This window comes from Halomonas sp., assembly GCF_029263665.1.
Classification (GTDB): domain Bacteria; phylum Pseudomonadota; class Gammaproteobacteria; order Pseudomonadales; family Halomonadaceae; genus Halomonas.
Map to the genome: position 1 here is coordinate 1 of NZ_JAJUFQ010000004.1, position 230686 is coordinate 230686.

Annotated in this window: 210 protein-coding genes, 2 other RNA genes and 1 pseudogene (1 of these 213 cut by a window edge); 80 read left to right on the forward strand and 133 right to left on the reverse strand. The window is 57.6% G+C overall.

The annotated features are described in order from the left end of the window. Nucleotides 1-165: pseudogene (locus Q1K07_RS04805) on the reverse strand (electron transfer flavoprotein subunit beta/FixA family protein); the annotation flags it as partial. Nucleotides 166-629: 464 nt separating this feature from the next. On the opposite strand from Q1K07_RS04805, the gene Q1K07_RS04810 reads away from it, so the two are divergent. Both Q1K07_RS04810 and Q1K07_RS04815 read left to right on the forward strand, forming a co-directional pair. After that, complete coding sequence (locus Q1K07_RS04810; RefSeq protein ID WP_300308677.1) at nucleotides 630-2297, forward strand: electron transfer flavoprotein-ubiquinone oxidoreductase; 1668 nt, start codon at nucleotides 630-632, stop codon at nucleotides 2295-2297. 311 nt (nucleotides 2298-2608) lie between these two features. Then, nucleotides 2609-3835 carry a dicarboxylate/amino acid:cation symporter gene (locus tag Q1K07_RS04815; RefSeq protein ID WP_300308680.1) on the forward strand — a complete coding sequence of 409 codons (1227 nt, stop codon included), beginning with the start codon at nucleotides 2609-2611 and terminating at the stop codon, nucleotides 3833-3835. A 139-nt stretch (nucleotides 3836-3974) separates the two neighbouring features. Here Q1K07_RS04815 and Q1K07_RS04820 read toward each other — a convergent pair whose 3' ends face one another. The 15 genes from Q1K07_RS04820 to Q1K07_RS04890 all read right to left on the reverse strand — a co-directional run bounded on the left by Q1K07_RS04820 (nucleotide 3975) and on the right by Q1K07_RS04890 (nucleotide 18076). Further along, complete coding sequence (locus Q1K07_RS04820; RefSeq protein WP_300308683.1) at nucleotides 3975-4790, reverse strand: sulfurtransferase; 816 nt, start codon at nucleotides 4788-4790, stop codon at nucleotides 3975-3977. Between the two features lie 153 nt (nucleotides 4791-4943). Beyond that, nucleotides 4944-7145 carry an ATP-dependent helicase gene (locus tag Q1K07_RS04825; RefSeq protein WP_300308685.1) on the reverse strand — a complete coding sequence of 734 codons (2202 nt, stop codon included), beginning with the start codon at nucleotides 7143-7145 and terminating at the stop codon, nucleotides 4944-4946. Further along, nucleotides 7142-7780 (reverse strand): DUF1285 domain-containing protein, encoded by a 639-nt coding sequence (locus Q1K07_RS04830; RefSeq protein WP_300308688.1) that lies wholly within the window; start codon nucleotides 7778-7780, stop codon nucleotides 7142-7144. The genes Q1K07_RS04825 and Q1K07_RS04830 overlap by 4 nt, the downstream gene beginning before the upstream one ends. 81 nt (nucleotides 7781-7861) lie before the next feature. Further along, nucleotides 7862-8722, reverse strand: coding sequence for a TatD family hydrolase (locus Q1K07_RS04835; protein WP_300308691.1), 861 nt, complete (start codon nucleotides 8720-8722; stop codon nucleotides 7862-7864). Between the two features lie 142 nt (nucleotides 8723-8864). Beyond that, complete coding sequence (locus Q1K07_RS04840) at nucleotides 8865-9884, reverse strand: DNA polymerase III subunit delta' (protein ID WP_300308694.1); 1020 nt, start codon at nucleotides 9882-9884, stop codon at nucleotides 8865-8867. Then, a complete protein-coding gene (tmk, locus tag Q1K07_RS04845; protein ID WP_300308697.1) occupies nucleotides 9875-10549 on the reverse strand; it encodes a dTMP kinase in 675 nt (224 codons plus the stop codon). Before tmk ends, Q1K07_RS04840 begins: the two co-directional genes overlap by 10 nt. A 68-nt stretch (nucleotides 10550-10617) precedes the next feature. After that, nucleotides 10618-11628, reverse strand: a complete 1011-nt coding sequence (gene mltG, locus Q1K07_RS04850; protein WP_300308700.1) for an endolytic transglycosylase MltG — start codon at nucleotides 11626-11628, stop codon at nucleotides 10618-10620. A gap of 104 nt (nucleotides 11629-11732) precedes the next feature. Continuing rightward, nucleotides 11733-12548 carry an aminodeoxychorismate lyase gene (gene pabC, locus Q1K07_RS04855; RefSeq protein WP_300308703.1) on the reverse strand — a complete coding sequence of 272 codons (816 nt, stop codon included), beginning with the start codon at nucleotides 12546-12548 and terminating at the stop codon, nucleotides 11733-11735. After that, a complete protein-coding gene (gene fabF, locus Q1K07_RS04860) occupies nucleotides 12548-13786 on the reverse strand; it encodes a beta-ketoacyl-ACP synthase II (RefSeq protein ID WP_300308706.1) in 1239 nt (412 codons plus the stop codon). Before fabF ends, pabC begins: the two co-directional genes overlap by 1 nt. A gap of 317 nt (nucleotides 13787-14103) precedes the next feature. Continuing rightward, entirely contained in the window at nucleotides 14104-14337 is a 234-nt protein-coding gene (gene acpP, locus Q1K07_RS04865) for an acyl carrier protein (protein ID WP_136255400.1), read from the reverse strand. A gap of 121 nt (nucleotides 14338-14458) precedes the next feature. Next, nucleotides 14459-15202: a 3-oxoacyl-ACP reductase FabG gene (gene fabG / locus Q1K07_RS04870; protein ID WP_300308713.1), complete on the reverse strand. Its 744-nt coding sequence runs from the start codon at nucleotides 15200-15202 to the stop codon at nucleotides 14459-14461. Nucleotides 15203-15267: 65 nt separating this feature from the next. Continuing rightward, complete coding sequence (gene fabD, locus Q1K07_RS04875) at nucleotides 15268-16215, reverse strand: ACP S-malonyltransferase (protein ID WP_300308716.1); 948 nt, start codon at nucleotides 16213-16215, stop codon at nucleotides 15268-15270. Between the two features lie 24 nt (nucleotides 16216-16239). After that, complete coding sequence (plsX, locus tag Q1K07_RS04880; protein ID WP_300308719.1) at nucleotides 16240-17310, reverse strand: phosphate acyltransferase PlsX; 1071 nt, start codon at nucleotides 17308-17310, stop codon at nucleotides 16240-16242. 35 nt (nucleotides 17311-17345) lie between these two features. Further along, nucleotides 17346-17516: a 50S ribosomal protein L32 gene (gene rpmF / locus Q1K07_RS04885; RefSeq protein ID WP_021820795.1), complete on the reverse strand. Its 171-nt coding sequence runs from the start codon at nucleotides 17514-17516 to the stop codon at nucleotides 17346-17348. A gap of 26 nt (nucleotides 17517-17542) precedes the next feature. After that, nucleotides 17543-18076, reverse strand: a complete 534-nt coding sequence (locus Q1K07_RS04890; protein ID WP_300308727.1) for a YceD family protein — start codon at nucleotides 18074-18076, stop codon at nucleotides 17543-17545. A 114-nt stretch (nucleotides 18077-18190) separates the two neighbouring features. Between Q1K07_RS04890 and Q1K07_RS04895 the strand changes: the two genes are divergently transcribed. Beyond that, nucleotides 18191-18787 carry a nucleoside triphosphate pyrophosphatase gene (locus Q1K07_RS04895; protein WP_300308730.1) on the forward strand — a complete coding sequence of 199 codons (597 nt, stop codon included), beginning with the start codon at nucleotides 18191-18193 and terminating at the stop codon, nucleotides 18785-18787. Nucleotides 18788-18809: 22 nt separating this feature from the next. Here the strand turns inward: Q1K07_RS04895 and sppA are convergent, their stop codons facing one another. The 6 genes from sppA to Q1K07_RS04925 form a co-directional block, all read right to left on the reverse strand. Continuing rightward, a complete protein-coding gene (sppA, locus tag Q1K07_RS04900; RefSeq protein WP_300308733.1) occupies nucleotides 18810-19871 on the reverse strand; it encodes a signal peptide peptidase SppA in 1062 nt (353 codons plus the stop codon). A 24-nt stretch (nucleotides 19872-19895) separates the two neighbouring features. Then, a complete protein-coding gene (locus tag Q1K07_RS04905; RefSeq protein WP_300308737.1) occupies nucleotides 19896-20549 on the reverse strand; it encodes an HAD-IA family hydrolase in 654 nt (217 codons plus the stop codon). A gap of 180 nt (nucleotides 20550-20729) precedes the next feature. Then, nucleotides 20730-21983 (reverse strand): bifunctional alpha/beta hydrolase/OsmC family protein, encoded by a 1254-nt coding sequence (locus tag Q1K07_RS04910; protein WP_300308740.1) that lies wholly within the window; start codon nucleotides 21981-21983, stop codon nucleotides 20730-20732. 169 nt (nucleotides 21984-22152) lie between these two features. Then, nucleotides 22153-22689: an HPP family protein gene (locus Q1K07_RS04915; protein WP_300308743.1), complete on the reverse strand. Its 537-nt coding sequence runs from the start codon at nucleotides 22687-22689 to the stop codon at nucleotides 22153-22155. A 137-nt stretch (nucleotides 22690-22826) separates the two neighbouring features. Further along, nucleotides 22827-23771 carry an RluA family pseudouridine synthase gene (locus tag Q1K07_RS04920; protein WP_300308746.1) on the reverse strand — a complete coding sequence of 315 codons (945 nt, stop codon included), beginning with the start codon at nucleotides 23769-23771 and terminating at the stop codon, nucleotides 22827-22829. A gap of 558 nt (nucleotides 23772-24329) precedes the next feature. Then, complete coding sequence (locus Q1K07_RS04925; RefSeq protein WP_300308749.1) at nucleotides 24330-24656, reverse strand: hypothetical protein; 327 nt, start codon at nucleotides 24654-24656, stop codon at nucleotides 24330-24332. On the opposite strand from Q1K07_RS04925, the gene rne reads away from it, so the two are divergent. Then, complete coding sequence (gene rne / locus Q1K07_RS04930; RefSeq protein WP_300308752.1) at nucleotides 24655-27894, forward strand: ribonuclease E; 3240 nt, start codon at nucleotides 24655-24657, stop codon at nucleotides 27892-27894. The genes Q1K07_RS04925 and rne overlap by 2 nt on opposite strands. Before the next feature lie 94 nt (nucleotides 27895-27988). On the opposite strand, the gene murB is transcribed toward rne, so the two are convergent. The 7 genes from murB to Q1K07_RS04965 form a co-directional block, all read right to left on the reverse strand. Beyond that, nucleotides 27989-28996, reverse strand: coding sequence for a UDP-N-acetylmuramate dehydrogenase (murB, locus tag Q1K07_RS04935; RefSeq protein WP_300308755.1), 1008 nt, complete (start codon nucleotides 28994-28996; stop codon nucleotides 27989-27991). Next, entirely contained in the window at nucleotides 28993-29481 is a 489-nt protein-coding gene (locus tag Q1K07_RS04940; protein ID WP_300308758.1) for a low molecular weight protein-tyrosine-phosphatase, read from the reverse strand. Before Q1K07_RS04940 ends, murB begins: the two co-directional genes overlap by 4 nt. A gap of 183 nt (nucleotides 29482-29664) precedes the next feature. Beyond that, nucleotides 29665-30438 carry a 3-deoxy-manno-octulosonate cytidylyltransferase gene (kdsB, locus tag Q1K07_RS04945; RefSeq protein WP_300308761.1) on the reverse strand — a complete coding sequence of 258 codons (774 nt, stop codon included), beginning with the start codon at nucleotides 30436-30438 and terminating at the stop codon, nucleotides 29665-29667. Next, nucleotides 30438-30671, reverse strand: a complete 234-nt coding sequence (locus Q1K07_RS04950) for a Trm112 family protein (RefSeq protein WP_300309259.1) — start codon at nucleotides 30669-30671, stop codon at nucleotides 30438-30440. Before Q1K07_RS04950 ends, kdsB begins: the two co-directional genes overlap by 1 nt. After that, nucleotides 30671-31786 carry a tetraacyldisaccharide 4'-kinase gene (gene lpxK, locus Q1K07_RS04955; protein ID WP_300308764.1) on the reverse strand — a complete coding sequence of 372 codons (1116 nt, stop codon included), beginning with the start codon at nucleotides 31784-31786 and terminating at the stop codon, nucleotides 30671-30673. Before lpxK ends, Q1K07_RS04950 begins: the two co-directional genes overlap by 1 nt. Further along, nucleotides 31786-33522 carry a lipid A export permease/ATP-binding protein MsbA gene (gene msbA / locus Q1K07_RS04960; RefSeq protein ID WP_300308767.1) on the reverse strand — a complete coding sequence of 579 codons (1737 nt, stop codon included), beginning with the start codon at nucleotides 33520-33522 and terminating at the stop codon, nucleotides 31786-31788. Before msbA ends, lpxK begins: the two co-directional genes overlap by 1 nt. A 79-nt stretch (nucleotides 33523-33601) precedes the next feature. Further along, nucleotides 33602-35992: a DNA internalization-related competence protein ComEC/Rec2 gene (locus Q1K07_RS04965; RefSeq protein ID WP_300308770.1), complete on the reverse strand. Its 2391-nt coding sequence runs from the start codon at nucleotides 35990-35992 to the stop codon at nucleotides 33602-33604. Nucleotides 35993-36107: 115 nt separating this feature from the next. On the opposite strand from Q1K07_RS04965, the gene Q1K07_RS04970 reads away from it, so the two are divergent. Next, complete coding sequence (locus tag Q1K07_RS04970; RefSeq protein WP_300308773.1) at nucleotides 36108-36641, forward strand: DUF2062 domain-containing protein; 534 nt, start codon at nucleotides 36108-36110, stop codon at nucleotides 36639-36641. A gap of 334 nt (nucleotides 36642-36975) precedes the next feature. Here the strand turns inward: Q1K07_RS04970 and Q1K07_RS04975 are convergent, their stop codons facing one another. The 3 genes from Q1K07_RS04975 to Q1K07_RS04985 form a co-directional block, all read right to left on the reverse strand. Further along, nucleotides 36976-37416, reverse strand: a complete 441-nt coding sequence (locus Q1K07_RS04975) for a GNAT family N-acetyltransferase (protein ID WP_300308776.1) — start codon at nucleotides 37414-37416, stop codon at nucleotides 36976-36978. A 376-nt stretch (nucleotides 37417-37792) separates the two neighbouring features. After that, a complete protein-coding gene (locus Q1K07_RS04980; RefSeq protein WP_300308779.1) occupies nucleotides 37793-38503 on the reverse strand; it encodes an ATP-binding cassette domain-containing protein in 711 nt (236 codons plus the stop codon). Next, nucleotides 38496-39737, reverse strand: a complete 1242-nt coding sequence (locus tag Q1K07_RS04985; protein ID WP_300308782.1) for a lipoprotein-releasing ABC transporter permease subunit — start codon at nucleotides 39735-39737, stop codon at nucleotides 38496-38498. The genes Q1K07_RS04980 and Q1K07_RS04985 overlap by 8 nt, the downstream gene beginning before the upstream one ends. 146 nt (nucleotides 39738-39883) lie before the next feature. On the opposite strand from Q1K07_RS04985, the gene Q1K07_RS04990 reads away from it, so the two are divergent. Together Q1K07_RS04990 and Q1K07_RS04995 are read left to right on the forward strand one after the other, a co-directional pair. Then, entirely contained in the window at nucleotides 39884-40951 is a 1068-nt protein-coding gene (locus tag Q1K07_RS04990; protein ID WP_300308785.1) for an agmatine/peptidylarginine deiminase, read from the forward strand. Further along, nucleotides 40948-41850, forward strand: coding sequence for a carbon-nitrogen hydrolase (locus Q1K07_RS04995; RefSeq protein ID WP_300308788.1), 903 nt, complete (start codon nucleotides 40948-40950; stop codon nucleotides 41848-41850). The genes Q1K07_RS04990 and Q1K07_RS04995 overlap by 4 nt, the downstream gene beginning before the upstream one ends. Nucleotides 41851-41983: 133 nt before the next feature. On the opposite strand, the gene Q1K07_RS05000 is transcribed toward Q1K07_RS04995, so the two are convergent. From Q1K07_RS05000 to Q1K07_RS05015, 4 genes are all read right to left on the reverse strand, one after another. Then, a complete protein-coding gene (locus Q1K07_RS05000) occupies nucleotides 41984-42940 on the reverse strand; it encodes a Nudix family hydrolase (RefSeq protein WP_300308790.1) in 957 nt (318 codons plus the stop codon). 112 nt (nucleotides 42941-43052) lie between these two features. Continuing rightward, the gene (argJ, locus tag Q1K07_RS05005; protein ID WP_300308793.1) at nucleotides 43053-44282 is read right to left on the reverse strand and encodes a bifunctional glutamate N-acetyltransferase/amino-acid acetyltransferase ArgJ; all 1230 of its coding nucleotides are present in this window, start codon (nucleotides 44280-44282) and stop codon (nucleotides 43053-43055) included. Between the two features lie 134 nt (nucleotides 44283-44416). Beyond that, on the reverse strand, nucleotides 44417-47152 hold the full coding sequence (secA, locus tag Q1K07_RS05010; protein WP_300308796.1) for a preprotein translocase subunit SecA: 2736 nt from the start codon (nucleotides 47150-47152) through the stop codon (nucleotides 44417-44419). A 92-nt stretch (nucleotides 47153-47244) separates the two neighbouring features. Next, nucleotides 47245-47592, reverse strand: coding sequence for a hypothetical protein (locus tag Q1K07_RS05015; RefSeq protein WP_300308799.1), 348 nt, complete (start codon nucleotides 47590-47592; stop codon nucleotides 47245-47247). Nucleotides 47593-47696: 104 nt separating this feature from the next. On the opposite strand from Q1K07_RS05015, the gene Q1K07_RS05020 reads away from it, so the two are divergent. Further along, entirely contained in the window at nucleotides 47697-48152 is a 456-nt protein-coding gene (locus tag Q1K07_RS05020) for a DciA family protein (protein WP_300308802.1), read from the forward strand. Nucleotides 48153-48520: 368 nt separating this feature from the next. Here the strand turns inward: Q1K07_RS05020 and lpxC are convergent, their stop codons facing one another. The 17 genes from lpxC to rsmI form a co-directional block, all read right to left on the reverse strand. Further along, entirely contained in the window at nucleotides 48521-49432 is a 912-nt protein-coding gene (lpxC, locus tag Q1K07_RS05025; RefSeq protein ID WP_300308805.1) for a UDP-3-O-acyl-N-acetylglucosamine deacetylase, read from the reverse strand. Nucleotides 49433-49573: 141 nt separating this feature from the next. Then, nucleotides 49574-50758 (reverse strand): cell division protein FtsZ, encoded by a 1185-nt coding sequence (gene ftsZ, locus Q1K07_RS05030; RefSeq protein ID WP_300308808.1) that lies wholly within the window; start codon nucleotides 50756-50758, stop codon nucleotides 49574-49576. A 34-nt stretch (nucleotides 50759-50792) separates the two neighbouring features. Continuing rightward, nucleotides 50793-52082 carry a cell division protein FtsA gene (gene ftsA, locus Q1K07_RS05035; RefSeq protein WP_300308811.1) on the reverse strand — a complete coding sequence of 430 codons (1290 nt, stop codon included), beginning with the start codon at nucleotides 52080-52082 and terminating at the stop codon, nucleotides 50793-50795. 199 nt (nucleotides 52083-52281) lie between these two features. After that, nucleotides 52282-53007: a cell division protein FtsQ/DivIB gene (locus Q1K07_RS05040; protein ID WP_300308814.1), complete on the reverse strand. Its 726-nt coding sequence runs from the start codon at nucleotides 53005-53007 to the stop codon at nucleotides 52282-52284. 2 nt (nucleotides 53008-53009) lie between these two features. Beyond that, the gene (locus tag Q1K07_RS05045; RefSeq protein WP_300308817.1) at nucleotides 53010-53933 is read right to left on the reverse strand and encodes a D-alanine--D-alanine ligase; all 924 of its coding nucleotides are present in this window, start codon (nucleotides 53931-53933) and stop codon (nucleotides 53010-53012) included. Further along, complete coding sequence (gene murC, locus Q1K07_RS05050) at nucleotides 53933-55402, reverse strand: UDP-N-acetylmuramate--L-alanine ligase (protein ID WP_300308820.1); 1470 nt, start codon at nucleotides 55400-55402, stop codon at nucleotides 53933-53935. Before murC ends, Q1K07_RS05045 begins: the two co-directional genes overlap by 1 nt. Before the next feature lie 7 nt (nucleotides 55403-55409). Further along, nucleotides 55410-56522: an undecaprenyldiphospho-muramoylpentapeptide beta-N-acetylglucosaminyltransferase gene (gene murG / locus Q1K07_RS05055; protein ID WP_300308823.1), complete on the reverse strand. Its 1113-nt coding sequence runs from the start codon at nucleotides 56520-56522 to the stop codon at nucleotides 55410-55412. Nucleotides 56523-56637: 115 nt separating this feature from the next. Further along, nucleotides 56638-57873 carry a putative lipid II flippase FtsW gene (ftsW, locus tag Q1K07_RS05060; RefSeq protein ID WP_300308826.1) on the reverse strand — a complete coding sequence of 412 codons (1236 nt, stop codon included), beginning with the start codon at nucleotides 57871-57873 and terminating at the stop codon, nucleotides 56638-56640. Further along, nucleotides 57870-59288 carry a UDP-N-acetylmuramoyl-L-alanine--D-glutamate ligase gene (gene murD, locus Q1K07_RS05065; protein ID WP_300308829.1) on the reverse strand — a complete coding sequence of 473 codons (1419 nt, stop codon included), beginning with the start codon at nucleotides 59286-59288 and terminating at the stop codon, nucleotides 57870-57872. The genes ftsW and murD overlap by 4 nt, the downstream gene beginning before the upstream one ends. A 7-nt stretch (nucleotides 59289-59295) precedes the next feature. Continuing rightward, the gene (gene mraY, locus Q1K07_RS05070; RefSeq protein ID WP_300308832.1) at nucleotides 59296-60378 is read right to left on the reverse strand and encodes a phospho-N-acetylmuramoyl-pentapeptide-transferase; all 1083 of its coding nucleotides are present in this window, start codon (nucleotides 60376-60378) and stop codon (nucleotides 59296-59298) included. A gap of 9 nt (nucleotides 60379-60387) precedes the next feature. Beyond that, nucleotides 60388-61764: a UDP-N-acetylmuramoyl-tripeptide--D-alanyl-D-alanine ligase gene (gene murF, locus Q1K07_RS05075; RefSeq protein ID WP_300308835.1), complete on the reverse strand. Its 1377-nt coding sequence runs from the start codon at nucleotides 61762-61764 to the stop codon at nucleotides 60388-60390. Continuing rightward, entirely contained in the window at nucleotides 61764-63275 is a 1512-nt protein-coding gene (locus Q1K07_RS05080) for a UDP-N-acetylmuramoyl-L-alanyl-D-glutamate--2,6-diaminopimelate ligase (RefSeq protein ID WP_300308838.1), read from the reverse strand. The genes murF and Q1K07_RS05080 overlap by 1 nt, the downstream gene beginning before the upstream one ends. Nucleotides 63276-63289: 14 nt before the next feature. After that, nucleotides 63290-65020, reverse strand: a complete 1731-nt coding sequence (locus tag Q1K07_RS05085; protein WP_300308841.1) for a penicillin-binding protein 2 — start codon at nucleotides 65018-65020, stop codon at nucleotides 63290-63292. Beyond that, a complete protein-coding gene (gene ftsL, locus Q1K07_RS05090; RefSeq protein ID WP_300308844.1) occupies nucleotides 65017-65340 on the reverse strand; it encodes a cell division protein FtsL in 324 nt (107 codons plus the stop codon). The genes Q1K07_RS05085 and ftsL overlap by 4 nt, the downstream gene beginning before the upstream one ends. Nucleotides 65341-65348: 8 nt before the next feature. Then, nucleotides 65349-66305 (reverse strand): 16S rRNA (cytosine(1402)-N(4))-methyltransferase RsmH, encoded by a 957-nt coding sequence (gene rsmH, locus Q1K07_RS05095; protein WP_300308847.1) that lies wholly within the window; start codon nucleotides 66303-66305, stop codon nucleotides 65349-65351. A 60-nt stretch (nucleotides 66306-66365) separates the two neighbouring features. Then, nucleotides 66366-66718: RNase P RNA component class A (gene rnpB, locus Q1K07_RS05100), an RNA gene on the reverse strand. 85 nt (nucleotides 66719-66803) lie between these two features. Next, entirely contained in the window at nucleotides 66804-67670 is an 867-nt protein-coding gene (gene rsmI / locus Q1K07_RS05105) for a 16S rRNA (cytidine(1402)-2'-O)-methyltransferase (RefSeq protein WP_300308851.1), read from the reverse strand. Between the two features lie 47 nt (nucleotides 67671-67717). Here rsmI and Q1K07_RS05110 point away from each other — a divergent pair, with 47 nt between their 5' ends. The 4 genes from Q1K07_RS05110 to Q1K07_RS05125 are packed head-to-tail and all read left to right on the forward strand — an operon-like array spanning nucleotide 67718 to nucleotide 71073. Beyond that, on the forward strand, nucleotides 67718-69475 hold the full coding sequence (locus Q1K07_RS05110; RefSeq protein WP_300308854.1) for a penicillin-binding protein activator: 1758 nt from the start codon (nucleotides 67718-67720) through the stop codon (nucleotides 69473-69475). Continuing rightward, nucleotides 69475-69849, forward strand: a complete 375-nt coding sequence (locus Q1K07_RS05115) for a YraN family protein (RefSeq protein ID WP_300308856.1) — start codon at nucleotides 69475-69477, stop codon at nucleotides 69847-69849. Before Q1K07_RS05110 ends, Q1K07_RS05115 begins: the two co-directional genes overlap by 1 nt. Nucleotides 69850-69905: 56 nt before the next feature. Continuing rightward, nucleotides 69906-70499 (forward strand): phosphoheptose isomerase, encoded by a 594-nt coding sequence (locus tag Q1K07_RS05120; RefSeq protein WP_300308859.1) that lies wholly within the window; start codon nucleotides 69906-69908, stop codon nucleotides 70497-70499. 4 nt (nucleotides 70500-70503) lie between these two features. Continuing rightward, the gene (locus Q1K07_RS05125) at nucleotides 70504-71073 is read left to right on the forward strand and encodes a BON domain-containing protein (protein ID WP_300308862.1); all 570 of its coding nucleotides are present in this window, start codon (nucleotides 70504-70506) and stop codon (nucleotides 71071-71073) included. Nucleotides 71074-71155: 82 nt separating this feature from the next. Here Q1K07_RS05125 and Q1K07_RS05130 read toward each other — a convergent pair whose 3' ends face one another. The 8 genes from Q1K07_RS05130 to zapE all read right to left on the reverse strand — a co-directional run bounded on the left by Q1K07_RS05130 (nucleotide 71156) and on the right by zapE (nucleotide 77730). Continuing rightward, nucleotides 71156-71656, reverse strand: a complete 501-nt coding sequence (locus tag Q1K07_RS05130; RefSeq protein WP_300308866.1) for a ClpXP protease specificity-enhancing factor — start codon at nucleotides 71654-71656, stop codon at nucleotides 71156-71158. Between the two features lie 198 nt (nucleotides 71657-71854). Continuing rightward, nucleotides 71855-72481, reverse strand: a complete 627-nt coding sequence (gene sspA / locus Q1K07_RS05135) for a stringent starvation protein SspA (RefSeq protein ID WP_300308869.1) — start codon at nucleotides 72479-72481, stop codon at nucleotides 71855-71857. Nucleotides 72482-72641: 160 nt separating this feature from the next. After that, complete coding sequence (locus tag Q1K07_RS05140; RefSeq protein ID WP_300309260.1) at nucleotides 72642-73343, reverse strand: cytochrome c1; 702 nt, start codon at nucleotides 73341-73343, stop codon at nucleotides 72642-72644. Between the two features lie 65 nt (nucleotides 73344-73408). Next, nucleotides 73409-74668, reverse strand: coding sequence for a cytochrome bc complex cytochrome b subunit (locus Q1K07_RS05145; RefSeq protein WP_300308872.1), 1260 nt, complete (start codon nucleotides 74666-74668; stop codon nucleotides 73409-73411). Further along, nucleotides 74668-75279, reverse strand: coding sequence for a ubiquinol-cytochrome c reductase iron-sulfur subunit (gene petA, locus Q1K07_RS05150; protein ID WP_300308875.1), 612 nt, complete (start codon nucleotides 75277-75279; stop codon nucleotides 74668-74670). Before petA ends, Q1K07_RS05145 begins: the two co-directional genes overlap by 1 nt. Nucleotides 75280-75528: 249 nt before the next feature. Next, nucleotides 75529-75918, reverse strand: a complete 390-nt coding sequence (gene rpsI, locus Q1K07_RS05155) for a 30S ribosomal protein S9 (protein ID WP_300308877.1) — start codon at nucleotides 75916-75918, stop codon at nucleotides 75529-75531. A gap of 13 nt (nucleotides 75919-75931) precedes the next feature. Next, nucleotides 75932-76360, reverse strand: a complete 429-nt coding sequence (gene rplM, locus Q1K07_RS05160; RefSeq protein WP_149284344.1) for a 50S ribosomal protein L13 — start codon at nucleotides 76358-76360, stop codon at nucleotides 75932-75934. A gap of 197 nt (nucleotides 76361-76557) precedes the next feature. Further along, nucleotides 76558-77730, reverse strand: coding sequence for a cell division protein ZapE (gene zapE / locus Q1K07_RS05165; RefSeq protein ID WP_300308882.1), 1173 nt, complete (start codon nucleotides 77728-77730; stop codon nucleotides 76558-76560). A gap of 184 nt (nucleotides 77731-77914) precedes the next feature. Between zapE and Q1K07_RS05170 the strand changes: the two genes are divergently transcribed. After that, nucleotides 77915-78388, forward strand: coding sequence for a DUF1043 family protein (locus Q1K07_RS05170; protein ID WP_300308885.1), 474 nt, complete (start codon nucleotides 77915-77917; stop codon nucleotides 78386-78388). A gap of 127 nt (nucleotides 78389-78515) precedes the next feature. Here Q1K07_RS05170 and Q1K07_RS05175 read toward each other — a convergent pair whose 3' ends face one another. Continuing rightward, nucleotides 78516-79277 (reverse strand): Nif3-like dinuclear metal center hexameric protein, encoded by a 762-nt coding sequence (locus Q1K07_RS05175; RefSeq protein ID WP_300308888.1) that lies wholly within the window; start codon nucleotides 79275-79277, stop codon nucleotides 78516-78518. Between the two features lie 163 nt (nucleotides 79278-79440). Between Q1K07_RS05175 and Q1K07_RS05180 the strand changes: the two genes are divergently transcribed. Beyond that, nucleotides 79441-80745, forward strand: a complete 1305-nt coding sequence (locus Q1K07_RS05180; protein ID WP_300308891.1) for a Do family serine endopeptidase — start codon at nucleotides 79441-79443, stop codon at nucleotides 80743-80745. Between the two features lie 108 nt (nucleotides 80746-80853). On the opposite strand, the gene hisD is transcribed toward Q1K07_RS05180, so the two are convergent. From hisD to Q1K07_RS05225, 9 genes are all read right to left on the reverse strand, one after another. Then, nucleotides 80854-82176 carry a histidinol dehydrogenase gene (gene hisD / locus Q1K07_RS05185; protein WP_300308894.1) on the reverse strand — a complete coding sequence of 441 codons (1323 nt, stop codon included), beginning with the start codon at nucleotides 82174-82176 and terminating at the stop codon, nucleotides 80854-80856. Nucleotides 82177-82239: 63 nt separating this feature from the next. Beyond that, nucleotides 82240-82893 (reverse strand): ATP phosphoribosyltransferase, encoded by a 654-nt coding sequence (hisG, locus tag Q1K07_RS05190; RefSeq protein WP_300308897.1) that lies wholly within the window; start codon nucleotides 82891-82893, stop codon nucleotides 82240-82242. 74 nt (nucleotides 82894-82967) lie between these two features. After that, nucleotides 82968-84230, reverse strand: coding sequence for a UDP-N-acetylglucosamine 1-carboxyvinyltransferase (gene murA / locus Q1K07_RS05195; RefSeq protein ID WP_300308903.1), 1263 nt, complete (start codon nucleotides 84228-84230; stop codon nucleotides 82968-82970). 12 nt (nucleotides 84231-84242) lie between these two features. Further along, nucleotides 84243-84497, reverse strand: a complete 255-nt coding sequence (locus tag Q1K07_RS05200) for a BolA family protein (protein WP_149284337.1) — start codon at nucleotides 84495-84497, stop codon at nucleotides 84243-84245. Between the two features lie 261 nt (nucleotides 84498-84758). After that, complete coding sequence (locus tag Q1K07_RS05205; protein ID WP_300308907.1) at nucleotides 84759-85073, reverse strand: STAS domain-containing protein; 315 nt, start codon at nucleotides 85071-85073, stop codon at nucleotides 84759-84761. Between the two features lie 8 nt (nucleotides 85074-85081). After that, nucleotides 85082-85726 (reverse strand): phospholipid-binding protein MlaC, encoded by a 645-nt coding sequence (locus Q1K07_RS05210; protein ID WP_300308910.1) that lies wholly within the window; start codon nucleotides 85724-85726, stop codon nucleotides 85082-85084. A gap of 50 nt (nucleotides 85727-85776) precedes the next feature. Next, on the reverse strand, nucleotides 85777-86244 hold the full coding sequence (gene mlaD, locus Q1K07_RS05215) for an outer membrane lipid asymmetry maintenance protein MlaD (protein WP_149284334.1): 468 nt from the start codon (nucleotides 86242-86244) through the stop codon (nucleotides 85777-85779). A gap of 18 nt (nucleotides 86245-86262) precedes the next feature. After that, on the reverse strand, nucleotides 86263-87045 hold the full coding sequence (mlaE, locus tag Q1K07_RS05220; protein WP_300308914.1) for a lipid asymmetry maintenance ABC transporter permease subunit MlaE: 783 nt from the start codon (nucleotides 87043-87045) through the stop codon (nucleotides 86263-86265). Beyond that, nucleotides 87042-87854 (reverse strand): ATP-binding cassette domain-containing protein, encoded by an 813-nt coding sequence (locus Q1K07_RS05225; RefSeq protein WP_300308919.1) that lies wholly within the window; start codon nucleotides 87852-87854, stop codon nucleotides 87042-87044. The genes mlaE and Q1K07_RS05225 overlap by 4 nt, the downstream gene beginning before the upstream one ends. Before the next feature lie 277 nt (nucleotides 87855-88131). Between Q1K07_RS05225 and Q1K07_RS05230 the strand changes: the two genes are divergently transcribed. The 13 genes from Q1K07_RS05230 to Q1K07_RS05290 all read left to right on the forward strand — a co-directional run bounded on the left by Q1K07_RS05230 (nucleotide 88132) and on the right by Q1K07_RS05290 (nucleotide 97838). Beyond that, nucleotides 88132-89130, forward strand: coding sequence for a KpsF/GutQ family sugar-phosphate isomerase (locus Q1K07_RS05230; protein ID WP_300308922.1), 999 nt, complete (start codon nucleotides 88132-88134; stop codon nucleotides 89128-89130). Nucleotides 89131-89171: 41 nt separating this feature from the next. Further along, a complete protein-coding gene (locus Q1K07_RS05235; RefSeq protein ID WP_300308925.1) occupies nucleotides 89172-89732 on the forward strand; it encodes an HAD hydrolase family protein in 561 nt (186 codons plus the stop codon). 2 nt (nucleotides 89733-89734) lie between these two features. Beyond that, nucleotides 89735-90325 carry an LPS export ABC transporter periplasmic protein LptC gene (gene lptC, locus Q1K07_RS05240; RefSeq protein WP_300308928.1) on the forward strand — a complete coding sequence of 197 codons (591 nt, stop codon included), beginning with the start codon at nucleotides 89735-89737 and terminating at the stop codon, nucleotides 90323-90325. Continuing rightward, a complete protein-coding gene (gene lptA, locus Q1K07_RS05245) occupies nucleotides 90322-90849 on the forward strand; it encodes a lipopolysaccharide transport periplasmic protein LptA (protein ID WP_149284328.1) in 528 nt (175 codons plus the stop codon). Before lptC ends, lptA begins: the two co-directional genes overlap by 4 nt. After that, on the forward strand, nucleotides 90849-91574 hold the full coding sequence (gene lptB, locus Q1K07_RS05250; RefSeq protein ID WP_300308932.1) for an LPS export ABC transporter ATP-binding protein: 726 nt from the start codon (nucleotides 90849-90851) through the stop codon (nucleotides 91572-91574). The genes lptA and lptB overlap by 1 nt, the downstream gene beginning before the upstream one ends. 112 nt (nucleotides 91575-91686) lie before the next feature. Continuing rightward, nucleotides 91687-93099: an RNA polymerase factor sigma-54 gene (locus Q1K07_RS05255; RefSeq protein WP_300308934.1), complete on the forward strand. Its 1413-nt coding sequence runs from the start codon at nucleotides 91687-91689 to the stop codon at nucleotides 93097-93099. Between the two features lie 198 nt (nucleotides 93100-93297). Next, nucleotides 93298-93606: a ribosome-associated translation inhibitor RaiA gene (raiA, locus tag Q1K07_RS05260; RefSeq protein WP_300308937.1), complete on the forward strand. Its 309-nt coding sequence runs from the start codon at nucleotides 93298-93300 to the stop codon at nucleotides 93604-93606. Nucleotides 93607-93618: 12 nt separating this feature from the next. Then, complete coding sequence (gene ptsN, locus Q1K07_RS05265; RefSeq protein WP_300308940.1) at nucleotides 93619-94104, forward strand: PTS IIA-like nitrogen regulatory protein PtsN; 486 nt, start codon at nucleotides 93619-93621, stop codon at nucleotides 94102-94104. Between the two features lie 97 nt (nucleotides 94105-94201). Further along, nucleotides 94202-95083, forward strand: a complete 882-nt coding sequence (rapZ, locus tag Q1K07_RS05270) for an RNase adapter RapZ (protein ID WP_300308942.1) — start codon at nucleotides 94202-94204, stop codon at nucleotides 95081-95083. A 6-nt stretch (nucleotides 95084-95089) separates the two neighbouring features. Then, complete coding sequence (locus tag Q1K07_RS05275) at nucleotides 95090-95359, forward strand: HPr family phosphocarrier protein (protein WP_149284322.1); 270 nt, start codon at nucleotides 95090-95092, stop codon at nucleotides 95357-95359. Between the two features lie 146 nt (nucleotides 95360-95505). Further along, nucleotides 95506-96030, forward strand: a complete 525-nt coding sequence (locus tag Q1K07_RS05280) for a hypothetical protein (protein ID WP_300308946.1) — start codon at nucleotides 95506-95508, stop codon at nucleotides 96028-96030. Nucleotides 96031-96149: 119 nt separating this feature from the next. Continuing rightward, nucleotides 96150-97433, forward strand: a complete 1284-nt coding sequence (gene bioA / locus Q1K07_RS05285; protein ID WP_300308948.1) for an adenosylmethionine--8-amino-7-oxononanoate transaminase — start codon at nucleotides 96150-96152, stop codon at nucleotides 97431-97433. Nucleotides 97434-97529: 96 nt separating this feature from the next. Then, complete coding sequence (locus Q1K07_RS05290; RefSeq protein WP_300308951.1) at nucleotides 97530-97838, forward strand: winged helix-turn-helix domain-containing protein; 309 nt, start codon at nucleotides 97530-97532, stop codon at nucleotides 97836-97838. Here Q1K07_RS05290 and Q1K07_RS05295 read toward each other — a convergent pair. The 6 genes from Q1K07_RS05295 to Q1K07_RS05320 form a co-directional block, all read right to left on the reverse strand. Beyond that, a complete protein-coding gene (locus tag Q1K07_RS05295) occupies nucleotides 97817-98062 on the reverse strand; it encodes a helix-hairpin-helix domain-containing protein (protein ID WP_300308954.1) in 246 nt (81 codons plus the stop codon). The genes Q1K07_RS05290 and Q1K07_RS05295 overlap by 22 nt on opposite strands. Beyond that, nucleotides 98049-98645, reverse strand: a complete 597-nt coding sequence (locus Q1K07_RS05300) for a GNAT family N-acetyltransferase (RefSeq protein ID WP_300308957.1) — start codon at nucleotides 98643-98645, stop codon at nucleotides 98049-98051. The genes Q1K07_RS05295 and Q1K07_RS05300 overlap by 14 nt, the downstream gene beginning before the upstream one ends. A gap of 236 nt (nucleotides 98646-98881) precedes the next feature. Beyond that, nucleotides 98882-100687, reverse strand: coding sequence for an acyl-CoA dehydrogenase C-terminal domain-containing protein (locus Q1K07_RS05305; protein WP_300308960.1), 1806 nt, complete (start codon nucleotides 100685-100687; stop codon nucleotides 98882-98884). Between the two features lie 227 nt (nucleotides 100688-100914). Next, entirely contained in the window at nucleotides 100915-101694 is a 780-nt protein-coding gene (locus Q1K07_RS05310) for an SDR family NAD(P)-dependent oxidoreductase (protein WP_300308963.1), read from the reverse strand. Between the two features lie 64 nt (nucleotides 101695-101758). Beyond that, nucleotides 101759-103435 (reverse strand): AMP-binding protein, encoded by a 1677-nt coding sequence (locus tag Q1K07_RS05315; RefSeq protein ID WP_300308966.1) that lies wholly within the window; start codon nucleotides 103433-103435, stop codon nucleotides 101759-101761. Between the two features lie 191 nt (nucleotides 103436-103626). Then, on the reverse strand, nucleotides 103627-104199 hold the full coding sequence (locus tag Q1K07_RS05320) for a TetR/AcrR family transcriptional regulator (RefSeq protein WP_300308969.1): 573 nt from the start codon (nucleotides 104197-104199) through the stop codon (nucleotides 103627-103629). 238 nt (nucleotides 104200-104437) lie between these two features. Here Q1K07_RS05320 and Q1K07_RS05325 point away from each other — a divergent pair, with 238 nt between their 5' ends. Then, on the forward strand, nucleotides 104438-105622 hold the full coding sequence (locus Q1K07_RS05325; RefSeq protein WP_300308972.1) for an acetyl-CoA C-acyltransferase: 1185 nt from the start codon (nucleotides 104438-104440) through the stop codon (nucleotides 105620-105622). A 90-nt stretch (nucleotides 105623-105712) separates the two neighbouring features. Here the strand turns inward: Q1K07_RS05325 and pstB are convergent, their stop codons facing one another. The 6 genes from pstB to Q1K07_RS05355 form a co-directional block, all read right to left on the reverse strand. Next, nucleotides 105713-106522, reverse strand: a complete 810-nt coding sequence (gene pstB, locus Q1K07_RS05330; RefSeq protein WP_300309261.1) for a phosphate ABC transporter ATP-binding protein PstB — start codon at nucleotides 106520-106522, stop codon at nucleotides 105713-105715. A gap of 63 nt (nucleotides 106523-106585) precedes the next feature. Continuing rightward, the gene (pstA, locus tag Q1K07_RS05335; protein WP_300308975.1) at nucleotides 106586-107752 is read right to left on the reverse strand and encodes a phosphate ABC transporter permease PstA; all 1167 of its coding nucleotides are present in this window, start codon (nucleotides 107750-107752) and stop codon (nucleotides 106586-106588) included. A gap of 15 nt (nucleotides 107753-107767) precedes the next feature. After that, on the reverse strand, nucleotides 107768-109024 hold the full coding sequence (gene pstC, locus Q1K07_RS05340; protein ID WP_300309011.1) for a phosphate ABC transporter permease subunit PstC: 1257 nt from the start codon (nucleotides 109022-109024) through the stop codon (nucleotides 107768-107770). A 164-nt stretch (nucleotides 109025-109188) separates the two neighbouring features. Further along, nucleotides 109189-110202: a PstS family phosphate ABC transporter substrate-binding protein gene (locus tag Q1K07_RS05345; protein ID WP_300309013.1), complete on the reverse strand. Its 1014-nt coding sequence runs from the start codon at nucleotides 110200-110202 to the stop codon at nucleotides 109189-109191. A gap of 172 nt (nucleotides 110203-110374) precedes the next feature. Next, a complete protein-coding gene (locus Q1K07_RS05350) occupies nucleotides 110375-111133 on the reverse strand; it encodes a sulfite exporter TauE/SafE family protein (RefSeq protein ID WP_300309015.1) in 759 nt (252 codons plus the stop codon). Next, nucleotides 111126-112355, reverse strand: coding sequence for a multidrug effflux MFS transporter (locus tag Q1K07_RS05355; RefSeq protein WP_300309017.1), 1230 nt, complete (start codon nucleotides 112353-112355; stop codon nucleotides 111126-111128). The genes Q1K07_RS05350 and Q1K07_RS05355 overlap by 8 nt, the downstream gene beginning before the upstream one ends. Nucleotides 112356-112658: 303 nt before the next feature. Here Q1K07_RS05355 and tal point away from each other — a divergent pair, with 303 nt between their 5' ends. Further along, nucleotides 112659-113594 (forward strand): transaldolase, encoded by a 936-nt coding sequence (tal, locus tag Q1K07_RS05360; RefSeq protein WP_300309019.1) that lies wholly within the window; start codon nucleotides 112659-112661, stop codon nucleotides 113592-113594. A gap of 156 nt (nucleotides 113595-113750) precedes the next feature. Here the strand turns inward: tal and Q1K07_RS05365 are convergent, their stop codons facing one another. From Q1K07_RS05365 to Q1K07_RS05395, 7 genes are all read right to left on the reverse strand, one after another. Then, nucleotides 113751-114341, reverse strand: coding sequence for an STAS domain-containing protein (locus Q1K07_RS05365; protein WP_300309021.1), 591 nt, complete (start codon nucleotides 114339-114341; stop codon nucleotides 113751-113753). Further along, the gene (locus Q1K07_RS05370) at nucleotides 114331-115518 is read right to left on the reverse strand and encodes a PP2C family protein-serine/threonine phosphatase (protein ID WP_300309023.1); all 1188 of its coding nucleotides are present in this window, start codon (nucleotides 115516-115518) and stop codon (nucleotides 114331-114333) included. Before Q1K07_RS05370 ends, Q1K07_RS05365 begins: the two co-directional genes overlap by 11 nt. An 18-nt stretch (nucleotides 115519-115536) precedes the next feature. Continuing rightward, on the reverse strand, nucleotides 115537-116253 hold the full coding sequence (locus Q1K07_RS05375) for a VacJ family lipoprotein (protein ID WP_300309262.1): 717 nt from the start codon (nucleotides 116251-116253) through the stop codon (nucleotides 115537-115539). A 139-nt stretch (nucleotides 116254-116392) separates the two neighbouring features. Then, the gene (locus tag Q1K07_RS05380) at nucleotides 116393-117514 is read right to left on the reverse strand and encodes a beta-ketoacyl-ACP synthase III (protein ID WP_300309025.1); all 1122 of its coding nucleotides are present in this window, start codon (nucleotides 117512-117514) and stop codon (nucleotides 116393-116395) included. Nucleotides 117515-117702: 188 nt separating this feature from the next. Further along, complete coding sequence (hrpA, locus tag Q1K07_RS05385; protein ID WP_300309027.1) at nucleotides 117703-121725, reverse strand: ATP-dependent RNA helicase HrpA; 4023 nt, start codon at nucleotides 121723-121725, stop codon at nucleotides 117703-117705. Nucleotides 121726-122043: 318 nt separating this feature from the next. Beyond that, on the reverse strand, nucleotides 122044-123723 hold the full coding sequence (locus tag Q1K07_RS05390; protein WP_300309029.1) for an AMP-binding protein: 1680 nt from the start codon (nucleotides 123721-123723) through the stop codon (nucleotides 122044-122046). Between the two features lie 180 nt (nucleotides 123724-123903). Continuing rightward, the gene (locus tag Q1K07_RS05395) at nucleotides 123904-124704 is read right to left on the reverse strand and encodes a class II glutamine amidotransferase (protein WP_300309031.1); all 801 of its coding nucleotides are present in this window, start codon (nucleotides 124702-124704) and stop codon (nucleotides 123904-123906) included. A gap of 258 nt (nucleotides 124705-124962) precedes the next feature. Here Q1K07_RS05395 and Q1K07_RS05400 point away from each other — a divergent pair, with 258 nt between their 5' ends. Then, nucleotides 124963-125346, forward strand: a complete 384-nt coding sequence (locus tag Q1K07_RS05400) for a DUF4168 domain-containing protein (RefSeq protein WP_300309033.1) — start codon at nucleotides 124963-124965, stop codon at nucleotides 125344-125346. Between the two features lie 412 nt (nucleotides 125347-125758). On the opposite strand, the gene Q1K07_RS05405 is transcribed toward Q1K07_RS05400, so the two are convergent. Together Q1K07_RS05405 and Q1K07_RS05410 are read right to left on the reverse strand one after the other, a co-directional pair. After that, the gene (locus tag Q1K07_RS05405; protein WP_300309035.1) at nucleotides 125759-127594 is read right to left on the reverse strand and encodes a vWA domain-containing protein; all 1836 of its coding nucleotides are present in this window, start codon (nucleotides 127592-127594) and stop codon (nucleotides 125759-125761) included. A gap of 64 nt (nucleotides 127595-127658) precedes the next feature. Beyond that, nucleotides 127659-128105, reverse strand: a complete 447-nt coding sequence (locus Q1K07_RS05410; protein ID WP_300309037.1) for a hypothetical protein — start codon at nucleotides 128103-128105, stop codon at nucleotides 127659-127661. 90 nt (nucleotides 128106-128195) lie between these two features. Between Q1K07_RS05410 and Q1K07_RS05415 the strand changes: the two genes are divergently transcribed. Both Q1K07_RS05415 and Q1K07_RS05420 read left to right on the forward strand, forming a co-directional pair. Then, the gene (locus Q1K07_RS05415; protein WP_300309039.1) at nucleotides 128196-130358 is read left to right on the forward strand and encodes a prolyl oligopeptidase family serine peptidase; all 2163 of its coding nucleotides are present in this window, start codon (nucleotides 128196-128198) and stop codon (nucleotides 130356-130358) included. A gap of 64 nt (nucleotides 130359-130422) precedes the next feature. Then, complete coding sequence (locus Q1K07_RS05420) at nucleotides 130423-131259, forward strand: hypothetical protein (protein WP_300309041.1); 837 nt, start codon at nucleotides 130423-130425, stop codon at nucleotides 131257-131259. A 175-nt stretch (nucleotides 131260-131434) separates the two neighbouring features. Here the strand turns inward: Q1K07_RS05420 and Q1K07_RS05425 are convergent, their stop codons facing one another. The 6 genes from Q1K07_RS05425 to Q1K07_RS05450 all read right to left on the reverse strand — a co-directional run bounded on the left by Q1K07_RS05425 (nucleotide 131435) and on the right by Q1K07_RS05450 (nucleotide 137301). Then, on the reverse strand, nucleotides 131435-132793 hold the full coding sequence (locus Q1K07_RS05425) for an allantoin permease (protein WP_300309043.1): 1359 nt from the start codon (nucleotides 132791-132793) through the stop codon (nucleotides 131435-131437). 167 nt (nucleotides 132794-132960) lie between these two features. Beyond that, the gene (locus Q1K07_RS05430) at nucleotides 132961-133935 is read right to left on the reverse strand and encodes a biotin-dependent carboxyltransferase family protein (protein WP_300309045.1); all 975 of its coding nucleotides are present in this window, start codon (nucleotides 133933-133935) and stop codon (nucleotides 132961-132963) included. Continuing rightward, nucleotides 133925-134830 carry a carboxyltransferase domain-containing protein gene (locus Q1K07_RS05435; protein WP_300309047.1) on the reverse strand — a complete coding sequence of 302 codons (906 nt, stop codon included), beginning with the start codon at nucleotides 134828-134830 and terminating at the stop codon, nucleotides 133925-133927. Before Q1K07_RS05435 ends, Q1K07_RS05430 begins: the two co-directional genes overlap by 11 nt. Then, nucleotides 134827-136233: an acetyl-CoA carboxylase biotin carboxylase subunit gene (locus Q1K07_RS05440; protein ID WP_300309049.1), complete on the reverse strand. Its 1407-nt coding sequence runs from the start codon at nucleotides 136231-136233 to the stop codon at nucleotides 134827-134829. Before Q1K07_RS05440 ends, Q1K07_RS05435 begins: the two co-directional genes overlap by 4 nt. Further along, nucleotides 136230-136487 (reverse strand): acetyl-CoA carboxylase, encoded by a 258-nt coding sequence (locus tag Q1K07_RS05445; RefSeq protein ID WP_300309051.1) that lies wholly within the window; start codon nucleotides 136485-136487, stop codon nucleotides 136230-136232. Before Q1K07_RS05445 ends, Q1K07_RS05440 begins: the two co-directional genes overlap by 4 nt. 55 nt (nucleotides 136488-136542) lie before the next feature. Then, a complete protein-coding gene (locus Q1K07_RS05450) occupies nucleotides 136543-137301 on the reverse strand; it encodes a 5-oxoprolinase subunit PxpA (RefSeq protein WP_300309053.1) in 759 nt (252 codons plus the stop codon). A gap of 125 nt (nucleotides 137302-137426) precedes the next feature. On the opposite strand from Q1K07_RS05450, the gene Q1K07_RS05455 reads away from it, so the two are divergent. Next, complete coding sequence (locus Q1K07_RS05455) at nucleotides 137427-138332, forward strand: LysR substrate-binding domain-containing protein (protein WP_300309055.1); 906 nt, start codon at nucleotides 137427-137429, stop codon at nucleotides 138330-138332. 38 nt (nucleotides 138333-138370) lie between these two features. On the opposite strand, the gene Q1K07_RS05460 is transcribed toward Q1K07_RS05455, so the two are convergent. From Q1K07_RS05460 to dnaX, 6 genes are all read right to left on the reverse strand, one after another. Then, nucleotides 138371-138820, reverse strand: a complete 450-nt coding sequence (locus Q1K07_RS05460; RefSeq protein ID WP_300309057.1) for a YcgN family cysteine cluster protein — start codon at nucleotides 138818-138820, stop codon at nucleotides 138371-138373. Nucleotides 138821-138881: 61 nt separating this feature from the next. Further along, entirely contained in the window at nucleotides 138882-139175 is a 294-nt protein-coding gene (locus Q1K07_RS05465) for a YcgL domain-containing protein (protein WP_300309263.1), read from the reverse strand. Between the two features lie 134 nt (nucleotides 139176-139309). Continuing rightward, on the reverse strand, nucleotides 139310-140434 hold the full coding sequence (rnd, locus tag Q1K07_RS05470) for a ribonuclease D (protein ID WP_300309059.1): 1125 nt from the start codon (nucleotides 140432-140434) through the stop codon (nucleotides 139310-139312). A gap of 26 nt (nucleotides 140435-140460) precedes the next feature. After that, nucleotides 140461-141066 carry a recombination mediator RecR gene (gene recR, locus Q1K07_RS05475; protein ID WP_300309061.1) on the reverse strand — a complete coding sequence of 202 codons (606 nt, stop codon included), beginning with the start codon at nucleotides 141064-141066 and terminating at the stop codon, nucleotides 140461-140463. A gap of 83 nt (nucleotides 141067-141149) precedes the next feature. Beyond that, the gene (locus Q1K07_RS05480) at nucleotides 141150-141476 is read right to left on the reverse strand and encodes a YbaB/EbfC family nucleoid-associated protein (RefSeq protein ID WP_300309063.1); all 327 of its coding nucleotides are present in this window, start codon (nucleotides 141474-141476) and stop codon (nucleotides 141150-141152) included. A 93-nt stretch (nucleotides 141477-141569) separates the two neighbouring features. Further along, entirely contained in the window at nucleotides 141570-143798 is a 2229-nt protein-coding gene (dnaX, locus tag Q1K07_RS05485; RefSeq protein WP_300309066.1) for a DNA polymerase III subunit gamma/tau, read from the reverse strand. A gap of 317 nt (nucleotides 143799-144115) precedes the next feature. Between dnaX and Q1K07_RS05490 the strand changes: the two genes are divergently transcribed. The 5 genes from Q1K07_RS05490 to Q1K07_RS05510 all read left to right on the forward strand — a co-directional run bounded on the left by Q1K07_RS05490 (nucleotide 144116) and on the right by Q1K07_RS05510 (nucleotide 150260). Further along, nucleotides 144116-145351: a hypothetical protein gene (locus tag Q1K07_RS05490; RefSeq protein WP_300309068.1), complete on the forward strand. Its 1236-nt coding sequence runs from the start codon at nucleotides 144116-144118 to the stop codon at nucleotides 145349-145351. Nucleotides 145352-145571: 220 nt separating this feature from the next. Continuing rightward, nucleotides 145572-147125: an ABC transporter substrate-binding protein gene (locus tag Q1K07_RS05495; RefSeq protein WP_300309069.1), complete on the forward strand. Its 1554-nt coding sequence runs from the start codon at nucleotides 145572-145574 to the stop codon at nucleotides 147123-147125. Further along, on the forward strand, nucleotides 147122-148060 hold the full coding sequence (locus Q1K07_RS05500; protein WP_300309071.1) for an ABC transporter permease: 939 nt from the start codon (nucleotides 147122-147124) through the stop codon (nucleotides 148058-148060). Before Q1K07_RS05495 ends, Q1K07_RS05500 begins: the two co-directional genes overlap by 4 nt. Beyond that, nucleotides 148057-148857: an ABC transporter permease gene (locus Q1K07_RS05505; protein WP_300309073.1), complete on the forward strand. Its 801-nt coding sequence runs from the start codon at nucleotides 148057-148059 to the stop codon at nucleotides 148855-148857. The genes Q1K07_RS05500 and Q1K07_RS05505 overlap by 4 nt, the downstream gene beginning before the upstream one ends. Further along, on the forward strand, nucleotides 148854-150260 hold the full coding sequence (locus Q1K07_RS05510) for an ATP-binding cassette domain-containing protein (protein WP_300309075.1): 1407 nt from the start codon (nucleotides 148854-148856) through the stop codon (nucleotides 150258-150260). Before Q1K07_RS05505 ends, Q1K07_RS05510 begins: the two co-directional genes overlap by 4 nt. A 102-nt stretch (nucleotides 150261-150362) precedes the next feature. Here the strand turns inward: Q1K07_RS05510 and Q1K07_RS05515 are convergent, their stop codons facing one another. Continuing rightward, nucleotides 150363-151094 carry a tellurite resistance TerB family protein gene (locus Q1K07_RS05515; protein WP_300309077.1) on the reverse strand — a complete coding sequence of 244 codons (732 nt, stop codon included), beginning with the start codon at nucleotides 151092-151094 and terminating at the stop codon, nucleotides 150363-150365. Between the two features lie 358 nt (nucleotides 151095-151452). Here Q1K07_RS05515 and Q1K07_RS05520 point away from each other — a divergent pair, with 358 nt between their 5' ends. The 4 genes from Q1K07_RS05520 to Q1K07_RS05535 are packed head-to-tail and all read left to right on the forward strand — an operon-like array spanning nucleotide 151453 to nucleotide 155920. Beyond that, a complete protein-coding gene (locus tag Q1K07_RS05520) occupies nucleotides 151453-151935 on the forward strand; it encodes a (2Fe-2S)-binding protein (RefSeq protein WP_300309079.1) in 483 nt (160 codons plus the stop codon). Next, nucleotides 151932-154298 carry a xanthine dehydrogenase family protein molybdopterin-binding subunit gene (locus tag Q1K07_RS05525; protein WP_300309081.1) on the forward strand — a complete coding sequence of 789 codons (2367 nt, stop codon included), beginning with the start codon at nucleotides 151932-151934 and terminating at the stop codon, nucleotides 154296-154298. The genes Q1K07_RS05520 and Q1K07_RS05525 overlap by 4 nt, the downstream gene beginning before the upstream one ends. Before the next feature lies 1 nt (nucleotide 154299). After that, nucleotides 154300-155286, forward strand: a complete 987-nt coding sequence (locus Q1K07_RS05530; RefSeq protein WP_300309083.1) for an XdhC family protein — start codon at nucleotides 154300-154302, stop codon at nucleotides 155284-155286. Then, nucleotides 155273-155920 carry a nucleotidyltransferase family protein gene (locus Q1K07_RS05535; protein ID WP_300309085.1) on the forward strand — a complete coding sequence of 216 codons (648 nt, stop codon included), beginning with the start codon at nucleotides 155273-155275 and terminating at the stop codon, nucleotides 155918-155920. The genes Q1K07_RS05530 and Q1K07_RS05535 overlap by 14 nt, the downstream gene beginning before the upstream one ends. A 106-nt stretch (nucleotides 155921-156026) precedes the next feature. Here the strand turns inward: Q1K07_RS05535 and ffs are convergent. After that, nucleotides 156027-156123, reverse strand: an RNA gene (gene ffs / locus Q1K07_RS05540) — signal recognition particle sRNA small type. Between the two features lie 184 nt (nucleotides 156124-156307). After that, the gene (locus Q1K07_RS05545) at nucleotides 156308-157348 is read right to left on the reverse strand and encodes an AbrB family transcriptional regulator (RefSeq protein WP_300309087.1); all 1041 of its coding nucleotides are present in this window, start codon (nucleotides 157346-157348) and stop codon (nucleotides 156308-156310) included. A 160-nt stretch (nucleotides 157349-157508) separates the two neighbouring features. On the opposite strand from Q1K07_RS05545, the gene Q1K07_RS05550 reads away from it, so the two are divergent. Further along, nucleotides 157509-158267: a TlyA family RNA methyltransferase gene (locus Q1K07_RS05550; RefSeq protein ID WP_300309089.1), complete on the forward strand. Its 759-nt coding sequence runs from the start codon at nucleotides 157509-157511 to the stop codon at nucleotides 158265-158267. Nucleotides 158268-158295: 28 nt separating this feature from the next. Here Q1K07_RS05550 and mscK read toward each other — a convergent pair whose 3' ends face one another. Further along, nucleotides 158296-161721: a mechanosensitive channel MscK gene (gene mscK, locus Q1K07_RS05555; RefSeq protein WP_300309091.1), complete on the reverse strand. Its 3426-nt coding sequence runs from the start codon at nucleotides 161719-161721 to the stop codon at nucleotides 158296-158298. A 245-nt stretch (nucleotides 161722-161966) separates the two neighbouring features. On the opposite strand from mscK, the gene Q1K07_RS05560 reads away from it, so the two are divergent. The 5 genes from Q1K07_RS05560 to Q1K07_RS05580 all read left to right on the forward strand — a co-directional run bounded on the left by Q1K07_RS05560 (nucleotide 161967) and on the right by Q1K07_RS05580 (nucleotide 165337). Then, the gene (locus tag Q1K07_RS05560) at nucleotides 161967-163130 is read left to right on the forward strand and encodes a phospholipase A (RefSeq protein WP_300309093.1); all 1164 of its coding nucleotides are present in this window, start codon (nucleotides 161967-161969) and stop codon (nucleotides 163128-163130) included. Nucleotides 163131-163183: 53 nt separating this feature from the next. Next, the gene (locus Q1K07_RS05565) at nucleotides 163184-163576 is read left to right on the forward strand and encodes a DUF883 family protein (RefSeq protein ID WP_300309095.1); all 393 of its coding nucleotides are present in this window, start codon (nucleotides 163184-163186) and stop codon (nucleotides 163574-163576) included. After that, entirely contained in the window at nucleotides 163576-163983 is a 408-nt protein-coding gene (locus Q1K07_RS05570; protein ID WP_300309097.1) for a phage holin family protein, read from the forward strand. Before Q1K07_RS05565 ends, Q1K07_RS05570 begins: the two co-directional genes overlap by 1 nt. Then, the gene (locus Q1K07_RS05575; protein ID WP_300309099.1) at nucleotides 163973-164287 is read left to right on the forward strand and encodes a YqjK family protein; all 315 of its coding nucleotides are present in this window, start codon (nucleotides 163973-163975) and stop codon (nucleotides 164285-164287) included. Before Q1K07_RS05570 ends, Q1K07_RS05575 begins: the two co-directional genes overlap by 11 nt. A gap of 309 nt (nucleotides 164288-164596) precedes the next feature. Continuing rightward, nucleotides 164597-165337: a ParA family protein gene (locus Q1K07_RS05580; protein ID WP_300309101.1), complete on the forward strand. Its 741-nt coding sequence runs from the start codon at nucleotides 164597-164599 to the stop codon at nucleotides 165335-165337. 12 nt (nucleotides 165338-165349) lie between these two features. On the opposite strand, the gene Q1K07_RS05585 is transcribed toward Q1K07_RS05580, so the two are convergent. Then, on the reverse strand, nucleotides 165350-166309 hold the full coding sequence (locus Q1K07_RS05585) for a CHAD domain-containing protein (protein WP_300309103.1): 960 nt from the start codon (nucleotides 166307-166309) through the stop codon (nucleotides 165350-165352). 219 nt (nucleotides 166310-166528) lie between these two features. On the opposite strand from Q1K07_RS05585, the gene Q1K07_RS05590 reads away from it, so the two are divergent. Further along, on the forward strand, nucleotides 166529-168082 hold the full coding sequence (locus Q1K07_RS05590) for a helicase HerA-like domain-containing protein (protein WP_300309105.1): 1554 nt from the start codon (nucleotides 166529-166531) through the stop codon (nucleotides 168080-168082). Between the two features lie 31 nt (nucleotides 168083-168113). On the opposite strand, the gene Q1K07_RS05595 is transcribed toward Q1K07_RS05590, so the two are convergent. After that, complete coding sequence (locus Q1K07_RS05595) at nucleotides 168114-169289, reverse strand: NAD(P)/FAD-dependent oxidoreductase (RefSeq protein WP_300309264.1); 1176 nt, start codon at nucleotides 169287-169289, stop codon at nucleotides 168114-168116. Between the two features lie 338 nt (nucleotides 169290-169627). Here Q1K07_RS05595 and Q1K07_RS05600 point away from each other — a divergent pair, with 338 nt between their 5' ends. From Q1K07_RS05600 to Q1K07_RS05610, 3 genes are all read left to right on the forward strand, one after another. Further along, nucleotides 169628-170788, forward strand: coding sequence for an efflux RND transporter periplasmic adaptor subunit (locus Q1K07_RS05600; RefSeq protein WP_300309107.1), 1161 nt, complete (start codon nucleotides 169628-169630; stop codon nucleotides 170786-170788). Next, entirely contained in the window at nucleotides 170788-173919 is a 3132-nt protein-coding gene (locus Q1K07_RS05605) for an efflux RND transporter permease subunit (protein ID WP_300309108.1), read from the forward strand. Before Q1K07_RS05600 ends, Q1K07_RS05605 begins: the two co-directional genes overlap by 1 nt. Before the next feature lie 214 nt (nucleotides 173920-174133). After that, nucleotides 174134-174553 carry an STAS/SEC14 domain-containing protein gene (locus tag Q1K07_RS05610; RefSeq protein ID WP_300309110.1) on the forward strand — a complete coding sequence of 140 codons (420 nt, stop codon included), beginning with the start codon at nucleotides 174134-174136 and terminating at the stop codon, nucleotides 174551-174553. On the opposite strand, the gene Q1K07_RS05615 is transcribed toward Q1K07_RS05610, so the two are convergent. Genes Q1K07_RS05615 through Q1K07_RS05645 form a run of 7 tightly spaced genes read right to left on the reverse strand, consistent with a single transcriptional unit; the run spans nucleotide 174541 to nucleotide 181973 of the window. Beyond that, nucleotides 174541-175728 (reverse strand): alpha-hydroxy acid oxidase, encoded by a 1188-nt coding sequence (locus tag Q1K07_RS05615; protein ID WP_300309112.1) that lies wholly within the window; start codon nucleotides 175726-175728, stop codon nucleotides 174541-174543. The genes Q1K07_RS05610 and Q1K07_RS05615 overlap by 13 nt on opposite strands. Next, on the reverse strand, nucleotides 175725-176786 hold the full coding sequence (locus Q1K07_RS05620) for a D-glycerate dehydrogenase (protein WP_300309114.1): 1062 nt from the start codon (nucleotides 176784-176786) through the stop codon (nucleotides 175725-175727). The genes Q1K07_RS05615 and Q1K07_RS05620 overlap by 4 nt, the downstream gene beginning before the upstream one ends. Then, complete coding sequence (locus Q1K07_RS05625; RefSeq protein WP_300309115.1) at nucleotides 176779-177723, reverse strand: dihydrodipicolinate synthase family protein; 945 nt, start codon at nucleotides 177721-177723, stop codon at nucleotides 176779-176781. The genes Q1K07_RS05620 and Q1K07_RS05625 overlap by 8 nt, the downstream gene beginning before the upstream one ends. 27 nt (nucleotides 177724-177750) lie before the next feature. Continuing rightward, nucleotides 177751-178872, reverse strand: coding sequence for a mandelate racemase/muconate lactonizing enzyme family protein (locus Q1K07_RS05630; protein WP_300309117.1), 1122 nt, complete (start codon nucleotides 178870-178872; stop codon nucleotides 177751-177753). Between the two features lie 42 nt (nucleotides 178873-178914). Next, nucleotides 178915-180426, reverse strand: coding sequence for a tripartite tricarboxylate transporter permease (locus Q1K07_RS05635; RefSeq protein WP_300309119.1), 1512 nt, complete (start codon nucleotides 180424-180426; stop codon nucleotides 178915-178917). 60 nt (nucleotides 180427-180486) lie between these two features. Further along, nucleotides 180487-180966 carry a tripartite tricarboxylate transporter TctB family protein gene (locus Q1K07_RS05640; protein ID WP_300309121.1) on the reverse strand — a complete coding sequence of 160 codons (480 nt, stop codon included), beginning with the start codon at nucleotides 180964-180966 and terminating at the stop codon, nucleotides 180487-180489. 35 nt (nucleotides 180967-181001) lie between these two features. Further along, the gene (locus Q1K07_RS05645) at nucleotides 181002-181973 is read right to left on the reverse strand and encodes a tripartite tricarboxylate transporter substrate binding protein (RefSeq protein ID WP_300309123.1); all 972 of its coding nucleotides are present in this window, start codon (nucleotides 181971-181973) and stop codon (nucleotides 181002-181004) included. Nucleotides 181974-182220: 247 nt separating this feature from the next. On the opposite strand from Q1K07_RS05645, the gene Q1K07_RS05650 reads away from it, so the two are divergent. Together Q1K07_RS05650 and Q1K07_RS05655 are read left to right on the forward strand one after the other, a co-directional pair. After that, a complete protein-coding gene (locus Q1K07_RS05650; protein WP_300309125.1) occupies nucleotides 182221-183981 on the forward strand; it encodes an IlvD/Edd family dehydratase in 1761 nt (586 codons plus the stop codon). Nucleotides 183982-184045: 64 nt separating this feature from the next. Then, nucleotides 184046-184735, forward strand: coding sequence for a GntR family transcriptional regulator (locus Q1K07_RS05655; RefSeq protein WP_300309127.1), 690 nt, complete (start codon nucleotides 184046-184048; stop codon nucleotides 184733-184735). Between the two features lie 88 nt (nucleotides 184736-184823). Here the strand turns inward: Q1K07_RS05655 and Q1K07_RS05660 are convergent, their stop codons facing one another. Both Q1K07_RS05660 and Q1K07_RS05665 read right to left on the reverse strand, forming a co-directional pair. Then, nucleotides 184824-186017 carry a BamA/TamA family outer membrane protein gene (locus Q1K07_RS05660; protein ID WP_300309129.1) on the reverse strand — a complete coding sequence of 398 codons (1194 nt, stop codon included), beginning with the start codon at nucleotides 186015-186017 and terminating at the stop codon, nucleotides 184824-184826. A gap of 221 nt (nucleotides 186018-186238) precedes the next feature. Next, nucleotides 186239-186916 (reverse strand): FCD domain-containing protein, encoded by a 678-nt coding sequence (locus tag Q1K07_RS05665; RefSeq protein ID WP_300309131.1) that lies wholly within the window; start codon nucleotides 186914-186916, stop codon nucleotides 186239-186241. 264 nt (nucleotides 186917-187180) lie between these two features. Here Q1K07_RS05665 and nhaC point away from each other — a divergent pair, with 264 nt between their 5' ends. The 10 genes from nhaC (at nucleotide 187181) to Q1K07_RS05715 (ending at nucleotide 197714) form a co-directional block, all read left to right on the forward strand. After that, nucleotides 187181-188650 (forward strand): Na+/H+ antiporter NhaC, encoded by a 1470-nt coding sequence (nhaC, locus tag Q1K07_RS05670; RefSeq protein ID WP_300309133.1) that lies wholly within the window; start codon nucleotides 187181-187183, stop codon nucleotides 188648-188650. A gap of 47 nt (nucleotides 188651-188697) precedes the next feature. Next, the gene (locus Q1K07_RS05675; protein ID WP_300309135.1) at nucleotides 188698-190344 is read left to right on the forward strand and encodes a gamma-glutamyltransferase family protein; all 1647 of its coding nucleotides are present in this window, start codon (nucleotides 188698-188700) and stop codon (nucleotides 190342-190344) included. 14 nt (nucleotides 190345-190358) lie between these two features. Beyond that, complete coding sequence (locus Q1K07_RS05680; RefSeq protein WP_300309136.1) at nucleotides 190359-190976, forward strand: chromate transporter; 618 nt, start codon at nucleotides 190359-190361, stop codon at nucleotides 190974-190976. Continuing rightward, complete coding sequence (locus Q1K07_RS05685) at nucleotides 190973-191503, forward strand: chromate transporter (RefSeq protein WP_300309137.1); 531 nt, start codon at nucleotides 190973-190975, stop codon at nucleotides 191501-191503. Before Q1K07_RS05680 ends, Q1K07_RS05685 begins: the two co-directional genes overlap by 4 nt. 144 nt (nucleotides 191504-191647) lie before the next feature. Next, nucleotides 191648-192613, forward strand: a complete 966-nt coding sequence (locus tag Q1K07_RS05690; RefSeq protein ID WP_300309138.1) for a tripartite tricarboxylate transporter substrate binding protein — start codon at nucleotides 191648-191650, stop codon at nucleotides 192611-192613. Further along, nucleotides 192610-193191, forward strand: coding sequence for a tripartite tricarboxylate transporter TctB family protein (locus Q1K07_RS05695; RefSeq protein WP_300309139.1), 582 nt, complete (start codon nucleotides 192610-192612; stop codon nucleotides 193189-193191). Before Q1K07_RS05690 ends, Q1K07_RS05695 begins: the two co-directional genes overlap by 4 nt. A gap of 29 nt (nucleotides 193192-193220) precedes the next feature. Beyond that, nucleotides 193221-194726, forward strand: coding sequence for a tripartite tricarboxylate transporter permease (locus Q1K07_RS05700; protein WP_300309140.1), 1506 nt, complete (start codon nucleotides 193221-193223; stop codon nucleotides 194724-194726). 293 nt (nucleotides 194727-195019) lie between these two features. After that, complete coding sequence (cysK, locus tag Q1K07_RS05705) at nucleotides 195020-195991, forward strand: cysteine synthase A (protein ID WP_300309141.1); 972 nt, start codon at nucleotides 195020-195022, stop codon at nucleotides 195989-195991. A 207-nt stretch (nucleotides 195992-196198) separates the two neighbouring features. After that, nucleotides 196199-197029, forward strand: coding sequence for an AraC family transcriptional regulator (locus Q1K07_RS05710; protein WP_300309142.1), 831 nt, complete (start codon nucleotides 196199-196201; stop codon nucleotides 197027-197029). An 88-nt stretch (nucleotides 197030-197117) separates the two neighbouring features. Further along, the gene (locus Q1K07_RS05715) at nucleotides 197118-197714 is read left to right on the forward strand and encodes a LysE family translocator (protein ID WP_300309143.1); all 597 of its coding nucleotides are present in this window, start codon (nucleotides 197118-197120) and stop codon (nucleotides 197712-197714) included. A 51-nt stretch (nucleotides 197715-197765) separates the two neighbouring features. Here Q1K07_RS05715 and Q1K07_RS05720 read toward each other — a convergent pair whose 3' ends face one another. The 3 genes from Q1K07_RS05720 to Q1K07_RS05730 all read right to left on the reverse strand — a co-directional run bounded on the left by Q1K07_RS05720 (nucleotide 197766) and on the right by Q1K07_RS05730 (nucleotide 200486). Further along, the gene (locus tag Q1K07_RS05720) at nucleotides 197766-198143 is read right to left on the reverse strand and encodes a VOC family protein (protein ID WP_300309144.1); all 378 of its coding nucleotides are present in this window, start codon (nucleotides 198141-198143) and stop codon (nucleotides 197766-197768) included. Between the two features lie 153 nt (nucleotides 198144-198296). After that, nucleotides 198297-199253 (reverse strand): hydroxymethylglutaryl-CoA lyase, encoded by a 957-nt coding sequence (locus Q1K07_RS05725; RefSeq protein ID WP_300309145.1) that lies wholly within the window; start codon nucleotides 199251-199253, stop codon nucleotides 198297-198299. A 39-nt stretch (nucleotides 199254-199292) separates the two neighbouring features. Then, nucleotides 199293-200486 (reverse strand): CaiB/BaiF CoA-transferase family protein, encoded by a 1194-nt coding sequence (locus Q1K07_RS05730; RefSeq protein WP_300309146.1) that lies wholly within the window; start codon nucleotides 200484-200486, stop codon nucleotides 199293-199295. Between the two features lie 153 nt (nucleotides 200487-200639). Between Q1K07_RS05730 and Q1K07_RS05735 the strand changes: the two genes are divergently transcribed. From Q1K07_RS05735 to Q1K07_RS05745, 3 genes are all read left to right on the forward strand, one after another. After that, the gene (locus Q1K07_RS05735) at nucleotides 200640-201548 is read left to right on the forward strand and encodes a LysR family transcriptional regulator (RefSeq protein ID WP_300309147.1); all 909 of its coding nucleotides are present in this window, start codon (nucleotides 200640-200642) and stop codon (nucleotides 201546-201548) included. 226 nt (nucleotides 201549-201774) lie between these two features. Continuing rightward, on the forward strand, nucleotides 201775-202779 hold the full coding sequence (locus Q1K07_RS05740) for a tripartite tricarboxylate transporter substrate-binding protein (protein ID WP_300309148.1): 1005 nt from the start codon (nucleotides 201775-201777) through the stop codon (nucleotides 202777-202779). A gap of 170 nt (nucleotides 202780-202949) precedes the next feature. Next, nucleotides 202950-203972, forward strand: coding sequence for a beta-propeller fold lactonase family protein (locus tag Q1K07_RS05745; protein WP_300309149.1), 1023 nt, complete (start codon nucleotides 202950-202952; stop codon nucleotides 203970-203972). Nucleotides 203973-204007: 35 nt separating this feature from the next. On the opposite strand, the gene Q1K07_RS05750 is transcribed toward Q1K07_RS05745, so the two are convergent. Beyond that, the gene (locus Q1K07_RS05750; protein WP_300309150.1) at nucleotides 204008-205123 is read right to left on the reverse strand and encodes a putative sulfate exporter family transporter; all 1116 of its coding nucleotides are present in this window, start codon (nucleotides 205121-205123) and stop codon (nucleotides 204008-204010) included. Between the two features lie 39 nt (nucleotides 205124-205162). Continuing rightward, entirely contained in the window at nucleotides 205163-206950 is a 1788-nt protein-coding gene (locus Q1K07_RS05755) for a choline dehydrogenase (protein WP_300309151.1), read from the reverse strand. A gap of 202 nt (nucleotides 206951-207152) precedes the next feature. Between Q1K07_RS05755 and Q1K07_RS05760 the strand changes: the two genes are divergently transcribed. The 6 genes from Q1K07_RS05760 to Q1K07_RS05785 all read left to right on the forward strand — a co-directional run bounded on the left by Q1K07_RS05760 (nucleotide 207153) and on the right by Q1K07_RS05785 (nucleotide 212526). Next, nucleotides 207153-208382, forward strand: coding sequence for a TRAP transporter substrate-binding protein (locus Q1K07_RS05760; RefSeq protein ID WP_300309152.1), 1230 nt, complete (start codon nucleotides 207153-207155; stop codon nucleotides 208380-208382). Continuing rightward, nucleotides 208382-209035, forward strand: coding sequence for a TRAP transporter small permease (locus Q1K07_RS05765; RefSeq protein WP_300309153.1), 654 nt, complete (start codon nucleotides 208382-208384; stop codon nucleotides 209033-209035). Before Q1K07_RS05760 ends, Q1K07_RS05765 begins: the two co-directional genes overlap by 1 nt. Nucleotides 209036-209046: 11 nt before the next feature. Beyond that, nucleotides 209047-210327: a TRAP transporter large permease gene (locus Q1K07_RS05770; protein ID WP_300309154.1), complete on the forward strand. Its 1281-nt coding sequence runs from the start codon at nucleotides 209047-209049 to the stop codon at nucleotides 210325-210327. A gap of 120 nt (nucleotides 210328-210447) precedes the next feature. After that, on the forward strand, nucleotides 210448-211230 hold the full coding sequence (locus tag Q1K07_RS05775) for an IclR family transcriptional regulator (RefSeq protein WP_300309155.1): 783 nt from the start codon (nucleotides 210448-210450) through the stop codon (nucleotides 211228-211230). Between the two features lie 419 nt (nucleotides 211231-211649). Continuing rightward, nucleotides 211650-212171, forward strand: coding sequence for a DUF417 family protein (locus Q1K07_RS05780; RefSeq protein ID WP_300309156.1), 522 nt, complete (start codon nucleotides 211650-211652; stop codon nucleotides 212169-212171). 142 nt (nucleotides 212172-212313) lie between these two features. Next, on the forward strand, nucleotides 212314-212526 hold the full coding sequence (locus Q1K07_RS05785) for a hypothetical protein (RefSeq protein WP_300309157.1): 213 nt from the start codon (nucleotides 212314-212316) through the stop codon (nucleotides 212524-212526). A gap of 206 nt (nucleotides 212527-212732) precedes the next feature. On the opposite strand, the gene Q1K07_RS05790 is transcribed toward Q1K07_RS05785, so the two are convergent. After that, entirely contained in the window at nucleotides 212733-213605 is an 873-nt protein-coding gene (locus tag Q1K07_RS05790; protein WP_300309158.1) for a LysR substrate-binding domain-containing protein, read from the reverse strand. 142 nt (nucleotides 213606-213747) lie between these two features. Here Q1K07_RS05790 and Q1K07_RS05795 point away from each other — a divergent pair, with 142 nt between their 5' ends. From Q1K07_RS05795 to phnX, 3 genes are all read left to right on the forward strand, one after another. Beyond that, nucleotides 213748-214911, forward strand: coding sequence for a 2-aminoethylphosphonate--pyruvate transaminase (locus Q1K07_RS05795; RefSeq protein WP_366945028.1), 1164 nt, complete (start codon nucleotides 213748-213750; stop codon nucleotides 214909-214911). Between the two features lie 71 nt (nucleotides 214912-214982). Next, nucleotides 214983-216284 (forward strand): MFS transporter, encoded by a 1302-nt coding sequence (locus tag Q1K07_RS05800; RefSeq protein WP_300309159.1) that lies wholly within the window; start codon nucleotides 214983-214985, stop codon nucleotides 216282-216284. Nucleotides 216285-216363: 79 nt separating this feature from the next. Next, entirely contained in the window at nucleotides 216364-217191 is an 828-nt protein-coding gene (phnX, locus tag Q1K07_RS05805; RefSeq protein WP_300309160.1) for a phosphonoacetaldehyde hydrolase, read from the forward strand. Between the two features lie 106 nt (nucleotides 217192-217297). Here phnX and Q1K07_RS05810 read toward each other — a convergent pair whose 3' ends face one another. From Q1K07_RS05810 to Q1K07_RS05825, 4 genes are all read right to left on the reverse strand, one after another. Further along, nucleotides 217298-217780, reverse strand: coding sequence for a universal stress protein (locus Q1K07_RS05810; protein WP_300309161.1), 483 nt, complete (start codon nucleotides 217778-217780; stop codon nucleotides 217298-217300). 40 nt (nucleotides 217781-217820) lie between these two features. Further along, nucleotides 217821-219161, reverse strand: a complete 1341-nt coding sequence (locus tag Q1K07_RS05815; protein ID WP_300309162.1) for a TRAP transporter large permease — start codon at nucleotides 219159-219161, stop codon at nucleotides 217821-217823. A gap of 2 nt (nucleotides 219162-219163) precedes the next feature. Then, the gene (locus Q1K07_RS05820; protein ID WP_300309163.1) at nucleotides 219164-219709 is read right to left on the reverse strand and encodes a TRAP transporter small permease; all 546 of its coding nucleotides are present in this window, start codon (nucleotides 219707-219709) and stop codon (nucleotides 219164-219166) included. Nucleotides 219710-219780: 71 nt separating this feature from the next. Further along, the gene (locus tag Q1K07_RS05825; RefSeq protein ID WP_300309164.1) at nucleotides 219781-220917 is read right to left on the reverse strand and encodes a TRAP transporter substrate-binding protein; all 1137 of its coding nucleotides are present in this window, start codon (nucleotides 220915-220917) and stop codon (nucleotides 219781-219783) included. A gap of 244 nt (nucleotides 220918-221161) precedes the next feature. On the opposite strand from Q1K07_RS05825, the gene Q1K07_RS05830 reads away from it, so the two are divergent. Continuing rightward, nucleotides 221162-222631: a PLP-dependent aminotransferase family protein gene (locus tag Q1K07_RS05830; RefSeq protein ID WP_300309165.1), complete on the forward strand. Its 1470-nt coding sequence runs from the start codon at nucleotides 221162-221164 to the stop codon at nucleotides 222629-222631. Nucleotides 222632-222639: 8 nt separating this feature from the next. On the opposite strand, the gene Q1K07_RS05835 is transcribed toward Q1K07_RS05830, so the two are convergent. From Q1K07_RS05835 to Q1K07_RS05845, 3 genes are read right to left on the reverse strand one after another with little or no spacing between them, the layout of a single operon-like run. Next, nucleotides 222640-223638, reverse strand: coding sequence for a GTP-binding protein (locus Q1K07_RS05835; RefSeq protein ID WP_300309166.1), 999 nt, complete (start codon nucleotides 223636-223638; stop codon nucleotides 222640-222642). Beyond that, entirely contained in the window at nucleotides 223625-225247 is a 1623-nt protein-coding gene (locus Q1K07_RS05840; RefSeq protein WP_300309167.1) for an amidohydrolase, read from the reverse strand. The genes Q1K07_RS05835 and Q1K07_RS05840 overlap by 14 nt, the downstream gene beginning before the upstream one ends. Next, nucleotides 225247-226743: a sodium/glutamate symporter gene (locus tag Q1K07_RS05845; RefSeq protein ID WP_300309168.1), complete on the reverse strand. Its 1497-nt coding sequence runs from the start codon at nucleotides 226741-226743 to the stop codon at nucleotides 225247-225249. Before Q1K07_RS05845 ends, Q1K07_RS05840 begins: the two co-directional genes overlap by 1 nt. A gap of 218 nt (nucleotides 226744-226961) precedes the next feature. On the opposite strand from Q1K07_RS05845, the gene Q1K07_RS05850 reads away from it, so the two are divergent. Further along, nucleotides 226962-227846 (forward strand): LysR substrate-binding domain-containing protein, encoded by an 885-nt coding sequence (locus Q1K07_RS05850; RefSeq protein ID WP_300309169.1) that lies wholly within the window; start codon nucleotides 226962-226964, stop codon nucleotides 227844-227846. Between the two features lie 51 nt (nucleotides 227847-227897). Here Q1K07_RS05850 and Q1K07_RS05855 read toward each other — a convergent pair whose 3' ends face one another. Continuing rightward, nucleotides 227898-228590 (reverse strand): GntR family transcriptional regulator, encoded by a 693-nt coding sequence (locus Q1K07_RS05855; protein ID WP_300309170.1) that lies wholly within the window; start codon nucleotides 228588-228590, stop codon nucleotides 227898-227900. Between the two features lie 170 nt (nucleotides 228591-228760). On the opposite strand from Q1K07_RS05855, the gene Q1K07_RS05860 reads away from it, so the two are divergent. Both Q1K07_RS05860 and Q1K07_RS05865 read left to right on the forward strand, forming a co-directional pair. Then, entirely contained in the window at nucleotides 228761-230089 is a 1329-nt protein-coding gene (locus Q1K07_RS05860) for an FAD-binding oxidoreductase (protein WP_300309171.1), read from the forward strand. An 80-nt stretch (nucleotides 230090-230169) separates the two neighbouring features. Next, nucleotides 230170-230686, forward strand: partial view of a Na+/H+ antiporter NhaC family protein gene (locus tag Q1K07_RS05865; RefSeq protein WP_300309172.1) — the 5' end (the start) only. 863 nt of this gene lie beyond the right edge of the window; 517 of the gene's 1380 nt are visible here — the first part of the coding sequence; the start codon lies at nucleotides 230170-230172; the stop codon falls past the right edge of the window.

Consider the following 230686-nt stretch of genomic DNA (forward strand, 5'->3'; position numbering starts at 1 on the left):
GGCCACGCCTTTTTCCTTGAGGCGAACCGCTTCTTCCACGGCGATCTCACAGAAGGGGTTCATGGCCATCTTGACGTTGGTGAGATCGACGTCGGAATGATCCGGCTTGACCCGGATCTTGACGTTGTAATCGATGACGCGTTTGACCGCGACGAGTACTTTCATAGTGTCCTCGCTTGGTTCACCGGTGGAACCGGGGTTCTTGTAACCGATGTGACTTACCGATATATAACTTTTTGTCATGCCACTAGACGCATTAAGTCAAGCGTTTGATAGGCATCGTAGAAGCACTTTCAATTTGCCACAGCCTGGCCTCTGGCAACAATCCTTTCTGTCCATCATCAAGGCTGCCTTCAGCAGGCCGCCTTTCTCAAGACCTCTCATCAGCCCCCTTCCACCAGGGCCGTGCTCAATGGGCCGCTGCTCGATGGATTCTGAACAAAACTCCTGATCATTACTTTCAGAGGCGCCTGGCATCAAACAGCCATCGAAAGGATGGCTAGGCAACGGTATTATGCCTATCATGGGTCACATGTAGAAGCAAACGACCGTTTTAAATTACTCGACGTTGGTGGTAAGGACCGACCAATCAGCGTCCTGACTAGCCCCTGCGAGGAGGACAGCATTCAATGACAGAACAAATAGAACGCGACACTATGGAATTCGATGTCGTTATCGTTGGAGCCGGCCCTTCCGGCCTGGCGGCGGCTTGCCGATTGATGCAGCAAGCCAACGAAGCTGAGCAGGAACTGACCGTATGTGTCGTGGAAAAAGGCTCGGAGGTAGGCGCTCATATTCTGTCAGGTGCCATCCTTGAGCCCCGCGCCTTGTTCGAGCTTTTCCCCGATTGGGAAGCGCGTGGCGCCCCCCTGACCACTCCAGCGGTTCGTGACGAACTCTATCTGCTCAAGGATGCCGAAAAGGCCCAGAAACTGCCCAATGCTCTGGTGCCCAAGAGCATGCACAACACAGGCGGCGATATCACCCGCTACGTGATCAGTGCTGGTAACTTGTGTCGCTGGCTGGCAGAACAGGCCGAAAGCCTGGGTGTCGAGGTCTTTCCCGGTTTCGCTGCCCAGGAAGTCATCATCGAGGATGACGTGGTGCGCGGTATTCTGATTGGTGACATGGGCGTAGGCGCCGACGGCCAGCCCAAGGACAGCCATATGCCTGGCATGGAACTGCGAGCCAAGTACACGCTGTTCGCCGAGGGTGCTCGTGGCCATCTGGGCAAGCGTCTGATCAAGCACTACGGACTCGATGCCGGCAAGGACCCTCAGCACTATGGCATTGGCCTCAAGGAGCTATGGGATGTCCCTGCTGACAAGCATGAGCCCGGCCTGATCTTGCATGGCTCCGGCTGGCCGTTGGACAAGCATACGCATGGCGGCTGGTTCCTGTATCACGCGGAGAATCAACAGGTTGTCGTTGGCCTGATCATGGATCTGGCCTATCAGAACCCCTGGCTGTCGCCCTTCGATGAATTCCAGCGCATGAAGCACCATCCTGTCCTCAAACAGCACCTGGAGGATGGTAAGCGTGTGGCCTATGGCGCACGCGCCGTAGTCAAGGGCGGCATCAATAGCCTACCGAAGATGACTTTCCCCGGAGGTCTGCTGATCGGCTGTGATGCCGGCACCCTGAACTTCGCCAAGATCAAGGGCATCCATACTGCGATGAAGTCTGGCCTGGTCGCGGCAGAGAGCGTTTTCGAGGCCATCAAGGCTGGCGATGAAGGCGGCCAGGAACTGACCGACTTTACTACCCGGTGGGAAGCCAGCTGGGCCTGCAAGGAGCTTCAGGAAAGTGCCAGCTTTGGTCCGGCGATTCACAAGTATGGCACCGTCGGCGGTGGCGCATACAACTTCCTTGATCAATTGCTTGGCGGGAAACTGCCTACCGTGCATGACACTCAGCCGGACTTCGCGACGCTCAAGCCGGCATCGGAGTGTGAGAAGATCGAGTATCCCAAGCCCGACGGCAAGATCTCCTTCGACAAGGCTTCTTCCGTGTTTCTGTCGAATACCAATCACGAAGAAGATCAGCCATGCCATCTGCGCCTGGCCAATGCCGAGATTCCGATCCGCGACAATCTACCCAAATACGCCGAGCCTGCCCAGCGATACTGCCCAGCGGGCGTCTACGAGGTGGTCGAGGATGATCAGGGACAACCCAAGTTCCAGATCAACTTCCAGAACTGTGTCCACTGCAAGACCTGCGACATCAAGGACCCGGCACAGAACATCACCTGGGTTGCCCCGGAAGGCGGAGGTGGCCCCAATTATCCCAATATGTAAGAGCTAGCCCAACATGTAGGCAATCCATGTGGCTATTGTGCGGGTCAGGCTTTCAGTCTGACCCGTATTATTTCGGCTCTACGTGCGATCTAGCAAAGCTTTCATAACCATAAAGCATAAAATGACACTTGAGTTATTCCACTTCAACCCCGATAGTATGCCCGCGAACTACCCGCTACCCTGACACCGGTTTCTTCGCCACCTATTCCTGGATAGATACTACCTCAGGCCAGATACTGTTTTGCCCTGCATCATCGGAACTGCCCATGGTGAGTCAGGGCCGTTTCCTTTGCTCAGCTCTCGGAGGCTTCATGACCCACACCCGCCAAATACTGCTGGCGTTGATACTGGGTGTCGCAGCTGGAGGCGCCATCAACCTGCTGGTGCCACAATGGGTGCCACTGGTCGATCACCATATCCTCGCCCCTGCCGGCCAAGTATTCCTGCGCCTGCTGCAATTCATTGTGGTGCCGATGGTGTTTTGTGCTCTGGTGCTGAGCTTCACTCAGGTAGAGCGCGATGAACATGTGACGCACTATGCCGGCAAGCTGCTGGTGCTGTATATCATCACCAGTGCGGTGGCACTCGCCATCGGCATGGCTGTGGCAGCGTGGCTGACACCTGGCCTGGGTCTCGGCGATGTGGGCCAAGTCAGTATCGAGGCCAAGGAGCCAGTACCGCTGAGCCAATGGCTGGTCGGGCTGGTTCCCAGAAACCCTTTTGAGGCCCTGGCGGACGCCAACTTGCTGCAGATCATTATCGCGGCGGCTCTTGTGGGGATCGCTGCACGCCAGCTCCCCGAGCAGAGTCAGGCCTTCATCAAGACGCTGGAGAGTGGTTACCACATCACGCTCAAGATATTGTCGATGGTGCTGAAGCTAGCGCCGATCGGTGTCTTTGCCTTGATTGCATCAGTGGTTGCCAGCCAAGGACTGGAGCTATTGATCAAGCTCGGTCTCTATGTCTTCGGCCTGCTGCTGGCACTTGGCGGCATGGCACTATTCTACCTGGCCGTACTGGCCCTGGCAGGCGCTCGCCCCGGTGCTTATCTGAGACACTTCAGCGAATCACTCAGCTTTGCGCTAGGCACGGCAAGCTCCAATGCGGCCCTGCCCATCGCGCTGAAAAATGCTGCAGCTTATGGTGCGCCTCATCAGCTGAGCGCCTTCGCCCTGCCGTTCGGTACCGCATTGAAGCGCGACGGGGCTGCCGTGTTGCAGGGGTTCAATGCCCTGTTTGTCGCTCAACTGTTCGGCGTTGATGTCACGCTCCCGCTGGTGATCACCATCTTCGCCACAGGACTCCTGGTATCATTCTCGACCGCGGGTGTTCCCGGTGCGGGCCTGGTGGCAATGAGCACGGTACTTTCTGCGGCAGGACTGCCATTGGAAGGTGTCGCCGTCGTGGCAGGCGTTGACCGTTTCACGGATGGTTTTCGTACTGCACTAAACGTGATGGGCAATACGGCCAATGCTATGTTATTGGCCCGCGTCCAGCATGAGCCCGAGCGACAAGCCGCAAAACCGGAACATTCATGACCAGCAGTGACAGCGCCTGCATGACATGGCGGCCAGGGATCAGTTTCTCCGGCCGCCAACCGCATCAAGCAACTCTAGAACTGAAGCAACTCTGGAACTGAAGTATCTCTAGAGTTGAAAGCGCTCAGGAGCGGCCTGGCTAACCCAACTCAGCAGGCCTTGCAGGATCACTGCACCACTCGCTCCATGAGCCGACATACAAGCGCGGAAGTGGACGCCCCGCCACCTCATAAGCGAGCAGGTTATGGCAGGCTGTGACGCCTGAGCCGCAGTAGGCGATCACTTCATCGGCAACAGGCAACTCCCGGTCCAGCTGAGCCGGTTCCTTGAAGCAACCATCCACAAGGTTCTCCGAGCAAGGGCGATTAACAGCACCGGGAATGTGGCCCGGGCGGGGGTCCAGAGGCTCCACCTCGCCACGGAAACGCTCACCGGCACGCGCATCCACCTTGAGCGCGGTACTTTGTGCTACATCACCCAAGGCAATCAGACCCGCATCATTGAACCGTGGTTGCCAAGCAGATGGTTCTGGTTGGGGGGCATCCCCGCTTTGCAGCTCTCCTCCACTGGCCGTCCATGCTGCCAGGCCGCCATCGAGAAGGCGTACCGCCGGATGCCCGGCCCAATGTGCCAGCATCCACCATGCCCGGGCAGCAGCCAGCTGCCCCCCCATGTCGTCAAGCACCACGACAGGACGCTCCGGGCTCAGCCCCAGGCGACGCAACGTGGCAGAAAAGGCCATCTTGCTCGGCAAGGGATGGCGACCACCTCCTTCCTTTGCGGAAAGATCCTCATCCAGGCTCAGGTAATGACTGCCAGGAATATGACCTTGACGCCATAGCGCGTGCCCTTCGCCAGGGTCCGTCAAGCGGAAACGACAATCCAGCACCAGAGGAGGATGAGCACTGGCCAAGGCATCACGCAGCTCGGCAGCTTGAATCAGCGGGAATGACATGGAAACTCCTGATTATCACGAGACGCAATTTCGAGCGCTGCCTCAGAGTATGCACTAACTCAGCATATGACTAGCCAGAACAAGGGCCAAGCCCAAAGCGGAAACAGGCCAGGCCAGGACATGAACCAGGCCTGGATGAAAGCCAAAAACAAACTACAGCGCCAGGCGTTCGATCGGCGCACGTCGGGCAATAAGGCGCCGCTTGCCAGCATGGTCGAACAGCACTTCGATCACTGGATTGGCGGGATCCCCTTCAACAACGCTGACTTCCCCCTCCCCGAATACGCCATGACGTACCCGTTCGCCAACACTGAAATCCACCTCGGGAGGCTGCATGCCATTCGAGTGTTGTCCAGGTAAAGCCTCGACGGCCAGCTCACGACCAATGGCAGCCAGATAGCGTTCCACCAATTGGGGGCGAGTGACTTTCAATGCCTCGCAGGAGGAAGCAGACGGCGCCAGGGCCCTGGCCACATTCATCGCATCGGTGACCGCGGTTTCCGCCAGGAAACGACTGGGGCGGTGTTCGCCAAGGTCATGCATGACGACCAGCCGCTCTATGGCTCGAGTGATGGCGACATAGTAAAGGCGCCGCTCCTGCTCCAGGCGTTCTGCATCCAGAGGGTTGTCACGACTGTAATGCGGAAAGTCCTCTTCATTCACGGCCCCGACCACCACAAGCGGCCACTCCAGGCCCTTGGCACCGTGCACGGTGCTGATCAACACACCATCATCACTGCTTTCCACCGGACGCCGAAGCTGTTCGATGAACGCCGCCAGGTCCCCCACTTCCCTCGCCTGCTCGATCAGCACATCAAGCAGGCGAATATCCTCTTCCCCCTTGTCCCGTCGCACAGCCGCACGCTTGAGCACCTTTTCAGCCTCGACTTCATTCACCACGTGCTGGAGCAAGGCGTCCGGGCGCAAACGAGCCAACTTGGGCAGCTCGCAAAGCAGTGCCCAACGCTTCTTCAGCGTGCGTTTCTGATGGGGCTTGAGGCGATTCAGCAGTGGGTCATTGGATGCCGGCCAGCGCTGCACTTCCGCCAGGTGCAGTGTCAATGCCGCCAGGATCTCGCGCGGCACGAAGCAGGTCGGTTGGGAAAACACCAGCAACAAATGGGCGGGATCACGCAATCCTGCTGGCTCCAATGCCAATGACAGATATCCCGCCAACGCTTCGACAAGAGGAAGGCGGAACACGAAACGATCCTCCCTGGCCATGCGGAAAGGTATGCCCTCCCGCAGCAGTGCCAATTGCATGGGCACCGACAGCGTCCAACTGCGCACCAGCAAACAGACCTCATCCAGCCTTCGCCCTTCCTGCTGCCAGTCGGCCAAGGTTTCGAGAAGAGCACTATTGCCGCGCTTGAGCATTACCTGAGTATCGGGATTGCTTTCGGCTGCCACGCATAACTGACTCGCCCGGCGTCGGTTGGCCGAAATGGCATGGTTGGAGGCCAGGGCCAATGCGTGCCCATAGCGGAAAGTCGTGGACAGTGGGTAGTCACGTCCCTTCCCGAAAATCCGGGTGAAGGTATCGAGCATGGCATCAGGGTGAGCACCCCGCCATTCATAGATGCACTGATTGGCATCGCCAACTGCCATTACTGACGCGGTACAACCGGTTTCGGAGCCCGTCAGCACCGCAAGCAAGCGTTGCTGGACAGCGTTGATATCCTGGTATTCGTCGATAATGACGTGGTCAAGAAACCCCTGGACCCGGCGACACAATCCACTATCAGACTCCAGGGCTTTGAGTGGCCGATAAAGCAGATCGGAATAGGTCATCACCCGATGGTCGGCCATCAGCGCTTCAACCCGGTGGTAGGCCTCGACGAAATGGTCGGTTCCCTCCCCCAGCGCCAGGCGCTCGTAGAGCAACGCGGGGTCTTCCACTTCCGCTTTGACCAGGCTACAGAAATGGGCCAGTTCTTCCAGACGATCGCTCTCCAGGGCGCTATCCCGATCATCCTCCTGCCCAGTCAGGGTTTCGATGGTTGCCTGGCGCAATAGACGCTCCAGTTGCCAGTCAGCTGTCAGCAACTGACGCGCTTCCAGTGCGCCCCAACGGGTCAGGCTTTGGCTCAGTCGATGACCTAAAGAGTGGAAGGTGCGTACATCGGGAAGCTCGGCGCCAGCAGGAGCCATAAGGGAAAGTCGCCGCTGAAAATCCTCGCGGGCACTGCGATTGAACATCAACACCATGATGCGGCGGGAAGAGACTCCCTGCTCCAGCAGTTGCAGCACACGGGCCACCAGTGTCGTGGTTTTGCCGGCTCCGGCTACTGCAGCAACTCGGGCATGACCGCTCCCGTGCATGACAACGGCATGCTGCTCAGCGGTCAACTTCATGCATTACCCTCACTGCCGTCCTCTTCACCGGGGGCAATGTCGTCCAGGTATCCCAGTGGCTGCCAGATGCCCGCACTATGTATCCCGAAACTATCACCTTGCTGCTGACCCTGTTCTACCAGTTGGTAGAACACATTACGCCCCAGTCGAGCTGCCAAGCCCAGACGCAGATTGACCTCGGGCACACTGTCACCAGATGGTGTCCGGGACAGGATCAGGTGATGCTCGCGACCAAGCGCGATGCGCTCGCCGACATTGGTGGTCAACCACCAGGTGCCAACTGGCCTTTGCTGTCCTGCGCTGCTTTTCTCATCAAGGTCAGGCTCATCAAGATCAGGCTCACCTGCATCTCCCTTGAACTCGGCAGACACGACAATGAAGGCGCAATCCTCGACCTGGATGCGCCACTTCTCCACCGGCGTCACCAGGTAATAGTCGCCATCGTCTTCACGTCGCAGGATACGGGCAAACAATTGCACCAGTTCATGGCGGACCATGGGCGTACCTTCATGAACCCAGCACCCATCATGCTGGATGACCAGATCCATGTCCCCTGAAAACCGAGGGTTCCAGTGTTCCACTGGAGGTCGATCGGCCAGAGGCGATACACCAGAAAGAATTCTATCAAGATGCATGCTTGCTGCTCCTGAGAATGGCCGCTCCAGGGCATGTGTTCTTGCAGGTACCTGGCACACCACGGGCATCAGCCCTGGCAACTAGTTGACAAACCCTGCATCCATCAGCGCCTGACGCACTTCGTCATCAACTTGAGGGGCCGCAGCACGGAACAACCGGTGGAAGTTGGCCGTCGTCTGCAGCGCCACCTCTTCCACACTGATGTTGCGCTCCCTGGCGATGCACTCGGCCACCTCGACCACCCATGCCGGCTCATTCGGCTTGCCACGGTATGGTACAGGGGCCAGGTAGGGGCTGTCGGTCTCGATCAGCATGCGATCCAAGGGAACCCGACGAGCCACTTCCCTCAGTGATTCTGCATTGCGGAATGTGACGATACCCGCCAAGGAGATGTAGAAGCCCAGACGCACGGCCTCCCGTGCCATGTCGAGATCTTCAGTGAAGCAGTGCAATACTCCACCTACCGCGGGATCGCCATGCTCACGAATCAGCGCCAGGGTTTCTTCCTTGGCCGCCCGAGTATGCACAATAACGGGCAAACCTAGCTCAGTTGAAGCCTTGAGATGGCAAATGAAGCGCTCACGCTGAACATCACGAGGCACACTGTCGTAATGGTAATCGAGACCACATTCACCAATGGCCACGGCCTCATGCTCCTTGGCACACATCACGATGTCCTCGACAGAGGGCTCATCCTCGAGCTCCTGCAGAGGGTGCACGCCTGCAGAGATCACGACATCAGCATGCTGGTCACGAATGCGGGCCAGGCCCGGAACACCATCCAGGCTCACACTGACAGCAAGAAATTGCCTGACCCCACGGGCACGCGCCACATCCAGAGCGACAGACAGGTCGCCACCATGAGTGTCGGCCGACAGCCGATCCAGATGGCAGTGGGAATCGACGAATGGGATTTCAACACTCGGATTCTCGATATTCATTGAAACTCTCTTTCGAAGCTCTCTCTCGAAACACGCTTTCACGCTCTACATTCGCAGTCTGTGCTGGTTTGGCTTTAGGCTGTGCTGCTTCTCAAGCACCGGCACCAGAAGCTGGCTCAATCAATCATCCTGCAGCAGCTTGTCATGATCTTAATAGGGCTGCCCAGCGTACCAGCCAGGCTTCGAGGACGAGTTGCGGATTGGGGTTTGCTCCAGCACTCAACAGACGCCTCTGCTCACGGGCATAATCAAGCAGACGGAACCAGTCACGCACTCGGGCATTCTTGACTGCCTGACGAAACAGCGGCATCAGATCTGGATTGCGCAATTGCTGCGACTCTCCAGACAGACCAAAACGAATCAGATCTTCAAGCCAGTCAATGCCATACCACAGGATGCTGTCGATGGCCTGACGATCGAGCCGAGCCGCTTCAGCCACAGGCTCGGAACCCCGTACCAGCGCATCGAAGGTTTCGTGCAGTTGCTGGCGCAATGCCCGGGCCTGGGGTTCAGCCATGACCAGGGCCGTCAGAGGTTGACCTGCAGCGGCACGCAGCCAGAAGCGTGCTTCGTCTTCTCCTCCCAGGCGCTCCGCCAGCCATGGCAAGCAATCCTCCATGGCCGGCACGGCCAGGTTCCACTGCTGGCAGCGCGAACGGATGGTCGGCAACAATTGAGAAGGCATGTCAGACAGCAACACAAACAGTGTCGCGACACCTGGTTCCTCCAGACTCTTCAGCAAGGCGTTGGATGCCGCCACATTCATGGCCTCGGCAGGCTTGATTTCAATGACGCGATAGCCACCTTGCTGTGCAGTCTGAGAGACAAAGGTATTGACCTGACGGATAGGATCAATGCGGATCATGCGCTTGCCTTCTTCCGGCGCAACCCGCAACAGGTCCGGATGATAGCCCGCCTTCAGCATGTGGCAACTATGGCATTGGCCACAGGCTACTTCGCCAGGACTGGCACACAATGCACGGGCAATCAGCGCATCGGCCAGTGTCTGCTTACCAATGCCCCGCTCACCGGAAATCAACAGCGCGTGGGGCAAGCGTCCCGAATCCATCAGTCGCACTAGCTCATGCCAACGTGACATCAGCCAGGGCAAGGGGCGCAATTGATTATCGTTGCTTTCGACAGGACTGTCGCTCAGCGCCATTGCTCGATCCGCTGCTTGAGGATTTCACTGATACGCGACTGCACACTGGCCAAGTCATTCCGGGCATCGACCACGACGATACGCTCGGGCTCGGCAGTGGCTCGCGACAAGTAACGGGTTCTCACACGCTCAAAGAAGTCACGTTTCTCCTGCTCGAAACGATCCTTGCTCCCGCCCTGAGACTCGAGTCGCGAAGCCAGGCGCGCCTCGGCGGCTTCCAACGGCATGTCCAGCAACAAGGTCAGGTCCGGGGTCAAACCACGCTGCACCAGGTGCTCCAGGCTGGCAATACGCTCCTGATCTATGCCTCGTCCTCCCCCTTGATAGGCGAAGGTGGCATCAGTGAAACGATCGCACACTACCCAGGCACCACGCGCCAGAGCTGGACGAATTTTCTGGGCAAGGTGCTGAGCACGAGCAGCAAAGACCAGCAGTAACTCGGCATCATCATCCAGCGGCTCATTGTCATGGGCAAGCAACTGCTCGCGAATGGCCTCGGCACGCGGTGTACCGCCCGGCTCTCGAGTCTGGACGACCTCAATGCCATGCTGAGCCAGATAATTGACCACGAAGGATAGATTGGTGGACTTTCCTACCCCTTCCCCTCCTTCAAGGGTAATGAAACGGCCCCGGCCTGACGGCTCGGGCCGTGAGTTGTCATGCATAGTGACTCCTGTTCCACCATCGAGATATCGCAACGCCGTCCAGGCAGCACTGCTTCAGGATAACTGCTCTAGCGCTTGAGAATATAGCGTCGCACAGCCTCATTATGCTCGCGCAATGTGCGAGAAAAATGGTGCGTTCCAGTCCCGTCACCTTTGGCAACAAAATACAGTGTCTCTCCCTCGGCAGGATGCATCGCCGCTTCCAGCGAAGCCTTTCCAGGCAGAGCGATGGGAGTCGGAGGTAACCCCTCGATGACATAGGTGTTATAGGGTGTTTTCTTGCGCAGATCGGCACGCGTGATATTGCCGTCATAACGGTCGCCCATGCCATAGATCACCGTAGGATCCGTCTGCAGACGCATGCCACGTTCAAGACGACGTACGAACACACCCGCAATTTCGCGACGCTCCTGGGGGGCACCGGTCTCCTTCTCGATCAGCGAGGCCATGATCAGGGCCTCGTAGGGCGTCTCGTAGGGAAGCCCCTCGTCACGCTTCGCCCACGCATCGTCAAGCAGCCTGTCCATGCGGCGCAAGGACTGACTCAGAATCTGCTCGTCGCTGACACCCTTGTGGTAGGTATATGTATCGGGGAAAAAGCGGCCTTCTGGATGCTCATCTTCATACCCCAGCTCTGCCATCAAGTCTTCATCAGACATGTCGGCTGTATCGTGGGAAAGTTTTTCCGCATCATCCAGCACAGCGCGCATCTGCTTGAAGCTCCAGCCCTCGGGAATGGTCACTTTGTAGGTGACGACATCACCGCTGTTGAGCTTATCCAACACATCCAGCCCACTCATTTCTGGCTGCAGCATGTACTCTCCCGGCTTCAGGGAGTGGACTCGTTGGGGCTCAATGCGGGCCAGCAGCTTGAATGCCCAGCTATCGGAAAGAATTCCACGGGACTCGAGTTCTGCTATCACCCGGTTGAAGCCAGCCCCCTGAGGGACTTCATAAATGATCTGCTCATCAACGGCGATAGGGGCTTCGAGCTTGACCTGCCAAAAACGATATCCCGTATAAGCGGCGAATAACGCTAGAACGACCAACACCACCAGAGCCTTGAGCACTGTGCGCATGATATTTCCTCAGGTCCTTCGTTCAGAGGTCCTTTGCAAGGAACCGCTGCAAGACGGCCTCATACAAGCCAGGACTTTTACAGATCAACAAGATCTTTTACCGATCAAATAGCTGGATAGCCAAGGTGGTCATGAGCCAGTCTCTGCAGATGCCGGTGAGTCGCCGTGATTGGCCATTCACTCAATATCCGACCCTCAGCGTCATCCAGTCGTGCCACCGGCCATAGACCTTGGACGCTATTACCCACCCAAAGTGCCTCACAACCTGACAGCTCTTCCACGTCAAGTTCGTCAATCATTAGCTCACCCGCATCCAGCATGACCTGGCGCAAGGTACCAAGGACACCGCAGTGTTCCAGCGACGGCGTACAAGGCATGGACTGCGATGACGACGACCAGAACAGGTTCATCGCCGTGGCCTCCACCACCCGTGCATGACCATCAGTAACCAGACCCTCGGCAATATCAGGATCACGCCACTCATTGCGGGCCAGCACGTTTTCAAGGCGGGCCATATGCTTGATGCCAGCCAGCCTCGGCTGACGCGCCAGGTTCATGTGACACAACCTGATCCGCACGCCTTGTTTCCAGCGCGCCTGTTGGGGGGAGAATGGTGTCGCCTGCCAGTACAGGCGAGGGGCCGCTTCCGCGGGCGGCGCGTAACCTCTACCGCCACTGCCCCGGGTATAGATCAGCTTGAGTACCTGCAACCCATCGCCAAGCCGAGACAGGATGGCATCAAGCTGATCACGGGAAGGCGCAGGGATATCGAGCACTTTACAGCCATGCATCAAGCGATTCAGATGCTGTTCCCATAACACTGCATTGCCATCACGCACCAGCACCGTCTCGAACAGACCATCGCCATACGCCAGGCCTCGGTCATCAAAAGGCAGAGACGGCACTGATGCCACAACCATCAGACACGCTTGAATATCAGGGTGCCATTGGTACCACCAAAGCCGAACGAATTCGACAGGGTAATGTCGACCTTGGCTTCGCGCGCGGTATTCGGCACATAATCCAGCACACACCCTTCCTGGGGATTATCCAGGTTGATGGTCGGCGGCAACACTTGGTCACGAATGGCCAGGATGCTGAATACGGCTTCGACAGCGCCAGCCGCGCCCAGCAGATGGCCGATCATGGACTTGGTCGAGCTGACCGCGACCTTGGATGCTGCGGCCCCCATGACCTTCTCGACTGCACGGCTCTCGGCCAGGTCGCCAGCCTGCGTAGAAGTACCATGGGCATTGATATAATCGATCTCGGATGGATCAAGCTTGGCATCCTTGATGGCATTGGCCATGGAGGCAGCAGCACCACGACCATCTTCGGGCGGAGATGTCATGTGATAGGCATCATCACTCATGCCAAAGCCAACCACTTCGGCATAGATGTTGGCACCACGCGCCTTGGCATGCTCGTAATCTTCCAGGACCAGAACTCCCGCACCATCGGACAGCACGAAACCATCGCGGTCACGATCCCACGGGCGGCTAGCAGCAGCCGGATCATCGTTACGCGTGGACAGTGCCCGTGCCGCAGAGAAACCTCCCAGGCCCAATGGCGTAGTGGCCATTTCTGCACCACCACAGACCATCACATCGGCATCGCCGTAGGCAATGGTACGGGCACTGTAGCCAATGTTATGAGTACCAGTGGTACACGCGGTGGTGATGGCAATGTTGGGGCCACGGAAACCATGCTGGATCGCCAGGTTCCCCGAGATCATGTTGATGATGGAGCCTGGCACGAAGAATGGCGAGATACGACGAGCTCCGCTCTTGAGCAGCGCATTGTGGTTTTGCTCAATCATCGGTAACCCACCGATACCGGAGCCGATGGCAACACCAATTCGGTCGGCATTCTCATCGCTGCATTCAATACCGGCATCGGCAATCGCCTGCGCGCCAGCGGCCACACCGTATTGAATGAACAGATCCATCTTGCGCGCATCCTTGGGATTCAGATACGGGCTGATATCGAAATTCTTGACCGAGCCGCCGAAGCGCGTATTGAAGCCGCTGACATCGAAGTGCTCGATAGGCGCTACACCGCTCTTGCCAGCCAGGATGCTTTCCCAGCTTTCCTTGACGGTGTTACCCACCGGCGTGACCAAACCAACTCCGGTCACCACTACCCTTCTGCGAGACATCAGCATTCCTCCAGACAACCAATATATTCACGGCGCGCTTCCAGGCAACCACCGCTTTGCGCGCATTATACCGAGACTGACGCCACAGCGCTCCCCCTCTGGACACCATCTATCGCCACCATCAGGAGATACTTCCACCAAGCGCACCTGATATGCAAAAGCCGCCCCTCTGGGGCGGCTTTCCGGGAGGCAGGCTCCCGCAACTGTCTCGACCGTCTTGGCTGCCTCAGCAATAGCGACAGCAAGCAGTTTCGATCGCGACCAACAGACTTACAAGCATGTTCCGCGCCATCGCATCAGAACAATGCTGTACAGTCTTACTGGTTGGCGTTGACGTAGTCGATAGCTTCCTGAACGGTGGTGATCTTCTCGGCTTCTTCGTCAGGAATCTCAGTATCGAATTCCTCTTCCAGCGCCATCACCAGCTCGACGGTATCCAGGGAATCAGCGCCCAGGTCCTCGGTGAAGGAAGATGTGTTCTGAATATCTTCTTCCTTGACGTTCAGGCGCTCAGCCACAACTTTCTTCACGCGCTCTTCGATGGTGCTCATTTAGACATACTCCAGTCGTTCACGTTAGCCGTTCTGATGATCAGCCGATTAAATCCGCAAATAAACTGCGGGGTAGTTTATAGCCCCCTCGGGGTCGACGCAACACACGCAATGCGTGCGATCAGCGCATATTCATGCCGCCATTGACATGCAGAGTTTCTCCGGTGATATAACCGGCCGACTCCGATGTCAGGAAGCCCACCGCTGCTGCGATTTCTTCGGGCTGTCCCAAACGAGCCAGAGGCACCTGCCCCTTGAGCATCGCTTGCTGTTCTTCGGACAATGCTTCTGTCATATCCGTAGCGATGAAACCTGGAGCTACTGAATTGACAGTGATTGCCCGGGAAGCCACTTCACGAGCCAGAGCTCGGGAAAAACCTTCCATGCCCGCTTTCGCCGCAGCATAGTTGGTCTGGCCAAGATTGCCCATGGTTGCCACCACAGAACTGATGGAAACGATACGCCCCCAACGAGCCTTGGTCATGCCACGCAGGCATGCCTTGCTGACTCGATAGACAGACTTGAGATTGGTATCCATCACACCATCCCATTCATCTTCTTTCATGCGCATCAAGAGGTTGTCGCGAGTGATGCCAGCATTATTGACGAGAATGGTCGGTGCGCCAAACTCATCGCTGATGGCCTTGATCAAGGCATCAACGCCAGCCTGATCGGTCACGTTCAGGCAGCGACCGGCACCTTCGATGCCATTCGCCTTGAGGTCGGCATCAATGCGTTCGGCACCAGCCTCGGAGGTAGCAGTACCGATCACGATACGGCCCTGACGGCCCAGCTCATGTGCGATGGCGCGGCCAATGCCACGACTGGCCCCTGTTACAAGGGCGACTCTACGCTCGGTTGTCATGATCACTTCCGTTGATTCGTCATATACGACCCGATCACCCTTGGCACCAGTGACCGGGCATCAGATCACAGGGTCTCGCGAGCCAGTTCCAGCGCAGCGATCAAGCTGTCCGGATCATTGACCGCCAGCCCACGACTACCCTTGGCAATGCGCTTGTTGAGGCCGGTCAGGACCTTGCCAGGACCGCACTCGATGAATACCTCAGCACCACTATTCACCATGGCCTCTACACAAGAGACCCAGCGAACCGGCTGATACAGTTGCTCCACCAAGCGCGTCCGCAAAGTACCGATATCAGCATGCGCTTGCGCATCAACATTCTGCACCACGCTATAACGTGGGGCACGCAGTTCAATGGCGTCAAGGGCCTCTGATAAACGCTCCGCCGCTGGACGCATGAGAGCGCAGTGAGATGGCACAGAGACCGGCAATGGCATGGCACGCTTGGCACCTGCTTCCTGGCAGGCAGCAATCGCGCGCTCTACCGCCGCCTTGGCACCAGCAATAACCACCTGCCCCGGAGCATTGTAGTTGACTGCAGCAACCACGTCGCCGTTGGCAGCCTTGGCACAGGCCTCTTCCACCGCGGCATCCTCAAGACCAAGAATGGCTGCCATGGCACCCTCACCCTCCGGCACGGCTTCCTGCATGGCTTCGCCACGCAAGCGCACCAGGCGCACACCATCAGCGAAGGACAGTACGCCGGCACACACCATGGCGCTGTATTCCCCCAGACTGTGACCGGCCATGGCGCCAGGACGCGGGCCTTCCATTTCTTGCCAGACCCGCGCAATGGCAACACTGGAAGCCAACAGGGCCGGCTGCGTGCAGGCAGTTGCATTGAGCTGCTCCACGGGGCCTTCCTGAACCACTTTCCATAGATCGTAGCCAAGGGCGTCTGCCGCTTCCTCGAAAGTGGTTCTCACCACGCTGTAGCGCTCAGCCAGCTCGCGCAACATGCCGATCTGCTGAGAGCCCTGTCCAGGAAAGATGAGGGCAAGCGGTTGTGTCATGTCGATCACCTATGCTCTTGTTGGTCACCGTGCCACTGCCCGACCATGGGACGAGCCACCTTCCTCTGAGGAGGGCGGCAGCGGACGGCGATTGACGAGCTCAGCTTCCAGCCGGCTCGGCAAATCACGGCGAACTTCCTGTACTGCCCGCTTGAGGGCATAGTGGAAGCCAGCGGCATCACAGCTGCCGTGACTTTTGATAACGATACCCGCCAGCCCAAGCAGGCTGGCGCCATTGTAGCGAACTGGATCCAGCTCGCTCTTCAAACGCTTCAGCGCAGGGCGAGCAAGCACACCTACCAGGCGGCTGCCCCAATGCGCTTCAAAGGTGGCCTGGACACGCCGCACCAGCATCCTCGCCAACCCTTCGCTGGCCTTGAGCACGGCATTACCGACAAAGCCATCGCAGACCACCACATCGACCTCACCGGCGAAAATCCCATCGCCTTCAATGAAGCCTTGATAATTGAGGCCGGAAATCCGCCGAAGTTCGGCATCGGCTTTAAGTACGCTGGCCGCCCCTTTGGTCGACTCCACTCCCACATTGAGCAACGCAATGCGCGGCGCAGTGATGCCATCTACATGGCGCGCCATGATGTCGCCCATCAGGGCAAAATCAACGAGACGGTCACCACTGACATCGACATTGGCACCCAGATCAAGCAGGTAGCAACGCCCCTCATTACGGGTGGGAATAGCCGTACTGATGGCAGGACGAGGCACACCAGCCACCATCCCCAGAGCCCGTCGGGACAGCGCCATCAAGGCTCCAGTATTTCCCGAACTGACGCCGACCTGCGCACCACGAGAAGCCACGCATTCCAGCATTCTTGCCATACTGGATGCCTGCCCATGACGCAACGCCTGAGACGCACGCATGTCCTGAGAGATCACTTGCGGCGCATCTCTCAGGTCCAGACGCGACGCCGCCGCAGCCAGGGGCCGCGGCAGGCGTGAAATCTCGTCTTCCAGAGCACGAACAGGGCCGAACAACTGAATCTCGAGACTGGGGTCTTCTATCATCGCGCTGGCCGCGCCTGCCACAGCACTATGGGGACCTTTGTCCCCGCCCATGGCATCAACGGCAATCCGCATCTCAGCGGCCAGGCGATATCAGGTACGTCGTCGCCTTAGGCGTCGACGACCTTACGACCGCGATAGAAGCCATCCGGAGAAACGTGGTGACGCAGATGAGTCGTACCGGTTTCCTTGTCCTGGGACAAAGTCGGTGCGCTCAGCGCATCGTGACTGCGACGCATACCACGCTTGGAACGGGTTTTACGATTCTGTTGAACTGCCATGAGGAATCACTCCACAAAAAAATCGATCAGGTATCGGTGTTGCCCTTGAGGTGCTTGAGCACTTCGAAGGGATTGCCAGAGGGCGCTTCCGAGACTTCGGTTTCCACCCCGCTGCTCAGCTGTTCTCGCGAGACAGGGCACTCTGACTCGTCGTGGTAAACCACCTGGGGCAAGCAAAGAATCAATTCATCTTCGATCACGCCCAGCAGGTTCAGCTGTTCGTTCTCCACCAGTACCGGTTCATAGGTAGCTGGTAGATTGGCGGCCATGTCATCACTGGAAACGAGCCCGAGCTGGAAGTCGCTCGCAACATGTTGGGCCATAGGCTCGAGACAGCGACGACAAGGCAGCTGCAATTCGGCCTCCAGGCGCCCCCGGATCACCCGACGCCCCTGAGCGTCGATGGCGAACTCCAGCCAAACGCTGGCGTCGCCCTGTTGAGTCCCTGCCTCTTCGGTCAGACGACTCATATCGGCCAATGCCACTAGGCCATCAAGGTGTTCGGCATGGGCGGCGAGCTTGTATGGCTCGACCCGGCCGGGCAATCGTGAGGTCAACATAGGCGCGCAATGATAGGCACTCGGTAAGTCTCTGTCAAAGCCATATAACCAACAGGTTAGAATTCATTGGTATCTTGAAAGTTCTATACCCCCCATTTGCATCAGGAGATATGCATGCCCGCTCTGGTTCTGGCCTCCAGCTCCCCTTGGCGTCGAGACCTGCTGTCGCGCCTTGGCCTGCCCTTCACCTGGGATAGCCCTGACATCGACGAAACACCTCTACAAGGAGAGTCTCCCGCCGCATTGGTGCATCGTCTGGCACTTGCCAAGGCGGAACGACTGACTGATCGCTACCCCGACCATCTGATCATCGGCTCGGACCAGGTAGCGGTATTCGATGACCAGATTCTCGGCAAACCTCACACCGAAGAGCGCGCCCGCGCCAACCTGAGCGCCTTTTCAGGACATCGCGTCAGCTTCCTGACGGGGCTGGCCCTGATCGACACCACTCGCTCAAGCCACCGTGTCAGCCATGAACGCTACGATGTCGTGTTTCGCATGCTCAGCGAGGCCGAAATCGCCACTTACGTAGCTCGGGAAAAGCCTCTGGACAGCGCAGGCAGCTTCCGCCTGGAAGGCCTGGGCATCACGCTGTTTGAACGCCTGGAAGGAGATGACCCAAACACCCTTATCGGCTTGCCCCTGATACGCCTGTGTCAATGGCTGAGAGAAGCCGGTCTCGACCCACTTCTCTCAGCTCATTCAAGTTGACAGGGGATTGGCCGACCAGGACTCAAGGCAACTGATAGCGTAGCGGTGAACTTGCCTGCGGCACACCCAGCCATTCGGCAGCCACATCGCTGAAGCGACGACTCAGGCGCTCAAAAGGATCCTGCGCCGGAGTGTAGTCCTTGAGCTGGGGATCATCATCACCCAACCGCTCGCGCAGCACACCTTCAATTGTCCCCAGGCGATCGACCAACCCTTCATCGATGGCCTGCTCACCTGTCCACACCAACCCGCTGAACAAGCGCGGATCATCGCCCAGGCGGTCTCCGCGCCCTGCCTTGACATCATTGATGAACTGGCGATGGGTGGTTTCCAGCACACTCTGCCAGAACTCCCGCTGCTCAGGCTTGATCGTGGTGAACGGATCGAGAAAAGCCTTGTTCTCGCCGGCAGTAAACACTCGCCGCTCGACCCCAAGGCGCTCGATGGCACCTTCCAGTCCAAAGCCTGAATAGATGACGCCAATCGACCCCACCAGGCTGGCGGGTGCAGCCACGATCTCATCAGCGGCGGACGCAATATAATAAGCACCACTGGCACCGATATCCTCAATCACGGCGATGATCGGCTTGTCCCCGGAGTCACGCAGGCGCATAAGCTCATCGTAGATACGCTGGGACTGGACCGGACTGCCACCGGGACTATCGATATCCACGACCAGGGCCACGCTGTTCTCGGCATCCCACGCAGCCCGGATACCTTCGATGATCCGATCAGCATTGGCTGGAGACTCCTGTGAGATGACCCCATCGACCCGGACCACCCCCAGGTGTTCCTCTTTTGCAGGAGTTTCCATTGGCACCCTCAGCACAGCCCAGGCCACCAATGCCACCAGAGTCAAGAAGAGCAATAGAAAGGAGAAGCGAAAAAACAGCTTCCAACGCCGCGTACGGCGCTGCTCAGCGAGAACACCACCAATCCAGCGATCCATCATCTCCACCTGAGCCAAGCGCTGTCGCTCGCGCAGCGCCGCAGCATCGTCGCCAGCAGGCACTTGAGAGGAGTCACCGCTAGCCGCAACGCCCTCACCTTCTGTCCAGGGATCACGATCCTTCTTGTCGCTCATATCACCCTCTCATCCTTTGCACCTTCAATTTCCCAGCAAATAGTCGATCAGCTCGGGAAAGCCATCGACGACTTGCCGGGGATGACTGGCTTCAAGCCGATCACGAGCATGCACTCCGTAGGTGACAGCAATGCGATCCATGTTCAAGGCCCGAGCCATTTCCATGTCATATTCGGTATCACCGATCATCACAGCACGCTCAACGCCGACACCAAGTTCTGCCAACAACTCCTGCAGCATTTGAGGATGAGGTTTGGAGCGCGTTTCATCGGCCGTACGGCTGGCTGCAAAGATATGGCCAGTACCGGTTTCACGGAACGCCCGATCAAGCCCTCTCCGGCTCTTGCCCGTAGCTACGGCCAAACGCGTGCCCGGCCTTGCAGCTAGGCGGTCAATTCCGGCCATGACGCCGGGATAAAAGGTCATGGGCGTGGTATCGCCCTGAACGAAATGATAGGCATAACGGGTCTTGAGGTGATCAGCCTGCTCGGCTCCAATCCCGGGACACAGAGTCTCGATTGCTTCGGGCAACCCCAAACCGATGATATTGCGTATCGCCTCCACCTCAAGCTCTCCCCATTCCGCTTCGCGGGCTGCTACCTGCATGCTGCCCACAATACGGCCGATGGAGTCCATCAGGGTTCCGTCCCAGTCGAAGATGATCAGATCATATGGCAATACACAGTCCCCCTGACACCATGGATGGATGGGAAGCCGCTCATTCTGCCACTGCAGGCCTCAGCCATGCCACCACAACTGCGCCACTAGAAACTGCGTCACTACAGCTGTAGCACTAGCTGTAGCACTGCATTGTGCATTACCAATTATGCGGCACAGCCCATAAGGGCAGGACGAGCGCTAGTCACCAAGTCGAGTCACTACCTGGGCGTTTGCCTCCAGCGTCCGATGAACCGGGCAGCGATCGGCAATGGACAGAAGTGCATCACGCTGCTCAGCGCTGAGATCTCCTGTCAGGTACAGGACACGCTCGAAGCGATCGATCTGCTTGGCATCATGATTGGAGCAATCCTGGCAATCCTCGGCATGCACTCGTCCATGGGAGACATCGACAGCCACATCGACAAGCGGGAATTTCTTGCGCCGAGCATAGCTACGCACCGTCATCGACGTGCAGGCCCCAAGGGCAGCGGCCAATAGCTGGTAGGGGGTAAGTCCAAGGTTCGTACCACCGAACGACTCGGGTTCGTCGGCTCGCAAATAGTGAACACCTGAAACAATGTCCTGGAGAAAGCCGTCAGGGTCCGCCTCATGGATGCGAGTGATCCCTTCCGGAGCTTCAGGTGGAGGTGTCGGAGCCACAAGCCCCAGATAGCGCGATGACCAACTGGCAATCACCTTTGCGGCGTACTCGGCATCTTCAGCCCGAGTCAATAAATGATCGGCATCATCCAGCGAGACAAAACTGCGCGGATGGCGAGCAGCCGTAAATATGTCAGTCGCATTATCGATACCTACCACCTCATCTCGGGGGGCATGCAGAATCAGGAGCGCTCGTCCCAAGGTTGCAATGCGCTGACGTTGCTGCTGCCCTCTTACATCCTCAAGAAAGCTGCGACGGATGGTGAACGGCCGCCCGGCCAAGGTGAGCTGGGCCTCTCCCTGATGCTCAATGGCATCAATGCTCGAATCAAAGTTATGCAGTACATGTGCTGGATCGTATGGCGCCCCAATGGTCGCCACCGCCTTGACAGAGGGAAGACGAGTGGCTGCTGCAATCACCGCTGCACCACCGAGCGAGTGTCCAATCAACAATGCAGGAGCCTGACCACGCTGCTCAAGAAAAGCAGCGGCAGCCGTCAGGTCATCGACATTGGAAGTGAAATCCGTGTTGGCAAACTCACCCTGCGAGTGTCCCAGGCCGGTAAAGTCGAAGCGCAGCACTGCCACGCCCCGTTCCACCAGGCGCTCGGATATGCGTCGAGCTGCCAGAATATCCTTGCTGCAGGTAAAGCAGTGGGCAAAAACTGCGACTGCCTGCGGCTTGCCCGCAGCAGGACGGTCAAAACGCGCCGCCAGCATATTGCCACTGTGCCCGGGGAACTGCTCCTTCTCACTGATCATACGCACGATAGGACGCCTCTTCTCTGTCATTGCCATGTCGTCATTGCTAGGTCGTCATTACTGCGCCACCATTACAGCAGCGTCATTACCGCACCTGCTGCATGCGCAAACCTGGCAGAGTAGAGTTACCTATCAGCCCTTCTGCCACAAGTCAGAAAGGACCATACTAGTGACCAGAACCCTCTGAATATAATGAGGCTTACCACCAGTGCATCGGATAACGACGATGACGAGCCAGATTATTGACCAGCACAGCGACAAGCAGCAGTAATGCACAACCAACACCTACCGGCATCAATGCATATGTCCACCCCAGATCATGCACTTCACTGGCACCTATCACCGCAATCAATGCCGTCGCACCTCCCGGCGGATGCAAGGTATGCGTCAACTGCATGACCAGAATGGATGTCGATACCGCCATCGCCGCAGCCAACCAGGTATCCCCTAGCCACTGCCAACTAAGCACCCCTACCAGCGCCGAAAGCATATTCCCACCGAGCACATTGCGCGGCTGGGCCAGAGGGCTTTCCGGTGCAGCATAGAGCAGGACGGAAGTCGCCCCGAATGAGCCAATCATCAGCAATGTATGGGTAATCAGCCACTCGTCAATCAACCAGCCGACTCCGGCCATACCCGCAAAAGCACCAAACCACGACCACAACATATCGCGCCAGCATCGGCGCCGATGCGCGGCTTCGTTGCCACGCATTTTCCAGAGATAAGCCTTTACCATGACCTACTGAGTCTCCACCATTGAAGGCGGCATACTGTCTCAAAGCCCATAAGCATGAGAGAAATGATCTTTTTTTATGGACTTATATCCTACGACCGACCAGCCCCCCTCGCCCAGCCGGGCCAATGACACCGGAGTCAGCGGCTCCGAGCCTTTTCAAGCACTGCTTCCATGGCAGGTTCCAGGGGGGCACGAATCCTGACCGGCTTTCCGCTGGAAGGCTCAGGAAACGTCAAGGCCGCTGCGTGCAGGAACAAGCGATCCAGCCCTAGCTCACGCGCCAGTTTTTCGCCTTCTCTGGTGCCGTACTTGTCATCTCCCAATAGCGCATGCCCCGCATGGGCAGCATGGACACGTATCTGATGGGTTCGTCCAGTAATGGGCTCAGCCTCGACCAACGTGGCTCCAGCAAAAGCTTCGCGCACGGCAAAGCGAGTACGCGCCACCTTGCCGGCAGCATCGACCCGCACCCGGCGCTCTCCATTCCCTGCGTCATAGCGATCCAAGCGAGCACTGACAAAGTCCCGTCGTGCTGGCCACCTGCCAGTTACCAAAGCAAGGTATTGCTTAGTCATCTCATGGCGCTTGAGAGCCGTATTAAGTGTCAGCAGCGCAGGACGGGACTTGGCCAACAGCAAGCAACCGGAGGTATCCCGATCGAGACGGTGTACCAATTCAAGGAAGTCGAGATCTTCCCGCACCTGCCGCAATGCCTCGATCAGGCCGATCTTGACTCCACTGCCGCCGTGTACGGCAAGACCTGAAGGCTTGTTCATCACCAGCCAGTCGGGACCTTCGAGCAATACGCTGCCAGCCAGCAGATTACGCAGGTTGTCACTGACTTCACGCACGGCTTCCCGAGGTGCAAGCCTGAGAGGAGGAACACGCACCACATCACCTAGCTGCAAGCGGTACTCGGCCTTGACCCGTTTCTTGTTGACCCGCACCTCACCTTTACGCACGATGCGATACACCAATGAACGCGGCACACCTTTCAATCGGGCCATCAGGAAATTATCGACACGCTGGCCAACCTGCCCTTCAGTGACTTCCACCCACTGTACTTCTCTGCCTTCGGCCACGATAAATACTCCACGTTCTATTAAACCACCTCGCCAAATGCATATAGCAGACTGCGTTCCCGTCGTGTCACTTGCTGGAATCTGTGAACACGTTGCCGAATTAAGCAGGCTACCAACACGCGCAACGCCGTGATGGGTACGTGCCGACAGTTGATCACAACTTCCTTTGCAACCCGGACATGAAACAACAGCCAAGCAGGGATTGCCCTGCCGACGGCGGAAGGCGGCATTCTAGCTCAGTGTGCCGCTAATTGCTGGCCTTTGGCATTGCTGTTATATTGCTTTTTCGCTCCTCAGATTCAATCTGGTCAATAGAAGCGCCTGCCCGACAGACATGCAGGCCTGAGCGAACGCCTAGTGACGAAGCACTTAGAGAAAGCAATGGCACTTAGAGAAAATTGTGCTGAGAAACAATACCTAGACGAAATGGTTTCTAGATAAGTCCGTGCTTAGATGAAACAGTACTAGCAAGCTTCTCTAGAGAAATATGGGCAGTGAGCCCCGGGTTCGGATTCTCACTGCCATGAAGAATTAAAACGTAACAACACATGCTCGACGTCAGCCGCCATCCCAACAGAAGCGCCCGACGTCGAGAGACGTATAACACCGTGCCGGAGAACCGGCGTCGGTGAATCGATGAATGCCAGGTGTTGGCGGTGATGGCAGGACCGGATGGGCAGAAGATCCCACCGAGACACGTCCTCCCTCCGCCCCGTACTCAACATGATCATGCCGCGCCATGCCCCGCATCACTGCTGGCATGTAACGGCCGGGCGCAGTCCTCGCATCCGCGACATGCGCTGAGCACAAGCACGCAGCACCCAGCGGTTCGCCAACGCCTCGTCCATGGGCGCTCTCCGGCGCGTCCATATTGCGAGACAACATGAAACGGATGCTCATCAACGCGACTCAGCCCGAAGAGCTGCGCGTCGCACTGGTCGATGGACAACGCCTCTACGATCTGGACATCGAATCCGGTGCCCGAGAACAGAAAAAAGCCAATATTTACCGCGGAAAGATCACTCGCGTAGAACCCTCCCTCGAAGCCGCCTTCGTCGACTTTGGTGCTGAACGCCACGGCTTCCTGCCCCTCAAGGAAGTGGCGCGCGAATACTTCCTCAAGGACCCGTCTGGCCGCCCCAGCATCAAAGAAGTCCTCAAGGAAGGCCAGGAAGTCATCGTTCAGGTTGATAAGGAAGAGCGAGGCAACAAGGGGGCCGCGCTGACGACCTTCATCAGCCTTGCAGGTCGCTTCCTTGTTCTGATGCCTAACAACCCTCGCGCGGGAGGAATTTCACGTCGCATCGAGGGCGAAGAGCGCAGCCAGCTCAAGGAAGCCATGGGTCAGCTGACGGTCCCTGACAAGATGGGACTGATCGTGCGTACTGCTGGCATCGGGCGCTCGCCGGAAGAATTGCAGTGGGATCTGGATTATCTGGTGCAGGTATGGGAGTCGATCACCGAAGAAGCCGGCAAGCGCTCTGCCCCCTTCCTCATCTACCGTGAATCCAATGTCATCATCCGCGCCATGCGCGACTATCTGCGCCAGGACATTGGCGAGGTGCTGATCGACAGCCCTGAGGTACATCAGGAGGCCTTGGGCTTCATCCGCCAGGTCATGCCGTCCTATCAGCAAAAGATCAAGCTCTACGCTGATGAAGTCCCGCTTTTCTCACGCTTCCAGATCGAGTCACAAATCGAGACGGCTTACGAGCGTGAAGTGAAGCTACCGTCTGGTGGCTCCATTGTCATCGACCACACTGAAGCCCTGGTTTCCATCGACATCAACTCTGCACGAGCGACTCGTGGCAGCGATATCGAGGAGACCGCCCTGCAGACCAACCTGGAAGCGGCGGACGAAATTGCTCGCCAATTGCGTCTGCGTGACATCGGTGGCCTGGTAGTCATCGACTTCATCGACATGGGGCCATCACGCAATCAGCGCGAAGTGGAAAACCGAGCGCGTGATGCTCTCAAGCTTGACCGTGCCCGGGTACAGATCGGTCGCATTTCCCGCTTCGGCCTGATGGAAATGTCACGCCAGCGACTGCGCCCGTCCCTTGGTGAGACCAGTGGCGTCGTCTGCCCCCGCTGCGATGGCCAGGGTACTATCCGAGACGTGCGTTCCCTGTCACTGTCGATCATGCGACTGATCGAAGAAGAAGCGATGAAAGAGCGTAGTGCTCAGATTCGTGCCATCTTGCCGGTCCCCGTGGCCACCTACCTGCTCAATGAGAAACGTGCAGTATTGGCAGACATCGAACGCCGTCAAGGTGTGCGCTTGGTAGTGCTGCCCAACCCCGAAATGGATACGCCTCACTACGATGTTCAGCGTCTGCGTGACGATCATGTGGATGAGGAAGGTACTGCTCAGGCATCAAGCTTCGAGCTATCAATGGAGACCGAAGTCGGCAAGGAGCCGGAAGCTACCTTCGGGAAACCCATACAGCGCACCGAAGCGGCAGTGAAGACCGTGGTCCATCACGAGCCCGCACCGGCTTCCCTGCAGCACCAGGAGTCTGTCGAACGTCGCGCGACAGCAGCACCTACACCACAGGCCACTGCTGGTGTTCAGAATGCAGGCCTGTTCGGTCGACTAGTGCGTGGCTTCGCCCGATTCCTGGGCAATGAAGAACAGCAACAGGCTGTTGGTGATCAGGGACAGCAGTCTCAGGGCCAGGAGACTCAGACACCTGCAAGCCGGGACAACGAAAGCCGGCAGGATAATCGCCAGCGCAACCGCCGCAGCAGCCAGCAGCGCCAAAGTCGCTCATCATCACGCCAAGACAACCGCAGCGAGAGCCGGCAAAGCCAGGAAAATTCATCCTCGCAGGATAGTCGTCGCCAGCAGGAGCGTCGTGATAGCGATCGCCGGCAGCAGGACCGTCGACAGGACAGCCGTCGTGATAGCCGCAGCGAAAAGACCGAAAAGCCTGATGGACGCAGCAGCCGTTCACGTCGCAACCAGGATGACACCCGGACCAGCCAGTCCAGGACGACAGAGAGCCAGGATCGCGAGAGCGTACAGAAAAGCGAGACGGTAGTGGCGGAGACTTCCAAAGAGTCCAAGCCCAAGCGCACTCGCAACAATCCGCGCAGTCGCACACGCAGCCATGCGATCAACCCAGAATCGCTTGCTGAGCAGCAACGCCTGGCTGCCTTGGTTGCAGAAACGCCCGCTGTTGCGGACGAGAGCCAAACCAAAGCACCGGCAGCAGAACCCAAACCGGCGGAATACAAGAGCGACACCACGGCGAAGGACAGGACCAAGGCTGATACTCAGACCGACAAGGCCAAGGTAGAGGAAAAGGTCGAAGAAAAGATCGAGGCCACGACCGACATCCGGGCTGACAAGCCCAAGATCGAGGAAAAGGTCGAAGAAAAGGTCGAGGCCACTACCGACGTCCAGGCTGACAAGCCCAAGCTCGAGAAAAAGGTCGAAGAAAAGGTCGAGGCCACTACCAACACTCAGGCTGACAAGCCCAAGATCGAGGAAAGGGCCCAAGCCACGACCGACGTCCGGGCTGACAAGTCCAAGATCGAGGAAAAGGCCCAAGCCACGACCGACATCCGGGCTGACAAGTCCAAGCTCGAGGAAAAGGTCGAAGAAAAGATCGAGGCCACTACCAACACCCAAGCTGACAAGCCCAAGGCCGAGGAAAAGGTCGAAGCGACTACTGACGCCCAGGCTGACAAGCCTAAGGTTGAGGAAAAGGTCGAAGCGACTACTGACGTCCAGGCCGACAAGCCCAAGACCGAGGTAAAGAGCGAAGCCACTACTGACGCCCAGGCTGACAAGCCCAAGGTTGAGGAAAAGGTCGAAGTGACTACTGGCGCCCAGGCTGACAAGCCCAAGGTTGAGGAAAAGGTCGAAGTGACTACTGGCGCCCAGACTGACAAGCCCAAGGTTGAGGAAAAGGTCGAAGCGACTACTGGCGCCCAGACTGACAAGCCCAAGGTTGATCCACAACCCGACGCGCCAGTGACAGAGGCATCTTCTTCCCTGGAAACGGCAGAAACCACGACACAATCACGTCGTCGCCGCCGTCGCGCTCATAACGACCCTCGTGAACAACGCCGTCGCGAGCAACAGGTCCAGGCGGGAGATAGCCAGCAGAATTGACGGCTACCCTGCTGAAATGCAAAAACCCGCGGTCATTGACCGCGGGTTTTTGCATTGCGTGACGGCTTTCCTCTTATTGTCTGGAGCATGTATTTCAGGCCAGCCTCGGCTCTCTTTCTAGAGCGATGCCAAAGCGTTGCTCAACCTGCGCAGCCACTTCAGCGGCAACTGTCAGTAATTCTCCAGCGTTACCGCCACCATGATGAACCAGGACAAGGGCCTGGCGCTCATGCACCCCGAAATTGCCATGGCGCCAGCCCTTCAGGCCACATTGGTCTATCAGCCAGCCTGCTGCCAGTTTGGTCCGACCGTTATCCTGGGGGAAATGTGGCATCCCGGGATATTCATCAAGGAGTTGCTCAGCAACATCTGCTGCCACAACAGGATTCTTGAAAAAGCTGCCAGCATTACCCAATACTTCGGGATCGGGCAGTTTCTCGCGGCGAACAGCACACACCGCCTCGGCCACTTCCAATGGAGTAGGCTCTGCCGAGACTCTCTGGACCAGATCACCGTAATCTAGACGCGCCCTGCTCTTTCGGCTGACACGCAGTACCAGGTCAGTGATGATCACGCGACCATCAAGCTCACCCTTGAAGATGCTCTCGCGATAGCCAAAGCCACAATCAGCAGCCGTCAGCGTCTGCGTCGTGCCATCCTCGACATGCACCAACGTCACAGACTCGAGCAACTCAGCCAGTTCCACACCATAAGCGCCGATGTTCTGTACTGGAGCCGCACCACTGTGGCCCGGGATCAGTGCCAGGTTCTCGGCGCCCCACCAGCCGGCCTGGGCCAGGGACATGACCAGGTGGTGCCAGACCACCCCCGCACCGACATGTACCAAGGCATCTTCACCACAGAGCTCCAGCCACCAGTAATTCAACCGCGGGCACATGGTCAGCCCCGGCAGATATTCAGGTAGAATCAAGTTGCTACCGCCGGACAGAATGGTCAGCTTGTCCTGATGCCCTGCTCCTTGCTGCATCAGTGCAACTATCTGCTCTCGCTGGGAAACGGTCACGACTCGTTCGGCGCGACAAGGCAAGCCCAAGGTGTTGGCTGACGTCAGGTCGACATCATGCCGTTCAATCGATCTCACCGTGATGGCCCCCTTGTGGTTGGCTCCACCAGACGCTGGCGAAGCTCCGCCACAAGACCATCAGCAGCGCTCTCGATCATGGCATAGACACGACCGAACCCTCCGTCATAGTAGGGATCCGGCACTTCGCCATTAGGCTCTCCTGCAAACGCCATCAATAACGCCACATGAGCCTTGCAGCCTGGCGGTCTGAGGCGCTCGATACCCGCCAGGTTGTCATCATCCATCGCCAGCATGTAGTCGAAGCGCTCAAAATCGCTGTCTGCCAGTTGGCGTCCACGCAAGCGTGATATATCAATACCCCGCACGCGGGCCTCCTTCTGTGCCCGAAGATCAGGTGCAGAACCTACATGCCAGGCACCTGTGCCACAGGAGTCCACTTCAACCTGATCCGCCAGGCCCGCAACCTCGAGCTTGTGACGCAGCACTCCTTCAGCCGTAGGTGAGCGGCAGATATTGCCTAAGCAAACGAATAGTACGCGCATCCCATACCTCTATCCTGACGCGATGTCTCTGGTGACGATACTTTCAAAAGGCATGCTTGAAGGACGCGCTTGCGCTGGGCCCACTATTGAAGCACCGCATTTTTGAAGAGTGTGCACCCCCTCCTTATACGGCGCACCCACAGACTGCATGCCCTCATACTGCAAAATCCTATTCTGCAAAAATCATGCTGCAGATGAGTTCTGCGCAAAATGGCGTCGCACGCGCTCCAGGTCTTCCATGGTATCCACCCCAGCCGGAGGCGCTGTCTCCGCCAGCGCCACCTGAATCTCGTGCCCATAGTACAGAGCACGTAGCTGCTCGAGTTGCTCGAGTTGCTCGAGCGCCGCCGGGGCCCACTCGCTGAATGCACGCAGGAAGCTGGCACGATAGGCGTAGAGCCCGATATGGCGCAACCAGGCATCGGTTTCCAGCAACGCTGGCTTTTCACGAAAGCCTTCCCTGTCCCAGGGCATCGGTGCGCGAGAAAAGGTCAGAGCGCGGCCGGATGCCGCCCGCACCACCTTGACCACATTAGGATTGAACAGCGTGTCTACATCTGTGATGGGCTCGGCCAGTGTTGCCACCGATGCGCCTTCATCCTGCATCAGACGCTCAGCCACCTGATTGATCAGCACTGGCGGCAACAGTGGTTCGTCGCCCTGAACATTCACCAGCACAGCGTCATCAGCCAACTCCAGGCGAGCGGCCACTTCGGCCAGACGATCAGTCCCCGTGGGATGATCCGGACTGGTCAGAAGCACCTCTGCTCCCAGCTCGGCTACCGCATCACGAATGCGCTCGTCATCGGTGGCCACCACGACTCGACTGGCGGCAGACTGACATGCCTGATCCCACACGCGAGCTACCATGGGACGCCCGGCAATGTCCGCCAACGGCTTGGCCGGCAGGCGGCTGGATCCATAACGCGCGGGAATGACAGCAATGAATTCCTGCATCACAGCGCCCCTGTTCCATCCTCACCGGTCTCACCAGCACGACCTGGAGAGCGCTTGAGAGTTTCATCGACATTCATATGCCGCGCCTCTTCGATGAGCATGACCGGAATGCCATCACGAATCGGATAAGCCAAACCATCGAACTGGCAGCACAACTCTTCTGCTTCCCGGTCGTAGCGCAGCTTGCCCTGACACTGCGGGCAAACCAGCATTGCCAGCAATTGCTTGTCCATCATCTTGTCTCCTCGGTACATGAAACACGACGGCCCAGCCAGGGTGCCGTGTGTTTGTCCAACCAGTCGACGAAAGAGGCCGAAGGTACGGCTTCCACGTCCAACGCCCAACTGTCTGAGGGGGCAATATCACGACACTTGACCGCATCCTTGGCAGTCATGATCAATGCTTGGCCGGGCTTCGTCACCAGGTCATCGGCCCGAAAACGGTGGTGATCGCTGAAGGGAGACGGGTCATGGGCAACGCCCAGAGTCTCCAGGGTTCTGAAAAAGCGCTCGGGATTGCCGATTCCTGCCACCGCCTTGACAGGTGTGGAAAAGGGGAAAGGCGTCAAGCTGGCCGTTTCCACGGCACTTGCTGCATCGCGCCTCACCTTCCTCCAACGTGCAGGCTCAAGGCGCATGGCATAGGCCCCTTCTGGAAAAGCGTGGTGTGCTTCACCATTGATCACTAGTGCATCGATACTATCAAGACGCTCCAGAGGTTCACGCAACGGACCAGCCGGCAGGCAGCGACCATTGCCAAATCCACGACGCCCATCTACCACCACGATCTCGAGGTCGCGGTCCAGCGGGAGATGCTGCAGACCATCATCCGTAATGATCAGGTCACACCCCCCCTCCATCAGGCGCCGAGCACCACGCGGCCGGTCGGGATCCACCACTACGGGCAATCCTGTCTGGTCATGCAGCATGCGCGGCTCATCACCACATTCCTCGACAGGCGTATCCTGTTCCAGCCATAGTGGATAAGCTCCTCCACCGCTCTGACCTTGACCATTTTGATCTTTACCACCCTGGCCTTTACCGCCCCGCCCTTTACCACCTAGACCTTTACCACCATAGCCCCGAGACAGAATTCCCGGATGAAAGCCCTGGGTCGCCAGGTGCTGTCCCATCCACGCTACCAAAGGGGATTTACCGGTTCCCCCAAGCGTCAGATTGCCCACCACAATGACCGGCACAGGCGCCCGCCAACGCGAGCGCCTGCCTTCGCGATACGCTCTGGCACGACGAAGCACTTCACGGCGATACAGGACTTCCAGTGGGCGCAACAGGCCAAGCCAGGGCGCTCCCTGGTAGGCCGCATTCAACCAGCGCTCTGCGAGCCCCATCAGGCCTCCTGAAACTGCAACTGATACAAGGCAGCATAGGCTCCCCCACGCTCCAGCAACTCATGGTGAGTCCCCTGCTCGATGACCTCGCCCTGCTCCATCACCAGAATACGGTCTGCGCGTTCGATGGTAGATAGACGGTGAGCAATTACCAGGGTGGTACGGCCCTTGCAAACCTCTTCCAGAGCAGCCTGGATGTAGCGTTCCGATTCAGTGTCCAAGGCAGAGGTGGCCTCATCCAGGATCAAGATCGGAGAATCCTTGAAGATCGCCCGGGCAATCGCCATTCGCTGACGCTGTCCCCCAGACAACATGACACCATTATCCCCCACCAATGCGTCGTAACCTTCCGACATGCGTTCAATGAATTCATGGGCATAGGCTGCACGAGCAGCGGCTTCGACAGCGGTGCGATCAGGGTTCGATACACCATAGGCAATGTTGTCGGCAATGGTGGCATTGAATAACGTGACCTGCTGCGACACCAGTGCGATCTGTTGCCGCAAAGGGGCCAACTCATAGTCATTCAAAGGCACCCCATCAATCAGAATGCGCCCTGCCGTGGGATAGTAGAAACGTGGGAGCAGGCCGACCAGCGTCGACTTGCCGCCCCCCGAGCGCCCGACAATGGCGACCATTTCCCCTTGTCGGATATCCAGATCAATCCCCTTCAGCACTTCAGGCTTGTCTTCACCATAGGCGAAATGCACGTTTTCAAAGCGCACTCGACCCTCAAGCCGGCCCGGCACCACAGTACCTTCATCCGGCTCCAGGGGTTCATCGAGCAGGCCGAAGAGTTCACCAGAAGCGGCAAGTCCTTTCTGGATCGTGTTATTGATTTCACTGAGAGAGCGTACAGGCTTGGCCATCAAGGATGCCGCAGTAATGAAACCCACGAACTCGCCTGGCGTCATATTGTCCATCAATGCCGGAGACATCGCGAACCACACCAGAATGGCAAGCGAAATCGCCACCAGAATCTGAATGACAGGAGTACTGGTGGCCTTGGTAGCAGCCTCTTTCAAGCTCTGGCGACGATTGGCCTCACTGGCAGCACGAAAACGCTCTTGCTCATACGTTTCAGCACCGTGGGTGCGCACCACGCGATACCCCGTCAACGCTTCGGAAGCAACGTGAGTGACATCTCCCATGGAACGCTGGAGGCGGCGTGAAATACGTCGAAAACGCTTGCTGGTATAGCTGACCACCCCGCCAATCAGCGGCGTCACTGCCAGGAACAGCAAGGTCAGCATCCAGTTGGTCCAGAACAAATAGCACAGCAGGCCAATGACAAACAGTCCTTCCTGAAGCAGGACAGTAATGGCCTTGGTTCCTGCACCTGTCACCTGTTCCACATGGTAAGTCACTCGGGAAACCAGGTGCCCCGATGAGTGGTTGTCGAAATAGCTCCCCGGAAGGCGCAGCATATGGTTGAACACATCGCAACGCAGCATATGCACCATGTTACGCGCCACATTGCTCATGAAATAGGTACCCAGGAAGGTCCCCACGCCACGGGTTGCAAACATGACCACCACGAACAACGGCAAGAACAGCCGGAATGATGCATCCGGGTTCTGGATACCGTCGATCAGGCGCTTCATCATCTCCGCCAAGGCCGTGCTGGAGGCGGCGTAGATACCATAGCCGATCACAGCAACGAGGAAGGATTTCCAGAAAGGTTTTACATAGCCAAGAAGACGCTTGTATAGCGTCCAACCGGAATATTCGCTCACATTGGCTCCATTTCAAAGGGAGTCAGTTGACTGATCATCAAATACCAGTCCTGGCGCAAGGCGGCACCATAAGCCGACATCAAAGGCCCGATTCTACCCCATGGCATCGTCCACCGACACCGCTCCCTCGTCGATGAGATCCGACACGTATCGGTCGCCCCAGGCGCAGCATGAAATGTAGCTGACCATCCAGCGCCGTGCTGAAGAAACAACTCCCTGCGTGACGCAAGCGCCGGACGACTTCTGCTGAGGGATGCCCCAAGGTATTGAAGCGCCCTGCGGAAACGACACTGAAAGCAGGCTGCAAGGCCTCGACCAGCGCAACGCCCGTACTGGTACGACTGCCATGATGCCCCAGCACCAGCACATCCAGACGTGCACTGTCATCGGTATCCATGGTATCTCGCATCCAGTAACGCTCCGTGCGCTTGCCAGCATCCCCTGGAATGATGATACGCCGTCCATTGGCCGTCACTTCCAGGACACAGGAACGATCATTGGACGACAGCGTCTGCTGGACGTCTCCTGAAGGAGGCCATAGAAAGCGAAACTCGACATCGTCCCAATGCCAGGCCTTGCCCCTCTCGCATGTAGTAGTAGAAGAACTTCTTGGCATTCTTTCAGGCCATTCAGACTGAGGATGGAACCATTGCGACACATGATATTCAGCAGCAATCCAATCAACGCCACCGCTATGGTCCAGGTCGGCATGACTGACCACGACAGCATCAAAACGCCCTCCTGGAGGCAATATCCCGGTTGCAGGCACAAATCCTGAATAGGAGCGGGGCCCTGTATCAAACAGTAGCCGATGGCGTGCCGTCCGCACTTCAGCCATCAACCCTTGCCCGACATCCCAGATCACCAGATCGAACTCTCCACGTCGCGGCCCCACACTGCCATGGAATAGCCCACTCGCTATTATCAGAATCACCATCCCCCAGCGTAGGCGTGGAGCCATGCCCGGAATCCCCATGATCAGTGCCATAGCACACAGAGACATTCCCAACGACTCACGCCATGACAGATCCGGGTACAACTCTGTTTCCCAGGTCGATAACCATGCCAGCCCAGCAACGACAACATCGATGACAACACCATCAAGCTGCCAGATCAGCAACCCAATAGGAGGCCATAGCATGGAGAGACTCCAGCCAAGCATTCCCAAAGGAACAAGCAGCATGCTGACCACAGGGACCGCAAACAGATTGGCGACCGGAGCCACCCACGCCAACCGCCCAAAGCTGATCAGCACCAGGCCTGACACCAAGGGAGACAACAGCAGTTGGGTACGCAACAGAACCTTCACCGGCCCCATCCTGCCAGCAGGTGGACGCCGCCCCTGCCAAATCAGCACCAACAGAAAGACCGCCGAGAATGACAGCCACAATCCTGGCCGCCAGAGTGACAATGGATTGATCAGCACAACCAGCCCCAGGGCCAGAGCCAATGCCTGCCAGGGAGAAGGATGGTGACGACCTCCTGCGACCCACATTGCCACCAGTGTCATCACTAGCGCGCGCATGGCAGGGGGAGCACCGCCCACCATCCAGACAAACCCCGCAACTGCAACACCGGCCACCCACCAAGGCCACATCTGCATACGCCAGTTACCCGGGCTCAGCAGTCGCGCCATTCCCTTGGCCAGCCACAGCACCAAAACAGCAACCAGTCCGACATGCAGGCCGGATACCACGACAAGATGCGTTGTTCCCGTCGCATTAAGCAGATCCCAGTCATCATCGCTAAGCGCATCGCCATCGCCCAAGGTCAGTGCTGCCAGCCATCGCCTCGCCTGATCATCCAGGGGCTGACGATAGAGATAATTCCGAGCAGACTGCCTCAGGCTGAATCCAGCAGGTGCGAGACGCGATCCAACAGGTGTGCCCACCACTTTTCCCGTTGCCTGAATGCCTTCTCGCCATAGCCAGCCTTGGTAATCGAAAGTACCGGGATTCGACATGCCCCACGGAGGCCATAGTTTTACCTCAAGGCGCCAGCGCTCACCGACTCGGGGCTGCTCCGGGGCATCTGCAGGCACCTGGTCACGATCGGAATAACGGTTGTCGGGATAGTGACTGACGCGAACGCGCTGCAATGATGCACAAGAGGGCAAAGAAGGCTCTAGCGGTTGACAGTTATCGACCTGCAAGACGAGACGCTGAGTACCACTGCCATCCAAATCACTGGACAGTACACGAGCGTCGATAATCAATACCCGCCCTGTCAGCCCATCGGCAAGCTCTCGTCCTTTTTCGACCAGTAGTGATGTCATCACCCAAAGCGCTGCCAGACACACCACGATCATTGGCCAGCAACGTCCAGCCAGACCTGACAGCAACAAGACCGCCAGCAATGGAACGACCGCTTCCCAGACATTTCCTCCCATATGGAAAGCCAGCCCGCCAAACATGCAGCCTAGTGCCAAGGGAAACGCGAGCCCGTACCTCAAGCTATCCGACCTATTCATGCAAAACATCCATGCCTACCATCCATAACGCCTCCTTGCGTTGGCCGATGTCATGGCAACGCCATCGGCTAGTATGGATAATAGCCTCGCACCCTAAGCTGCGAACTGGGCCACCATGCCGCGTCGACTATTGCAACGTTACTTGCCCGATCCCGACTCTCTGAGGCGGCAGCGAACCTTGCGTTGCATGGCACACCTGATTGGTGACCCTGCCCTGTGGATGCTGTCACGCAGAAGCGTGGCCAACGCCTTTTCCATTGGGCTGTTCAGTGCTTTGCTGCCGATTCCCATGCAGATGGTAGTGGCCGCCTTCGGTGCCCGCTTGGCGCGTTGCAATCTGCCCCTTTCCGTGGCCCTGGTATGGATCACCAATCCGTTGACCATGCCGCTGATCTATTATGCCAACTACACGCTGGGCGCCTGGCTGCTGCAGACCCCCGCCCTGCAGGCACCAGAGCAACTGACGACCCATTGGCTGAAAATGCAGTTGATGGAGATTCTGCCTTCACTGGTCGTTGGCTCGCTGGTCGCTGCTGTCGTCACCGGTCTTGTGGCCAACCTGGTCATCCGCCTGATCTGGCGCTGGCATGTATTGCGTAGCTGGAAAGCCAGGACCCACCGCCGCAGGCAAGCCCGGCGAAATGGTTAACTGCACATAAGCCTTGCCAGATCCCAACAGAAAAAAGACCGCCTGAAGGCGGCCTTTTTATTCCCAGAAGTTTATTGCCACACACCAGCCGCAATGATTCACCCCGTTACCATGCAGCACACCTAAGGAACCTCTGATTCACTGCCTGCGTGGGCCAATCACTGCGTTACGCGGTGCTGGTACGCCAGCCCGGCGGATGGCCGCCCCGACGAAATCCTCACATAGCCTACTATGCTCCGGTTGACCATCCTCTGGATGTTCTCTCCGCTGCGCTTCGGGTCTGCGCTCCGGGCGCCTTGTGCTTGACCCGCTCGCCGACTTATTCAGAGGCTCCCTAACGCTGATATTTGATAAACGGTGTCAGCTTCGCGACTCGGTCATAGAGTTGGCGAGCAGGTTCATTGAAATCCTGAGTCAGCCAATAAACCGACGGCGTGCCGTTGGCATCGGCAGCCTCATATACTGCCTCGATCAGTGCGCGCCCCACCCCACTGCCACGGAGAGTCGGGTCAACGTAAAGGTCTTGCAGATAACAAACATCTTCCACACGCCAATTGTGTGCGTGATAGATGAAGTGTACGAGCCCAATGAGGCGACCATTCTGTTCCGCGACCAGAGCATTTCTATTGGCCTCATTGGGATCAAGGATCCTGCTGAACGTCGCTTCGTAGACCTGTTCTGAAACGCTACTTTCATAGAATTCCAAGTAAGCGGTCCATAGGCGCCGCCACTCGGGCTGGTCGTCTTCTGTCAAATGACGGATATGAAGAGTCATGAAGCTTGTTCTCTCGACAGGTGTCTTAAAAAGAATGTGATTACCCAGCAGTTTCTACACAGGTCAGATCGCTAAATTCATAGCCACTGGAATAAGCTTCTGCGAGTGTTTCATACTAGGTACCTAATGAGGGTATCGGTGGTTATAAAACTGAATCTAGCCGCCGATGGCTTGAATTGCATGCTGCCAGCCTCGAAACGGGGGTAAAAGCATGCTGGCCTTTCGATGCCCAGATCAGACGCTCTTCCTGCCGTTTTGCATTAGCTACCTGTAACGTTTCATATTTCCCCACTTTCATGCCTTTCCCCTCTACAAACATCACAAAAAAGGCCACCCGAAGGTGGCCTTTTTATTCACAGAAGCTTATTTCAGCACATCATTCCTGGTGCAGGCGTCCTTCATCCAGGCGTAGCACTCTATCCTGGTGTGCAGCGAGCCCTTGATCGTGAGTGACGATGACGAAAGCACAGCGAGCCGTGGATGCCAGTTCATCGATCAGAGAAAGGATGCTGGCGGCGGTGTGCTGATCCAGGTTGCCGGTCGGCTCATCCATCAGCATCAGACTGGGATCCGTCACCAGAGCACGGGCAATCGCTACGCGCTGGCGTTCACCACCGGATAGCTCACCTGGTTTATGGTCGGCTCGCGCTTCCATCCCCACGCGAGACAACAGTCTCATGGCATGTTCCTCGGCAGCCTTCTTGCGCTGACCACGAATGATCAGCGGCAATGCCACATTCTCCACGGCCGAGAACTCCGCCAGCAGGTGGTGGAACTGGTAGACGAAGCCGATGTGCTGATTACGGAACAGGCCAATCTCGGCTTCGCTCAGCTCATGCAGCACGGTCCCTCCCACGTTCACCTCACCGGCACTGGGCAGGTCAAGACCACCCAGCAGGTTGAGCAGTGTGGTCTTGCCGGAGCCGGAACTGCCGACCACCGCCACACGCTCTCCCGCCCGCACCTGCAACGACAGGTCGTCGAGCACAACCAGATCATGGGGCCCTTCACTATAGACGCGTGACAGCCCTTGGCATTCCAGCATGATCTCGCGCGGCGTTGTCTGTTGGATCGCTGCATCACTCATAACGCAACACCTCCGCTGGCTGGACCCGTGCGGCTCGCCAGGCCGGGTACAGGGTGGAAAGGAAGGTCAGCACGAACGCCGCCGTCACGATCTGGCCTACATCGCTCCATATCAGCTGGGATGGCAGCTCACTGACAAAATAGACACCCGCGTCAAGGAAGTGGATGCCAAAGGTGTTTTCGACAAAGGCGATGATGTCAGACACGGTCAAGGCCAGGATGATGCCGAGAATCACCCCGATCACAATGCCGATGATGCCGATGGCCAGGCCTTGAACGATGAAGATACCCATGATCGAACGTGGCGTGGCACCGATGGTGCGCAGAATGGCGATATCCGCATGCTTGTCGGTGACAACCATGACCAGAGTGGAAACGATATTGAAAGCGGCTACCGCGACGATCACCGTCAACAGCAAGCCGATCATGCGCTTCTCCATCTGGATCGCCTGGAACAGGTTGCCCCGGGTATAAGTCCAGTCGAAACCGCGATATCCCTGGCCAAGCTGGTTGACGATATCCTGCGTCACGCCTCCCGACAGGAATAGGTCATCGAGCTCAAGCCGCAGGCCACCCACGGAATCGCCCATCCGTGCCAGAGTCTGCATGTCCTTGATATTGGCATAGGCCAGCGCAGAATCGAGGTCAGCCCCCACGCTGAAGATGCCACTGACCGTGAACCGCTTGAGGCGAGGGAAGACACCTCCGGGAGTAATCGAGGCCTCAGGCACCATCAGGGTAACGCTATCCCCTACGCCAACGCCCAGGTTGCGCGCCAGGATCGAACCCAGCACGACATTCCAGGAACCTGGCTTGAGGTCATCGAGACTGCCACGCTGCATATGTTCATCAACGATGGACACACGGCTTTCCCAGTCGGGCATGATGCCATTGACCATACCCCCCTGGTTATGACCATTCACCGAGAACATGCCCTGCTGTTCGATATAAGGCGCCGCCCCGATGACATGCTCATGCTGCATAAGGCGCTCGGCCAGAGGCTCCCAGTCGGTCATGCCTCCGGCCTCTTCGATCTGCACGTGGGGCACCATGCCCAGTATTCGTTCGCGTAGTTCCCGGTCAAAGCCATTCATGACTGACAGCACCAGGATCAACACGGCAACCCCGAGGGTCAGACCGAGCATGGAGGTCAACGAAATGAAGGAGATGAAGTGGTTACGTCGCTTGGCTCGCACATAGCGTAGCCCGATCAGAAACGGTAGTCGGTCAAGCATGGACTCTTTCCTTGTCGGCAGGCCGACATGGTACGGTTTTTTAGCGTCCGCTGCATCGCTCTAGGGTGTGATTTGCGAGATCCTTGCATCTTCGTGCACTCAAGCCTACATTTCGGCCTCTCCCCATTCCTGCTTCGAGGCCATCCATGCAGCGTCTCCTTCCCGAATGGCATCCCCAGGATGCTGTCCAGTTGACCTGGCCACGCCATGACGGCGATTGGGCTCCAATGCTTGCCTCCATCGAGCACATGCTCGAGCAGATTGCCCTGATCGTCAGTCGCTATCAGAGCGTGGTCATTGGCGTTCCCAGTGACACGATTCGCACAGAACTGACCAAGCGCCTGCGACAACGTGGCGCTGACCCGCAGAATCTGATTGTGACCGTCGTCGACAGCGACGACACCTGGGCCCGGGATCATGGCCCACTCGCGACAGCGAACGAGAGCGGCAACTTGTGTCTGCATGACTTTGTCTTCACCGGCTGGGGCGGCAAGTTTCCCGCTTCACGCGACAATTGCATCAGCCAACAGCTGGCCGATGCTGGACTCATGGCCTGCGAGCTGATTCGCCATGACCTGGTTCTGGAAGGCGGTGCTCTGGAAACTGATGGACAGGGAACGCTGCTGACCACCGAGGCTTGCCTGCTCAACCCGAATCGCAACCCTGAGCTCGACCGCAATGCCATGGAAACCCAGCTCAAGGATGCCCTGGGCATCGAACGGGTATTGTGGCTGCGCCATGGCCACCTGGAAGGTGATGACACTGACAGCCATATCGACACTCTGGCACGCTTCTGTGACCCCAGCACGATTGCCTACGTACGCTGTGACGACCCGGATGACCCTCATTTTGCGGCGTTCGATGCCATGGAGCAGGAACTCCAGGCCTTGCGCCAGGCGGATGGGGCCCCCTATCGCCTGATTCCCCTGCCCTGGCCTCAAGCCTGTTACGATGCAGATGATGGTCACCGTCTACCTGCGACCTATGCCAATTTTTTGATCATCAATGGCGCAGTGCTGGTCCCGGTGTATGGAGACAGTCATGACCGCGAGGCCTTGAATGCCCTGGCCATGGCGTTTCCGGGGCGCGACATCCTGGCCGTGGATGCCAGTACCGCCATCCGACAGCATGGCAGCCTGCACTGCCTGACCATGCAATGGCCTCGTGGGGCTCTCGCCACCTCCCAGATCCATCGCCAAGGAGACACACCATGACACGCCAACTCACTGTCGGCCTGGTTCAGCAGGCCGCCTGGCCGGACAAGGCCAAGAGTCTCGCCGAAAGCGAGGCTGGTATTCGTGAACTCGCCGCCAAGGGCGCCAAGCTGGTGATGCTGCAGGAACTGCATGCCACCCATTACTTCTGCCAGCATGAAGATACCGAGCTATTTGACCTGGCCGAACCCCTGGACGGCCCCACCGGGGCCCGTCTGGCACAACTGGCAGCAGAACTCGACATCGTCCTGATGGGCTCATTGTTCGAACGCCGGGCCCCCGGTGTCTACCACAACACGGCGGTGGTCTACGATGGAAAGCGGGGTGCGGTCGGCCAGTATCGCAAGATGCATATTCCGGATGACCCGGGATTCTACGAGAAGTTTTACTTCACTCCTGGTGATCATGACGCTGCACGTAACGAAGGTTTTACCCCCATCGACACTTCTGTAGGTCGTTTGGGTGTGCTGGTCTGCTGGGATCAGTGGTACCCCGAGGCAGCCCGCCTGATGGCCCTGGCAGGGGCAGAGCTGCTCCTTTATCCCACCGCCATCGGCTGGAACCCTCAGGACGATGAGGCCGAGAAAACACGCCAGAAAGATGCCTGGACCATCATCCAGCGCAGCCACGGCGTGGCCAACGGCATTCCAGTACTGGTCGCCAACCGTGTCGGCCATGAGCCAGACTTGTCCGGCGTCGGCGCCGGTATCGATTTCTGGGGGGGAAGCTTCGTCTGCGGCCCCCAGGGAGAACTTCTGGCACATGCGGGCACCGAGTCCGAACGCATGCTGGTGACTCTCGACCTGGATCATGGCGAGAACGTCCGTCGCTGGTGGCCCTATCTACGTGATCGCCGGGTGGATGCGTACGGGGATCTGACCCGCCGCCTGCGCGATTAGGCGCTGTCTGCAAAGTACCTGCGCTTGCTCAAGCGGTGTTATCAGCTGTCGGGACTCTCTCTGAAAGCAGAAAGCCCGGGAAATTTCCCGGGCTTTCTGCTTCATGGCCATGCCTGCATCCATCAGCAGTCCATCAACTCCAGAAATCGCGGATGGAGGCAATACCCTGGGCGCCTACGGCTCGAGCATGGTTGGCATCGTGTCGGGTCATGCCGCCGAGAGCAAAGACCGGCATGCCCGCACGTTCCACCAGTTCCTGAAAGTCATGCCAGCCAATCGGCGGCACTTCCGGGTGAGAAGGCGTCGTGCGCAATGGCGACAGCGTGACAAAATCACAACCGATGCGTGCAGCCTGATCGAGCTGCGCCTTGTCGTGGGTAGATGCCGACAACCACTTGCTGTCGATGATCGGACGACGTTCCAGACTCATCAGACGCTGACTGGTCAAGTGAATACCATCTGCATCTACACGCTTCAATAGCTCCGGTTCTGCGTTGAGCACCAGGCGGGCATCATACTGGCGGCACAGTTCCAAGGCACGTTCTGCTCGAGCAACATAGGCATCTTCATCCAGATCCTTGGCCCGCAGTTGCACCAGTCGAACACCATCTTCCCGGAGCGCTCTCTCCAGCTTGGCGTCGAATGCCGCATCGTCGCCTTCCTCTCCAGTGATGAGGAATTCGCATGGCAGCATGACAGCCCGAAGAATCGGCAGGTTGGCAGCTGGGAACGGGTAGCTGTGCAGCTCTTCCATCGGCACCCAGCGAACAGCTTGACCTTCACGACCGAAGGGTTCGCCAGCGAAGTCCCGGACCTGCCATACATCCAGCAGGATGTGCTTGTCAGGATATTCGTGATGAATGCGAATCAACGGTTGAGCACGGAGAATCTCGATACCGAGTTCCTCGTGCAGTTCACGCTTGAGTGCTTCCAGGCCTGTCTCATAAGGCGCCAGCTTGCCACCCGGAAACTCCCACAGGCCACCCTGATCGACGTTGGAGGGGCGACGTGCCAACAGCACCTCTTTACCGTCGCTACTGACGATGGCTGCCGCCGCTACGTGCACCCTTCTCTTTACAATTGTGTCCATTCAACCCTACCAGCTTAGCTGCGAGCCCATGCCCGCCAGATGTTTTCCCCGGTGTTCCTGCATGCCTCTCACCGAAAGCATTGATGCTTGACTGCGGCTCTTGATGATCGACTTAACTGCGATAGTCTGCGTTGATCGATACGTAGTCATGCGACAGATCCGATGTCCAGACCGTGGCGGCAGCATCACCACGCCCGAGATCAATACGAATCTCGATCTCTTCACGTGCCATGACCGCACTACCGGCGTCCTCGGTATAACTTGCTGCACGTCCACCATTCTGTACCAGACGGACTCCGCCGAGATCGATGACCACCTTGTCGACATCGAAGTCCTCCACCGAGGCCCGCCCCACTGCAGCAAGGATGCGCCCCCAGTTGGCATCACTGGCATAAAGCGCCGTCTTGACCAGCGGCGAATGCGCTACGGTGAAGGCCACTTCACGGGCTTCGTCCTCGTTCATGGCACCATCGACCTGCAGGGTCACGAACTTGGTAGCACCTTCACCATCACGAATGATGGCTTGAGCCAGCTCGATCAACACTTCATCCAGTGCTGACCGGAACCTTTTCAGGTCTTCCTCGCTATCCACACGAGTCGCCTTGCCGGTAGCAATCAACATGCAGGCGTCATTGGTGGAAGTGTCGCTGTCCACGGTGATGCTGTTGAAGGAGCGCTTTACCCCAGCACGCAACAACTCTTCCAGCGCGGCCTGTTCGATACCAGCATCCGTGGCGACAAATCCCAGCATGGTGGCCATGTCAGGGCGAATCATCCCGGAGCCCTTGGCAATGCCATTCAGAGTAACGACTCCACCACTCAGCTCGATGCGGCGACTGGCGCCTTTGACTCGAGTGTCAGTCGTCAGAATGCCTTCAGCAGCCAGCTTCCAGGCATCGCCATCATCGGCCAAGGCTTCCAGGGCAGCAGGCAGACCCGCCAGCAATCGGTCCATCGGTAGAGGTTCACCGATCACTCCGGTAGAAAACGGCAGTACAGAGCAGTCGGCGACCCCACCGAGACGCGCCAGTGCCGAGCAGGTCTCTCGCGCATCTCGCATACCAATGTCCCCGGTTCCAGCATTGGCATTGCCCGTGTTGATGATCAGATAACGCACCCCATGGGACGCAGCCACGGCCTCTGCCAGGTGAGCCTTGGCAACATGCACCGGGGCGGCGCAGAAGGCGTTGCGGGTGAATGTGCCCGCTACCGAGGCTCCTTCAGCGATCTCTATCAGCGTCAGATCGCGGCGGCCAGGCTTCTTGATCCCTGCCATTGAGGTACCCAGACGCACACCTTCTATGCGCGACATGTCAGGGAAGCGGTTGTCACCCACTGCCATTGATTTATCTCCTTACATTGGCCGCCCCAACACCGGGGCTAACCTCAAATCGCATCTAGAGCCACATGGAAACGTTGTGCAGGATAAAGCGAATCTGCATGACTCTCCTACACAAACGTTTCAGGCAGGCGTCCTCAGTTCAGCTTGCCGCAGCACTGCTTGTACTTCTTGCCAGAACCGCAGGGACAAGGATCATTACGCCCGACCTTAGGCGCTTCTCGACGCACCGGGCGCGCTTCGTCTTCGCCCTCGAAGCCCTCTTCTTCCGCTCCCTCGGCCACTGTGGCAAGGGCTGCTTCAGGATGACGGTTGTCAGCCTTGGCTGATTCCCGTGCCAGTGCCTCACGACGTTGTTGTTCCAGGGCATCGACCTCTTCCGGAGCACGCACCTGCACATGACTGAGGATGCGCGTCACGTCGGCCTTGATATTCACCAGCAGATTCTGGAACAGCTCAAAGGACTCGCGCTTGTATTCCTGCTTGGGGTTCTTCTGCGCATAGCCACGCAAGTGAATGCCACGGCGCAGCAGATCCATGGACTGCAGGTGTTCTTTCCAGCGAGTATCCAGCACCTGCAACATGACTTGCTTCTCAAAGCGACGCATCAGCTCTCCGCCAGCCGTCGCCACCTTGTTCTCATAGGCTTCGCGGTGCAGCTTCTGAAGACGTTCGCGCAGCTCTTCCTCATGGAATCGCTCGTCGCTTTCAGCCCACTCCACCACGGGTACCTCAAGGTTGAATTCGCTCTTGAGATGAGCTTCCAATCCAGGTAAATCCCATTGCTCAGGCAAGCTCTGTGGCGGCACAAAGGCACTGACAGCCTCATCCAGCACTTCAGCACGAATACCGGTCACATTCTCGGATACATCCTCGGCTGCGAGAATCTCGTTACGTTGCTCGTAGATCACATGACGCTGGTCGTTGGCCACATCGTCATATTCCAGCAACTGCTTACGGATATCGAAGTTGCGACCTTCGACTTTCTTCTGTGCCCGCTCCACGGCATTGGATACCATCTTATGCTCGATGGCCTCGCCGCGCTCCAGCCCCAACGCCTGCATCAAGCGCTGTACCCGCTCGGAGCCGAACAAGCGCATCAGATTGTCTTCCAGGGACAGGAAGAAACGCGTGGAGCCCGGGTCACCCTGACGGCCAGAACGTCCCCGCAGCTGGTTGTCGATACGACGGGATTCGTGGCGCTCGGAGCCAATCACATGCAAGCCACCGGCATCCAGCACTGCCTGGTGACGCTCGGCCCAGGCACTCTTGAGGTCTTCGATCTGTTCATCGGAAGGCGACTCAAGCTTGGCGGCCTCTGCCTCCCAGTTCCCCCCCAGCATGATGTCCGTACCACGCCCGGCCATGTTGGTCGCAATGGTGACCGCTCCAGGACGACCGGCCTGAGCGATGATTTCGGCTTCTCGCTGGTGCTGCTTGGCATTCAGCACGTTGAAGTTGATGCCTGCCTTGCGCATCATCTCGGCCAGGTACTCGGAGGTCTCGATGGATGCAGTACCGACCAGTACCGGGCGCCCGGCCTCGACCTGTACCTTGACGTCCTCGATGATGGCCTCGAACTTCTCCTCGGTGCTGAGGTAGACGAGGTCGTTCATATCCTTACGCGCGATCGGTCTGTTGGTCGGAATGACCACCACGTCCAGGCCATAGATCTGGCGGAATTCGAAGGCCTCGGTATCCGCGGTACCTGTCATGCCCGAGAGCTTGTCATAAAGACGGAAATAGTTCTGGAAGGTTGTCGAAGCCAGGGTCTGGCTCTCGCGCTGGACAGTGACCCCCTCCTTCGCTTCGATAGCCTGATGCAACCCCTCAGACCAACGGCGGCCCGGCATGGTACGACCAGTATGCTCGTCAACGATGACAACCTGGCCGTTGCTGACAATGTAATCCACATCTTTGTGGTACAAGTGGCGTGCACGCAGAGCCGAGTTCATATGCTGCAACAGGTTAAGGTTCTGGGCGGCATACAGGGAGTCGTTTTCTGTCAGCAAGCCCTGCGCCTGCAGCATCTCTTCGACCCGATGATGGCCTATCTCCGTCAGTTCCACCTGCTTCTGTTTCTCGTCGAGGATGAAGTCGCCCGTCTCCGGGTCCTCTTCATCCGCACAACGTGTCAGTTGAATGGCCAGGCGATCCACGACCTTGTACAGCTCAGTGTTCTCATCCACCGCTCCGGAAATGATCAGCGGAGTGCGGGCTTCATCGATGAGAATGGAATCCACTTCGTCAACAATGGCAAAATTCAGGCCGCGCTGCACCTTATCGTCCAGCGAGAACGCCATGTTGTCGCGCAGGTAGTCGAAGCCGAATTCGTTGTTGGTTCCATAGGTAATGTCGCAGCCATAGGCCTGGCGTTTCTCTTCCGACGTCTGGCCGGCAAAGATGACACCCACGCTGAGCCCGAGGAATTCATACAAGGGCTTCATCCAGCCAGCATCACGGCGGGCCAGATAATCGTTCACAGTGACGACATGCACCCCATTGCCAGGCAAGGCGTTCAGATACACCGCCAAGGTTGCCACCAGGGTCTTGCCCTCACCGGTCTTCATCTCGGCGATGCGACCGCGGTTGAGTGTCATGCCGCCGATCATCTGGACATCGAAGTGGCGCATGCCCATGATGCGCTTGCTTGCTTCACGCACCGTAGCGAAGGCCTCGGGCAGCAGTGACTCCAGGCTCTCACCATCCGCCAGACGCTGACGGAATTCATCGGTACGAGCTTGCAGTGCTGCATCGTCCAGGGCCTCCAGGCTGGGCTCCAGACTATTGATCGCACGCACCTGGCGGGTCATGCGTTTCACTTCACGGTCATTCTTGGAACCGACGACTTTACGTAGCAACGAGTTGATCATAAAAGGTCCATAAACGAGTCCTGCGTCAGTGGCAGAGACCCTATAGTGCGTAGGAAATAGTGGCGATACAGTTCATTGATGACGCATACAGATCAGGCCAGCAAAGGCGGGCCTCGCCGGGAAACGACATCAAGCGCAGCCACAAGGCGCACCCATGGTTCGGATCTTGGAGAACTGACGATCTCTCGATCATGAAGTCTTCGTGTCCAGAGTGGAGACGAGAAGAAACGGCGACGAGCATTAAGTACACTGCGCGCACGAATCATGGCGGGAGCCATGATGCAGATCTGGACCAGCCGATCGCTGAATGGAGTCCCCTGAGACTGGGCCAACCCCGCCGGCAGCAGACAGCCGACCAGCAGCCCAGCCAGCCACAAGCGTGTCATGGCACGCCGGGTACTGGTATCAGCACTGCTGGAAGGTGGGGCAACAACGGCCATACGGTCAAGCAACTCCTTGGCATGCTAGACTCAGGCAACAAGCCAGAGTACAGGCAGCAACGACTGGTATAAATCCCGGGTCTTTCACCCCGAGAAAGAGGCATATGAGTATAAAGGTTAAGCGGTTCCGCGCCCAGCCCATGTCCCGCCTCCTGAACAGAGGCGAATTAGGTAGTCTGATGCATATGGCACGCCTGCTGGAAAAGGCGCAGAACCACCTACGTCAGCACCTTACCCATGATCTGGCCGAGCACCTGTTCGTTGGTGGCTACCGCAATGGCCGTTTGACCCTGATAACCGATGGTGCCGCCTGGCTGACACGATTACGCTACGAGCAACCGCGCCTGCTGTCACTCCTCCATCAACTGCCTGAGTTTGCCGCCGTCACCGGCTTCCAGCTCAAGGTGAGACCTGTCAGGCCTGCCAAGGCACCTCTCCGCCAGACCCGCCGCCTTCCTGCCCAGGCCGGCAAGGAAATTGCCACCTGCGCCGAAGACACTGACGATCCCAAGCTGAAGCAAGCACTGCAACGCCTGGCCTCCCATGCCGAGCACGAGTAGCCAGCCAGAGACACATCGATGACAAAACCTTCCTGAAATGCCAACAAGCCAACTTAGCCCACCACAACGCGACATCACCTCACAGACCGGTAATTCCGGCATTCTGCACTTGGCCCCGGTCATAGTCCTGCACGCCCGGACACCCCACGAGATAAGCTTTGCGGACAGGTTCTTTCTTCAGATCAGCCAGATGTTTCAGATACGCCTCCACGCACTTTAATCACCCTGCCTTCCAACTCTTTCTCCTCTTTTCACCTCTTTCGCCTACCAAGCCCTCTTTTTCTACCTCACACCCACCAAACACATTGCGGCCGCCCATTGGGCGGCCGCAATGTGTTCAACGACTGATGGCTGATGAGGGCGAGGCATCAGGCCATGGCAGGAGCCGCATAGGAGATCGGCGCCGGCTGGGACTCATCTTCGAAGGTGACAATTTCCCAAGCCTCAGGTTGTTCCAGCAGAGCACGGCACAGCATGTTGTTTAATGCATGGCCAGACTTCACACCACGGAATTCGCCAATAAGGCTATATCCCAACTGATAGAGGTCACCAATAGCATCCAGCACCTTGTGCTTGACGAACTCGTCGTCATAACGCAGACCACCTTCGTTCACGATACGGTAGTCATCGACCACGATGGCATTGTCGAGACTGCCGCCCAGCGCCAGATTGTTGGAGCGCAGGTACTCCAGGTCGCGCATGAAACCAAAGGTGCGAGCCCGAGACACTTCCTTGACGAAGGAAGTAGTGGAAAAGTCGACCACTGCAGTCTGCTTCTGATCCTCGAATACCGGATGATCGAAGTCGATGGCAAAAGAGACCTTGAAGCCCTGATGGGGCAAGAACAGAGCTTCCTTGTCATCTTCACGCACCACAATCTCACGCTTGATGCGGATGAACTTCTTCGGGGCATTCTGCTCGGCAATACCGGCAGACTGGATAAGGAACACGAAGGGGCCAGCGCTGCCATCCATGATCGGCACTTCGGGAGCACTGAGATCGACATAACAGTTGTCGATACCAAGGCCAGCAAACGCTGACATCAGGTGTTCCACAGTAGCTACCTTCTCACCGTCCTTCGACAACGCTGTACACAGCGTCGTATCGGTGACATTGGTTGCCTGGGCCGGAATGTGGACTTCCGGATCCAGGTCAGTGCGTACGAACACGATACCAGTATCGGCCGGCGCCGGGCGCAAGGTGAGATACACCTTCTTTCCGGAGTGCAGGCCCACGCCAGTAGCGCGAATGACATTCTTTAGAGTGCGTTGTCTGATCATGTGCAGTCGCCAGGCAGTCGTTTAGTTATCAAACACCGTTCACTATAACACCAAACAAGCGTTTCAACAAAAAAACCTCAACTGCCCTGAATGGCGCACCTCTGCGACAGTTTTCTTTAGCCCTATGGCCCAAGCCCTTCCTCAGTCCGCCTGACGACGCAAGAAAGCAGGAATATCGAGATAATCATCGAGATCCTGGGATTTGCGCGATTCCGGCTGTGGGCGCGAAGGCGCTTCCTGAGCTTCCGGCTTGCTTGCCACCGCGCCTGACTGGCCGCGATGCATGACCGAATGCTGAGGACGCTGGCGCGTCACTTCCTGCTGGCGACGTGCAGCCGGCTGGCTGGCCGGCTTGTGCTGGGTGACCGGACGATCCAGGCCTGCAGCCACCACGGTGACGCGCAGCTCATCGGTCATGTCCATATCGATGGAGGTACCGACTACGATCGTTGCATCCTGGGAAGCAAACTCCTGGACGGTTGCCCCTACATCATTGAACTCACCAATGGACAGGTCCGGACCAGCAGTGATGTTGACAAGAATGCCACGAGCACCATGCAGATCGATGTCTTCCAGCAGCGGACTGCGGATCGCTTTCTCGGCAGCCTCGCGGGCACGGTTTTCTCCGATGGCGCCGCCAGTTCCCATCATGGCCATACCCATCTCGGACATGACAGTACGCACGTCAGCAAAGTCGACGTTGATGATACCGGGGCTGGTAATCAGCTCGGCGATTCCCTGGACAGCTCCCAGCAGGACATCGTTGGCAGCACTGAAAGCCGTCAACAACGTCGCGCTCTTGCCGAGCACTGACAACAGCTTCTCATTGGGAATAGTGATCAGAGAGTCCACATGCTCTGAAAGCTCTTTCATCCCTTCTTCAGCAGAGCGCATGCGCTTCGGGCCTTCGAAAGGGAACGGACGGGTTACCACCGCAACGGTGAGAATACCCAGTTCCTTGGCCACCTGGGCCACCACTGGAGCACCACCTGTTCCAGTACCACCACCCATGCCAGCGGTGATGAATACCATATCGGCACCATCCAGCAACTCGGCGATACGCTCGCGGTCTTCCAGAGCTGCCTGACGCCCCACTTCAGGATTGGCGCCAGCGCCCAGTCCCTTGGTGATCTCAGTACCCAGCTGCAGCACAGTCTTTGCTGAACAGCGCTTCAGCGCCTGGGCATCAGTATTGGCGCAGATGAACTCCACACCTTCTATGTTGCTTTCCACCATGTGGTTGACAGCATTACCGCCGCCACCGCCCACACCGATGACCTTGATGACCGCACTGCTTGAGGGTGCACTATCTACGAGTTCGAACATTTGCCCCGTCTCCTGAGCCGCGATAGCGGCCCGTTTAAAAATTTCCTTTGAACCAGCCCTTAATCTTTTCCAGCGCCGAAGGTCCTTCCTCTGGTCCACGCCGGGAGACGTCCTCGCGTCTCGGTTGCTCCGAGATTATGCCACCCTGCCCTTGGCGGCCATGACCCTGATGAGCCTGATGTAAAGCGTAATGTAACAAACCGACGCCCGTCGAATAAATTGGATTACGCACAACGTCGGCCAAACCGCGAACATTCTGCGGACAGGCAATCCGAACCGGCATATGGAAGATTTCTTCCGCCAGTTCAACCACCCCTTCCATACGTGCAGTACCGCCCGTCAATACGACGCCGGCAGCAACGAGATCTTCATATCCGCTGCGCCGCAGCTCATCCCGGACCAGGGTGAAAAGCTCCTCATAGCGCGGCTCAACGACTTCGGCCAGAGACTGTCGCGACAAATCCCGCGCAGGCCGGTCACCAACGCTAGGAACCTTGACCATCTCATCAGCCGAGGCCAGTTGAGTCAGAGCACAAGCGTACTTGACCTTGATTTCCTCGGCATACTGCGTCGGTGTACGCAGTGCCATGGCGATATCATTGGTCACCTGGTCACCAGCGATCGGAATCACTGCAGTATGGCGAATAGCACCTTCGGTAAACACCGCAATATCCGTAGTTCCGCCACCGATATCGACCATGCACACTCCGAGCTCACGCTCATCTTCTGTAAGCACTGCATGGCTAGAGGCCAGCTGCTCCAGGATGATGGCATCAACCTCAAGGCCACAACGACGGACACATTTCTCGATGTTCTGAACTGCATTGAGCGCAGCGGTGACCAGGTGGACGCGTGCTTCCAGGCGCACCCCCGACATACCAAGAGGTTCGCGAATGCCACCTTGTGTGTCGATGGCGAACTCCTGAGGCAGAACGTGCAATACACGTTGCCCTTCAGAAATAGCTCGGGCCCGCGCAGAATCGATCACTCTGTCGATATCGGAAGGAGCGACTTCACGCTCCTTTATTGCCACGACCCCATCGGAGTTCATGGAGCTGATATGGCTACCAGCGATACCGACATAGACAGAATGGATATCGCAGCCAGCCATCAGCTCTGCTTCCTCTACCGCACGCTGGATCGACTGCACGGTAGATTCGATATTGATCACGACTCCCTTTTTCATTCCTCGGGAGGGGTGAGAGCCGATACCGGCGATTTCGATACCACCATCGTCAGTGGGCTGCCCCACGATCGCGACGACCTTGGATGTTCCGATATCCAGCCCGACTACCATATTGGACACGTTGGATGGACCTGCCATGAGTCGGGAATTCTCCTCGAATCGATCCCACTAAAATAGGGAACTTGTCACTAATAAAAAAACCTAGAACGATTATAGAAACAAGAGCACTTGTTCTACCACCCCAGATGTACTGTTATTTCAACATTAAGGGTACACCCTTTAAAAGGAAATACCCTAAATTTAGAGACAGCCATTCAACAGCACCGGCGTTTATTGATCACCCTTGCTTGCCATCAGTTCCATTCACGGGCTCCGTCTCACCATGCCAGGCGACAGCGACACCATTCGGATAGCGCAGATCAATGTATCTAATATGCGACGCAACTCCACCAAGCTCTCTGTTCCAGGCAGCATCAAGGCGCGCTAAACGCCCATCAAGATCACTGCGCCCGAGCATTATCCATACACCATCTTCGAACTGAAAGCGCCAGGCACCCCTGGCTTCCAGACTCAACTGCTTGAGCTTCAGGTCCATTTTATCGAAGCGCTTAGATAGCTCACCATAATAGGCCAGGACTTCCTGACTCGACCCCTTGGGACCGGATAAATCCGGCATGTCGTCTGGTGGAGACACTGGTGCAAAGTCGAAGGGCTCACCTTGTGCATTGAGCAACTGATCATCGTTCCAATGCGCCACCGGAATTTGCTCGGTCAACTCGAAAGTCAAGGCATTGGGCCACTCTCGACGTAGACGAACTTCCTTGAGCCAGCCAATTTTCAGTGCTTCTTCACGCAACGCGCCAAGGTCAACAGACAACCAGGTCTGCCCCTGCACAAGAGGGGCTAGTTTAGCCTTGAGGTAATCGGCACCAGCGTAGTGCAGTTCTCCTCCTATCGATACTCGCTCGATAGGCCGATCCAACCACACCCACAGCGCGCGGCCTCCCGCTCCCAACAACAGGACCAGCAACAGGATGCCGAGAAAAGTGCCGCGCCTAGTCATGATCAGCCACGCTCCTGAGCGGTTGCAAGAATGCGCAACACCAGCTCATCGAAGTCAATGCCTGCATGTGCGGCTGACTGCGGAACAAGGCTATGATCCGTCATCCCAGGCACAGTGTTGACCTCTAGCAGCCAGAAGCGCTTGTCGGCATCACGCATGACATCGACACGCCCCCAACCTTCGCAGCCCACGGCCTCAAAAGCCCGGAGGCACAAGCCGGCCAATGCTTCTTCGTCTTCCCGAGAAAGGCCACAGGGCAAGTGGTAGAGCGTGTCATTCGACAGGTACTTGGCCTCATAATCGTAGAAGCCGTTTGGTACTTCGACGCGAATCGCCGGCAATGCCTTGTCGCCAAGCACGGACACGGTAAATTCGTCTCCCACCACGAACCGCTCGGCCATGACACGGGTATCAAAGCCTGCCGCATCCCGGTAGGCCTTTTCCAGCTCACCATGATCACGCACGATGGTGATACCGATAGTAGACCCCTCATGCACCGGCTTGACCACCAGAGGCAATCCCAGGCGCTCAACGACAGCATCCCAGTCCATGTCAGCACTCAGGGAAATGCTCTCGGGAGTCGGCAGCCCCATGGACTGCCACACTGCCTTGGTACGTAGCTTGTCCATCCCCAGGGCAGAGGCCAGCACACCACTGCCGGTATAAGGAAGTCCGGCCAGCTCCAGGGCACCCTGCAGGCAACCATCCTCCCCTCCTCTGCCATGCAGAGCGATGAACACGATATCAGGAGACAGCGCCTCAAGACCGGTCAGACCACCTTCTGCCAAGTCATAGCCGACGGCGTCGACGCCTCCACGCTGGAGAGCAGCAAGGATTGCGCTGCCACTCTTCAATGACACCTCTCGCTCGGCACTGTGGCCACCATAGACCACGACGACATGTCCGAAATCTTTATCCTGTGTCATCACAGAGCCACCTCATCCAGCTTCAAACAAGCGGTAGCAAGATGCTGGGAAATGCCTCCCACATCACCTGCTCCCTGGGTAATCAAAATATCACCAGGCAACAGCACCTTGGCCAGCAGCCCAGGTAGTTCTGTCTTGTCCTGAACAAAAATAGGATCCAAATCACCACGCTGACGAATGGAGCCAGCCAGGCTGCGGCTGTCAGCGCCAGATACTGGCGCCTCTCCAGCACTGTACACATCGAGCAGCAGTAGCGTATCGACCCCAGCAAGCACTCGCACGAAATCTTCATACAGATCTCGAGTGCGGGAATAACGGTGCGGCTGATAGACCATGACCAGACGACGTTCAGGCCAGCCATCACGGACAGCCTTGATCACCATCTCCACTTCACGAGGGTGATGGCCATAATCATCGACCAGCATCACCTCACCATCGCCTTGTGGCGCAGGAAAATCTCCCTGAATCTGGAAACGCCGGCCCACACCCGCGAAACCTGCCAGACCTCGGCAGATAGCGTCATCGTCCACTCCTGCGTCAGTGGCCACGGCAATGGCAGCCAGAGCGTTGAGGGCATTGTGGCGACCAGGCATGGCCAATTGCACCGCCAGAGGGGCATGGCCTTCCGGTCTCACGGCAGTAAAGCGAATTTCGCCGGCGCTCTGGGAGAAGTTCTCGATGCGATAATCAGCATCCCCGGAAAAACCGTAAGTGACAAACTGGCGATTGATGGATTCAAGCAGACCACGCACGTTGTCGTCATCAAGGCACAAAACGGCCAGGCCATAGAATGGCAGATTGTGCAGAAATTCAATGAACGTCGACTTGAGACGCTCGAAGTCACCACCATAGGTGCTCATATGATCGGCATCGATATTGGTAACGATACTGACCATAGGCTGCAGGTGCAGGAATGAAGCGTCTGACTCGTCCGCCTCGGCGACCAGGTATTCCCCCTTGCCCAATTGGGCATTGGTCCCTGCGCTGGTCAACTTGCCGCCGATGACAAAGGTCGGATCGAGACCGCCCTCCCCCAGCAGCGTCGCGGTAAGACTGGTCGTGGTGGTCTTGCCATGTGTACCCGCCACAGCGATACCATGTCGAAAGCGCATCAGTTCCGCCAGCATTTCCGCCCTACGCACGACCGGCACACGATTCTCATGGGCCCATAGCAGTTCGGGATTTTCCAGGCTCACAGCGGTGGATACCACCACCACATCGGCCTGTTCTGCATTTTCAGCACGATGACCGATGAACACTTTCACACCACAGTTCTTCAGCCGCTCAACCACGGCAGAGTGCCTCAGGTCACTGCCACTGACGCTATACCCCTGGTTGGCAAGAACTTCGGCAATACCACACATCCCGGCACCACCTATGCCGACGAAATGGATGTTACGAATCCGGCGCATACCGAGGCCACGACCTCTGGAAATCTGGCCAGGCACCGGCCCATTGTCTTCTAGCATGCTATTTTCAGTGCTCAAAAGCTGTCTCCATGCAACCCGCTACCAGTCGATCCACCGCATCCAGGTGGGCCTGGGCCCGAGCTTTCTGCGCCATTTCGGCAAGAGTGGCGGGATTGAGCAGCGTCGTCAGGCACTCGGCCAGCGTTGCCGCTGTCATATCTCGTTGCTGCAGCAATGCTGCAGCGCCTGTCTCGACCAATGCCTGAGCATTGGCCGTCTGATGATCATCTACCGCATGCGGAAAGGGAACGAATAACGCAGGTTTGGCTGCCGCCGCCAGTTCAGCCACCGTCAACGCTCCCGAGCGACACACCACCAGATCCGCCCAGTCATAGGCAGAAGCCATGTCACTGATGAAGTCAGTCACTTCCGCCTCGATACCCTGGCTGGCGTAATTCTGCCTAGTATCCGCATCCTTGTCCCGCCCAGCCTGATGACGGATCTCAGGACGTTGTGCTTCGGGCAATTGCGCGAGAGCCTCAGGGACTCCTTGATTCAATGCCAAGGCACCCAAGGACCCCCCAACCACCAGCATTCTCAGGCGACGCCCACTCATCTGTTCCCTTTGCCGCGGCAACTCTCCGAGAACGGCAATTTCGTGGCGGACAGGGTTACCGACCACCACCCCTCGTGAACCAAATGCCTGGGGGAAAGCGGCATAGACGCGATTGGCCAAACGGGCCAGGGCCTTGTTGGTCATACCTGCTACGGCATTTTGCTCGTGAATCACCAAGGAACGACGACTCAACCAGGCAGCCAGGCCACCGGGGCCACTGGCAAAGCCTCCCATGCCCACGACCAGTTGAGGATCGAAGCGGCGAATCACAGCTCGGGCCTGGAAGACCGCACGCGTCAGGCGCAGCGGTGCCAGAACCCAGCCACCCAGCCCACGGCCACGCAGGCCGCTGATGGCAATCCTGTTAAGAGGTATTCCGGCTTCGGGTACCAGGCGATTCTCAATCCCCCTTGGACTTCCCAACCACTCGACTTCGACACCCTGCTCGGCCAGGCCCTTAGCCAAGGACAAAGCAGGAATCACATGACCGCCAGTGCCGCCAGCCATGATCAATGCGCGCTTTCCCTGAGAAGCACCGATCACTTGAGCATCCTGTCTATCCAAGGAACCTCTTTCACTTCCATTCATAGGTCTTTTCCAACTCCACTCAGGGCAGCTTTCCTCGCCACGCTGAGGATGTTCTTTCCAGCCTCACCCAGAGTGCCTTTTCCAACCACGCTCAAGACTTCACTCCTTGAGCATCGGTACGCTGACGGGTCCCGATACGCTGAGCAGTGGGAGCAGACTGACGTTTACGTTCGCGGGTCTCGATATCCACCCGCAGCAGCAGGGCCACCATGACACAACTGACAATCAAGCTTGAACCACCATAGGACAGCAGCGGCAGCGTCAGTCCCTTGGTGGGCAGCATGCCGCTGGCCACGGCGATATTGATAAAGGCCTGAGCACCGATCACCAGGGCAATGCCATAGCTGAGATAGGCCGCAAAGGGCAACTGGGCCAGTTCAGCACGCCGCCCCACCGCCATGGCGCGCCACACGAGCAGAGCGAACAACCCGATAACGGCAATGGCACCGACCAGGCCAAGCTCCTCGGCCAGCACGGCGAAAACAAAGTCGGTATGAGCCTCCGGCAGATAGAACAGCTTCTGTACGCTGTTGCCCAGCCCCATGCCGAATACCTGACCTCGACCAAAGGCAATGAGTGCCTGCGTCAACTGATAACCACTGGCAAACTGATCCGCCCATGGGTCAGTGAAGCTGGTCAGGCGCGCCATACGATAGGGCTCTGCCACAGCAAGCAGTGCCCCCAGCAGCCCAACCCCGATGAATAGCAGGATAAAGCGCCCCCAGGGAGCGCCTGCCATCAGCAACATCCCCATGACACACCCTGTCATCACTACCACAGCACCATAATCAGGCTCGAAGATGAGCAGGAATGCATATACCCCGACCACCGCCAGAGGGCGCAGGAAAGCCCCCCACTGGGTACGCACCTGAGGCAGAAAGCGCTCCAGGTAACCGGACATGTAGACAATCAGACACAGCTTGGCGATCTCAGAAGCCTGTAGATTGATCGGTACGCCAGGTACTGATAACCAACGCTTACTACCATTGACCTCGCGCCCAACCAGCAGCACCAGAATCAGAAATCCCACGCCTACCAGCAACAACAACGGCCCATTGGCTTTCCACCAGGCCAACGGCACTCTCAATGCCAACGTTCCAACGGTAACGCCAGCCAACACAAAAATGCCGTGGCGAATACTGAAGTACCATGCATTACCTGTCAGACCAGAGGCCACTTCAGTGGAAGCCGAAGTCACCATTACCCAGCCAATCAACAGCAGCGAAAAGGTCGCTACCAGCAGCCAGCCATCAAAGGCATGATCACGCGTGGAAAGGCGCTCGCTGATATCTCCCAGGCGACGCCGGATCTTGCCCAATCGGCTCATGCATCCCCCTCAGTGAACCGCTTGACCCAGTGACGAAAGGCATCGCCCCGAGCCAGATAGTTGGCGAATTGATCAAGGCTGGCACAGGCCGGTGAAAGCAATACCGCATCGCCTGGTTCAGCAATCTCTCTTGCATGTTCCATGGCAGCATCAAGGGTATCCACCCTCGTCAGTGCAACATGCCCTTCCAGGGCCGAGCATAGCCGTTCGGCATCCTGGCCAAAGACCACCGCCTCCCGTGCATATTGAGACAAAGGCTCGGCCAGAGGTCGGAAATCCGCCCCTTTGCCCACACCCCCAGCCAGCAGAATCAGGCGCCCATCAAGAGTCGGACCCAGACCAGCGATAGCCGCCAGGGTTGCCCCGACATTAGTCCCCTTGGAGTCATTGATCCAGGCAACACCATCGATGTCGGCAATCCATTCACTGCGATGCGGAAGCCCGGCAAAGTGTTTCAAGACCTCCACCATGGTTTCAACAGGCAAACCCAGACGATGCCCCATCGCCATGGCTGCCAGAGCGTTGGCCTGGTGATGACGCCCCTTGAGTTTCATGCTGGAAACCGGCATCAAGCGTTCATTGCCATGGGCAAACCATAGCTGGCCATCGTGCCCGGCAATCCCCCAATCATCGTCATTGGCAGGAGGCGACAGGGTAAAGCGCGATTGCGCCGGGAGCGGAGCCTTCGGCCATGTCATGTCGTCATCTGCATTGATCACGCCATGAGCCGCCCCTTTGAAAATTCTCAGTTTTGCATGGCGATAGCCCGCCATGTCGCCATGGCGATCCAGGTGGTCCTCACTGAGATTGAGAAATGCTGCCGTATCAGCAGCAAGACATGGTGTTGTCTCAAGCTGAAAGCTGGACAACTCGAGCACAAACAGCTCTGCCTCGGTATCTTCCAGCAGATCCAGCGCCGCCACCCCCAGATTACCGCCTACAGCCACCCGGCAACCGGCCTGTCTAGCCATTTCACCGACCAGAGTCGTCACTGTGGACTTGGCATTCGCTCCCGTAATGGCTGCAATACGCCCTTGGCAAGCACGCCGGAACAAAGCGATCTCTCCGACCAGACGAGGTTCTCCTGTCTGCGGATTGATCTGGGCAAGCAAAGGTGCCAACACAGGATGGTGGGGGTCGACGCCCGGACTTTGCACCACTTCAAAGGCATCATCCAGACTCAGCCCATCCAACGAGCCAAGACGCAGCGCAACATCTGGAAAATTGCGCAGAAAGTCATCAAGCCCAGGAGGTACATCCCGGGTATCGACGACCATGAAACGTCGTCCAATACGTTTGAGATGGCGACAAATGGCCATCCCGGAAATACCAAGCCCCACGACGACCGTAGTGCCTGGCGGGACCCGGTAATCCTGGGGCAGGAAGGTATTAGGCAGGTCGCATTCGGCGGCCATGACTACCTCAACGGATCTTCAGTGTGGCCAATCCCATCAGGACCAATATCACAGTAATGATCCAGAAGCGTACAATGACCCGCGGCTCGGGCCAGCCTTTCAGCTCGAAATGATGATGCAATGGGGCCATACGAAAAATGCGGCGCCCTGTCAGCTTGTAGGAACCCACCTGCAGGATGACCGAGATGGTTTCCATGACAAACACACCGCCCATGATGAACAACACCACCTCCTGGCGGACAATCACCGCCACGACTCCCAAGGCTGCGCCTAACGCCAAGGCGCCGACATCTCCCATGAATACCTGAGCCGGATAGGTGTTGAACCACAGAAAACCAAGCCCTGCACCAGCAATGGCGGAACAGAACACCGCCAGTTCGCCGGAGCCGGGAATCAAAGGCATCTGTAGGTATTCGGCAAATACCGAGTTGCCACTGGCATAAGCAAACACCGCCAGGCCCATGGCCACCATGACCGTCGGCATGATGGCAAGGCCATCAAGGCCATCAGTGAGATTGACCGCATTCGAGCTACCTACGATGACCAGATAGCTGAGAACGACGTAAAAAGCTCCCAGAGGCAGGACAAAATCCTTGAGAAGCGGCAGCGTCAAGCTGGTTTCCACCTCGGAAGCTGCTGTGGCATACAACACGACGGAAGCACTGAGACCAATCACCGACTGCCAGAAATACTTCCAGCGTGCCGGCAGACCTCGAGGATTCTTTTCCACCACCTTGCGGTAATCATCCACCCAGCCAATCGCGCCAAAGCCCAGGGTCACGATCAGTACGATCCAGACATAGTGATTACTCAGATCCCCCCACAGCAAGGTGCTCACTGCCATGGCCATCAGGATCATGGCGCCGCCCATGGTAGGCGTACCGGCCTTGGACAAGTGGGATTGCGGGCCATCGTCACGCACCGCCTGACCTATCTGGCGCTCGACCAGACGACGAATCATCAACGGACCCAGCCAGAGGCACAGTACCAGTGCCGTGATTGTGGCCAGGATCATCCGTAACGTAAGATAACCAAAGACGTTGAAGGCGCTCTGGTGCTGCGCCAGGAGTTCAGCCAGAAAAAGCAACATGTATCAGTTTCACCTTGAAACATCCGGCCGTAAGGCCGCCACGACGTGTTCCATTCCCGTGGCCCGTGAGCCTTTTACCAGCACGCTGGCATCCTTGGGAAGCTGGCTCAGCACATGACGGATCATCGCCGCTTGATCAGAAAAATGGACTCCGCCTTCACCGAAGGCATGGCTCGCGATCTGCGCCGCGTCACCCAGAGTACCGAGAAATTCCACCCCTTGTTCCCGCGCATAGTGCCCGATTTCGGCATGCAGCCGGTCCGATTCGGCACCCAATTCGCCCATAGCGCCAAGCAGGCACCAATGAGGCCCTGGCAAGCTCATCAGCGTATCGATGGCCGCCTTCATCGCTCCCGGGTTGGCATTATAGGTATCGTCAAGCACCCGAGCGCCATTCATGCCGTCGACGACTGTCAGCCGCCCTTTCATTGGAGCGACTTCACACAACCCGGCAACAATATGACTTTCGCTCACGCCCATGGCCAGTGCCGCTGATGCCGCCGCCAACGCATTCGCTACATTATGGCGTCCCATCAACGGCAGTTGAACCCGTCCCAGAGAGCGATCATCAAAAGTCAGCGTGAAAGCATAGCGTCCGAAATCATCACAAGCCAGAGAGGATGCCATGACACGGGCCTGTCTGGACAAGGAAAAATCCATCACCTCTCGAGGTGCCGCCAGACTCGACCATAGCGGGAAGAAGGCATCGTCTCGATTGAGCACAGCGATACCGTTCTCCGACAGCCCGGCGAGGATTTCTGCCTTGGCCTGAGCGATACGCCCAAGACCACCGAATTCTCCCACATGGGCTCCGGTAACATTGGTGATTACCGCAACCTGTGGCTCAGCCAACTCCGTGGTCCAGGCAATCTCCCCGAGATGATTCGCGCCAAGTTCCACGACGGCCCGGCCGTGCTCTGGCTGCAGAGCCAGCAACGTCAAAGGGGCGCCGATGTCATTATTGAGATTCCCCTGGGTTGCTAGAATATCTCCTTCACGTGACAACAGCGTAGCAAGCATCTGCTTGACAGTTGTCTTGCCACTGTTGCCTGTCACTGCCACCAGAGGACCTCCCCAGGCACGACGACAAGCACGCCCCAGCAACCCCAGGGCCATGCGAGTATCACCCACGACGAATTGAGGAAGAGGATCGTCTACTGGCCGCTCCACTACTGCAGCCACGGCCCCCGCCTCTCTTGCCTGGGCAAGAAAGTCATGAGCATCAAAGTGCTCACCACGTAGCGCCACAAAAAGCGCACCTGTGGATAGCCGCCGCGTATCGGTGAGCACGGCACTTACCGGGGTTTGTGCATCAGCACCTTCGGGCAAGGCAAGCCCGAGAGCAGTAGCTATATCACTCAGGTTTTGCAGGCCAAGGATATTCATCAGCTATCACCTTCCCCACCCCTGCTGAGGGCTCTCTGCGCTTCGACCAAGTCCGAGAAGTCATGGCGCACCCCATGAATCTCCTGGTAGGTTTCATGGCCCTTGCCTGCGATCAGCACCACATCATCGCTTCCAGCTTCACGGATGGTGCGTTCGATCGCGACAGCACGTTCAGCAATATTCCAAGTACGCTCAAGGTCTCCCGCCGAAAGCCCGTCAAGCATGGCGGCCCGGATGGTTTCAGGGTCTTCGCTACGCGGATTATCATCAGTAATCACTACTCTATCGGCATGCTTGGCTGCGACCTGCGCCATCAGTGGACGTTTGCCAGTATCGCGATCACCGCCACAACCGACCAGACACCACAACTTTCCCTTGCCCGGCAGATGCGCCTTCAGCCCCTGCAGGGCATTCTCCAAGGCATCCGGGGTGTGGGCGTAGTCAATCACGACCGTAGGAGCGGCCCCCGTTTCCTGCGTGACAGGCTGCATCCGGCCGGGGACCGGCGTCAGGGTCTCGGCAGCCGCGAACAAGGCATCGAGCCGTGCCCCAAGGCCATAGAGAGCCGCCATGGCCAACAGGACATTATCCAGGTTGAATCGCCCCATCAGCGGCAGTACCAGAACTTTTTCACCTTCCGGGGTGGCAATCAGGGCGCGCTGGCCATCAAGATGAGGATTCCAGTCAAGCACCCGCAGGGATACGGATTCGCCTTCTCCAGTGGCCAATACACGCACGTCCTTGGCCACCCCCGCCAACATCAGGCGCGCCAGGCTGTCGTCACCATTCACCACGGCCAGTTTCAGACCAGCCTGCTGAAACAGCTTTGCTTTGGCAGCGGCATAAGCTGCCATGCTGCCGTGATAGTCCAGATGATCTCGCGTCAGGTTGGTAAAGACTGCAGCGTCAAAGCGACAACCGGCAATACGCTCTTGATCCAGTGCATGGGATGACACTTCCATGGCAACCCGGCAGATGCCTGCTTGCGCAAGCTCTCCAAGTTGACGCTGTAGTGCAAGGGCCTCTGGCGTTGTCAGCATGCCCTGCTGCAACCCACCGGGGCGACCATGTCCAAGGGTGCCAATGATTCCCGCATCGACACCCAAGGCAAGAGATAATTCGGCAATATAGTGAGTTACCGAACTTTTGCCATTGGTGCCAGTGACACCGATCAGCTCCATATTGTCGGGGACCTGATAGAGTTCACGAGCAAACTCGCCAAGCCTTTCACGCAAGCCGTCGAGCCATATCACTCGATCATCGCTGATGGATGGGTTCGCTCCTTCGGCTTCGGCCAGCACCATCACGACACCAGCGCTCAGGGTCTGGTGGATATAGTCACGTCCATCGGCAGCCACCCCAGGAATGGCAATGAACACGCCGCCAGCATCCAGTTCACGGCTATCGGTAGTCAAAGTGGTGCTAGTCTGAACATCAAGCCTTTCAGGCAGCCGGCACTCAGGCCAGTACCGGGTCATCACGCTTACCAGATGTGCGACAGCTAGGGTCATGGTCATCAGCTTCCTTATTTCTTGCTGTCCTGCTCGGCCATCTCATCCAGACGGTCCGGCGGCACATCGAGAATACGCAGGGCATTACCGGCAATCCGAGCAAACACCGGAGCGGCAATGGCGCCTCCGTAATAGGCACCAGCCTTGGGGTTATCGATCATCACAACGGTGATGATACGCGGATCAGAGACTGGCGTAATGCCGACAAACAAGGAACGGTAAGAGCTCTTCTGATAACCGCCTGCCCCTGTCTTGCGTGCTGTACCACTCTTGCCTGCCACGCTATAACCCGGCACTACGGCGCGACGAATACCCTGCGGAGAAACAACTTCATCCATCATGTGCAGCATGTCATCAGCCACGTCGCTGCGAATCACCTGCTCACCTTCTGATGGCGAATTCAGGCGCAGCAGCGAAGGTGGTAGCCTCTTGCCATGATTGGCAATGGCAGTATAAGCACTGGCCAATTGCAACGGAGAAACCGACAGGCCATAGCCATAGGACAGAGCGGCCCATTGGCTGCTCGACCACACTCTGGGTGACGGAACATTCCCCGTGGCTTCACCAGGAAAACCAGTGCCTGGCGCCTGACCAAAGCCCAGTGAACGATACTTGTCGGGAACCACGGGCTCATCAAGCTGCAAGGTCAGCTTGGACATGCCGATATTGGAGGATTTGCGCAGAATACCGGCAAGGGTCAACTTGCCATTGTTGGACACATCACGAATGGTGTAGCGATCGATGCGCATCCATCCTGGCGAAGTGTCTACCACGGTATCCAGCGGAAATTTTCCTGTTTCCAGCAATGCGGACATGGCCAGCGGCTTCATGACTGAGCCTGGCTCGAACACATCGACAATAGCCTGGTTACGCAACCCTCGCGGATCAAGGCCCGCACGATTGTTGGGGTTATAGGATGGTTGGTTAACCATGGCCAGCACTTCACCCGTGCGGGCATCCAGCATTACCAGGGAAGCACCATCGGCATCATTTTCGTCCATCGCCACCTTGAGTTCGCGATAGGCCATGTACTGAAGACGCTGATCAATCGACAGCGTCAGGTCGCCTCCGGGCTGCGCTTCCTGCAGGACTTCCAGGTCACGCACCAAACGTCCACGACGGTCCTTGAGCACCCTGCGCTTGCCTGGCTCACCGGAAAGATAGGAATTGTAGGCCAGCTCAAGGCCTTCCTGGCCAGCATCATCGACATTGGTTACCCCAAGCAGCTGAGCGGTTACCTCGCCAGTCGGGTAATAGCGCTTGTACTCTTCACGTGCATATACTCCTGGCATGCGCAGATCCACGATCGGTTGTGCTTCCGCTGGAGTGAGACGCCGGCTGAGATACATGAACTCCTTGTCGCTGTAGCCAGCAACTCGCTCATTGAGTGAGTCCAGGTCAGTACCCAGCGCCTTGGCCAACATCAGGCGCTGAATATTATCCTCTGGCAACTGCTGGGGATTGGCCCATAAGGTCATGACAGGCGTGGAGATCGCCAGTGGTTCACCATTGCGGTCGGTGATCATGCCTCGGTGTGCCGGGATCGGATCGGTGCGCAGCGTCCGCGCATCCCCCTGCCCTTGCAGAAAAGTACGATTGATGACATGCAGATCCACGATACGGCCTGCGAGCAAGCCCAGGCCAATCAGTATCAGTGACATCATCACCACGTAACGAGCACGCCCCATGGGGGTCATAGGGGGGGGCCGACGGGTGGACACCCCGCGTGATTGCCCTGTACTCATGGAGCGATCACCTCAATATCGTGAATATCAGGTAGATGCATCTCAAGACGCTCCACCGCCATGCTCTCAATGCGCGATGGCGTTGACCAGGCACTTTCTTCCAGCAGTAACTGGCCCCACTCGGTCTGCAACTGCTGCTGCTCACGCTCCAGACTTTGCAAACGAGCATACTGTGTACGGGTCTGGTGGCTGACACTGATCACGGCCAGGGCCGATACCAAACAGGCACCCAGCAGTGCCAGCACCAGAATGAGCCGGGGGGTGAAGGTTTGCCTGAGCGGCCAACCGAAAGCATTGATATCCAGTCGTCCTTGAGCCATGGGTTTCCTCAATAACGCTTGCGGGCGATACGCATCACGGCACTGCGGGCCCGGGGATTGGCGTCGACTTCTTCCTTGCTGGCCTTTTGTGCTTTACCCAGGGACTCCAGACGCCTCTGTATCTGGTCATCTCGCAATGGTACTCCCTTGGGAAGCTGAGTATCGCCGCGCACATGGTCACGAATGAAGCGCTTGACGCGACGATCTTCCAACGAGTGGAAGCTGATTACCACCAGGTGCCCTCCGGGCGCCAGTGCTTCCAGAGCCTCTTCAAGGGCCGCATCCAGTTGGTCCAACTCACCATTGATCTCGATACGTATCGCCTGAAATACCCGTGTGGCCGGATGCTTGCCTTTTTCCCATGCAGGATGGGCAGCCTTGACGACCTCGGCCAGATCAGCTGTCCGTGTAAAAGGACGCTCCTTGCGCCGCTCGATGATGGTCCGGGCCAAACGGCGAGCATAGCGCTCCTCGCCATAGCGCTTGAACACCCCTGCCATTTCGGCTTCATCGACACGGGCCAACCAGCTGGCAGCACTCTCCCCTCTTGTAGGATCCATGCGCATGTCCAACGGACCATCACGCAGGAAGCTGAATCCTCGCTCAGCGTCATCGAGCTGAGGAGAGGATACCCCGACATCCAGCAATATGCCGGAAATCTGGCCATGCAAGCCCTTTTCTCGAGTCACATCTCCCAGACGGGCAAACTCGGAATGAACGATGGAAAAGCGAGGGTCCACAATATTGGCAGCTTCAGCAATGGCTTGCGGGTCTCGGTCCAGAGCCAGCAGACGCCCTTCCGGTGCCAGGCGAGATAGGATGGCGCGGGAGTGACCGCCACGACCGAAGGTGCCATCCAGATAGATTCCCTTGGGGTCATGAATCAGCGCTTCTACGGCGCCGTCGAGCAGAACGCTGACATGAGCGAAGCCGCGCACAGAAGGTTCAGAGGTGGGTGACGGCATGTATATCTCGTTCGACGGGCTGAAAAGAGCAACTACGAAGGGGCGCATCATATTGAAATCAGGGGGAGTTGGCCGATAAGCCGGGTTCTGTCGTGGACAGCCATTCCTCTAGAGGCAGCGTCGCCACTACCTTCAAGCAACCTACCCGAACCCAGCGCGGGCCACGCCAACGGGTTCCTATTTGGTCTTGCTCCGAGTGGGGTTTACCGTGCCACGCACTGTTACCAGGCGCGCGGTGCGCTCTTACCGCACCCTTTCACCCTTACCGGCCTCCCAAAGGAGGCTTAGGCGGTCTACTCTCTGCTGCACTTTCCGTCGGCTCACGCCGCCCAGGCGTTACCTGGCACTCTGCCCTATGGAGCCCGGACTTTCCTCCCCCGCATCAAAGCGGCGGCGACTGTCTGGCCAACTCCCGCGGCAAGCATACCAGTGGCCCGCAAACCCCTCAATCCCCGTCCACCGAGAACGAGGCTTATTTTCAGTTATCTTATCCTATATTCAAGCCCCATCTTTCAGACTCTGAGCCTGGGCATACCAGGACTTTTTCGTCCCACCAAGCACTCGAGTGGCCACTGCCGCTGTCTGCTTCACTCCCACTCCTTCTGCAAGCAGTGCCTTGAGCAAAGTCTCAGCATCGACATCGCCACCCGCTACTTCCGCACCATTCTCCAGCTTTGGTGCACCAGTGACCATGACCACAAACTCACCGCGGGCCTGATCCGGGTCGTCTTCCATCAACCTCAACAATGCCCTGGCATCCCCATCGAGAAAGGTTTCAAACGTCTTGGTCAGCTCACGACCAAGCACAATTCGACGCCCACCCAATAGCACAGCAATATCCTCGAGTACATCACGAATACGGTGCGGCGATTCATAAAACACCAGCGTCTCGGTAGCCTTTACCAATGCCTCCAGACGCACACGGCGAGCACTCCCCTTGGCAGGAAGGAATCCATGAAACGAAAAGCGATCTGTTGGCAGTCCCGCTGCACTCAAGGCAGTAACCAATGCACAGGGCCCTGGTACCGGCACGATGCGAAAGCCTGCAGCACGTAATTCTCTGACCAGGACATACCCCGGATCACTGATCAGCGGCGTCCCTGCATCACTGATCAAGGCCACATCAGCACCACCGGCCAGCACATCCTTTAGCTGAGAGACTCGCCCCCCCTCATTATGGTCGTGTAGCGACACCATTTTTGGTGATATGCCCAGGTGGCGCATCAGGCGAGCACTATGTCGAGTATCCTCTGCAGCCACCATGGCCACACGCCCCAGCACAGCTGCCGCTCGAGGACTTAGGTCATCCAAGTTCCCAATCGGTGTGGCGACCACGTACAATGAACCGGCTAAAGCGTCTGACATCTCGGGCTCCCTGGGGTGAATTCCGCATCGAGGACAAGGAAGGATTCATGATGATTTCGACTCGCGGCCCTCTGGCCACCATGCTGCTTGCGCTGACACTGGCGGGGTGTAGCGCACCTGGCGTGATCCAAAGGACCTTCGACGAAGATCCTGACCAGCTACTGACCCAGGCTGCCCAACAACAGCCAGCCCAGGCGGCGCAAACTCGTCTGCAAGCGGCCGACATCCTAGCACGATCCGAGCGCCGCCCCGAGGCTCTGGAAGTCGCCAAACAGATCGACGACAGCCAGCTTAAAGACGACAACCTGCGCCAATGGGCACTGTTGCTGTCAGAGTTAGGCGACAGCGAAGGAGACCCTCAAGCGGTGCTGCGCGCCACCGACGCGAGCAAGCTCGTCCAGTTCTCCGACGACCAGCTCAACCTCCTGCTGCTACGCCAGGGGCTTGCATTTGGTCAGCTTGGCCAGGCTCAGAAATCTGCCCGTATTCTTCTGCAGGTACAGACAGCCTCTGGCCGCGAGGACATCAACGACGCCATCTGGGCTCAGCTATCGACCCTCAGCGAACGTCAAGCCAATGCCCTGGCCCAGCCGGACAACGCCATTGTGACAGGTTGGCTGTCACTGGCAGCTCTCGTGCGCAACAGCAATGGGGATATCGACCAGTTGTTTACCCAACTGGATGACTGGCGCGTGGCCAACACGGACCACCCGGCCAACCGCCGCATGCCGAAACAGATCACGGCAATGCGCGATCTGCGGGGCAAGCAGGTCACCAAGATTGCGGTCATGCTACCCGAAAGTGGTCCTCTTGCCGGCGTTGCCGATGCCATCGAAGAGGGTATCCGGACCCGGCAGAAAATCAGCGGCAACAGTGGTGCCAAGCTGGCATTCCTCGACACATCCAGCGCCAGTCTCGACCAGTTGTATCAGACAGCCAAAGGCGGTGGCGCCCAAGTCGTGATCGGGCCTCTGGACAAGAAGGACGTCTCCCAACTGGAGAGCCGCGCCAGCGTCCCTCTGCCCACCCTGGCACTGAACTATGGAGAAGGCGCTTCAAACACGACCGAGGGGCTCTTCGAATATGGCCTCTCTGCGGAAGACGAAGCCCGGCAGGCTGCTCGCCGCGGCTGGCAAGACGGACACCGCAAGGCATCCGTTCTTGTTCCCAACAATGACTGGGGCCAGCGAGTTGGCGAAGCCTTCTGGAATGAATGGAAAGCACTGGGGGGCGAAGTTGCCTCCGCGGTACGCTACTCGCCGTCTGCTCCTGCGACCGACAGCACACGCCGCGCGGTAAGCGAGCCTCGCCCGGACATGCTCTTCTTGCTGGCACTTCCCGATTATGCTCGCCAAGTGCGTCCAACACTGCAGTATTACAATGCTCTCAAGCTGCCAGTCTACGCCACGTCCCATCTGTATGAAGGGCGGCCTCAGCCAAATCTGGACAGGGACCTGGATGGCGTCCAGTTCCTCGACATACCATGGCAGATCCCTGATGCCGCAGTGGGTGGTGCCGAGGCCTTGCCCTTCTATGCCAGCTACCAGCAGTTGCGCTCTGAAGACAACCCGGGCACATTTCGACTCAAGGCCATGGGGGTAGATGCCTACGAGCTGGCTCGTCGCCTGCCCCAGTACGAGGCCATACCGCAGACACGCATGCAGGGAGCAACCGGCATGCTTGGTGGCAACAGCGATGGCCGCATCTACCGCGAGTTGCCCTGGGCAGTGTTCGTCAATGGCGTACCTTCTCCCATCCTGGCCGGTGGCGATACTGACGGCGCTGCCAGCAGCGAGCAACGCTGATGCCGGATACCAGGCCACAGTCAGCCAGAGCAAGGGGAGCATGTATCGAGCATGCCGCCAGCCTATGGCTCAGCCAGCGAGGCTTGCGCCTGGTAGCCAGCAACCAAGCCACCAAAGGTGGCGAACTCGACTTGATCATGCACCACGGCGACATATTGGTTTTTGTCGAGGTTCGTCACCGCTCCAGCAATCGCTTCGGGACGCCTGCAGAAACGGTCACGCTCACCAAACAGCGCCGCCTGATAAAGGCGGCGCGTTTTTATCTGCAGCGCAACCGGCTATCATGTCCTTGCCGCTTCGATGTTCTGGCTGTTACCGGATCACCGCCTGATCTCGACTTTTATTGGATTCCCAATGCCTTCGAAGCGAACTGAACACACTGGAAACACTCAAAGTCCTGACGTGTTTCCCCATGGACCAGGAAAACAGCATGGACTTCCAGAGCCGAATTCTCGGACATTTCAACGACAGCATCGACACCAAGACCTACGCCAGCGAAGTGCTCCCGCCCTTCATCGAAGTGGCTAGTCAAATGATGGTTCAGTGCCTGGTCACCGACGGCAAGATTCTTGCCTGTGGCAACGGCGGCAGTGCTGGCGACAGTCAACACTTTTCCTCGGAGCTGCTCAATCGCTTCGAGCGAGAGCGTCCCAGCCTTCCCGCATTGGCTCTGACCACCGACACATCAACCTTGACCTCCATCGCCAACGATTACAGTTATAACGATGTGTTCTCCAAGCAGATCAGGGCACTGGGCCAACCTGGCGACGTGTTGCTGGCGATATCCACCAGCGGCAACTCGGCCAACGTCATCCAGGCCATTCAAGCTGCCCATGATCGCGACATGACAGTCGTCGCCCTGACCGGACGCGACGGTGGTGACATGGCATCATTGCTTGGCCAGGACGATTGCGAAATCCGTGTCCCGGCCACCTCTACCGCACGCATTCAGGAAGTGCATCTGCTGGTGATTCACTGTCTCTGCGACTTGATCGACGAACAACTCTTTGGTGCAAGCGAGTAATTCCATGACCCAACGCTCTCTTATCGTCTCCCTGACCCTGGCCCTCATGCTGGCAGGCTGCTCCACCATCACTTCAGTGACCAACCCCGGCCCGATCGAGGACAACTATGGCGAACGCACCTGGGGCGCCCAGGTCGATGACGAAAGCATCGAAACCAAGGCAGAACACAATCTGAAAGCCACTGACGCTCGTTTCGGAGATGCTCGTGTCAACGTGGACTCCTACAATGGCGTTGTCCTGTTGACTGGCCAGGTCCCGAGCGAAGAACTCAAGCAGAGTGCAGAGCAGATTGTCTCCCAGATCCGCAATGTCCGCCGGATACACAACGAGCTGAGCGTGGCAGCCAACCTGCCCACCAGCCAGCGCCTCAGTGACTCCTGGATCGACACCAAGGTCCGCACCACCCTGGCGACCAGCGGTACCTCCGCCAAGGACATAAAGGTTGTCACTGAAAATGCCACTGTATATCTGATGGGCCTGGTCACTCATGCCCAAGCCGACCAAGTGGTCAATACAGCAGCCAGTGCTGGCGGCATGGAGCGCATCGTCAAGGTATTCGATTACCTCGACTAACCTTTCCCATGTCAGTCATGCAAAAACGGCAGGCCTGAGGCCTGCCGTTTTTGCATTGTCCAACGATCGCACAATCACACCATCACTTGATGACACGCAGAGATGGGCGCCCTTTGCGCGGCGGCTTCGCTTGCTGATTGACATCGTCATCACTGCGCGCGTCGGCATCTTCCTCGGCACGTTCTTCCAGAGCTTGAGATTCCGAAGCGGCATCAGCACTATCAACACTTTCCAGCACTGGTGCCTGATCTTCTTCTGCCTCTTCAGGCAATACCGGCTCGTGGCCGAAGACCATGCCCACACCATTTTCTCGTGCATACAGCGCGATCAAGGCAGGCACAGGCACGAACAACTGCTCGGACTTACCATTGAAACGAGCAGAAAAACGAATCCACTCATTATCCATATGCAAGTCACGTACGGCGCTTGGCCCAAGGTTGAGCACAATCTGGTCATTCTGCACAAACTGGCGCGGCACTTCGACGCCAGACTGAGTAGCGTCAACAACGATATACGGAGTCAGATCGTTATCCAGCAGCCACTCATAGAGCGCCCTGGCCAGATAGGGACGACTTGATTTCATGAATTGGCCCTCTTGGATGGCTCTTTCAAAACGGGCTGATGGCTTTCCTGCAACACGCTAACGGTTTTCTACACAACACGTTAACGGCTTTTTCATGGCCCCGCCAAGGCTACCTTCAGAATATGCCTTTGCTGTCATGGCAGGCCGATACAGCCTCGGCTGGACCGACCTCACCGGAGGTCGGCCACAGAAGGTCGGTCAGGCACGCATCTCGCGCTCATTCTCCGACAAGGATGCCTTGAAGCCTTCACGATCAAACAGACGCTCCATGTAATCCATCAATGGACGTACCTGTTTTTCCGGCAACTCAATGCCAAGAGCCGGCAAACGCCAGAGCACCGGAGCCAGGCAGCAATCGACCAGGGTGAACTCTTCACTCATGAAGAATGGCATGTCCTCGAAGATCGGCGAAATGCCAATCAGACTCTCGCGCAGCTCCTTGCGTGCCTTGTCAGCCTCCTTCTTGCTGCCAGAAAGGATGCGCTCCACCATCGGGCACCATTCACGCTCGATGCGGTGCATCCACAGACGACTCTGGGCACGGGCAACCGGGTAAACAGGCAGCAGCGGCGGGTGCGGGAAACGCTCGTCCAGGTACTCCATCATCACCTTGGACTCATACAGCACCAACTCACGATCGAGCAGCGTAGGCACACTGTTGTAGGGGTTCAGATCAGCCAACTCCTCGGGATGCTTCTCTTCCGTCACTTCGACGATATCAACAGCGACCCCCTTCTCGGCCAGCACAATCCGCACACGATGACTGTAATGATCGTCACCGCCGGAATAGAAGATCATCGACGACCGCTTGGCCACTACACCCATGAAACAATCCTCGCATCAGTTCAAGCCGGGATAATAACACGACAGCACCGACTTGGGGCTCACGACTCCTTCGAGAGCGACAAATCGGAAAAATATGATACCCAGATAACACAAAAGGTGCATGGCCAAGACCATGCACCTTGATCAAGAAAGCTGCATCCTAATGCACATCACGCCAATATTCACGCTTGAGCAGCCAGGTGATCACAATGAACACCAACAGAAAGATCAGTACCTTCGGCCCTAGCGAACGGGCCTGCAAACGGGATGGCTCGCCCACATAAACCAGGAAGTTGGTGAGATCGAACATCGCCGCTTCGAAGTCTTGCGTGGACATGCTGCCGGGCGACACCACACTCAGGGTACTGCACTCCCCGCCCTGTGCATGCTCTCTTTCTTCTTCGGTGCAGGTCAGTTCCTGAACTCCTTGCAATTCCTCCAGTACATTGGGCATGCCCACCGCCGGAAAGACCACGTTATTGACACCAAAGGGACGCTCGGAATCACGATAGAAACCCAGCAAATACGAATAGATCCAGTCGGCTCCTCGCAGACGAGCCTCCAGCGTCAGATCAGGAGGTGCAACGCCGAACCAGGCCTCCGCGTCATCTTCTCGCATCGCCCGGTGCATTTGGTCATTGAACCCCAATTGAGACGAGAACATCAGGTTATCCACCATCATGCCCTCGGGAATCCCAAGATCCTCGGAGGCTCGGGAAAAGCGCTGATACTCAAGGGAATGACAGCCCATGCAGTAATTGACGAACAACTTCATGCCGCGCTGCAACGATGCCTCGTCATCCAGGTCCGGCGTCATGTCATGGGTAGCGCCTTCGCCCGCGGCGATGGCAGACGACACCATGACGACTGACATGAGGGAACACGCAAGGGACAGGGCAATGGTCAGAATGAGTCGTTGTGTATTCATCAGCCAGTCACCCTTTCCGGAACAGGCTTGGTCTTCTCCAACCTGGTATAGAACGGCATCAGAATGAAGAAGGCGAAATAAACCAGGGTACACACTTGGGAAATCACTGTGCGCATTGCCGTTGGCGGCAAAACACCAAGCACTCCGAGCGTGATGAAGCTGATGACAAACAGCGCCAGCATGACCCGGGAGAACCAGCCCTTATAGCGCATCGAACGTACAGGCGATCGATCCAGCCAGGGAAGCACAAACAACACAGCAATGGCAGCCCCCATGGCCAACACACCGAGAAACTTGGCATCAAGGCCAAAGATGCTGAAGGTAACACCACGCAAGATGGCGTAGAAAGGTGTGAAATACCACACAGGAGCAATATGATCCGGAGTCTTCAACTGGTTGGCCGGCTCGAAGTTTGGCGTCTCCAGGAAATAGCCGCCACCTTCAGGGAAATAGAAGATCACCACACAGAAGACAAAGAGAAAAACTGCCACCCCGAACAGGTCCTTGACCGTGTAATAGGGATGAAAGGGAATCCCGTCCAGCGGATTACCCGCCTCATCACGCTTTTTCTTGATATCAATGCCATCCGGGTTGTTGGAGCCAACTTCGTGCAAGGCAATGATATGCAGCACCACCAGCGCCAGAATCACGATGGGTAACGCGACAACGTGCAAGGCAAAAAAGCGGTTCAGGGTAATGCCGGAAATCAGGTAATCCCCCCGGATCCACTGAGACAGATCCGGACCGATTCCAGGAATCGCTGAAAACAGCGAAATGATGACCTGGGCCCCCCAGTAGGACATCTGCCCCCAAGGCAGCAGATACCCCATGAAAGCCTCTGCCATCAAGGCCAGATAGATGGCCATGCCAAAGATCCACACCAACTCTCGCGGAGCCCGGTACGATCCATAGAGCAGCCCACGAAACATGTGCAGATAGACCACGATGAAGAAAGCCGAAGCGCCCGTGGAATGCATATAGCGGATCAACCATCCCCATTCCACATCACGCATGATGTATTCGACAGAGTCGAAGGCCCCCTCGGCACTAGGGTTGAAACTCATGGTCAGCCAGATTCCGGTAATGATCTGATTGACCAGCACCAGTAACGCGAGAGAACCAAAGAAATACCAGAAGTTGAAATTTTTCGGCGCGTAGTATTGTGTCAGGTGGTCGCGCAACATCTGGGTTGCCGGGAATCGATCGTCTATCCAGCGCATCATACCGCGCTCAGCTTTCGCTCTACGCTGATTAGCCATCAGGCTCCCTCCCCGTCTTCACCGATCACAATCACCGAGTCACCTTCGAAGTGATATGGCGGCACTTCGAGATTGATTGGCGCCGGCACATTACGGTACACCCGACCAGCCAGGTCGAAGCGCGATCCATGACAAGGACAGAAGAACCCTCCAGGCCAGTTGCTGACCCCGACATCACTGGCATTGGGTTCAGGCTTGAATAGCGGTGAGCATCCCAGATGAGTACATAGGCCAACAAGTACCCCTATCTCAGGACGAATGGCGCGCATCGGCCCAGAGACATAGTCAGGCTGCTGTGGCTCAACAGACTCAGGGTCTGCGAGAATATCCCCGCCCAGATCCTCGGTGCGCTCAATCATCTCCGTGGTACGGCTCAGTATCCATACCGGCTTGCCGCGCCACTCCACCACGATGCGCTGCCCGGGCTCGAGCTTGGAAATATCCGCCCTGACTGGTGCTCCTGCCGCAAGCGCCCTGGCACTCGGCTGCCAGGACGACAGAAAAGGTACCGCTACGCCAACAGCACCCACGGTCCCGACGACCGTTGTCGCACTTACCAGGAACCGACGTCGAGCCCTGTCGACTCCCCGATTCACGTCATGCTCAGCCATGCCCTGGTGCCTCCCATCGCCTCACTCCTCCTGGACCGCAGCTGTGCCGCGTGGCCACGCGCCCTTGTCGTTATTGCTGCTTGTCGTTATTGCTGCTTGTTGTTATTGCTGGCTGCTCTTGTGAGTCCAGATATAAGACCCAAGTGCTTGTATCTTAGGCAAGCCTCATACGAACACACAAGGATGGTACCTAAACGACAAAGCCCGGACCTAGGTCCGGGCTTTGGAGATCGAAGCGGTAAAGAGCGATTAACGCTTGGAGAACTGCGGGCGACGACGTGCCTTGCGCAGACCGACCTTCTTACGTTCGACTTGGCGCGCGTCACGAGTGACGTAGCCTGCATCACGCAGCGGCTTGCGGAAGTCTTCGTTGTATTCGATCAGTGCACGAGTGATACCGTGACGGATAGCACCGGCCTGGGCACTACCACCACCGCCCTTGACGGTGACATAGGCATCGAACTGCTCGAGCGTTTCAGTCAGCTCGAGAGGCTGACGAACCACCATACGGCCGGTTACACGACCGAAGTATTCATTCAGCTCGCGACCGTTGACGACGATCTTGCCGGAACCCGGCTTCAGGAAAACGCGAGCGGTAGAGGTCTTGCGGCGACCGGTACCATAATACTGCTGTGACATGGCCTGATTCCCCTTAGATGTTCAGTTCTTGCGGCTGCTGTGCAGCGTGCGGGTGCTCGGTGCCGGCATAGACCTTCAGCTTGGCGTGCATGGCACGACCCAGCGGGCCCTTCGGCAGCATGCCTTTCACAGCACCTTCGATGACACGCTCAGGAGCGTGAGCAATCAGCTGTTCGAAGCTCATGGAACGCAGGCCACCCGGATAACCGGTATGACGGTGGTACATCTTGTCACTGGCCTTGTTGCCAGTCACCTTCACCTTCTCAGCATTGATCACGACGATGTAATCGCCGGTATCGACATGAGGAGTGTACTCAGGCTTGTGCTTGCCGCGCAGGCGACGAGCAATTTCAGTGGCCAGACGACCGAGCGTCTTGTCCGCAGCATCGACGACATACCAGTCGCGCTGGACGGACTGCGGCTTAGCAGTGAACGTCTTCATGGATGAATCACCAATTAGATATGTTGGATCCTGTCATCGGCCCGCTTCAGCATGCTGAAAGAAGGTCGACATTGGATCATCCCTATTTTTCTTGGTTGTACCGGCGGTGATGACCACCACATCGGCACAACGGTCGAGCGAGCGCGCATTCTACACGATAGGACAGCGCTACGTCACCCCCTTCACGGGGTTTATGCTCAAGGCTTGTGTGGCAACGCCAGATATTCTCTTGACTGCATTTCCTGCAGACGCGAAAGAGTGCGCTGGAATTCGAACTCCAGTGTTCCTCCGGAATAGAGCGCATCCGCCGACACCTCGGCCGACATCAACAACTTGACGCCACGATCATAGAACTCATCGACCAGGTTGATGAAACGACGAGCCCGATCATCAGTGGCACCACTCATGCGCAGCACCGATGACATCACCACAGTATGGAATTCTCGTGCCAGCTCAATGTAGTCATTCTGACTCCTGGGACCGTCACATAGCTCCAGGAAATCGAACCACACCACATTTTCGTGCAGACGCACCGCGTGCAGTACGCGATGATTGACCTCCAATGCGACGCCCTTCTCTCCCGGATGCCCGGCGATCTCCCGAAAGCTACGCTCCAGCTCTCTGTTCGCTGCCTCATCCAGAGGCGTATGGTAGATCTGTGCACGCTCGAGAGCACGCAAGCGATAGTCCACGCCCGAGTCGACATTGACGACTTCACAATGGCGCTTCAGCAAGTCGATGGCAGGCAGGAACCTTGCTCGCTGCAGGCCATCCTTATACAGGTCATCAGGAACGATGTTAGAAGTTGCCACCAGCACCACTCCCCGCTCGAACAGTGCTTCGAGCAGGTTAGCCAGGATCATGGCATCAGTGATGTCCTTGACGAAGAACTCATCGAAGCAGATGACTCGCGTCTCTTGAGCAAACTTGGCGGCAATGAGCTGCAAAGGGTTCTTCTCCCCTTTGCAGTGAGCCAGCTCGTTATGCACACGCTGCATGAAACGGTGGAAATGGGTACGCATCTTCTGGGGAAACGGCAGTGCTTCATAAAAGGTATCCACCAGATACGTCTTGCCACGACCGACCCCGCCCCAGAAGTACAGCCCGGAGATATCCGGTAGCCTGGGCTCCTGTCCGGCCTCCTGGCGCCCGAAGATACCTTTCACCTTGGACTTCCACCCGCGACTGTTCGCTATTGCAGGCTTGCGCACCGGAGCTGCAACCAATTGGTCATACAGACGTTGTAGATGCTCGACAGCATTGGCCTGGGCCGCATCGTGATTGAAGTCTGGACGCTCCAGATCCCGACGGTAGCGTTGTATAGGGGTCAGAGGTCGACTAGTGCTCGGCGTGGTAGCGGTGGCAGTCATGTACCATCCTGGCTGAGTCTGAATGAAGAAGGCCGTATTATACGCAGCTGCAGCAAAATGCGCAGCCGCAGCATGAAACACATTACACAGCGTGGCATTTGACGCTCCGTAGGCGTCGCCCCCTATAATGGAGCCCCGGCTTGACCGGCACTGCGGCTAGCGACTGGCACTCAGGGAGACAATAGTGGAAGCAAGCAATATCAATGTGATTCTGGCAGCAGCCTGCCTGATCGCCGGCATCGGTATCGGCGCCCTAGGCTATCATCTGCTCAATGGCGGTGCTCGCAATGCTCAGAAGCTACGCCAGCGCCTCACAGAACGTGAACGCCAGATCGCCGAATGGAAAGATGGTGTCGATGAGCACTTTACCCAGATGGACACGCTGATTCAGCGCCTGCTGGAAGGTGGTCAGAATCTTCGCCAGCAACTGGACGAATCAGCCAAGCGTCTGGGCCGCGAAGGCTCTCCCAACAAGGTGACACCCCCAGGGAACCTGCAGATAAGCAGCCTGACACCATCGAACGACGCCGCACAGGAAGATCTCAAGATTCCCCGCGATTATGCGGATGGCAACAGCGGCACACTTTCCGAAAATTACGGCCTGCGCAAAGAGGATGAAGACGATGATGAAGCATCCCCTCGCCCTCCGCGCTACTAAACCCCACGCAACTATGTTCCGCGCCACTGACTATGATCCGCGCCACTAGGCCCGTTTCTGCATAGACAAATCGCGACATACTCAACACCAGGCCTCACTCCATGGAACGGAGTGAGGCCTGAATGTGTCAGGCAGGGTTGTCGATATCGACAAACCGATGCTCAACAGCAAAGCGCTCGGCCAGCCACTGCCCCAGAGCCTTCACCCCATAACGCTCGGTCGCGTGATGCCCCGCCGCCAGATAGTGGATACCCATTTCGCGAGCCAGATGAGTCGTTCGTTCAGAAATTTCACCAGAGATAAAGGCATCTACCCCCGCCTCCGCCGCCGCACTGATCATGTCCTGGGCCCCACCCGTGCACCAGGCAACCCGCTTCACATCCCCCAGGCCTGGCGCTTTGACCACGGTAGGCCTTCTGCCCAGCACACTGGTCACCTGATCCGATAGCGCTTCCAGAGAAACAGGGTGCTCAGGCCGGCCATGCCACAGCAACCCTTCACCCATGGGAGCATCCAGGGTGCCTTCCACCTTCAATCCCAATTGCCGAGCTAACATGGCATTGTTGCCAAGTTCAGAGTGGGCATCCAGAGGCAGGTGATAGGCCAGCAAATTGATATTGTGATTCAACAATGTCGCCAGTCGCTTGCGCTTCATGCCGGTGACAGCGACCGGCTCGTTCTTCCAGAAATATCCGTGATGCACCAGCACCAAATCCGCCTGCCATGCCACGGCTTCGTCAAGCAAGGCCTGACATGCCGTCACCCCACTCAACACACGCTGGATACTGGGTTTACCAGAAACCTGCAGACCGTTCTCCGTATAGTCCCTGAAACGCGAGGAATCGAGCAGCGTGTCGCAGGCAGCAACCAGTTCTTTACAGTCGACCATGATTCCATCCAAGAGCAAAAAGTGCAGGAAACCCAGGGTCCACTCAACCAAGTTTCCCTCCGGGAAGCAGCCATAACCTTCCAGGCAGTGTTACAATATCGCTCATTGTACTCGGCCCGTAACAGGCCCGCGACACCGCCCCAGCGATAAGGACTCCCGCCGCATGCGCCGCAACCTGCTACCCTATCTTTGGCCGGTCATCATCGGCATTCTGCTTGCCGTCGTCCTGCTCAACGCTTTTCCTGAGCGCCTCGGCCGAATGGCTCCTGACTTAAGTACCGAGTCCACCCCACCCCCCACTGCACCAGGCACAGAAAACGCCCCGGCCGTCGGCGCACCCGCACCGGACCCCATTGCCCCAACAGGGGACAGCACCACCTCCACCAATGTGGCAAAGCGCCCTCTGCCCGAGCTGCAGCAAGCACCGCCACTCAACCGGCAACAAGGACTGGTCAGCTATGCTGATGCAGTTGAGCGTGCAGCACCGGCCGTGGTCAATATTTATTCCTCTCGCGTCGTGGAACGCGAGACTCATCCTCTGATGTCCGATCCCTTCTTCCGTCAGTTCTTCGGTCGCGACGCTCCTGCACGCCAACGCATGCTGTCGAGCCTCGGCTCCGGTGTCATTGTCAGTCAGGATGGTTATGTCCTGACCAACCACCATGTCATCAGCGGTGCCGATCAGATCCAGGTAGCCCTACGCGATGGGCGCGAAACCCTGGCCGAAGTGATTGGCACTGATCCCGAGAGCGACCTGGCGGTACTCAAGATCAACCTCGACAACCTGCCCGTCATCGAACTGAGCGATTCCGAGGATGCAGTAGTAGGTGACGTAATGCTTGCCATCGGCAATCCCTTTGGCGTCGGCCAGACTGTCACCATGGGGATCATCAGCGCCACCGGCAGGAGTCACCTGGGACTCAGCGCCTACGAGGATTTCATCCAGACCGATGCCGCCATCAACCCTGGCAACTCCGGTGGCGCCTTGATCAACCCCCAAGGAGGCCTGGTCGGCATCAATACCGCCATTTTCTCCCGGTCAGGAGGATCCCAAGGTATTGGCTTTGCCATTCCAGCCAACCTGGCCCGCAGCATTCTTGAACAGATCGTGACCAATGGACGCGTCATTCGTGGCTGGCTTGGCATCGAAGCCCAGGAACTCAATCAGGATCTGGCCGCTTCCTTCGGTCTCAAAGTTCCCGCTGGCGTGATCATCGCCGGCGTTGTTTCCGATGGTCCGGCCGATCAGGCAGGATTAAAACCAGGAGACGTATTGCTCAAGGTCGACAACAGCCCTGTCATCGATCCTCGTCGGACCATGAGCGATATCGCCGCGGTTTCCCCGGGAACCGAGCTCCAGGTGACAGTGGCGCGCAATGGCACCCCCCAGGAAGTCAAGATTGTCGTCGGTGAACGGCCGACGCCAAGCAGCCAGGAAGACCTTCTGAACAACACTCAACCTGAGTAGCGATCAGCATGGAAATGCAAGAGGCCCCGGCATAGACGGGGCCTCTTGCGTGATGACGACTGACAGGCGGGTGCTACTCCCAGATTCCGCTCACTCCCTGATTCGTGCTTACTTCTTGATTCGATATTCTGCCGAGCGAGCATGCGCCGTCAAGGATTCCCCACGAGCCAGCACGGAGGCCGTCTTGCCCAGAACAGAAGCCCCCTCAGGAGAGCATTGGATGATCGAGGAACGCTTCTGGAAGTCGTACACCCCCAAAGGAGATGAGAAACGCGCCGTCCCAGAGGTCGGCAGGACATGGTTGGGGCCAGCACAGTAGTCCCCCAACGCTTCAGCGGTGTAACGCCCCATGAAGATAGCACCAGCATGACGCACCTCGGGCAGCAGAGCTTCGGGATCCGCGACAGAAAGCTCCAGGTGCTCCGGGGCAATGCGGTTGACCAGCTCCATGGCCTCCGTCTGATCACGACAGGCGATCAATGCGCCACGCTCCACCAGAGACACTCGCGCAATAGGTTCACGCTCCAAGGTCGGCAGCAAGCGATCCATGGCTTTCTGTACCTCATCGAGGTGAGCCTCATCCCAACTGACCAGAATAGCCTGAGCATCCTGGTCATGCTCGGCCTGGGAGAACAGATCCATGGCCAGCCATTCGGGATCGGTCTGCCCGTCGGAAACTACCAGGATTTCCGATGGGCCAGCTATCATGTCGATGCCCACCTGGCCAAATACTGCACGCTTGGCCGTGGCGACAAAAATATTGCCAGGCCCCACGATCTTGTCGACTTTCGGCAATGTCTCGGTACCGTATGCCATCGCCGCCACTGCCTGGGCGCCACCTACGGTATAAACCTTTTCCACCCCGGCCAAGTGCGCCGCCGCCAGCACCAGTTCACTGACAACTCCACCCGGTGCAGGCACCACCATCACGATTTCGCGTACACCTGCCACATGAGCTGGCAAGGCATTCATCAGCACAGATGATGGGTATGCAGCCTTGCCGCCAGGTACATAGATGCCCGCACGGTCAATTGGCGTTACCTTCTGTCCCAGCACCGTGCCATCCGCTTCGGTATACTGCCAAGACTCCGGTTTCTGGCGCTGATGGTACTCACGTATCCGCTCAGCGGCATGAGCCAATGCATCACGCTGCTGCTCCGGCAGCCCTGCAAAAGCCGCCTTGAGGCGCTCCTTGCCCAGCGTCAGTGCAGCCATGTCTGTCGCCTCGACCCGGTCAAAGCGACGGGTATACTCCAGCAACGCAGCATCACCCTGCTCACGCACTGCGATCACGATCTCGTCGACACTCTGTTGCACCGCCTTGTCAGACACACTTTCCCAGGCAAGCAATGCCGACAGGCGTGCGTCAAAGCCTTCTTCCCAGGTAGACAGGCGAGTCATTGCAAGATCGTTGGAAACGGAGGCATTCATATTGGGCATTACCTGTAATAATTCTTCTGTGTCCAGTAGTTCAGCATCAGGACTCCGCCAGGATCAGGTCTCGGCAGCAACCCGGCGACTCTCCACCGCCTGGCGCAGGCGATCGACCAGCGGCTTGATGCGCTCATGTTTCATGGTCATTGAAGCCTGATTGACCACCAGGCGCGTACTGATATGCGCCATCAGCTCACGAGGCTCCATGCCATTGGCCCGCAAGGTATTGCCAGTATCGACGATATCAACGATTTCATCTGCCAGGTTCATCAATGGCGCCAGCTCCATTGCCCCATAAAGCTTGATGACCTCGGCCTGGATGCCCTGCTCGGCATAATAGCGACGCGCGATATTGACAAACTTGGTTGCCACCCTACGACGAGCACGGGCTGGTTCCGCGCCGGTGATTCCCGCCGTCATCAGCTTGCAGCGGGCTATTTCCAGGTCAAGTGGCTCATACAGCCCCTCAGCACCATGTTCCAGCAGCACATCCTTGCCGGCCACCCCCATATCAGCCGCACCCAGCTGGACATAGGTCGGTACATCAGTAGCACGAATCACCACCAGCTTGACATCAGGCAGGTTGGTATCGAACAGCAACTTGCGACTCTTGCCCAAGTCCTCTGCAGGGCGAATACCTGCATCCGCCAGCAGCGGCAACGTTTCTTCCAGGATGCGCCCTTTGGAAAGGGCCAGAATGAGTTGTTGAGTCATTATCCAGCCAGGTAAATATTGTGAAAAGACATTACCAGCCCGCCAGAATGCCAGGCTGGTAGTCAGGCATCACGTCAACCAGGAATGCGCTTGATCTTGGCGCCCAGCAGTTGCAGCTTCTCTTCAATGCATTCGTAGCCGCGGTCGATGTGGTAAATACGATCCACCAAGGTTTCACCCTGAGCCATCATCGCTGCAATCACCAGTGAAGCAGAAGCACGCAAGTCGGTCGCCATCACCGGCGCTCCCGACAATGCTTCGACTCCAGTAATCACTGCCGTATTTCCTTCCAGGGCAATATTGGCCCCCATTCGATTGAGCTCCTGCACATGCATGAAGCGATTCTCGAAGATGGTCTCGACCACGCGTCCAGTGCCTTCCGCAACGGCATTCATGGCGACGAACTGGGCCTGCATGTCAGTCGGAAAGGCAGGATATGGCGCAGTGCGAATATTGACCGCCTTGGGTCGACGCCCTTCCATGTCCAACTCGATCCAGTCATCTCCCGAAGATATTCTGGCGCCGGCCTCTTCCAGCTTGGCCAGCACTGCTTCGAGAATATCAGCACGCGTCCGCTTCACTCTGACCTTGCCACGACTGAGTGCTGCCGCCACCAGGAAAGTGCCCGTCTCGATACGGTCGGGCATGACATGATGCACAGCTTCATGCAGGCGCTCGACACCTTGGATAGTGATGGTATCGGTGCCATGGCCGCTGATATTTGCACCCATCTTGATCAGGCACTCGGCCAGGTCTACCACCTCGGGCTCGCGCGCCGCATTCTCCAGCACGGTAGTGCCTTCGGCCAGCGTCGCCGCCATCAGCAGGTTCTCGGTACCTGTCACGGTCACTACATCGAAGAAGATAGTCGCACCCTTGAGACGACCATCGCTGCGCGCACGAATGTAGCCACCTTCGACGCGAATATCCGCTCCCATGGCTTCCAGTCCGCGCAGGTGCAGATCAACCGGACGCGATCCAATGGCACATCCTCCCGGTAGGGAAACATCTGCTTTGCCAAAATGGGCAAGCAAGGGTCCCAGCACCAGAATGGAAGCGCGCATTTTCTTGACCAGTTCATAGGGCGCATCACAGTGCTCGACCTGGGCACCATTGAGCTGGACACTCATGTCCTCGCTCAGAACCGCTTCCACTCCCAGGTGGCCCAGCAGTTCAAGCGTCGTGGTGATGTCCTGCAAATGCGGCAGGTTGCCGATGGTCACTGGCTCTTCAGACAACAGAGTGGCACACAGAATAGGCAGTGCGGCGTTCTTGGCACCACTGACCCAAACCTCTCCGTGGGTCGGGCCATTACCGGTAATGATCAGTTTATCCATGCAACGATACCATCAGGCTCCCGGGTTCTCGGCCGCCACTTGCCACTGGTCCGGCGTGAAGGTCTTGATACTGATAGCGTGTAACGCACCTGAAGCGATTTCTTCGGCCAGGGCACCGTAGATCAGTTGTTGGCGCTTGACCGGCGTCAATCCGGCGAAACGGTCGCCCACAGCAATGACCTGAAAATTGCAGCCTTCACCCTGGATATGGAACTCACAACCATCCACGCGGCTTTCGAGCAACGCTTTGACGTCGCTAGGTTGCATGCAGACTCTCCTGAAAAGTCGTGAGACACCGGCGCGGCGATCAATGACCACTCTCGCCCGGTGCCAATAAAAAAGGACGTTTGGCGCCTTATGGTAAAGAAAAGCAGCGTCTTTGGCGATGCCGGAAACAAAACCCGTGCCGTCGCTACACATACTGCCTGCGACTGCCTATGGCAACAAAGCAGGGCTGCAAAAACATTGAGGGCCGCGAATGCGGCCCTCTCATGGCAGGAAAATGGCGTAAAAGGTTGCGAGCTGTGCTCAATTCCCGCTGGGTAACAGAGTATCGATACCTGCCACTCGCGTCAGTCGCGCCAAGGCAGGAGATAGCACAACAGCTTCGAGGTTCAGGCTGGCCGAGCCGATGGATCTCAGCCACTCGAGCATGACGCTGAGCGCGGCACTGGAAACCTCTTCTACCTGACTGAGGTCAAGCCGTACCGCCCCTCCCTGCTGACGGGAAGCAAGCCAGTCGCGCCCCGCTTCAGCCATCTCTGCTGCTGCTTCGAAGGCGACCCGCCCACTCACCTTCAACGTATTGCCGTCGGCTTCGAGGCGGGCAGTTTCGCTCTTCATCAGCACACTCATGCACCACGCTCGAGTTCATCGGTACCCACTTCCGGCGACCATGTGTTGATGACAGCATCATAGTCACGGTTATGCTCGCGCATAGATTGATCGAACTGGTTACGGAAGGTCAGCCCGAGGTTGATGCCATTGACGATGACATTGACCACTTTCCACTGCCCTTGACTGTTACGCAGCGTGTAGTTGACCGGATAAACCGCGCCATCGGTGCCGATAACCTGAGTTTCGACATTGGCCTGATCTTCGTAACGGCCAGATCCACTATCGAGCACTCGGATCTCGCGGTAGTCGTAGGTAATCAAGCCTTTCGCATAGGTATCGAGCAGGCTCTGCTTGAACACATTAACGAAGCGCGTGCGCTGCTCGGGAGTGGCATTGTTGAAATAACGCCCCATGACGCTCGCGCCGATGTAACGAAAGTCCAGCGCATCACTCAGACTCTGATCGACCACCCGCTTGAGCTCGCCCGGGTTCGATGCGAAATAGTCCTTGCGCCCTTCGATCTGACTCATCAGACCATCAATGCTCGATTGGACTACCTGTTGCGGTGCTTGCTGGGCAAAAACCGGCAAGCTGACAAGCAACAACACCAGCGCAAACAGAGCATGACGAACATTCATCGGGGAATATGCAATTTTCATGGAGCTCTCCTTGTGATTTCCGGCAATTACCGGCCACGTAGTTGACTTGATTAGTCTTTGACAGCGCTGGAGATAAATTGTTGTATCAGCTCTTCTAGGACAACAGCCGATTGGGTGTCACGAATCGTGTCGCCCTCACCCAGCGTATCCGGCGCGCCGCCCACATACAGGCCAACATACTGCTCGCCAAGCAGGCCTGCTGTCAGAATGGCTGCCGTGGAGTCTTCCGGCAGCTTGCCAAGCAGATCACTGTTCAAGGACATCACCACTTGAGCGTCATACCATTCCGTGCTCAAGCGAATACTCTCCACACGCCCCACCGTCACGCCGGCCATGGTGACTCTGGCTCTCGGCTTGAGACCGCCGATATTGGCAAAGTTGGCGGTCAACTCGAAAGTGTCGTTAGGGCGTCCTGTCGGGTCGAGACCACTGACCTTCAACCCCAGGAACACGAGTCCCAGGATGCCGGCCAACATGAACAGACCCACACCGAACTCCATCATCTTGCTGCGCTTCATCAACAATACTCCGCAGAATCAGGAAAGCCCGCCGAACATTACGGCAGTCAATACAAAATCCAAGCCCAGTACGGCCAGGGACGAGTACACCACAGTACGTGTGGTGGCACGGGAAATACCCTCTGACGTGGGCACCAGGTCATAGCCCTGGAACACAGCAATCCAGGTCACGACCAGAGCAAACACCAGGCTCTTCACCAAACCATTGCCGATATCATCGATAAACTCCACGCTGGCCTGCATGTTGCCCCAGTAGGAACCATCGAAGACACCCAGCCATTGCACCCCCACCAGATAGCCGCCCCATATCCCGATGACACTGAAGCCGATCGTCAATAGAGGCAGGGAGACAAAACCGGCCCACAAGCGCGGTGCCACAATGCGGCGCAGAGGATCCACCCCGATCATCTCCATGCTGGTCAGCTGCTCGGTGGCCTTCATCAGGCCTATTTCAGCGGTCAAGGCTGAACCTGCGCGACCAGCAAACAACAAGGCTGCAACGACGGGGGCCAATTCTCTCAGCAGTGACAGGGACACCATCTGGCCCAGAGCCTGCTCAGCACCGAAATCGACCAGAATGGTATAGCCCTGCAGGGCCAACACCATGCCGATGAACAGTCCGGATACCAGGATAATGGCCAGGGACATCACCCCTACCATATGCATCTGGACAAGCCACAGACGGAAACCCTCTGCAGAAGGCCGACCAAACATCGACTGAACCAGAAACAACCCTGCCCTGCCCATGGCCTCAAGCAGGTCGCAGCCAAGCCGCCCAAGGCGGGTGATGTATGCCATCATGACCGGACTCCTTGACCCAGGATATCTTCATGGAAATCGTTGGCCGGATAGTGAAACGGCACAGGACCATCCGGCTCGCCATGGACAAACTGATAAACCCGCGGGTCCTGTTCGACATCCAGAGAAGCCGGTGTGCCATGCGCCATCACCTCACCATCGGCGATCACATAGACATAATCCGCGATGGACAAGGTCTCCTTGATATCGTGCGACACAACTACCGCTGTCAGCCCAAGAGCCTCATTGAGACGCTTGATCAACTGCACCAGCACACCCATGGAAATTGGATCCTGCCCAACGAAAGGCTCGTCGTAGAGAATCAGTTCGGGATCGAGCGCTACTGCACGGGCCAGTGCCACTCGCCGGGTCATGCCCCCAGAGAGCTCCGACGGCATCAACTCGCGAGCACCGCGCAGGCCAACCGCCTCCAGTTTCATCAACACCACATCACGAACCATGCTCTCAGGCAGGTTCGTATGAACGCGTAGCGGAAAAGCCACATTTTCATAGACATTCAGGTCGGAAAACAGTGCACCACTCTGAAACAGCATGCCCATGCGTCGACGCATACGGAACAACGCCTTGCGTGACAGCCGATGAACATCATGACCAGCGATCAACACACGCCCGGCATCGGGGACCAGTTGGCCTCCGATCAATTTCAGCAACGTCGTCTTGCCGGTGCCGCTCGGCCCCATGATGGCGGTGATCTTGCCACGCGGAATAGACAGATCCACGCCGCGGAAGATCTCTCGATCTCCTCGCGAAAAGCGCAGTTTTTCCACCTCTACCAAGGCGGATGAAGTCATCGCAATCCCCGTTATTGAACCAGTCAGATGAAGGTGGCCGCTGAACATTCACGCCAGCCAAGAGTCGAAACATCAATGATAACGACCATTTGGTCAGTTATCGAACATCGTATCCTAACTCTCTCACACCATGCTAGTATGCCCCCAACGACTTATACACATAGGCACACTTGGTACAGGACGTTCCTCGCTGAAGCAATCTGGCCTGACCAGGGCATCGTGACCGGCCACTTCCTGCCTCTTGTGAGAACGCGCTCTTACGGCAACAATCATATCCATGACAGAACAACCTGATACTGCATACGTGGCCCCCTTGTCCTTGCGCGATAGCGCTCGACGTACCCTCAGCCTGGAGCGCGACGCGATCGATGCTCTGCTCACGCATCTCGACGAAAGCTTCGATCGAGCCTGTGAGCTGATCCTCGCTTGTTGCGGCCGCGTGGTCGTCACCGGCATGGGAAAGTCCGGTCATATTGGCGGCAAGATTGCTGCTACCCTGGCAAGTACCGGTACCCCGGCTTTTTTCGTTCACCCTGGCGAAGCCAGTCACGGAGACCTCGGCATGATTACCCGGGGCGATGTGGTATTGGCGTTGTCCAATTCTGGCGAAACCGCCGAAGTGACCGCACTACTCCCATTGCTCAAACGCATGGGTGTGCCGCTGATCAGCATGACCGGTCGCCCCAACTCAACATTGGCGCGCCATTCCAACGCACACTTGTATGCAGGCGTCGAGCGCGAAGCCTGTCCTCTGGACCTGGCTCCGACTTCCTCGACCACCGCGGCTCTGGCCTTGGGTGATGCCTTGGCAGTGGCGCTGCTCGAGTCACGTGGCTTCACTGCCGAAGATTTTGCCATGTCCCACCCCGGCGGTAGCCTCGGCAAGCGACTGCTGCTGACAGTTGCTGACCTGATGCATAAAGGCGACCGTCTGCCCCAGGTTCCGCAAGGCAGTCCTCTGCGTGATGCCTTGCTGGAAATTTCCCGCCAGGGGCTGGGCTTTACTTGCGTAGTCTCCCCCGATGGCACGCTGGCCGGCGTTTATACTGATGGTGACTTACGCCGCACCTTGGACCGCCACCAGGATTTCACTGGCCTCAAGGTGGACGATGTCATGACTCGGCCAGGGCATTACGTGACTCCTGATACACTGGCGGCAGAAGCCGTACGTATCATGGAAGATAACCGTATCACTGCTCTGGCCGTCATCGACGATATGCAACGCCCCATCGGTGCCCTGCACATGCATGACTTGCTGAGTGCCGGGGTCATCTAAACAGAGCCTCCATGACGCCCTCATGAACAAGGACAGTGCCCATGCCTAAAGATACTCTCTCGACCGTCCCCCAGGATCTGCTCGACCGCCTGCGCAGGATACGCCTGCTTGCTCTTGACGTGGATGGCGTAATGACCGACGGCAGCCTGTACTTCCAGGCCGATGGCAGCGAACTCAAAGCGTTTAACACGCTCGACGGACACGGACTGAAACTGCTCAAGCGCGCCGGCATCGAAGTCGCCATCATTACTGGCAGGCGTTCCACCATGGTTGAGCATCGAGCCGATGCTCTGGGCATCCGCCATGTCAGTCAGGGGGTGGAAAAGAAGCTTGTCGAGCTCAAGGCTCTCTGCACAGCACTTGGCCTTGAACTGAATCAGGTCGCTTACTGCGGTGACGACCTCCCTGACCTGCCTTGCATCCATCATGTGGGCGTAGGCATCAGCGTTCCCGGTGCCCCCGACTACATACAGAAGCATGCTCACTGGGTCACCGAACGTCATGGAGGGCATGGTGCTGTACGCGAAATCTGCGACCGACTGCTGATAGCCCAGGGTCATTGGGATAGCGTGCTCGATACTTATTTGCACAGTGGTCACTGAACATGCAATTGCGCCTGCGAAAGCCCGGCTTCCGCTTCTGGCTCGTAGTGATACTACTGGGGCTGGGAGCCTGGCTGGCTTTTCTTGACCCACGCGATACCATTATCCCCAACATGATCCCCAGGAACGAGGCCGGGGAACCGGACTATTACCTGGAAGATGCCAAGCTGACACGTTTCAATGCCCAGGGCCAAGCGTATCAGCGTGCTACCACTCCTCGTCTGGCACATACTCCGGAGGATGATGTCACCCGTCTGAAGACACCAGACCTCGAACTGATCGACGATGACGGCAGAGACTGGATTGCCAGTGCGGACGAGGGGCGCCTGGGACCCGACGGCAACCCCATCGTCCTTACCGGCAACGCTCACCTAGAGGCACCACAGGAACGTTGGCAGCTGGATACCGAAGAACTCCACTACGATAACAAGACAGGTCACGCCTGGAGCGAAACCCCTGCCCTGTTACGCCAACCGCCCCAGGAAATGCGTGGCGAGCGTTTCGATGCCTGGATTCATGACAACCGCGCCCGCCTGACCGACAATGTGACCGGCTTTCATCCGCCCGAACCCCAAAAGGAGTCCGCCCAATGACGCGTCCGAGCACCACTCACCTGCTCGCCCTGTGCCTGGGCCTTGCCACCTGCCTTGGCAGCAGCGCTGCCCTGGCCCTGGAAAGTGACCGCACTGCTCCCATCCAGGTCGAAGCCGATCAGCTTGATCTGGATGACAAGGCTGGCACGGCTGTCTATACCGGCAATGTACGCATCCAACAGGGCAGCATGCTCCTCACCGGCGACCGAGTAGAAATTCGGCGCAACAACAAGGGCGAGCTGTCTCTGGCCACGGCCACCGGTCAGCGCGCCTACCTGGAACAGAAACCCTCACCTGAAGAACCCGTGGTCAAGGGATGGGGGCATCGAGTCATCTATCACGTCCCTGAACGCCGCATCGAGCTGATCAACCAGGCCGAACTGCACAAGGGAGGAGATACCTTCGACGGCGCCTATGTGGAATATTTCCTCGATCGCAAGGTGGTACAGGCCCGCTCCAGTGCTGAAGGCGTCCAGGGCAATCAGCGTATTCGCATGACCCTCGAGCCGGAGCAAGGTAACTGATGAAGACGCTTCACGCCCGCAATCTGGCCAAGAGCTACAAGAAACGCCGCGTCGTCCATGACATCAGCTTGTCCATTCGCCAGGGCAGCATCGTCGGCTTGCTCGGCCCCAATGGTGCCGGCAAAACCACCTCGTTCTACATGATCGTGGGACTGGTACGCGCAGACTCCGGCGAAGTCGCCATTGACGAGATGGATCTGAGCCGTGCTGCCATGCACGAGCGTGCACTTGCCGGAATTGGCTACCTGCCCCAGGAAGCTTCGATATTCCGCAAGTTGACGGTTGCCGATAACATCATGGCGATTCTCGAAACTCGCAAGGATCTCGACAAGGCCGGCCGCCATCAGCGACTGGAGCAGTTGCTGGAGGACTTCCATGTCACCCATATTCGCGATAATCCTGGCATGGCATTGTCTGGTGGCGAACGTCGCAGGGTGGAGATTGCCCGTGCCCTGGCAACAGAGCCCGCCTTCATTCTTCTTGATGAACCCTTTGCCGGTGTTGACCCCATTTCCGTCGGTGAGATCAAGGCGATCATCCGCCAGCTCAAGGCACGCGACATCGGTGTTCTGATCACCGACCACAACGTCCGCGAGACACTGGACATCTGTGATCATGCCTACATTGTGGGTGATGGCCAGATCATCGCCGAAGGCAATGCCCATGACATTCTTGCCAATCAGCGGGTCAAGGAAGTGTATCTAGGCGAAAACTTCCGTCTTTGACTAATGTTGGCAAGAGACTTGCATGCCGCCCAACTCGCCGTTAGTGTGATGCGATCATCCACCCGAGAAACACTGCAATCTCCATCAGTGTTTCCTTGACCGGAATTCGCTAATGGCCCTCAAGGCGTCACTGCAGCTGCGTCTTGGCACCCAGCTCACCATGACTCCCCAACTGCAACAGGCCATCGCTCTGTTGCAGCTATCCACTCTGGACCTGCGCCAGGAGATCCAGCTGGCCCTGGAGTCCAACCCCATGCTTGAGCTGGAAGATGGTTTTGGCGAGCAACAGGCTCAGGAAACCACAGATGACGACTGGGTCGATGAAATTCCTGCAGACCTGGCGACCGATAGCGAATGGGAGGACACCTTTCAGGACCTCGGCATGAGCCCTGCCGGCAGCGGTGAAGCGCCCGACTTCGAGCGCCAGGCTGATAGCCAGTCACTTCAGGGTCATCTCAGTTGGCAGCTGGCCATGCTCGACATTTCTTCAGCAGAAAACCGCATCGCCGAAAGCCTGATTGACGCTGTCACCAGCGACGGTTATCTCGACCAGCCACTGGAAGACATCCATGAAGGCCTTCTCGGCCAAGGCTTGGAGCCATTGACCCTGAGCGATGTCGAAGCCGTTCTCAAGCGCCTGCAACAGTTCGAGCCCACTGGCGTCTTCGCTCGAGATCTGCGCGAGTGCCTGTCTCTGCAACTCGACGCATTGCCCAGGGAAACGCCCCTGCTCGCCCAGGCAGGACGTCTGGTCCGCCAGTTTCTCGAAGCGCTGGCAGCTGATGATCGCCGTATGCTCAAGCGCCGCCTCAGCCTGGATGACGACCAGCTCGACAGCGTCATCAGTCTCATACGCAGCCTCGATCCACGCCCCGGCAGCCAATTCGGTGACAACAGCTCAGATTATGTGATACCTGATCTCATCGTACGCCATAGCGCCGCTGGCTGGCAGGTAGAGCTCAACCCTGATGCCATGCCGCGACTGCGTATTCAACCCGATTACGCAGCCTTGATTCGCCGTGCCGATAAAAGTCAGGACAACCAGTTTCTCAAGGATCATTTACAGGAAGCCCGCTGGCTTCTCAAGAGCCTATCCAGCCGCAATGACACCCTACTCAAGGTGGGTCGTGAAATCATGGCGCGCCAGATCGACTTTCTGGATCATGGCGAAGAAGCCATGAAACCCCTGATCCTGGCCGACATTGCAGACAAGGTCGAGATGCATGAGTCCACCATCTCCCGAGTCACGACACAAAAGTTCATCTACACCCCCCGTGGCGTTTTCGAGCTCAAATACTTTTTCTCTAGCCAGGTAGGCAGTGATGGCGACGCCCATTCCAGCACAGCAATTCGCGCCATGATCAAGAAACTCATCCAGGATGAGCCTCCTCGCAAGCCGCTATCCGACAGCAAGCTGGTCGAACTGCTTAATGCGACTGGCGTCAACGTGGCCCGACGTACGGTAGCCAAGTACCGTGAGTCGATGCATATTCCCTCATCCAGCGAGAGAAAACGCCTGCGCTGAGACGCGTCTTGAAGTCGCAAGGACTGCCCACAAACACCCGCTGGCGTTGAATCTGCTTGCTGGACAAGTTGACAAACCACTCAAGTTGCTGAATCACGGGCTCTCCTGTCAGATTTCAAGCAACTTCGATGAGGGGGTTTGCAGGACCCGAAAAAGGGTTACAATCGAGCTACCACATGCAAGAGCAAGGAGCTTGTCATGCAAGTAAACATCACCGGCCATCACGTTGAACTGACCGACCCCCTGCGTGACTACGTACAAGAGAAGCTCACTCGAGTGGAGCGCCACTATGACAATATCACCAACGTCCAGGTGACGTTGTCAGTGGAGAAGGAACGCCAGCAAGCCGCCTGCACGCTTCACGCCGCCGGTGCTGATCTCCATGCTGATGCACAAGATGGCGATATGTATGCCGCCATCGACGCGCTTGCCGACAAGCTTGATCGTCAGTTGGTCAAGCATAAGGAAAAATCTCAAGCCCGAGCACAGGGCACCGGACTCCGTTGATCCCCCATCATTATGACATTGGAAGCCATTCTCCCTCCCGAGCGCACTCTCTTCGATGTGCCGGGAGGAAGCAAAAAAAGGGTGCTGGAATTTTTCAGCACCTTTATTGCGCAAAATACTCCGAGCCTGGACAGCCAGGAAGTCTTTAGCCGACTGATTGGCCGCGAGCGGTTAGGCAGTACAGGTATTGGTAATGGCGTGGCCATTCCCCATGCCCGTAACCCTCACTGCAAGACACCAATCTCGGGCTTTCTCAAGCTTTCTGAGCCTATCGACTTTGATGCGATCGATGGTGAGCCCGTCGATCTGATCTTTGTGCTGTTGGTGCCAGAGGAAGCTGACGATACCCATCTGGCTCTGTTGGGACAGGTCGCAGGAGTCATGAGCGATGCCGAAACCCGGCAACGCCTGCGCAGTGCCACTTCACAGCGAGAGCTTTACGAATGCCTCCAGGAAGCGATTCGTCAATCCGACGGCCCTTCTTCTCCCAGTGGCTGAGAGCTTCCGCCCCATCCATTATATCGTCCATCCATTACATGCCTCAGCCGCACTCTCCTTCGAGTACTGCGGCTCTCCCCTGACCAGGAGACAGGACATGCAACTCGTGATCATCAGTGGCCGCTCTGGCTCGGGCAAGTCTGTTGCTCTGCAGGCCCTCGAAGATCTCGGTTTCTATGCCATCGACAACCTCCCGGCCATGTTGCTGGGGTCGTTGGTGGCAGAACTGGCCAATAGTGACCTGCGCCGCGTCGCTGTCAGCATCGATGCACGCAATCTGCCAGGAGCGCTCGAACGTTTCCCTGAACTGCTCAGCGAGCTCAAGGATGGCAATATCGAGTGTCAGGTGGTTTACCTGACCAGTAACCCTCAGGTATTGCTGGAACGCTTTTCCCACACTCGCCGGCGTCATCCGCTAACCCGCTACAGTGACATGACCCTGGCTGAAGCTATTGAATCTGAAGAAAAAGCACTCAGTGGTATGCGAGACCTGACAGACCTGGTCATCGATACCACCCGCTTGTCCGTGCATGACTTGCGTGCCCAGATTGCCGACCAGGTCGCCGGACAAGATGCAGAACAGCTCAGCCTGACCATAGAGTCCTTCGGCTTCAAGCGCGGCGTTCCTCCTGATGCCGACATCGTCTTCGATGCCCGTTGCCTGCCCAATCCCTACTGGGACCCCTGCCTGCGTGACGCGACAGGCCAGGACCAGGCTGTCATCGACTTTCTCGAGGGGTTTCCTGTCGTGGATGAGATGTACGATGACATTCTCCACTGGCTGGACAAGTGGCTACCGCAATACAAGGCCAGCCACCGCAGCTATCTTACCGTGGCCATCGGCTGTACCGGCGGTCAACATCGCTCGGTCTATCTGGCCGAGCGTATCGCTCAATCTCTTGCCGCCAAGCACGACCGTATTCGCCTGCGTCATCGCGAGCTTGTTCAGCAGCGGCGCCTGGTATCAAAGGGAGACTGATATACCGTGCCACAGCGACAGCTCACTCTCATCAACAAGCGTGGCCTTCACGCTAGAGCAGCCACCCGCCTGGTACAGTGCTGTCAGACCTTCCAGTCTCAGATTATTGTTCGCCGTGACCATATGCAGGGCGATGGCGCCAACATCATGTCGCTATTGATGCTGGCAGCACCCTGCGGCACCGAGCTGATCATTGAAGCCGAAGGCGACGATGCCGAATCAGCACTTGACGCCATTGAAGCGCTATTCACCGCCCGCTTCGACGAAGAAGACTGACCTCTGGCATCAGCATCCTTTTCAATGCATACGAACTCGATGTACAAGAGATATGCTTGAATTAGCGCCAGTCGATTATACTGTGCGTACATTAGATGATCGCTGAGCATCCTGCTCGAGCGTGCGGAGAATATCGATTTCCCACCATGCAGTTAATCCAGACCGGAAAATACAGTAGCGTCCATTACGATCCCGAGCACGACACCTTCATCAAGACGTTCTCTCCCAACATCACTGATCGCTGGCGTTACCGGCTCGGCATTCGCCGTTATCCCGGATATAACTTTCGTTATGTGGCCAAGCGCCTGTCTCTGCTTGGCATCCAGGCTCCCGACATTATCGAGTCCAAGCGTTATCGCCTGGTCACTGCCAATGTGAATGGTGTGCCTCTCAAGCAGGTCATTCAGGATGATCCTGCCCTGCAGCAGCGTTATGTGGACATTCTGGTAGCCCTGTATCGTGATCGCATTCACTGCCGGGGCCTGCACACTGACAACTTCCTGGTCAAGAACGGCGAAATCATCGCCATCGACCTGGATGCCTACAAGGCACCGAGAATCTTTACCTATCCCCGCCAAGAGTTCATCGACTGCCTCAGCCGCTCCCTGAAAGGTAAAGAAGCCTTCTTGTTCCAACGCTTCCTACAAGCCATCGACGCTCCAGCCCCCTGACACAGGTTCAGGGGTTTCGCCGAACCAGATATCGCCCAATAACAGGATGACTCCACTTATTCGCTCATGCTGGTAAACTTTCAGTTCGATAACAGGTTTACCATTAGCGAGAGTCACCCATGTCTTCACCCGTCTGGCACCCCTACGCCCATCTCAAGCACCAGGCCCCAGCGCTCAAGGTCGTTGGAGGCCAGGGGACACATTTCACCCTGGAGTCTGGCGAGCGCCTTCTCGACGCCACATGTTCCTGGTGGTGCATGATCCATGGATATGGTCATCCTCGCCTGGTCAAGGCCATTCAGGAACAGGCAGCAACGCTTTGCCATGTAATGCTGGGCGGCCTGACCCATGAGCCCGCCGACCTTCTCGCCCGAGAACTGGTGCGCATCACCCCGCAGGGGCTCAACCATGTGTTCTACTCGGACAGTGGTTCCGTGGGCATGGAAGTGGCGATGAAGATGGCTGTGCAATACCACTTCCTCCGCGGGCGCCCACAAAAGCACCGCATGCTGTCATTGATGAAGGCCTATCATGGCGACACTGCTGGCTGCATGGCGGTATGCGATCCCGAAGAAGGAATGCACAGCCTGTTTTCAGGCTTCTTGCCTCAGCATTATTTTGCCCCGGCCCCTATTTCTTCCTTTGACGCCGACCAGGCAAGTGTCGATGCTGACCTGGCCGCCCTGCGCAAGGTACTTGAAGCCCATCACCGGGAAATCGCAGCTTTGCTGATGGAACCTTTGCTACAGGCCGCAGGCGGGTTGAACATGACCTCGCCGCTTTACCTGAGGGGAGCCAGGGAGCTCTGCGATGAGTTCGATGTACTGCTGATCTTCGACGAAGTGGCCACTGGGTTCGGTCGCACCGGACGTCTCTTTGCTGCCAATCATGCCGATATCTGCCCCGACATCATGGTGCTGTCCAAGGGGCTGACCGGTGGTTACCTCGGCCATGCAGCCACACTGGCCACCGACCAGGTGCATGACACATTCATTGGCGACAGTGAATACCATGCCTTCATGCATGGCCCCACCTTCATGGGCAACCCTCTGGCCTGCCGTGTCGCACTGGAAAGCATCAGGGTCTTCGAAGAAGACCATTACCTTGACCGCATTGCCAGACTCAATGCTGTACTGAAGGCAGAGCTTGAAGGTGATGAGGATCTACGTCGCCATCCTCGGATCGCCGATGTACGCACTCTCGGCGCCACCGGTGTCATTGAGGTCAAGGATAGTGCAGACCTCAAGGGTGTTGCTGAGCAGGCCAGGGAGCGCGGCGTCTGGCTACGCTCCTTCGGGCGCTGGCTCTATACCATGCCGGCTTACATCACCAGCGATGACGACATGCGCCGCATCACCGATGCCATGAAAGCCTCTTTTCTGAATTCCCTGGGCAACCGCTGATCCCACAACGGCACAATCGCTGTTCCTGAGGCAATCACATATCATGACATCAATACCTGTCATGGTATGTGATTACCTCATCACGATGGAGCATTCATGTCATCTCCCAGCAAGACCCGCACCAGCTTTTATCGTCGTTTGTACGTTGCCCACTTGATCGAACAAGGCATCGATACCGTACCCTCGTTGATGGCGGCTACCGGCATGCCAAGGCGCACCGCCCAGGATACCCTGACGGCACTGGAAGAGCTGGACATTTGCTGCCGCTTCATTCCCGAATCCGGACAACGGCATAACGTGGGCCACTACACCGTGGAGAACTGGGGCCCTATCGCCCCAGAATGGGTGTCAGCCAACGCCGAGCACCTGCGCAAGACACTGGGTTACCCCAGCGTTCGAGACTGACGAGCGAGCGCAACAGCGCTCTCGATGGCTCCGCGAGCCTGCGGACTGTTGCGCCAGCACGTAGCGCCCAGCATGGCAGAAATGTCTGCAAGAACCTTCTCGACATCGGATCCCGCCAGGACAGCAAAGCAGTCAATGCCAATCTGTTCCAGGCGCGCCACCACCAAAGGGCCAACACCTTTTAACGCCAGCAACTGCTCTCTTTCCACATTACTGAACGCCATCTCCCATCCTCTGACGATTGTGATGCGCAGAAAATGAAGCCTCGGAAACCAACAGCCCATAGACAACGTGACTCAAGGCCTGATCATTGACCCACTCGCAGTCCCTCAGCACGCCTTCCTGGCGAAACCCAAGACGCTCGGGAATGGCACGGCTGCGCTTGTTGTCCTCGGCACAGCGGATTTCCAAGCGATGCACATTCAACTCACTGATGCCCACCTGCAGCAGCGTGCGTACACATGCCAGCATGATGCCTTGACCCCAACGATCTCGCCGCAGCCAGTAGCCAATCGACGCCCAACGATGCAGTAAAGAAATACGATTGAAGCCACAGGCACCAATCACTTCATTGCCCTCTTTTTCGCTGTCATCGATAATCGCAAAATGCCAGGCAGCCCCCCGCTGATGCTCCTCCTGTGCTCCCTGGATGAAGCTACCGATATCCTCCGGTCCTCGCGCTGCTTCCACCCATGGCAGCCATGGGCGCAGATGCTCGCGACTGGCATCCACGGCGAGCCACAGCTCCTGCTGATGTGCTGGAGACAACGGACGCAACGTGATGGATTCCCTGACCTGCCATACCATGCCCAACCTCCTGTCAGACTGACGTATCCTGGCCCAACGCTATCAGGATGACTTCTTTCTATCTCATGCAAGCCCCATCCGTGCAAGCCTCCTCCATGCACATTCCTGCTGCCCCAACCTCCACGGCACAAAAAAGCCGACCATGACGGTCGGCGAAATGGAAGCCCAGCATTGAGAGAAAAGCTTCCGGGGATCGAGAGAGGTTGGTTTAGATCTCAAAACCTAGATTTCAAAGCCTAGATCTCAAAACCAAGGCCGAAATCTCCTTCACTTACTGCCATCAGTGATTCAGCCCCTGCCTGGATCATCATGGCGTGAGCCCGAGTGCGCGGCAGTATACGCGCGAAATAGAACTGTGCCGTCTGGATCTTGGCCTGATAGAAAGCGGCGTCACTGGGGGATCCCGATAATGCATGTCGAGCGCACTTCACAGCCCGGGCAAACAGGTAAGCCAAGGTGACATACCCGGAATACATCAGGTAATCGACACTCGCTGCACCGACCTCTTCGCGGTCCTCCATGGCCTTCATGCCAATGCTCATGGTCAGTTCGCCCCACTCGGCATTGAGCTTGACCAGTGGTTCGATGAAGCCCTTGAGCGCTTCGTTGTCAGCCTCGGCCTGACAGAACTTATGAACTTCCTTGGTAAACAGCTTGAGGCTTTCCCCCTGGCTCATCAGCACCTTACGCCCCAATAGATCCAGGGCCTGAATACCCGTTGTACCCTCGTACAGGCGAGTGATACGGGAGTCCCTTACCCGCTGCTCCATTCCCCATTCCTGGATGAAGCCATGCCCACCAAATACCTGTACACCTTCATTGGTGGACTCAAAGCCGACCTCTGTCAGGAAAGCCTTGACGATGGGAGTCAGGAAACCAAGCAGTTCATCAGCACGCTCATGCCCTTCCTCCCCACTGGCAACGACATCAACCAGTTGTGCCGCATACAGCACCAGCATGCGCCCACCTTCAGCGAAAGCCTTCTGCGTCAGTAGCATGCGGCGCACATCAGGATGCACGATGATGGGGTCAGCCGGTTTGTCGGCAGCCTTGGGGCCAGAAAGTGCACGCATCTGCAGGCGATCACGGGCATAAGCCAGGGAGTTCTGGAAGCTGGCCTCCATCAGGCCAAGTCCCTGGATACCGACCCCGATGCGGGCATCGTTCATCATGGTGAACATGCATGCCAACCCTTTGTTCGGAGCACCGACCAGGAACCCCTTGGCTGCATCAAAGTTCATCACACATGTCGCATTACCATGTATGCCCATCTTGTGTTCCAGGGAACCGCATACCACGCCATTGCGTTCACCAACCTCACCATCGGTGCCCGGCAAGAACTTGGGTACCACAAACAAGGAAATGCCCTTTGATCCCTGTGGCGCATCGGGCAGCTTGGCCAGTACCAGATGCACGATATTTTCCGCCAGGTCATGCTCACCCGCGGAAATGAAGATCTTGGTGCCACTGATCGCAAAGCTGCCATCGTCCTGCGGCACGGCACGCGTCTTGATCAGGCCAAGATCCGTCCCGCAATGGGGCTCGGTCAAGCACATAGTGCCGGTCCAGGTACCCTCGATCAGCTTGGTCAGGTAGGTGCGCTTCTGCTCCTCGGTGCCATGGTGCCGCAGAGCATCCGCAGCACCATGGGAAAGCCCCGGATACATTCCCCAGGCCAGGTTGGAAGCACAGATCATCTCGGACAGTATCATCGCCAAGGAGGGCGGCAACCCCTGTCCGCCATATTCAGCATCTGCAGACAGCCCGGGCCAGCCACCTTCGACGTACTGCTGGTAGGCTTCACGAAAGCCCTTGGGGGCCTTCACTTCACCACCTTCCCAGGTACAGCCTTCCTGGTCGCCACTCTGGTTCAGTGGCAGGAGGATTTCCCGGGCAAAACGAGCGCCCTCTTCGAGGATGGCCGCTACCGTATCAGGATCGGCATCTTCTCCACTCGGCAGACGCGCATAGTGGGCCGGGTAGTCGAACATCTCGTCCATCACGAAACGAAGATCACGCAGCGGAGCCTGATAGTCGGGCATGGGATACTCCTGGATAACGGGGTTCGCCAGAGTCAGTGACTGGGACGAAGCGCTTTCAAACGATTGTTTGAAAGTAGCTCCCAAGCATGACCAAGGTCAAGCGTTCGTTTTAAATTTAACCACTGAATTCGACCAAGGTGTAAAGAAAAGGCCACTTGAGTGCCTTATCCGAAAGGCGTCAGCCAGGTGCCGCTCTGCCCCTGGCTGACTATCGACCGCGCAGGCGATCACTGCATGCGAATGCTGCCATCCAGGCGAATCACTTCACCATTGAGCATGGTATTCGTGATGATCTGTTCCGCCAGGCTGGCAAACTCCTCAGCCTTGCCCAGACGTTTGGGAAATGGCACGGCCTGGGACAGAGCGGCCACCGCATCATCGGGAATATCACTCATCATCGGGGTCTCGAATACCCCGGGCGCAATCGCCATGACCCGAATCCCATGGCGCGACAGTTCCCGAGCCGCTGGCAGGCTCATCCCCACCACCCCTGCCTTGGAAGCACTATAGGCACACTGTCCAACCTGGCCATCGAAGGCCGCAATCGAGGCGGTATTGATGATCACTCCACGCTCACTATCCTTCCCTGGAGCGTTACCTGCCATGGCGGCTGCCGCAAGACGCATGACATTGAAGGTTCCCACCAGGTTGATCTGTACAGTACGGGCATACGCGTCCAGGTCCGCCGGATTGCCCTGACGATCCAGCAGCTTGGCGACGCTGACCACACCAGCGCAATGAATTACTCCGCCCAGCCCCTGCTCACCACCGTGAGCCACAGCGCTATCGAAGGCCTGCTGCATCTGCTCTGCAGAAGTCACATCTGCGTGTACGGCGATGGCTACCTCACCGTATTTCTCATTCAAGCCTGCCACCTGCTGCTCGACCTTGTCACTAAGGTCACACAACACCACTCGGCCCCCACCCTGGGCCAAACGTTCCGCCGTAGCAGCCCCAAGCCCAGAAGCCGCCCCGGTGATCAGGAAAGTCGTGCCCTGAATTTGCATTGTTGCTTCTCCATATTCCTGTCGATAGATATCTATGCGGCACTATCTCTATGCAGCACTATCTCTATGTAGCACTGCCTCGAGATTTAGTGGCCGCATCAGCACGTAACTTGAAACGCTGGATCTTGCCGCTTGGTGTCTTCGGCAATGCATCGACGAATTCAACGACCCGAGGGAAGGCATGCGCTGAAAGCCGCTGACGAACACGTTGCTGGATTTCCTCGGCCAATTCATCGCTGGGCTCGAAGCCTTCACGCAGCACGACATAGGACTTGATGATTTCCCCACGGATATCATCAGGCAGACCGACAGCCGCAGACTCTGCCACGGCAGGATGCGTGAGCACCGAGTTCTCCACATCCGTGGGCCCGACTCGATACCCCGCCGTGGTAATGATGTCGTCATCACGCCCGGCAAACTGGAAGGTGCCATCTTCCAGGCGTACCACCACATCGCCAGTCAGGTAATAGCCTTCGGCAAAAGGATGCTTTTCCTGCCAGGTATAGCCCGGGAAGAAGAAGGCAGGAGAACGGGCCATATCCACTGCCAGCACCCCAGGTTCCCCCACCGGTAGCTCGTTATATTCCGCATCCAGGATCGCCAGCCGGTAACCCGGCATGGGCACTCCCATCCCGCCGACATGCTTGGGGTGCTCAAGTGAATGATGATTGTTACACGTCATGCCGGTTTCCGTCTGGCCATAATGATCCATCACCGGGCAGCCCAGTGATGACTCGACCCAGCCCACCACTTCCGTATTCAGGGGTTCTCCAGCAGAACTCGCCGCACGTAGCGACAGAACACGGTGGGCATCCTCGAACAAGCCTGAGGCCTTCATCAGTCGATAGGCGGTGGGGGCCGCAGCAAAATTGGTGATACCATGGCGCTGCATGAAGGCCTTGGCACCCTCGGCGCTGAAGCCCGCTTCACAAAAGTGCGTCGTTCGTCCCAGCAGCAAGGGCCCGGTAATAGCGTAGTAAAGCCCGTATGCCCACCCCGGGTCCGCCATGTTCCAGAAACGGTCATCCTCGCGCAGATCAACAGCCAGAGCCATGTACAGCGCAAATGCCGCCATGGCGGACAAGGGCACCGCCACTCCCTTTGGCTTGCCTACCGTGCCAGAGGTAAACATCTGCAGAAAAGGGGCATCGGCTGGCAAACGTGGCGGCGGAGTATCCATGGCGGCAGACTGCAGGGCACTCTGCCAGTCCAGGTCCTCAGGATAATCGTCTTCAGCATCCACACTTCGCACACAGAGTACCGCTGGCAGATTATCGAGATCAGCAAACTTGTGACGATGGTTCGTATCGGTGATGACCAGGCGAGTATTCGCCCGCTCCAGGCGATACGCCACTGCATCAGGACCAAAAGCCGTGAATAGTGGTTGATATACCGCCCCCAGGCGCCAGGTTGCCAGCACAGCCACCAGCAGATCTGGTGAGCGCGGCAGCATGCAGGCAATACGGTCGCCCGTGCCCAGCCCTTGCGCAGCCATCCAGCCGGCCAGCCGAGCACTGCGTGCATCCAGATCAGCAAACGTCAGGCGGGTGATGCTGCCATCTACCGCCTCATGCACCAGAGCCTCGACATTCCCACACCCAGCCCGGAGATGTCGACCACAGCAGGATTCATAAGCATTGAACAGGCCATCGTCATGATCATCAAGACGCCGGAAAACGTCCTCTATGCGAAAGTCAGCAAGATAGTCGGCATAGTCGATAGGCTTTACTGATGTACTCATGATCGGTCCTCTGTCTGACTCTTGTATGAAGTTATTGGGCACACAATGCTTGAGGCAAACACGCTCATAAAAAAACCTACCAAGCGCTCGGTACAAACTAGAGTCAGAACAGCACAGGTACAAGACACAAACGCCTAGACCATGGTCTAGGCGCGTATCACAAGAGAAAGGAGAAAGTCGTAGAAATGGCGTCAGGCCGGATTTTCCTGAGTAATCATGGCCACCAGCTCCTTGGCCAGTTCATCTGAATCGCGTGGACCATCCGGGTCATACCAGCGTACGGTCCAGTTCAATGCGCCAAGAACAAAACGAGACACCAAGGCCAGTTCTCCCTTGACCAGGCCCGCGTCAATGGCATCCTCAATCACTTCATTCCATAGCGTTTCGTAGGCATCGCGCAGATGGATCAGGTGGTCCCGGGCTTCGTCATCCAGGCGTCGCCACTCATAGAGTGCCACCACATGGGAGTTGCGATCAGTGAGCAGAGTATCCAGATGCGCCTTGGCCAACGCATGCAGGCGCGCCTGCGGCTCTGGTGAACAGCTGGCCAGTGCCTGTCGTGCCTGGGTCAGCGCATTTTGGGTCCCCTCCTCGATGACGGCAGCAAGAATCTCCTGCTTGTCTCGAAAATGATGGAACAGGCTGCCTGACTTGATGCCCATCTCCTGGGCCAACATACGCACCGTAGTGCGATCAAATCCTTCCTGGACAAAAAGCTGGCCGGCAAGCCGAGTCAGTTCCTTGCGGCGGGGCGAGTCATTCATTACAGTCATCTGCAGTCACACTAGCGCTTGCTTGGTTGAACCGAGAAAAGCACAACCACGCTCTGGGGTCAACGCTAACCGCAACTCACAGGCAGCATATCCCAGAAAGCTGAGCCAGACTGAAAGTCACATCACTACCCAAGACACATAAGTACAACACCCAAGTACAACAGGCATCCGGGAGCGCGCTGCTGCAGACCTATGCAAGGTAACCTCACCGATGCCAGGAGAACACGCCATGACTCAATCCGATATCGTCTTCCTTTCTGCTGCCCGTACCCCCATGGGTGGCATGCTGGGTTCACTATCCAGCATGCCAGCCCCGGAGCTCGCTGCCGTGGCCATTCGTGCAGCCATCGAACGGGCCGGCATTCCTGCAGAAGCCATCAATGAAGGTTTCATGGGCTGCGTTCTGCCCGCTGGGGTCAAGCAGGGGCCCGCGCGGCAGGCCATGCGCCAGGCCGGCATTCCCGATAGCGTCGGCGCCACCACCATCAACAAGTTATGTGGTTCCGGTATGAAGGCCACCATGCTGGCCCACGATCTTATCAAGGCCGGCAGTGGTGACGTCATGCTGGCCGGTGGCATGGAATCCATGTCCAATGCCCCGCATGTATTGACCCGTGCTCGCAGCGGCTATCGCCTGGGACATGGTGAACTCAAGGATCACATGTTTCTGGATGGCCTGGAAGATGCTGAAACCGGCAAGCTGATGGGAAGCTTCGCTCAAGGCATCGCCGATGATCGTCGCTACACCCGGGAGCGCATGGACGATTTCGCGATTGCCTCTTTGGAACGTGCCATGGCCGCCACAGAATCCGGTCAGCTCAAGGCCGAGATGGCGCCTGTGACCGTTACCGGTCGTGCGGGAGAGACTCTGGTCGAACACGACGAGCAACCCTTCCAGGCCAAGCTCGACAAGATCCGTTCTCTGCGCCCAGCCTTTGCCAAGGAAGGTACCATCACGGCTGCCAATGCCAGTTCCATTTCCGATGGCGCCTCGGCACTGATCCTGGCCTCGGCAGCGGCGGCAGATCGTCTGGGCGCCAAGCCTCTGGCGCGCATGCTTGGCCACAGCACTCACTCACGCCACCCCAGTGAATTCACCATCGCCCCGGTCGGGGCCATTGATGGATTGATGAAAAAACTGGGCTGGACAGTGGACGATGTGGACCTGTTCGAGATCAACGAAGCCTTCGCCGTGGTCACCCTGATGGCCATGGATGACCTGTCCATCCCCCACGCAAAGGTCAATATCTTTGGTGGTGCCTGTGCTCAAGGCCACCCGATCGGCTCCACCGGCTCTCGCATCATCGCCACCCTGATCCACGCGCTACGCACGACAGGGGGCAAGCGCGGCATTGCCAGTCTGTGTATCGGAGGCGGTGAAGCGACCGCTGTCGCCGTCGAGCTGATGGACTAACCCCTTCTTTCTTCAGTCCCTTCCGGATAACGCTGATGCCACCATCATCAGCGTTATCCCAGAGAGCAGAGTCAGCCAGAAGGCAATGCCTCAGCCATAACGGCCAGTGATATAGTCTTCCGCCTTCTTGGTCGCAGGTGTCGAGAACATGGTCTTGGTATCGTTGTACTCGACAACCTCACCCAGGTGGAAAAACGCCGTGTAATCAGCGACACGGGCTGCCTGCTGCATGTTGTGTGTCACGGTGATGATGGTGTATTGCTTCTTGAGCTTGTCCATCAAGTCTTCAATGGTCGCCGTGGAAATCGGGTCCAGGGCTGATGTCGGCTCATCCATCAGAATCACATCCGGCTGCACAGCAATGGCTCGTGCAATACACAGGCGCTGCTGCTGACCACCCGACAACGACGTCCCAGGCTGGTGCAGCTTGTCCTTCACCTCTTCCCACAAGCCGGCATCACGCAATGCTCGCTCCACCAGTTCATCCTGATCGGCCTTGCGGCTGACCAGATCGTGCATCTTGGGAGCATAGATGATGTTTTCATAGATCGACTTGGGGAATGGATTGGGCTTCTGAAAGACCATGCCAACCCGGCGACGCAGCGCCACTTCATCCATTTTCGGCTCGTTGACATCGCGCCCATCCATCTCTACCAGGCCATCGATGCGAACACTGGGAATCAGATCGTTCATGCGGTTCAGGCAGCGCAGGAACGTCGACTTGCCGCAGCCAGAAGGGCCAATCAAGGCAGTGACATTCTTCGAGTAGAGATCCATGTTGATGGACTTCAGGGCATGGAAGTCTCCATACCACAAGTCCAGGTCACGCACGCGAATGCTGAGATCATGGTTGGCATCATCGTTGCGGGTGACCGGCTGGCCAGGTTGATCCTGCTTCATGGCATGCTCTCCACGCGGAGTAACTTTCATATTCATAACAACATATCCTGTCTGGTGGCAGCGTTACCAACGACGCTCGAATTTCTTGCGCAGCACCACAGCTGTCGCATTCAACGTGATGAGAACCGCAAGCAGGACCAGAATGCCGCCGGAGGTCTTCTCGATGAAGGCCCTCTCAGGCTCACCCGCCCAGGTGAATATCTGCGCTGGCAGGACAGTCGCTGCATCGCTCAGAGATGCGGACACATCAGGAATGAAGGCCACCATCCCCACGATGATCAATGGAGCCGTTTCCCCCATGGCCTGGGCCAGCCCAATGATGGAACCGGTCATGATCCCCGGCAGCGCAATGGGCAGCACATGGTCACGCACCATCTGCCAGCGCGAGCAGCCGACACCAAAGGCGGCATGGCGGATAGAGTCCGGCACACTGCGCAGCGCAGTACGTGTCGCGATGATGATCACGGGCAGCGTCATCAGCGCCAACGTCATCCCCCCGACCAATGGGGATGATCGAGGCATGCCAAAGAAGCCGATGAATACCGCCAGACCCAGTAGACCAAACAGGATCGACGGGATGGCCGCCAGGTTATTGATATTGATTTCGATCAGCTGAGTGAAACGGTTGTCCGGTGCAAACTCTTCCAGATATACCGCTGTCATGACCCCAATGGGGAATGACACAGCCAGTGTCACCAGCAGAGTCAGCACAGTACCCATGGCTGCAGAGGCGATACCGGAAAGTTCCGCCATCTTGGAGTCACCGCTGGTGAAGAAAGTCGAGTTGAAGCGCAACTCCGCCCGCCCTTCATCCACCAACTGATCGACGATCGCCTTCTGATCATCCTTGAGTCGGGAGTAATGCCCCTTGAGATACTGATCGACCTCGGCAGTAGCTGTCACCCACTCCATTTTCTTGGTACCCAGCAGGTCAGGGTTATCCTCCATACGTCCCGGAATCAGACGCAGAAAACCACGGCTGACGAGACGGCTCATGTCTCTGTCCACCGCTTTCAGCGGCATCTTGCTGGTCTCTTCGGAATAATCGACCTCGACCTGGATCTGGGCCTGTTGAAAGGCCGGCAGGCCCTTGACCAGCATGTCAGCAAAGAACAGCACTAGAAATAACGCAGCCAGCCCCAGCGCGCCCATGGAGATCCACTTCAGCCGAGCGGACTTGCGGTGGCGGGCGCGGAGCTGAGCACTGATGTCATCGAAGGATTTAGGCATTGGCATGCTCCACGCTTAAAGGTTGTTGACGCGATACTTCTCGCGGAAGCGGCGAATCATCATCACCGACACCAGGTTGAGCGCCAGCGTCACGACGAACAGCACCAGTCCCAGGGCAAATGCCGACAGGGTCTCGGCACTGGCAAATTCCTGGTCCCCCGTCAGAGCCGCAACGATACGCACGGTGACCGTGGTCATGTCTTCCAGGGGATTGGCGGTGAGGTTTGGCCGCATGCCTGCTGCCATCACCACAATCATGGTTTCTCCCAGGGCCCGAGATACTGCCAGCAGAGATGCGGATATGATGCCAGGCAGCGCTGCCGGTACCACGATGTCACGAATCATTTCGCCCTTGGTCAGCCCCAGGGCCAAGGCTCCCTGACGCATGCTGTCCGGCACCGAGTTGATGACGTCATCCGACAGCGAGGAGATGAACGGAATGATCATGATGCCCATGACAATGCCAGGTGCCAGCGCATTGTTGAACGAGGCTTCAAGACCGAAGAAACCCGCAATGCCCACAATGATAGGGGCCACCGTAATGGCGGCGAAGAAGCCGTATACCACGGTCGGAATACCCGCCAACACCTCGAGCACAGGCTTGGCAATGGTGCGAATCCTGGCCGGAGCGAATTCTGCCATGTAGATCGCCGCCAACAGCCCCACCGGGATCGCCACCAGCATGGCGATGAACGTGATCATGAAAGTGCCGGCAAACAGCGGCACGGATCCGAATTGCGCGGCACTAGCGCCTTCTTTGCCTCGGCCAGCGGCTTCCAGGAAGCTGGCACCAGGATTCCAGGTAGTGCCCGTGATGAAGTCCCAGAAATTTTGCATCTGGAAGAAGCGTATCGCCTCAAAGATGATCGAAACCAGAATGCCCAGGGTCGTGAAGATGGAAATCAGTGCCGCACCAGCCAGGATGAAGCGGATGACACTTTCGATGGCCTGGCGAGCATGAAAACTGGGGCGCACCATCTGGATACCGACGACCAGACCGATGCAGGCCACCAGCAGGCAACCGATCAGCAGATAAAGCGGAGAAACCTCGGCGCCCAGTGACAGCATGAGAATGGAAGCAACAGCGCCAACCGCCAGAGCCGGCCCGGCAGTCGACAGGACAGTGAACCAGGCATATTGATCGGGCTGGGAATACATGGAAGCTCCGCTGGCGCGCACTCGTACGGCCTTGGAGCGCCCCAGCAGATAGGCAATGAGACCCAGCAGCAGCAGCGAGCCGCTGAACATTGCCAAGAGTTGATTAGTCTGCATGGATGTCTCTCGGATTTTGTAAGAACCCCTGCACACATCCACATGAATGCATGGGTTCCTTCATTCTGGCGAATCGTGCCGGGGAGCATGCCAGATTCACCGGAATCCTGAGCGGCCGACGCCTCAACAGAGGACGTCGGCCAGCGTCATCAAAGGCTCGGTGTTTAGTTGAGATCGCTCAACTGCAGAGCCGTCTTGCCTTCCACTGCTGCACGAGCATCGGCCTGAGCGTCTTCCGGAGCCGGAATCAGACCGATGTCCCGCAGATACCCTTCAGCACCAATCATCATCTCGCTCATGAACATGTTGGCGTACTCATACATGGCCGGCACATCTTCGGCATGCTGGTCCTTGATGTAGAAGTACAGAGAGCGAGATACCGGATAGTCGCCGGAACCGATGTTCTCTGGGGTCGGCTCTACACCATCGACTTTGGAACCGATGATGGAATCACTGTTCTCTTCCAGGAAAGAGTACCCAAAGATACCAAAGGCATCCTTGTTCTCGGCCAGGCGCTGAACGATCAGGTTGTCATTCTCGCCAGCGTCGATGTAAGCGCCATCGGCACGGATATCGGTGTAACCTTCACCGCCGTACTCAGGCATTTCTTCGGAAACGGCCTCCATGACCAGTTCTTCGAATGCATCACGGGTACCGGAAGTCGTGGGCGGGCCATAAACCGCAATCTTGCGATCCGGTAGAGAAGCGTCTACGTCGCTCCACATGGTGTAGGGATTGTCGACCAGTTCGCCATCCACCGGCACCTTGGCTGCCAGAGCCAGGAACAGCTGCTCACGCGTCACGTCCATGGGTTCATTGTCGGCAGACTGGGCAAAGGAGATGCCGTCGTAACCAACGAAGGCTTCGGTAATCTCGGTGACCCCGTTAGCCTCGCAGGTCTCGAACTCAGAAGGCTTCATGCGGCGGGAAGCGTTGGTGATATCGGGAGTATCATCACCGACACCGGAACAGAACAGCTTCAGACCGCCACCGGAACCGGTAGACTCAATGACAGGAGTCGGGAAATCGGTCGTGGCACCAAATTCCTCAGCAACATAGCTGGCAAACGGATAGACGGTACTGGAACCGACGATGCGAAGCTGGTCACGAGCTTCAGCAATGCCGACTACGCCCATAACGGCTGCAGCTACAGCGGTGGTCTTGAGAATGCGATTCATGGAGGGGGCTCCTCGTTCAGGATGTGGTCAACCTTCGCGATGGACACATTGCCCCACAAAGATGACAACTTCATGACAAACCCCGTTCCTGTTTCGTCCTCCCGGTTTCTGTGACGGCACTGTTAACGTGATGTGAGCAATGTTATGAATGTGATAGGAGCCGACATTCGCGTCACTTGAGCAGCAACCCGATAGCCGCAGCGGTACAAAGCCCCAGGGACACTCCCTGCAACAGCCGCCTCGGCAAGCGAGGTGCCAATAGTGCTCCCAGCGCATTTCCCATCACCACGAAAGCGAAAAAGCTCAGGCTCATCAGCACCAGCCATAGATTGACCTTCCCCGCGAAGGCCAGCGCGCTCAACGTCATCAACGACGAGATCAGAAAGAAAGCGGCAAGGTTGCCACGCAGGCGCTCCATGGGCATGCCATGCATCAGCAGTACGATGGGCGGCCCACCAATGGCAGCAACCGCGCCGAAAACCCCGGAGAGAAAACCACCAGCAAACATCGAGCCACGATTGACTGGCAACCTGAGCTGAAACAGTGTCACGAGTACAGCAAACAGCACGATGCTCGCGATCAGCACTTCAAGCGTCGCCATGGGCACCAGCAGCAGCAACCACACTCCAACCAGCGTGCCAGGCACCTTGCCGATCAGGGCGACGCTGATATCTGCCACGGCCACCTCTCGGTAGTAGCGCCGTATCACGATGCAGGATTGCAGAAAGCCATAGATGACCAGCACCACCGGCACCAGAGACGGTGCCAGCATCAGGATAAGAGGAGCACCAACGACCGCCGATCCAAACCCGGTAATGCGCTGCACACAAGCCCCCAGTGCCAGCACAAGCCCGACGCACAGCCAGCTAGCAGGTGACAGACCTGTCCACTGCCACCAGTCATGCCAGATAATACGTAACCCTTCAGCCATCAACGCTCTTCACCTGACGGTATTCCTCGCTCTGATCATGCTCCCCATTGCCACGATTCGCCAGGACACGCAGCGCCAGATTTCCCATCAGGGCCGCGCTCAACATCGCAATGACCATGGGCCAGGCCGAATCGACCTCGAATATAGTGACAAGCACTCCCGTCAACGCTCCACAACTAAACTGAATGCAGCCCTGTGTTGCCGCCACCGTAGCACTCATGTGGCGGAAGCGCTCAAGCAGCAGTGAAATGGCATTGGGAGAAATCAGCCCTATCACGCCAAGGAACATCATCACCAGAGGGACCACGGTATAAATGCTGTCCAGCCCCAAAGCGACCAGCAGTACCAGAGCCGTGGCGGCAAACAGCTGAATGCCAAGCCCAAGATGAAGAATCTGATGAGGCGAGTATCTATGCAGCAGGTGTATGTTCAAGCGATTCGAGGATGCCATCAATACGACATTGGCCCCGAATACCACCGGATAGATGGCCGGTGTCAGTCCATAGTATTCCATGTACAGGAAAGGAGATGAGGTAACGAAAGCAAACATGCCGGCAAAGGACATTGCTGCCGCCATGATGTATCCCATGGCGCTTCGGCTACTGAGCACACTGGCATAATTCCTCAGTACTTGCCTAAGCGAGGCCACGGGCAGATCTGGAGCACGGGTCTCGGGAAGGTTGGTGCCCAGCAGCCATAGCAGAAAGGCAGCATAGGCGGCCAGAAACACAAAGATCAGCCACCAGTCAGCAAGATACAGCAGGCCGCTGCCGACTGCAGGGGCCGCCAGCGGTGCCAGCATCAGAATCATGGCCATGGTCGACATGACCTTGGCCGCCTCCCTTCCACTGAAGCAATCGCGCACGATGGCAGCAGAGTTGACCACACAGGCACCACCACCCAATGCCTGTACAAAACGCAAGGCAAGCAACTCTGTCAGCGAATTCACGCTGATGATCGCCAAGCTCGCCAGCCCGAACACCACCAATCCACTGAGTAGAACTGGCTTGCGTCCAATCCGGTCCGACAGCGGACCACATACCAATTGGCCAATAGCGAAACCAAACAGGAAAATGCTGATCGATAGTTCTGTATGGTGGACACTGGCGCCAACCGTTTCTGCCAGTGCAGACATGGCGGGAAGATAGGCATCGATGGCAAAAGGAGCCAAGGCAGTATTGGCCGCCACAAGAAGGGCGACTCGCCGAGCATTGATCGTCACTGGTTCTCCGCAGGAATGAGTAGAGAGCTAAATAATAGCGCAATCACCTTCTTATCCATATCACCGACCAACATCATTCTCTGCCTTCACCTGGATACAACCTCCGCCGCAGCGTCATCTACCCACCGTTTTCATCCATGTACCATTTCAGCTGCTCGCACAAATGCAACAGCTCCCCGATAACATGCAGAAAGCCCCGGACAAACGTTCACACAGCATTGACTTATCTATCTCAACCAACTGTCACCGGTAGCGCGACCTTGCTAGAGTATCAAGCCGGCTACCCAAGGAGGAAAAGTCACCATGGCAGAAGACCTGCTGACACAATTGAAAGCGATGACCACCGTTGTCGCAGATACTGGCGACCTGGATGCCATTCGCCGCTTCTCCCCCACTGATGCGACGACCAATCCGTCGCTGATCCTGCAGGCCGCTCAACAGGACGAGAGGCGTGCCCGTCTGGCCGCCATCGCCAAGAGTGCCAATGACATCGACGATGCCCTGGATGCCGTGGCCGTAGAGATCGGCAGTGAAATCAGTTCACTGGTGCCAGGCTATGTATCCACCGAAGTCAGCGCGCGCCTTTCTTTCAATAGCGAGGCGACCTTGGCTCGCGCTCACTCGCTCATCGAGCGCTATGCGCAGCATGGTGTCAGTGCCGACCGCATCCTGATCAAGATTGCTTCCACCTGGGAAGGTATCCGTGCCGCCAAGGTGCTGGAGCGTGAAGGTATTCGTACCAACCTGACGCTTCTGTTCAATTTTGCCCAGGCCCAGGCCTGTGCAGACTCCGGCGTAACACTGATTTCACCCTTTGTTGGCCGTATTCTTGACTGGCACAAGGCACAGGATCCCAGCGCGGACTTCTCCGGCGACAATGACCCTGGCGTGCAATCCGTCAAACGCATCTATGACCATTACAAAGGCCATGGCTACTCCACTATCGTCATGGGAGCCAGTTTCCGTAATACCGGGGAGATCAAGGCATTGGCCGGCTGTGACCGCCTGACCATCTCCCCATCTCTGCTCGAAGAGCTGGCACAGGAAACAGGCTCGCTCGAACGCCGCTTACGCTCCTGCGATGCCGAGACACGGGCTCCGGAACCCCAGGACGAGCCCGAGTTTCGCTGGTCCATGAATGAAGATGCCATGGCTACCGAAAAGCTTGCCGAAGGTATCCGCAAGTTCATGGCCGATCAGCGCAAGCTGGAAACCCTGCTGGGTGAACTACGCAAGTAAGCTGCCTGCACAGGCCTGCAATACCCAAAACAGCAAGCCCCGATGCATGGAGGCATCGGGGCTTGCTGTTTTGAAGCCAGGCACTCTCTTATTCGGAGGAAGCTCATTCGGTGGCGGCTCACACCTCAGTTGATCGAACCTCAGTTGATCACACCATCAATGGTGGGAAGTCTTGTCCTTCCCTGTTTTCTCTTGCTCTTGCACGGGTGCCGATTCAGGTGCCTGTGTCTGCTGCTCCAGCATCTCCACCAGTGGCTGAAACTGCTGGCGATTGTGCTCATTGATGTCCATCAGAATGCGATGGGCTTCAAGGATACGCTGACGCAGGCCCTCTTCATCCGCAGGTAGCTGCATCAGGTCTTCCAGTTCAGCCACCTCGGCAATCGGCTGCTCAACCATGGTGAAATATGTCGCGAACCCCATCACTTCGAGCATGCGCTTCACATCCGGATTATCAGCCACAATCGTCGGCGGCTGCTCCAGCTTGCCTTTCAGCGCCATGGCTACCTTGGCCAGGAACCCCAGAGCAGTGGAATCCACATTGGTCGCATCACGCAGGTCTATCATCACAGCCTTGAGGCCGGGGGTCCGAGAAAGCTGCTGGGCCTGGTAATCCAGAGTAGCGCACAACGGCAAGCGCACGTCTCCACTCAGATTGAGAACGAAGACGCCAGACTCGAATGCCGCCTTTACACGGCCTTCGTGAATGACACGGGCTGCCCCTATACAACCTTCTTTAGCATTCATGGCGAAATCCACTCACCAGCATGATCGTCAAGTCATCCGGCAATTCTTCACGATCCGCTGCTGGATCATCAGTGTCATCGTCTTCGCCCCGAGTTCCCAGGGCAAGACTACGGCGCATGGACTCCAGACTCTCACTCTCCATCACTCGGCTCCGGAGCTCTTCCAGACGAACCTCCAGACTGTCGCCCGGCAGGCATTCAAGCACCCCATCCGAACACAGCCATAACGAGAAATCATCAGGCAGATCACATCCCAGCTGCGGATATTCTGCCTGAGGGAACAAGCCAACAGGCATTCCCTCTCCTTCCAAGATGGTGGTCTCAGAGCCACTCTTCAATAGCGGCATGGGTAATTGTGCACCGAGCGAATAGTGCAGATAGTGGCGCTGCTGGTCAATCACTCCGACAAACAACGTGGCATGCTTGCCGATCCCCGTATCCAGCAGTTCACCATTTAGTGCCTTCAGCCAGCGCGGTGGCAATTGCTCTGGATACAGGCCATCCCACTGGCTCTGCAGTTGATTGAACAGGTATTTGAGCAATACCGTGACAAAGGCAGACGAGGCACCATGCCCCGATACATCAGCGAAGTAGAACAGCGTATAGCGTTCATTGAAAGCCTGAATATCGAGAAAGTCCCCGGAGAGATATAACGACGGCGCCATCCAGTAGTCACAACATATACCACGGAATTGCTGAGAGCGGGCGGGTAATAGCCGACGCTGAATCTGTCCACCCGCCTGCTGGTCAAGGCGCAGCATGATCAGGTGAGTTTCCAGATTCTCATTGAGCTCTTCAAGTCTGCGCCTGTCAGCCTCACGCTGTTGAGCCAGACGATGCACATCAAGCACACGACGAATCATGCGGCGCAGCAGATAGGCATGGCGCAATGGGTCGATCACGTAATCGACTAGCCCGGCGTCCACCGCCTTGAGCAGATCATCGTCGTCACGCTTTTCGCTGACCACCAGGGTCGGCCAGCGATTGGACAGCATATGCCATTCGCAACTGGGAACCGCCCGGGCATGCACCACGACCAGACTGATGTCGTCAGGCAGGTCTGCTGCTCGATCGACAGCACGCACTTCAACACCATCCCGGGCAATGGCATCGACCAGAGCATCACGCTCGTTACCCGGGAGGTCGATCACTCCGATCAGAGTGCTGGCAGCAGACATGACATGCTCTTCATCGTCTTATTCGGAGAAGGCGTCTTCGTCATAGTCGAAGTCGTCATTGATAAAGGTATCTTCTCCCACGTCACCATCATTCACCTCGAAGCGACGACGCTGCAACCAGGCATCGCGAATAAAGCTGTAGCGGTCACCACGAATCAGGTCTTCCTGATCCAGCAGGCTGGCCCGGGCATCGAGAATCTCGAGACCACGCAATGAATAGCGTACCGTATCATCCTCGACATAGGTCAGCGGATAGGTCGCCCAGTCTACCGGCAGACCTGCTGTGCTGCGTACGGTTGCAGGGCCATAGAACGGCAGGACCAGGTAAGGCCCTTCCCCGACACCCCATACGGCCAGGGTTTGACCGAAATCCTCTTTATCGGCAATGAAACCCGCATGCGTTGCCGGATCCAGCAAACCACCCAGGCCAAAAGTCGTGTTCATCAGGAAACGGGTCGAAGCGAGGCCCGCATTCTTCGGCTTACCCTGAAGCAGACTGTTGAACGCCGTCCGTATCTCTCCCAGGTTGTCGAAGAAATTGCTGATGCCCTTTTCCAGAGGATCCGGGGTGATGTAGCGATAACCTTGGGCCGCGGGCTTTAGCGCATAGCGATCCAGCACGTCATTGAAGGCGAACACACGCCGGTTGAATCCTTCCCAGGGGTCATCTGGATTGGCTTCGCTGACATCATTGGTGCCACCGGTAGTGGCACACCCGGTCATGGCCAACGACATTACTGTCAGTGGGATTGCCACCATCATGGCCACTCGGCGACCGCCTTTTCCCAGGCTAGCGCCTGCTCTCAGTTCCATCGATTGCCTGCCTCGCTGCATTGCTATTGCTCTGCGGAAGGACGTCACAGCATGTCACTGTTCAGCTGCGACGCACTACTACACTGCCGGCACTGTATCCCGCACCGAAAGAACACGCCACCCCGATTGCACCAGCTGACATATCTTGATGGTGAAGATGGAAGGCAATGATCGAGCCTGCCGAACTGGTATTGGCGTACCGATCAAGAATGATAGGCGCCTGTTCCGGTGTTGGATCCTGACCGAGCACACGACGCGCAATCATATCATTCATGTGCCGATTCGCCTGGTGCAGCCATAGCCGAGTTACTTGAGCCGGATCAATGCTGAGCGAGTTAAGATGATCACCGATCAGATTGGCCACCATCGGACACACTTCCTTGAACACGCGACGCCCTTCCTGCACGAATAGCTTGTCCTGAGCCATCGGATCGCTATCGGTAACGCGATTCAGGAACCCGGCATTGTTGCGAATGGCATTGGAGAACTGCGTTATCAGGCGCGTCCCCAGGATCTCGAAACGCGTATCGCTTGTCGCAACAGAGGCATCCTCCAGCACCAGTGCCGTACAGGCATCACCGAAGATGAAGTGGCTGTCACGATCACGAAAGTTGAGGTGTGCCGAACAGATCTCAGGGTTCACGATCAGGGCACGTCGTGCATTACCTGCACGGATGGCATTTGCCGCCATCTCGATGGCAAAGGTCGCCGAACTGCAGGCCACGTTCATGTCGAAGGCATACCCTCCCGTACCAAGCTTCGCCTGCAACTCAACCGACACGGCAGGATAGGCACGCTCCAGGTTGGAACAGGCCACGATGACCAGGTCAATCTCTGCTGCCGCAACGCCAGCATGCTCCAACGCCTGCTTGGCTGCTGCCATCCCCATCTCGCATTGAATGCCAGGCTCATCGTTGGAACGCTGGTCGAGCCTCGGTCGCATGCGTTCTATGTCGAGGATACCTTCTGCATCCAGCACATGACGGCTATGAATTCCAGAAGCCTTGACGATGAACTCGGTACTGGAATGAGCCAGAGGCTCTATTTCCCCTGCATCGATAGCCTTGCTGTTGCGTGCATTCTCGGCATCCACCCAGGCATTGAATGAGGCCACCAGAGCATCGTTGTCAATGGAATTGGCAGGTGTAAAAAGACCGCTGCCAGTAATTACCACTTGGGTCATGCCTATCTCCTATGGGCTGCAGCAACGCAACCATCCTTCGCAGCACACCGACCGTCTCTGCACACCAACCGTCTCTGCGCACTATCCTTCTTTATGCACCAACCTTCATCAGCATAGATGCATGCTTAGTCGTTTATTTCCCGACTTTCCTGACATTGCACAATCTTTTCCCATCAGTTGGCTGTCATTCACCCGGTCAACTCTGCCCAGCGTTTCTGCAAGCGCTTCTCCGATACCGGCATGGCGGTTCCCAACTGCTGGGCAAACAACGATACCCTCAGTTCCTCGATCCACCAGCCAAACTCGACCAGTTCCGGGTCCTCGAACTGACCACGGCGCTGAGCTTCCCGGCGCGCCACCAGCTTCGCTTCGAACTCCTGCACCACTTGCATGTGCATCTGGTCGCGCATCCGCTCCCTGGGTGCTTTTTCCAGGCGCAGGATGGCAGCTTCCATGTAGCGCGGATACGCTTCCAGCCAGCCCCCTGCTCGAGTAATGAAGCCGGGATATACCAAGCGTTGCATCTGGGCCTTGAGATCACTGTATACCAAGGCCAGCGCCAGGCTGAGATTCCCCTTCAACGCCTTGGTGACCGTCAGATGCCCTTCCAGTGCTTGCTTGAGCGTAGCAATGAGAGTTTCAGCGAAAGGCACCAGTTCTGTCCGCACGTCCTCGAGACGCTGCTCCAGTTCGGCATGGCTGCGCGGTAGAGGCTCCACTGCCACTACCTGGGAAAACACCGCCCTGACCACATCATCGACCAGTTGTTGCTTGCTTCCCACCTTGGTGAACAGCAATGCACAAGCCGGTATGCCCGGCAACCGCTCAATGGCCCTCACCTGATCAGGCAAGCGCTTCATGGCCGCCGCCACCACACCGGAACGCTGCGCCACCCTAGCCTTGCCGGGATGATCGAACAGTTCGAGCTTGAGCTGCTCTCCGTCCGGCACCAGTGCCGGGAAGGCTTCGACACGGATGCCTGCCTGAGTCGTGACCCGTGACTCGGCCAACGGCTCACTGGGAAACGCTTCCATCCGGTCATGCTGCTCCACCGCCTTGGCCAGGGCTCGCGCTCCTTCACCGGCAGCAGCTTCGAAGCGCTGCTCAAGCGCTCGTAGATCACGCCCTTGGCCAAGCACCTTGCCCTTGTGATCGACCACTCGGATATTCATGACCAGATGCGTCTCCAACTGGTCCAGACGCCAGTCATCCATGTGCAAGCGCACCCCGGTCTTGACCCGCAGGAACTCTCCCAAGGCCTCACACAAGCTATTGTTGCCTGGCACCATAGCTTCCAGTGCGGCATCGACCCAGTCGGGGATGGGCACGACCTGACGCCGAATCGACTTGGGCAGAGACTTGAGCAACGCGATGCATTTATCCCGCAGCAGTCCCGGCACCAGCCACTCCAGACGGGCAGCATCCAGCTGCGACAACATGGCAGCCGGTACTGTCATGGTCACGCCATCATCATCTGCACCAGGCGCAAAGTGATAGGTCAAGGGGAAACGCACACCATCGATATCGAGTGCATCGGGATACTGCGCTTCCGTGACCTCTTCGGCTCCCCGAGCCAACAGTGCCTGACGGTCAAACTTGAGCAGCCCCGGATCATCGTGTTCAGCCTGCTTGCGCCATGCCTCAAAACCTTTTCCGTTGACGATACCTTCAGGCAATCGCTCGGCGTAGAAGTCATAGAGCGTGTCTTCGTCGACAAGAATGTCACGACGCCGCGCACGATCCTCCAGATCGACGACTTCATCGATCAACGCTCGGTTGTAGGCAAAGAACGCTCCTTGGGTGCGGAATTCACCTTCCACCAGGGCCCTGCGAATGAAGATCTCGCGAGATTCCTTCGGCGCGATGGGTCCATAATGCACCTTGCGCCGGGCAACAATAGGCAAGCCGAACAGGGTTACCTGCTCGAATGCCACCACTTGGGCTCGTTTCATTTCCCAGTGCGGTTCGCTGTAGCTGCGCTTGACCAAGTGTCCGGCAAGAGGTTCGATCCACTGTGGCTCTATGCGCGCGACCATCCTGGCGAACAGACGCGACGTTTCCACCAGCTCGACCGCCATCACCCACTTGGGCGATTTCTTGGCCAGCCCTGAAGACGGGTGGATCACGAATTTTCGATTGCGCGCGCCGAGATATTCCCGATTCTCGGTCACCGTGCCAAGGTGAGACAGCAAGCCTGTCAGCAAGGCACGATGCATCGCCGCACTGTTACGGCGAACCTGCTCACGACTGGCCTCGACAATGTTCCCATCATCATCAGAGTCAGCCTTTTTCGGTTCAGGCGGAGGCACCTGGATATCCATGTCGCGTAGCAGCTGACGTAGCTGGCGGAAGGTGTCATGCCACTCACGCAGGCGCAGATAGCTCAAGTAGTGTTGCTTGCACCAACGCCGCAGACGGTTGCCGGACAGCTCTTCACGAGCCTGCTCGAAGCCATTCCACAGGTTCAGCAGTGCGAGAAAGTCAGAGTCGGGATCCTGCCAGCGGCGATGGGCCTGATCGGCCGCCTCACGTTTTTCTGCCGGCCGGTCACGAGGATCCTGCACGGCCAGGGCAGAAACCACTACCAGCACGTCACGCAGGGCTCCTTCCTTCTCGGCAGCCAGTACCATGCGCGCCAGGCGCGGATCGATAGGCAAGCGTGCCAGACTGCGACCAACAGGGGAGATTCGATTGTGCTCATCCACTGCGCCTAACTCATACAGCAGGCGCAGACCATCGGTGATGAAGCGTGAATCCGGAGGATCAATAAAGGGAAAATCTTCGATGTTGCCAAGCTTGAGCGACAGCATCGACAGGATCACCGATGCCAGGTTCGTGCGACGAATCTCCGGGTCGGTGAACTCCGGGCGTGACAGGTAGTCCTCTTCATCATAGAGGCGAATGCAGACCCCTTCCGCGACTCGGCCACAACGCCCCTTGCGTTGATTGGCACTGGCCTGGCTTACCGGCTCGACCGGCAAGCGCTGGATCTTGGCACGATAGCTGTAACGGCTGATGCGAACCCGTCCCGGATCGATCACATAACGGATGCCCGGGACAGTCAGAGATGTCTCGGCAACGTTGGTGGCCAATACAATTCGTCGCCCACTGTGAGACGCAAACACCCGATTCTGCTCGGCGTTGGAAAGGCGGGCATATAGCGGCAGCACTTCTGTGCTCTTGAGATCCGCGCGGCGCAATACATCCGCGACTTCACGAATTTCCCGTTCCCCTGGCAGAAACACCAGAATGTCCCGGGGACCATGGAACCAGCGTTTTTCCCGCTCAATACCCTCGATTTCCTCCACAGCGTGAAGGATGCCTTCGCTCAAGGTGAGGTCTTCCTCATCCTCGGCATCACGCATCAGGGGGCGATAAAGGACTTCTACCGGATAGGTACGCCCCGACACCTCGACAACCGGTGCTGGCCGCTTGACGCCATCCGCCCCCACTTGAGCGAAGTGCTCGCTGAAACGCTGCACATCGATGGTCGCGGAGGTGATGATCACCTTGAGATCATCGCGCCGTTGCAGCAGGCGCTTGAGGTAGCCAAGCAGAAAGTCGATGTTGAGACTGCGCTCGTGGGCCTCATCGATGATCAGCGTGTCATAGCGACGAAGATCCGGGTCGTGACGGGTTTCGGCCAGCAGGATACCGTCGGTCATCAATTTGACCAGAGTGCCTTCATCGGTCTGATCTGTGAAACGCACCTGATAACCGACCTGCTCGCCTAGATTGACCTGCATTTCCTCGGCCAGGCGGTTCGCCACGGAACGTGCTGCCAAGCGCCTGGGTTGGGTATGTCCAATCAATCCCTTGCGCCCGAGCCCCAGCTCGAGACACAGCTTGGGTAACTGAGTCGTCTTGCCCGACCCCGTCTCACCCGCCACCACCACCACTTGATGGGATGCCAGCGCCTCGAGGATATCCTCACGCCGAGCGGCTACTGGCAGCGCCTCAGGGTATTCCAGATGCACCGGGCGTGTAAGGCGCTGCTCCAGACGCTTTCGGGAACGCGCCAGGTGGTCACGCACTTCCTTGAGTCCGCGATCCACGGGCTTGCCCTCACGGACCCGACGCTGCAACCCTGCCAGACGCTTGGCCAAGGAGGGCCGGTCATGCAGCATCACATCCTCCAGGCTGGCGGAAAGCTGCTTGAGCAGGGTTAACTCGTTGGAGTGTACAGAAGTAGAGGAAGTATCGGTGCTCACGTCGAAATCGAGGGCTCCAAATGGAAATCATCAAGACATGTCACCACTCCCATCGACCTGGCAGGGTGGCATGCTAAAAGACGAAGGTGCCGACGAGCTGCGCGAATACCACAGTTTGCCAGTCCCCTCAGACGAGCGATTCACGCCCGCTCCCGTCATCTTGTTCAGGAAACCTGACGTGAATCGTCGAATAAAAGAAAATCATTGTAACGCTGACATGGGCTTCTCAGCCAATAATCCCGCTACGCAGGGCCCTTCGTGTCGGCAGCCCTCAATCTGTCAGAGCCCTTGGGCAGCGCTCCGAGCTGTCATGAACTTTCAGCCATTGCCGGTTTCTGGATCGGGTTCATCGCGCAGTTGCCGACGCAGCACTTTACCCACATTGGTCTTGGGCAGTTCATCGCGGAACACGATCAGCTTCGGCACCTTGTAGCCTGTCAGCTTTCCCTTGCACCAGGCACGCAACGATGCCGCATCAAGACCAGGGTCCCTGGACACGACAAATAGCTTGATCACTTCACCGCTATCATCGTCAGGCACTCCCACAGCGCAGGATTCCACCACACCGGGATGCGTGGCAACAACATCCTCGATCTCGTTGGGATAAACGTTGAAGCCGGATACCAGAATCATGTCTTTCTTGCGGTCGACGATACGCACATAGCCATCCGGCTGAATCAACGCGATATCTCCCGTGCGCAGGAAGCCATCCTCGTCAATGACCTTGGCGGTCTCATCGTCCCGCTGCCAGTAGCCTTTCATCACCTGAGGCCCGCGCACGCATAGCTCACCGGGTTCATCCAGAGACAACGTCCTACCTTCCGGACCGACAATTTTCAACTCAGTACCTGCCATCGGAACACCGATGGTGCCTAGTTGAATAGCCTCAATGGGGTTGAAACTGACGATGGGAGAGGTCTCGGTCAAGCCATAACCTTCGGCGATTGGGCAACCCGTCACCTCCTTCCAACGCTCAGCGGCAGCCAGGGTCAGCGCCATGCCACCGGAAATGGTCAGATGCAGACGTGAGAAATCCAGACTGCGGAAATCTTCACGATTGCACAGGGCATTGAACAGCGTATTAAGGCCAACGAACCCCGTGAAAGGTGTCTTCTTCAACTCCTTGATGAAATTGGGCAGGTCCCGGGGATTGGTAATCAACAATGAGTGATGGCCACCCTCCAACAGGAACAGGCAATTCACCGTAAAGGTATAGATGTGGTAAACCGGCAACGGTGCCACAATCAGCTCATGGCCTTCCTTCAACCCGACACCAATGGCCTGCTTGGCCTGGAGCATGTTGGCCACGAGATTACGATGGGTCAGCATCGTGCCCTTGGCCACTCCAGTCGTTCCGCCGGTATATTGCAGCACCGCAAGGTCATCCAGCTCGCGCTGGACTTCTTCATGACGATGCTTTGCTCCTCGGGCCAGCACCTGACGAAACGATACCGCCTCAGGTAACGAATAGCCCGGCACCATCTTCTTGACGTACTTGACCACCGCATTGATCAGCTGTCGCTTGGGAAAATCATGCAGGTCTCCAATCTCAGTGATCAGTACATGCTTGATGTCTGTATCAGGTAGGACCTTTTCGAGTTTGTCGGCCATATTGGCCAGAATCAGAATGGCCTTGGCACCAGAGTCCTTGAATTGATGCTCCATCTCGCGTTCGGTGTAGAGAGGGTTGGTGTTGACCACTACCAGCCCCGCACGGATGGCGCCAAAGACAGCAACGGGATATTGCAGCAGGTTCGGTAACTGGATGACGATACGATCGCCAGGTTCAAGGTCTGTTTCCTGCTGCAACCAGGCAGCAAAATCCCCGGACAATCGATCAAGGTCAGCATAACTCAGCGACTTGCCCATGCAGGAGAAGGCCGTGTGATCGGCAAAGCGCTTGGCCGAACGATGGAAGATATCCATCACGGAATGGTATTCGTCGAGGCCCTCCAGGGCCGCTCCCTTGATAAGCGCTTCTCTGGCATTCTCGCTCATGGGCATTCTCCATTATCCAGGCTCAAGATGGGCCTGATACTGTGGCGTGATTGTTGTTATAGCGTAGTGGCTATGACGTAGCCATCACTCAAAGAGCCGTTACGATAGCGCACTCGCCGCCCATCCGTAATACAGATGATTTAAACTTTCGTTTTAAACTCATGTAAATAATGAGCCAGCTTAAACGACACTCGCATCCTGCCCAGCAACAAAACGCGCCACGATGACACCATCACGCCAGACCAGCAGCTCACCGGGAAGCATCCGAACCCATTTTTCATTGTCGGTCAGGGGCTCCGTCGCCAGGACCGACACTACGTCATTCGGCGTCGTGTGTTCGGCAAAATTCACCACCATCTCCGCATCCGCCAGATTCGCCTCGCCAAAAGGTGCGCGTCGCGTGATATGCGCCAGCTTGGTCGAACAGAAGGTGTAGAGATATTCGCCATCCGCCAGCATCAGGTTGAACACACCAAGACAACGCAGTTCCTCACATAGTTCATGTAGTCTTTGCCACAATCCGGAACGATCTTCTGGAGGATCCGGGTAGCACTTGCGCAGCTCGCCTATCAGCCAGCAGAAAGCATGCTCGCTATCCGTTGCTCCCACCGGGCGATAGAAGCTCAACGGCAAGGCCTGCCACCCTTCCAATTGGCCGTTGTGGGCATAACACCAGGGTTGGCCCCACATTTCACGGGTAAAGGGATGGGTATTGGCCAGGCGCACCTCGCCAACGTTGGCCTGGCGGATATGACTGATGACAATGTTCGACTTGATCGGGTAGTCGCAGATCAGCCGCGCGATGGCAGAATCGACCGAGGGAAAAGGGTCGCGGAATTCTCGATAGCCACCTTGCTCATAGAATGCGATCCCCCAGCCATCACGATGAGGCCCAGTATCCCCGCCACGGCGCAGGAAGCCGGTAAAGCTGAAGCAGATATCTGTGGGCACGTTGGCACTCATACCCAGCAACTCGCACATGGACGCTTATCCTCGAAATCCGCCTTTCCATTCAGCAGATTAAATAACCTGCTGCCACATGATGATGCTAGTGTCTCACAAACCTGCATCACTTGCGTTTCCTGCGAGTAGGCAGGCACCCACTACCAGTTGACGCTTTATCCGACATGACCTGTCGCAAATTTTCATAATTTTACTGTAGATGTCATTGGGATGTGGTGGTGACGCGATAGTGTGATTGATAGGGTGGAACGTTCATACAAATGGTAGGAGTATTTCATGCGGCAAGGTATCACTACGCTGTTGACCGCAGCAGTACTGAGCATTGGACTGATGAGTGCGACAGCTCATGCGCAGGAAGCTGGCGGTGCCCTCACGCAGGCCCAGGCCCCGGCCGCAAACTTCACGGATGAGCAATTGCAGCAGTTTGTCGATGCTTCCCGTGAACTGCGCGGGTTGATCGAAGAATACAATCCACGCATTCAACAGGCTCCCAGCGATGCTGAAAAACAATCGTTGATGCAGGAAGCCAATAACAAGATGGTCGGAGTGGTAGAAAGCAAAGGACTCGATGCCAATACTTATGGCGCCATCGGCAACGCTGTCCAGTCTGACCCTGAGCTGGCCAATCGCGTGAAGGAATTGGCTCAAGGTACCAATTAAGCGACAGGTGACAATGGATAAGTGACTTGAGTGCCTAGCCCGGCTGACTTCATCAAAGCTGGCGACGTGTATGTAGTGGCGATATGAGTAACGACTATTGACCTATGCCCTGCCCCCAGGTTGCACCATGCAGTGACTCAACCAGAATGGGGGTGCGAGTATGAATGGTGCAGTACAAGACTGTTCCATGATGATGGGATCAATGGGATGGCTGATGCTGGTTGTGGGGATAGCCTTTCTGGCACTGCTCGGGCTAGGCATTGCAGCCCTGGTCAAATATCTGTTCTCAAGCCAGAAGACGTGATTCCTCGTCTCTGCTCCATCACATGCCCTGGCATTGGCCAGGGCATTCTTGTTCGGCAGGTCTCTTCGACAGTAAAGAAACACTGCCTACCAAAGCAGGCCCCATTGATCACACGTGCGGCTCCTGCCGTTTCCGGGACATCACCCGCCTCCGCCGCCAGCGTCTCCACACCATCAACAGCAACACGACAGCGACGCCAATCCATACACGGATGTCATTCACAACGCGTGCAGTCGTCTCCTCAAGGCCCGGGTGTCCTGCCTGCCACCAGTCCATCAGACGCTGAGGCCCTTCATTGACCAGGGCAACGAACCGATCAGCCAGGGAGTCCTCTGTCGGCGGGGCTGACTGATCGGCCTCCGCAAAACGTTCGCCGGCCAGGGTCGGTCCAGCCGTTGCGCGATCGATGCCAACCACTTCATCGGCATTGAGCCAGACTGTCGCCAGCTTCCAGCGATGCTCGCCATCCTCGAGCTGTGCCGTGGCTTCGATTTCCAGCGGCTGACGCAAATGTTCCTCGATCTCCGGCAGTACGATCTGCCAACGCCTCCGCCCGGTGGCTTCGACATCGAGATTTTCACCCCGCAGGTCACTGCTGAATGTCGTGTTGTCACGATCCAGCTCAGGATGTTCAGCCACCAGAATCACCCGCTGTCCATCCTCGCTTTGCACAGCCCCCACAGCAGGCAGGATGTTCACCGCCTGTATCCGCTGACGACGAAAATCATCGCCCTTGGCATCAATAACCAGACGTGCATTGCCTGTACCCTGGGGCGCTGGCAGCACACCGCTGAAACGGCCATCGGAAGAACGTTCCAGAGTGATGCTCTGCGAAGCCTCCTCATTCTCCCCCACCAACCGAGCGGTGATTGACAGGCTCTCAGGCAACTCTGCATCAGAGTCCCCTTCCACCCAGGCCTGCAGCGGGAGAGAAAAGCTGGAGTACAGTGTGGTCGGCAGCGGCTGTGTGGCCAGGCGCAAGCCACCTGATACCATGATCCGACTCCCCTCGCCGACAGGGCCTTCAATCCGCCACTCCCCCTGCTGTGGGTTCGGCACGCGAATCAGGTCGAAACGTGGATCCTGCTGCCAGCTCCCACCTGGCGGAGGGGATTCTGCGCTATAGCGAGTACCATCCGGCGCGATCAGCGTCACCTTGCCGCCATCATCAGGCCCATGGAATATCAATGGTGCAATTTCATCAGCAGAGCCATTCACCGTGAAGTGATTGCCGTCCAGTGGCAACTGATCCGTCGGCAGGATGCGACCGATGATATCGAGGAAGGCCCCGAGCAGTTCATCGGGTGAATCGACAACAGCCGCCAGACCACCGGACTGCTGTGCCAGGCGTTCGACCAGAGCAGCGTCTGCTCCAGCAGAGAAGGCAATGGCATGCACTGCAGTATCCTGATTGACCAGATCCGGGGAGATAGCATCAAGAATACGCTGACGTGATGCCACATCGATGGCGGGCTTGGCACCACGGGATGGCGGAAGATCGACCACGCCATCTGTCATCAGAACCAGATGGCGCGGTCCATGACCGTCAGAAGCCGCCGCGACACGCAGTGCGGCCTCGATGTCAGTGTACTGCTGATAATCCTGCAGTGCCGGGGGCAGTGACAGAGCCTGCTTCTTCCAACTTTCCTCCACCGGGGCAAGAGGCAAGGGATTATCGACATGCTCGCCAAAGGTCCAGATGCCGGCATGGACACCATTCGGCAGCAAAGCTACCAGCATGTCCATGGCGCTGACCGCAAGACGATTAGGGTCATTTGTCTTCATGCTGCCGGATACATCGACCAGCACACGAATGTCGGCCTGATCGTCAGCATTCTGAGCACTTGCACTACCCAGGGCTGCCAAGGACAGTACCGCCGCCAGCCCCAAGACTGGTGCCCGGCTGACAACACTACGGCCGTATCTCAGCAGAAGTTTCAACATAATGTTGCAATGTCCCACGACAGCCCCTTAACTGGAACCCGCTGGCCCAGCACCCCAGGCAAGGTCATTGGCCAAGCACAGGTTCTCTGCGACCACCTTCTGTACGGGAGACGGAAGGTTCACCTTCACCATGAGCCTGTTCGCGGCGAGCTTGTGCTCGAGCTTCTTCTGCCTTGCGTACACGACGCTTGTGGCCGAACCACCACAGCACGATGCCAAACAAGGCACCAAGAACCGCAGCGAAGACGACTTTCATGCCCGAGCCAGCCAAGACCACCGCATTGTGCTCAACAAATGCCACGGCAGCGACCATCACACCAGGCGCTTCGCCCCGGTATACTTCACCATCATCGGTCAAGGGCAGTTCGAACGCCGCCGGCATCCACATCACCCCTGCCACTGCCCAGGTAATCACCAGGCGCGGCAGACGAGGAAGAAAAGCCAAGCCAAGGTAGCCAGTCAGCAGCACCACCAGCGACAATGCGATATAGATCATCCAAAGCGATGACATGGAATTTCCGATAAGCATCAGTTTCTCACTCCAGAACGCGCCGAAGGCGCGCATAATGAAATTTCTCTTGAGTATGGTACATCCCGCACCATGAAAGCACAGCCGCCAAATGCACCTGGCTCCTCTTCCGCCACTTGCCCAGCCAAGGACTTCCTGCGCCCGGATGACACGAACTGGGACTGGCTCGAGCAACGCGATGACGATAACGTAAAGGCCTTCCTCACGGCAGCCAATACGGAATCCGACGCCTGGTTCACTCCCCTGGCTCCTCTTGCCGAGCAGCTTTATCAAGGCCATCTGGCACGCAGGGAACTCTCCGTAAAAGGCCTGCCTACGCCTCTCGATCACTATACGGTGTGGAGCGAGACGGCCGCCGATGCCGATTATCCACTGTGGTGGCGCCATCCCAACGGTAACAGCACAGCGAAGGAATGTTTCTTCGACCTTGAAACCCGCGCTCATCAGCACACTTTTTTCGAGCTGGGTGACATGACATTGTCGCCGGATGAAGAGTGGCTGGCCTGGAGCGAAGACACCCAAGGCGATGAAACCTACCAGCTCTATCTCAAACGCCTGCCTGATGGAGAGCTGCAACTGCTGCTGGAACAGATTGGCCCCGAACTGTGCTGGGCCGAAGACAGCTGTACTCTCCTGTTCACTCGCTATGATGCCACCCAACGACCTGACAGCGTATGGCGACTCACTCTGGAACTCAGCGGTCCAGCAGGCAATATCCACTTTCCAGCACCGCAATTGATCCTGCGCGAGGATGACCCACAATTCTGGGTTGGCCTTGGCAAGACTCGCTCTCGCACCTGGTTGATCATCGAGAGTGCCTCAAAGGACACCAGCGAAACCCACTTGGTTCCCGCAGCTCAACCAGCAACCCCCGCGTTATGTATACTGCCGCGCCAGTCAGGCGTTGAATATGCCCTGGATCACCGGCCTGGAGTGTTTTACCTGCTGCATAACCGCAATGCCGTACACTTTCAGCTCGATGTCATCGACGAAGGCCTGGCTATCTCATCTTCCCCCGACATCGCTGCCATGACACGTGTGCTGCTGCCCCATCGTCAGGATGTCACTCTGGAAGGCGTCGACGCCTACTCCTGGGGACTCGTGGTCACGGAACGTGACCACGAGCAGGCACAACTGCACCTGCACCGCATCGAACTGGATGCCGAAGGCAACATTTGCCTCGACGAACCTCTACCCTGCTCTGCCGGGCTGCTGAGCATCGGTATGGAGGATTCGCCCCATTTCGATACCCGTACCTTGCGCCTACGCGAGGAATCCTTCACGACACCGCCAAGTTGGTGGGAAGTGGACCTGGACAGTGCTACCCGTACTCTGCTCAAGCGCCAGACAGTTCACGGCGATCTTACTCCACAGGACCTGGCCTGCGACCGTATCTGGGCCACTTCCCATGACGGGGAACGTGTTCCGGTATCGATCGTTCGCCGAGCAGATCTCGCCAACCAGGCCATGCCCACCTTGCTGTATGGTTATGGAGCCTACGGCGAAGCCCTGGATCCCTGGTTCTCGATCTCACGCCTAGAGCTGTTGCAACGGGGCATCGCTTTTGCTGTCGCCCATGTTCGTGGAGGAGGAGAAAGAGGCGAGCCCTGGTATCTGGCAGGCAAGCTGGAGCACAAGACCAACAGCTTCGAAGACTTCCTCGCCGCCCGGGATGCCCTTGTCGAACACGGCCTGGCCGATGCCGAGCGCATCGTCACCTACGGCGCCAGTGCTGGCGGTCTGTTGGTCGGCGCCAGCCTCAATGCCGCTCCGGGAGCCTTCTGTGCCGCAGTTCTCGACGTGCCTTTCGTCGATGTCCTGCGTACCATGAATAATCCGGACCTCCCCTTGACCACGGCGGAATACACCGAATGGGGTGATCCACAGGAACCTGCCGCTGCTCGGCGCATCCGCAGCTATTCACCACTGGACAACCTGGCCGCAACAGACTGGCCGGCAGTTTTCCTTCAGGGCAGTTGGCACGATACTCGTGTCCCCTACTGGGAACCCGCCAAACTCTACGCTCGCTTAGCCATGGCGAACATCGACAACCCTGAGTTGTCCAATCGACCAGTACTCCTGCGCACTGACATGGAAGCTGGGCATAGCGGTGCTTCCGGTCGTTTCAAGGCCTGGCGCGATGGAGCCCGTCAGGATGCCTTCATTCTCTGGGCCCTGGGTCTCGCCGATGACGAGAAGCACATAGATTTCTCCAGCCCATTAACACACGCGTAAGACATCCATTATGCTGAAAGCCGCAAATCACGTACCTGCGGCAATCGACGGAAAAGGACATTCAATGAACGCAAAACCCATGCTGGCTCTCACCGCCGCTCTCTGGCTTGGTATCGGCCTATCCGGTTGCTCGGATAATGATGAAGATGCAGAAGGCACCAATGGGGGGAGCGAGCAGACTCAGAACGCCGACGCGGCTGATGCCCAGGATGCTTCGACTTCTGATGCTGAAGCAGAAGGTGCCGAATCCAAGGCCGAGGCGTCTACCTCAGCCATCGACCCAGCCGAACGCCAGCAGGTTCTGGAAAACTCCCTGCGTGGCAACTTCGACCCGCAACTGGGCGAGATCCGTTATCTGGTGGGCTGGGCTGACCTCAATGATGATGGACAAGATGAAGCAGTCGTCCATGTCGTTGGTCCCATGGTCTGTGGTACCGGTGGCTGCGATACTCTGATTCTCCAGGCCCAGGGCGATACCTATCAGGTGCTCAGCGCCCAGCCAACGACCGAGCCGCCTATTGCACTGGGCGCGGACAGCCACGACGGCTGGCAGGACCTGTTGATGCAGCGTCATGTCGCTGCAGACCAGCCCTCCGAGACAGTGCGCTTGCGCTTCGATGGGGATAGCTATGTGGAGGCCGACGGAAAGGAGGACGACGCTACTGGAGGCAAGACCCTGATCGAACCGTTTGACAGCCTGGATGACGCCCACCCACTGTTTGAAGGTGAAATCAGCGGTTCCTACGAGATGAGTGAACCTCCGGCCGAGGCAAGCAGCTCATCAAAGGACGCCAAGCAGGAAGATAGTTCCATTCAAGAGGACAGCGATCCTGAAGCCGCTGCCGATGCTGTCGAAGAGGAAGCCGAACAGCAGCAGGATGACAGCAGCCCACAGCAGTAGCAGCAGTCCGAATCTCTGACCTCTGCAACCAGAAGCTCGCAGGTAATGTGGGACAGTAAAAGCCCAGGGCCCATCATGGCCCCTGGGCTTTTTCAGGTATCAGGGCAGAGCCCTGCGCCAACAGCGCTTCGAGTAGTTGAAGGCTAGAAACCTCAAGAAACTAAGGGCCATCGTTTCAAGAGGCTGAGGGCTCTACGCTATACCACTGCGGCCTCGCAAAATGCAGTCCCACCGCATAGAGCAGATAGGCAGCAACGAAGGTCACTGGTGCTGAAGCGCTAGACCAGCCGGGCAGATGCATCACACCTATGCCACACAGGGTGGCGCCGCCCCATGCAATGAGACCACATGGGTTGAGCGCGGGAATTCTGGCATCCACAAGCTCCAGGTGGCCATTGAAACGACGCTGATAGGTGCGCGACAGGATATGTGCCAACGCCACTCCCACCCAGGCGACCACAAACACCCCCTGGTAGGCCAGCGCGTTCAACAGATAGGAAAAGACGTCTGCCGACATCAATGCCCAGGCCAACGCCCCCACCAGGCATCCGGCCAGGATCTTGTTGATCCTGACCCCCAACAGCTTGTTGATGCAGGCCTGCAGATTGACGGTAGCCAGATAGAAATTGGCCGTATTGATGCGGCTCTGGGTAACCCATACCAGCAACAATCCACCCAGGCCCATCAGCTCCAGCAGGCCGAGCACGATCGATGCCTCGGAAAGCCCTTCGCTGGGCAGACAGGCATCCAGCAGAATGCCGACCACACCACTGAACAGAAAAGTCATCAGATAAAAGGGAATGCCGAAGGTCACGCGACCATGGAAGGCTTCATCCTCCACTCGTCCGAACCGCGCATAGTCGAAGGTAAACATCATCAACACCCATACCCCCATGTAGTAGGTAAAGGTGTGCAGCCATCCCCAGCTGGGTGCGCCCCCCTCGGGAACTCGGGTCAACCAGTTGGCAGGATAACCGAACTCGGCGATGGCCATGCCTACGGCCACCAGCATGCCGACCACATAGACCGGAAGCAGCACGCCATTGAATTTGTCCAGCCAATGTTGAACGCTGCCGAAGATCAGCGCCACGCCGATCACCACCACGATCAAGGTCGCCACCGTCATGGTCAGCGACGCTGACCACTCAGAAAGCACCAGCGCCATCACATAGCCTTCGAAGACCGCGTAGTAGAGCGCTGTGGCAAAGAAGATCAAGGTGGCAATCACCGCGCCAACGTGGCCGAACAGAATTCGGGAGAACAGCGCCACGGTCAGCCCTGAGCGTATCGCGAAGCGGCTGATCACCGCATTGATCAACCCATAACAGAGTACTGTCAGCACGATACCGATCAGGGCATTGACCGTACCGTAACTACGAGCCATGGCGGCAGCCACCACCATGTAGAAGATGGCGCTGCACACGGCCCACCAAGCCATCATCAGGCTGCCCCTGGTCATACGCTGATCCATGGGCACCGAGCAGTCGGTGTAGTCGATATCCCCGGACGAGGAGGTCTTCGTGTCTTCCTGCATGGTTGCACCTCATTGATGTTGTTATTGCTTTTCTCCTGCGCCGGCAACAGACAGGCACAGGGCTTCCTCGAGAGGCCTTGCGGTCTCTCGTCCAGAACCGTTCGGGATGAAGGAATGATCGAACGGGGGACAGCTCAATGGCAGTTGCCCCCGCGTTCAGGATGGCGTCAGCCCAGCGCCTGACGCAGTGCCTCGAGCCGCTTGTAACGCTGACCGCGAGCTTCGAGCGCTTGATCCAGGCTGACCGGCACAAAACGCACCTTTTGATGGGGCTGAATCTGACCAATCAGATCCATGTCGGCGCTGATCACGGTACCGATCATCGCGTAGCCACCACCGGATACCGCATCACGATGCAGCACGATGGGTTCGCTACCACTCGGCACCTGGATGGAGCCAATGGGATAGCAGGCATCGACAATATTGGAAGGGTCATCACCAGCACCAAAAGGCGGCTCACGCTCGATGAACTCCAGTGGCGTTCCTCCCTTGAAGCGATAACCGATGCGGTCCGCTTCCGAACCCACTGACCACAGCTCGTCGTAGAAGCGTTCGCGAGCGGCCGGTGTCAAACGGTGATCATAGATACCGGGGACCACGCGCAGTTCGTATTGCTTGTGATATAGGGGTCTCAAGGACTCCGGCAGGGATCGACCGACAGCAACACAATGCTCTGCCGGCAATACCTGCAGACGGTCACCCGGTTGCAGTGGTCGACCTTCCAGGCCACCGAGACTACCCAATGCATAGGTGCTGCGGCTGCCCAGGCGTTCGGGCACATCGAAGCCCCCTTCCACCGCTAGATACAGGCGTGCCCCTGCTCGCACGAAGTCGAAACTCAGCACACTCCCCGCCGGCACCTCGATAACTTCATGATTGGGACAGACGACACCATCGATTTTCGGCACCATCTCCGCGCCACCGGTGGCGATACGCAGGGTGTCATGAAAGCGCAGTTCCGGCCCCATCAAAGCGCATTCAAGCACCGCTGCAGTCTCCGGGTTACCGAGCAGTAGATTAGCGGAGCGCATCGACATCTGGTCCATGGCGCCCGATGGCGGGATCCCCAGATGATAATGACCACTACGCCCAGCATCCTGAATGGTGGTCGCAAGTCCCGGCTTGATCACTTCAATGCTCATTGAGCACCTCCTTGACACGAGTGGCGACGCTATCGGGATCGGCAGTGAAATCATCCAGATCAAACACGAACTCGGCTGTTCGTGGCTTGAACTCACCAGCTTCCGCTGCGGCCTGCAAGGTGTCGTACTCCTTACGGCTGATCGGGCGGTGCTTGACGATATCGCCAGGCCGGAAGTAGATCATCGAGTCATCGATATGAGGCACGTTGCCAGTGGGGTCGTAGATTGGCATCGGCGTGACACCAAACATCTGGTAGCCCCCCGCCCCACGCACTGAATAGATGCAGCTGAAACAGCCACCGTAACCGACAGTCTGCTTCGGAGTATCGGTGCGCGGCCGTAGATACTTGGGTACCTGGATCTGGCGTTCGCGAGGCACCATCTGGTACATGAACGGCAAACCGGCAACAAAGCCCACCATCGACACAAACCAAGGGCTGCCACTGTGAGCCTCGATAAAGGCCTCGACATCGGCATAGCCATTGATGCGTGCAGCATACTCCAGGTCCGTGCCACTCGGATCCTGATGGCGGTCCCGGAAACGCATCAGTGTGTCATGGGTCCAGGGATCGTTATACAACACCGGTACCTCAACCACCCTCGTGGTCAGCCTCTGCACGGATTGGCTGGATACCTCGGCATCGATCGCCTCCAGCTCGGCCTGCAACTGGCTCACCGATATCTGCTGCGGATCGATGCGCACCTGATAGGATGCATTGGCCGGACAGATTTCCAGTACCCCCGGTAACGCCCTCTCCCGCAGACGACCAGTGATCGAGATCGAGCGAAAGAAAGCCTCCAGTGTCATCGATTCGCTGAGCTCGACGAACAGGAATTCATCGCCCGCAACGCTATAGCGTGCCGCAGCTCTTTCCGTAACGGATTCAGCGTTCATGATGCTTCCTCCACTGATGAGGACCGTGGTTGAGACTGAGCTTGAGAGAGCGCCTGAGATTGGGTCTCCAGCCAGACTTCCAGACTGCCGGTGTGGAAATCACCGCGCTGGATGGCAGGATCATCCAACAGGCGGCGGTGAAGGCCCGCTGTGGTGGTAAACCCTTCCAGGCAGAACTCATCCAACGCCCGAGCTGCCCGCTTCAGTGCCGCCTCACGGGTTTCATCCCAGACAATCAACTTGGCAACCATCGAGTCGTAATAGGGAGGCATGCGATAGCCTTCATAGAGCAACGAATCGATGCGAATACCGGGGCCGGTGGGCCAGATCAGCTTCTCCACTCGTCCTGGTGACGGGAAGAACCCCTTGTCGGGATCCTCGGCATTGAGGCGCATTTCCACCGCCCAACCGCGACGTTGGATATCCGCCTGCTGCAGTGACAGGCCCTGCCCCAGGGCGATACGGATCATCTCTCGAACCAGGTCGATACCGGTGATCATCTCCGTGACCGGATGCTCTACCTGAATGCGGGTATTCATCTCGATAAAGAAGAATTCACCGCTATCGTCGTCATACAGGTATTCAAGCGTGCCCGCAGCGCGGTAGCCGACGTGCTCGGCCAGTGCCACGGCAGACTCACAGAGCTGCTGACGTGCCTGCTCGGAAAGTGCCGGAGACGGCGCTTCCTCAAACACCTTCTGACGACGACGCTGCAGGGAACACTCGCGCTCGAACAGGTGCACAGCACGCTCGCCATCGGCGAGAATCTGCACCTCGATATGCCGCGCCCGCTCAATATAACGCTCCAGATAGACGCTATCGTCACCGAATGCTGCACGCGCTTCTGCCTGAGCCAGCGGCAACTGCTCACGCAATTCACTCTCGTTACGCGCAGTGCGAATACCGCGTCCACCGCCCCCCGCTGCCGCCTTGATAAGTAGTGGATAGCCAACATCACCGGCAACGCTTGTTGCCTCATCAATGCCAACCACCGGCCCGGGAGAACCCGGCACTACCGGAACACCCGCCGCCATCGCCGTGGCCCGCGCCTCTGACTTGTTGCCCATGCGTTCGATCAAGCCTGCATCCGGTCCCACGAAGACCATGCCCGCGGCCTCGACGCGCCGGGCAAATTCGGCGTTCTCCGACAGGAAGCCATAACCGGGATGTACCGCATCGGCATGACTATCTCGGGCCGCTGTGAGAATAGCGTCGATATTCAGATAGCTCTTCGCCGCCTGGGCAGGACCAATGCACACCGCTTCATCCGCCAGTTGTACAGCTAGGCTTTCAGTATCTGCCTCGCTGTGTACCACAATGCTGGTCAGCCCCAACTCGTGAGCAGCACGTACGATGCGTACAGCGATCTCGCCCCGGTTGGCAATCAGCAGTCGACCGTTCATGCACCCTCCCCACTGGTGTCGATCACCAGAATATCGTCACCGGCCTCCAACACTTGTTCATCGTCGGCGCGAACCTCTTGCACCTTGCCAGCGGCCTCGGCCTTGACCTCGACGAACTGCTTCATGACTTCCAGCAAACCGATGGTCGTGTTCACATCCACCGAGCTGCCAGGCTCGACAAAGGGGTCAGCATCCGGTGAAGGCCGACGGTAGAAGACGCCGGGAAACGGAGCTTGTTGAATATGCTGTGACATGGCATGGGTCCTTCATTCAAAAATGTTGTTATTGATGGGCAATTGGTGAGAAAGCTCACATCGTCCGCACTTCGATACCGGCTTCATCCAGGTGACGACGAATGGCCTTGAGCATATCCAGCGCTCCTGGAGAATCGCTGTGTAGGCATACTGAGTCGCAGCTCACCGCCACTCGCTTGCCATTGATGCTCTCGACGACACCCTCGGTAGCAGCCAGCAGCACCTTGGCAGCCACCTGCTCCGGATCACGTCGTGCCACCTGGCGGACAAACACAATCGAACCGTTATCGTCGTAGTCACGATCGGCATAGAACTCGTGAACCGGGCGCAAACCAGCCTGTCGAGCCACTTGGTCGAGTACTGAACCCACCAGGCAATAGATCGGCAGGTCTGTGCCTGATGCCACCAAGGCTTCACATAACTGAGACGCAAACGCCTCATCACGTGCCGCATGCATGAACAATGCGCCATGCAGCTTGAGGTGATGCAGGTTCATGCCTTCCCTATGCGCCAGCTCACGCAGCGCGCCCAGTTGATAGAGCACATCATTGACCAGCTCTTCCGGGGTGGCATTGATATGGCGGCGTCCGAAGCCGACCAGATCCCGGAACCCAGGATGAGCGCCCACGGCCACGCCATGTTTCCGGGCTTCACGCAAGCTGTGGGTCATGGTGGAAGGATCGCCGGCATGAAAACCTGTCGCGATGTTGGCCGAGCTGATCAATGCCATAATGTCGTCATCGACCCCCTCCCCGATCAGCCATGAGCCAAAGCCCTCGCCCATATCGGCATTGATGTCCAGTACCGTTGTCATTGTGAGTCTCCGTCTTTCGGTACTCACAGGTGTATCTCAGCCCTTTTATCTTTGGAATTATTCATTCTTGTTTGGCATTATCAAAAAATCCGAACACCAAGCCTAAACTCAGTGGACATCAGGTCATGGCCAGAACTCCTTCACTGCGAAAGCTACGTTATTTTGTGGCCGTTGCTGAAAGCGGCAAAGTCACCCAGGCCGCGGTCGACCTGAATGTCTCACAGTCCTCCATCACCACTGGCGTCCGGGAAATCGAGGAAGAACTGGGGGTCAAATTATTCGATCGTCAGGCTCAGGGCATGCTGCTGACCCGCGAAGGCACCCGTTTTCTGCAACAGGTTCGGCATGTGTTCCAGGCGGTGGACGAAGCCTTCGATAGCACAAGGGTGCATTCCCCCACGCTGACTGGCCGACTGGAGCTGGCCATGAGCTACACCGTGGCCGGTTACTTCCTGCCACCCTTGCTGGCTCAATTCCAACGCCGCTATCCGGGGGTCGAAGTACGCTTGCATGAGGCTTCAAGGCCGGTCATTCAATCGGGGCTGAAAAGTGGGACGTTTGATCTAGCCATCATGCTGGTCTCCAATCTAGAGCCCGACACGTCGCTGGAAACACACCTGTTGATTCGCTCGCCGAGGCGGCTATGGGTCGGAAGTCACCATCCGCTTTTGGGACATCGGCAGGTAGGCCTGGAAGATGTCGCCCAGGAGCCATACATCATGCTCAATGTCGACGAAGCTGAGCAGACAGCGCTCAAATACTGGGCTCCCAGCGGCCTGGCTCCACGCACACTGTTCAGTACATCATCGGTGGAGGCAGTGCGTAGCCTGGTGGCCAATGGCGCGGGTATCAGCATTCTTTCGGATATGGTCTACCGTCCATGGTCACTGGAAGGGCGACGTATCGAGCACATCGATCTCAGCACCCCGATTCCGACCATGGACGTGGGACTGGCCTGGGATGCTGGACGAGGCCTAACGCCCACGGCGCAGGCGTTTCATGATGCTCTGATCGAGATGATGGCGGGATAGTCGAGCCGATCTATTCATAGCTCGTAGCTCGTAGCTCGTTAATCATCGATGGGAATGATGGCGATGATATGGTCTTCGTAGTGTTCTTCCCGTACCCCATCCTGGGAGACGGCGAAAGAACGCACGCTGATACCCTTGCGATGCACACGCTCACGGTCACCGCTGATCAGGTGGTGCCAACCGGCCAGCTTGCGCCCTTCCGCCAGACGGCGATAGGCACAGGAATGCGGCAGCCACTTGAACTGCCCGACAAGCGCTGGAGTCAACTGAGTGCAATCCGGCACCTTGTTGAAACGGTTGGGATAGTCGCTGCAGCGACAAGAGCCGATGTCGAGCAATGTGCACGCCAGATTGAGAATGGCCAGGTCGCCGCTCTCTTCGTCCTGAAACTTGAGCAGGCAGCATTGGCCGCAGCCGTCGCACAGAGCCTCCCATTCCTCCGGGGTCAACTCATCGAGCGCATAGCGCTCCCAGAAACGTTCTCTCATATTACTGTCACGGAGTTGTGGTCTGCCCTTTCTACGCGAGCCTGGACCAGAAGGTGGAAATTCAATAACGCGCTTCGGTAGGAGTGCGATACAGGTCAAGCATGTAGTCTTCCTTGGCAGGAGGCATCTGCAGGTAGAAGCCCTGTTCGGCAATGGCCTCCATCACTGCGGCTCCACTGGTTCGCGCCAACGTCTTGTCAGCCGTCAGGATCATGGTCATCGCAGGAATAGCCTTGCCAAAATGTTCCAGCAACGCCTCGGGAACCTCTGTGAGGCCCTTGCGCTTGTCCACGTAGAGATACATCTCTTCCTTGCGTGAGCTCTTGTAGATCTCACACAGCAGCTTGTCTTTCATCGTTACTTTGGCCATTCAAAGCCCACTTGCACTATTGTGCCGTTTAAAAACCCATTGATTCATGATGTACAAGTGAGCCATTGGTACGAACGGACCTGGAACAGGATTTATCTCGTCGTTCTCGCCCACCGACATCACTTGAAGCTGTTCAACGCTGCATCCAGTTTCGGATTGAGCAATTCGCCACGCCAGCCCTTCAGCAACGGCAGGGGCTCAGCACGCATGTTGGCAGTGACCAACGCCTCCATCTCGCGGCGGCGAAGCAGCACCTCCGCAGCGACACCCAGAGTCTCGGACTCTGCATTGACCACCTGCTTGAGGGCTTTCATGCGCTTCTTGAACGGAGGCAGGCTTGGTGACAGGGAAGCGGTTGGCAAGTCTGCCACTTCTGTGTGGCGAGCCTGCTTGACCATGGCCAGCAACACATCCCCTTCGCGCTTGATCAGCGTTGGCTTCACCCCCTCCACTTCTGCCAGTTCAAAGCGATTTTCCGGCATCCGTTCGGCGATCGCATACAACACCCGATCGTGAACCACCCAGCCCCGGGGCAGGTTCCTCTCACGCGCTTCGCCTTCCCGCCAGGTCGTCATCAGCCGATAGGCCTCGACTTGCTGAGGCTTGAGGCGCCAGAGCTGTCGTTGGCGCAGATACCACTGGCCGTCACCCTCTTCTGTACGCTGAGATTGAGCCACCAGCTCAGCGCAATCGGCCATCACCCAGTCGAGGCGCTCAAGGCGCGACAAGGCTGCCTGCTGGTGTTTCCATACCTCGAGCAAGAACACCACGTCCATGGCGGCATAGCTCAACTGAGCATCGCTCAGCGGCCTCTCCAGCCAGTTGGAGCGCGTCTCGTCCTTGGGCAAGGTCTGCCCGATCCAGTGCTCGACCAGGCGCTGATAGCCGATAGCGGCATCTTCACCTAGCAGGCTCTGCGCCACTTGGGTATCTACCAGAGGGGTTGGCAATACTCCCGCCCAGTGCTCGAAGACTTCCAGGTCTTCACTGCTGGCATGAAGCAGCTTGATCGCACTGCCCGTCAGGAGACGACGAAAAGCATCCGTGCAATCCACTGCCAACGGATCAATCAAGTAAGCAGGGCCACCACCGCAGACCTGGATGAGGGCGGGGACAGGAAAAAAGCTCTTCTCACGGAAGAACTCGGTATCCAGGGCCAGTACAGAGGCATCATCAAGCGCCTGACAGACAGCGTCCAGTGCGTCAGGAGTATCGATCCATCGAATATCAGGGGAAACAGGCATTCAAGTGTCCAGCTGGATGAAGAATATCACTCACCGAGAAACGGCAAGCGACCAGAGAAGGCGCGACTCAGGGTACCGCCATCGACGTACTCAAGTTCACCGCCCATGGGAACACCATAGGCCAATCGCGACAGGCGCGCGCCATGGCGCTGGATCTGAGCGGCGATGTAGTGGGCAGTGGCTTCACCTTCCACAGTAGGATTGGTGGCCAGCACAACCTCCTGCACCTGCCCCTCTTCCATCAAGGCATCCAGTTGATCGAGACCGATATCCTCGGGGCCAATACCATCGAGCGGCGAAAGGTGTCCATGCAGGACGAAGTAACGGCCCTGATAACCACCAGCGTCTTCGATCGCCAGCATGTCTGCCGGTGACTCGACGACACAGAGCAGGCTGTCATCACGACGGGGGCTTTGACATAGGCCGCATAACGGCTCTTCGGTCAACGTTCGGCAACGCTGACAGTAGCCCACGCGCTCCACCGCTTCTCGCATCACTGCTGCCAGGCGCTCGCCACCTTCCCGATTACGCTCCAGCAAGTGCATGGCCATGCGTTGAGCGGTCTTGGGGCCCACGCCAGGAAGCACACGCAGTGCTTCCATCAATTGCTCGACAAGAGGGGAAAAGCTCATCCGATTCTCAGTGTCCGATTACAGGGCCCTGGGTGACTTAGGGTGTAGGTGACCAGGATGCAGGTCCGGGAAAATATTTTGCCTCAGAAAGGCATCTTGAAACCCGGCGGCAGATTCAGGCCGGCTGTCGCTTCTTCCATCTTCTCTCGAGAGTTCTGTTCTACCTTGCGCACAGCGTCATTGACCGCTGCGGCCAGCAAGTCTTCCAGCAGTTCCTTGTCTTCTTCCATGATGCTGGGATCGATTTCGACGCGGCTGACATCATGGCGACCATTCATGGTCACCTTGACCATGCCGGCACCGGCCTCGCCCAGGACTTCAGACTTGGCAATCTCTTCCTGGATCTGCTGCATCTTGGTCTGCATTTCCTGGGCCTGCTTCATCAGGTTGCCCATTCCGCCCTTGAACATGGTGCTGTCCTCTTTCCGATGGGGTCTAACGACCGGCCCATGCCAGCCGTTGTGTATTCATTTCAGACAATGCTGTTGTGAAATAATGCTATCTCAGCGCTCGTTTTCCGGTTCTAGGGGCTTTACCGTGGATTCCACCAGGCGGGCACCGAAGGTCTGTTGCATTTGCTGGATATGGGGGTCTTGCTTCAAGGACTCAACCGCCTGAGCATGACGTTCTGCTGCAAGGCGTTCGGCCATCTGGCGTGGCGTTTCCACGTTACCGGGAAGCTCACAGACCTCTATATCCAGGCGCCGTGGATAACCTGCGGCTTCCAGAGCATCGCGAATCCGCGTGATGTGGACTTCCGCATTCATCGCCGCCTGCGATGGATCCAGCAACATTTGTACGCTTTGCCCATCATCTTCGCCTACCACACAGTGGGCCGCCAGGTTACGCGTCAGTCCGGAAAGTCCCAGTGTGTCGAAGGAAGCCAGCCATATGGCATGGTTCAAGCGGCCTTCGACCCCATCCACCACGCCAGCCCTTGATTCGGAAGCGCGACTGTCATCAATGGCTGGCGTGGCATCAGCGACCGTATCCACGGCAGCACTGGGTTCGACAATAGACGCAACAACAGGCTCAACGACAGTCTCGGCCGGCGCGTCAGTGACATCACTCGACACTGCGGGATCCAGGTTTGGTGTATTCGAGACGTCTGGCGAAGCAACATTTGCCGAATCAGCCGCCGCCACATCCTCAGGCTCCTGCGCATTGTCCGGCACAGTCTCTTCCCAGGGAGGAAGCTCTACGGTGGCTGGCTTGTCGGAATCTGGTCCATTGAATCTTGGCTCACCAGAGACCGGTTGCGCGAGTTCTGGCGATGATGGTTCTGGTAACGGCTGCGGCATGGGCGACGGCTCATGCGCCAGTGCCTGGGCTGGAGCTGTAACGGTATTTTCTGCGCTGGATGCCTCGGTCTCGCACATCTCAGCGCCTGGAGTAGGGTCCTCCGTAGCGCCGTCCTCCCAGGGCGGAGGTTCGCTACGCGGTGTAGCCTCTGGCGGCGGCTCGGGTACAGAGTCCTCAACAGCTGTTCCGGTAGAGTCTTCAACCGCTGTTCCGGTAGAGCCTGCGCCTTCAACTGCGGCTTGGGTAGAAGGCTGCTCGATACTACCCTGCCCCTGTTGTTCGGGTGCTGCGCGCAGCGGCAGAGGCGTTCGTGCAGGCTTGGGAACACCCTGCGGGCGAAACGCCAACATCCGCAACAAGGTCATTTCCAATGCGGTGCGCAGATCCGGCGCATGCGCCATATCCGCTCGTCCCTGGACACCAATCTGGTAATACAGCTGGATGTCTTCGGCAGTGAAACGAGCAGACAAGGCAAGCAATGTTTCCCTGTCACCATGACCGTTATCCAGGGCCTGGGGCACCATCTGGCCAATCGCCAGGCGGTGCAGTATCGCAGTGAGGTCATCCAGAACGGCAGCAAAGTCCGGACCCTGTTCCGCCAGCTTGGCGACTTCCTGCAGCACTCGGGCGGCATCCACATCGGACAAGGCCTCCACCAGCGCCAGTACATGCCGATGATCAAGCGTACCCAGCATGGCCGCCACATCCGCGTGGCGCACTTCGCCCTGGCCAAAAGCAATGGATTGATCCGTCAGGCTCATTGCATCGCGCATGGAACCTGCCGCTGCCTTGCCCAGCAACCACAAGGCAGACTCCTCGAACGGCACATTCTCAGCTTCCAGCACCTTGGACAGGTGTCCCACGATGCGCTCGGGCGGCATATGCTTGAGGGTGAACTGCAGACAGCGTGATAACACCGTCGCAGGCAGCTTCTGGGGATCGGTGGTTGCCAGCAGGAACTTTACATGAGGAGGCGGCTCTTCCAATGTCTTCAATAGAGCGTTGAAACTACTGGTGGAGAGCATGTGCACCTCATCGATGAGGTACACCTTGTAGCGTCCCTGAGTCGGCGCGTACTGGACATTGTCGAGCAGCTCACGGGTATCTTCGACCTTGGTACGAGATGCCGCATCGACTTCGATCAGGTCGACGAAGCGGCCCTGATCAATGGATACGCAAGCATCACAGGTACCACAAGGGTTCGAGGTAATGCCCTCATCCCCATGGCCTCCCGCAGTGCAGTTCAAGCACTTGGCCAGAATCCGCGCCAGCGTGGTCTTGCCTACTCCCCGGGTTCCAGTGAACAGGTAAGCATGATGCAGACGTCCCTGGTCCAGAGCATTGACCAGGGCACGTTGAACATGCTCTTGCCCAACCAGCTCATGGAAGGTGCGCGGCCGCCACTTGCGGGCCAGGACCTGATAACTCATGGAACGAATTTTCCTTACTGCTGGAGTTGGGACGGTTGACCTGTCAGCACCGCCTCATCGAATGAATCCCGTTCGCCACAATAACGCCTCACACTAGCACTACACAGGCATACTGCGACATTAGCGCGACCTTAACGAGGCCTTAAACACTACGGCACAGCCCGCCGGTGTTTCGCGATGATCGGTGCTGGAGTCTTGGGGTAACATTCTACCGGGCAGCGCCAATAGCGCAAAGCCAAGTCGCCAGAGCATCAATCGGCGCGTTTGCCTGGCTTCCATCTTCTTGTCACCAAATATGCCAAATTGGATGTTCTTCTATGCCAGCACCCTCGTCTCCTGCACCCTCTCATCATAGCCAGCATCATCGCAGAATCCTGATCAAGGCTCTGTTTTCGCTTCTGCTGGTACTGATCGCCGCCATCTCCTGGTGGGACGCCGTCGACCATACTGCCCAACGCCATGTAGAAAGCGCCACCACTCAAGCTCTGGTCGCCTACGCAGCAGCACGAGGACTGAACGCAGGAATTTCCGTACTGCAGTCATCCGAGGTCGGCCTATCCCTCGGTGCAGGCGTCTCGACAAGACCTTTCGAGATACTCGATCCGTTCAATGATCTGGTGGAGCACTATGCCGACATCATGATGCTGGCCATCGGCTCCCTCGTCGGCCAGAACCTGCTCCTCGAAATTTCCGCAACTCCCTTTTTCAAGGCCACCTTGAGCATCACTGCCCTACTTCTACTCATTAGTGTATGGCTGCATCCCCGCAGCGCACGCTGGTGCTGGAAACTTTTTGTGCTGGTCTGCCTGCCTCGTTTTCTGGTGCTGATTACCCTGCTGCTCAACACTCTGGTGTCACAGGCCTTTCTTGATGAGCCCACCGAACGCAACATGGCCCAAGTCAATATCCTGGCTGAAGAAGTCCAGACGAGTGCTGCAGCGCCCACCAGCGACCACCTCACCGCCAAGGAGCGAGAAAGCCTGGAGGACGAGATAGCCCAACTGACAACCCAGCGCCGGGAAGTGCGCGATGCCCTGGTAGAAACCAACCAGCGCCTCGCAGTGGCCAGAAATCTGGTGACTCAGAGTCGCGGCCGTATTGCCATGATCAAGGCCGACATGAGCCTCTCCGACCTTCTCAACCCCTTCCATACCGAGCCTCGGCTGGAAGAACTCGAGGCACGTCTCGCCCGGCAAAGCGAAGACCTGAAGACAGCAACGGAGGAACACCAGGTACAACTGGCGGAACTCGCCCGTATCGACAAGCAACGCGAAAGTGTTCGCCGTCACCTGGCGGGAGAGAATCAAGGCTTTATCGACCGCCTCGGCGACAAGCTGTCGACACTGTCCAGTACCATCGACACCGAAGCTATCCAGGCACGAATAGAGTCTGGTACCAGCGCAGTCCTTCACCTGATGGCTCTCTTCGTGTTTCAAACCCTGATCTTTCCGCTGGGCATCCTGTGGCTGACCATCAAGCTGTTCCGGGCTCTGTTCTCGGCACATCCACAAGCCCTCGCCCTACCGCAGCAGCCGGAAACAGTGACGAGGTAAACTTAGAGTCATCTCACAATAATGAACCAGGAGCCCTTCATATGACGAGGCACAAAACACTGCATGTCCCGTGTTTCTAAAAATAAAAGGACATGCTGCCTCAATTGTGCCATTTCAATTATCGACAAATTGGCTTGCTGGCTAGCCAGCATTATTTCGCTATAGCATTCGCTTCCTTTTCGATTCGCTTGGCCCCTATACCTGGAGCGCTATTAAGCTGATGCGTCGTAAACAATTTTTTGCGATACCACTGCCAGTCCTGCTGGTGGGATTATGTCTAGGGCTGCTGAGTGCCTGCACCCCAAATCAGGATCCGGATTTACTCACCCTTGGGGGTCCCTTCGAGTTCACTAGCCAGGATCCAGCCCGTGATGGTTATATCTATACTCGCATGCAGGTTGCTGAAACCCTGGTAGAAGTTGATGACAAAGGCAATCTCCTGCCAGGGCTCGCCACTGGCTGGGCTCTCAGCGACGACGGACTGACATGGACTTTCGCCTTGCGCGAAGGGGTTCGTTTCCATGACGGCAGCCTGATGGACGCCGCCGCAGTGGTTAACGCCCTACGCATGGCCCGTATGAAACCTGGGGTCATTACCAAGGCCCCTATCACCCATATCGTCGAGACCAGCAAAACATCGATTGCGATTACCATGGCCCAGCCATATCGACCACTTCCTGCAATCATGGCGCATTTCTCAAGTGCAATTCTCTCGCCAGCTTCATTCACTGATGAGGCTCAGGTAGAGTGGATGTACGGCACAGGTCCCTACAAAATCCGTTCATTCGAACCACCCCACCGGCTGGTGGTCTCCCGCTTCGATGACTATTGGGGCGAATCCGCCCACATCGCCAACGCCGCCTATCTTACTGGGCACAGAGCCGAAAGCCGCGCGTTGCAGGTCATGGCCGGACAAACTGACATTATCTATACACTCGACCCTGCCAGCCTGGAGCTGTTGCAACGCCAAAAGCATGTCACTGTCCACTCCGACGTGATCCCCCGCACCATTCAGATCAAGCTCAATGCCAGCCATCCTCTGATGACAGAACGCGATGCACGCCTGGCAATGAGTCTGGCGATCGACCGAGTCAATATCAGCAAGCAAGTGATGCGTGTCACGGGTTCCGAAGCCAACCAGCTTGCACCACCGGCTTTTGCTGACTGGCACCTCGATACATTACCCCCACTACATCATGACCCTGAAAAAGCTCGCGAACTACTTGCGCAGCTAGGCTGGAAGCCTGGTGATGACGGCATCCTCCAACGAGATGGGCAGCGCTTTCAATTGGAGATGATCACTTATGCGGACCGGCCTGAGCTACTGGTGATAGCCACTGTGATCCAGGCGCAATGGCGCGAAGTCGGCATCGACCTGAAAGTGACTGTCGTCAATACCAGCGCGATTCCCCGCAAACACTTGGACGGTACTTTGGAAACCGCACTGGTCGCACGTAACTACGGCAATATCGCTAACCCACTAGGCGTATTCATCGCGGACTTCGGCAATGGAGGCAGTGGCGAATGGGGAGCAACAGGCTGGTATAACGAGCAGGTATCAACACTGCTGAACAGCCTCAGTACAACGACCAGCGAAGCCCAGTATCGCCAGGGAGTGCAACAAGTAACCCACATACTCACTCAGGAGATGCCTGTAATTCCGGTGATTTACTACACCCAACAGACGGCAGTGTCCGAACGGGTCCTCAACTTCACTTTCGACCCCTATGAACGCAATTATCGTATCGCCGAGATGAGGTTCCGTGAACCATGATCAGACTTCTTCTCAAGCGTCTTTTACAGGCCGCTTTTGTGGCCTGGGCAGTGGGGACCATCAGCTTCGTCCTGGTTCGAATGATGTCCAGCGACATTGCCTTTCGCGTCGCTGCCGGGCGCTACGGTTACGATAATGTGGATGCTGCTGCTGCACAGGCCGTCAGTGAGGAACTGGGACTGGACCGCCCCGGCTGGCAATTGTATCTGCACTGGTTATGGGAACTGGCAAACTTCAACCTTGGCAACTCCCTGGTCAGTGGTCTGCCAGTCGCACATGAGATAGGGCACCTGCTGGGTCACAGTCTCTTGCTGGCATTTATCGCTATCTTGTTCGCCACACTCATCGCCTTCCCGGTGGGCCTTTATGCCGCCATGCACGCAAATGGCTGGTTCGACCGTCTAGCACTGTTTGCCTCCAGCATCTTGCGTGCCCAACCGGTATTCGTCATCGGTTTGATCTTGCTTCTGATCTTTGCCTTGCAACTAAAACTACTGCCGGTTGCTGGTTTCTATGACATTCGCTATGTGGTCCTTCCCGGTATCGCACTAGCTTTGGCGCTGGCTGCTGTGTCTAATCGAATAGTGCGCCATAGTGCATTCGATACGATCAATTCTGCATTCTTCCGCTTTGCACGCATTAAAGGACTGAGCTACCCCCAGTCCCTTGTTCGCCATGGATTTCGCAATATGGCCGTCCCGGTGATCGCCTTCATGGGCATTCAACTGATTGCCCTGATCGAAGGCATTGTCATGATCGAATCGCTTTTTTCCTGGCCAGGCATTGGTCATGGGCTGGCCCATGCCATCTTTTCCAGAGATGTACCAATGATTCAAGGCACGGCACTGACAATGGGCCTGATCTTCGTTGTGCTGAATCTATTGGTGGATATTGCCTGCCATGTCATTGATCCGCGAGGGAGAAGAGCAGCATGACTGCAACATGGGGAGGCCTGACCACAGGCCAGAAAAAAGGGGCATTCATCATTCTAGGAATACTGCTATTCGCCCTTCTGGAAGCCATTCTCCACCCTGTGGATCCCGCCTTGCAGAACTTGGACAATACTTTCGCCACGCCCACACTGGCCGAGCCTCTGGGTACGGACCAGTTCGGCCGTAGCATGTTGGCACGAATGGGGGATGCCGTTCGCCTGTCAATGTTTCTCGGCTTGCTCTGCGCTCTGACATCAGCCTGTGTTGGGGTAGCCTTGGGAGTGTTGGCCGGCTGGAGGCAAGGCCTAGTTGATCGAGTCATCTCTTTTCTCGTCAATGTGCTGCTAGCACTGCCGGGGCTGGTACTTATCCTGTTGTTCGCCGCATTGGCACCAGGATCACTCACCATGCTCTACATCGCTATTTCCCTGGTACTGTGGGTGGAGTATTTCCGTGTCGTACGGGCTCTTACTCGCAATGCCGTGGCCTCTTCCCAGATGCAGGCTTCACGAATGTTGGGCTTCGGTACACTCTACTGCTTCCGTCGCCATGTATGGCCGACAATCGTTACTCCAGTAATGACACTGGCAGCCTTTGGTACAGCCAACTCGATTCTCGCACTGGCAGCAGTCGGTTTTGTCTATGTCGGGCTGCAGCCGCCAACCGCAGAGCTCGGTCTAATGATGGTAGAGCTATTCCCCTACTACAGCGATGCTCCCTGGGTACTTGCCCAGCCTATCATTGCCGTATTTCTCATGATCTTTGCTCTCAACCTGCTGGCAGGGAGACATCGTCAATGACCGCATTATTCCAGCTTGAGAACCTGTGCATACATGCCGCAGGGACGTTGCTCGTTGACAACCTGTCTCTCCAGCTCCACCCCGGAGAACGTCTGACAATCCTGGGTGAGACTGGCGCAGGCAAGAGTATCCTGGCGCAAGCCATCATGGGTCTGTTGCCTAGCGGACTGACGCAGACAGGCAGGGTTATTGTTGACGGAAAAGATATTGCAGCCCTTAGCCAGAAAGCCCTTCAGCGTCTATGGGGACGGACACTGACCATGTTGCCGCAGGAGCCATGGCACTCATTGGATCCCTTGATGCGAAGTCATCAGCAAATTGCCGAAGTTCATGAATGTGTCAAGGAGGACGACATGGAAGCCGCCTTGGCACTTGCAGATGATGCGCTGGCGGCAGTGGGACTTGCCGAAGACAGCACAAAATACCCTTTCGAACTTTCCGGTGGCATGGCGCAACGTGTAGCTTTCTGTGCAGCGACGGCAGGAGGAGCTAAGCTGCTGCTTGCGGATGAACCGACCAAGGGGCTGGATGCCAATCAGCGCAATAATCTGGCAGTACTTCTAAACAAACATGCCGAAAACGGTGGGGCTGTCCTGACGATCACCCACGATATCGAGGTTGCACGACAGCTGGGGGGCCAAATCATCGTGATGCGCCAAGGCCAGGTGGTAGAAACCGGCCAAGCCCATGGCTTGTTGCATGCCCCAAAATCCAACTACGCTAGTGAGCTAATCGCAGCCTCACCTCGTCGTTGGCCTTCCAGCAAACAGCCTTTACCCACGAATGATCAAGCACCTGTACTTTCTGCCAGCGGCTTGAGCAAGAAACGTGGCGGCCGCCAACTATTCACCGGATTGGACCTGCAGATACAAGCTGGAGAAGTGATCGGCATCGTGGGTGACAGTGGCTGCGGCAAAAGCACGCTTGGCGATATTCTGCTGGGGCTGCTCAAGCCAGACCAAGGCCAGGTAGAGAGAACATCGACCGTTGCCCTGCACCGTTACCAGAAGCTCTATCAGGACCCACCTGCAGCCTTCGCACCAGATATTCCCTTGCAAGTGCTGTTCAATGACCTGATCGCTCTGCACCAACTGGACAGCACTATGCTGCCTCCCCTGCTGGAACGGCTACGCCTGCGCCCAGAGTTGCTCCAACGTACAGCTTCTTCCGTATCGGGTGGTGAACTCCAACGTCTGGCCATTGCCCGCGCCATGTTACTGGATCCAGTGCTGCTGTTCGCCGACGAGCCTACCTCTCGGCTGGACCCCATCACTGCCAAGGACATCATCGATTTGTTGTGCGAACTGGCCAGAGAGAAACGCTGTGCAGTATTGCTTGTCAGCCATGATGAGGATGTGGTCAATAAGATCTGTCATCGCGTGGTGCGTTTAGCGGAAAAATAGACAGAATGCTCACCTGACCAGAGCATTGCAGCTCAATGGCCCGCACCATGACAATCATGAAGGGCGTCCTCGGGACGCCCATTGATACCGTGTCGTTATCCTTCAACCCGCGTGCAGTTGATTTTCCAGCTCCTTGCGCACACTTTCATCCAATCCCAACGCCCCACCCAGTTCATTCAACCAAGCACGCTCCATGGCGTTTTCATCGCTGACCACAGCGTAGCTGATCAGGTACATTTCGCGCGCGGCCTGAGGAGAGTCCGCCTGACTGGCCAGCGCCTGGGCATCCAACGGTGCCTCGAGCTGACGCTGAACCCAGGCATTCAGTTCGTCATCAGCCCCCAGTTGCCCCATTTGCTCCGTGATCAGTTGCCGCTCCTGGGCATCGATATGGCCATCGGCGCGGGCTGCCATGATCACTGCCTGCAACACGCTGAGGCTACGTTGCTCCTGATCAGAACCCTCCAGGTCCTCGAGTGGGCGTCCTTCACTGGAGGGCGGTTGAGAAGTTGCTGCAGCACCCTGGGAACGCTGCCACGCCTTGAACGCCATCATGCCAAGGCCAGCCAATGCCGCGTACTTGACGGTCTTGCCACCGCCCTTGCCCAGCAACATGCCAAGCGCGCCACCTCCCAGCAGGCTCTTCATGTCCATCCCACTGCCCATGCCAGACCCGCGACTGCCTCCTTGTTTCGCTCCACCCAGGGAGGACGCCACGCTACCGATCAGCCCTCCAACATCAAAACCACCTGAAGACCCACGAGAACTGGACGACGCCTTGCCGCCTCCCTTGGCCTGATTCAGCAACTGATCCAACAGGAACTTGGCATTCATGGTTGCAGCCTCGCTAAATAGAAAGAATGAGAAAGTATAGATCCTACCCGTCTAATGGACGCCCAGATACACCGAACCATCTCATAGCCGAAAGAGCATAATAAATATGACAAGATGCCAACTCCCTGAATATGCTCAACTATGCTCTTCCACTCTCCATGACCTTCCGCTTATAGACAGCCCTCGTATATCAAGCTAATTCTCTACGACAATCAATCTACTGGCGCTTTACGTTTACCCACCTAACTTTTTACCTACACTGTTTTTCTATGCGCTTGCATCAAGGAAGTCTTTACGGGGGACAAAACCGACAAAGACCGGTGTCTCCTGACATGCATGTCAATGAGGAGAATTGCAGATGATCACCCTAACCATCAACGGGCAGAAGCATGAGCTCGATGTACCGGAGCAAATGCCGCTGCTATGGGCATTGCGGGATGTCGTCAAGCTCACTGGAACCAAATTTGGCTGTGGCATAGCACAATGTGGTGCCTGCACGGTACACCTGGATGGAAAGCCAACACGTTCCTGCATCACTCCGGTCTCTACCGCCGCCAAACACGAGATCACTACGATTGATGCCATTGCCGACGACGAAACCGGCAGCCGCGTCCAGCAAGCCTGGTTGGATCTTGGCGTTGCCCAGTGTGGCTATTGTCAGGGTGGTCAGATCATGAGCGCCACGGCCCTGCTCAAGGAAACCCCAGCCCCTAGCGATGAGGAAATCGTCTCGGCAATGAACGGCAACCTGTGTCGCTGCGGTACCTATCAACGCATTCATCAGGCCATTCAGCACGTTGCCGGACATGCACCTGAAGCTGCCAAGGAGGAACAGTCATGAGCAGGGATGTCACCATGCCCCAGACAACCAACAAGCCCCGCGATTCCCTGTTGCTGGCCAACGTCAGCCGCCGCCAGATTCTCAAGGGCATGGTAGCCAGCGGAGCTCTGGTCATTGCCGCACGCTGGAATCTAGCCTGGGCCGAAGAACAGGAATCCACGAAATATGGCGCAGATGGCATGCCACATGGTTGGGTCGATGATCCCAATGTGTTCATCCAGATCGACACCGATGGCAGTGTCACAGTCGTCAATCATCGCTCTGAAATGGGCCAGGGCATTCGCACCAGCCTGGTGATGGTGGTTGCCGATGAACTGGGGGCAGATTGGCAGAAAGTGCGTGTTGAACAGGCCCCGGGCAATGAAGAACGCTACGGCAACCAGGATACCGATGGCTCGCGCAGCATGCGCCACTGGTTCGATCCTATGCGACGTGCCGCCGCCGCGGCCAGGACCATGCTGGAGCAGGCCGCGGCAGCTCAGTGGGAGGTCGATGCCAAGGAGTGCAAGGCTGGAGTCCACTCAGTCAAGCATTCTCCCAGCGGTCGTGAGCTGAGCTTCGGCGAACTTGCTGAAGCTGCCAGCCAGTTGCCGGTACCCGAACGCGACAGCCTGGTGCTCAAACCGCGAGACCAGTGGCGCTACATCGGTCGGGACAATGAGACAGGTCCGTCAGTTTCGAAACGACCTCTTGCTATCGATGGTGCCGATATCGTCGCCGGCAAGGCCACTTACGGAGCCGATGTGTTACTGGATAACATGCTCTATGCCGTAGTGGCACATCCGCCGGTTTACGGTGCCAAACTTGCCAGCGTCGACGACAGTGCCGCCCTGGAAGTCCCCGGCGTCGTCAAGGTGGTAACGATCGAAGGGACACCTCAACCCTCCGCTTTCCATCCACTGGGTGGCGTGGCAGTAGTCGCCGAGAATACCTGGGCGGCCATGGAAGGTCGCCGTGCACTGAAGATCGAGTGGGACAACGATTCTGCTGGCGACAATGCCAATTACAATTCCGATGACTTCCGGGAACAGCTCGAGAAAGTCGTACAGTCCCCCGGCGAGGTCATCCGCAATAGCGGTGACATTGAGGCGGCGCTGGAGAATGCCGAGACACTGCTGGACGCCACCTATTACATGCCCCACCTGACTCAGGCACCTATGGAACCCCCTGTCGCCCAGGTGGTCTTCAAGGACGGCAAGGCTGAAGCCTGGGCCCCCGTTCAGGCGCCACAAGCCACTCGCGATGGCGTGGCAGAGTTGCTGGGCATCGATGCACAGGATGTCACCATCAACGTCACGCTGCTTGGTGGAGGTTTCGGTCGCAAATCAAAGCCGGACTATGTGTTTGAAGCAGCGACACTGGCCAAACAACTGGATGGTCGACCTGTTCGCGTGCAATGGTCACGGGAAGACGATGTCCAGCATTCCTTTTATCACGCAGTGTCCGCGGACCGGCTGGAAGCGGGTCTTGATGCCGATGGCAATGCCATAGGGTGGAGGCACCGCACGGCAGCGCCGACCATCAGTTCACTGTTCGAGCAAGATCCCAAGCACTTGAGTGCTTCTGAACTGGGCATGGGTTTCAACACGATGCCTTTCGATATCCCCAATGTACGCCTGGAAAATCCGGCCGCCCCTGCCCACTTGCGTATTGGCTGGTTCCGGTCGGTATACAACTTGCCTCATGCTTTTGCCATCCAAAGCTTCGTTGCCGAAATGGCAAAAGCGGCCAATCGCGACCATCGTGACTACCTGCTCGAACTACTCGGTCCCGATCGCCAGATCAATCCTCGCGACGTAAACGATAGTTGGAACTATGGCGAAGACCCCAAGCTCTACCCCATCGATATTGCCCGCCTGCGTGCTGTGATCGAAAAAGCCACGGACGCTGCCGAATGGGAACGCGAGCGCCCGGAAGGACGCGGACTGGGGCTGGCGGTACATCATAGCTTCGTGTCTTATACCGCAGTGGTATTCGATGTCGAGGTGGATGATGCCGGTGAACTGACCATTCATAGTGCTGACATTGCCTTTGATTGTGGTCCTCAGATCAACCCGGAGCGCATTCGCTCGCAAATGGAGGGTTCCTGCGTCATGGGAATAGGCATCGCCTTGCATAGCGAGATTACCGCCAAGAACGGCGCCATCGAGCAAACCAATTTCCACCAGTACCTGGTACCACGTATGAGCCATATCCCCAAAGTCACGCGTGTACATTTGATTGGTGATGTACCTGATACCCCTTTAGGTGGCGTTGGCGAGCCTGGTCTTCCACCAATCGCTCCCGCACTATGCAACGCCATCCATGCTGCCTGCGGTAAACGTATTCGCCGTCTCCCTATCAGAAATCAGCTGAAGGCCTGACATGAAACACCTGGATTTGCAGGTCATTGAGCAGGCACTGGCCTGGGCTCGCGAAGGAGAAACCCTGTGGCTATGCACAGTGCTTTCCACCTTCGGCTCGTCACCACGCGAGCCCGGTTCCTGGCTAGTGGCAACAGGCGATGGCCAGCATGTCGGATCGCTTTCAGGCGGTTGTGTGGAAGAAGATTTTCTGGCCAGACTCCAGCACGGAGAGTTCGATCAGCCGGTTACGTTAGTGCGTTACGGAGAAAACCAGGCGATACACACTCAGCAACCGAGCATCACACTACCCTGTGGCGGTATTCTCGAGGTACTGGTTGAACGCCTGGTCCCCGATTCACCTACGTTGGTGCATTTGGAGGTCCTTCACGCCACGTTGCTCGGCCAATGCTGCCTGTTGCGCTGTGTCGACAGCACCAACGGCAGCTTTCGCTTCTTGTCGGACAATGGCATGGGACCTCGTGTGGAGCACGACACCGCGCGCCATCTGATTCAGATGCGCATTGGTCCTTCGGCCAGACTGATCATTGCGGGTGTTTCTCCGGTTTCGGTGGTCTGTGCAGAGTTTGCCAAGGCACTCGGTTTCGAGGTCATCGTTTGCGACCCTCGGGATGAAGCTCGGGATAGCTTCCATGTCTCTGGAGTCGAGGTACAGGCAGTATTGCCTTCCCTGTTCATCAGCTCCGGCGGCTGCCACGCGTCAACTGCGGTGGTCGCACTCAGCCATGACCCTCGCATCGATGACCTAGCCATGATCGAAGCCGTACGTACTCCGGCTTTCTATATCGGCGTGATGGGCTCCCTGAAGACTTCTCAAACCCGCAGGGAGCGCCTGTTGCGCTCTGGAGGTCTGAGCGAAGACGATATTGCTCGGCTGCACATGCCCATTGGTCTGGACCTAGGCAGCAAGACCCCTGCTGAAATCGCCCTGTCCGTGATGGCGGATATTGTACGAGTTCAACGAGACAAGCCCCGTGACCAACTGTGAACGGATCGCCCCCGACACAGCAATCGCTATTGTCCTCGCAGCAGGCTTCTCGCGGCGTTTTGGCACGCAGGACAAGCGCATCAGCCTACTGGTCAATGGGCAGCCGTTGCTTGCTGTCTCAGTGGCCAGGGCTTGCGAAGCCTTCGAACAGGTGTTCGTGGTTCTGCGCGAGGAGGACGACCCGACCGTCCTGGGCCTACCAGATAATGTTGCCGTCCTGCGTGCTCCCCGAGCCCTGCTTGGACTGGGTGCCAGCCTGGGTGATGCCATCGCGGCTATCCGGCGTGATCCGTCCATGGCCAAGGTGAGTGCTGCAGCTATCCTGCTCGGTGATATGCCGGATATTGCCAGCAGTACCCTAAGGGCGCTGTGCCGTCAGTCAGCATCGGACCGCATCATTCGCCCAGTCTTCCTGTCCAGCCACAGCATGTCACCGGGGCATCCTGTCCTTTTCGGGCGGGATTTCTTCAACGAACTGGAACGACTGGATGGAAACGAGGGGGGAAAAGAAATCATCCAACGCCACCGGAATGCCTATCGACAAGTCCACGTTGCCGATCCTGGTGTATGTCGCGATATCGACACACCAGAAGCGCTGGAACGTTGGAGAGATATCGATAACCACAAGGGATAAACACAAGGCGGCTGGTCACCACGACTTATCGCTAGACCATGGCTTACAGATAGAGCCATCACTGCGGCCCAGCCACGCAACCAGTCAGCAGCCATAAAGGAGGCAGCCCCGACAGCCACATCCCGGCACACGCATCCACCACTACCGTTGCTCCCTTCCGGGCCTGGCGGGGTTCGCAGTTTCGCGTTGCGGGAGGACCGACGGGGCCACCACAGCAAGGCAGTCTCGACATTCATGAATTTCAATCTCCATGAATGAAGGTGCCTGATTGAAGGCGCTTGGAAAATCAGCACGTTGTGCTATCTCTCCAAGACGGCAGGCACTATACCAACGCCGCATCGCGACCACAACCCTGAAGTCGAGAAAGTATACATATCTGCCACCGCTTCATTCCTTGGCGACATCCCGCTGGGCCTTGTGCTGTATCCAGCGAGCCAGCATGGGAGCAGCGAACATCAGCAAGATCATTCTGAGCAGATGGTGAAAGGCCACGAATACCGGATCCAGGTTCAGCGCCACAGCGAGAATCGTCATTTCGCCAATACCGCCCGGGGCCAATGCCAACAGCGCCACATCCCGAGGTACACCGACGAAACGGTGAATCAGCTCGGCAAAGACAGCCAGCACCATCAATGCCAATGCCGTGGCTACTGTCGAATCGAGCAACGAGCGAGAGAAAATCGCACCGGATAGACCGCGAAAACGCGCCCCAATGGCACTACCGGTCACCCACAGCACAATATTCATGCCGACAGGAGGCAGGCTGAAATGAGCGATATCAGCAACTGAAGCCAGCGCAGCCAGGATCAACGGTGCCAGCAATTCCGGTGTCGGCAGACGCAGCCTCTTGCCCAGCCAGATAGCTGGCAGTATACCCAGCAGCAGCCAGGCATCTTCCAGCTCCAGAGTTGGCCGAGTCATGCCCGCAGCGGGGTCCTCCAGCATCCAGAACAGAGGCGGCAACAGCAGGATCACCAGAACGATACGCAGCGATTGAGCAATTGCGATACGGGTGGGTTCACCACCACTCTGCTCCCCCATGATGATCATCGCGGTCATGGCACCGGGAGCAGAGGAAAACAACGCGCTGATACCATCAAAGCCTCGACGTCGATACCACCATGCAGCAGCCAACGTGGAGCACGTTATCGCCACCACCAGCAACAGCGCCGACAGCCACCACTCCTGCACCTGGTGAGTCAGTTCCGGTGTTACTCTGGCCCCAAGTACCAGCCCCATCACCCCAAGAAAAACACCACGCAAGCGCTCTGGCACTGCCACATCCACACCACGGCTGGCTAGCAGCAGGTTGGCCACAAGAGGACCAAGCATCCATGCCAGCGGCAAGCCAGTCAGGGAAAATACGCTACCTCCAACAGCTCCCCCGACAAGGGAACGCCCCAGGGCCAGCCAGCGAGAGCGATCCATTTATCCTCCTGTTGTCATGCGCTATCGAAGGAAACACGGAGGAAGTGCCGAACCTGTGGCCCCCATGTCGTGTCATCATAGTTAACCGACTAATCAATCCAGTATGGCATACTTGTGCCGCCAACTTCTTCGGCACCTTGAGTCAGCCACAGGAATTTCCATGCCACGCCTCGATCAGTTGCTTGTCGGCCAGGGCCTTGCCCGCTCTCGAACTCGTGCTCAGCGCTTGATTCGCCACGGACGGGTACGCAGGGCCGATGACGGGAAAATACTGACCCGCCCTGGTGAAAAGTGTCCGGACGATCTGCAACTGGTGGTGGAAGAAGACCCGGAAGAGCGTTATGTGTCCCGTGCCGGACTCAAGCTGGAGGCCGTGATCACGGCACTGGGGCTGGAACTCCAGGACTTTTGTGTACTCGACGTGGGTCAATCCACTGGGGGCTTCAGCGACTGCGCCCTGAGCTTTGGCGCAGCACATGTGATTGGTGTCGAAGTCGGTCATGACCAACTCGACCCGAGCCTGCGCTCAGATCCTCGCATCACCTGCCTGGAAGGGCTCAACGCACGCGCCATGGCCAATGATGCCCGCTTGACAGCAGCCATCGCTCAACATGGTCCTGTCGCCTTGGCAGTGATGGATGTGTCCTTCATTTCTCAGACCTTGATACTGCCGGAAATTGCAGCCCTGCTGCCGTCAGGCAGTAGTCTGGTATCCCTGGTCAAACCTCAGTTCGAAGTCGGCCCAGGCGCAGTCGACGCCCGTGGAGTGGTAGCAGATCCTCGCCGCTATGCCGAGGTCGAAGCGCGCATTCGTGCCGTTTGCACAGAATGCGGCTTCCATATTCTTCACTGGCAGGATAGTCCGATCCTAGGCGGCGACGGCAACCGCGAGTTTCTGCTCCAGGCCATGCGGCGCTGATCCGGCGCGGCCTGGAGCAGACAGCGCATCAACGCCCGCCGCCATCTCCCCCGCCGTCACCATCGCCAATGCTGACATCACCAGGATCACCCGTGCGACCCATCGGTGGCTGCTCCGAGTCACCGGGTCGGGCGGGGCGACTGCCCCAGCTTTCATGGCTGGCATGCTGGATATGTACATCCATCTTCTCGAAGGCAATGCGAATGCCATGTTCAGCAAACAAGTCACCAACGGCACCATTGACCTCATCGGTGGCAGGCAGCCGGTCACCCAAAGCGTTGACGTAGATGCGCAGTTCATACTCCATGGCACTGGACGTGTATGCCATGAAGAAAATTTCTGGAGGCGGATCCGACAATACACGAGGGTTGTCATGGGCCGCCTGCACCAGCAAACGGTGAACCACGTGCCTGTCCGCATCATGGCTAACCCGATAGTGCAGCGTTACCCGAGTCACACTGTCCGACAATGACCAGTTGATCAACTGATCGGTGACGAAGGTCTTGTTGGGAATGATGATTTCCTTGCGATCAAAGTCTGTCACCGTCGTGGCGCGAATACGGATACGGCTGACCGTACCGGTGAGATTGCCCAGTGTAATGGTGTCCCCGATACGCACCGGCCGTTCAAACAGGATAATCAAGCCGGAAATGAAGTTGGCAAAGATCTCCTGCAGGCCAAAACCAAGACCCACGCCCAGTGCCGCTACCAGCCACTGTAACTTCACCCAGGACACCCCAAGGGTTGCCAGTGCCATCACCGTGCCGGTGCCGACAATGGTGTAGGAAAGCAGCGAAGTAATGGCGTAGGAACTCCCCTGCTTCAGTTCCAGGCGGGACAATACCAATACTTCGAGCAAGCCAGGCAGGTTACGCGCCAGCATCATCGTCAGTCCTGCGATGAACAGCGCTACCACCACATCCGCCACACTGAGGCGATCCTGCAGCGCCTCGGCGCCTTCTCCTGCGGCTCCTTCCACCAGGGTCACGTTATCGAGATAGCCAAGCACGGCGAGAAAGTCAGCCCATACCAAATACAGCAGCGCGGCAAAGCCAAGAGTCAGAATCAGCTTGGAGAAGCGCAGAGACTGCTGATTGACCTGCTCCATATCCAGCGGTGGCTCTTCAACGATATCCAGGCCACGCTCGCTCTCGTCCTGGGTCATCGCCCGGCGCCGGGCCAGGGCACGGCGATAGGCAAGGCGTCGGGCCGCCACGGCCAGTCCTCGCACCACTGCGGCTTCAACCAGAATCCAGACACCTAGCAGATACAGCGTAAAGCCGAAGCGGCTGACCAGGCTGAGTGCCGAATAGACATAGCCATACAGCACGGCCCCACCAATCACCAACGGTATCATGGCCATGAGCAGCCCCAGGATCAGGCGGAACAGTTTGATACCGAAGAACGGTGTATGGGCCATGATCAACTTGGCCATAGAAATGCTCATGCCAGTCAGGCCGATCAGCAATAATCCCAGCCCTAACGGACGCTGATTGAATGTTACCGCCGCATCCCGCGCCAACGGCGCAATCAGCAACACCGGTATGAGGCTGACGCCAAGCCATAACATCCACCAGCGCAGCTTCTGCACATAACCCAGTGGCCAGTGGAAATGGCGCCGGGCGACACCATCATTCACCAGCAGACGTCTGGCCCAGGCCACCACTCCCCATGCCAGGGACAGCTGGACCACAGACTGCCCTATGCTGACCGCGACTCCCGCTCCACCCAATTCCAGAACCAGGCCAAAGGCCAGCAGAGCCAATGGTGCAGGCGCTGCAAGCAAGGCATTGAGAATAACCGCCTTCGGTGTATGCAACTGAGTATCAAAACGCAGGCGCCCGATCTGTTCATGTATCACCAACAGGTGTCGCTTGATCTTTCGGCGCAGCAATAGCAGCACGAGAGCAAGCAGCAACACAGGCAAGGCCGACCAGGCACCAGAATCAGGCCAGCGCCAGTTGTTGGGCAGCACCCTGCGCCACTCTCCCTGGGTCCACTCGCTGACAAAGTGCTCCGGCAAGCGCTTCAACCAGGCCAGATCGATTGGCCGGGCATTGGCTACCCAGAACAGTTGCTCGTCGATGCTCTTGCGCAAAGACTCGCTGATGGACAGCAGTTGCTGCTGATTGAGTTGCAGCTCAATGGCCGATGTCAGCATATCGCCATAGATCGGCTCCAACTGGCCGATCAGATCGCGGCGGGAGCGATAGAGTTGTTCAAGTGGGGGAACCAAGGATTCCATATCATCATCCTTGACACCCGCATCTTCCAGCGCCTGGCGTGCCAGACGCTCAGGAAAACGCAGTTGTTCACGCTGTTCGTCCAACTCGAACTGTTCTAGACGCAGGTCAGCAATATTGTCACGCAGCTCCCGGCGCGGCTCGACATTCGGCAAGGCCTCGCGCTGTTCACGCAGAATACGTGACAGCAGCACACTGCCACGCACCGCTTCAATATTCTGACTCAGCCCCTGTTGCATACGGCGGACACGGTCCAGTTGGCGACGCACATCGAGGCTGTCGCGAACCAGTTCGTTGGACTTGGAAGTGGCATCCAACAGATCCAATGACAACTGACGATTGTCCTGCTGAGCCTGACGAATCACTGGATGAGCGGCTACCGCCTCGGGTTCATCCTTCACTGCCTCGGCAATGGCCTGCTCGGATCTCTCCCGTCGCAGCATGTCGACCCTGCCCTGCAAGGCCGATACCCAGGCCTCGACGCTGGCCACTTCCACCTCAAGCAATTCAGAGCGCTGCTGTAACAGTTCTCGAAAGCGAGTATTGGTGTTGAGCTGGTGCTGGCTCAGGCGCAACTGTTCTTCGTCCAGCAACTGGCGAGACAGGTATGCAAGACGCTGGGGGTCGTCGTCAGGCACATCGCCTCGATCGAAATCTTCCATTGCCAGGCGCGTTTCATCGAGACGCTGTAGGGTATCCGAGATGGTCTGCTGGGCTCGTTCGGGAAGGGTGCGCGCGCCCAGCAGTTCGCTTTGTACTTCCGTCAGGGCATCCTGTTCCTGCCGCAATTTGTGATTGGCCTGACGCAGTTGTGCTTCCAGCTCGGCGAACGTCATGCCTTCCAAGGCCCCCGCATCAAAGCCAGGCGACTCCTGGCGTTGACGCAGCTTTTCTTCCAGTTGCTCGATCCCCTGAGGTGCCTCCTCAAGGTGCTTGTCCAGCTCATCGAACTGGTGACGAATATCAGCCAGTTTATCCAGTGAGTCTATTGTCTCTGTCAGGGCGTCAATATCCTGCTGAGCCGACTCGCTGGGCGGATCACCGGCACTGGCAAGGCGTTCATCGAGCCGCTTCTGCAACTGCTCCTTGCTCGGTAACGCCTCGGTATCAGTCTGCTGTGCCAGGGAACAGGTGCTGAACAGTGTCAATAACACTGCCAGCAATAGCCAGACCACTCTGGTACGAACGGGAATACGAATATGGCGCATCATGTAGTTGCATTTCCTGGCACGGCATAATTTCCTGGCATGGTGTTGTTTCCTGACACGAAATAGCTTCCTGGTACGATAGGATCTGCTGATGGTTGGTCGTTTCCTACCCTGGCACAGAAGAAACACGAGATTTTCAACGCAGTGTGTCAATATGGCAATCTTTCGCAATTTACTTGCACAAAGTTGACTTGCCATTCTGCCATGGTAGAACCATTCACCAACTTCCACTCACTATGGGTAGGCCCATGATGAAACGTCTCACTGTGTTGGCGACGCCGATGTTGATCCTCGGCATCACCTCCTCGGCCTCGGCTCAGTCGACCCTGAGCGATGCCGAACGTGCTGCAATGGAGGCCCGTGTCAAGGCGCTGAAGGCCGAACTCGCACAGCTGGAGACACGACTGGAAGCAGACCAGAGCCCTTTTGCTGAGCCTGCTCCCAGCATGCCCGAGCCAGATGTGGCAACGCGAACCACGGCGACACAGGCACCTGCTTCTGCTGAGACGCAGGAAGCCGCCGTTACCGAGACGACGGCATATGTCAGCCCTGTCGCTGTGGCTGCCGCCGACACCATTCAACCAGAACCTACCATTGAAACTACGGTAAGCAGGCGGCGTGAGCTAGAGCGGGAGTCCAATAGCAATCCTTTTGCGATTACCGCCTACAAGCGTAATTACTTCCTCCCCATCAGCTACAACAAGAACCCCAATTCGGAGCCCTTCCAAGACGGGGATGGCAGCGTCCCGGATATCGAGAACACCGAAATCAAGTTCCAGTTCAGTGCCAAGGTGAAGGTCGCCGATAATGTGCTGTTCGACAACGCTGACCTGTACTTCGCTTACACCCAGCGCAGTTGGTGGCAGGCTTACAACAGCGATAACTCGGCGCCCTTTCGCGAGACCAACTACGAGCCAGAAGCCTATCTGGAATTCAACAACGATTACCACCTGTGGGGCTGGACCAACACCACTAACCGTGTCTCGTTCACGCACCAGTCCAATGGTCGCTCCGAGCCTCTTTCGCGTAGCTGGAACCGCCTGATCCTGACATCGACATGGGTCAACGATGATTGGGCTGTTTCCCTTGCCCCCCATTGGCGGGTTCCCGAAAATGAGAATGAAGACGATAACCCTGACATCGAGGATTACGTTGGCTATGGTGACATCACCATCGCTCACGAAATGTTCAACAACCACGAAGCCAGTCTGATGGTGCGTGGCAATCCAGGAAAGGGCAACTACGGCTCACAGCTTGATTATTCCATTCCCTTGTTCGGGAAAGTGCGTGGCCACCTGCAGTACTACTATGGTTACGGTGAGAGCTTGATCGACTACGATGATCGCTCCAACCGAATCAGCTTAGGCTTCAGTCTCAATCCACTGTTTTCAACCGGTACCTATAGCCAGTAACCTGCGTATATCCCATCATCCACGAAGCAGCCCTTATGTCAGAGGACGATCCCATGGCAAATCAAAGAGCAAGCAAGAAGGACGATTCGCAGCAACACAATACCAGTGCATCGGCGAACCAGCTCAAGGAAGATCTGCAACACCTCTCCCAGACTCTGGAAGAACTGCTCAGCGCGACCTCCGACGAAGTGGGCAGTGGTGTCAGTGAAAACGTCAAGGCCTGGCGGAGTAAAGCCGAAGACAGCCTCAAGCATGCCAAAGCTCGCTTGAATGATATGGAGGGACATATCAAGGAGCGTGGGGAACGCGCCTATCGTCAGACCCGTGATAGTGTTGCCCACCAGGTCGATGCCTGTGACCATTATGTCCATGAAAATCCATGGAAGGCCGTCGGTGTCGGCGCAGCGGTAGGCGTCATTGTTGGCCTGTTGATCGGACGGCGCTGATGCCACAGTCCCAGGGACCGGTACAACGGCTATGGCAGGCCGGCAAGAATGTCCTGATGACCTTGCTGGCCACAGGTGAGACGCGCCTGCGGCTGATCGTGCTTGAGCTCGAGGAAGAGCGTGCGCGCCTCATTACCTTGCTGATGCTAGTCGGCATCAGCCTGATCCTGCTGATGCTGGGCATCACCGCCCTGACGGCGTTAGTGGTGGTGGTCTTCTGGGAGACTTACCGGCTTCAGGCCCTGGCCATTTGTACCGCCGTACTTCTAGGAGGCGGCTTATGCCTGGCCTGGTATTGCCTGCGCCTGGCCAAGCGTCGCACGCTTTTTGTCAGCACCCTCAAGCAACTGGCCCTGGACAGGGAAATCGCCGAAGGGGAAAGGCAGGAGAGTGGCAATGACCGCTGACACGCCGGGGAAAAAGCATCGTTCCCGAGTCTCTACCAGGCAACGAAAGGCCGAGCTTGAAGCAACCATCGAGCAACAACGCTTGATGCTTCTTGAGGCAACTCGGGAATGGCACCAAGCGGGTCAGAAAATCGACCGTGGCTTTACCCGGCTTATCCCCTTCCGCACCCCACTTCTGATAGCAGGCGGGGTAGCATTGTTGCCATTGCTGCGGCGCCCTGGCCATATCGTGCGGATCGCCCGCAAAGCAGCCACTACCGCCTTTATCGCCAACCGCGCTCTGCGGCTTTTTAGAACTCGCTAAAACCGCTTTTTCTGCTCAAAAGTCCTTATGTATTGCTACCCTTCGCCAGGCAAAAGAAAGGCCTTTCTTGACATCGTAAAAGGCGTTTTTCCGAACCTGGCAAAGCACCTTCTACGTCAACCTGTCTATACAACATTGCAAAATAACACCGTTTTTTCTTGCCCGAAAATCTTCAAAACATCCTAAAGCGCCATGATTCAGTGGTACGATAGGAGCAAGAAACAAGGCTTTCACATACATAAAAAATAACGAGCCTCTAAAGCAGTTAACATCAAAACAGTTAGCCGCAAACTAACGGGAAGCTCCAGCATGCGAATGCTTTCGCTCTACAGCATCAAAGGTGGGGTGGGCAAGACCGCTTCTGCCGTCAATCTTGCGGCGGAAGCCGCAAATCATGGCCTCCGAGTGCTGTTGTGGGATCTTGATCCTCAGGCTGCCACGACCTTCTACCTGAAGATCAAGCCACGTATACGTGGTGGAGTGAACAAGCTGGTCAAGGGTAAGTCCTCTTTCGACAAGGTCATCCGCTCTACCGCGATGCCAAACCTCGATGTGCTGCCCGCATCTCTAGAATCCCGAAGCCTGGACCAGTTGTTGGAAAAGCGTGGTACCAGCCATTTGCGCCAGATGCTCCACGAAGTTCGCAATGATTACGACCTGATCGTGCTGGACTGCCCTCCGACACTCTCCCATCTGTCGGAAAACATGTTCACCAGTGCCGACGCCCTGCTCGTCCCGATCGTGCCAACCACCCTTTCCCTGCGCACCCTGGACCAGCTACAGAGTTTTCTCGATGACGAAGACCTGGCCTGCCCGGTATGGCCATTCGTCACCTTGGCCGACCGCCGACGCACTCTGCATCGGGACATCATGGATACTCTGGGAACGCAATGGCCACTGCGCATGTCGACAGTCATTCCCGCCGCCAGCGCTGTAGAACGCATGGGTGTGGAGCGTGCGCCGTTATGCTCTTTTGCGCCGCACAGCCCAGCCAACAAGGCATACCAGGCACTCTGGAAAGAACTCCACCAGCGCCTGGGAATCGCGTGACAGGCCACCAGTTCAGCCACGCATATAAGCGATAGCCTCCGCCAGGCAGGTATCCAACTGCTGGCGGTTCGGCCCTTTGACCAGAGCCATGACGCGCTGGAGGTTGTTCTCTGTGTGCTGCTCGTGTTGGGCCACCAAGCCCATGAAACCTCGCAAATGACGCGGTGCCATGGCTCGCGCTCCTGATGTCGAGACAGCGGCCTCCAGGCGCAATTCGGTTTCCTCCCACACATGCTGATGGACCGTAGTACGCAGCACTTCGGCTCGAACCAGATCATCGTGCAGATCGCCAAAGGCCTCCTGGAACGCCTTCATCGATGCTTCCGTCTTCTCGAACAGCTCCCCTTCCTTGCGCCATGGCCGCAGCAGATAGCGAATTCGTTTGCCGGTAATACGCGGCCGGTGCAAGGCATCCTCGTCTTCACGGCCTCGCATGGCCGACAGCTCTTCCCCTAGCTTCCCAGTCAAGTACTCCAGCACTTCCGCACTGACGGCACCAAAGCGAGGTGTCTTGCTGGATGCCTTGCGCAGAGACTTGACTGCCGAACGCAAGCGGTTATCCAGCAGCGGAAAACTCGCGACACTTCCTTTCAGACCCGCATACTCATCGTCCACCTGAGCACTCAGGCGTTCTTTCCACCAGGCAATGGCTCCCCGTTCTGCTGCAGGCGCTCCTTCGGCCTGAGACTCAAGCCAGGCCAGCATCACTTCCGCATCGCGCGCAGTATTGGTAGAACGGGCTAGATCACGCAGGTCGGTTACCAACTTTCTCGGCGCTCGCGCAGGAAAGTACCCGATATAGTCCTTGAACAACGAGCGCAACCGACGCAGAGCAACACGAAAGTCATGCAATCCTTCGCTGTCCTGTGGATCCTGGATTCTGGGAAAGGCACGGCATGCTTCATCAAGCAACTCGATCGTCGTTGCTTCGAATACCGTTCCCAGTCGGCGTCTGACAAGAGGTTTGGCCATGAAACTCTCCTGATGTGCACTGGCGACACGCGGTTTCATTATGCTATTCAAAAAACCGTTCTATCAAAGTACCTTTCTATCCAGGCACATTTCTATTGAAGTACCTTTCTATTGAAGTACTTTTTTATCATGTACCTTTCCATTGTCTTCACTTCATCACCACGTTCTGGCGCTATTCTCATTCACTGATACCCATAGCTTCCCCACGGAGGGAACCCGATGATCACTGCTAGCCCCATTGCCAAGACCCCCGATCAGGACATTGCCATCATTCCGAAACTGGCCAATCGGCATGGCTTGATTACCGGGGCTACGGGTACCGGGAAGACGGTCACCTTGCAGAAGATGGCGGAGAGCTTTGCAGAAATCGGAGTTCCAGTGTTTGTCTCCGACATCAAGGGCGACCTGTCGGGGATAGCAATGGAAGGCAAGGCTTCCGAAAAACTGCTGTCGCATCTCTCCAACATCGGTATCACTGACTATACACCACGAGCCAATAGCGTCCTGCTCTGGGATGTGTACGGCGAACGCGGCCATCCGATACGCGCCACCATCTCCGACATGGGTCCCCTGCTGCTGGCCCGTTTGCTGGATCTCAATCCCACCCAGACGGGTGTCCTTCAGTTGGTGTTCAAGGTAGCCGATGATAATGGCCTGTTGTTGCTGGACCTCAAGGATCTGCGCGCCATGGTCCAGCACGTGGGAGAGAACGCCAGTCAGTACAGCGGAGAATATGGCCGCGTATCCTCTTCCTCCATTGGCGCCATCCAGCGTAATCTGCTGGTGCTGGAAGAACAGGGAGGCGAGATATTCTTCGGCGAGCCCATGCTGGACATTCAGGATCTCATGCATATTGATAACGCCGGCCATGGCATGATCAATGTGCTGGCTGCCGAAAAGCTCTATCAATCACCCAAGCTCTACTCCACCTTCCTGTTATGGCTACTGGCAGAATTGTTCGAGCAATTGCCGGAAGTCGGCGATGCTGAAAAGCCCAAACTGGTGTTTTTCTTCGACGAAGCTCACTTGCTGTTCGACGATGCGCCCAAGGCGCTGCTGGACAAGGTTGAACAAGTGGTTCGCCTGATTCGTTCCAAGGGCGTGGGTGTCTATTTCGTCACCCAGAGCCCATCCGATATTCCCGATGACGTACTGGGCCAATTGGGCAACCGGGTACAACACGCCCTGCGCGCCTTCACTCCCCGTGACCAGAAGGCCGTCAAGGTCGCTGCCGAGACAATGCGTCCCAACCCGGATTTCGATTCGGCACAAGCCATCACAGAGCTAGGCGTAGGCGAAGCCCTGGTGTCCTTTCTTGACGAGAAAGGCAGCCCACGCATCACCGAGCGAGCCAATGTCATTGCCCCTAACTCGCGCCTGGGACCTGCGGATGAAGGCGAACGCAAAGCGCTGATTGAAGCATCACCAATACATGGCCATTACGAAAAGGCCATCGATCGCGAATCCGCCTATGAAAGACTGCGTGCCCAGACGATGGATACTGAGGCAACACCCCCCGACGAAGAAAAGGGCACGACTGGCTCGACCTCCAATCCTTCCATTTCCAAGACTTCTATTTCCAAACAACAGGCACGTAGTACCGCGGATACGGTCAATGAGCTGCTGTTTGGTTCCACAGGCCCCAGGGGAGGAAAGCATGACGGCCTGGTCCAGGTCGCGGCCAAGACCATTACCCGCTCCATTGGCAGCGCCGCGGGTCGTCAACTGGTCAGAGGTATTCTGGGATCATTGCTGGGCGGTCGCCGCCGTTAGGCCTTGCCTGAAAAGTCTCTGTTCTGGTTCCTTACAGGGCCTGGCCGCAGGCAACACCCGACGCCCAGGCCCATTGGAAGTTGTAGCCCCCTAGTTCACCGGTGACATCCAGCACCTCACCGATGAAACGCAGTTGCGGCAGGTCCTGTACTTCAAAGGTCTTCGACGAGATGGCGCTGGTGCAGACACCGCCCATGGTCACTTCTGCGGTGCGCCAGCCTTCGGTTCCGGCGGGCTTGAGTCGCCATTGGTTAAGCGTCTCCGCCCATTCAGCCAGGGTCGCGTTGGAGCACTCGGCCAACACACCATCATGCCCCTGCCATTCCACCAACGACTGCGCCAGGCGCTTCGGAAAGCGCTCCCCTAACCAGGTGGAAAGACGTCGTTTGGGGGTTGCCTGGCGCGCATGGGTCAAGGCCGCCAGAGCATCCTCCCTGGGCAACAGGTTGATATCCAGTTCATCGCCAGGCAGCCAGTAGCTGGAAATCTGCAGCATGGCCGGGCCCGACACGCCACGATGCGTGAACAGCATTGGTTCGCGATACAGACCATCCCGGCAACGCACCTGCACCTCGGTGCTGACACCCGCCAGGGCTTCAGCCCGCGCTTTCCACTGAGACGTCAGGGTGAAAGGAACCAACGCTGCTCGGGTTGCGGTAACCTCGAGGCCAAACTGGCGGGCGATCTCATAGCCAAAGCCTGTGGCCCCCATGGTCGGAATCGACAATCCTCCCGTCGCTACCACCACACTGCCTGCATCAATCATTCCTGCAGAGGTCTTCAAGCGCATGCTTTCACCCCGCCGTTCGATGCGCTGAACCTCCGTTTTCACATGCAGCTCGACACCCGCCCAGTCACATTCGGTCAGTAGAATGTTCAGCAGATCCTTGGCGGAGTCTGCGCAAAACAGCTGGCCAGGCGCTTTCTCGACATACTCAAGACCATGGCGTTCGACCAGTTCCACAAAATGCTCCGGACGATAGCGCTTGAGTGCAGAGATACAGAAATGCGGATTGGTGGAGAAGAAATTGGCCGGAGTCGTGGCCATGTTGGTGAAGTTACAGCGTCCCCCTCCGGACATCAGGATCTTCTTGCCCGGTTTGTTGGCATGGTCGATCACCAATACCGAGCGTCCGGCATAGCCTGCAGTGGCAGCACACATCAGGCCCGCCGCACCCGCACCAATGATTACCACGTCGTACTGCATCGCCATGCTGTTTCCCGCCACCCGCAACAATGAAAGGCGCCATGGTAGCAGAAGCCGTTCTCCCCATCCTGCAGGGAATGGCCATGGCACTCGGCACCACATCAGCAACGACCTGTTGTGCAATATCGAACGTGTTGCGGAAAAACTGTGCAAGTCACGTTAAATCTCTCTCCAACAGGGTATCGTTGGCGCATAAAGTATCCATTACTGAATAGACGGATTGATGGTGCGCTCAGCCGCTAAGCTATAACCCTTATTCAGCCGCTCAGCTGCAACGTTCATTTCATTGACCGGGGATCGCAGAAAGCCCCACTACCCTACGCTCGGAAACCGATAACATGACCGTAGTTACTGCTTTGCGCCTGCCATTCAGCCGCAAGCTCCTCGGCCACCGCCATGGACGGCACATCACAACGCTGTTGCTCGCCTCTGTAGCAACTTCACTGCTCTTCGTTCGGACCGCTCAGGCCCAGGAAATTCCCACGACATTGCCTCCCATACCCGCCATCGGCGCCAAGGCGGAACGCAAAGCATGGTCTGATCCGCTGGAGTCGCTAGGGACACTGAAAGCCAACGAGAGCGTGACAATTTCGGCGACGGTGACTGAGATCATCAAGGAGATCAACTTCGACGGCGGCGAGCATGTCGAGCGTGGTGATGTCCTGATCAAGCTGGATGACAGCGAGGAACAGGCGGACCTGCGTTCGGCTCAGGCCTTGCGTCAGGAGCGCCAGAATGCCGTCAACCGCTTTACCCAGTTGGGGACTCGCAACATGGTACCGCGTGCCGATGTCGAGGACAGTCGCGCCCAACTGCAACAGGTCGAGGCTGATATCCAGGCATTGCAGGCCCATCTGGGCAATTACACTATCCGAGCGCCCTTCGATGGTGTAGTGGGGGTACGTCAGATCAGCGTCGGTACCTTGGTCACCCCTGGCACAGAGCTGGCCACGCTGGATGATACCTCGAACATGAAGCTCGATTTCCAGGTCCCGGAAGTGCGTCTCGGCTTTCTGTCCCAGGGACTATCACTGACAGCCACTACCGCTGCCTACCCAGACAGGATATTCGACGGTGAGGTTGCCACTATCGATTCGCGTATCGATCCCGTCAGTCGCAGCATCCAGGTCAGGGCAGTACTCGACAACAGCGATGGTGTACTCAAGCCCGGCATGCTGATGCGCGTGACCATCGCTCGCTCACCACGCCAGACACTGGTCATTCCCGAGTCTGCCGTGGTGCCTCAGGGACAGCGCAAGCGGGTGTGGGTCATCACCGACCGCGACAGCGGCAGCATTGAGCAACGCGATATCGAGGTCGGTTCACGTCGCGAGGGCGAAGTCGAGGTAACCGCCGGGCTAGAGGAAGGTGAGCTGGTCGTCACTCACGGTGCTGACCGCCTGCACTCCGCGGCAACCATCCAGTTGCTGGGCACCGAAGACGCCACCACCAGCGTCAGCGATATCCTGCAGAGCCAACGCAGTGGGGAAGACGACTGATGCGTCTATCCGATGTCTCCGTTCAGCGCCCCGTACTGGCCATGGTCATCGCGGCGTTGATTGTAGCCTTTGGCCTGCTCGCCCTCACCCGTCTGCCACTGCAGGAATATCCCACCATCGATCCTCCAGTGATCAGCATCCGTACCAGCTACCCGGGCGCCTCGGCGGATATCGTCGAAACGCGCATCACTCAGGTACTTGAGGACCGCATCGCTGGGATTGCCGGCATCGAAGTAATTTCCTCGACCAGCCAGGACGGCAGTTCCAGCATCAATATCGAGTTCAGCCTATCCACCGACATCGATGCCGCCGCCAACGATGTGCGGGATCGCATTTCCGGCGCGGCGGACAACCTGCCCGATGAGGCCGACCCTCCCGAGGTGCGCAAGGAGGACACCAATTCCGAGACCGTCATGTGGTTGATGCTCGCCGGTGAGGGCTATACCACGGCGGAGCTCACCGATTATGCCGAGCGCTACCTGGTCGACAGCTTCTCGGTACAGGAAGGCGTATCCAGCGTGCGTATCGGGGGCTCGCGAGAATATGCCATGCGCGTGTGGCTGGACAGCGATGCACTCGCCGCCCGCGGCCTCACGGTGGGCGATGTGGAGGACGTGCTGCGTGCCGAGAATGTCGAACTGCCGGGCGGTGCAGTGGAATCCGTGGACCGGCAGTTCGTGGTACGCCTGCCCCGCAGTTTCAGTACACCGGATGACTTCCGCGAGCTGGTTCTCGACCGGGGCGCCAACGATTACCTGGTACGCCTTGCCGATGTCGCCCGTGTCGATCTAGGTACTGTCGAAGAACGTTCACTGTTCCGAGGCAACGGCAAGACCGTGGTCGGCCTGGGCATCATCAAGCAGTCCAATGCCAACGTCATGGCACTGTCCAAGGCCGTACGCGACGAGATGGATCGATTGTCGCCACAGCTCCCGGAGGGCATGACACTGACCCTCAACCACGATTCTTCGACTTTTGTGGCCAAATCGATCCAGGAAGTGGTGTCGACACTGATCATCGCCATTGGCCTGGTGGTCGTGTCGATCTTCATCTTCCTCGGCAATATCCGCACCACATTGATCCCGGCCATTACCGTGCCCATCACCCTGGTCGGTACCTTTGCCGGCCTGGCGACACTGGGCTTTTCGATCAACCTGTTGACACTTCTGGCGCTGGTGCTGGCCATCGGCCTGGTGGTGGATGATGCCATCATCATGCTGGAGAACATCCACCGACGCATGCAGCTGTATGGAGAGACGCCGTTGGTCGCCGCCTTCCGTGGTGCCCGCCAGCTGGCTTTCGCCGTACTGGCCACCAGTCTGGTGCTGATCGCGGTGTTCGTGCCCCTGAGCTTTGTACAGGGTGATGTCGGCAAATTGTTCACTGAGTTTGCTCTGACACTATCAACGGCAGTGGCCATCTCCACCCTACTCGCCCTTACCCTGACACCGATGATGGCCTCGCGGATCCTCTCGCCCAGCATGCATGAGGGGCGCATTGCCCACTGGGTCGACTCAGGCCTCAAGCACGCTCAAGGGGTCTATCAAGGCCTGCTGGAGAAGGTCCTCAAACTGCGCTGGCTGGTGGCCGTCGCCTTTTTCGCCATGCTCGGCGGTATTGCCTGGCTGTATCCACAGCTGCCCGCAGAGTACACCCCACGCGAGGATCGCGGAACCTTCTTTGTCATCGTCAATGGCCCGCCCGGTGCTACCTTCTCGTGGATGGAAGACTACATGGACGAGATCGAGGCACGCATCATGCCCCTGACCGAACAGGTGGACGGAGAAGGCAAGCCGGAAGTCGAGCGCGTGCTGGTCATCTCGCCCATGGGACGCGGCAATGTCGAAACCTTCAACTCTGGTTTCGCCATCGTTGGGCTGTCCGACTGGTCCGAGCGCCGTTCTGCTTGGCCGATCATGAATGAAGTCCGTGAGTCGCTGGGGCAACTGCCTGGCATCCGTGCCTTCCCGGTCATGTCTCAGGGCTTCGGCGGTGGCAGCGAGCAGGGGCTGCAGTTCGTACTTGGCGGTGGTAGCTACGAACAGCTGGTAACCTGGCGCGATGCGCTGATGGACTATATCCGCCAGAGCAACCCGAAGCTGATCAACCTCGAGAGCGACTACGAGGAAAGCCAGCCGCAGTTGAGCGTCAACATCGATTACACCCGTGCTGCTGACCTCGGCGTGACCGTGACCGAAATCGGCCGTACCCTGGAAACGCTGCTGGGCGGGCGCACCGTCACCCAGTTCACCGACGAAGGCGAAGAGTACGATGTGATCCTCGAGGCCGAACGAGGGGCCAACCCTACGCCCGCTGCACTGGACAGCGTACGGGTGCGGTCGGCGCGTACCGGTGAGCTGGTGCCGTTGTCGAGCCTGGTCGATATCGAATCCTATGCTGGCCCCAGTACCCTGAATCGTTACAACCGCTTGCGCGCCATCACCCTCCAGGCTGACCTGGCCGATGGCTATTCGATGGGCGAGGCGCTCGACTACCTCGACCAGGCCGTCAAGGATGTTCTACCAGCCGGCGTGCAGACCGATGTCAAAGGTGCAGCACGGGATTACCGCGAATCCACCGGCGCAACGACCTTCCTGTTGATACTCGGTGCCATCGTGGTGTTCCTTGTGCTGGCAGCGCAGTTCGAGAGTTTCGTGCATCCTTTGGTGATCATGCTCACGGTTCCCCTGGCAATAGGTGGCGCCCTGCTCGGCCTCTGGGCAACGGGGCAGACATTGAACATCTACAGTCAGGTGGGGCTGGTGATGCTGGTGGGGCTGGCGGCCAAGAACGGTATCCTGATCGTCGAGTTCGCCAACCAGCTGCGCGATGAAGGTGTGGCGTTTCGCGACGCATTGATCCGCAGCGCCCTCACTCGCCTGCGTCCGATCGTGATGACCTCGGTGACCACCATCGCCGGCAGTATTCCATTGATACTATCCAGTGGCGCTGGTGCCGAGACCCGCATGGTCATTGGTACGGTGATCTTCACCGGTGTGGCCGCCGCCACCTTCTTCACCCTGTTCGTGGTGCCTGTGGCCTACGATCTCCTCGCCCGCCATACGGGGTCCCCCGGAGATGTGGCACGTAAACTGGAGAAGGAAATGGAGAATTCACCGGACGCCCACTGACCCTGTCTGCCTTTCCCTCCAAGCCAGGCGTGAATTCGTCCCCAGACAATTCACGCCTGGCCTCTTGCTGCCAGAGATCACGAGCTCTTCCCTACCATTCGCTTCCAGTGCTGTTAGCCATGCCACCAAGCGCTATGCTGAAGGCAGACCCTATCCAGCCGACTGTCATTGCGACAGTCATCAAGGTATCGACCTGACGCCAAGGAGACTCACCATGTTGGAACTCATCCCTCACCCGGCAGCCCACGTCGTCGCCATGCGTGTTGGAGGCACCGTGACGGCCAAGGATCTACAACAGGCCATCGATGCCATTGAAGCGGCCAAGCAGGCTCACCCTCGCGTCAGCATGCTGGCGGAACTCGATAATCTGCACTGGATGACAGTGACCGCTGTATTGAAGGACATCGGCTATGGCCTGACCCAGTTCGGAGAGCTCAAGCACTATCATCGTGCCGCCGTCATTACCGACAAGGATTGGATCAAGCACGTCACTCACCTGGAAGACAAGCTGATAAAAAACCTGGAAATGCGCACCTTCCCCAGCAAGGAGCGCGAAGCGGCCATGGCATGGGTCGGTGAGCTACCCAACGGCCAGCATGAGACACCAGAAGAAGACGGCTATCACGGCGCCTGATGCTCGCCAGCAACAGACCTTGCCGGGCGTAGCTGCTCCCGCCCCAGCTCGGCAAGGCGGGTAACGCCCAGCAATGCCATATTGCGCTCGATTTCCTCCGCCAACAGCTGAACGGCACGAGCGACTCCAGCATCTCCACCAATACTCGCGGCGTAATTGAACGGCCGCCCCAGGAACACGAAATCCGCGCCCAGTGCCAGCGCCTTGAGTACATGGCTGCCGCGCCGGAACCCACCATCGATCATCACCGGGACCGCACCGTCGACCGCCTTCAGTACTTCCGGCAGCATACGCAAAGGCGCCACGGTGGAGTCCAGTTGCCGACCGCCATGGTTGGAAACGATCAGGCCATCGGCCCCCGTTGCCACGGCTCGGCGTGCGTCGTCCGGATGCAGAATCCCCTTGACCACCAGGTTGCCCGACCAGTGGCTGCGCACGTGGGCCAGCGTCGACCAGTCGAGATGCCGACGGCCGGAGAAATCACGATTGACGTTACGCGACAGCACGGCCACACCACGCGTCGCGGCATTGTTCTCGAAATGAGGCATGCCGTCCTGAACCAGGGTGCGCAGGAAAGTGCCGAACAGCCAACGCGGTCGCACCAGCCCGTCCCAGGCTAGGCGCAGGCTGGGTCTCAAGGGACTGGAAAAGCCGTGGCGACGATGGGTCTCCGGATTCGGCGGTACCGCGAAGTCCACGGTGATCACCAGATTGCGAAAGCCCGCTCGCGTCACCCTGGCCAGCAACGCTTCGACTTCCTCCGGAGTCCCGGGCAGATAGGCCTGAAACCAGTCGGTTCCCTGCTCTCCGGCCAGATCCTCCATGGGCGTCAGCGATGAGCCACTGACAATCATCGGAATCCCGGCTGTCGCGGCGGCTTGCGCCAGCACCCGGTCACCACGAAACGCACTCAGGGCACTGATGCCCATCGGCGCAATGCCAAACGGAAGTGCATAACGGCGACCCAGCAGCTCTCTCTCGAGCTCGATGGAAGACACATTGACCAGCGCACGCGGCAGAAACTGATGGTCCTCGAACGCATCACGACTGGCCTGCGCCGTGTGGCCATCTTCCGCGACACTGGAGACATAGCCCATCAAGGGCCTGGGCAGGTGCCGTCGTGCCGCCTGTTCGAAATCATCCAGGTTGAGAATCCGTTCCAGCCTCGATGTCATGCATTGTCCTCTGTGGAGCGATGGGGTTGGTGGTGGTGCTGGTCTTGTTGATGTTGATTCTGTTGATGATGGCGCCAGCGAGCTTCATTGACAGCACTGACCGGACCTTCTCCCGCCAGTGCTCCAATGATGTTGTCCACGGCACGACGTGCCATGGCATCACGTGTCTCATGGGTGGCCGAGCCGATATGCGGCAGCACCACCACATTGTTCATTGCCGCCAAGGGTGACGTCGCGGGTAACGGCTCCTCGACGAAGACATCGAGTCCGGCAGCGCGGATGACGCCTCGCTCAAGTGCCTCGACCAGGGCTGACTCATCCACCACCTTGCCCCGTGCCACATTGATCAGCGCCGCATTCGACTTCATGCGGGCCAGCGCCTCGGCATCGATCAGGTGATGAGTGTCGGCGTTGTAGGGCACCACCAGACAGACGATATCCGCTCGGCTCAACAACTCGTCGAGATGGCAATGCTGCGCCCCCAGCTCGGCCTCGAGCTCCGGCTTGGCCGAGTTGGCGGTATACAGGATCGGCATGCCGAATCCCAGCGCCCCTCGCCGGGCAATGGCTGCTCCTATGCGTCCGGCCCCGACAATGCCCAGAGTCTTGCCGTGTACATCGCTGCCGAAGTGTTCTCGATCAACGTGCGCTGTCCAGTGCCCCTCGCGCACCATGTTCGATAGCTCCACCAGACGGCGCTGGGTGGCCATGATCAAGGCAAAGGCGGTATCAGCGGTGGTTTCGGTCAACACATCCGGCGTGTTGCACAACAGAATGCCCCGCTCATTCATCGCCGCCAGCGGCAGGTGATCGTAACCCACGGAAATGGTCGAGACCACTTCCAGCGATGGCGCCTTGTCCAGCATGGCCTCATCGAGCTCCAGCTTGCCGCCCACCAGTCCATGGGCCCGAGACAAGGCCGCCATGAACTGCGCCTGGTTGGTCTCGTTGAGGTCCTCGAAGGCATCGACGACGGCAATCTGCCTGAGGCGCTCCAGCTGTGCCTCATCAAGCCGGCGCAGCGTCACAATCCGTCGTTCAGCGCGTCGTTCATCCATTATGTTGCTCCCCCGATTTAGACATCGAGGAGTCGGACATCGAGAACCCCATCGCCTCCAGCTGAGTGATCAGCGAACGACAACGCTCCTCATCGAGTTCGACCAGCGGTGGTCGCACCCTTCGCCAGTCCGCGTCGGTGAAGAAATGTGCCGTCGCCGCCTTCATGGCAGGAATGACCGGAAAGCCCTCGAAACAATCGCGTATGGCATTGAGCCGTTGCTGTTGTTCATCAGCCCCATTGCTCTGCCAACGGGAGGCCAGCGCAGCAATGGCTTGAGGATTGACGTTGGCGGTGGCACTGATACAGCCGGCGCCTCCCGCTCGCAGGGTGTCGAGCAGAAAACGTTCACTGCCGGCGTATACCGCAAAGTCGTCAGCCGCAAACTGCTCAATCAGTGCTTGGGTATGCGCCCAGTCACCACCGCTGTCCTTGATACCGGCAATGATGTTCGGGAAGGTGGCACGCAGGCGGGCAATCAGATCCAGCGACAGCGGTACCTGAGCCACCTGGGGAATGTGGTAGAGATACAGACGCAGCCGGTCATCGCCGACCCTGTCGATGACCTCGGCGTAGTAGCGAAACAGCCCCTCATCGCTGACGCCCTTGTAGTAGAACGGCGGCAACATCAACACACCCGCACAACCGCAATCGAGGGCATGGCGTGACAGTGTAACCGTGTCGGGAATGGCGCAATGCCCCGTGCCCGGCATCAGCTTCCCGCCTTCGATCCCGCCCTCGACCAGAGCGCTCAACAGCGCTTGCTTTTCCGCCACCACCATCGAATTGGCCTCGGAGTTGGTGCCGAATACCGCCAACCCAACCCCCTGCCCTGTCAACCACTGGGCATGCGCCACCAGGCGGCCGGCATCAACCGCCAGGTCTGCATCAAATGGGGTAATGACGGGGGCCCAAACCTTTCCTTCAGCATGGTTCATGTTCACCTCCTTGCGCGCGATTCGCGATCACTGCCACGGCCCACTGGCATAACGTTCCAGCGCCTCGGCATCGAAGTCGAAGCCGAGGCCTGGTGTCTTCGGCAACAGCAGACGTCCGTTGTCGAATTCCAGTTGGGTATCGACCAGGCGGCGGAAGTTGAGCACCTGGTCATCGGCAAAGAACTCGACCATGCGCACGTTGGGTGCTGACGCCACCAGATGCACATGCAGGTCATGGAACCAGTGAGGATAGATCTCCACACCGAAGCTGGCAGCGGTGGCCGCGATACGGCGGAATTCAGTAATTCCGCCACACACGGCAGCATCGGTCTGCAGGATCATCGCCGCTTCCTTGTCGAGCAGCTCGCGGAAGCGCCAGCGCCCGGCCTCGATCTCGCCGGTCGCCACCGGGACAGGCGTACGCTCGGCCAGACGGCGGTGATTGTCGATGTCATCCGGGCTGAAGGGTTCCTCGATCCAGAACGGCGAATAGGGTTCGGCCATGCGCATGAAGGCCAATGCACTGGGCAGATCATGCCAGGCGTTATTGGCATCCATCATCAGTTGCACATCGGGTCCGATGGCTTCTCGCACCGCGGACAGACGCGCTTCCTCACTGGCCAGATCTCCGCGCCCCACCTTGATCTTGACCGCCGTGAAGCCCTGCTCCACATGATTGGCCATTTCCTGGGCAAGGTGATCCGGCGTCTTGCCCTCGAGGTAATAGCCGCCACTGGCATAAGCCGGAACAGACTCCAGATCGCTGGCCCCAAGGTACTTGTACAACGGCAACCCCGCCGCTCGAGCATTGCGATCCCACAGCGCGGTATCGAGGATGCTGATGGCGCGCATCACCGAGCCGCAACGGCCATGCAACAGCGCCTCCTGGTACATTTGCTGCCACAGCGCCTCGGTGGCATGGCAATCAGCGCCCACCAGCAGCGGTGCGAACAGTTCACGTACCGCATGGGTGACCAACGCACCGGCGTTGCTGCCGCCATAGCAGAAACCGATGCCCTTGTGGCCATCCTCACCCTCGACCTCCACGACCGCATAGTCGCGCTTGAATACCTGGCGATTGGAGAAACTGGTGGGGTGGTCCAGAGGCACACAGATAGTGCGGGCACGTACCGATCTTATCGTTGTCATGAAGGGTCCTCGCGGGCTTGGTCCTGTGGGTTTTATCTGCTTTCATCGTTGCGTCTGGCGCCGCCCACCGACTGCCGTGCGCAGCCAGCGAAACAGCGGTGTGGCCTGTAGAATCGACAGCGCCGCGATGCACAGCAGCACCACCGCAATGGGGCTATCGAGGAAGATGCCCATGCGTCCCTGGCCGATCAGCATGGACTGCTGGAAGCTGGTTTCCATGACCGGCCCCAGGATCAGACCAATTACCATCGGTGCCGGTGAGATACCGGCCTTCTGCATCCAGTAACCGAACAATCCGAAGCCCAGCATCAGACCGACCTCGAACAGGCTGTTGTTGATGGCAAAGGCACCGATGACGCAGAGAGTGATGATGGCGCAGGCGACAAAACTGTCCGGAATACGGGTCACCGCCACACACATGCGGGTGAACATCAGCCCCACGACCAGCAGGCCGATGTTGGCCATGATCACCGCCCAGATCAGGGTGTAGGTGACATCGCCATAGTCGGTGAGCAGATTGGGGCCCGGCAGAATGCCCTGCACCATCAAGGCTCCCAGCAGAATGGCCGTCGATGAGCTGCCGGGAATTCCCAGCGCAATGGTGGGAATCAGCGCCCCACCCACCACGGCGTTGTTGGCTGCCTCGGGGGCAGCAACACCGGCCAGATCCCCCTTGCCGAAACGGCTCTTGTCACGGGCAAAGCGCTTGGCCTCGTTATAGGCGAACCAACTGGCGGTATCTCCTCCGGTACCGGGAATCAGCCCCGTCACGATGCCGATGCCACTGGAGCGCAAAATGTTGGGCATCAGGTGGCGTAACTCGGAAAGACGTGGAATCAGCCGGTCAGTGATGCGGCTGGCGACTTTCTGGGTACCGTGCGCCTTCTCGATCAACAACAGTGCCTGGGGGATCGAGAACAACCCGATCAACGCCACGGTGAACTCGATGCCGGAAAACAGGTTGATATTGCCGAAGGTCATGCGCGGTGTGCCGGTAATCAGGTCCATACCCACCGTGCTCAGCAACAGCCCCAACGCCCCGGACAGCAGGCCACTGATCACTGAGCCCTGAGACAACGAGCCGATGATGGTGATGCCCAGCACGGCTATGGCGAACAGTTCCACCGGACCGAACTTGAGCACCATCACTCCCAATAGCGGCGCGGCCGTCAGCAAGGCCACACCGCTGAGCAGCCCACCGAAGAAGGAAGCAAACAGCGACACACCCAGCGCCTGCCCAGCCTTGCCCTGCTGGGAAAGAGGAAAGCCATCCAGCACCGTCGCGGCCGCCGATGGGGTGCCCGGCGTGCGCAGCAGGATGGCTGCGATCGAACCACCGTAGGACGCTCCAACATAAAGCGCGGCCAGCATGCTCAAACCACTGGCCGGCTCCATGGAGAAGGTCAGCGGCAGCAGCAGTGCCAGCGCCATGGTCGCCGACAACCCCGGCATGGCGCCCACGAACAGGCCCAGCAAGGTGCCACCTATCACCAACGCCACGTTGGTGAAACTCAGCACGTTGACCAGTCCGGTCATGATCAGGGAATTATCCATTACACGAGACTCCATCCCCGGCTGCCGCCATCTGCCTCCAGATGACAACAGCCGGGAAGATCAGAATGCTGCCAGGAAGGGAGGTAGAAGTGGCACGGGCAAACCGAGAAAGCCGATGAATACCAGACACACCATGGCCACCAGCAACGAGATGCCAATCAGGCTGAAGCGCAGTGCCACGTGACGAACGATGGCCAGAGCGACCAACATGAACACCACCGTCGCCAATACATAGCCCAGCCACATGATGCAGTTGACGTAGACCGCGGCCAGCACAAGTATCAGCAGGGCCTTCCAACGCTGCCCGCCTGTTTCGCTGCTGTCGCCCTCAGAGGTGTCAGAGGACGAGGCAGGTACCAGCTTACGACGCCGAGCCCCGACCACTTCCTGAACCAGCATCGCGATACCGAGCAGGGCCACGACCACCGAGTAGATCAATGGCATGCTCGCTGCGCGTGATGGATACTCCAGCGCATTGACATAGAAGACCCCGGCAATGCCGATACTGACCAGCGCCAGGGCCACACGACTGATATTCATTGCAGCCCCTCCAATCCATGATCATCCACTGACCGTCACTCGTTGACCTGGTCCTTCACTTCTTCCCAGATCTGCTCGTACTGGGTCTCCATGTCCTTGATCATCTGCTGGTAGTCATCCCCGGTCCGAATATCCAGGTTGAGGGCCCGGTCACGCGCAGTCTGCTGAAACTCCTCGTTGTTCTTCAGCGACTCGAAGGCAGCAATCAGCTGCTCACGGGCTTCCTCCGGGATATCCGCAGGGGCGCTGTACCCCCGCGATGAACCGGCGACCACCTCCACGCCTTTCTCGGTCATGGTCGGTACATCGGCCAGCATTTCCAGACGCTCAGCGGAGAACACCGCCAGAGCACGCAGGCTCCCCGCCTCGATATGACCATAGACATTGCCGAGGTTGTTGAAACTGGCATCGACCTGTCCGCCCATGGCAGCGGTTGCCGAGGGCCCATCCCCCTGGAAAGGCACCTTCTGGAAGGACAGCCCGGTGGCCTGCTCGATCAGGATGGTGGAAAAGAAGTCATCACCACCGACACCGGAATTGCCCACGGTGATGGTGCCAGGGCTTGCCTCGGCAGCAGCAAGAAAGTCTTCCACCGTCTCGTAGGGGCTGTCGGCGGGTACCACGATGATGCCGGGGTCCGTCACCACATTGGCAATCGGCGTCATTTCATCCACCGAGTAGGAGATGGCGTCATTCATGATGTAGTTGGTCATCAGCATCGGGGTGTTGGTGATGCTGATCACGGTGCCATCGGCCTGGGACTGCTTGGCCAGCCTGGTCCAGGCAATGGCCCCGGTGGCTCCGGGTAGATACTCGTTGACGAAGTCCACGCCCAGCGCCTCGCTGAGGAAGGGTTGCGTCAGCTGTGCCAGGGTGTCACTGCCACCGCCGGCCTTGAAGCCCTGCAGTACCTTGATTTCATCTCCTGCCGAGTACTCAGCCTGGGCCAGACCGGCTACCAGCATGCCGGATACGAGAACGGTGGCAGTTGCTCCACGCTTGATCATGAGGAATCTCCAGTGCTGTTGTCGTTGTGCTGCTCTACAGCATGGCTGAGGGCAGGGTTCGCACTTGCCGGAATCAAGCTAGTAGACTGCCAATAAAATTGTCAATAATCTTGTCAAATATATTGTTGCCATCTAGCCTCCAGTGCAGAGGCAACCGAATCGGTCAGCAACAAATCGGCCAACAACAGGCACCGTTCAAGACAGGCCCTGCCAAATACAACACCATGTGACCAGCGAGGAATCTTCGATGAGCGATGACCAGCAACAGCGCAAGGGAGACAGCACCGACCATCAAGGTCATGGCATGTCCAACCGCTTGACCAACTATGGCGATGCGGCCTTCTCGCTGTTCCTGCGCAAGGCCTTCATCAAGGGGATGGGTTATACCGACGATGCCCTGTCACGTCCGGTCATCGGGATTGCCAACACCTATAGCGGATACAACGCCTGCCACGGCAATGTCCCCGGGCTGGTGGAGAGCATCAAGCGCGGCGTCATGCTGGCGGGCGGCCTGCCGGTGGACTTTCCGACCATTACCCTGCACGAGTCCTTCGCCCACCCCACCAGCATGTATCTACGCAACCTGATGGCCATCGATACCGAAGAGATGATTCGCGCCCAGCCGATGGATGCAGTGGTACTGATCGGTGGCTGCGACAAGACGGTTCCCGCTCAGTTGATGGCCGCTGCCAGTGCCGGCATTCCCACTGTGCAGGTGGTGACCGGCCCGATGTTGACCGGTTCCCATCGGGGCACTCGCGTGGGCGCCTGTACCGACTGTCGTCGCTACTGGGCCATGTACCGAGGCGAGGATATCGACGACAACGAGATCGCCGAGGTCAACGACAAGCTGGTACCGACTGTCGGCACCTGCTCGGTGATGGGGACCGCCAGCACCATGGCCTGTCTCGCCGAGACTCTCGGTATCATGCTGCCGGGAAGCGCCACGGCGCCGGCGGTGTTTGCCGACCGCCTGCGAGTGGCCGAGGACTCCGGGAGTCTCGCCGTGGCCATGGCACGTGCCGGCGTAACCCCAGACCGTATCCTGACTCCAGAGGCCTTCGAGAATGCCCTGAGAGTGCTGCTGGCACTAGGCGGGTCGACCAATGGCCTGATCCACCTGACCGCCATTGCCGGCCGGCTGGGCATCGACATCGACCTCGATGCCTTCGACCGCATGAGCCATGAAACTCCCGTGCTGGTCGACCTGAAGCCCTCCGGCGAGCACTACATGGAAGACCTGCATCGCGCCGGCGGCCTGCCGACGCTACTGCGTGAACTCAAGTCATTGCTGCATCTCGATGCCATGACCATCAACGGCCGTACCCTGGGCGAGAATATCGATGCGGCGGTACACCTGGTCGACCAACCCGTGGTTCGATCACGCCACAACCCCATCTATGCCCGCGGGGGAATCGCCGTGCTGCGTGGCAACCTTGCCCCGGCCGGAGCCATCATCAAGCAGTCTGCCGCCAGCCCCGAACTGATGCGTCACCGCGGACGTGCCGTAGTGTTTACCTCGCTGGAGGATCTCGCCCAACGCATCGACGATCCGAATCTCGATGTCCAGGCCGATGATGTGCTGGTGTTGCAGAATATCGGCCCCAGAGGCGCGCCCGGCATGCCCGAGGCGGGCTATATTCCGATACCGAAAAAGCTCGCAGCCCAGGGCGTCAAGGACATGGTGCGCATCTCCGATGGCCGCATGAGTGGTACCGCGGCAGGCACCATTGTGCTGCATGTGTCACCGGAATCGGCACAGGGGGGACCACTGGGACTGGTACGCGATGGCGATACCATTCGCCTGGATGTGGAATCACGCGAGCTGGTGCTGGAAGTCGCGGAAGACGAACTCCAGGCCAGACGCCAGCAACAGCCTCCGCAGCAGGAAGACACCAACCTGCTCGGCTATCGACGACTGTTCATGGAGCAGATTCTGCAGGCGGAAGAAGGCTGCGACTTCCGGGCCTGCCGGCCCGAACCAAGCTGCCGGGTGCCTCGCTCATGAGCCGCTGCTCTTGGTAGACTGGCACCATGACATCACGACATATTTCAGCGCAGGGGAAGCGAATATGGGAAACCCATCTGCTACTGCTCGATCGACATCGGCGGAGGAAAACGCCTGCGGCGTGGAGGACATCGTCGCAGCGGTCGAGGAAGACATCGTTCTGGGACGCCTGCATCCCCGCGAAAGGCTCGTGGAAGAAGACTTGATCGAACGTTTCAACGGCAAGCGCCATGTGGTGCGTCAGGCGCTCTTCCAGCTCGAGAATATCGGCCTGGTGGAGCGCATCAAGAACCGTGGCGCCTTCGTCAAGACATGGACACCGGAAGAAGTCGAAAACCTCTACGCCATGCGCGAAATCCTGGAGCTGGCCGGCATCGATGCCCTGCCCCTGCCTGCTCCGGAAGCATGGCTGAAGGAACTGGAGGCGATTCACCGCGAGTACAGCACGGCAGTGGATGCTCAAGACCTGCGTCAGGTCTTCCATCTCAACATTGCCTTCCACCGAACGCTGTTCGCCGCAACCGGCAACCCTTACCTTTATCAGACCATCAACGAATTTGCCCAACGCGCCCATGGCATCCGCTTCATTGCCATTGCCGATGCGGAAAGCCTGGCTCAGGCACGCCGAGAACATCAAGCCATGCTGGAAGCGATTCGTGCAGAGGATCGCCCCCGGCTACGCCAGCTCAGCCGCGAACACCTGTTGCCTTCAAAGAATCGCTATCTGGACCTGTATCGACGTACCTTCAATTGAGTCGATCTTCACTTGAGAGGACTTTCACTGACGACGGTCACACATGGACTCGTTGAGCATGCCATGCGCTGTTGAACATCATGCTCAATTAGTCCATCTGCATGCCCCAGGCATGACCGAACTGGATGTAGACCACTTCTTCCTCCGGACCCACAGCGTAATCAAGCCCGACATCCAGCCCCAGCTTGCGGGCAATACGGTAGCGCACTCCACCACCCCAGGTAGCAGCATCCGCGTCGTCATCGCCGAAGGTGCGGCCATAACCTCCGAAGCCGACTGCCGCCCAGCGGGGCGTGAGCTGCCGTCTGATTTCGATTTCCGAGGACAATACCTCGTCGCCAGTGTAGCGATTGCGTGCCAGGCCACGGATATTGATATCCGGCTGCATGAAAAACGGCGCATCCTCGGAGGCCACTTGAGCGTCTGCCATGGCCGCGAATGTCCACTGGTCCCATGAATGGAACCAGGCGCCGAACAACGAGGCGGTATTGAAATCAGCATCACTCCCTATGGCCTCGTCGAAACGCTGGAACTCGGCGACCACATTGAGTCCACGAGTAGGCGTGAGAGGATTGTCCCGGTTGTCGAAGTGCCCTGCCACTCCCAGAGAGACGAGTTCAATCTTGCGTTCGGCCAGTTCCTCTATGCGCGGAAACTGGTCTTCGGTATCCAGATTGATGTCATTGCGTCGCCAGCGCAGCGAAGGCCCCAGCGAGAAACCACTATCACCAAAGCGGTAGCGGGTCTTCACACCGATGTAATCAATATCGTTGTTGTAACGCAACGCCAGATCCCGGTTGCCGGGGTGAAAGTCGAGCACAGCCAACCCCGTCGCAGCAGCGACATCATAGAGCCAGCGCCCACCGGCAAATGAGCCGGACCGCATGATGCCGCCACCCCAGGAACCGTTACCGGTCACCGCTCCCCCAAGAATGGTACGGGTCGGGGGCAGATCAGAGCCTGGCGGCGGGTTCTGCACGAAATACGCCGCCATGCCCAGGCCGTCATCCACAGCGGGCTCAGTAATGATGATTGGCATAGAGATGAAGCCCCCCTTGGCGAGCAGGTTGGACATATCCAGTTGCCCATCCACCTCGTCAAAGAAGTTGCTGCGCCAGCCCACATGTTGTGATGGTGTCGAATCAGAGGAAGGGTTGGTTGATTCACTGGCAGGAGGAGTTTCCGCGGCATCAGGCAGCGAGCCCTGGGCAAGGCCCGGATGAGGCGCCAGCAAGATCAACAGCAGATTACCAAGCAGCGCCGAACGTACGAGCCGGTTCATGAAGATCCCCTGGAACAGGACAAGAGCAATAGCTGACGTTACGTCGTAGCCTCAAACCGGGAATACCTGCCCGGCAAGGATACACCGTGGACTTGCCAACATTCAGGTATGACGCATTGAACCAGAATAGAACAGATGTACTGCCATCGAAGCATCGATACCTGAGCCTGTACCGCCACACCTTCCACTGACGCTTGCAAGGCTCCCCTGCGCGCAACGCATCAGCATGCCCCACGCGCCACATCCCATGACAGGCGGATGTGTTCCTCCAGCAACCAGCGGGCATCCTGTATTCGCCGCTCGAGAGCAAGCTGCACCAGTTCCCCGTGCTGGGCATCGAGCCGTGCACGAATAGCCGGATTCCCCGGAGCCAGGCGACGGTAGCGATCAAACTGATCATGCAGTTGTTCAATGAAGCGCAAAAGCCAATGCGAACCACAAGGGGCCAGCAGGGTACGATGAAACTGCAGATGGGCCTGTTCCCATTTTTCCAGTTGCTCGGGTGACTTGTCGGCACGCAACAGCCGATGCTGAGCCGCGAGCAATTGGGACTCCCACTCGGCATCTCCTTCCTGGAAGGCCTGGGTCAGGGCCATGCACTCGAGCTGTACGCGCAAACGCGCAATGTCTTCCAGTTCCTCCGCAGACAGCGGAGGGACACGAAACCCGCGTTGATTGTGCTGCTCAAGCAGGCCATATGCTGCCAACCGGTTGAGTGCTTCGCGCAAAGGACTGAGCCCCACTGCGTATTGCGCTTTCAAGGCGCTGATGGCCAGTTTCTCGCCTGCCGCAAAGCGGCCACGAATCAGGTCTCGCTTGAGTTCATCGAACACTTGGCTCGCCGCTGTCTCACTCACGCCGGGAGCCAAGGCCCGCTCAACAGGTTTGGGCTTCGTCATATCACCATTCTCATGAATCCATCTGCAGTGTACGTCGTCAATTGACAGTACGTCGCCCATTGACAGTAAGTCGTCAATTGACGCACGCCAAGGGCTAGTTCATATTGAAGCCCATAAAATCGATTTTAATAATAACTAACGATTTTACACGTCAGAACGATCGTTGCTATCCAGCAATAGCAGCTACCTGGCAATCGCTACGATCCAACGACAGTTACTACCTAACGACAGTTACTACCCAACAATAATGAGACGAGGGTGTTCATGAACAAGGACAGTGATGTGTCCTCATCCAGGTCCGCACCGGGATTTTCCAACCTGCAGCATTTCACGCTGCTCACCGTCACGGTTGGCAGCCTGCTGCTGCTGATTCTCCTGTTTGGCATTCCCACCGCGATCGCTCTGATACTCTCGGGCTGCATGGCCATGGCCTTGAGTCTGCTCTGGGGCATTCCCTGGTCGCGCCTGGAAAAGGACCTGCTCAGCGGCATCCAGGCCATGCTGATCCCCATCCTGATTCTGATGTGCGTGGGCATGATGGTTGGCGTATGGATCCTGTCAGGCACCATCCCCGCCATGGTCACATTAGGCCTGGAATCCCTCTCCCCGGCATGGTTCCTGGTCGCCGCTTGCCTGTCCTGCTCACTGATGTCGGTCATGGCGGGTACCTCCTGGGGAACGTTGAGCACCATCGGCATCGCCCTGATGGGCGTCGCTCAGGGAATCGGCATTCCCCCCGCCTATGCAGCGGGTGCCATCATCACCGGGACCTTCTTCGGCGACAAGCTTTCGCCGCTGTCCGATACCACGGTGATGGCCTCCGCCGTATGCGGCGTCAACATCGCATCGCACATCCGCCACATGCTGTATTCCACCCTGCCGGCCTACTTGATCGCCCTTGCGGTATACGCCTGGCTAGGTCAAGGCGTTTCGGCCTCAAGCGCCGATACCCCGGAGCAGACCCGGATCATCATTGCGACCCTGGGTGAACACTTCAGCGCCAACCCGCTGACATTCCTGCCTCCATTGGTGGTATTCGGCTGCATTCTGCTGAAGAAGCCGGTACTGCCAGCCTTCGTCATCGGTATTCTCAGTGCCGCCGTTATCGCTGTCGTGCTGCAAGGCGCCACATTGGCCAATATCGGCCAGGCCATGGACAGTGGCTATAGCGCCGCGACAGGTGTCGCCATGGTGGATGACATGCTCTCGCGGGGCGGTCTGCAGGCCATGATGTCTACGGTTGCCGTGCTGATTGCCGCCGCATTGCTGGGAGCTCCCTTCAAGAGTGCTGGCACGCTGGATGCCGCGATCGCCATGCTCGACCGCAAGCACGCGAGTCGACGCCAGGTTCTGGGTAGCGCCATGGGCCTGCACAGCCTGGCGTTCCTGTTGACCGGCAGCTACTACGTGACCTTTTCACTGCTCGGGCCTCTGCTGCGTCCCTTGGTGGAAAACACCGGCACGCCTGCCAAGAACCTGTCACGCATTCTGGAAGATACCGGTACCACCCTTTCTCCCCTGGTGCCTTGGGGGGTCACCGGCGCCTTCACCGCAGCCACTCTGGGCGTGGCCACTTCCGAGTTTCTGCCGTATGCCATTCTCTGTTATGGCGCGATCATCTTTTCCCTGTTGTTTGTCGTCACTGGCCTGGGCCTCGGCCATGAACGTAACCCAACGCATCCAGAACGAACTCTGGAGCGAACTCTGGAAAAACGGCCCGATCCCGGCAGATAAAATCGATATTTTCAGATTCAACCGGTTCCCTCATGACAGGAGTCATCATGACCTCACCCTCTCGACATCCCTATCCTGATGCCACGCCCTACCCCTCCCGGCGCAGCCCGACCTATTCCCGACATGGCATGGTAGCGGCTTCCCAGCCGCAGGCCGCCCAGATCGGACGGGATATTCTGGCCCAGGGCGGTAATGCCGTGGATGCCGCCATCGCCACGGCGGCAGCACTTACCGTCGTCGAGCCAACGGGCTGTGGCATTGGCGGCGATGCTTTCGCCCTGGTGTGGATCGCTTCCGACAATCAGGGCAATGGAGAATTGCATGGGCTCAATGCCAGTGGCGTTGCTCCTCAGGCATTGACCCGGGATGCCGTACACGCAGCCGGCCATGAGCAGATGCCGCTGCATGGCTGGACACCGGTTACGGTACCTGGAACGCCATCCGCCTGGGCGGAGCTTTCACGCCGCTTCGGCAAGCTCGATTTTGCCAGCCTGCTCAAGCCTGCCATTCGTCTCGCTCGGGAGGGATTCCCCGTCTCGCCCGTCATTGCCAGCCTGTGGCAGCGAGATACCGAAACCTTCAAACGCCAACTGGAACAGGGCCCAGCGACAGCGCCGTGGTTCGATACCTTCACCATCGAAGGCATAGCGCCCCAGGCAGGAGAATGGTTCCGTTGCGAAGATCAGGCCAAGACGCTGGAAGCGATCGCCGCTACCCAGGCAGAAAGCTTCTATCGTGGTGAGCTGGCCGAGAAAATCGATACCTTCTCACGCCAGACCGGAGGCTACCTGCGCAAGGAAGACCTGGCCGCCTATCGTCCTGAATGGGTAACCCCGATCAGCGCTCGTTATCGCGATGTCGATGTGTGGGAAATTCCCCCCAATGGCCAGGGGCTGGTAGCACTGATGGCCCTGCGCCTGCTGGATGGCTTCGCTCCGTCCCATCGTGATGATCCTGAGTTGCTGCATCATCAGCTCGAAGCCATGAAGCTGGCCTATACGGATGGCAAGGCCCATATCACTCAAGCGGATCACATGACGTATTCCGTCGAGCAGCTGCTCTCTGACCGTTACACGGAGGAGCGGCGTGCGCTGATCGGTGACATCGCCATCACGCCCGAACCCGGCAAGCCCGCGGCGGGAGGTACCGTCTATCTGGCCACTGCCGACGGTGATGGCAACATGGTGTCCTTCATCCAGAGCAACTACCACGGCTTCGGCTCCGGCATCGTGGTCCCCGGTACCGGCATTGCACTGCAGAACCGCGGCCATGACTTCAGCCTCGACGAAGCCCACGACAACGTACTGCAGCCGGGCAAGAAAACCTTCCACACCATCATTCCCGGTTTCCTCACGCGTGGCGGCAAGGCACTGGGTCCTTTCGGCGTGATGGGTGGCTTCATGCAACCCCAGGGTCATGTCCAGGTCGTCATGAACCTGATCGACTTCGGCCTCAATCCCCAGGCGGCCCTGGATGCTCCCCGCTGGCAATGGATGGGCGACAGGACCATCGGCATTGAACACGGCTATTCACCAGCGCTGGTACGCGCCATGTCGGCTCGTGGGCACGACATGCAGGTGGCGCACGACAGCCGCAGCTATGGGCGAGGTCAGGTCATTCTGCGAGATCCTGAAACCGGTATCTATTGCGGCGGAACAGAGCCTCGCACCGATGCCGCCATTGCTGTTCTCTAGCCCCGGGTCTGAGCATGAGCGTACAAATCCCGTTGTTCCTGGCCTTCTTCCGCATCGGTCTCTTTGGCTTTGGCGGTGGCCCCTCAATGATTCCTCTCGTACATCAAGAGGCAGTGAAGCGTTACCAATGGATGGATGACGGCGAATTTGCCGATACCCTGGCCATCGGCAATACCCTGCCCGGCCCCATTGCCACCAAGATGGCCGGCTATATCGGTTATCGTGTCGGCGGCACATTGGGAGCCATCAATGCCGTTGTGGCTGTCACGGTACCCTTGGCCCTGACCATGATCGCTTTGCTCGGGCTGTATCGACTCTATGGCGATCAATCCTGGGTCCGAGGCATGGGCCAAGGGGTGATCCCGGTGGTGATGGTGATGATGGTCCAGCTCACTCTGGACTTCTTCAACAAGTCCCGGATCAGTCTTGGCTGGATGATGACACTCATCATCGGGCTGGTAGCCGGAGGCCTGATCTATGGTCTGGGCCTGCATCCAGGACTGATCATCGGCGCCCTGCTCATCGCTGCGTTGTTGAGACCAGAAAAGTGGCGGCCAGAAAAGCTGCCATGGAAAAGCAAGATGGCATCAGAGAGCGAGAGTGAAGCGAAAGCCAAGGAGCATGCGCAATGATCTACTGGCAGCTATTTCTGGCTTTCTTCATCCCCAATATCATCGGTTATGGTGGCGGTCCCGCCATCATCCCGTTGATCGAGAACGAAGTCGTTGCCACCTACGGCTGGATGACGCATCCGCAGTTCGCGGAGACCCTCGCGCTAGGCAATGCATTGCCTAGTCCCATCGCCACCAAGATCGCCGGTTATGTCGGCTATGACGTTGCCGGCATCGGCGGTGCTGCCGTTGCCATATTCGCGACAGTGGCACCATCGCTGATTCTCATGATCGCCGCCCTCGGCGTTCTCTATCGCTATCGCGACTCGGTGAAGGTCAAGTCCATGAGCCAATGGGTACGGCCGGTCGTCATGATTCTGATGGCTTACCTGACCTGGAACTTCCTGGAGGAAAGCCTGACCACATCGGGATTCATCCACACCATGATCATCGCCGCCGTGGCCGCCCTGCTGTTGATGAAAACCAGGGTACATCCTGCCCTGGTCGTTGGCTTCGGTCTCACCTATGGCGCATTGCTGCTGGGCTGATGCAATGCCTGATGATCGAAGATCTGAGCAAGCCGCCAGCCGTACCGATCCGGTTGTCACGACACAAACAACACAAACAGCACGACTGATGACCGGATCACGGTGAAACTCCGTCAAAACCTTCCCTGAACAAGGATAATCAAGATGAAGCGTCACTATAGAACGCCCCTGGCAATGTTCCTCACCGGCCTGTGTCTGGGTGCCTCTTCGGTAGCCATGGCTGCCGAAGAGGTCTATCCCGATAACCCCGTGGAATTCATCGTTCCCTGGTCTCCGGGAGGCGGCAGCGATACCTTGATGCGCCTGGTGGCCAACTACGCTGAAACTTACCTCGGCCAACCGATGCCCGTCATCAACATGCCCGGCGTCAGCGGTACCACTGGCTTGAAGGAACTCACCAAACGCGAGGCCGATGGCTACACCGTCGGCCAAGTTCACGAAGGGCTCATGGTGGCTCACCATACCGGACTGACATCCAACAACTGGGATGACTTCACCCCGATTGCTGCGGTCACCCAGTCACCTCAATACCTGACCGTCAAGGGCGATGCCCCCTACACCACCTATCAGGAATTCGTCGACTATGCCAAGGAACACCCCGGAGAGGTTCGCTTTGGCGTCACTCTCGGCGGCGTCCCGCATGTACACGCCGCGATGATGGAGGATGCCGAGGGGCTTCAGTTCCGTTATGTCGGCTTCGAAGGCACTGGCGATCGCATTCGTGCTCTGGTGGGCGGACACATCGATGCTGCCATCGGGGACATTTCCTCCAGTGGGGAATTCGTCAAGAACGGCGATCTGCGCTTTCTTGCCGTCGGTAGTGAGGAGCGCCAGGAGGAAATGCCTGACGTCCCTACCTTTGCGGAACTGGGACATCCCGAACTCAAGCTGAACATCATTCGTGGCATCGTCGGCCCCAAAGGGATGGCTGAGGATCGTGTCACTGTCCTGGCCGATGCCTTCAAGGCCATGAGCGAAGATGAGGATTTCACCAAAGGTGTGAACAGTGCCGGCGCCAGCGTCGTGTACCAGGGACCCGAGGAGTTTTCGGACTATCTGCAACAGACTGACGCCACCTTCGAACGTCTGGCAGGGAAGCTGGCACGATGAAAACGCAACCCACACATTCCTTCGATACAACACATTCCCTCGATACAGGTTCCCCCGAGGGGGAACCGTTGGTTCCTGCGGGGAGGGCCAATCCTCTGGCCCATATCATGTTGAACGGTATTCTCGTGGTGCTGTTCGGCTATTTTTTCCTGCAGGCGAGAGACCTGCCCTCCTCCATGTGGGAACCCCTGGGCTCCGGGAGTTTCCCGCGTCTGGTGCTTGGCCTGCTGATGCTGATCAATCTCGCCATCATCGCCAAGGAACTGCGCAACCTGAAAGGACGCTCGCCCGGTGCCAAAGGCCAGGCAGCGGCCTGGATATGGCGTCACCGGCTCGCCTTCGCAGTCCTGGGACTACTGGCGGGTTTTATTCTGGCACTGCCCTGGCTTGGATTCGCCGTGGCGTCCTTTCTGTTCATCATGCTCGGCCAATGGATGCTCGGCGCCATATCCTTGAAGCAGCCATGTATCAAAAAACTATGTATCGCCGTGGTCATTGCTGTGGTCTTTTCCTTCGGGGCTGACGCTCTGTTCCGCGATGTCTTCGTGATCAGCCTGCCACGCGGCCTGCTGGGCTGAACGATCATGACTCCACGAGGAATCTGGATATGATGACTGCACTATTGGACGGCATGGCACAGCTGTTCACTCTCATGACCATGATCACCATGCTGCTTGGTGTCATTGCGGGTGTCATTGCGTCGGCCATACCTGGCTTCACCATTACCATGGCCATTGTCCTGACCCTGCCGCTGACGTTCTCCATGCCGCCCTTGCAAGGTGTCGCGACCATGCTGGCGGTCTATGTCGGTGGCTATTCCGGGGGGCTTATTTCTGCGGCGCTGCTCGGTATTCCGGGCACACCGTCATCCGTGGCCACCACCTTCGATGCCTTCCCCATGTCACGCAATGGCGAACCCGGCAGAGCCTTGGCCCTGGGGATCTGGGCCTCCTTCTTCGGCGCCTTGATCAGCGCCGTTGTATTGATCATCGCCGCTCCGCCGCTGGCCCTGATCGCTGTCAAGCTGGGGGCCTGGGAGTACTTTTCGCTGATCATCTTCGCCATGACCGTCGTCGCCAGCCTGGTCGGCAAGTCCATGCTCAAGGGGCTGATGACGGGATTGCTCGGGCTGCTCATTGCCACGGTGGGGTCGGATCCGCTGATGGGCGTCCCGCGCTTTACCTTCGATTCCGAGCTTCTGGCCAATGGCCTGCCATTCCTGGTGGTCCTGATCGGCATGTTCGCGGTCAGCCAACTGTTGTCCGAGGTGGAAAGCACTTCAGAGGGTACCAGGGACAACCAGGCCTGCATGCCTGGTCGAGTGACATTTCACCCCATGGCTGCCTTGCGCGAAACCCTGTCCTACCCGGTCAACCTGATCCGCTCTTCCATGGTCGGCGTGTTCATTGGAGCCGTTCCCGGTGCCGGAGGCAGCATTGCCAATCTGCTGGCCTACGATCAGGCCAAGCGGGCCTCCAAGCATCCTGAAGCCTTCGGCACCGGCACACCGGAAGGTGTCATTGCATCGGAATCCGGCAACTCGGCCACATCCGGCGGCGGCCTGATCCCCATGATTGCCCTGGGCATCCCCGGCAGCGCCGTCGATGCCGTCTTGATGGCATCGCTGATGGTCCATGGCATCGGTGTCGGGCCACGCCTGATCCTCGATCATGGCGACCTGGTCTATGGCATGTTCATGGCCATGTTGCTGGCTGCCGGCATGGTCCTGCTGGTATGCATGTGCAGCATGCGCCTGTTCCTGCGCGTAACGGAGATTCCAAAGTCCGTGATTGTTCCTGTCGTGCTGGTGTGCTGCGTCATCGGTGCCTTCGCCCTCAATAACCGCGTCACGGATGTCTATCTGCTGCTGGGTGTCGGCGTACTGGGGTATATCCTGAGCAAGCTGGACTACCCTCTGGCACCTTTGGTCCTCGGGGTGATTCTCGGTCCGATCGCAGAGACCAATCTACGCCGGGCCTTGATGACCGATGACAACTGGATGCTGTTCCTCACCCGCCCCATTTCCCTGGCGCTGCTGGTGCTGGCGGCCATTTCCATTCTGCTGGCCATTCGCCACCATCATCGCCAAAGGCGGATTGCTCAGGCGGCCTGAGTCCACCATGACCTGCCTGCATGGGCAGGTCATGTCGTCTCTGCCAAGGATCGACCGGTGCCAGGCTTGGCCAATGTCTGGTTTCGTCGCCTAAACTGGGCATAGTGACAATATATGTTCTGGGCTGGGTGTGTTCTCGATTGAGCCTTCACTCGACCGGCATGGTCTTCAGCATTTTTCTTATATACATAGCACCCGATATTCATAGAACTCTATATGCTTAGTCCGCAGTATTCATGGTGCTGGAGAGACATAAGCTCCCGATATTCATTCGCTGACAACGGACAGGACAAATGGCACGCATCTACGATGATAACTCCCGTTCCATCGGCCACACTCCCCTGGTGAAACTCAACCGGGTCAACGAGGGTGCCACCATCTGGGCCAAGATCGAGGGACGCAATCCGTCCTATTCCGTCAAATGCCGAATTGGTGCCGCAATGATCTGGGATGCCGAGGAAAAAGGCGCCCTCAAGCCTGGCATGACCATCATCGAGCCCACCAGCGGCAACACCGGCATCGCTCTCGCCTACGTGGCTGCCGCCCGTGGCTACCCGCTGGTTCTGACCATGCCTGCTTCAATGAGTCTTGAACGACGCAAGGTGCTCAAGGCGCTGGGTGCAGAGCTTATTCTCACCGAACCCGCCAAGGGCATGCCTGGTGCCATTGCAGCCGCCGAAGAAATGGCCACATCCGAGCCGGACAAGTACTTCATGCCGCAGCAGTTCGACAACCCGGCCAACCCGCGCATTCATGAAAACACCACGGGCCCCGAAATCTGGGACGATACCGATGGAGAGGTCGACGTGTTCGTCTCTGGTATCGGAACCGGAGGCACCCTGACCGGTGTGGCGCGCCATATCAAGCAGAGCCGCGGCAAGAACATCACCACTGTGGCGGTGGAACCTTCAGCGTCACCCATCCTGACGCAGACCCGAGCAGGGGAAACACCGACCCCCGCGCCGCACAAGATTCAAGGCATCGGCGCTGGCTTCGTCCCCGGCAACCTCGATATGTCCCTGGTCGATCGTATTGAACAGGTCAGCAATGAAGATGCCATCGACATGGCCCATCGCTTGATGCTGGAGGAAGGCATTCTGTGCGGCATTTCCTCTGGTGCCGCTGTCGTTGCCGCTGTGCGGGTCAGCCAGGAGCCAGAGTTCCAGGGCAAGAACATCGTGGTCGTGCTGCCGGATAGTGCAGAGCGCTACCTGTCTTCCGCCCTGTTCGAAGGTCGCTTCGGCGAACAGGAAATGCAGCAGTAACCATCCCTTCGCGCAGTGCTGTAGAAAGCTTTACGGCACTGCGCTCACATTGCGCTATTCGCCTCACACCTTCCCTCTGCCGTTCATCACAAATGTTCTAGTTTGTCGCTCGCTCGTCATGCCATGCTACCCAGATGAGCCACCCATGCCCCGTTCACCGTGACGGCATTGGTTTTCCCCGGGCCAGACAAGGAGCGCCTCATTACCATGGCCGCGTCCGATTGGGTCGATCTGCAGCAAGACAGTGATACGGGTATCGAAACCATCCGCGCGCACTTCGACGGTCACGCCTACGACCCGCATTGGCACGACACTTATCTGGTAGGTGTCACTGAACAGGGCGTGCAACAATTCCACTGCCGCAAGTCTCGCCACGACAGCACTCCCGGACGTCTGGTTCTGGTCGAGCCGGGTGAAGTCCACGATGGGCAGGCAGCCACTGATGCCGGTTTTACCTATTCCATGCTCTACCTGTCTGCCTCCTGGCTGGATAACGAGTTGCGTCAACAAAGCCATGATGGTTCCAGCACACTGTACCCTGGATTCAACAGCACCCTGGCCGACGATCCGAAATTGGTAAAAAGCATCTATCAGGCTTTCGAAGCACTGCGCCGCCAGCCATGGCGTATCATGCGTGACACAGCCCTTGATGCCCTGGTTCAGGACATGCTGCCTCATATCGGTTGGAAAGCCCGCCAGATCCTGCAGCCCCATCACCCTAATGTTGCGATGCGTGCACGTGACTACCTGCATGCCCATATCGAGCAGGACATCAGCCTTCACGACCTTGCCAGCGCCTGCGATGTCGACCGCTTTCGACTGACACGAGCCTTCAAGGCCGAATACGGCATTGCGCCTCACGCTTATCTCGTGCAACTGCGCCTCAATCAGGCACGTAGAAAGCTGGCTTCAGGCCAGCACCCCATCGATATTGCTCACCAATTAGGCTTTGCCGATCAGAGCCATCTGGGACGCTGGTTCCGCCGCGCCTATGGAGTAACACCGGCACAATACCGGCGTCTCTGTCTCTCCCATTAGCCTCTTCTGCCAAGACTTGCTCAAACCTTCCAGACTTGCAGGCGACTCCCAGAGACACTCGTCATATCAACACGACGAGGTTTATGTCATGCAACAATGGATTCCCTATACGCTGTTCACGCTCGCCATTACCTTCAGCCCTGGCCCCATCAACCTGCTGGTCATGGCCATGGCCGGACAGGCAGGCTGGCGCGCCACCCTGCCCGCCGTCTTCGCTGCCTGCATCACCGCAGCTCTCACCATCGTGCTGGCAGGAATCGGTGCCGCCAGTCTGTTGGTCAAGGCCCCTTTGGTACCCACGGTGCTGTCCTGGATCGGTGTCATCTGGTTGACCTACATGGCCTGGGGTCTGGCCACCTCGGATCCGACGATATCGGCTTCTGGCACTGGACAGGCGGTCACCCTGAATGGCCCCAAGGCTGCCGGCCTGCAGCTGATCAACCCCAAGGGCTGGATGATGGCCCTGACCGCAGTGACCGTTTTCGCAGGATCCGATGCCACCCCGGCCACCATTGTCAGCATGGCACTGGTATTCCTGGCATTCGCCCTGCTGGGAACATCCGCCTGGGCACTGATGGGCACCGGCAGCCGCAAGTGGCTGACGACGCCACGCCGAATGAAACTGTTCAACCTGTCCATGGCGATTGCCCTGGTAGGTATGGCCTGGTGGAGTGTGTTGAGTTGAGTATATGGACACCCAATTCTGATTCAGGTTGTTACTGCTTGCTCATCAGGTTTAAGCACGCTCTGAAATCTCGACCAGATTGAGATCAGGGTCACGTAGATAAATCGAACGAATGGGTCCGGTGGCCCCCGTGCGCATGACCGGGCCCTCGACAATCTCCGCTCCTTTTTCATGCAGAGACTGGATGACCTCATCCAGCGGACATCGGGCGATGAAGCACAAGTCCAAGGCTCCCGGAACAGGCGTATGCGCTTTGGGTTCGAACTCCATGCCCTTGAGATGCAGGTTGATCTTCTGGTGACCGAAGCGGAAGGCCTTGCGCCCTTCGCCGAAGGTTTCCAGGCTCATTCCCAGCATCTCTACGTAAAAACGAATGCAGGCTTCCTCGTTCGAAGTCGTCAATACCAAGTGATCCAGGTGATCGATCATGGTGGCTTTTTCCTTGTCGAAAACGACTGTTGTCGTAGATAACGTTGGTCGATGACTGAGATTCGTAGATGACCTATTACAGCCTAAACCACATGTCTCTCCCACTTGGCTGTAGTTTCGCTATTTCAGGGGCGCTATCTCAGGGGCGTTATCTCAGGCGAGACTTGATGCCAGACGCTCGCGCACAAACTCCGGTACCGGGTGCAGGTCGAGCCGTTTACCGGCCTTGAGCACCTGGCTGGGGACTTCACGCAACACCAGGCCCGGCAACAGCGATGAAGCCGACAATGCTCTATCGAGATCGACGCCTGTGTGGTACCCCATCAACTCCAGCATGTGGACCAGATCCTCCGTGCATACATTGCCTGAGGCGCCCGGTGCGTAGGGACATCCCCCCAGCCCCCCTAACGCGCCATCGAAGCGGTCTGCTCCGCCATCAATAGCCGCCAAGGCATTGCTCAGTGCCATGCCGCGGGTGTTGTGCAGATGGACCGTCAGTTGCAGGTCACTGAAGCGCTGCTTGAAGGCGTGGACGACATCTCCCACCTGGGTGGGATAGGCCATCCCGGTGGTATCGCACAGCGTGATTCCCCTTACCCCCAGCTCAGCAAAACGCTCAGCCCAGGACATCACTGTATCGAGTTCAACGTCACCTTCCATGGGACAGCCAAATACCGTGGACAGCGAGACATTGATCGCAATATCCGTCGGTGCCAGTTCCTCGATCACTTGCTTGAGACCACTGAACGACTGCTCCCGAGTCATGCGCAGGTTCGAAAGGTTGTGGCTCTCGCTGGTCGACATCACCAGATTGGCTTCATCCACGGCACAGGCCAGTGCCCGTTCAGCACCACGGACATTGGGCACCAGGGCGGTATATTCCACGCCCGGATTGCGCTTGATGCCCTGCATGACCTCTTCGGCATCGCGCAGCGCAGGAATCGCCTTGGGCGAGGTGAAGGAGCTCACCTCGATCTTGGCAAAACCGCAGTCGCTGAGTTGATCGACCAAACGGATCTTCTTGGCCGTATCCACGAATTCGCACTCATTCTGGAAGCCGTCACGGGTGACCACTTCCTGGATATATATCTGCTGACCATTGCCTTTCATGATGCTGTTTTCCTCTACCTGTACCTGGTACTGATCCGACTAGATGACGCCTTTCTCTTTCATCTTCCTCTGCGTCTCGGCATCGATGCCCAGTTCATCGAGTATCTGGCGAGTATGTTCACCGAGTGCCGGGCCTCCACCATCAATTCGCCCTGGCGTACGGCTCAGTTTCGGCATGACACCGGGCACCTTGAGCGAGTCACCGCCGGGCAGTTGAATCTGCTGCAACATGTCACGGCTGGCGAAATGTGGGTCCTTGACGATATCCGCGGCGGTATAGGGATAGCCCGCCGGTACATTGGCGGCATCGAGAGACTGGATGATGAAGTCGCGGGAATGTCGTTGAGTCCACTCGGTGATGGCGCCATCGATCAGGTCAACATGCTGGACACGACCATCGTTGTGGGCCAGGCGGGGATCAGCGGCCAGGTCGGGGCGACCGATGGTCTCCATCAGACGCTTGAAGATGCTATCACCATTGCCGGCGATGATGACGTAAGAGCCATCTTCACAAGGATAGGCATCCGAGGGCGCAATACCGGGCAGGGCACTACCGCTCGGCTCACGAATGTGACCATCGGCGTCGTACTCGGGAATCAGGCTTTCCATCATTGAGAACACCGCCTCGTAAAGCGCAATGTCGATGTACTGCCCTTGCCCGCTGCGCTGCCTTTCATGCAGTGCCAGAAGCGTACCGATCACCGCGTAAAGCGCAGAAAGCGAGTCACCGATGCTGATACCCACTCGCACCGAGGGCTGATCGGGGAAACCACACAGATAGCGTAACCCGCCCATGGCTTCGCCAATGACCCCGAAACCTGGCTTGTCGCGATATGGGCCTGTCTGGCCGTAACCCGATACTCGCACCATGATCAGCCTGGGATTGATCTCCGATAAGGCTTCCCAGCCCAACCCCCACTTTTCCAGAGTGCCCGGGCGGAAATTCTCGACCACCACATCAGCATCCTGCACCAGCCGACGCACCACTTCCTGGCCCTCGGCCGACTGCAGATCAAGTTCCAGTGAGCGCTTGTTCCTGGCCTGCACATGCCACCAGAGAGAAGTACCATCCTTTAGCTTTCGCCATTTCCGAAGGGGATCTCCCTTGCCGACCGGTTCGACCTTGATCACGTCAGCCCCGAACTCACCCAGCAGCTTGGTGGCGAAAGGACCCGCAATAAGCTGGCCAAGTTCAAGGACTTTAAGGCCTTGCAGAACTTGTGTATTTTCCACTGTTATTCCACCTCTCCCGTCATTCATGCTGAAAGTGTGTGATTGACACGACCTTGGCACAATCAGGCATTGGTCAAGGCGGCCTTCACCTGTTGCGAAGGCTAGGGTTGGTACGCAGAGTATCTACTTGCCTTGGCTTCAGGAGATGTCCTCATGATGCGCTTCGACTTCATCACTTTACGGCTGTTCATCGCCATTGCCGATGAACGTAGCCTGACAGCAGCAGCCAACCGCGAGAACATGGCATTGGCCGCAGTGAGCAAGCGCATCAGCGATCTGGAAAGCATGGTGGGTACTCCCCTGCTCTACCGCCGACCACGAGGGGTCGAACTCACCCCTGCGGGGCATGCCATGCTGCATCACGCGCGCAATGTGTTCGATCAATTACAGCGCCTGAGTGCAGACCTCAGCGAATACAGCGAAGGGGTCAGAGGACATGTACGCCTGCATGCCAATACCTCAGCTGTCATTCAGTTTCTTCCTGATGATCTGGCACAGTTCTCTGCCGAGTACCCTGGCATCAAGATTGATCTCGAAGAAAAGTTGAGTACAGAAGTCATCAGTGCAGTGAAGGACAATCTTACCGACATCGGCATCTTCTCCCGCCATATTCCCTCCGATGGTCTGCAAACTTTCTCTTACCGTACCGATCAACTGGTACTGGTCACTCCCCAGGACCACCCTCTCGCCGGGAACGAGGCCATTTTTCTGGCCGCCGCCACAGACTATGACTTCATTGGCCTGGAACAGGGTTCATCGTTGCACCAGTTGGTCAGCAGCCAGGCCAGGCAACAGCAAAAGAGCCTGCATACACGCATTCAGGTAAGAAGTTTCGAAGGCATTCTGCACATGATCGACAGAGGCATGGGCATTGGCGTGCTTCCGGAGAAGTCCGTGCGCAGTCATTTGGCCAGCCTGAACATCTGCACCGTGCCGTTGAAGGATGACTGGGCCCACCGGGAGCTGGTGGTGGGAATAAAGGATGTGGATACCTTGTCGTCCATCAGCAAGCACATGTTTCTGCATCTGACCAAGACGACGTCAAGTAACCCATTGACTTAACATTAAAAACCCTTCGTCTTCGTTCGTCACGAAAGCTTGCTTTGTGATTTAGTGATGTTCTTTCCTTGGTTGGCCTCCTATGGTCGAGATGCCTTCTCTTGAAGGCCACTCCTCCATAGCAGTGACACACCTATCCATGACACAAACCGTCGTGACGCACAGAGCCATAACACAAGCAGCCATCACTCAATAACAAGACCAACGCCACGCTAGCGAGAGAAATATCATGACAACCTTGACGAAACCTGCCCGCACGGCAGCATTTGCCTGCACACTTCTTTCCTCTTTCCTTCTTGCTCCCTCTGCCTGGAGCTTTGAGCCGTCCGGCAAGGTCGATTGTATTGCCCCTTCAAACCCTGGTGGCGGCTGGGATTTCACCTGCCGCTCCGTCGGCCGAACCCTTCAAGACCTGGATCTCGTTCCCGCCAGCGTGCAAACCATCAACATGGCCGGGGCGACTGGAGGCGTTGCCTTTGGTCATGTCGTCAGCAAACGCAGCGACGACGCTCAGTTACTGGTTGCGGCTTCCACCACCACTGCCGCCGGGTTGGCCCAAGGGCTGTTTCCAGGCATGTCGGCGGACATGGTGGACTGGGTAAGTGCTTTGGGTGCCGACTATGGCATCATCGCCGTGGGCGCTTCCTCGCCCTATCAGAATCTCGATGAATTGCTGGATGCACTGAGAGAAGCGCCGAATTCGGTCACCTTTTCCGGTGGTGATTCGAAAGGTAGTTGGGATCACCTCAAATTGCTGATGGTGGCCCAGAAGGCCGGTGTCCCAGAACTACGCAGCATCAAATACCTGCCCTACGATGGTGGTGGCGAAGCCCTGACTCAGGTAGTCGGCGGTCATGTCGATGGTTTTACCGGCGACATCAGTGAAGCCCGCGGCTTCATCAAGTCCGGTGACTTGCGGGTACTCGCCGTGCTGTCGGAAGAGCGCCTGCCTTTGGATGAGTACTCCGATATTCCGACCGCCAGAGAGCAAGGCATCGATGTCGTCGGGGCCAACTGGCGCGGCTTCTACATCCCATCGGAGATTTCGGATGATGCCAAGGCCTATTGGGCGGATGCCTTGAATACGGTCTACGACAGCGATGAGTGGAAACAGGTCATGCTCGATAACGGTCTGATGCCCTTCCATCTGTCGGGTGAAGCATTCAGCAAGTTCGTGGCGGATCAAGTGGCCTCCATCGACCAGATCTCTGCTGACGTTGGTATCGCACGATAACCCAGCACAAGCGCATCTTTTCAGCTTCACAGGATCACCCTGGCCCTTATGTATGGCAGGGTGATCCTGCCATCACATAGGCCATGATCGTGAATCGTTGCCTTGGAATGCCATATAAATAATAGTATGTATTATCAACTATACTCGAACCGCTAAAGCAGGAGACCAGCATGAGCCAGCAGCAGGCATCGCATGATCCGGTGACGTTCTATGTTGGCTGTGGAGCAGCCAGCGATATCTGCCTGGTGGTCTACGACCCCGATACTCAGACACTGACATTACGCCAGCGCACTCATCTAGCGGACGTGACCAAGGCGGGTGGCAGTCTTCCGCTCTGCATCAGTGCTGACCAGCACTACCTGTATGCAGCATCGCGGGGGGCGCCTCTGCTGGCGGCACGCTATGCGATTGACGCGACCACCCGGGAATTGGCTTTCATGGACAGTCGACCGCTATCCGCCAGCATGGCGTATATCGCCCTCAGCGCAACGGGTGACTATCTCTTCGGCGCCTCCTACGGCGAACACCTGATCGCGGCGGACAGTCTTCCGTCGGCCGGTACCGCCTCCTACTCCTCTTTCCAGTTCGCTACCCAGCCCCACGCCCATGCGGTGATGCATGACACCCACGGTAGACACGTCATGGCCACCAGCCTGGGAGGCGACCTGCTCTACTGCCTGAATTTCGATCCGGTGCACGGCTTCCAGAGCGTCGACCACTATCGTTTTCCGGATGGCACAGGGCCACGCCATATCGTCTTCAACGCGGAAGGCAACAGAATGTATGTGCTGGGCGAACTGGATGGTTCGATTACCCTGCTCGACTATGACAGCGCTTCTGCACGGATGGCCTTCCGACAGAAGGTCCTGATCAGCAAGGGGGAGCACGAAAACTACTGGGCAGCCGAACTCAAGCTGAGTACCGACGGCAGGTTCCTCTACGCCTCGGAACGCAATAGTTCGCTGCTGACCTCATTCAGCGTCGAAGAGGAACACGGCGAGTTGGCCTACCACGATGAATGCGCGACAGAAACCCAGCCCCGCGGCTTCGATCTCTCTCCTTGTGGCCACTATCTTCTGGCCGCCGGGCAGGCATCAAACCATGTCACGCTATACCAGGTGAATACTGGCCGACTTGAGTCGCTCGCCCGCCTTGAACTTGGCGGCAGCCCCGACTGGGTCGAGGCCATATAAAGGACTCATCAGCACAAGACCTGTCGGTACCAAAACTACCAGTCAGCCACTCCGGTATAGAGACACACAAGCACAACAGCCAGCAGGAACAATGTCTCGGCCAGCATCAGGATGACAGGCTTCCAGCCCACCACGGCAAGCTTCTGGAACGATGTCTTGATCCCCAGGGCCGCAATGGCAGTCACCAGGCACCAGCGCGACAGGTCGGTCATGCCATCGACCATGACCTGGGGAATCACCCCGAGGCTGTTGATCAGCACCAGCACCACGAAGGCCATCAGGAACAGCGGGAACATGGGCACCTTGCCGCGCCCTTCGCTGTTCTCTTGACGGTTCTCGTCACTAACCCGCGCCCGACGGAACAGCAGCATGAACACCATCACTGCCGGTACCAGCATGGCCACTCTCAGCAGTTTGACAAAGGTGGACACATCGCCGGTCTGGTCCGAGATGATATACCCCGCCCCAACCACCTGTGCCACATCATGAATGGTGCCGCCGAGGAAGATACCGGCATCGACATGAGACAGCTCCAACGCCCCGACCAGCAAGGGATACAGCACCATGGCAGCCGTGGACAGCGTCGTGACGCCGACAACAGTGAGAATGGTGTTGCGCTCGCTATGTTCATCACGCGGCATGGCCGCAGACAAGGCCAGAGCAGCCGAAGCGCCACAGATGGCGACAGCGCCACCGGTCAACAGCCCCAGGTCACGCGAAAGCCCCATGAGTCGAGCCAGCACTGCGCCCGCCGCTATCGTCAGCATGACGCCCGCCACCACGGTCACCACTGGCCCGATACCCAACTGCGCCACCTGCTCCAGGGTAATTCGTACACCCAGTAACGCCACACCGATACGCAGAATGGTGCGTGCGGCAAACTCGACCCCGGCAAGACATGGGCCTTGTTCCGTAAGAAAGTGCAGTGTCATGCCGAACAACAACGCATACAACAGCGTTGGACCACCGTAGTGATCGGCAATGAAGGTCGTGGCCAGGGCGATGGTGATACAGATCATCACCCCGGGAAGCTTCTGGCGCAGCGGGTCCAGGCGGCGCTGCCAGGCGGAACTCGGCGCATTGGTGGCAGTCGACGTCGGGGAATGTGGCATGGCGGCATCCTCGGACAGAAACGAAGTGACACCGATCATGGTGGAGCTCGATCCTGCACGTTAGGACCAGAACCAGGTTCATGATCGGGCCAGGCAGTCCTGCTTGATCATGTCGGCCGCTTTTTCGGCAATCATGATGGTCGGCGCATTGGTGTTGCCGGACACGATCACCGGCATGATCGAGGCATCCACTACCCGCAATCCTTCAAGCCCACGAACCCGCAGCCGCTCGTCGACCACGGCCATGCCATCCTGTCCCATCTTGCAGGTACCGGCGGGGTGATAGATCGTCTGGCTATACTGGCGGGCAGCGTCCAGCAATTGCTCATCACTCTGGTAGCCAGCACCTGGAACGTATTCTTCGCTGATCACCTCGGCCAATGGCGCCTGCATGGCTATGCGTCGTGCCACCCTGATGGCATCAACGACCACACGCTGGTCTTCTGCGGTACTCAAGTAGCGTGGCTGAATCGACGGATAGACCGAAGCATCAGCACTGGTGATACGTATCGAGCCACGGCTGGTGGGACGCAACTGGCATACCGAAGAAGTGAAGGCGGAAAACGGATGCACGCCTTCGGCAGGCTTGTCGGCAGACAGCGGCTGCATGTGGAACTGGATATCCGGCCGCGACAGCCCTTCCCTTGAATGGGTGAACACGCACACCTGACTGGCCGCCAGCGTCAGCGGGCCGGTGCGGGAAAGCAGGTATTGTGCACCGACCGCCAGACGCCTCAGGGGGTGGCGCACTTCATCGTTCAGCGTTCGACAGCGAGTCTTGAACACCAGACGAACCTGCAGATGATCCTGAAGATTCTCCCCGACGCCGGGCAAGGCATGGCGGCAAGTCACGCCGACACTGTTCAGATGCTGCGGGTCACCAATACCCGAGCATTGCAGAATCTGCGGTGAACCAATCGCCCCGCTGGACAGCAGCACCTCACGCTGCGCCTGTACTCGCCGTCGGGCGCCATCCACCACGAACTCCACGCCCGCGATTCGCTTGCTGGCTGAGCAGGATGAGACATCCCCCGTGCCCTTCACCTCGCTGGTTCCTTCGTTTGAGCACCGTTCATCGCCAAACAGATCATCGGCAAACAGCAACTTCTGACAGTGGGCACGCTTGATCAATGTCAGGTTGGGGCGCGACATCGCCGGGCGCAGAAATGCCTTGGCAGTGGAACAACGAAAACCTTTGTAGGATGTCTGCTGGAAGTACCCTACGCCTTCCTGGCTAGCGCCATTCACATCCGGGTTTTCCGGAATACCTGCGGCCTTGGCCGCCATAATGAAGCGCTCGGCAATCTCTCTTCGCAAGCGCAGGTCAGAGACTTTCAGCGGCCCATCGATCCCATGAAACTCATCTGCGCCGCGCTCCTGGCATTCCGATTTCTTGAAATACGACAGTACCGAGGCGTAGTCCCAACCGTGGTTGCCTGCCGCAGCCCAGTCATCGTAGTCCTGGCGCTGGCCGCGAATGTACAACAATCCATTCAGCGAACTTGAGCCGCCCAGTACCTTGCCTCTTGGCCATTGCAGGCGCCGCCCGTTGATACCGTCGTCCGGGTCGGTCAGATAGCACCAGTCAGTAGCCGGGTTATGCATGGTCTTGAAATACCCGACCGGCACATGAATCCAGGGGTTCCAGTCAGAGCCTCCCGCTTCCAGCAACAGCACCGAAACCTGTGGATCCTCGCTGAGCCGATTGGCCAGTACACAGCCAGCCGAGCCGGCCCCGATGATCACGTAGTCAAAGCGCTCCAGCGTTCCGCCCACGTCTTGAGAGTTCTCCATATGACGAGGGTTTTCCATGTGTCCAGCCCCGTCCTCGTGTCGATCGAAGGTCACGCGTTGCGATGATGTCATGGCACACAACCATTTTAGCGATACATATTGTTCCAAATAATATGAGCACAAAGATATAAAACATCAATATTGAGACAAATATTCTCATTTTTCTTGATGAATGAAAAATCGGCTTCTATGTTGAAGATGGAAAAGCGGTCCCTCCGAGATCCGGCAGCACTCGCTGACTGAGATCACAACGACAACATCCGAGAGGCGCACCATGTCTTCACGCCAGCACTCGGCGCTATCGCGTCGCGATTTCCTCGATATATCCAGCCGATTCGGCCTCACTTCCACCCTCTTGGCCGTCACGGGGCTTGGTGCAGGCCTTAGTGCATCCAGCCTGGCCCGGGCAGCCGAGAAAGAGCAGCAGCGTCGCTACCAGACCGAGCCCAAGTTCCAGCTCCGCTTCGGTGCTTCAGGCTTCAATGAGCGCAATCTGCAGATACAGAAATCGGGTCAGCTGTTCTTTGCCCGCGACCTGGAAGAGCGCACCAACGGAGCCATCCGGGTGGAGTTCATGGGCAGCAATGAGGTGTGTAATCAGCTCGACTGCGTCAGCAAGACACAACAGGGGATCGTCGATATCTTCTCGGCTTCGACGCAGAACTCCGCAGGTGGCGCGCCTTACCTCAACGTCCTGGACTTCGCCTACCTGTTCCCCACCGTGGCCTCGATGTTCCACTTCTTCTACGACCCACGCAGCGAGAAGCTGCTGCGCGAGCCCTTGCGCCAGCGCCATCAATTGCAGTTCCTGTTCACTCACTGTGACTTGCGCGGCTTGATGATGGGCCTGAAGTGGAAGGACAGACCTCTGGTCACCAGTCTGGACGACCTGCAAGGCACCAAGAACCGAGTCACCGGCACCCAGTTGGGTCGCATCGCCATGGAACAGCTCGGCCTGAACCCGGTACCCGTGGCCTGGGAAGAGACCCTCGATGGACTGCGCCAAGGCTTGCTGGATGGTGCCGAGACATGGATGAGCGCCGTCGCCTATGCCGGCATGGCCCCCGTCATCTCCCAAGCCGTCGACCTGCGCTTCTTTGCTGGTACAGAGCACACTGCCATGAGCCTGCCCAAGTTCGATAGCCTCGGCTCCGAACTTCAGGACCAGGTCATGGAATCCGCCTATACCGCGCAAATCTACACCCAGGGCATGAATGAAGGCGGGCGCTTCGAAATCGTGGGCGCTACCGAGCACCCCGCCGCCGGCACCGTATTTGCCACGAACAATGTCCGCGTCGCGCCGCTGTCGGATGAAGTCCGGGCCGAAGCCGAACAGCGCTGTGCACCAAAGTTCAACCCGGAGCCCTGGGAACAGTGGCGAGAGCGTCTCAACAGCTGGGCTGGAGACATTGATGTCTATGAAGAAATCTATGCCCTGGCCAGAGAGGTTCCCAAGGACCTGGCAGCCGTCAATGTGGCGCCGAAACGCTGGTGGAGGGCCTGATGCACTCATTTCCTTCCAGCCCCCCGTCCACTAGCCACGCTTCCAGCAGCTACCATCATGCAAGCCAGAACCAGAGCAGACCCATGGGCAGCGATGAAACATCCCAGAGCATTCCCGGATCAGCCGCATCACGCTGGCTGATACCGCTCAGATGGCTTGATGCCAATCTGGAAAAGTGCGTCATCCTGGTGGCATATAGCGGTATGGCTGGCATCATCTTTGTCGAGGTCATCCGGCGCTTCGTTTTCAGCCAGCAGGCCTCATGGAGCACCAGCATCCCGATCCTGCTGTTCCTGTGGTTGACCTGGTTCGGCGCTTCCCTGAACGTCAAGCAGCGCAGCCACCTGTCGCTCAACGAAATACGCATGCGCCTACCCTATACCGGGCAGTTCCTGTGCCAATTGCTGGATGCAGTGCTGTGGGTCGGCTTCGGCGCCATGGTCATTCACTTCACCCTCGATCAGGTCGCGCTGGCACGCATGAACTTTGCCATTGTTCCCGGTACCGACAACGTCATGCAGTGGTGGTTCTACCTCGCCACACCATTGGCCTGGATACTGATCCTCATCCGGGTCATGCAGAACCTGATCATCGACATTCGTCGCTACCGGCGTCGAGAACCCTTCAATCTGCAACCTTCGATCATGGATTAGGAGGCCAAGAGATGACTGACGGCATTCTGATCGGCCTGACGACGGCCGGCTGTACCCTTTGCTTCCTGTTGGGAGTTCCCATTTTCCTGGTCATTGGCCTGTGGGTGGTCGGCACCAGCCTGATCATTGACTTCACTCTGGCCAATATCGGCGTCACCCTGTTCCAGGGCCTGAGCTTCTTTGGCCTGCTGGCCTTGCCACTCTTCATTCTCACCGGAGACCTGATCAACGCCGCCGGAATTGCCAAGCGCTTGTCAGACTTTGCCTACTCAATTACCGGCTGGCTACGTGGAGGCATGGGCATGGCCTCTCTCGGTGCCTGTGGCCTGTTCGCTGCCATCTCCGGCTCCAATGCGGGGACAACAGCAACCATCGGCTCGATCATGCAGCCCGAAATGATCAAGAATGGCTATGATGAGCGTTTCGCTGCCGCCACCGCCGCTTCTGGCGGTACCGTTGGCATCATCATCCCTCCCAGCATCATCTTCATTGTCTATGGCTTCATGATGAACCTGTCGATCAGTGATCTGTTCATTGCCGGCATGATCCCTGGTGCGATGATGGTGCTGGGTATGATGCTGGCCTGCCACCTGGTATCCCGACGACACGGCTGGGGAACCCTGATACCTTTCCGAGCGGGTACCAGCGCGCGCTTTGCCCGCCGTGCCTACCTGGGATTCGCGACCATTGGTGTGGTGCTGTATGGCATCTACTCGGGAATGTTCTCCCCTACCGAAGCTGCCGCCATCACCGTGGGCTTCACCCTGATCGCCGGCCTGGCCATTACCCGAGAGATCCGTCTTACTGCCCTGCCCAGCATCATGCTGCGTTCCGGCCAGATTGCCGGCATGCTGGCGCCCTTGATCGCCATCTCCGTGGTCATGCAGCAGTTGCTGTCCGTGCTGGGTGCCGGCCAGTTGCTGGAGGATCTGCTCACTGGCCTGGGCAACCGCTACTTGATCCTTGCCGCCTGCATGCTGATCATCCTGCTTGCCGGCATGATTCTGGAGAGCTTGCCCGTCACCATTATTCTGGCGCCGATCCTGGCTCCCATCGCCCAGAATGTCGGTATCGACCCGATTCACTTCGCCGTGATCTTCCTGGTCGGAGCGGCCATCGGCTTCATCACGCCGCCATTCGGCCTCAACCTGTATGTGGCCAGCAGTATTACCGGCATTCCTTATCTACGCCTGGTCAAGTTTGTCATCCCCTACTTCCTCGCCCTGATGGCATGCTGGATCACCATCTCACTGTGGCCGGAGCTGTCCTTGTTCCTGGTGGCATCTCCCTGAGCGGGAGTTGTCACCCGGCATGCCATTTACCGCGTTATCATAGGCATCTGTGCAGCCAATCTTCTATCTGAGGAAGCGCTGAATAAATCTGCAGTGCTTCACGACGAGCAAGGACCGCCCATGCCCACCGACAGCCCCAGCCGCAACACCACCAACTCCACCCTGCAACGCGGCCTGATGCTGCTGGAAGCCATCGCCACCACTCCCCATGGTCTCAGTGCAGCGGACCTGGAGCGTCGTTTCGATATTCCCAAGCCAACCCTGCATCGCCTGCTCAAGCAACTGGAAGAACAGGCACTGGTGGTAAAGGATGTGGAAGGTCGTCACCTGCTACCTGGTGAGCGACTGCACAGAATGGCCATGGGGGTGCTGGCCAATGAAAGCCTCAAGGCACCCTGCCGCATGCAACTCAAGCGCCTTGCCGATGAGGTCGGGGAGACCTGCAACCTGACCCTGTTGCACGGTCATGAAGTGTTGTACTACGAAAGGGTCGAGACCAACTGGCCGGTGCGTATCCAGCTCCCCCCCGGGTCATTGCTGCCCTTGCATTGCACCGCCAGCGGCAAGCTGTTCCTGGCCCTGATGCCGCCAGCACAGCGCAGAAGCCTGTTCAAGCATCTTACGCTGGAGGACTATACGCCCTATACCGCCACCGACATCCAGGAACTTGAGCTGCGCCTGGAGCGCATTGCTGAGGATGAACTCAGCATCGACGATGAGGAGTTCATCCAGGGCATGGTTGCCGTGGCCGTCCCGGTCTACGACCAGGCGGGACGCATCCAGGCGGCATTGGCCATTCATGCCCCACGCCTGCGCCACAGCATTGACAGTCTCAAGGAATGGGTACCGCTGATGCGGCGCATTGCAGGTAACCTGCAAGACACGCTATGGAGTGATAGCTAGTTATTTCGCCCAACCGCCATGACAACTCAGCTTGATGACGGATATGCGCTGAAGTCAGAGCAGCCAGAACCAGGGTGCCAACATGAGTTGTTGGTAGGTCCTGAACCCGCCCCGAATTCAGTGACGCTGGTCGACTCGCCCTTGTCGACCATACCCCCTTACCAATGCCTCTCTTTCTGTGCCTGACGCATTGCTACAAAAGCATGCATCAGGCCCTTTAAGCATGATGGCTGATCCTACCCAATGCTCTGTCGCCAACACATATCAATACAACATTTCTGTCGACTGTGCTGTAAGGATGCATCTTGACTTGGCGTCTAAACAACATGACGCCAAGGAATATGAACTCTTTTTCAGCGTCTTTTCGACATTTCGGCATGTAAAGCATTACTACAAGAGTGTATTTCAGGACCATAACCATGAGTGATATAGAAAACGATACGGAAGTCTCGCCTAGCATTTCAATGCACAAGCTAGGGTTTTACATCTCACTGTATGGTGTCGCTATCACGCTATTATGGATTGGAGTCTTCAAGTTTCACCCGGATGAGGCACATGCTATCAGGGGCATCATCAGCTCTTCTCCTCTGATTTCCTGGCTGTACGGTTTCCTTGATATCCATCAGGCATCCGTTCTGATTGGCAGTGTTGAGATCGTCGCCGGCATTCTTCTGGCCTTGTACCCAATTTCACCCAAAGCCTCTCTGGCGGGAGGCATCATTGCCTCTGCCGTCTTTCTGACAACGATTACCTTTCTTCTGAGCGCACCAGGAGTCCTGCACATCAGCAGTAGCAGCGGCAATATATTGCCTTTCCCGTCCCTGCTTGGCAGCTTCCTGTTCAAGGATATCGTGCTGCTCGGCGCAGCCCTGTGCGTAGTGGCCGATAGTGCGGTACAGATCATTGAAAAAAATTCAGAAAATTTTGAGTTCAACCTGTAAGGAATACTTGGGTACATCAACCAAGTACCATGCCACACCATATCGGCTGGCTGGAATTCGTGAAACCGTGCTCTGGCACATGAAGCATCTAGCATGAATGACCTGGAGAACCAGGTACCATATTGAAAAAAGGATTCAGATAATGAAGAAATCTCTTATTGCAACTGCTCTCGTTTCCCTTCTGGCAACTGGTGGTGCCTTTGCCATGGACTCAGCAGCACTCCAGGAAGCTCAAGCAACACTGAGCGAGACCCAAGACACATCCAATATGTCTGCTGAAGACCGTTTGACCTCCCTGGAAAATCAGGTTGCAGCGATCAAGATGCTGCTTCTGGAAGCCATCTCAGACAATTAAGTCTGTCGGTTTTTCTGTAGAAAGCGAACTACGAACATCATCAGGCCACCCTCTCTTCCGGTGGCCTGATGTCTTTCATGAATATCAACAAACCTTTCTTCACACGTTCCTTCAGCTCGTCCCTTCAACGCTCGCAGGATGTCATTGGTTATCGACAACATGAACGAGTGGCAATTCCTCATATTCAAGCCCATGGGCGAAGCCACTCAGGTTTCGAGTTGCTCCACCTCATGTAACAATGCAGCAATCAGGCGGCGCTCACTCTGGCTCTTCATGCAAACCAGCGTTTCAACCATCTGAACCTCGGCATCATCGATGGAAAGAATGCGAATCCCTTCATGACGCGGAGCTTCTGCACCCGATACCACGCCAACACCAAGCCCTGCACCAACCAACTCCATGACGGCCTCGCGACCTTCTGCCTCGAAGGCAACTTGAGGCGTCACCCCCGCACGGTGCAACTCCTGCTCGATCAACTGACGTGTCATTGAGCCTCGCTCCCGAAGTACCAATGACACATTGCCGAGCTCTTCGAGAGTGACACTATCGCGCTGCCCCCAAGGGTGCTGCAACGCGACAAAAGCCACCAGCGGGCTGCTGCTCAACTTCATGGTCAACAGATCGGCTGCTGCCGGCTCACGCCCAACAATGGCGAAGTCAGCCTGATGACGCTCAAGACGTGCCAGGGCTTCATCGGTATTACCAGTGATCAGACGGATCTGGATATCGGGATAGCGTGCTTGAAAGGCCGACATCAACGGCAAGGCATGTACCGGAGAGTCCACCGCCAGTGTCAGACTACCCGTGCGCAGTTCTCGTGAGTGGACAAGCAGATCTTCCGCTTCGTCGGCAGCGTCAAACAATCGCTGGGTCACCGCCAGTAGCTGCTGGCCAATATCAGTGAGGCGAACTTCACGCTTGGTGCGATGAAACAGGCGTACCCCGTAATGTTCTTCCAGCTTGCGCAATTGGTCGGAGACCGCTGGCTGGCTAAGGTGCAAGCGCTGTGCGGCTCGCGTAAAGCTGCCATATACCGCAACACCATGAAAGGCACGCAGTTGGGAATATGAAATTGCCATACCCAGTTATAACCTTGGCTTATTTTTAAAATACTATAAATCGATTTTATAGATATTTCGCTACCTGCTTTGATGATCAGGGACATTTCAGTGGAACCCATCCTCGGAATGACGCCATCGATCACTCTGCCAGGAGAGCATCATGAACCAGATGAAGACAGTGCCAACACTCAACAACGACATGGTACTGACCAATGGTGACAGATATTTACTTACCCCCGGCCCACTGACCACATCCATCCGAACCCGACAAGCCATGCTGCGTGACTGGGGTTCCTGGGACTGCGACTTCAACACGATTACCCACGATATACGCAGACAGCTGCTGGACATGGCCGATGCCGATGACACCGAATATGTTTGCGTCCCCATGCAGGGCAGCGGCACTTTTTCTGTCGAGGCAGCCCTGTCCAGTGCCACTGCACGATCTGGAAAAACGCTGATGCTGATGAACGGCGCCTACGGCAAGCGCGCTGCCACCATCATGCAGTATCTCGGGCGCGAGATCGTCACCATTGATATGGGCGACTACCTGCCCCCGTCTCCCGAAGAAGTCGCCAGCACACTGGATGCCGATCTCGATATCACGTCGGTATTCGTTGTCCATTGTGAAACCAGCTCCGGGATTCTCAATCCACTGCGGCAGATAGCGGAAGTGGTCAAGTCACGTCAGCGTGTACTGATTGTTGATGCCATGAGTTCGTTTGGCGCGGTGCCGCTGAGCGTCAAGGAGATACCCTGTGATGTAATCGTATCTTCGGCGAACAAGTGCATCGAGGGCGTGCCCGGCTTCGGATTCGTGATCATTCGCCGTGAACTGCTCGACACGGCCCGGGGAGCTTCACACTCCTTGAGTCTCGATCTTCACGAGCAGTGGCAATACATGGAACGCACCGGGCAATGGCGCTTCACTCCGCCGACCCATACCGTCGTCGCTTTTTACGAAGCACTCCTGCAGCATCGAGAAGAAGGTGGCGTTGCAGGACGCCAGGCACGCTATACGCGCAACAGAGATGTACTAGTATCCGGCATGCGCGCCCTGGGGTTCAAGACTCTGCTGGAAGACAAGTGGTTATCACCGATCATCACCACCTTTCTGTCGCCCAAACATCCGAACTTCGCTTTCAAGGCCTTCTATGACGCACTGAAGCAATGTGGCTTCATTATCTATCCAGGCAAGTTGACCGAAGCGGAGAGCTTCCGCATCGGTTGCATTGGTCACATCGATGACAGCGTGATCCACCAGCTACTCGACCATGTCGAGGAAAGTCTCACCACCATGGGCGTCAATTCCTGCGAGCCCTGACTACCTACCGCACCTGTTCAGATCTCAACGACAACGACAACGACAACGACCAGATCAGTGCGAGGATCACGATGAACAATGACAAAGCATCAAAGCCGCTCGCAGGATTCTCTGGCGGCATCCAACGGCTGCGCATGCAGGTATTCGCCATTACCTGGCTGGCCTATGCCGCCTTCTACTTCACGCGAAAATCCTTTTCCGTCGCCAAGCTCGGCTTCGAAGATGACCCATCCTTCATCATCGACAAGGCCACGATGGCACAGATGGATGCCCTATATCTCGCCGCCTATGCCATTGGTCAGTTTGCCTGGGGGGTTGCAGCAGATCGATTCGGTCCGCGCGTAGTGGTATTCGGGGGCCTGATCATCTCGGCATTGGCTGCCATCATGATGGGAACCATGGCTACCCTGCCGATATTTGCCTCCTGCATGGTGATACAGGGACTGGCGCAATCCACTGGCTGGTCAGGGCTATGCAAGAACCTCAGCAGCTTCTTCACGACACAGGAACGTGGACGAGTACTGGGTCTGTGGAGCTCCTGCTATGCCTTTGGCGGATTGGTCGCCTCACCTTTTGCTGGCTGGTGGGCCTACCATATCTTTGGCAGTTGGCGGTTCGCCTTCTTCTCTTCTGCCATCGTGGTACTTGGTGTCGCCCTTCTGTTCCTGCTGTTGCAGCGAAACAGGCCGCAGGATGCCGGATACCCGGCACTGGTCGATGAAAACCGCCCTGCAGGTGCCTCGACACGCAACTCTGTAGCCGGCAATGGATGGCTGTCCAGCCTGAAGGAAGTCATGCAGAGTCGTACCATTCTGGTTCTCGGCCTTTGCTATTTCCTGCTCAAGCCTGCTCGCTATGCCCTGTTGTTCTGGGGGCCGCTCATGGTTTACGAGCGCATGCCTCAAATCGGCAAGATGGCCGCGGTCATCATCCCGACCTCTTTCGAAGTCGCCGGCCTGTTTGGTCCGATTCTGGTTGGATTCGTATCCGACAAACTGTTTAGGGCCAAGCGTTTTCCTGCCTGTGCATTAAGCCTCATTCTGCTGGCCATCATGTTGATGCTGTTTGTTCCCGCCATGAACAGCGGCAACGTCATCCTGGTAGTCACCATTCTCTTTGTCATCGGACTCACGCTTTATGGCCCGGATTCGATGATCAGTGGTGCAGCAGCAGTGGATTTTGGTGGTCGCAGTGCCGCAACAGCTTCTGGCTTTGTCAATGGTTGTGGCTCTGTCGGTGCCATCCTGGGCGGCATTCTGCCCGGCTTCTTCGATTCACAAAGCGTCTTCATGTTCTTCACGGCAATGGCCCTGGTAGCGATGTTGCTTACCGCCAGCCGCTGGAACCTTCGCCCAACCCCACTACCGGCATAACGTCCCGTCATTACCCTTCAACAGACCGCTGATACTTTCAGCTGATATATCCGGCCACAGAGCCAAGGAGATTCACAACATGCAATACTCACGTCCACAGAGCATCCAGGCTGTCATCTTCGATTGGGCAGGTACCATGGTCGATTTTGGCTCATTCGCTCCCACCCAGATCTTCGTCGAGGCATTTGCCGAATTCGGTGTCGACATCAGCCTGGAAGAAGCTCGCGGCCCCATGGGCATGGGCAAGTGGGATCATATTCGTACCCTGTGCAATGATGCCGACATTGCGGAGCGATACCGTGAGTCCAAGGGCCACTTGCCCAACGATGATGATGTGACAGCCATCTACCAGCGCTTCATGCCGCTACAAGTGGCAAAGGTCGCCGAGTATTCAGATGTCATCCCTGGCACCCTCGACACCCTTGCCGCACTACGCAACCGAGGCATCAAGATTGGTTCCTGCTCCGGTTACCCGGCAGAAGTGATGGCCAAGGTGGTGGAGCTGGCTCGCGAAAACGGACTCAAGGTCGACCACGTGGTAGCCACGGATGACGTGCCCAATGGCCGTCCTCATCCGGCTCAGTCCCTGGCCAATGTCATCGCCCTGGGGATCAGCGATGTTGCAGCCTGCGTCAAGGTGGATGACACGGCCCCTGGATTGCTGGAAGGTCGGGCAGCAGGAATGTGGACGGTGGCTCTGACCTGTTCGGGCAATACCATGGGGCTGGACTACCATGCCTTCGAGCAGTTGTCAGAGGAAGAATTGACGGTACGGCGCGATCACGTCAGAGAGCAATTGGCGCCGGCAGGAGCCCATTACTTCATTGACACCATCGCCGACCTGCCAGAGGTGATCGAAGATATCCAGGCTCGCCTGGCTCGCGGGGAGACTCCCCAAGGTGCTTGAGTACGCTGAAGACAACAGCGGCGGCCGCGCCGTCGCTGTTGTTCCTTACTCCTGCTTCATGCTGCGATCGTCAGACATTGAGGGACACGTCTTACCAAAGGTACGGCTATACCGGAGGCACTACCACAACCGGAACACTGGCACGCTTGATCACCCCTTTGGTGACCTTGCCTGCATAGGAAGCGGTGAAGCCGCGCTTGTTGGTGGCCATGACAATCATGTCGCAGTCATGCCGTGTGGCATAGCGAATGATCTCCGCAGCGGGGTAACCTTCGACGACCACCCGGGCCTTGATGATCTCCCGCGAGGGCGTCTTTCCCAGCGGACTCTCCCAGAAGTCATCGAGAAAGGTTTCCAGGCGGTCACGGGCCTGATCGAGGCGCTGCTCCATCAGCGCCTCCAGCGTCTTGCGCTGACGGATGTTGGCCTTGAGCGTCGTCATCACATCATCGGACAGCGCCTTCACGGCATGCAGCACATGCAGCTCGGCACCCGTGGCCTGGGCCAGGCACAGGGAATGCGCCAGCACCTGATGGCAGTCATCCCGCAGGCCGAGACAACACAGCAATCGACGAATGGAGGTAGGCATGGCGTGGCTCCTCTCTATTGTGGGTCCCTTTCCAGGCTGCTCAATACCCCATCAGGCGCGGCAACCACAGCGAGATTTCCGGGAAATATGCAATCAGGAACAAGGCAAATACTGAGCCTGCCGCAAAGGGCAATGCCTTCAGCGAGATCTCCTCGATGGAGGAACCACCAATCCCCGAAGCCACGAACAGGTTTTCACCCAACGGTGGCGTCTGGAAACCAATGGCCAGGGCACAGACCACAACAATGCCCACATGCACTGGATCCATGCCCAGCATGTACATGATCGGCAGCAGTACCGGCGTCAGGATCATGATCGCTGCCAGAGTCTCCATGAACATGCCAACGAACAGCAGAAAGGCAATGACCATGGCCCAGATCAGATAGACGTTATCCGTCATGTTGAGCATGCTTTCGGCAATGATCGCAGGTACTCGGTGTTCCACCAGCAACCGCCCGAACACCGTGGCCGTGAACAGAATCAACAGCACCCTGCCGGTAATCCAGGTCGTGGTCTCCAGCGTCTTCAATGCGGGTTTCCACTTGAGCTCGCGGTGCAGGAAGATGCCAACGATCAACGTATAGGCAATCGCCACAATCGCGGATTCCGTCGGAGTAAACAGGCCGCTGTAGATGCCACCGAGAATGATCACCGGCGCTAGAATCGACCAGATGCCACGCCTCAGGCTGCCGAAAATGGTCTCGGCCGACCAGCGATCACTGAGCCCGCGGTAACCGCGGCGCTTGGAGATGACGTAATTGACGCTCAACAGACAGGCGGCGATGACCATGCCCGGGACGATTCCGGCGATGAACAGCTTGGGAATCGACAGGGTCTGAAAGGTCCCGTGTTCAGCAATCGCTTCTGCAGGTGGCTGCAGCCCCATGCCGGAAATGCCGAAGATGACCATGGGAATGGAGGGCGGAATGACGACCCCCAGCCCACCGGAAGACGCCGTGATGGCTGAACCGTAGCTCTTCTCGTAACCACGATTGGCCATGGCAGGAATCATCAGCATGCCTACAGCAGCCGTCGTGGCCGGTCCCGATCCGGAAATGGCGCCGAAGAACATGCAGGCAAAGACGGTAGCAGCCGCCAACCCACCCGTGACCGGGCCTGCGAAAGCCTCGGCAATGTCCACCAGGCGCTTGGATATCCCGGCCGCTTCCATCAGGGCTCCAGCCAGAATAAATGCCGGCAGCGCCATCAATGGAAAAGAACCTACCGAAGTGAATGCAATCTGGACAAAGGACATGGGATTGGCATCCAGGGCCAGATAGGTCGCTAATGCCGCCACGCCCAAGGACACCGTGATGGGCGCCCCCAGCACCAGAAGCAGGAAAAATACGCCGAACAGGATATAGATGATACTGGCATCCATGGTCAGTCCCCCTCCTTCCCGCCGACAGCGGCTGCCTTGGCTTCTTCGATGGCTTCGGCATCGGGGTCTTCAAGTTCTCGATGCTTGATGAAACGCAGATAGTTGTTCTGCAGGATACGAAGGGTCATGGCCACGAAGGCGATGGGCAGGATGACGTAGAAGACTTTCATCGGCAGCCCCAGGGTCTGGGATTTCCAGAAGGCATTCATCTTGTTGAAGACGAAGTCGTAGCTCATCCAGATGAAGACCAGGTTGAAGACGATCCAGATCAGATCCGTCAGCAGGCCACAGGCCGTTTCCACCCAGCGGGGGAAAAAGCGGAATTGAAAGGTTACCCGGTTATGGGCCGATTTCTTGGCCGCATAGACCGCCCCCAGATAGGCGAACCATATGAAGGCATAGGTAGCCAGTTCATCGCCCCAGGGCAGTGAGTAATGGAACAGGTTGCGCAGCATGATCTGCGCGAACAGCAGCAGTACGAAGGTCACCAGCAGCAGCTGGCACAATATATTCTCGAGATTGTCGAGCAGCTTCCAGACAAGCTTCATGATGGAGGTTCCCCCTGAGAAACATCAATCACCACCGCCCCTTCACAGGACGGCGGTGCCTACTGCTGTATTCAGGGTGCTGGCTCACGCCCCAGCGCCGTCAGGGCTTCATCAAGCTTTTCCTTGCCTCCGATGCTGTCATAGAACTGTGGCCAGATACTGGTCGCCTGATCGACCCAGGCTTTCTCATCATCGGCTGGCTCGGTGATTTCCATGCCGTGTTCATCGACGAGGCTCTTCTTGATCTCGTCTTCCTTGGCCAGCAGGTATTCATAGCTGTGCTCAGTGGCTTCCTTACCGGCCTCCAACACTGCCTGCTGCTGCGATTCATCAAGGCTCTGGAACATTCCTTCACCGATGATCAGCGGTTCCATGGAGAACACATAGCAACTGTCAGTGACGTATTTCTGTACCTCATAGAATTTCATCGCATTGATGGTGATGTACGGATTGTCCTGACCGTCGACAACACCCTGTTGCAGGGCCGTGAAGGTTTCTGACCAGGCCAGTGGGTTGGGATTGACGCCCCAGGCCTGATAGGCCGCAATCATGATCTCGTTCTTCGGTACCCGGATGCTCATCCCTTTCAGGTCCTCGGGATTTGCCACCGGACGCTCAGAGTTGGTCAGACGACGGCAACCAGAGTAGGCCCAACCCAGAATCCGGACTCCTGCATCACGGATGGTGTTATCGACCATTTCCTGGCCAACGTCTCCATGCGTCAGCGTCTTGGCATCCTCTGGACTACGGATGACGTATGGCAGGGTCATGACACCGACAGTGGGTGAAAACGGGGTAATGTTGTTGATCGCCAGCACGGATAGATCGAGCAATCCCATGCTGGCATTGTTCACGGTGTCCTGTTCACTGCCCAGTTGGCCATTAGGAAACAGGTCTACCTTGATCTCGCCGTCGGTCTTCTCCTCGATCAACTTGGCGAAGGTCGTGCCCAATTCATATTGAGTGCCACCAGCAGCATCGCCCAGTGCCATCTTCCAGGTCGCGGCACTCGCCTGGGCACTCAAGGCAAGCAATGCCAGAGCCATGGCACCACCCATGATGGTTCGTGGAAACCGCTGACTGCGACTACGGTTCAATGTGGCCCTCGACCCGGTTGGATCGGCATCGATCTGAACCGAGACCGTGGTTTGCACCGGGGGCTTGGCTTGCGCCGAGACCTTGGATTGCGCCAGGACCTGAGTGTGCATAGTGACCTCCCATCGTTGTTGAGCCGCCAGACGGCGACGGTCTTGTATTGGGACATCATCCACTTTCCTCCGTGGACCGATCCCCCGATAGAACCAGTGGCTGATCAACGATTGGGCCAGAATGCATGTCAGACTCGACAATAGCGCCGAGCTGTAACAAGGTGGGGATTTCCGAAACAGCTCAATAAGGAAAGTGCTGATTTATTCAGCACTTCCCCATGAACAATGGAAATTACAACATCATATGAGCGCCCTTCTGTTTCAACTCGACGCTTCACTACCGCAAAGCCTGCAGAGCCAATTGCGTGAGCAGATTGCCCATGCGATTCTCGAAGGGCACTTACCGGTGGATGAAGCCCTGCCTTCCAGCCGCAAGCTGGCCAAGGAGCTGGGCGTCGCTCGCAATACCGTGATGCTGGCCTATGAACAGTTGCTGGATGATGGCTACCTCATCGCCCGAGAGCGCAGCGGCTATTTCGTCAATCCCGACATTCTTGGCGGTAGAGTCGAGGCGGTGGCCCAGCCTGCTCCTGTCGAAGACCAGCTACCCTGGAACACGCTGCTGACAATGGCCCCTTCACAGCAGCGCAGCATTACCAAACCACGCGACTGGCTGCAGTACGACTACCCCTTTCTCTATGGCCAGATCGACCCCGCACTCTTCCCGACCCAGCACTGGCGCGAATGCAGCCGAGACTCCGTGAGCGTACCGGCCATCCGCCACTGGTCGGCGGATCACCTCAGTGAGGACGATCCTCTGTTGATCGAGCAGATCCACCAACGCCTGCTGCCCAGGCGCGGCGTATGGGCACGTCCAGAGGAAATTCTGATTACCGTGGGTGCCCAGCAGGCCCTGTGGATCACCGCCATGCTGGTGCTCGGCCCCGGGCGCCGCTTCGCTATGGAAAACCCCGGCTATGTGGACATGGCCAACATCGCCCGTACCTTTACCGACCAGGTGGTGGCCATGGACGTCGACGATCAGGGGATGGTGCCAGACGAACGCCTGAACGGGTGTCACCTGGCCTATGTCACGCCGAGTCACCAGTCGCCTACCGGGGTCACCATGCCCATGGAACGTCGACGCCTGCTGCTGGAAAGCGCCAAGCGCCATAATCTGCTGGTCATCGAAGATGACTACGAGAGCGAAACCAACTTCGTTGACAACCCGACGCCGGCGCTGAAGAGCCTCGACGAAGAAGGCAGGGTCATTTATGTCGGCAGCCTGTCCAAGACCCTGGCTCCGGGTCTCCGGTTGGGTTACATGGTGGCACCGCCGGCATTCATTCAGGAAGCCAGGGCACTACGCCGATTGATGCTGCGCCACCCCGCCACCAACAACCAGCGTTCCATTGCCCTGTTCCTTGATCGCGGCTATCACGATGCCCTGCTACGCCAGCTCCGTCAGACCTACCAGCGGCGCTGGCTGCTCATGCGTGAAGCCCTCGACAAGCATCTGCCCGAGTTGAACACCCGCTCTACCTTCGGTGGTTCAAGCTTCTGGCTGGAAGGCCCGTCGCAACTGGACGCTGCACGCCTGTGCCAGTTGGCCCGGGAGCACGATATCCTGATCGAATGCGGCGACTTGCACTACCTGTACGGGCAGCACCGCAATGTGCTGCGCATGGGCTTTTCCGCCATCGACGATGCCCGTATCGAGCCGGGCATAGAGCGTCTGGCAACCTTACTGCCCCAAGCCATGGCCGCGGGCTGATCAGGCGATCAACGCTCCAGCACCTGCCCGCCCAACGCTTCCAGACATCGAACCAGACCGGCGAAGCGCTCTCCGCCGCGACCGATGCAGACCAATACCGAACGTGACACCGCTGTTGCCTGAGGGCGCCAGACCAGGCGCCCTCCACTCAGTTGCAGGCTGCGCCAACATTCCGTTTTTATCTGGCCCGCACCGCGACAGCGGATAAATCCCTTGGCACGCAACAGCACGTCACCGTGTTCGTGCAACAGCGACTCGACAGCCGAAGCATCAATGACCTTGGTGAAGCTCACCGAATCATGGGCCAGTCCATGAGGTCCGGCAGAGATAACGGACACCGCATCAGGGATTTTCCCTGGCCGCCGCGGCGTAAAAGCAGGGGCATCGGCGGCCATGACACGGCTCCCCATCTCCAGCGCACGGTTCTCCTCCGACGCCAGCGTCGGGGAAGGCAGAATCTCCAGGCGGGCATCGAGGGCCTGTTCTCCTAGCCAGCACAGTAGCGCTTCCCGTGAGCGGCTCTCTGCTGGCAGACGGTTGACCAGTAGGCGCTGTGCTGCAGCCAACTGGGTCTGCCACAAGTTCCCGACCAAGGCATCCGCGGCAAGGCGCATTGCCTGACTGGCATCCACCAGCACCACGACCTCTTCAAGCCGCAGACCTGGTGCCAGGCGAGCTATGTCGGCAATACGAGCGGGATCCGCCACACCGCTGGCTTCGATGATGATCTCGGCCGGGCGTTCCTTGATGCGCAGTGCCTGGGACAGCTGCTCGGCCAGGGTTCCGCCGAGCGAGCAACACAGACAGCCGTTGCTCAATGCCACCACGCGGTCGTCCCGATACTCGATCGATGCCACATCGACATTCACGGCGCCCACATCATTGACCAGAATGAGCGCGTCTCCGACATCACCTGCCGCGATACGAGCATTGAGCCAGCTCGTCTTGCCTGCGCCCAGAAATCCAGCAATCACGGTGAGCGGTATCTGTTGCTCATGAGACCTCATGCACCCGGCCTCCCAGCATGGTGGCATGTACCTTGATCTGGCCGAGATGCCTCGGATCGACAGATAACGGATCCTCATCGAGAATCGCCAGGTCGGCGAACTTGCCCACTTCAAGGCTGCCGACACGATCATCCAGCCCCAGCGTGAAGGCTGCCCCCAGGGTGATCATCTCCAGCGCCTCGGCCACGCTGACGGCCTCATGCTGTCCCAGTTGACGGCCACTGGCGGTCTGGCGGTTGACGGCACACCAGGCCGTGAACAACGGGCCCAGAGGCGTGACCGGTGCATCACAATGAATGGCCACAGGAATGCCCAGGCGACGTGCCGATGCCAAGGGTTCCAGTCGCTGGCAGCGCGATGGCCCCAAGGTGCACTGATAGTGGATATCGCCCCAGTAATAAATGTGGTTGGCAAACATGTTGAGACACAGGCCAAGCCGCTGCGCCTTTTTCATCTGCGCGTGGTCGATGACCTGGCAATGCTGCAAGGTATGCCGGTGATCTGCGCGAGGCCACAGGGTCAGCGCCTGCTCGATGGCTTCCAGCATCAATGCCACCGCCTCATCCCCATTGGTATGGATATGCAGTTGCAACCCGGCCTGGTGGTAGGCCTGGACCAGTTCCATCAGTGTTTCCGGTGCCGCATTCCATAGACCATTGGCGTGACCGTCATGGTAGTGCGGCCACTTCAGGCGTGCGGTATAGCCTTGGATCGAGCCGTCGGTCATCAGCTTGGCCGGGCCGAAATACAGGCGTTCATGGTTATGCGCCATAGCCGCCTGCAGGCGCGAGATACCTTCCTCGGCGGACCAGCCCAGCACGCCCATGGCGGGCACCAGACGTACCGGGTAATCCCGCGACCGCGTGACCTCGATCATGGCTTCGATGGCGGCATCGGTCATGGGGTTGTACAGATCGGTGATCGTGGTCACCCCTGCCGCTGCCGCGATATTTCCGTAGCGCTGCAATACCTGTGGTGAAGCCACCGCTTCAAACAGGTTCTCACCTAACGCATCGAAGACCACAAACATCGCCGCCATTTCCTGCAATTCGCCATTGGCAGCGCCATGCGCATCGCACATCACCCCTTCGACCTTGGGTCCGGCCAGAATGCCTGCCTGTTCGAGCATGACGGTGTTGACGGTCATCACATGCAGGCTGGCATGCAGGATCACGACAGGGCGATCGCTGACTGCCGCATCAAGCTCGCTACGCGTCAAGCGTTCTCCAGGGAAGTACACCGGATCGAATCCCCAGGCCACCAGGGGTTCTCCAGGAGCAAGATACGCCGCCTGCTCGCGCAGACGCTCCTGCATCGCTTCGACGCTGGTGATACCTGGCCAATCCTTGCCATCAGGTCCGCGGCGGGTGAAATATCCCAGATAAAGGTAATCCCACATGGCCCCTTCCAGGGCGTGGCTATGTCCTTCTACAAAGCCAGGCAGGATGATTCTGTCGGCAAAGCGCTGGTCGACGACAGCATCGGCAGGCATCGCATCCATGCCTCCCACCGCCAGAATCCGGTCGCCATCGACAGCGATATGGGTTGCCTCGGGTTGGGACGGATCCATGGTCAGGATGCGACGCGCAGGGTAGACAGTCACTGTCATCAGGACACCACTCCTTTATTGGGGGATGTGTTGGCGGCCACGCCATATCCGTTTGGCCTGTCGGCGACCTTGCCCGCATTGACTGCCTTGAAGGTCATCGCGCCACGCCGCTCCCAGTACCGCATCAGTGGCAGGCAGGCCAGCATCACGATGGCGGTGCCACCAAAGATGGCCAGATAGGCGCCTCCGCTCAGGGAAGGCACGATCGGAGCAAATATCATCAGCAGATGAAAATTGACCACGATGATCGCCAGGTTGAAGAACGCCAGTTCCTTGGGCACCGAGGTGGAAAAGTCGGCATCCATCATGCGCAGCAACAGCAAGCCCGTACCGGTGGAACCACAGCAGCAACCAAAGGACGTCAGCGCCCTTTCCGGCCCCAGCCGACCGCTCATGCGTCCGATGAACAGGCAACTGAGCAAGGTAGCCAGGGTCACGGCAACGGCCACCAGCAATACCGGGGTCAGCAGCGCATAGAGCACCGAGAACTGAATGCTCATCAGCGTCCCCACCACCATGAAATCCACGGAAGTTCCGGTGATACGCTTGAAGGTCTCGTCGTCGATACGATGGCCCAGGCCAAGTTGATCAATGACCTTGCGCATCACCACACAGACACCAAGCCCATGCAGGAAGAACAGGTTATGGCTGAACAGCACCCCCAGGTTGATCCCCATCGGGGCAGCGTCACCGATCACGCCCTGCATGAAGGTCAGCCACAGGTGCGTGATGACATAAGCGACAGCCAACAACCCCAGGTGATAGGCCAGAGAGTCCAGATTGGCCGGGTGCGAGACCATGCGCCCCATGCTGGGCGCGGATGAATGCGTCTCCTCCCCTTGCTCGGGAGCAGGAAAGAAGCCCTGGCGGAAGCTGGCATCCAGACGCGAAGCCCGGTTGGCATTGAGCCCCTTGTTGAGATAGCGGCGTGCCAGCGGTACGCCAACCACAAAGGCCATCAGGAAACCCAGGGAGGCATAGATCAGGCCGACTTGCGCCGCATTCGCCACGCCATAGGTGTCTTCCCAGATATTGCCGAAGGTCAGGGCCTGCCCAGGCCCTTGGGTAAAGCCATGCGTCACGATGGCACCCAGCCAGGCGCTGACATCCGAGCCAGTCACCGCGTCATAGACAGAGACAAGTACATAACCGATGACCCCTTGCATGCCCAGGCTGACACTCCAGGCCAGGGTCAGCCACATGCCACCCCGCACAACACTGCCCCCCTGCAGCCCACCATGCCGCCGGGTACCAATCAGACACAGCGACATGAAGCTCAGTGTGAAGAAATGAAAGGTCAGGGTGGTGAAATCTCCCGGGGAATAACCGGGCAGCAGACCGAGACTCAGCAGCACGAAACCCAGTGCTCCACCCACGATGCTGGCCGGAACCAGAGAAGCGCGCAGCCAGGGAACACGGCTACGCAACAGGCTGCCCAACAGCAGCATGAAAGCGAGAAGCGCGAAGGCTATCACGCCATGAAAGGTATCTTGCATAACGGCCTCACCTGATACGGGAAAGGCAAGCTCACTCAGTGCACGCAGGCAATACAGGAACCGACCTTACCCTTCATTGTCGTTGTCGTTGGCGTTCGGTAGTTGTTGAGATAGTTGTCGAGAAGGAGAGAAATGCTCGACCCTCGTTCAGGCTAGGCGGGCAAATGTTGCATGTATAATATCATTTATATATTCATTGATGCCCAGGAGGCATCATCATGCGTATCGAAATTCGCCACCTTCGTTCCCTGATAGCGGTTGCCGACTGCTTGCACTTCCGTCGTGCCGCGGAACAGCTCAACGTCGCCCAGCCGGCACTGAGCCGTACCATTGCTCAGTTGGAAGACGCGGTAGGAGAAACCCTGTTTCGACGCAACAATCGACAGGTGGAGCTCACGGAACCCGGGCGCGTGCTGGTCGAGGAAAGCCAACAGATCCTGCGCCAGCTTGAGCAAGCCGTGACCAGGACCCAGCGCGCAGGACGAGGGGAAATAGGACGCTTGGCCATCGGTTATACCGACTTCGCCATTTCCGGAAAGTTACCCACTATCCTGGATGAGTTCCGCCATCAACATCCCGACCTGAATTTCGATCTGGCGTTCGGATCCACGGCCCAGCAGCTGGAAGCACTGCAACAGAAGCGCCTGGATTTCGGGTTCATCACCGGCCCTAACCTGACTCCGGGCCTGGTTTCTCGTCCTATCCAGCGTGATCGCTTCATTGCTGCCGTCAGCGAGACTCACCCTCTGGCCCAGCGCGATAGTATTGACTTGCGGGAGTTGGCTCGTGAGCCGTTCATCCTCGGCTCCCGGGAGATGTGGTTTCACTTCCGCAAGCGGGTGGACGATATCTGTGCCAAGGCAGGGTTCGTGCCACAAGTCGCCCAGGAGACCTTCAACAGCGAAACGGTCTTCGCTTTCGTCGCCTGCAATTTCGGCGTTACCGTGCATCTGGAATGTGCGCGCAACTATGTCAGGAAAGGCGTCCGGATGGTGCCGCTCAGTGATGTGGACGAAAGCCTGGTGACAGAAGTCGCCTGGCGCAAGGAAGGCATCACGCCGGCCCAGCAGACCTTCCTCGATCATCTCGAGCAGAGCGCTTGACGCTCACTCCGAGTATCTGGCCGCGCGGAGTCTCGGCCCTCCGCTCCTGCATCAATCGAGCAGCATCATGCCTTGCTCGATATCGGCGGCAATGGCATGGCAGAAGGCTTCCTTGTCACCTCGGCGCAGGGCCTGGGTGATCTCACGATGATAGTCATCACTGATGGAGGCACCCCAGCGCATGCAGATCTGGCGCATGCTGGGGCCATACTGCAACCAGAGTGTCTCGATCAGCGGCAGCAGTACCACGGACCGGCTGCGCTGATAGATATGGAAATGGAAACGATAGTTGCCGCGCATGTAACTGGGCAGGTCGGCCTGTTCGATAGCACGGTTGATCTGCTCATCCAGCGCTTCCAGCACCTCGATATCATCACTCCCAAGCTGCTCGAAGGCCTGTCGCGAGACCTGCGTCTCGAGGCTCTTTCGCGCGAACAGCACCTCGTGGAAACGTTCTCTTGATAGCTTCGGCACCATGATCTTGCGACTGTCCGAAAACACCAATGCCCCTTCAGTCACCAGCCAGCGCAATGCTTCACGAGCCGGCATGGCACTGGTGCCGTACTCCGCCGCTATCGAGCGGATGGAGATCACTTCCCCAGGTGCGAAGTCACCTTCACACAGACGCAGCTTCAATGCGCGATGCAAACGTGTCGAGGCCGTATCCGGCAGGTATGGCGCATCGCTTTCATTGCCATCGCCATCAATTGCGGTTTTCTCGATGTCATGATGTTTTTCAACCACAGGCTTCTCTGGCTCCTGTCTGCAAGTCTTTAGCATTTTCACCCCATCATTCCTTGCTGTCATGCAGCCGATGCCAAGCACTGATCAACACATCCTTGTGTGCAGGTTATGCCCCTGCTAGTGTGATCACAACGTGTGATCACACTTTTTCATCCTCTACAGGAGCGTCCATGTCCGAATCGCGCGACTCTTCTCGCAGCTCTCCTCACAGCTCTTCCTACTGTTCTTCCTACTACGCGGCCACGATTCATCAAGCGTCCGATTATCCGCAACTGGAAGGCGACCAACGTGTCGATGTTGCCATCATCGGTGGCGGTTTTACCGGGGTGAATATTGCCATTGAGCTGGCTGAGCGTGGCTTTCAGGTAGCGCTAGTGGAAGCCAACAAGATCGGCTGGGGGGCAAGCGGGCGCAATGGCGGCCAGGTGACCGGCAGCTTGTCCGGCCAGGATGCCATGCTCAAGCAATTGAGCAACCGGCTGGGCCAGGAGGACGCGGAAGATTTTGTCTGGAACCTGCGCTGGCGTGGGCATCGCATCATCCGCCAGCGAATCGACAAGTATGCAATTCCCTGCGATCTCAAGTTCGGACACCTGCAGGCAGCCTACAAGCCTAGCCATATCAATGAACTCAGACGCGATTATGAGGCTTCACAGCAGCACGAGATCGGTCAGCATGTGGAATGGCTCGATGCGCCAGCCACGGCGAATGTCATCGGTACCTCGCTGTATCACGGCGCCATTCGCAACAACTTCAACATGCACCTTCACCCACTCAACCTGTGTCTGGGCGAGGCCCGTGCAGCGGCGTCTCTTGGCGTCAAACTGTTCGAACATTCACCGGTACTCGACATCCTTCATGGCGACACTCCCACCGTGGTCACTGCCAAGGGACGCGTGATCGCCGACAGCGTGGTGCTGGCGGGCAATGCCTACCACCGCCTTGAGCGCAAGGCGCTGCAAGGCAAGCTGTTCCCTGCTGCCCTGGGTATCGTCACCACCGCCCCGTTGACGAGTACACAACAAGCCTCGGTAAATCCCGAGGACCTGGCCGTGTATGACACCCGTTTCGTGCTCGATTATTACCGCCTGACCGCGGACGGTCGCCTGCTGTTCGGTGGTGGTGCCAACTACTCAGGCAAACCTTCCGCTGACATCGGCGCCGAATTGCGCCCCCGCCTTGAACATACTTTCCCCCAGCTCAAGGGCATTGCGCTGGACTTTCAATGGCAAGGCATGGCCGGCATCGTCATCAACCGTATCCCGCAGCTCGGCAAACTGTCGCCCAATGTGTTCTATGCCCAGGGCTATTCCGGACACGGCATCGCCACTTCGCACATTGTCAGTGAAATCATGGCCAATGCCGTTAGTGGGCAACTCAAGGAATTCGACCTGTTCGCCAACATGCACCACTGGCGGATTCCGGTCAGCGAGCGCATCGGCAACGCTCTGCTGTCCGCTGGCATGTGGTACTACCAACTGCGAGAAAAGCTGCGCTAGGCCCAGAAAACACTGCATCAATGCCTGCGCCACTCAATCACGGCAGCGTCTTCTCACAATAACAACCCTGGAGACATTGAATGGATGCCATCTTCCCTCTGAGCGGACCATGGGTGCTATTGCCCACCGTCGTCGTGCTGGCCCTGGCGCTATGGACCCGAAGAGCCCTGGAGCCCCTGGTCACAGGGGCCTTTGTCGGTACGCTGTTGATTGGTCCCGGCGATGCCCTGTCGACCTTGTCGGAAAGTCTCATGGCCGTGATGACTGACGAAGATGTCGCCTGGGTCATCATGGTCTGCGGATTGATGGGCAGTATCATCGCCCTGCTGCTCAAGTCCGGTGCTTCCAAGGCTTTCGCCACCGGTTTGCTGCGCTATATCACCAACAAGCCGCGTGCCTTGCTGGGCTGCTGGTTCATGGGCATCATCCTGTTCGTCGATGACTACCTGAACTCCTTGGCCGTTGGCACGTCGATGCGTCAGGTCACCGACCGCTTCAAGACATCGCGCGAGATGCTGGCCTACGTGATCGACTCCACTGCTGCGCCAGTCAGTGTGTTGATCCCCATCTCGACCTGGGCCGTCTTCTTCGGCGCCT

Excerpts from the sequence above, each read along its gene's own strand:
- Q1K07_RS04970 (WP_300308773.1), top strand. The coding sequence starts at position 36,108 with ATGCCGCGTCGACTATTGCAACGTTACTTGCCCGATCCCGACTCTCTG.
- Q1K07_RS05635 (WP_300309119.1), bottom strand. The coding sequence starts at position 180,426 with ATGGATAATTCCCTGATCATGACCGGACTGGTCAACGTGCTGAGTTTC.
- bioA (WP_300308948.1), top strand. The coding sequence starts at position 96,150 with ATGTCTTCACCCGTCTGGCACCCCTACGCCCATCTCAAGCACCAGGCC.
- fabG (WP_300308713.1), bottom strand. The coding sequence starts at position 15,202 with ATGACAACCGAGCGTAGAGTCGCCCTTGTAACAGGGGCCAGTCGTGGC.
- Q1K07_RS05415 (WP_300309039.1), top strand. The coding sequence starts at position 128,196 with ATGAAAGCACAGCCGCCAAATGCACCTGGCTCCTCTTCCGCCACTTGC.
- Q1K07_RS05110 (WP_300308854.1), top strand. The coding sequence starts at position 67,718 with ATGATGATTTCGACTCGCGGCCCTCTGGCCACCATGCTGCTTGCGCTG.
- Q1K07_RS04950 (WP_300309259.1), bottom strand. The coding sequence starts at position 30,671 with ATGGACAAGCAATTGCTGGCAATGCTGGTTTGCCCGCAGTGTCAGGGC.
- pstC (WP_300309011.1), bottom strand. The coding sequence starts at position 109,024 with ATGCAGACTAATCAACTCTTGGCAATGTTCAGCGGCTCGCTGCTGCTG.
- Q1K07_RS05770 (WP_300309154.1), top strand. The coding sequence starts at position 209,047 with ATGACTGACGGCATTCTGATCGGCCTGACGACGGCCGGCTGTACCCTT.
- Q1K07_RS05595 (WP_300309264.1), bottom strand. The coding sequence starts at position 169,289 with ATGCAGTACGACGTGGTAATCATTGGTGCGGGTGCGGCGGGCCTGATG.
- Q1K07_RS05715 (WP_300309143.1), top strand. The coding sequence starts at position 197,118 with ATGCAACAATGGATTCCCTATACGCTGTTCACGCTCGCCATTACCTTC.
- Q1K07_RS05820 (WP_300309163.1), bottom strand. The coding sequence starts at position 219,709 with ATGAAGCTTGTCTGGAAGCTGCTCGACAATCTCGAGAATATATTGTGC.
- Q1K07_RS05840 (WP_300309167.1), bottom strand. The coding sequence starts at position 225,247 with ATGACAGTGACTGTCTACCCTGCGCGTCGCATCCTGACCATGGATCCG.
- rne (WP_300308752.1), top strand. The coding sequence starts at position 24,655 with ATGAAACGGATGCTCATCAACGCGACTCAGCCCGAAGAGCTGCGCGTC.
- Q1K07_RS05780 (WP_300309156.1), top strand. The coding sequence starts at position 211,650 with ATGAGTGATATAGAAAACGATACGGAAGTCTCGCCTAGCATTTCAATG.
- mlaE (WP_300308914.1), bottom strand. The coding sequence starts at position 87,045 with ATGATGGCATACATCACCCGCCTTGGGCGGCTTGGCTGCGACCTGCTT.
- Q1K07_RS05620 (WP_300309114.1), bottom strand. The coding sequence starts at position 176,786 with ATGGATGAACGACGCGCTGAACGACGGATTGTGACGCTGCGCCGGCTT.
- Q1K07_RS04990 (WP_300308785.1), top strand. The coding sequence starts at position 39,884 with ATGCAGCGTCTCCTTCCCGAATGGCATCCCCAGGATGCTGTCCAGTTG.
- Q1K07_RS05405 (WP_300309035.1), bottom strand. The coding sequence starts at position 127,594 with ATGTTGAAACTTCTGCTGAGATACGGCCGTAGTGTTGTCAGCCGGGCA.
- lpxC (WP_300308805.1), bottom strand. The coding sequence starts at position 49,432 with ATGATCAGACAACGCACTCTAAAGAATGTCATTCGCGCTACTGGCGTG.
- Q1K07_RS05255 (WP_300308934.1), top strand. The coding sequence starts at position 91,687 with ATGGCCCTCAAGGCGTCACTGCAGCTGCGTCTTGGCACCCAGCTCACC.
- rapZ (WP_300308942.1), top strand. The coding sequence starts at position 94,202 with ATGCAACTCGTGATCATCAGTGGCCGCTCTGGCTCGGGCAAGTCTGTT.
- Q1K07_RS05720 (WP_300309144.1), bottom strand. The coding sequence starts at position 198,143 with ATGATCGATCACCTGGATCACTTGGTATTGACGACTTCGAACGAGGAA.
- sppA (WP_300308733.1), bottom strand. The coding sequence starts at position 19,871 with ATGAGCGACAAGAAGGATCGTGATCCCTGGACAGAAGGTGAGGGCGTT.
- murF (WP_300308835.1), bottom strand. The coding sequence starts at position 61,764 with ATGAATATCCTTGGCCTGCAAAACCTGAGTGATATAGCTACTGCTCTC.
- Q1K07_RS04840 (WP_300308694.1), bottom strand. The coding sequence starts at position 9,884 with ATGGCGCTGAGCGACAGTCCTGTCGAAAGCAACGATAATCAATTGCGC.
- Q1K07_RS05835 (WP_300309166.1), bottom strand. The coding sequence starts at position 223,638 with ATGAGGTCTCATGAGCAACAGATACCGCTCACCGTGATTGCTGGATTT.
- Q1K07_RS04910 (WP_300308740.1), bottom strand. The coding sequence starts at position 21,983 with ATGACAGAGAAGAGGCGTCCTATCGTGCGTATGATCAGTGAGAAGGAG.
- Q1K07_RS05520 (WP_300309079.1), top strand. The coding sequence starts at position 151,453 with ATGATCACCCTAACCATCAACGGGCAGAAGCATGAGCTCGATGTACCG.
- Q1K07_RS05345 (WP_300309013.1), bottom strand. The coding sequence starts at position 110,202 with ATGAATCGCATTCTCAAGACCACCGCTGTAGCTGCAGCCGTTATGGGC.
- Q1K07_RS05570 (WP_300309097.1), top strand. The coding sequence starts at position 163,576 with ATGCCACAGTCCCAGGGACCGGTACAACGGCTATGGCAGGCCGGCAAG.
- rpsI (WP_300308877.1), bottom strand. The coding sequence starts at position 75,918 with ATGTCACAGCAGTATTATGGTACCGGTCGCCGCAAGACCTCTACCGCT.
- tal (WP_300309019.1), top strand. The coding sequence starts at position 112,659 with ATGGCAGAAGACCTGCTGACACAATTGAAAGCGATGACCACCGTTGTC.
- Q1K07_RS05140 (WP_300309260.1), bottom strand. The coding sequence starts at position 73,343 with ATGGTGTCGTCTGCCATCGCCGCGGGCGAAGGCGCTACCCATGACATG.
- murA (WP_300308903.1), bottom strand. The coding sequence starts at position 84,230 with ATGGATAAACTGATCATTACCGGTAATGGCCCGACCCACGGAGAGGTT.
- Q1K07_RS05660 (WP_300309129.1), bottom strand. The coding sequence starts at position 186,017 with ATGAACCGGCTCGTACGTTCGGCGCTGCTTGGTAATCTGCTGTTGATC.
- Q1K07_RS05310 (WP_300308963.1), bottom strand. The coding sequence starts at position 101,694 with ATGCAAATTCAGGGCACGACTTTCCTGATCACCGGGGCGGCTTCTGGG.
- Q1K07_RS05825 (WP_300309164.1), bottom strand. The coding sequence starts at position 220,917 with ATGCACACTCAGGTCCTGGCGCAATCCAAGGTCTCGGCGCAAGCCAAG.
- Q1K07_RS05120 (WP_300308859.1), top strand. The coding sequence starts at position 69,906 with ATGGACTTCCAGAGCCGAATTCTCGGACATTTCAACGACAGCATCGAC.
- Q1K07_RS05700 (WP_300309140.1), top strand. The coding sequence starts at position 193,221 with ATGATGACTGCACTATTGGACGGCATGGCACAGCTGTTCACTCTCATG.
- Q1K07_RS04940 (WP_300308758.1), bottom strand. The coding sequence starts at position 29,481 with ATGCGCGTACTATTCGTTTGCTTAGGCAATATCTGCCGCTCACCTACG.
- Q1K07_RS05755 (WP_300309151.1), bottom strand. The coding sequence starts at position 206,950 with ATGACATCATCGCAACGCGTGACCTTCGATCGACACGAGGACGGGGCT.
- ptsN (WP_300308940.1), top strand. The coding sequence starts at position 93,619 with ATGACATTGGAAGCCATTCTCCCTCCCGAGCGCACTCTCTTCGATGTG.
- hisD (WP_300308894.1), bottom strand. The coding sequence starts at position 82,176 with ATGAATGCCTCCGTTTCCAACGATCTTGCAATGACTCGCCTGTCTACC.
- mraY (WP_300308832.1), bottom strand. The coding sequence starts at position 60,378 with ATGTTGCTTTTTCTGGCTGAACTCCTGGCGCAGCACCAGAGCGCCTTC.
- Q1K07_RS05545 (WP_300309087.1), bottom strand. The coding sequence starts at position 157,348 with ATGGATCGCTCTCGCTGGCTGGCCCTGGGGCGTTCCCTTGTCGGGGGA.
- Q1K07_RS05015 (WP_300308799.1), bottom strand. The coding sequence starts at position 47,592 with ATGGCCGTTGTTGCCCCACCTTCCAGCAGTGCTGATACCAGTACCCGG.
- Q1K07_RS05440 (WP_300309049.1), bottom strand. The coding sequence starts at position 136,233 with ATGAACGGTCGACTGCTGATTGCCAACCGGGGCGAGATCGCTGTACGC.
- Q1K07_RS05435 (WP_300309047.1), bottom strand. The coding sequence starts at position 134,830 with ATGAACGCTGAATCCGTTACGGAAAGAGCTGCGGCACGCTATAGCGTT.
- Q1K07_RS05655 (WP_300309127.1), top strand. The coding sequence starts at position 184,046 with ATGGGAAACCCATCTGCTACTGCTCGATCGACATCGGCGGAGGAAAAC.
- Q1K07_RS05785 (WP_300309157.1), top strand. The coding sequence starts at position 212,314 with ATGAAGAAATCTCTTATTGCAACTGCTCTCGTTTCCCTTCTGGCAACT.
- Q1K07_RS05235 (WP_300308925.1), top strand. The coding sequence starts at position 89,172 with ATGCCTAAAGATACTCTCTCGACCGTCCCCCAGGATCTGCTCGACCGC.
- Q1K07_RS05390 (WP_300309029.1), bottom strand. The coding sequence starts at position 123,723 with ATGAGCGAGAATGCCAGAGAAGCGCTTATCAAGGGAGCGGCCCTGGAG.
- Q1K07_RS05280 (WP_300308946.1), top strand. The coding sequence starts at position 95,506 with ATGCAGTTAATCCAGACCGGAAAATACAGTAGCGTCCATTACGATCCC.
- Q1K07_RS05480 (WP_300309063.1), bottom strand. The coding sequence starts at position 141,476 with ATGTTCAAGGGCGGAATGGGCAACCTGATGAAGCAGGCCCAGGAAATG.
- Q1K07_RS05175 (WP_300308888.1), bottom strand. The coding sequence starts at position 79,277 with ATGGTCGACTGTAAAGAACTGGTTGCTGCCTGCGACACGCTGCTCGAT.
- argJ (WP_300308793.1), bottom strand. The coding sequence starts at position 44,282 with ATGGCAGTGGGTGACAACCGCTTCCCTGACATGTCGCGCATAGAAGGT.
- Q1K07_RS05585 (WP_300309103.1), bottom strand. The coding sequence starts at position 166,309 with ATGGCCAAACCTCTTGTCAGACGCCGACTGGGAACGGTATTCGAAGCA.
- mltG (WP_300308700.1), bottom strand. The coding sequence starts at position 11,628 with ATGCGCACAGTGCTCAAGGCTCTGGTGGTGTTGGTCGTTCTAGCGTTA.
- petA (WP_300308875.1), bottom strand. The coding sequence starts at position 75,279 with ATGGCTGAGCATGACGTGAATCGGGGAGTCGACAGGGCTCGACGTCGG.
- Q1K07_RS05610 (WP_300309110.1), top strand. The coding sequence starts at position 174,134 with ATGTTGGAACTCATCCCTCACCCGGCAGCCCACGTCGTCGCCATGCGT.
- Q1K07_RS05115 (WP_300308856.1), top strand. The coding sequence starts at position 69,475 with ATGCCGGATACCAGGCCACAGTCAGCCAGAGCAAGGGGAGCATGTATC.
- Q1K07_RS05080 (WP_300308838.1), bottom strand. The coding sequence starts at position 63,275 with ATGACCCTAGCTGTCGCACATCTGGTAAGCGTGATGACCCGGTACTGG.
- Q1K07_RS05380 (WP_300309025.1), bottom strand. The coding sequence starts at position 117,514 with ATGACCCAAGTGGTAATTACTGGCAGCGGTCTTTTTACACCTGCCAAT.
- Q1K07_RS05650 (WP_300309125.1), top strand. The coding sequence starts at position 182,221 with ATGAGCGATGACCAGCAACAGCGCAAGGGAGACAGCACCGACCATCAA.
- Q1K07_RS05200 (WP_149284337.1), bottom strand. The coding sequence starts at position 84,497 with ATGCAACCTAGCGACGTCAAAGCGTTGCTCGAAAGCCGCGTGGATGGT.
- Q1K07_RS04915 (WP_300308743.1), bottom strand. The coding sequence starts at position 22,689 with ATGGTAAAGGCTTATCTCTGGAAAATGCGTGGCAACGAAGCCGCGCAT.
- Q1K07_RS05420 (WP_300309041.1), top strand. The coding sequence starts at position 130,423 with ATGAACGCAAAACCCATGCTGGCTCTCACCGCCGCTCTCTGGCTTGGT.
- lptC (WP_300308928.1), top strand. The coding sequence starts at position 89,735 with ATGCAATTGCGCCTGCGAAAGCCCGGCTTCCGCTTCTGGCTCGTAGTG.
- lptA (WP_149284328.1), top strand. The coding sequence starts at position 90,322 with ATGACGCGTCCGAGCACCACTCACCTGCTCGCCCTGTGCCTGGGCCTT.
- Q1K07_RS04965 (WP_300308770.1), bottom strand. The coding sequence starts at position 35,992 with ATGAATAGGTCGGATAGCTTGAGGTACGGGCTCGCGTTTCCCTTGGCA.
- rsmI (WP_300308851.1), bottom strand. The coding sequence starts at position 67,670 with ATGTCAGACGCTTTAGCCGGTTCATTGTACGTGGTCGCCACACCGATT.
- Q1K07_RS05410 (WP_300309037.1), bottom strand. The coding sequence starts at position 128,105 with ATGTCATCGCTTTGGATGATCTATATCGCATTGTCGCTGGTGGTGCTG.
- Q1K07_RS05000 (WP_300308790.1), bottom strand. The coding sequence starts at position 42,940 with ATGGACACAATTGTAAAGAGAAGGGTGCACGTAGCGGCGGCAGCCATC.
- sspA (WP_300308869.1), bottom strand. The coding sequence starts at position 72,481 with ATGGGTGTAGTGGCCAAGCGGTCGTCGATGATCTTCTATTCCGGCGGT.
- Q1K07_RS05325 (WP_300308972.1), top strand. The coding sequence starts at position 104,438 with ATGACTCAATCCGATATCGTCTTCCTTTCTGCTGCCCGTACCCCCATG.
- Q1K07_RS05790 (WP_300309158.1), bottom strand. The coding sequence starts at position 213,605 with ATGGCAATTTCATATTCCCAACTGCGTGCCTTTCATGGTGTTGCGGTA.
- Q1K07_RS05230 (WP_300308922.1), top strand. The coding sequence starts at position 88,132 with ATGACAGAACAACCTGATACTGCATACGTGGCCCCCTTGTCCTTGCGC.
- Q1K07_RS05685 (WP_300309137.1), top strand. The coding sequence starts at position 190,973 with ATGATCTACTGGCAGCTATTTCTGGCTTTCTTCATCCCCAATATCATC.
- Q1K07_RS05850 (WP_300309169.1), top strand. The coding sequence starts at position 226,962 with ATGCGTATCGAAATTCGCCACCTTCGTTCCCTGATAGCGGTTGCCGAC.
- ftsZ (WP_300308808.1), bottom strand. The coding sequence starts at position 50,758 with ATGTTCGAACTCGTAGATAGTGCACCCTCAAGCAGTGCGGTCATCAAG.
- Q1K07_RS04820 (WP_300308683.1), bottom strand. The coding sequence starts at position 4,790 with ATGTCATTCCCGCTGATTCAAGCTGCCGAGCTGCGTGATGCCTTGGCC.
- Q1K07_RS05645 (WP_300309123.1), bottom strand. The coding sequence starts at position 181,973 with ATGATCAAGCGTGGAGCAACTGCCACCGTTCTCGTATCCGGCATGCTG.
- Q1K07_RS05425 (WP_300309043.1), bottom strand. The coding sequence starts at position 132,793 with ATGCAGGAAGACACGAAGACCTCCTCGTCCGGGGATATCGACTACACC.
- plsX (WP_300308719.1), bottom strand. The coding sequence starts at position 17,310 with ATGCGGATTGCCGTTGATGCCATGGGCGGGGACAAAGGTCCCCATAGT.
- Q1K07_RS05690 (WP_300309138.1), top strand. The coding sequence starts at position 191,648 with ATGAAGCGTCACTATAGAACGCCCCTGGCAATGTTCCTCACCGGCCTG.
- Q1K07_RS05710 (WP_300309142.1), top strand. The coding sequence starts at position 196,199 with ATGGCCGCGTCCGATTGGGTCGATCTGCAGCAAGACAGTGATACGGGT.
- pstB (WP_300309261.1), bottom strand. The coding sequence starts at position 106,522 with ATGAAGCAGGATCAACCTGGCCAGCCGGTCACCCGCAACGATGATGCC.
- Q1K07_RS05315 (WP_300308966.1), bottom strand. The coding sequence starts at position 103,435 with ATGAGTACATCAGTAAAGCCTATCGACTATGCCGACTATCTTGCTGAC.
- Q1K07_RS04895 (WP_300308730.1), top strand. The coding sequence starts at position 18,191 with ATGCCCGCTCTGGTTCTGGCCTCCAGCTCCCCTTGGCGTCGAGACCTG.
- Q1K07_RS05450 (WP_300309053.1), bottom strand. The coding sequence starts at position 137,301 with ATGACAACGGTACTGGACATCAATGCCGATATGGGCGAGGGCTTTGGC.
- Q1K07_RS05430 (WP_300309045.1), bottom strand. The coding sequence starts at position 133,935 with ATGAGCATTGAAGTGATCAAGCCGGGACTTGCGACCACCATTCAGGAT.
- lptB (WP_300308932.1), top strand. The coding sequence starts at position 90,849 with ATGAAGACGCTTCACGCCCGCAATCTGGCCAAGAGCTACAAGAAACGC.
- Q1K07_RS05350 (WP_300309015.1), bottom strand. The coding sequence starts at position 111,133 with ATGGCTGAAGGGTTACGTATTATCTGGCATGACTGGTGGCAGTGGACA.
- Q1K07_RS05495 (WP_300309069.1), top strand. The coding sequence starts at position 145,572 with ATGCGTCGTAAACAATTTTTTGCGATACCACTGCCAGTCCTGCTGGTG.
- Q1K07_RS05085 (WP_300308841.1), bottom strand. The coding sequence starts at position 65,020 with ATGAGTACAGGGCAATCACGCGGGGTGTCCACCCGTCGGCCCCCCCCT.
- murD (WP_300308829.1), bottom strand. The coding sequence starts at position 59,288 with ATGGCCGCCGAATGCGACCTGCCTAATACCTTCCTGCCCCAGGATTAC.
- raiA (WP_300308937.1), top strand. The coding sequence starts at position 93,298 with ATGCAAGTAAACATCACCGGCCATCACGTTGAACTGACCGACCCCCTG.
- Q1K07_RS05580 (WP_300309101.1), top strand. The coding sequence starts at position 164,597 with ATGCGAATGCTTTCGCTCTACAGCATCAAAGGTGGGGTGGGCAAGACC.
- Q1K07_RS04815 (WP_300308680.1), top strand. The coding sequence starts at position 2,609 with ATGACCCACACCCGCCAAATACTGCTGGCGTTGATACTGGGTGTCGCA.
- cysK (WP_300309141.1), top strand. The coding sequence starts at position 195,020 with ATGGCACGCATCTACGATGATAACTCCCGTTCCATCGGCCACACTCCC.
- Q1K07_RS05365 (WP_300309021.1), bottom strand. The coding sequence starts at position 114,341 with ATGAATGCTAAAGAAGGTTGTATAGGGGCAGCCCGTGTCATTCACGAA.
- Q1K07_RS05130 (WP_300308866.1), bottom strand. The coding sequence starts at position 71,656 with ATGAAATCAAGTCGTCCCTATCTGGCCAGGGCGCTCTATGAGTGGCTG.
- Q1K07_RS05400 (WP_300309033.1), top strand. The coding sequence starts at position 124,963 with ATGCGGCAAGGTATCACTACGCTGTTGACCGCAGCAGTACTGAGCATT.
- Q1K07_RS05515 (WP_300309077.1), bottom strand. The coding sequence starts at position 151,094 with ATGAATGCCAAGTTCCTGTTGGATCAGTTGCTGAATCAGGCCAAGGGA.
- Q1K07_RS05465 (WP_300309263.1), bottom strand. The coding sequence starts at position 139,175 with ATGAAAGACAAGCTGCTGTGTGAGATCTACAAGAGCTCACGCAAGGAA.
- Q1K07_RS04975 (WP_300308776.1), bottom strand. The coding sequence starts at position 37,416 with ATGACTCTTCATATCCGTCATTTGACAGAAGACGACCAGCCCGAGTGG.
- Q1K07_RS05590 (WP_300309105.1), top strand. The coding sequence starts at position 166,529 with ATGATCACTGCTAGCCCCATTGCCAAGACCCCCGATCAGGACATTGCC.
- Q1K07_RS05795 (WP_366945028.1), top strand. The coding sequence starts at position 213,748 with ATGAACCAGATGAAGACAGTGCCAACACTCAACAACGACATGGTACTG.
- Q1K07_RS05550 (WP_300309089.1), top strand. The coding sequence starts at position 157,509 with ATGCCACGCCTCGATCAGTTGCTTGTCGGCCAGGGCCTTGCCCGCTCT.
- ftsL (WP_300308844.1), bottom strand. The coding sequence starts at position 65,340 with ATGGCTCAAGGACGACTGGATATCAATGCTTTCGGTTGGCCGCTCAGG.
- Q1K07_RS05320 (WP_300308969.1), bottom strand. The coding sequence starts at position 104,199 with ATGAATGACTCGCCCCGCCGCAAGGAACTGACTCGGCTTGCCGGCCAG.
- Q1K07_RS05740 (WP_300309148.1), top strand. The coding sequence starts at position 201,775 with ATGACAACCTTGACGAAACCTGCCCGCACGGCAGCATTTGCCTGCACA.
- Q1K07_RS05045 (WP_300308817.1), bottom strand. The coding sequence starts at position 53,933 with ATGACACAGGATAAAGATTTCGGACATGTCGTCGTGGTCTATGGTGGC.
- Q1K07_RS05560 (WP_300309093.1), top strand. The coding sequence starts at position 161,967 with ATGATGAAACGTCTCACTGTGTTGGCGACGCCGATGTTGATCCTCGGC.
- tmk (WP_300308697.1), bottom strand. The coding sequence starts at position 10,549 with ATGCATGACAACTCACGGCCCGAGCCGTCAGGCCGGGGCCGTTTCATT.
- Q1K07_RS05525 (WP_300309081.1), top strand. The coding sequence starts at position 151,932 with ATGAGCAGGGATGTCACCATGCCCCAGACAACCAACAAGCCCCGCGAT.
- Q1K07_RS05395 (WP_300309031.1), bottom strand. The coding sequence starts at position 124,704 with ATGTGCGAGTTGCTGGGTATGAGTGCCAACGTGCCCACAGATATCTGC.
- Q1K07_RS05665 (WP_300309131.1), bottom strand. The coding sequence starts at position 186,916 with ATGACGAAGCCCAAACCTGTTGAGCGGGCCTTGGCTCCCGGCGTGAGT.
- Q1K07_RS05210 (WP_300308910.1), bottom strand. The coding sequence starts at position 85,726 with ATGAAAATTGCATATTCCCCGATGAATGTTCGTCATGCTCTGTTTGCG.
- ftsA (WP_300308811.1), bottom strand. The coding sequence starts at position 52,082 with ATGGCAGGTCCATCCAACGTGTCCAATATGGTAGTCGGGCTGGATATC.
- kdsB (WP_300308761.1), bottom strand. The coding sequence starts at position 30,438 with ATGCAGGAATTCATTGCTGTCATTCCCGCGCGTTATGGATCCAGCCGC.
- mscK (WP_300309091.1), bottom strand. The coding sequence starts at position 161,721 with ATGATGCGCCATATTCGTATTCCCGTTCGTACCAGAGTGGTCTGGCTA.
- Q1K07_RS05860 (WP_300309171.1), top strand. The coding sequence starts at position 228,761 with ATGTCCGAATCGCGCGACTCTTCTCGCAGCTCTCCTCACAGCTCTTCC.
- Q1K07_RS04985 (WP_300308782.1), bottom strand. The coding sequence starts at position 39,737 with ATGCTTGACCGACTACCGTTTCTGATCGGGCTACGCTATGTGCGAGCC.
- Q1K07_RS04980 (WP_300308779.1), bottom strand. The coding sequence starts at position 38,503 with ATGAGTGATGCAGCGATCCAACAGACAACGCCGCGCGAGATCATGCTG.
- Q1K07_RS05765 (WP_300309153.1), top strand. The coding sequence starts at position 208,382 with ATGCACTCATTTCCTTCCAGCCCCCCGTCCACTAGCCACGCTTCCAGC.
- Q1K07_RS05680 (WP_300309136.1), top strand. The coding sequence starts at position 190,359 with ATGAGCGTACAAATCCCGTTGTTCCTGGCCTTCTTCCGCATCGGTCTC.
- recR (WP_300309061.1), bottom strand. The coding sequence starts at position 141,066 with ATGAGCTTTTCCCCTCTTGTCGAGCAATTGATGGAAGCACTGCGTGTG.
- Q1K07_RS05735 (WP_300309147.1), top strand. The coding sequence starts at position 200,640 with ATGATGCGCTTCGACTTCATCACTTTACGGCTGTTCATCGCCATTGCC.
- rsmH (WP_300308847.1), bottom strand. The coding sequence starts at position 66,305 with ATGCCGTCACCCACCTCTGAACCTTCTGTGCGCGGCTTCGCTCATGTC.
- Q1K07_RS05305 (WP_300308960.1), bottom strand. The coding sequence starts at position 100,687 with ATGCCCGACTATCAGGCTCCGCTGCGTGATCTTCGTTTCGTGATGGAC.
- rnd (WP_300309059.1), bottom strand. The coding sequence starts at position 140,434 with ATGCCTGTTTCCCCTGATATTCGATGGATCGATACTCCTGACGCACTG.
- Q1K07_RS05530 (WP_300309083.1), top strand. The coding sequence starts at position 154,300 with ATGAAACACCTGGATTTGCAGGTCATTGAGCAGGCACTGGCCTGGGCT.
- Q1K07_RS05295 (WP_300308954.1), bottom strand. The coding sequence starts at position 98,062 with ATGGCGTTCAGTAATGTGGAAAGAGAGCAGTTGCTGGCGTTAAAAGGT.
- fabF (WP_300308706.1), bottom strand. The coding sequence starts at position 13,786 with ATGTCTCGCAGAAGGGTAGTGGTGACCGGAGTTGGTTTGGTCACGCCG.
- hisG (WP_300308897.1), bottom strand. The coding sequence starts at position 82,893 with ATGACTCAACAACTCATTCTGGCCCTTTCCAAAGGGCGCATCCTGGAA.
- Q1K07_RS05180 (WP_300308891.1), top strand. The coding sequence starts at position 79,441 with ATGCGCCGCAACCTGCTACCCTATCTTTGGCCGGTCATCATCGGCATT.
- Q1K07_RS05565 (WP_300309095.1), top strand. The coding sequence starts at position 163,184 with ATGGCAAATCAAAGAGCAAGCAAGAAGGACGATTCGCAGCAACACAAT.
- acpP (WP_136255400.1), bottom strand. The coding sequence starts at position 14,337 with ATGAGCACCATCGAAGAGCGCGTGAAGAAAGTTGTGGCTGAGCGCCTG.
- Q1K07_RS05455 (WP_300309055.1), top strand. The coding sequence starts at position 137,427 with ATGGCCAGAACTCCTTCACTGCGAAAGCTACGTTATTTTGTGGCCGTT.
- mlaD (WP_149284334.1), bottom strand. The coding sequence starts at position 86,244 with ATGAAGCGCAGCAAGATGATGGAGTTCGGTGTGGGTCTGTTCATGTTG.
- Q1K07_RS05800 (WP_300309159.1), top strand. The coding sequence starts at position 214,983 with ATGAACAATGACAAAGCATCAAAGCCGCTCGCAGGATTCTCTGGCGGC.
- phnX (WP_300309160.1), top strand. The coding sequence starts at position 216,364 with ATGCAATACTCACGTCCACAGAGCATCCAGGCTGTCATCTTCGATTGG.
- Q1K07_RS05815 (WP_300309162.1), bottom strand. The coding sequence starts at position 219,161 with ATGGATGCCAGTATCATCTATATCCTGTTCGGCGTATTTTTCCTGCTT.
- Q1K07_RS04890 (WP_300308727.1), bottom strand. The coding sequence starts at position 18,076 with ATGTTGACCTCACGATTGCCCGGCCGGGTCGAGCCATACAAGCTCGCC.
- Q1K07_RS04810 (WP_300308677.1), top strand. The coding sequence starts at position 630 with ATGACAGAACAAATAGAACGCGACACTATGGAATTCGATGTCGTTATC.
- Q1K07_RS05615 (WP_300309112.1), bottom strand. The coding sequence starts at position 175,728 with ATGACATCGAGGCTGGAACGGATTCTCAACCTGGATGATTTCGAACAG.
- Q1K07_RS04925 (WP_300308749.1), bottom strand. The coding sequence starts at position 24,656 with ATGTTGTCTCGCAATATGGACGCGCCGGAGAGCGCCCATGGACGAGGC.
- Q1K07_RS04825 (WP_300308685.1), bottom strand. The coding sequence starts at position 7,145 with ATGAAGTTGACCGCTGAGCAGCATGCCGTTGTCATGCACGGGAGCGGT.
- Q1K07_RS05695 (WP_300309139.1), top strand. The coding sequence starts at position 192,610 with ATGAAAACGCAACCCACACATTCCTTCGATACAACACATTCCCTCGAT.
- Q1K07_RS05490 (WP_300309068.1), top strand. The coding sequence starts at position 144,116 with ATGCCAGCACCCTCGTCTCCTGCACCCTCTCATCATAGCCAGCATCAT.
- Q1K07_RS05300 (WP_300308957.1), bottom strand. The coding sequence starts at position 98,645 with ATGGTATGGCAGGTCAGGGAATCCATCACGTTGCGTCCGTTGTCTCCA.
- Q1K07_RS05375 (WP_300309262.1), bottom strand. The coding sequence starts at position 116,253 with ATGTCGTTGGCCATGACCGGGTGTGCCACTACCGGTGGCACCAATGAT.
- Q1K07_RS05460 (WP_300309057.1), bottom strand. The coding sequence starts at position 138,820 with ATGAGAGAACGTTTCTGGGAGCGCTATGCGCTCGATGAGTTGACCCCG.
- dnaX (WP_300309066.1), bottom strand. The coding sequence starts at position 143,798 with ATGAGTTATCAGGTCCTGGCCCGCAAGTGGCGGCCGCGCACCTTCCAT.
- Q1K07_RS05510 (WP_300309075.1), top strand. The coding sequence starts at position 148,854 with ATGACCGCATTATTCCAGCTTGAGAACCTGTGCATACATGCCGCAGGG.
- Q1K07_RS05750 (WP_300309150.1), bottom strand. The coding sequence starts at position 205,123 with ATGATCGGTGTCACTTCGTTTCTGTCCGAGGATGCCGCCATGCCACAT.
- Q1K07_RS05600 (WP_300309107.1), top strand. The coding sequence starts at position 169,628 with ATGACCGTAGTTACTGCTTTGCGCCTGCCATTCAGCCGCAAGCTCCTC.
- secA (WP_300308796.1), bottom strand. The coding sequence starts at position 47,152 with ATGATCAACTCGTTGCTACGTAAAGTCGTCGGTTCCAAGAATGACCGT.
- Q1K07_RS05205 (WP_300308907.1), bottom strand. The coding sequence starts at position 85,073 with ATGAAGAGCGAAACTGCCCGCCTCGAAGCCGACGGCAATACGTTGAAG.
- fabD (WP_300308716.1), bottom strand. The coding sequence starts at position 16,215 with ATGACACAACCGCTTGCCCTCATCTTTCCTGGACAGGGCTCTCAGCAG.
- rplM (WP_149284344.1), bottom strand. The coding sequence starts at position 76,360 with ATGAAGACGTTCACTGCTAAGCCGCAGTCCGTCCAGCGCGACTGGTAT.
- Q1K07_RS05040 (WP_300308814.1), bottom strand. The coding sequence starts at position 53,007 with ATGACTAGGCGCGGCACTTTTCTCGGCATCCTGTTGCTGGTCCTGTTG.
- Q1K07_RS05845 (WP_300309168.1), bottom strand. The coding sequence starts at position 226,743 with ATGCAAGATACCTTTCATGGCGTGATAGCCTTCGCGCTTCTCGCTTTC.
- Q1K07_RS05370 (WP_300309023.1), bottom strand. The coding sequence starts at position 115,518 with ATGTCTGCTGCCAGCACTCTGATCGGAGTGATCGACCTCCCGGGTAAC.
- Q1K07_RS05020 (WP_300308802.1), top strand. The coding sequence starts at position 47,697 with ATGAGTATAAAGGTTAAGCGGTTCCGCGCCCAGCCCATGTCCCGCCTC.
- Q1K07_RS05760 (WP_300309152.1), top strand. The coding sequence starts at position 207,153 with ATGTCTTCACGCCAGCACTCGGCGCTATCGCGTCGCGATTTCCTCGAT.
- Q1K07_RS04830 (WP_300308688.1), bottom strand. The coding sequence starts at position 7,780 with ATGCATCTTGATAGAATTCTTTCTGGTGTATCGCCTCTGGCCGATCGA.
- Q1K07_RS05745 (WP_300309149.1), top strand. The coding sequence starts at position 202,950 with ATGAGCCAGCAGCAGGCATCGCATGATCCGGTGACGTTCTATGTTGGC.
- Q1K07_RS05810 (WP_300309161.1), bottom strand. The coding sequence starts at position 217,780 with ATGCCTACCTCCATTCGTCGATTGCTGTGTTGTCTCGGCCTGCGGGAT.
- Q1K07_RS05830 (WP_300309165.1), top strand. The coding sequence starts at position 221,162 with ATGAGCGCCCTTCTGTTTCAACTCGACGCTTCACTACCGCAAAGCCTG.
- ftsW (WP_300308826.1), bottom strand. The coding sequence starts at position 57,873 with ATGAGCCGATTGGGCAAGATCCGGCGTCGCCTGGGAGATATCAGCGAG.
- Q1K07_RS05225 (WP_300308919.1), bottom strand. The coding sequence starts at position 87,854 with ATGACTTCATCCGCCTTGGTAGAGGTGGAAAAACTGCGCTTTTCGCGA.
- Q1K07_RS05675 (WP_300309135.1), top strand. The coding sequence starts at position 188,698 with ATGACCTCACCCTCTCGACATCCCTATCCTGATGCCACGCCCTACCCC.
- Q1K07_RS05505 (WP_300309073.1), top strand. The coding sequence starts at position 148,057 with ATGACTGCAACATGGGGAGGCCTGACCACAGGCCAGAAAAAAGGGGCA.
- Q1K07_RS05630 (WP_300309117.1), bottom strand. The coding sequence starts at position 178,872 with ATGACAACGATAAGATCGGTACGTGCCCGCACTATCTGTGTGCCTCTG.
- Q1K07_RS04835 (WP_300308691.1), bottom strand. The coding sequence starts at position 8,722 with ATGAATATCGAGAATCCGAGTGTTGAAATCCCATTCGTCGATTCCCAC.
- rpmF (WP_021820795.1), bottom strand. The coding sequence starts at position 17,516 with ATGGCAGTTCAACAGAATCGTAAAACCCGTTCCAAGCGTGGTATGCGT.
- nhaC (WP_300309133.1), top strand. The coding sequence starts at position 187,181 with ATGAACAAGGACAGTGATGTGTCCTCATCCAGGTCCGCACCGGGATTT.
- Q1K07_RS05125 (WP_300308862.1), top strand. The coding sequence starts at position 70,504 with ATGACCCAACGCTCTCTTATCGTCTCCCTGACCCTGGCCCTCATGCTG.
- Q1K07_RS04995 (WP_300308788.1), top strand. The coding sequence starts at position 40,948 with ATGACACGCCAACTCACTGTCGGCCTGGTTCAGCAGGCCGCCTGGCCG.
- Q1K07_RS05445 (WP_300309051.1), bottom strand. The coding sequence starts at position 136,487 with ATGTCACAGCATATTCAACAAGCTCCGTTTCCCGGCGTCTTCTACCGT.
- Q1K07_RS05575 (WP_300309099.1), top strand. The coding sequence starts at position 163,973 with ATGACCGCTGACACGCCGGGGAAAAAGCATCGTTCCCGAGTCTCTACC.
- Q1K07_RS05640 (WP_300309121.1), bottom strand. The coding sequence starts at position 180,966 with ATGAATATCAGTCGTGTGGCCCTGGCGCTGGTCAGTATCGGCATTGCC.
- Q1K07_RS05625 (WP_300309115.1), bottom strand. The coding sequence starts at position 177,723 with ATGAACCATGCTGAAGGAAAGGTTTGGGCCCCCGTCATTACCCCATTT.
- pabC (WP_300308703.1), bottom strand. The coding sequence starts at position 12,548 with ATGGTTGTGGCATCAGTGCCGTCTCTGCCTTTTGATGACCGAGGCCTG.
- zapE (WP_300308882.1), bottom strand. The coding sequence starts at position 77,730 with ATGACTGCCACCGCTACCACGCCGAGCACTAGTCGACCTCTGACCCCT.
- Q1K07_RS05605 (WP_300309108.1), top strand. The coding sequence starts at position 170,788 with ATGCGTCTATCCGATGTCTCCGTTCAGCGCCCCGTACTGGCCATGGTC.
- pstA (WP_300308975.1), bottom strand. The coding sequence starts at position 107,752 with ATGCCTAAATCCTTCGATGACATCAGTGCTCAGCTCCGCGCCCGCCAC.
- Q1K07_RS05775 (WP_300309155.1), top strand. The coding sequence starts at position 210,448 with ATGCCCACCGACAGCCCCAGCCGCAACACCACCAACTCCACCCTGCAA.
- Q1K07_RS05725 (WP_300309145.1), bottom strand. The coding sequence starts at position 199,253 with ATGAAAGGCAATGGTCAGCAGATATATATCCAGGAAGTGGTCACCCGT.
- Q1K07_RS05145 (WP_300308872.1), bottom strand. The coding sequence starts at position 74,668 with ATGGCTAATCAGCGTAGAGCGAAAGCTGAGCGCGGTATGATGCGCTGG.
- murC (WP_300308820.1), bottom strand. The coding sequence starts at position 55,402 with ATGCTAGAAGACAATGGGCCGGTGCCTGGCCAGATTTCCAGAGGTCGT.
- lpxK (WP_300308764.1), bottom strand. The coding sequence starts at position 31,786 with ATGGGGCTCGCAGAGCGCTGGTTGAATGCGGCCTACCAGGGAGCGCCC.
- Q1K07_RS05500 (WP_300309071.1), top strand. The coding sequence starts at position 147,122 with ATGATCAGACTTCTTCTCAAGCGTCTTTTACAGGCCGCTTTTGTGGCC.
- Q1K07_RS05290 (WP_300308951.1), top strand. The coding sequence starts at position 97,530 with ATGTCATCTCCCAGCAAGACCCGCACCAGCTTTTATCGTCGTTTGTAC.